192 protein-coding genes, 2 pseudogenes and 1 riboswitch (1 of these 195 cut by a window edge) are annotated in these 230,686 nt (G+C 59.3%); of the genes and pseudogenes, 96 read left to right on the forward strand and 98 right to left on the reverse strand.

The genetic code is table 11. The annotated features are described in order from the left end of the window. Positions 1 to 138: 138 nt before the first annotated feature. Positions 139 to 1,260: an IS110 family RNA-guided transposase gene (locus tag ACMX25_RS10445; protein ID WP_414949685.1), complete on the forward strand. Its 1,122-nt coding sequence runs from the start codon at positions 139 to 141 to the stop codon at positions 1,258 to 1,260. Positions 1,261 to 1,805: 545 nt separating this feature from the next. Here ACMX25_RS10445 and ACMX25_RS10450 read toward each other — a convergent pair. The 3 genes from ACMX25_RS10450 to ACMX25_RS10460 are packed head-to-tail and all read right to left on the reverse strand — an operon-like array spanning position 1,806 to position 6,023. Beyond that, positions 1,806 to 3,269: an efflux transporter outer membrane subunit gene (locus tag ACMX25_RS10450; protein ID WP_414949686.1), complete on the reverse strand. Its 1,464-nt coding sequence runs from the start codon at positions 3,267 to 3,269 to the stop codon at positions 1,806 to 1,808. 20 nt (positions 3,270 to 3,289) lie between these two features. Then, entirely contained in the window at positions 3,290 to 4,891 is a 1,602-nt protein-coding gene (locus ACMX25_RS10455; protein WP_414949687.1) for a DHA2 family efflux MFS transporter permease subunit, read from the reverse strand. Next, a complete protein-coding gene (locus ACMX25_RS10460; protein ID WP_414949688.1) occupies positions 4,884 to 6,023 on the reverse strand; it encodes an HlyD family secretion protein in 1,140 nt (379 codons plus the stop codon). Before ACMX25_RS10460 ends, ACMX25_RS10455 begins: the two co-directional genes overlap by 8 nt. A gap of 92 nt (positions 6,024 to 6,115) precedes the next feature. Here ACMX25_RS10460 and ACMX25_RS10465 point away from each other — a divergent pair, with 92 nt between their 5' ends. Continuing rightward, entirely contained in the window at positions 6,116 to 6,922 is an 807-nt protein-coding gene (locus ACMX25_RS10465) for a CerR family C-terminal domain-containing protein (RefSeq protein ID WP_414949689.1), read from the forward strand. A gap of 48 nt (positions 6,923 to 6,970) precedes the next feature. Here ACMX25_RS10465 and ACMX25_RS10470 read toward each other — a convergent pair whose 3' ends face one another. Both ACMX25_RS10470 and ACMX25_RS10475 read right to left on the reverse strand, forming a co-directional pair. Next, positions 6,971 to 8,050: a class I SAM-dependent methyltransferase gene (locus tag ACMX25_RS10470; protein ID WP_414949691.1), complete on the reverse strand. Its 1,080-nt coding sequence runs from the start codon at positions 8,048 to 8,050 to the stop codon at positions 6,971 to 6,973. Between the two features lie 122 nt (positions 8,051 to 8,172). Next, positions 8,173 to 8,385, reverse strand: coding sequence for a DUF1059 domain-containing protein (locus tag ACMX25_RS10475; protein WP_414949692.1), 213 nt, complete (start codon positions 8,383 to 8,385; stop codon positions 8,173 to 8,175). 556 nt (positions 8,386 to 8,941) lie between these two features. Here ACMX25_RS10475 and ACMX25_RS10480 point away from each other — a divergent pair. From ACMX25_RS10480 to ACMX25_RS10490, 3 genes are all read left to right on the forward strand, one after another. Then, positions 8,942 to 9,289: a hypothetical protein gene (locus tag ACMX25_RS10480; RefSeq protein WP_414949693.1), complete on the forward strand. Its 348-nt coding sequence runs from the start codon at positions 8,942 to 8,944 to the stop codon at positions 9,287 to 9,289. A gap of 173 nt (positions 9,290 to 9,462) precedes the next feature. Further along, positions 9,463 to 9,939: a Spy/CpxP family protein refolding chaperone gene (locus ACMX25_RS10485; protein WP_414949694.1), complete on the forward strand. Its 477-nt coding sequence runs from the start codon at positions 9,463 to 9,465 to the stop codon at positions 9,937 to 9,939. 163 nt (positions 9,940 to 10,102) lie between these two features. Beyond that, entirely contained in the window at positions 10,103 to 10,417 is a 315-nt protein-coding gene (locus ACMX25_RS10490; protein ID WP_414949696.1) for an isochorismatase family protein, read from the forward strand. Positions 10,418 to 11,745: 1,328 nt separating this feature from the next. Here the strand turns inward: ACMX25_RS10490 and ACMX25_RS10495 are convergent. Together ACMX25_RS10495 and ACMX25_RS10500 are read right to left on the reverse strand one after the other, a co-directional pair. Beyond that, positions 11,746 to 13,020: an MFS transporter gene (locus ACMX25_RS10495; RefSeq protein ID WP_414949698.1), complete on the reverse strand. Its 1,275-nt coding sequence runs from the start codon at positions 13,018 to 13,020 to the stop codon at positions 11,746 to 11,748. A gap of 115 nt (positions 13,021 to 13,135) precedes the next feature. Continuing rightward, positions 13,136 to 14,320 (reverse strand): M20 aminoacylase family protein, encoded by a 1,185-nt coding sequence (locus tag ACMX25_RS10500; RefSeq protein ID WP_414949963.1) that lies wholly within the window; start codon positions 14,318 to 14,320, stop codon positions 13,136 to 13,138. A gap of 115 nt (positions 14,321 to 14,435) precedes the next feature. On the opposite strand from ACMX25_RS10500, the gene ACMX25_RS10505 reads away from it, so the two are divergent. Continuing rightward, positions 14,436 to 15,395 carry a LysR family transcriptional regulator gene (locus ACMX25_RS10505; RefSeq protein WP_414949700.1) on the forward strand — a complete coding sequence of 320 codons (960 nt, stop codon included), beginning with the start codon at positions 14,436 to 14,438 and terminating at the stop codon, positions 15,393 to 15,395. Positions 15,396 to 15,455: 60 nt separating this feature from the next. On the opposite strand, the gene ACMX25_RS10510 is transcribed toward ACMX25_RS10505, so the two are convergent. The 4 genes from ACMX25_RS10510 to ACMX25_RS10525 all read right to left on the reverse strand — a co-directional run bounded on the left by ACMX25_RS10510 (position 15,456) and on the right by ACMX25_RS10525 (position 19,945). After that, the gene (locus ACMX25_RS10510) at positions 15,456 to 15,968 is read right to left on the reverse strand and encodes a DinB family protein (RefSeq protein WP_414949702.1); all 513 of its coding nucleotides are present in this window, start codon (positions 15,966 to 15,968) and stop codon (positions 15,456 to 15,458) included. 145 nt (positions 15,969 to 16,113) lie between these two features. Next, positions 16,114 to 17,022, reverse strand: a complete 909-nt coding sequence (locus tag ACMX25_RS10515; RefSeq protein WP_414949703.1) for an ion channel — start codon at positions 17,020 to 17,022, stop codon at positions 16,114 to 16,116. Positions 17,023 to 17,096: 74 nt separating this feature from the next. After that, positions 17,097 to 18,947: an FAD-dependent oxidoreductase gene (locus ACMX25_RS10520; protein WP_414949705.1), complete on the reverse strand. Its 1,851-nt coding sequence runs from the start codon at positions 18,945 to 18,947 to the stop codon at positions 17,097 to 17,099. 272 nt (positions 18,948 to 19,219) lie between these two features. After that, positions 19,220 to 19,945: a sulfite exporter TauE/SafE family protein gene (locus tag ACMX25_RS10525; RefSeq protein ID WP_414949707.1), complete on the reverse strand. Its 726-nt coding sequence runs from the start codon at positions 19,943 to 19,945 to the stop codon at positions 19,220 to 19,222. Positions 19,946 to 20,169: 224 nt separating this feature from the next. Here ACMX25_RS10525 and ACMX25_RS10530 point away from each other — a divergent pair, with 224 nt between their 5' ends. Together ACMX25_RS10530 and ACMX25_RS10535 are read left to right on the forward strand one after the other, a co-directional pair. Further along, on the forward strand, positions 20,170 to 20,577 hold the full coding sequence (locus ACMX25_RS10530) for a MerR family transcriptional regulator (protein ID WP_414949708.1): 408 nt from the start codon (positions 20,170 to 20,172) through the stop codon (positions 20,575 to 20,577). Then, the gene (locus ACMX25_RS10535) at positions 20,532 to 20,933 is read left to right on the forward strand and encodes a carboxymuconolactone decarboxylase family protein (protein ID WP_414949709.1); all 402 of its coding nucleotides are present in this window, start codon (positions 20,532 to 20,534) and stop codon (positions 20,931 to 20,933) included. Before ACMX25_RS10530 ends, ACMX25_RS10535 begins: the two co-directional genes overlap by 46 nt. Positions 20,934 to 20,977: 44 nt before the next feature. Here ACMX25_RS10535 and ACMX25_RS10540 read toward each other — a convergent pair whose 3' ends face one another. Next, positions 20,978 to 21,883: a LysR family transcriptional regulator gene (locus tag ACMX25_RS10540; protein ID WP_414949710.1), complete on the reverse strand. Its 906-nt coding sequence runs from the start codon at positions 21,881 to 21,883 to the stop codon at positions 20,978 to 20,980. 178 nt (positions 21,884 to 22,061) lie between these two features. Here ACMX25_RS10540 and ACMX25_RS10545 point away from each other — a divergent pair, with 178 nt between their 5' ends. Further along, on the forward strand, positions 22,062 to 23,138 hold the full coding sequence (locus ACMX25_RS10545; RefSeq protein ID WP_414949711.1) for an NAD(P)H-dependent flavin oxidoreductase: 1,077 nt from the start codon (positions 22,062 to 22,064) through the stop codon (positions 23,136 to 23,138). A 50-nt stretch (positions 23,139 to 23,188) separates the two neighbouring features. Here ACMX25_RS10545 and ACMX25_RS10550 read toward each other — a convergent pair whose 3' ends face one another. Further along, positions 23,189 to 24,592, reverse strand: a complete 1,404-nt coding sequence (locus ACMX25_RS10550) for an aminotransferase-like domain-containing protein (protein ID WP_414949713.1) — start codon at positions 24,590 to 24,592, stop codon at positions 23,189 to 23,191. A gap of 106 nt (positions 24,593 to 24,698) precedes the next feature. Between ACMX25_RS10550 and ACMX25_RS10555 the strand changes: the two genes are divergently transcribed. Continuing rightward, a complete protein-coding gene (locus tag ACMX25_RS10555) occupies positions 24,699 to 25,568 on the forward strand; it encodes a DMT family transporter (RefSeq protein ID WP_414949964.1) in 870 nt (289 codons plus the stop codon). Between the two features lie 54 nt (positions 25,569 to 25,622). On the opposite strand, the gene ACMX25_RS10560 is transcribed toward ACMX25_RS10555, so the two are convergent. Then, positions 25,623 to 26,609, reverse strand: a complete 987-nt coding sequence (locus tag ACMX25_RS10560; RefSeq protein ID WP_414949714.1) for a zinc-dependent alcohol dehydrogenase family protein — start codon at positions 26,607 to 26,609, stop codon at positions 25,623 to 25,625. 111 nt (positions 26,610 to 26,720) lie between these two features. On the opposite strand from ACMX25_RS10560, the gene ACMX25_RS10565 reads away from it, so the two are divergent. The 4 genes from ACMX25_RS10565 to ACMX25_RS10580 all read left to right on the forward strand — a co-directional run bounded on the left by ACMX25_RS10565 (position 26,721) and on the right by ACMX25_RS10580 (position 29,929). Beyond that, positions 26,721 to 27,575, forward strand: a complete 855-nt coding sequence (locus tag ACMX25_RS10565) for a LysR family transcriptional regulator (RefSeq protein ID WP_414949716.1) — start codon at positions 26,721 to 26,723, stop codon at positions 27,573 to 27,575. Positions 27,576 to 28,251: 676 nt separating this feature from the next. Then, positions 28,252 to 28,554: an H-NS histone family protein gene (locus ACMX25_RS10570; RefSeq protein ID WP_414949718.1), complete on the forward strand. Its 303-nt coding sequence runs from the start codon at positions 28,252 to 28,254 to the stop codon at positions 28,552 to 28,554. 272 nt (positions 28,555 to 28,826) lie between these two features. Beyond that, positions 28,827 to 29,258, forward strand: coding sequence for a MarR family winged helix-turn-helix transcriptional regulator (locus ACMX25_RS10575; RefSeq protein ID WP_414949719.1), 432 nt, complete (start codon positions 28,827 to 28,829; stop codon positions 29,256 to 29,258). A gap of 236 nt (positions 29,259 to 29,494) precedes the next feature. Further along, on the forward strand, positions 29,495 to 29,929 hold the full coding sequence (locus ACMX25_RS10580) for a tautomerase family protein (protein ID WP_414949720.1): 435 nt from the start codon (positions 29,495 to 29,497) through the stop codon (positions 29,927 to 29,929). Positions 29,930 to 29,981: 52 nt separating this feature from the next. On the opposite strand, the gene ACMX25_RS10585 is transcribed toward ACMX25_RS10580, so the two are convergent. The 5 genes from ACMX25_RS10585 to ACMX25_RS10605 all read right to left on the reverse strand — a co-directional run bounded on the left by ACMX25_RS10585 (position 29,982) and on the right by ACMX25_RS10605 (position 33,018). Then, positions 29,982 to 30,251, reverse strand: a complete 270-nt coding sequence (locus tag ACMX25_RS10585; RefSeq protein ID WP_414949721.1) for a hypothetical protein — start codon at positions 30,249 to 30,251, stop codon at positions 29,982 to 29,984. 58 nt (positions 30,252 to 30,309) lie between these two features. Then, positions 30,310 to 30,726: a MarR family winged helix-turn-helix transcriptional regulator gene (locus ACMX25_RS10590; RefSeq protein ID WP_414949723.1), complete on the reverse strand. Its 417-nt coding sequence runs from the start codon at positions 30,724 to 30,726 to the stop codon at positions 30,310 to 30,312. A 177-nt stretch (positions 30,727 to 30,903) separates the two neighbouring features. Beyond that, positions 30,904 to 31,086 carry a CsbD family protein gene (locus ACMX25_RS10595; RefSeq protein ID WP_414949724.1) on the reverse strand — a complete coding sequence of 61 codons (183 nt, stop codon included), beginning with the start codon at positions 31,084 to 31,086 and terminating at the stop codon, positions 30,904 to 30,906. Positions 31,087 to 31,417: 331 nt separating this feature from the next. Beyond that, positions 31,418 to 32,251 (reverse strand): hypothetical protein, encoded by an 834-nt coding sequence (locus tag ACMX25_RS10600; protein ID WP_414949725.1) that lies wholly within the window; start codon positions 32,249 to 32,251, stop codon positions 31,418 to 31,420. 170 nt (positions 32,252 to 32,421) lie between these two features. Beyond that, the gene (locus tag ACMX25_RS10605) at positions 32,422 to 33,018 is read right to left on the reverse strand and encodes a nitroreductase family protein (RefSeq protein WP_414949726.1); all 597 of its coding nucleotides are present in this window, start codon (positions 33,016 to 33,018) and stop codon (positions 32,422 to 32,424) included. Between the two features lie 362 nt (positions 33,019 to 33,380). On the opposite strand from ACMX25_RS10605, the gene ACMX25_RS10610 reads away from it, so the two are divergent. The 15 genes from ACMX25_RS10610 (at position 33,381) to ACMX25_RS10680 (ending at position 74,265) form a co-directional block, all read left to right on the forward strand. Beyond that, positions 33,381 to 33,605 (forward strand): MbtH family protein, encoded by a 225-nt coding sequence (locus ACMX25_RS10610; RefSeq protein WP_414949728.1) that lies wholly within the window; start codon positions 33,381 to 33,383, stop codon positions 33,603 to 33,605. Positions 33,606 to 33,617: 12 nt separating this feature from the next. Continuing rightward, positions 33,618 to 34,451, forward strand: a complete 834-nt coding sequence (locus ACMX25_RS10615; RefSeq protein WP_414949729.1) for a thioesterase II family protein — start codon at positions 33,618 to 33,620, stop codon at positions 34,449 to 34,451. Then, positions 34,448 to 35,884 carry a cupin domain-containing protein gene (locus ACMX25_RS10620; RefSeq protein ID WP_414949730.1) on the forward strand — a complete coding sequence of 479 codons (1,437 nt, stop codon included), beginning with the start codon at positions 34,448 to 34,450 and terminating at the stop codon, positions 35,882 to 35,884. Before ACMX25_RS10615 ends, ACMX25_RS10620 begins: the two co-directional genes overlap by 4 nt. A gap of 195 nt (positions 35,885 to 36,079) precedes the next feature. Further along, entirely contained in the window at positions 36,080 to 47,323 is an 11,244-nt protein-coding gene (locus ACMX25_RS10625) for an amino acid adenylation domain-containing protein (protein WP_414949732.1), read from the forward strand. After that, entirely contained in the window at positions 47,320 to 53,946 is a 6,627-nt protein-coding gene (locus tag ACMX25_RS10630; protein WP_414949734.1) for an amino acid adenylation domain-containing protein, read from the forward strand. The genes ACMX25_RS10625 and ACMX25_RS10630 overlap by 4 nt, the downstream gene beginning before the upstream one ends. 17 nt (positions 53,947 to 53,963) lie before the next feature. Next, entirely contained in the window at positions 53,964 to 54,971 is a 1,008-nt protein-coding gene (locus ACMX25_RS10635) for a TauD/TfdA family dioxygenase (RefSeq protein WP_414949735.1), read from the forward strand. A gap of 53 nt (positions 54,972 to 55,024) precedes the next feature. Beyond that, positions 55,025 to 55,279: a phosphopantetheine-binding protein gene (locus tag ACMX25_RS10640; protein WP_414949736.1), complete on the forward strand. Its 255-nt coding sequence runs from the start codon at positions 55,025 to 55,027 to the stop codon at positions 55,277 to 55,279. 157 nt (positions 55,280 to 55,436) lie between these two features. Next, the gene (locus ACMX25_RS10645) at positions 55,437 to 57,704 is read left to right on the forward strand and encodes a TonB-dependent siderophore receptor (protein WP_414949737.1); all 2,268 of its coding nucleotides are present in this window, start codon (positions 55,437 to 55,439) and stop codon (positions 57,702 to 57,704) included. Positions 57,705 to 57,726: 22 nt separating this feature from the next. Continuing rightward, positions 57,727 to 65,499, forward strand: coding sequence for an amino acid adenylation domain-containing protein (locus ACMX25_RS10650; protein ID WP_414949738.1), 7,773 nt, complete (start codon positions 57,727 to 57,729; stop codon positions 65,497 to 65,499). Next, complete coding sequence (locus ACMX25_RS10655) at positions 65,496 to 66,404, forward strand: ABC transporter substrate-binding protein (protein WP_414949739.1); 909 nt, start codon at positions 65,496 to 65,498, stop codon at positions 66,402 to 66,404. Before ACMX25_RS10650 ends, ACMX25_RS10655 begins: the two co-directional genes overlap by 4 nt. Further along, positions 66,401 to 68,428, forward strand: coding sequence for a Fe(3+)-hydroxamate ABC transporter permease FhuB (fhuB, locus tag ACMX25_RS10660; RefSeq protein WP_414949740.1), 2,028 nt, complete (start codon positions 66,401 to 66,403; stop codon positions 68,426 to 68,428). The genes ACMX25_RS10655 and fhuB overlap by 4 nt, the downstream gene beginning before the upstream one ends. Positions 68,429 to 68,652: 224 nt before the next feature. Next, entirely contained in the window at positions 68,653 to 70,341 is a 1,689-nt protein-coding gene (locus tag ACMX25_RS10665; RefSeq protein ID WP_414949741.1) for a cyclic peptide export ABC transporter, read from the forward strand. Positions 70,342 to 70,346: 5 nt separating this feature from the next. Next, positions 70,347 to 71,186 (forward strand): ATP-binding cassette domain-containing protein, encoded by an 840-nt coding sequence (locus ACMX25_RS10670; RefSeq protein WP_414949742.1) that lies wholly within the window; start codon positions 70,347 to 70,349, stop codon positions 71,184 to 71,186. Between the two features lie 16 nt (positions 71,187 to 71,202). After that, the gene (locus ACMX25_RS10675; protein WP_414949744.1) at positions 71,203 to 73,662 is read left to right on the forward strand and encodes a penicillin acylase family protein; all 2,460 of its coding nucleotides are present in this window, start codon (positions 71,203 to 71,205) and stop codon (positions 73,660 to 73,662) included. 99 nt (positions 73,663 to 73,761) lie between these two features. Beyond that, complete coding sequence (locus ACMX25_RS10680) at positions 73,762 to 74,265, forward strand: GAF domain-containing protein (RefSeq protein ID WP_414949745.1); 504 nt, start codon at positions 73,762 to 73,764, stop codon at positions 74,263 to 74,265. Positions 74,266 to 74,282: 17 nt separating this feature from the next. On the opposite strand, the gene ACMX25_RS10685 is transcribed toward ACMX25_RS10680, so the two are convergent. From ACMX25_RS10685 to ACMX25_RS10700, 4 genes are all read right to left on the reverse strand, one after another. Next, positions 74,283 to 75,227: an alpha/beta hydrolase family protein gene (locus ACMX25_RS10685; protein ID WP_414949746.1), complete on the reverse strand. Its 945-nt coding sequence runs from the start codon at positions 75,225 to 75,227 to the stop codon at positions 74,283 to 74,285. A gap of 29 nt (positions 75,228 to 75,256) precedes the next feature. Beyond that, on the reverse strand, positions 75,257 to 75,439 hold the full coding sequence (locus ACMX25_RS10690) for a hypothetical protein (protein ID WP_414949747.1): 183 nt from the start codon (positions 75,437 to 75,439) through the stop codon (positions 75,257 to 75,259). Positions 75,440 to 76,159: 720 nt separating this feature from the next. Next, positions 76,160 to 77,089, reverse strand: a complete 930-nt coding sequence (locus ACMX25_RS10695; protein ID WP_414949749.1) for an AEC family transporter — start codon at positions 77,087 to 77,089, stop codon at positions 76,160 to 76,162. Further along, positions 77,086 to 78,024, reverse strand: coding sequence for an NAD(P)-dependent oxidoreductase (locus ACMX25_RS10700; protein WP_414949751.1), 939 nt, complete (start codon positions 78,022 to 78,024; stop codon positions 77,086 to 77,088). The genes ACMX25_RS10695 and ACMX25_RS10700 overlap by 4 nt, the downstream gene beginning before the upstream one ends. A 50-nt stretch (positions 78,025 to 78,074) precedes the next feature. Between ACMX25_RS10700 and ACMX25_RS10705 the strand changes: the two genes are divergently transcribed. Continuing rightward, complete coding sequence (locus ACMX25_RS10705) at positions 78,075 to 78,932, forward strand: LysR family transcriptional regulator (RefSeq protein WP_414949965.1); 858 nt, start codon at positions 78,075 to 78,077, stop codon at positions 78,930 to 78,932. Positions 78,933 to 78,978: 46 nt separating this feature from the next. On the opposite strand, the gene ACMX25_RS10710 is transcribed toward ACMX25_RS10705, so the two are convergent. The 3 genes from ACMX25_RS10710 to ACMX25_RS10720 all read right to left on the reverse strand — a co-directional run bounded on the left by ACMX25_RS10710 (position 78,979) and on the right by ACMX25_RS10720 (position 81,904). Continuing rightward, entirely contained in the window at positions 78,979 to 79,593 is a 615-nt protein-coding gene (locus ACMX25_RS10710; protein ID WP_414949752.1) for an HAD family hydrolase, read from the reverse strand. Positions 79,594 to 79,751: 158 nt separating this feature from the next. Beyond that, positions 79,752 to 80,468, reverse strand: coding sequence for a flagellar brake protein (locus ACMX25_RS10715; protein ID WP_414949753.1), 717 nt, complete (start codon positions 80,466 to 80,468; stop codon positions 79,752 to 79,754). 542 nt (positions 80,469 to 81,010) lie between these two features. Next, positions 81,011 to 81,904 carry a LysR family transcriptional regulator gene (locus ACMX25_RS10720; protein WP_414949754.1) on the reverse strand — a complete coding sequence of 298 codons (894 nt, stop codon included), beginning with the start codon at positions 81,902 to 81,904 and terminating at the stop codon, positions 81,011 to 81,013. 165 nt (positions 81,905 to 82,069) lie between these two features. Between ACMX25_RS10720 and ACMX25_RS10725 the strand changes: the two genes are divergently transcribed. Next, entirely contained in the window at positions 82,070 to 83,449 is a 1,380-nt protein-coding gene (locus ACMX25_RS10725) for an NAD(P)H-dependent oxidoreductase (RefSeq protein ID WP_414949755.1), read from the forward strand. 95 nt (positions 83,450 to 83,544) lie between these two features. Next, positions 83,545 to 84,849, forward strand: coding sequence for an MFS transporter (locus ACMX25_RS10730; RefSeq protein ID WP_414949756.1), 1,305 nt, complete (start codon positions 83,545 to 83,547; stop codon positions 84,847 to 84,849). 65 nt (positions 84,850 to 84,914) lie between these two features. On the opposite strand, the gene ACMX25_RS10735 is transcribed toward ACMX25_RS10730, so the two are convergent. The 4 genes from ACMX25_RS10735 to ACMX25_RS10750 all read right to left on the reverse strand — a co-directional run bounded on the left by ACMX25_RS10735 (position 84,915) and on the right by ACMX25_RS10750 (position 88,729). Beyond that, on the reverse strand, positions 84,915 to 85,958 hold the full coding sequence (locus ACMX25_RS10735) for an alpha/beta fold hydrolase (protein WP_414949758.1): 1,044 nt from the start codon (positions 85,956 to 85,958) through the stop codon (positions 84,915 to 84,917). A 216-nt stretch (positions 85,959 to 86,174) separates the two neighbouring features. Next, a complete protein-coding gene (locus tag ACMX25_RS10740) occupies positions 86,175 to 87,494 on the reverse strand; it encodes a sensor histidine kinase (RefSeq protein ID WP_414949759.1) in 1,320 nt (439 codons plus the stop codon). Then, entirely contained in the window at positions 87,491 to 88,231 is a 741-nt protein-coding gene (locus ACMX25_RS10745; protein WP_414949760.1) for a response regulator, read from the reverse strand. The genes ACMX25_RS10740 and ACMX25_RS10745 overlap by 4 nt, the downstream gene beginning before the upstream one ends. A 126-nt stretch (positions 88,232 to 88,357) precedes the next feature. After that, a complete protein-coding gene (locus tag ACMX25_RS10750; protein ID WP_414949761.1) occupies positions 88,358 to 88,729 on the reverse strand; it encodes a GFA family protein in 372 nt (123 codons plus the stop codon). 175 nt (positions 88,730 to 88,904) lie between these two features. Here ACMX25_RS10750 and ACMX25_RS10755 point away from each other — a divergent pair, with 175 nt between their 5' ends. Together ACMX25_RS10755 and ACMX25_RS10760 are read left to right on the forward strand one after the other, a co-directional pair. Further along, the gene (locus ACMX25_RS10755) at positions 88,905 to 89,486 is read left to right on the forward strand and encodes a thioredoxin family protein (RefSeq protein WP_414949762.1); all 582 of its coding nucleotides are present in this window, start codon (positions 88,905 to 88,907) and stop codon (positions 89,484 to 89,486) included. Positions 89,487 to 89,559: 73 nt separating this feature from the next. Further along, positions 89,560 to 90,915 (forward strand): epoxide hydrolase family protein, encoded by a 1,356-nt coding sequence (locus tag ACMX25_RS10760; protein ID WP_414949764.1) that lies wholly within the window; start codon positions 89,560 to 89,562, stop codon positions 90,913 to 90,915. 71 nt (positions 90,916 to 90,986) lie between these two features. On the opposite strand, the gene ACMX25_RS10765 is transcribed toward ACMX25_RS10760, so the two are convergent. Next, positions 90,987 to 91,736, reverse strand: a complete 750-nt coding sequence (locus tag ACMX25_RS10765; RefSeq protein ID WP_414949766.1) for a nicotinamidase — start codon at positions 91,734 to 91,736, stop codon at positions 90,987 to 90,989. Positions 91,737 to 92,031: 295 nt separating this feature from the next. Between ACMX25_RS10765 and ACMX25_RS10770 the strand changes: the two genes are divergently transcribed. The 4 genes from ACMX25_RS10770 to ACMX25_RS10785 all read left to right on the forward strand — a co-directional run bounded on the left by ACMX25_RS10770 (position 92,032) and on the right by ACMX25_RS10785 (position 95,730). Next, positions 92,032 to 92,766: an SEL1-like repeat protein gene (locus ACMX25_RS10770; RefSeq protein WP_414949768.1), complete on the forward strand. Its 735-nt coding sequence runs from the start codon at positions 92,032 to 92,034 to the stop codon at positions 92,764 to 92,766. A gap of 123 nt (positions 92,767 to 92,889) precedes the next feature. Continuing rightward, positions 92,890 to 93,342 (forward strand): AEC family transporter, encoded by a 453-nt coding sequence (locus ACMX25_RS10775; protein WP_414949769.1) that lies wholly within the window; start codon positions 92,890 to 92,892, stop codon positions 93,340 to 93,342. A 136-nt stretch (positions 93,343 to 93,478) separates the two neighbouring features. After that, a complete protein-coding gene (locus ACMX25_RS10780; RefSeq protein ID WP_414949770.1) occupies positions 93,479 to 93,907 on the forward strand; it encodes a YciI family protein in 429 nt (142 codons plus the stop codon). Positions 93,908 to 93,966: 59 nt separating this feature from the next. Then, positions 93,967 to 95,730 carry an MOSC domain-containing protein gene (locus tag ACMX25_RS10785; protein ID WP_414949771.1) on the forward strand — a complete coding sequence of 588 codons (1,764 nt, stop codon included), beginning with the start codon at positions 93,967 to 93,969 and terminating at the stop codon, positions 95,728 to 95,730. A gap of 13 nt (positions 95,731 to 95,743) precedes the next feature. On the opposite strand, the gene ACMX25_RS10790 is transcribed toward ACMX25_RS10785, so the two are convergent. Then, positions 95,744 to 96,319, reverse strand: a complete 576-nt coding sequence (locus ACMX25_RS10790) for an NnrU family protein (RefSeq protein WP_414949773.1) — start codon at positions 96,317 to 96,319, stop codon at positions 95,744 to 95,746. 97 nt (positions 96,320 to 96,416) lie between these two features. Here ACMX25_RS10790 and ACMX25_RS10795 point away from each other — a divergent pair, with 97 nt between their 5' ends. The 5 genes from ACMX25_RS10795 (at position 96,417) to ACMX25_RS10815 (ending at position 100,492) form a co-directional block, all read left to right on the forward strand. After that, positions 96,417 to 97,103 (forward strand): TetR/AcrR family transcriptional regulator, encoded by a 687-nt coding sequence (locus ACMX25_RS10795; protein ID WP_414949775.1) that lies wholly within the window; start codon positions 96,417 to 96,419, stop codon positions 97,101 to 97,103. A gap of 230 nt (positions 97,104 to 97,333) precedes the next feature. After that, a complete protein-coding gene (locus ACMX25_RS10800) occupies positions 97,334 to 99,091 on the forward strand; it encodes a serine hydrolase (RefSeq protein ID WP_414949777.1) in 1,758 nt (585 codons plus the stop codon). A gap of 138 nt (positions 99,092 to 99,229) precedes the next feature. Next, positions 99,230 to 99,520 (forward strand): hypothetical protein, encoded by a 291-nt coding sequence (locus ACMX25_RS10805; protein ID WP_414949778.1) that lies wholly within the window; start codon positions 99,230 to 99,232, stop codon positions 99,518 to 99,520. A gap of 33 nt (positions 99,521 to 99,553) precedes the next feature. Beyond that, the gene (locus ACMX25_RS10810) at positions 99,554 to 99,769 is read left to right on the forward strand and encodes a hypothetical protein (RefSeq protein WP_414949779.1); all 216 of its coding nucleotides are present in this window, start codon (positions 99,554 to 99,556) and stop codon (positions 99,767 to 99,769) included. A 177-nt stretch (positions 99,770 to 99,946) separates the two neighbouring features. Beyond that, a complete protein-coding gene (locus ACMX25_RS10815) occupies positions 99,947 to 100,492 on the forward strand; it encodes a glutathione peroxidase (RefSeq protein ID WP_414949780.1) in 546 nt (181 codons plus the stop codon). Positions 100,493 to 100,621: 129 nt separating this feature from the next. On the opposite strand, the gene ACMX25_RS10820 is transcribed toward ACMX25_RS10815, so the two are convergent. Together ACMX25_RS10820 and ACMX25_RS10825 are read right to left on the reverse strand one after the other, a co-directional pair. Next, the gene (locus ACMX25_RS10820; protein ID WP_414949781.1) at positions 100,622 to 101,836 is read right to left on the reverse strand and encodes an MFS transporter; all 1,215 of its coding nucleotides are present in this window, start codon (positions 101,834 to 101,836) and stop codon (positions 100,622 to 100,624) included. 78 nt (positions 101,837 to 101,914) lie between these two features. Beyond that, a complete protein-coding gene (locus ACMX25_RS10825) occupies positions 101,915 to 102,595 on the reverse strand; it encodes a DsbA family oxidoreductase (RefSeq protein WP_414949782.1) in 681 nt (226 codons plus the stop codon). Between the two features lie 92 nt (positions 102,596 to 102,687). On the opposite strand from ACMX25_RS10825, the gene ACMX25_RS10830 reads away from it, so the two are divergent. Continuing rightward, complete coding sequence (locus tag ACMX25_RS10830) at positions 102,688 to 103,611, forward strand: LysR family transcriptional regulator (protein ID WP_414949783.1); 924 nt, start codon at positions 102,688 to 102,690, stop codon at positions 103,609 to 103,611. 31 nt (positions 103,612 to 103,642) lie between these two features. Here the strand turns inward: ACMX25_RS10830 and ACMX25_RS10835 are convergent, their stop codons facing one another. Continuing rightward, positions 103,643 to 105,226, reverse strand: a complete 1,584-nt coding sequence (locus tag ACMX25_RS10835; protein WP_414949784.1) for a GGDEF domain-containing protein — start codon at positions 105,224 to 105,226, stop codon at positions 103,643 to 103,645. Positions 105,227 to 105,929: 703 nt separating this feature from the next. Here ACMX25_RS10835 and ACMX25_RS10840 point away from each other — a divergent pair. Beyond that, positions 105,930 to 106,625, forward strand: coding sequence for a P-loop NTPase family protein (locus tag ACMX25_RS10840; RefSeq protein WP_414949785.1), 696 nt, complete (start codon positions 105,930 to 105,932; stop codon positions 106,623 to 106,625). Between the two features lie 160 nt (positions 106,626 to 106,785). Here ACMX25_RS10840 and ACMX25_RS10845 read toward each other — a convergent pair whose 3' ends face one another. From ACMX25_RS10845 to phnF, 5 genes are all read right to left on the reverse strand, one after another. Beyond that, on the reverse strand, positions 106,786 to 109,023 hold the full coding sequence (locus tag ACMX25_RS10845) for an NADP-dependent isocitrate dehydrogenase (RefSeq protein ID WP_414949786.1): 2,238 nt from the start codon (positions 109,021 to 109,023) through the stop codon (positions 106,786 to 106,788). Between the two features lie 376 nt (positions 109,024 to 109,399). Next, positions 109,400 to 109,696 carry a 4Fe-4S dicluster domain-containing protein gene (locus ACMX25_RS10850; RefSeq protein WP_414949788.1) on the reverse strand — a complete coding sequence of 99 codons (297 nt, stop codon included), beginning with the start codon at positions 109,694 to 109,696 and terminating at the stop codon, positions 109,400 to 109,402. Beyond that, a complete protein-coding gene (locus tag ACMX25_RS10855; RefSeq protein ID WP_414949790.1) occupies positions 109,693 to 110,007 on the reverse strand; it encodes a hypothetical protein in 315 nt (104 codons plus the stop codon). Before ACMX25_RS10855 ends, ACMX25_RS10850 begins: the two co-directional genes overlap by 4 nt. A 12-nt stretch (positions 110,008 to 110,019) precedes the next feature. Beyond that, positions 110,020 to 110,610: an RNA polymerase sigma factor gene (locus tag ACMX25_RS10860; RefSeq protein WP_414949792.1), complete on the reverse strand. Its 591-nt coding sequence runs from the start codon at positions 110,608 to 110,610 to the stop codon at positions 110,020 to 110,022. Between the two features lie 211 nt (positions 110,611 to 110,821). Then, positions 110,822 to 111,580: a phosphonate metabolism transcriptional regulator PhnF gene (gene phnF / locus ACMX25_RS10865; RefSeq protein WP_414949793.1), complete on the reverse strand. Its 759-nt coding sequence runs from the start codon at positions 111,578 to 111,580 to the stop codon at positions 110,822 to 110,824. Positions 111,581 to 111,935: 355 nt separating this feature from the next. Between phnF and ACMX25_RS10870 the strand changes: the two genes are divergently transcribed. From ACMX25_RS10870 to ACMX25_RS10890, 5 genes are all read left to right on the forward strand, one after another. Further along, entirely contained in the window at positions 111,936 to 112,835 is a 900-nt protein-coding gene (locus ACMX25_RS10870) for a phosphate/phosphite/phosphonate ABC transporter substrate-binding protein (protein WP_414949794.1), read from the forward strand. Further along, on the forward strand, positions 112,832 to 113,677 hold the full coding sequence (locus ACMX25_RS10875; RefSeq protein WP_414949795.1) for a phosphonate ABC transporter ATP-binding protein: 846 nt from the start codon (positions 112,832 to 112,834) through the stop codon (positions 113,675 to 113,677). Before ACMX25_RS10870 ends, ACMX25_RS10875 begins: the two co-directional genes overlap by 4 nt. Continuing rightward, complete coding sequence (gene phnE / locus ACMX25_RS10880; protein ID WP_414949797.1) at positions 113,674 to 114,474, forward strand: phosphonate ABC transporter, permease protein PhnE; 801 nt, start codon at positions 113,674 to 113,676, stop codon at positions 114,472 to 114,474. Before ACMX25_RS10875 ends, phnE begins: the two co-directional genes overlap by 4 nt. Positions 114,475 to 114,572: 98 nt before the next feature. Further along, positions 114,573 to 115,229, forward strand: a complete 657-nt coding sequence (locus ACMX25_RS10885; protein WP_414949798.1) for an LbetaH domain-containing protein — start codon at positions 114,573 to 114,575, stop codon at positions 115,227 to 115,229. A 1,128-nt stretch (positions 115,230 to 116,357) separates the two neighbouring features. Next, positions 116,358 to 117,389 carry an NADP-dependent oxidoreductase gene (locus ACMX25_RS10890; protein WP_414949800.1) on the forward strand — a complete coding sequence of 344 codons (1,032 nt, stop codon included), beginning with the start codon at positions 116,358 to 116,360 and terminating at the stop codon, positions 117,387 to 117,389. A gap of 64 nt (positions 117,390 to 117,453) precedes the next feature. Here the strand turns inward: ACMX25_RS10890 and ACMX25_RS10895 are convergent, their stop codons facing one another. Both ACMX25_RS10895 and ACMX25_RS10900 read right to left on the reverse strand, forming a co-directional pair. Further along, positions 117,454 to 117,630: a hypothetical protein gene (locus tag ACMX25_RS10895; protein WP_414949801.1), complete on the reverse strand. Its 177-nt coding sequence runs from the start codon at positions 117,628 to 117,630 to the stop codon at positions 117,454 to 117,456. A 45-nt stretch (positions 117,631 to 117,675) separates the two neighbouring features. Beyond that, entirely contained in the window at positions 117,676 to 118,323 is a 648-nt protein-coding gene (locus tag ACMX25_RS10900) for a GNAT family N-acetyltransferase (protein WP_414949803.1), read from the reverse strand. A 164-nt stretch (positions 118,324 to 118,487) separates the two neighbouring features. On the opposite strand from ACMX25_RS10900, the gene ACMX25_RS10905 reads away from it, so the two are divergent. Further along, positions 118,488 to 118,691: a hypothetical protein gene (locus ACMX25_RS10905; RefSeq protein ID WP_414949805.1), complete on the forward strand. Its 204-nt coding sequence runs from the start codon at positions 118,488 to 118,490 to the stop codon at positions 118,689 to 118,691. Between the two features lie 7 nt (positions 118,692 to 118,698). On the opposite strand, the gene ACMX25_RS10910 is transcribed toward ACMX25_RS10905, so the two are convergent. Next, positions 118,699 to 119,613, reverse strand: a complete 915-nt coding sequence (locus tag ACMX25_RS10910) for a LysR family transcriptional regulator (protein WP_414949806.1) — start codon at positions 119,611 to 119,613, stop codon at positions 118,699 to 118,701. A gap of 137 nt (positions 119,614 to 119,750) precedes the next feature. Between ACMX25_RS10910 and ACMX25_RS10915 the strand changes: the two genes are divergently transcribed. From ACMX25_RS10915 to ACMX25_RS10930, 4 genes are all read left to right on the forward strand, one after another. Beyond that, positions 119,751 to 120,716, forward strand: a complete 966-nt coding sequence (locus ACMX25_RS10915; protein ID WP_414949807.1) for a quinone oxidoreductase family protein — start codon at positions 119,751 to 119,753, stop codon at positions 120,714 to 120,716. Positions 120,717 to 120,720: 4 nt separating this feature from the next. Next, complete coding sequence (locus ACMX25_RS10920; RefSeq protein WP_414949808.1) at positions 120,721 to 121,968, forward strand: multidrug effflux MFS transporter; 1,248 nt, start codon at positions 120,721 to 120,723, stop codon at positions 121,966 to 121,968. 277 nt (positions 121,969 to 122,245) lie between these two features. Beyond that, positions 122,246 to 122,470 carry a hypothetical protein gene (locus tag ACMX25_RS10925; protein ID WP_414949809.1) on the forward strand — a complete coding sequence of 75 codons (225 nt, stop codon included), beginning with the start codon at positions 122,246 to 122,248 and terminating at the stop codon, positions 122,468 to 122,470. A gap of 253 nt (positions 122,471 to 122,723) precedes the next feature. After that, positions 122,724 to 124,328 carry a peptide chain release factor 3 gene (locus ACMX25_RS10930; RefSeq protein ID WP_414949811.1) on the forward strand — a complete coding sequence of 535 codons (1,605 nt, stop codon included), beginning with the start codon at positions 122,724 to 122,726 and terminating at the stop codon, positions 124,326 to 124,328. A gap of 423 nt (positions 124,329 to 124,751) precedes the next feature. Here the strand turns inward: ACMX25_RS10930 and ACMX25_RS10935 are convergent, their stop codons facing one another. From ACMX25_RS10935 to ACMX25_RS10945, 3 genes are all read right to left on the reverse strand, one after another. After that, positions 124,752 to 125,213, reverse strand: a complete 462-nt coding sequence (locus tag ACMX25_RS10935; RefSeq protein ID WP_414949967.1) for a RidA family protein — start codon at positions 125,211 to 125,213, stop codon at positions 124,752 to 124,754. Between the two features lie 108 nt (positions 125,214 to 125,321). Continuing rightward, on the reverse strand, positions 125,322 to 126,134 hold the full coding sequence (locus ACMX25_RS10940) for a transporter substrate-binding domain-containing protein (protein ID WP_414949812.1): 813 nt from the start codon (positions 126,132 to 126,134) through the stop codon (positions 125,322 to 125,324). A 223-nt stretch (positions 126,135 to 126,357) separates the two neighbouring features. Next, entirely contained in the window at positions 126,358 to 126,753 is a 396-nt protein-coding gene (locus ACMX25_RS10945) for a GFA family protein (RefSeq protein ID WP_414949813.1), read from the reverse strand. Positions 126,754 to 127,004: 251 nt separating this feature from the next. Between ACMX25_RS10945 and ACMX25_RS10950 the strand changes: the two genes are divergently transcribed. The 4 genes from ACMX25_RS10950 (at position 127,005) to ACMX25_RS10965 (ending at position 130,219) form a co-directional block, all read left to right on the forward strand. Next, positions 127,005 to 128,078, forward strand: a complete 1,074-nt coding sequence (locus ACMX25_RS10950) for an acyltransferase family protein (RefSeq protein ID WP_414949814.1) — start codon at positions 127,005 to 127,007, stop codon at positions 128,076 to 128,078. Between the two features lie 105 nt (positions 128,079 to 128,183). Beyond that, the gene (locus tag ACMX25_RS10955) at positions 128,184 to 129,005 is read left to right on the forward strand and encodes a helix-turn-helix transcriptional regulator (protein WP_414949815.1); all 822 of its coding nucleotides are present in this window, start codon (positions 128,184 to 128,186) and stop codon (positions 129,003 to 129,005) included. A gap of 201 nt (positions 129,006 to 129,206) precedes the next feature. Next, entirely contained in the window at positions 129,207 to 129,905 is a 699-nt protein-coding gene (locus ACMX25_RS10960; protein ID WP_414949968.1) for an AzlC family ABC transporter permease, read from the forward strand. Continuing rightward, positions 129,902 to 130,219, forward strand: a complete 318-nt coding sequence (locus tag ACMX25_RS10965; RefSeq protein ID WP_414949816.1) for an AzlD domain-containing protein — start codon at positions 129,902 to 129,904, stop codon at positions 130,217 to 130,219. The genes ACMX25_RS10960 and ACMX25_RS10965 overlap by 4 nt, the downstream gene beginning before the upstream one ends. Before the next feature lie 1,006 nt (positions 130,220 to 131,225). Here the strand turns inward: ACMX25_RS10965 and ACMX25_RS10970 are convergent. After that, positions 131,226 to 132,719, reverse strand: a complete 1,494-nt coding sequence (locus ACMX25_RS10970) for an MDR family MFS transporter (RefSeq protein ID WP_414949817.1) — start codon at positions 132,717 to 132,719, stop codon at positions 131,226 to 131,228. A gap of 282 nt (positions 132,720 to 133,001) precedes the next feature. Here ACMX25_RS10970 and ACMX25_RS10975 point away from each other — a divergent pair, with 282 nt between their 5' ends. From ACMX25_RS10975 to ACMX25_RS11005, 7 genes are all read left to right on the forward strand, one after another. Further along, the gene (locus ACMX25_RS10975) at positions 133,002 to 133,493 is read left to right on the forward strand and encodes a RidA family protein (RefSeq protein WP_414949818.1); all 492 of its coding nucleotides are present in this window, start codon (positions 133,002 to 133,004) and stop codon (positions 133,491 to 133,493) included. Between the two features lie 9 nt (positions 133,494 to 133,502). Beyond that, on the forward strand, positions 133,503 to 134,711 hold the full coding sequence (locus ACMX25_RS10980; protein ID WP_414949820.1) for an amidohydrolase family protein: 1,209 nt from the start codon (positions 133,503 to 133,505) through the stop codon (positions 134,709 to 134,711). Then, a complete protein-coding gene (locus ACMX25_RS10985) occupies positions 134,708 to 135,223 on the forward strand; it encodes a GNAT family N-acetyltransferase (protein WP_414949821.1) in 516 nt (171 codons plus the stop codon). The genes ACMX25_RS10980 and ACMX25_RS10985 overlap by 4 nt, the downstream gene beginning before the upstream one ends. A 154-nt stretch (positions 135,224 to 135,377) precedes the next feature. Further along, complete coding sequence (locus ACMX25_RS10990) at positions 135,378 to 136,931, forward strand: methyl-accepting chemotaxis protein (protein WP_414949822.1); 1,554 nt, start codon at positions 135,378 to 135,380, stop codon at positions 136,929 to 136,931. A gap of 1,567 nt (positions 136,932 to 138,498) precedes the next feature. Continuing rightward, the gene (locus tag ACMX25_RS10995; RefSeq protein ID WP_414949823.1) at positions 138,499 to 138,768 is read left to right on the forward strand and encodes a hypothetical protein; all 270 of its coding nucleotides are present in this window, start codon (positions 138,499 to 138,501) and stop codon (positions 138,766 to 138,768) included. A 39-nt stretch (positions 138,769 to 138,807) separates the two neighbouring features. Next, positions 138,808 to 139,071: a DUF2934 domain-containing protein gene (locus ACMX25_RS11000; protein ID WP_414949824.1), complete on the forward strand. Its 264-nt coding sequence runs from the start codon at positions 138,808 to 138,810 to the stop codon at positions 139,069 to 139,071. A gap of 108 nt (positions 139,072 to 139,179) precedes the next feature. Beyond that, a complete protein-coding gene (locus tag ACMX25_RS11005; protein WP_414949826.1) occupies positions 139,180 to 139,626 on the forward strand; it encodes a thioredoxin family protein in 447 nt (148 codons plus the stop codon). Positions 139,627 to 139,665: 39 nt separating this feature from the next. Here ACMX25_RS11005 and ACMX25_RS11010 read toward each other — a convergent pair whose 3' ends face one another. From ACMX25_RS11010 to ACMX25_RS11020, 3 genes are all read right to left on the reverse strand, one after another. After that, positions 139,666 to 140,658 carry a sugar-binding protein gene (locus ACMX25_RS11010; RefSeq protein ID WP_414949827.1) on the reverse strand — a complete coding sequence of 331 codons (993 nt, stop codon included), beginning with the start codon at positions 140,656 to 140,658 and terminating at the stop codon, positions 139,666 to 139,668. Between the two features lie 274 nt (positions 140,659 to 140,932). Beyond that, positions 140,933 to 141,958, reverse strand: a complete 1,026-nt coding sequence (locus ACMX25_RS11015) for an ABC transporter permease (protein WP_414949829.1) — start codon at positions 141,956 to 141,958, stop codon at positions 140,933 to 140,935. Positions 141,959 to 141,999: 41 nt separating this feature from the next. Next, complete coding sequence (locus ACMX25_RS11020) at positions 142,000 to 142,740, reverse strand: ATP-binding cassette domain-containing protein (RefSeq protein WP_414949830.1); 741 nt, start codon at positions 142,738 to 142,740, stop codon at positions 142,000 to 142,002. Positions 142,741 to 143,545: 805 nt separating this feature from the next. On the opposite strand from ACMX25_RS11020, the gene ACMX25_RS11025 reads away from it, so the two are divergent. Next, positions 143,546 to 144,634, forward strand: coding sequence for a BamA/TamA family outer membrane protein (locus tag ACMX25_RS11025; RefSeq protein WP_414949831.1), 1,089 nt, complete (start codon positions 143,546 to 143,548; stop codon positions 144,632 to 144,634). Positions 144,635 to 144,691: 57 nt separating this feature from the next. Beyond that, on the forward strand, positions 144,692 to 145,513 hold the full coding sequence (locus ACMX25_RS11030; protein ID WP_414949833.1) for a MipA/OmpV family protein: 822 nt from the start codon (positions 144,692 to 144,694) through the stop codon (positions 145,511 to 145,513). 11 nt (positions 145,514 to 145,524) lie between these two features. Here the strand turns inward: ACMX25_RS11030 and ACMX25_RS11035 are convergent, their stop codons facing one another. Together ACMX25_RS11035 and ACMX25_RS11040 are read right to left on the reverse strand one after the other, a co-directional pair. Then, positions 145,525 to 146,091 carry a histidine phosphatase family protein gene (locus ACMX25_RS11035; RefSeq protein WP_414949834.1) on the reverse strand — a complete coding sequence of 189 codons (567 nt, stop codon included), beginning with the start codon at positions 146,089 to 146,091 and terminating at the stop codon, positions 145,525 to 145,527. 87 nt (positions 146,092 to 146,178) lie between these two features. Next, positions 146,179 to 147,765, reverse strand: a complete 1,587-nt coding sequence (locus tag ACMX25_RS11040; protein WP_414949836.1) for a Na+/H+ antiporter — start codon at positions 147,763 to 147,765, stop codon at positions 146,179 to 146,181. A 154-nt stretch (positions 147,766 to 147,919) separates the two neighbouring features. Here ACMX25_RS11040 and ACMX25_RS11045 point away from each other — a divergent pair, with 154 nt between their 5' ends. Together ACMX25_RS11045 and ACMX25_RS11050 are read left to right on the forward strand one after the other, a co-directional pair. Next, on the forward strand, positions 147,920 to 148,717 hold the full coding sequence (locus ACMX25_RS11045; RefSeq protein WP_414949837.1) for a PhzF family phenazine biosynthesis protein: 798 nt from the start codon (positions 147,920 to 147,922) through the stop codon (positions 148,715 to 148,717). Between the two features lie 45 nt (positions 148,718 to 148,762). Continuing rightward, the gene (locus ACMX25_RS11050; RefSeq protein WP_414949838.1) at positions 148,763 to 149,422 is read left to right on the forward strand and encodes a methyltransferase family protein; all 660 of its coding nucleotides are present in this window, start codon (positions 148,763 to 148,765) and stop codon (positions 149,420 to 149,422) included. A 489-nt stretch (positions 149,423 to 149,911) separates the two neighbouring features. Here the strand turns inward: ACMX25_RS11050 and ACMX25_RS11055 are convergent, their stop codons facing one another. Next, on the reverse strand, positions 149,912 to 150,523 hold the full coding sequence (locus ACMX25_RS11055; protein WP_414949839.1) for a TetR/AcrR family transcriptional regulator: 612 nt from the start codon (positions 150,521 to 150,523) through the stop codon (positions 149,912 to 149,914). 144 nt (positions 150,524 to 150,667) lie between these two features. Between ACMX25_RS11055 and ACMX25_RS11060 the strand changes: the two genes are divergently transcribed. The 3 genes from ACMX25_RS11060 (at position 150,668) to ACMX25_RS11070 (ending at position 153,649) form a co-directional block, all read left to right on the forward strand. Continuing rightward, entirely contained in the window at positions 150,668 to 151,438 is a 771-nt protein-coding gene (locus ACMX25_RS11060; protein ID WP_414949840.1) for an SDR family NAD(P)-dependent oxidoreductase, read from the forward strand. A 197-nt stretch (positions 151,439 to 151,635) separates the two neighbouring features. Then, entirely contained in the window at positions 151,636 to 152,886 is a 1,251-nt protein-coding gene (locus ACMX25_RS11065) for an NAD(P)/FAD-dependent oxidoreductase (RefSeq protein ID WP_414949841.1), read from the forward strand. A gap of 181 nt (positions 152,887 to 153,067) precedes the next feature. After that, complete coding sequence (locus ACMX25_RS11070) at positions 153,068 to 153,649, forward strand: histidine phosphatase family protein (protein ID WP_414949842.1); 582 nt, start codon at positions 153,068 to 153,070, stop codon at positions 153,647 to 153,649. A gap of 18 nt (positions 153,650 to 153,667) precedes the next feature. On the opposite strand, the gene ACMX25_RS11075 is transcribed toward ACMX25_RS11070, so the two are convergent. From ACMX25_RS11075 to ACMX25_RS11095, 5 genes are all read right to left on the reverse strand, one after another. Beyond that, positions 153,668 to 154,351, reverse strand: coding sequence for an SDR family NAD(P)-dependent oxidoreductase (locus ACMX25_RS11075; RefSeq protein ID WP_414949843.1), 684 nt, complete (start codon positions 154,349 to 154,351; stop codon positions 153,668 to 153,670). Between the two features lie 15 nt (positions 154,352 to 154,366). After that, positions 154,367 to 155,707, reverse strand: a complete 1,341-nt coding sequence (locus ACMX25_RS11080) for an NAD(P)/FAD-dependent oxidoreductase (protein ID WP_414949844.1) — start codon at positions 155,705 to 155,707, stop codon at positions 154,367 to 154,369. 20 nt (positions 155,708 to 155,727) lie between these two features. Beyond that, positions 155,728 to 156,525, reverse strand: coding sequence for an amino acid ABC transporter permease (locus tag ACMX25_RS11085; protein ID WP_414949846.1), 798 nt, complete (start codon positions 156,523 to 156,525; stop codon positions 155,728 to 155,730). Between the two features lie 29 nt (positions 156,526 to 156,554). Continuing rightward, positions 156,555 to 157,373: a substrate-binding periplasmic protein gene (locus tag ACMX25_RS11090; RefSeq protein ID WP_414949848.1), complete on the reverse strand. Its 819-nt coding sequence runs from the start codon at positions 157,371 to 157,373 to the stop codon at positions 156,555 to 156,557. Positions 157,374 to 157,456: 83 nt separating this feature from the next. Further along, a complete protein-coding gene (locus ACMX25_RS11095; protein WP_414949849.1) occupies positions 157,457 to 158,779 on the reverse strand; it encodes an NAD(P)/FAD-dependent oxidoreductase in 1,323 nt (440 codons plus the stop codon). A 138-nt stretch (positions 158,780 to 158,917) separates the two neighbouring features. Here ACMX25_RS11095 and ACMX25_RS11100 point away from each other — a divergent pair, with 138 nt between their 5' ends. Next, entirely contained in the window at positions 158,918 to 159,838 is a 921-nt protein-coding gene (locus ACMX25_RS11100) for a LysR substrate-binding domain-containing protein (protein WP_414949851.1), read from the forward strand. 46 nt (positions 159,839 to 159,884) lie between these two features. Next, on the forward strand, positions 159,885 to 161,408 hold the full coding sequence (locus ACMX25_RS11105; protein ID WP_414949852.1) for a GntG family PLP-dependent aldolase: 1,524 nt from the start codon (positions 159,885 to 159,887) through the stop codon (positions 161,406 to 161,408). A 45-nt stretch (positions 161,409 to 161,453) separates the two neighbouring features. Here ACMX25_RS11105 and maiA read toward each other — a convergent pair whose 3' ends face one another. From maiA to ACMX25_RS11120, 3 genes are all read right to left on the reverse strand, one after another. Then, positions 161,454 to 162,116: a maleylacetoacetate isomerase gene (gene maiA, locus ACMX25_RS11110; protein WP_414949854.1), complete on the reverse strand. Its 663-nt coding sequence runs from the start codon at positions 162,114 to 162,116 to the stop codon at positions 161,454 to 161,456. Between the two features lie 198 nt (positions 162,117 to 162,314). Then, entirely contained in the window at positions 162,315 to 162,590 is a 276-nt protein-coding gene (locus tag ACMX25_RS11115; RefSeq protein ID WP_414949855.1) for a hypothetical protein, read from the reverse strand. 255 nt (positions 162,591 to 162,845) lie between these two features. Then, a complete protein-coding gene (locus ACMX25_RS11120; RefSeq protein ID WP_414949857.1) occupies positions 162,846 to 164,315 on the reverse strand; it encodes an MATE family efflux transporter in 1,470 nt (489 codons plus the stop codon). A gap of 366 nt (positions 164,316 to 164,681) precedes the next feature. Here ACMX25_RS11120 and ACMX25_RS11125 point away from each other — a divergent pair, with 366 nt between their 5' ends. Then, entirely contained in the window at positions 164,682 to 165,074 is a 393-nt protein-coding gene (locus tag ACMX25_RS11125; protein ID WP_414949858.1) for a DUF3597 domain-containing protein, read from the forward strand. A gap of 174 nt (positions 165,075 to 165,248) precedes the next feature. Here ACMX25_RS11125 and ACMX25_RS11130 read toward each other — a convergent pair whose 3' ends face one another. The 7 genes and pseudogenes from ACMX25_RS11130 to ACMX25_RS11160 all read right to left on the reverse strand — a co-directional run bounded on the left by ACMX25_RS11130 (position 165,249) and on the right by ACMX25_RS11160 (position 175,951). Next, positions 165,249 to 166,289, reverse strand: a complete 1,041-nt coding sequence (locus ACMX25_RS11130) for a lipocalin-like domain-containing protein (protein ID WP_414949969.1) — start codon at positions 166,287 to 166,289, stop codon at positions 165,249 to 165,251. 83 nt (positions 166,290 to 166,372) lie between these two features. Further along, positions 166,373 to 168,943, reverse strand: a complete 2,571-nt coding sequence (locus ACMX25_RS11135) for an FtsX-like permease family protein (RefSeq protein ID WP_414949860.1) — start codon at positions 168,941 to 168,943, stop codon at positions 166,373 to 166,375. Continuing rightward, positions 168,940 to 169,647, reverse strand: coding sequence for an ABC transporter ATP-binding protein (locus ACMX25_RS11140; RefSeq protein ID WP_414949970.1), 708 nt, complete (start codon positions 169,645 to 169,647; stop codon positions 168,940 to 168,942). Before ACMX25_RS11140 ends, ACMX25_RS11135 begins: the two co-directional genes overlap by 4 nt. Positions 169,648 to 169,762: 115 nt before the next feature. Beyond that, positions 169,763 to 170,554, reverse strand: coding sequence for a class I SAM-dependent methyltransferase (locus ACMX25_RS11145; RefSeq protein WP_414949861.1), 792 nt, complete (start codon positions 170,552 to 170,554; stop codon positions 169,763 to 169,765). A gap of 96 nt (positions 170,555 to 170,650) precedes the next feature. After that, the gene (locus ACMX25_RS11150; RefSeq protein WP_414949971.1) at positions 170,651 to 172,924 is read right to left on the reverse strand and encodes an LPS-assembly protein LptD; all 2,274 of its coding nucleotides are present in this window, start codon (positions 172,922 to 172,924) and stop codon (positions 170,651 to 170,653) included. A 75-nt stretch (positions 172,925 to 172,999) separates the two neighbouring features. Then, positions 173,000 to 175,216 (reverse strand): annotated as a pseudogene (bamA, locus tag ACMX25_RS11155) (outer membrane protein assembly factor BamA); the annotation flags it as partial. 285 nt (positions 175,217 to 175,501) lie between these two features. Beyond that, positions 175,502 to 175,951, reverse strand: a complete 450-nt coding sequence (locus ACMX25_RS11160; protein WP_414949862.1) for a hypothetical protein — start codon at positions 175,949 to 175,951, stop codon at positions 175,502 to 175,504. 1,155 nt (positions 175,952 to 177,106) lie between these two features. Here ACMX25_RS11160 and ACMX25_RS11165 point away from each other — a divergent pair. Next, the gene (locus ACMX25_RS11165) at positions 177,107 to 178,243 is read left to right on the forward strand and encodes a porin (protein WP_414949863.1); all 1,137 of its coding nucleotides are present in this window, start codon (positions 177,107 to 177,109) and stop codon (positions 178,241 to 178,243) included. 132 nt (positions 178,244 to 178,375) lie between these two features. On the opposite strand, the gene ACMX25_RS11170 is transcribed toward ACMX25_RS11165, so the two are convergent. The 5 genes from ACMX25_RS11170 to ACMX25_RS11190 all read right to left on the reverse strand — a co-directional run bounded on the left by ACMX25_RS11170 (position 178,376) and on the right by ACMX25_RS11190 (position 183,146). Continuing rightward, a complete protein-coding gene (locus ACMX25_RS11170) occupies positions 178,376 to 178,681 on the reverse strand; it encodes an NIPSNAP family protein (protein ID WP_414949864.1) in 306 nt (101 codons plus the stop codon). A 79-nt stretch (positions 178,682 to 178,760) separates the two neighbouring features. Beyond that, on the reverse strand, positions 178,761 to 179,591 hold the full coding sequence (locus tag ACMX25_RS11175) for an IclR family transcriptional regulator (protein WP_414949865.1): 831 nt from the start codon (positions 179,589 to 179,591) through the stop codon (positions 178,761 to 178,763). Positions 179,592 to 180,514: 923 nt separating this feature from the next. After that, positions 180,515 to 181,243, reverse strand: coding sequence for an SDR family NAD(P)-dependent oxidoreductase (locus ACMX25_RS11180; protein ID WP_414949867.1), 729 nt, complete (start codon positions 181,241 to 181,243; stop codon positions 180,515 to 180,517). Beyond that, positions 181,240 to 182,550, reverse strand: coding sequence for an MFS transporter (locus ACMX25_RS11185; protein ID WP_414949869.1), 1,311 nt, complete (start codon positions 182,548 to 182,550; stop codon positions 181,240 to 181,242). Before ACMX25_RS11185 ends, ACMX25_RS11180 begins: the two co-directional genes overlap by 4 nt. A gap of 68 nt (positions 182,551 to 182,618) precedes the next feature. After that, positions 182,619 to 183,146 carry a 2,4'-dihydroxyacetophenone dioxygenase family protein gene (locus ACMX25_RS11190; protein ID WP_414949871.1) on the reverse strand — a complete coding sequence of 176 codons (528 nt, stop codon included), beginning with the start codon at positions 183,144 to 183,146 and terminating at the stop codon, positions 182,619 to 182,621. A gap of 364 nt (positions 183,147 to 183,510) precedes the next feature. Here ACMX25_RS11190 and ACMX25_RS11195 point away from each other — a divergent pair, with 364 nt between their 5' ends. Then, positions 183,511 to 184,965 (forward strand): MFS transporter, encoded by a 1,455-nt coding sequence (locus tag ACMX25_RS11195; protein ID WP_414949972.1) that lies wholly within the window; start codon positions 183,511 to 183,513, stop codon positions 184,963 to 184,965. A gap of 78 nt (positions 184,966 to 185,043) precedes the next feature. Beyond that, positions 185,044 to 185,484 carry a TIGR02594 family protein gene (locus tag ACMX25_RS11200; protein ID WP_414949872.1) on the forward strand — a complete coding sequence of 147 codons (441 nt, stop codon included), beginning with the start codon at positions 185,044 to 185,046 and terminating at the stop codon, positions 185,482 to 185,484. A 35-nt stretch (positions 185,485 to 185,519) separates the two neighbouring features. On the opposite strand, the gene ACMX25_RS11205 is transcribed toward ACMX25_RS11200, so the two are convergent. The 3 genes from ACMX25_RS11205 to ACMX25_RS11215 form a co-directional block, all read right to left on the reverse strand. Beyond that, the gene (locus tag ACMX25_RS11205; RefSeq protein WP_414949873.1) at positions 185,520 to 185,912 is read right to left on the reverse strand and encodes a VOC family protein; all 393 of its coding nucleotides are present in this window, start codon (positions 185,910 to 185,912) and stop codon (positions 185,520 to 185,522) included. 126 nt (positions 185,913 to 186,038) lie between these two features. Then, the gene (locus ACMX25_RS11210) at positions 186,039 to 186,683 is read right to left on the reverse strand and encodes an MAPEG family protein (RefSeq protein WP_414949875.1); all 645 of its coding nucleotides are present in this window, start codon (positions 186,681 to 186,683) and stop codon (positions 186,039 to 186,041) included. A 146-nt stretch (positions 186,684 to 186,829) separates the two neighbouring features. Next, a complete protein-coding gene (locus tag ACMX25_RS11215; protein ID WP_414949876.1) occupies positions 186,830 to 187,906 on the reverse strand; it encodes an alpha/beta fold hydrolase in 1,077 nt (358 codons plus the stop codon). A gap of 424 nt (positions 187,907 to 188,330) precedes the next feature. Between ACMX25_RS11215 and ACMX25_RS11220 the strand changes: the two genes are divergently transcribed. From ACMX25_RS11220 to ACMX25_RS11230, 3 genes are all read left to right on the forward strand, one after another. Beyond that, positions 188,331 to 190,070 carry a DUF3857 domain-containing transglutaminase family protein gene (locus ACMX25_RS11220; protein WP_414949877.1) on the forward strand — a complete coding sequence of 580 codons (1,740 nt, stop codon included), beginning with the start codon at positions 188,331 to 188,333 and terminating at the stop codon, positions 190,068 to 190,070. Between the two features lie 263 nt (positions 190,071 to 190,333). Further along, positions 190,334 to 192,469 (forward strand): DUF6600 domain-containing protein, encoded by a 2,136-nt coding sequence (locus ACMX25_RS11225; RefSeq protein WP_414949878.1) that lies wholly within the window; start codon positions 190,334 to 190,336, stop codon positions 192,467 to 192,469. 251 nt (positions 192,470 to 192,720) lie between these two features. Then, positions 192,721 to 193,281 carry a DUF4337 domain-containing protein gene (locus ACMX25_RS11230; protein WP_414949880.1) on the forward strand — a complete coding sequence of 187 codons (561 nt, stop codon included), beginning with the start codon at positions 192,721 to 192,723 and terminating at the stop codon, positions 193,279 to 193,281. A 32-nt stretch (positions 193,282 to 193,313) separates the two neighbouring features. Here the strand turns inward: ACMX25_RS11230 and ACMX25_RS11235 are convergent, their stop codons facing one another. From ACMX25_RS11235 to ACMX25_RS11245, 3 genes are all read right to left on the reverse strand, one after another. Further along, a complete protein-coding gene (locus ACMX25_RS11235) occupies positions 193,314 to 193,946 on the reverse strand; it encodes a histidine phosphatase family protein (RefSeq protein WP_414949881.1) in 633 nt (210 codons plus the stop codon). A gap of 78 nt (positions 193,947 to 194,024) precedes the next feature. Continuing rightward, on the reverse strand, positions 194,025 to 194,822 hold the full coding sequence (locus tag ACMX25_RS11240; RefSeq protein WP_414949882.1) for a polysaccharide deacetylase family protein: 798 nt from the start codon (positions 194,820 to 194,822) through the stop codon (positions 194,025 to 194,027). A 35-nt stretch (positions 194,823 to 194,857) separates the two neighbouring features. Next, a complete protein-coding gene (locus tag ACMX25_RS11245; protein ID WP_414949883.1) occupies positions 194,858 to 195,952 on the reverse strand; it encodes a glycosyltransferase family 4 protein in 1,095 nt (364 codons plus the stop codon). A gap of 761 nt (positions 195,953 to 196,713) precedes the next feature. On the opposite strand from ACMX25_RS11245, the gene ACMX25_RS11250 reads away from it, so the two are divergent. After that, positions 196,714 to 197,382 carry an alpha/beta hydrolase gene (locus ACMX25_RS11250; protein ID WP_414949885.1) on the forward strand — a complete coding sequence of 223 codons (669 nt, stop codon included), beginning with the start codon at positions 196,714 to 196,716 and terminating at the stop codon, positions 197,380 to 197,382. Positions 197,383 to 197,519: 137 nt separating this feature from the next. Further along, on the forward strand, positions 197,520 to 198,119 hold the full coding sequence (locus ACMX25_RS11255; protein WP_414949973.1) for a GNAT family N-acetyltransferase: 600 nt from the start codon (positions 197,520 to 197,522) through the stop codon (positions 198,117 to 198,119). A 134-nt stretch (positions 198,120 to 198,253) separates the two neighbouring features. Here ACMX25_RS11255 and ald read toward each other — a convergent pair whose 3' ends face one another. From ald to ACMX25_RS11285, 6 genes and pseudogenes are all read right to left on the reverse strand, one after another. Beyond that, entirely contained in the window at positions 198,254 to 199,369 is a 1,116-nt protein-coding gene (ald, locus tag ACMX25_RS11260) for an alanine dehydrogenase (RefSeq protein WP_414949887.1), read from the reverse strand. A 168-nt stretch (positions 199,370 to 199,537) separates the two neighbouring features. Then, on the reverse strand, positions 199,538 to 200,881 hold the full coding sequence (locus ACMX25_RS11265; protein WP_414949889.1) for an MFS transporter: 1,344 nt from the start codon (positions 200,879 to 200,881) through the stop codon (positions 199,538 to 199,540). Between the two features lie 418 nt (positions 200,882 to 201,299). Continuing rightward, entirely contained in the window at positions 201,300 to 202,100 is an 801-nt protein-coding gene (locus ACMX25_RS11270) for a hypothetical protein (protein WP_414949891.1), read from the reverse strand. Between the two features lie 233 nt (positions 202,101 to 202,333). Continuing rightward, entirely contained in the window at positions 202,334 to 203,449 is a 1,116-nt protein-coding gene (locus tag ACMX25_RS11275) for a porin (protein WP_414949892.1), read from the reverse strand. 329 nt (positions 203,450 to 203,778) lie between these two features. Beyond that, positions 203,779 to 203,952, reverse strand: a complete 174-nt coding sequence (locus ACMX25_RS11280; RefSeq protein WP_414949893.1) for a hypothetical protein — start codon at positions 203,950 to 203,952, stop codon at positions 203,779 to 203,781. A gap of 25 nt (positions 203,953 to 203,977) precedes the next feature. Continuing rightward, positions 203,978 to 204,397, reverse strand: a pseudogene (locus tag ACMX25_RS11285) (LysR family transcriptional regulator); the annotation flags it as partial. Between the two features lie 202 nt (positions 204,398 to 204,599). On the opposite strand from ACMX25_RS11285, the gene ACMX25_RS11290 reads away from it, so the two are divergent. Both ACMX25_RS11290 and ACMX25_RS11295 read left to right on the forward strand, forming a co-directional pair. Next, on the forward strand, positions 204,600 to 205,415 hold the full coding sequence (locus ACMX25_RS11290; RefSeq protein WP_414949895.1) for an alpha/beta hydrolase: 816 nt from the start codon (positions 204,600 to 204,602) through the stop codon (positions 205,413 to 205,415). 614 nt (positions 205,416 to 206,029) lie between these two features. Next, positions 206,030 to 206,803, forward strand: a complete 774-nt coding sequence (locus ACMX25_RS11295; RefSeq protein ID WP_414949897.1) for a YkgJ family cysteine cluster protein — start codon at positions 206,030 to 206,032, stop codon at positions 206,801 to 206,803. A gap of 44 nt (positions 206,804 to 206,847) precedes the next feature. On the opposite strand, the gene ehuA is transcribed toward ACMX25_RS11295, so the two are convergent. From ehuA to ehuB, 4 genes are all read right to left on the reverse strand, one after another. Next, a complete protein-coding gene (gene ehuA, locus ACMX25_RS11300) occupies positions 206,848 to 207,672 on the reverse strand; it encodes an ectoine/hydroxyectoine ABC transporter ATP-binding protein EhuA (protein WP_414949899.1) in 825 nt (274 codons plus the stop codon). 58 nt (positions 207,673 to 207,730) lie between these two features. Continuing rightward, positions 207,731 to 208,390: an ectoine/hydroxyectoine ABC transporter permease subunit EhuD gene (gene ehuD, locus ACMX25_RS11305; RefSeq protein ID WP_414949901.1), complete on the reverse strand. Its 660-nt coding sequence runs from the start codon at positions 208,388 to 208,390 to the stop codon at positions 207,731 to 207,733. After that, positions 208,387 to 209,067 (reverse strand): ectoine/hydroxyectoine ABC transporter permease subunit EhuC, encoded by a 681-nt coding sequence (gene ehuC, locus ACMX25_RS11310; protein WP_414949903.1) that lies wholly within the window; start codon positions 209,065 to 209,067, stop codon positions 208,387 to 208,389. The genes ehuD and ehuC overlap by 4 nt, the downstream gene beginning before the upstream one ends. A gap of 66 nt (positions 209,068 to 209,133) precedes the next feature. Further along, positions 209,134 to 209,991, reverse strand: a complete 858-nt coding sequence (ehuB, locus tag ACMX25_RS11315; RefSeq protein WP_414949904.1) for an ectoine/hydroxyectoine ABC transporter substrate-binding protein EhuB — start codon at positions 209,989 to 209,991, stop codon at positions 209,134 to 209,136. 226 nt (positions 209,992 to 210,217) lie between these two features. Here ehuB and ehuR point away from each other — a divergent pair, with 226 nt between their 5' ends. From ehuR to ACMX25_RS11345, 6 genes are all read left to right on the forward strand, one after another. After that, complete coding sequence (ehuR, locus tag ACMX25_RS11320) at positions 210,218 to 211,615, forward strand: MocR-like ectoine utilization transcription factor EhuR (RefSeq protein WP_414949906.1); 1,398 nt, start codon at positions 210,218 to 210,220, stop codon at positions 211,613 to 211,615. A gap of 108 nt (positions 211,616 to 211,723) precedes the next feature. Further along, positions 211,724 to 212,698, forward strand: a complete 975-nt coding sequence (gene eutB / locus ACMX25_RS11325; protein WP_414949908.1) for a hydroxyectoine utilization dehydratase EutB — start codon at positions 211,724 to 211,726, stop codon at positions 212,696 to 212,698. Position 212,699: 1 nt separating this feature from the next. Beyond that, a complete protein-coding gene (locus tag ACMX25_RS11330) occupies positions 212,700 to 213,692 on the forward strand; it encodes a cyclodeaminase (RefSeq protein WP_414949910.1) in 993 nt (330 codons plus the stop codon). An 18-nt stretch (positions 213,693 to 213,710) separates the two neighbouring features. Next, positions 213,711 to 214,940 (forward strand): ectoine hydrolase DoeA, encoded by a 1,230-nt coding sequence (gene doeA / locus ACMX25_RS11335; protein WP_414949911.1) that lies wholly within the window; start codon positions 213,711 to 213,713, stop codon positions 214,938 to 214,940. A gap of 2 nt (positions 214,941 to 214,942) precedes the next feature. Continuing rightward, positions 214,943 to 215,983: a N(2)-acetyl-L-2,4-diaminobutanoate deacetylase DoeB gene (gene doeB / locus ACMX25_RS11340; protein ID WP_414949913.1), complete on the forward strand. Its 1,041-nt coding sequence runs from the start codon at positions 214,943 to 214,945 to the stop codon at positions 215,981 to 215,983. Positions 215,984 to 215,985: 2 nt separating this feature from the next. Next, on the forward strand, positions 215,986 to 216,456 hold the full coding sequence (locus ACMX25_RS11345) for an Lrp/AsnC family transcriptional regulator (RefSeq protein ID WP_414949915.1): 471 nt from the start codon (positions 215,986 to 215,988) through the stop codon (positions 216,454 to 216,456). Positions 216,457 to 216,524: 68 nt separating this feature from the next. Here the strand turns inward: ACMX25_RS11345 and ACMX25_RS11350 are convergent, their stop codons facing one another. Then, positions 216,525 to 216,707 carry a hypothetical protein gene (locus ACMX25_RS11350; protein WP_414949917.1) on the reverse strand — a complete coding sequence of 61 codons (183 nt, stop codon included), beginning with the start codon at positions 216,705 to 216,707 and terminating at the stop codon, positions 216,525 to 216,527. 290 nt (positions 216,708 to 216,997) lie between these two features. Here ACMX25_RS11350 and ACMX25_RS11355 point away from each other — a divergent pair, with 290 nt between their 5' ends. Together ACMX25_RS11355 and ACMX25_RS11360 are read left to right on the forward strand one after the other, a co-directional pair. After that, positions 216,998 to 218,476, forward strand: coding sequence for an NAD-dependent succinate-semialdehyde dehydrogenase (locus ACMX25_RS11355; RefSeq protein ID WP_414949974.1), 1,479 nt, complete (start codon positions 216,998 to 217,000; stop codon positions 218,474 to 218,476). A 65-nt stretch (positions 218,477 to 218,541) separates the two neighbouring features. Beyond that, positions 218,542 to 219,927, forward strand: coding sequence for an aspartate aminotransferase family protein (locus ACMX25_RS11360; protein ID WP_414949918.1), 1,386 nt, complete (start codon positions 218,542 to 218,544; stop codon positions 219,925 to 219,927). A 177-nt stretch (positions 219,928 to 220,104) separates the two neighbouring features. Here the strand turns inward: ACMX25_RS11360 and ACMX25_RS11365 are convergent, their stop codons facing one another. After that, entirely contained in the window at positions 220,105 to 220,329 is a 225-nt protein-coding gene (locus tag ACMX25_RS11365; protein WP_414949919.1) for a DUF6723 family protein, read from the reverse strand. 459 nt (positions 220,330 to 220,788) lie between these two features. On the opposite strand from ACMX25_RS11365, the gene ACMX25_RS11370 reads away from it, so the two are divergent. Together ACMX25_RS11370 and ACMX25_RS11375 are read left to right on the forward strand one after the other, a co-directional pair. Then, positions 220,789 to 221,286: a DUF421 domain-containing protein gene (locus ACMX25_RS11370; protein ID WP_414949921.1), complete on the forward strand. Its 498-nt coding sequence runs from the start codon at positions 220,789 to 220,791 to the stop codon at positions 221,284 to 221,286. 237 nt (positions 221,287 to 221,523) lie between these two features. Further along, complete coding sequence (locus ACMX25_RS11375; RefSeq protein ID WP_414949922.1) at positions 221,524 to 224,763, forward strand: hybrid sensor histidine kinase/response regulator; 3,240 nt, start codon at positions 221,524 to 221,526, stop codon at positions 224,761 to 224,763. Between the two features lie 47 nt (positions 224,764 to 224,810). On the opposite strand, the gene ACMX25_RS11380 is transcribed toward ACMX25_RS11375, so the two are convergent. The 7 genes from ACMX25_RS11380 to tauA form a co-directional block, all read right to left on the reverse strand. Further along, entirely contained in the window at positions 224,811 to 225,302 is a 492-nt protein-coding gene (locus tag ACMX25_RS11380) for a low affinity iron permease family protein (protein WP_414949923.1), read from the reverse strand. Positions 225,303 to 225,470: 168 nt separating this feature from the next. Continuing rightward, positions 225,471 to 226,724, reverse strand: coding sequence for an MFS transporter (locus ACMX25_RS11385; RefSeq protein WP_414949924.1), 1,254 nt, complete (start codon positions 226,722 to 226,724; stop codon positions 225,471 to 225,473). A 258-nt stretch (positions 226,725 to 226,982) separates the two neighbouring features. After that, on the reverse strand, positions 226,983 to 227,123 hold the full coding sequence (locus tag ACMX25_RS11390; protein WP_414949925.1) for a YlcI/YnfO family protein: 141 nt from the start codon (positions 227,121 to 227,123) through the stop codon (positions 226,983 to 226,985). Positions 227,124 to 227,291: 168 nt separating this feature from the next. Then, positions 227,292 to 227,798 (reverse strand): 6,7-dimethyl-8-ribityllumazine synthase, encoded by a 507-nt coding sequence (locus tag ACMX25_RS11395; protein ID WP_414949926.1) that lies wholly within the window; start codon positions 227,796 to 227,798, stop codon positions 227,292 to 227,294. Positions 227,799 to 227,883: 85 nt separating this feature from the next. Further along, positions 227,884 to 228,078: riboswitch (FMN riboswitch) on the reverse strand. A gap of 116 nt (positions 228,079 to 228,194) precedes the next feature. After that, on the reverse strand, positions 228,195 to 229,046 hold the full coding sequence (locus ACMX25_RS11400; RefSeq protein ID WP_414949927.1) for an ABC transporter permease subunit: 852 nt from the start codon (positions 229,044 to 229,046) through the stop codon (positions 228,195 to 228,197). Next, positions 229,046 to 229,837, reverse strand: coding sequence for a taurine ABC transporter ATP-binding protein (locus tag ACMX25_RS11405; protein WP_414949928.1), 792 nt, complete (start codon positions 229,835 to 229,837; stop codon positions 229,046 to 229,048). The genes ACMX25_RS11400 and ACMX25_RS11405 overlap by 1 nt, the downstream gene beginning before the upstream one ends. Beyond that, positions 229,834 to 230,686: the 3' portion of a taurine ABC transporter substrate-binding protein gene (gene tauA, locus ACMX25_RS11410; RefSeq protein WP_414949929.1), read on the reverse strand. The gene runs 167 nt beyond the window's last position; 853 of the gene's 1,020 nt are visible here — the last part of the coding sequence; its start codon lies off the right edge, out of view; it ends in the stop codon at positions 229,834 to 229,836. Before tauA ends, ACMX25_RS11405 begins: the two co-directional genes overlap by 4 nt.

Below are 230,686 nucleotides of genomic sequence, written 5' to 3' on the forward strand. Positions count from 1 at the left end.
AAGTCAGTATGACTTCCGTGGAAGTAAGGGCTGGCCCCACAGGAAGAGTTGAACCGCGCGGGTTAGCATAAAGCCAGAGCCGTAAAAGTGAGGGCGAACCGCTCACTCGAAGTGTTCATTTACAACCCGGAGGCCAGCATGCAAAACGTTAGCACATTGTTCGTCGGACTGGATGTTCATAAGGATTCCATCACCGTCGCTTACGCGCTGGACGGCGGTGAGGTGGAGGTGCTGGGCAAGATCGGCACCACTCAGGCCGATCTTGATCGTCTGTGCAAGCGGCTGTTGTCCAAGGCCAAGCACGTGCGTGTCGTGTATGAGGCGGGCCCCTTTGGCTACGTCTTGCAGCGGCGCCTGAGCGACAAAGGCATCCAGTGCATGGTGTGCGCCCCCACGCAGATACCGCGCAAACCCGGCGATCGCGTGAAGACCGACCGGCGCGATGCCATCAAGCTCGTGCGCTCGCTGCGCGCCGGCGATCTCAGCGCCGTCAACATCCCCACCGTCGAAGACGAAGCGTTTCGCGATCTCGCCCGAACCTGGGCAAAATCGCGCGACGAGCTTAAGCGCGCGCGCCAGACACTGAAGGCATTTTTGCTCTCGCACGGCGTGCGCTACGTGGGGGTGGCCAATTGGGGACCGGCGCACCGCAACTGGTTAAGCAAATTCTCGTTTGGCAACGAGTGGCAGGATTTCGCGTTTAACGAGTTACGCCGCGCCATCGAGGATCGGTTTGCACAATGCCAGCGTCTGGAATCGGCCATGCGCGATGCCGTGCCACGCTGGGGCTTTTATCCCGCCGTGCTTGCTCTGCAATCGATGCGCGGTATCCAGTTCACCGCTGCCGTGGGCTTGCTCTCGGAGTTAGGCGATTTGAGTCGCTTTGCGCACCCCCGACAGTTGATGGCCTGGCTTGGCGTGACGCCCTCGGAGTATTCCTCGGGAGGCAAACGGCGCCAAGGCGGTATCACGAAGACCGGCAATTCCTTTGCCCGCAAACTGCTCATCGAGGCGGCCTGGAGTTATCGGCATACGGCCAAAGTGAGCCCCGAGATCCAGCGTCGTCATGAGGGCTTGCCAAAGGTTATCGTCGATCGGGCGTGGGACGCGCAGGTGCGCCTGTGCCGGCGCTATCGAAAGCTGGTGGCGCGCGGCAAAAGCACCAATGTGGCCATCGTCGCGGTGGCTCGCGAACTGGCGGGCTTCATCTGGGACATCGGCCGGTTGGGCATGGCGCAGGCGAGCCCGCGCTCGGAGTAAGGCAGGTGAAGGCAGCAAAAAAGCAGTTCGCAATGAAACGGTAGTTTCCTGAAGGCGGCGTAGCCCGGTATTCGAGTTATCCGCGTCATTTCTTGGCAACGGTTCATTCCGACTTGCGCACAAAGCTAGCGGCAGACTCACGAAACGGATCTCTGTAATGCGGTAACCAACCCGCGAATATCAGCCTGATTCACCGTCGAGTTTTACTGCTACGCCGCCCTCAGGAAATTGCAGCGCCCACTCGAATATGAGTGAAATAAAAATCTGAACATCGACGCTTGACACGGAAAGTCATATCAGAAATGACGCGCCGCCACGCGCAGTGGCTAATAGTGATAAAGAAAACATCTAACACTAAACGCGCGAAGACCTAAAAAGCAGCAACCCGGCAATGACCCAGACCGCTAAGGCAGAACCCGTGCAACCCGGCATAGACCGCGACCGCTAACGCCAGAACCCGTGCAACCCCGCCCCCACCCACCCCCAAGGGCGAACGAAAAAACCAACTTCACCCCCAAGCCGCCACGACATCTCTAACGCTCGCGTCACCCCTGCAGACGCCAGCCAAGCCCCAGACTCTTCTGCAAAGAAACAAAATCCTTAAGCAATTCGGCTTGCCCCGAGACCACATTCTGCTGCGCGCTGAACTGCGTGCGTTGCGTATCGAGCAAATCGATGAGACTTGACGTACCCGCGGTATAACGCTGCCGCACCAAAATAAGCGAACGGTCCGCAGAAGCTTGCACTTGCTGCAGCGTAGCCAGGTGTTCACGCTGATGCCCATATCGCGACAATGAAGTATTGGCGTCCTGCAAAGCCGCCAGCACCGTGTGCGCATATTTCGCATCGGCCTCGTCGCGCGATGCTTCGGCGCCGCGAACGCTCGAGAGCGTGCGCCCGAAGTCCAGCACGTTCCACTGCAAATAAGGCGCACCAATCCAGCTGAAATTGCTCTTGCGGACCAGGTGGCCCGGATCAGCGGCGGCATAGCCGATGTCACCGAACAACGTCACCTTCGGAAAGAAGTCAGCCTTATGCTCGCCGATCTGCGCGTTGTTCGAAGCAAGACGTCGTTCTGCCGCACGAATATCGGGCCGTTGCTGCAGCATTGAAGCGGGGTCGCCGATAGCCACCGACGCCGGCAAGGCCGGCAGCGGCCGCTGCGCAGAGAGCTCCTCATCAAGCGCGCCCGGGGCCTGTCCCGTCAATACCGCGAGCTGATCAAGCGATTCAGCAACTTGCTCATCCAGCGGCTGCAGCGTTGCGCGGGTGTTCTCAACCTGCGTGGTAAGGCGCTCGACATCGACATCGGCCGCCGTGCCGTGTGCGCGGCGCTGCTGCGTCAGCGTGAGCATCTGTTGCTGGAGTTCCGCGGACTGCTGTGCGAGCGTCAGGCGTTGCTGCTCGTCACGCAGGTCAACATATGCTTGCGCGACTTCCGCTGCGAGCGACACCTGGGTGTCGGCGAGATCGGCGTCGACTGCATCCGCTTCCGCCGTCGCGGCTTCCACCGCGCGTCGCGTGCCGCCGAACAGATCGATCTCCCACGATGCATCGAAACCCGCCGTGTAAAGCTGCAGCGGTCCTCCGCCGGAAGAAGATGAACTGCCCGAGCTACCTTGAGAAGAGGACAGCGAACTCAGGTTGGGCTCGCGCATGCGCAACGCGGCGGCGTCGAGAGAAGCGGTCGGCATGCCATTCGCGTTTTGGTGCTGCAACTGCGCGCGTGCTTCGCGCAAACGCGCTTGCGCCGCGTGAACGTCCGGGTTATCGGCGAGCGCGGCGTCGATCAACGTGTTCAGTTGCGGATCGTCGAGCGCCAGCCACCATTGACTCGGCGCGCGTGTCGAGACCATACCGGCCGCGGGTGTACGGACAAAGTTGGAAGCATGGGTCGCGTCGGGCGCAACCTGCGGGGCGCCGGCATAGTCGGGGCCGACGGTGCAGGCCGAGAGTGCGCAGACGGATGCCAGCGTCAGTAAAAAGGGGGCGGTAGGGCGATCGAACATCGTGGATAGTGTCTTTGCCGTCAATGGCCGGCGGAAGTCGAAACGGGGCCGCGCGGAGTCTTCAGGAGGAGCGCAAGCGGCACGCAGGCAAGCAGCGCAAGACCGAGCAGATAAAACGTTTCAGAGTACGTAATAACAGTAGCTTGCATGTGGATCTGCGCCGCGATCTGACCGAGCGCACGCATCTTGGAGTAGGCCATGTCACCGGTTTGCGCGAACCAGTTCGCAGCACTCGACGTCAGGCGCTCCTGTCCCACCAGCGAGTTGGCGGTCAGTGACTCGCGGATCATCGCTGTGTGGAAGGTCGTGCGCCGATCGATAACGGTCCCAATGATCGCGAGCCCAACGGAGCCGCCAAGATTGCGGGCCATGTTGTAAAGACCGGCTGCATCGCCGGAATCTTCGCGCGAGACCGCCGCCATGGACGCCTGGTTCAACGGCATCAGCGCGAGGATTTGCGCAAAGCCGCGTATGAGTTGCGACCAGAAGAAGTCGTGGCCGACGCTCTGCGCTGTCAGGTCAATATCGAGCATGCAACTCAACGCAAACAGCAACAGCCCACCAATCACGAGCATGCGAAAGTCGAGCTTGCCGAGAATGCGCGGCAGGATCGGCATGATGAGAAACGCCGGTACGCCCGATATCAACATGATCGCGCCCGATTGCTGCGCGTTATATCCGGACACTATGCCAAGGAACTGCGGCAGCAAATACGACACGCCATACAGCCCCGCACCGACCGCAAACACAATCACAATGACGCTTGCGTAACGCGGATTGCGCATCAGGCTCAGACGCATGATTGGCCGCTTCGCGGTGAGTTGCGAAATGGTGATGAGCACCATGCCCACCAGCGACACGCAGGTCAGCGAGACAATCGTGCTGGACTCGAACCAGCGCTCGCGCTGCCCTTCTTCAAGCACCACGGTCAACGAACTCAGGCCAATTGTCAGGCCGATAATGCCAACCCAGTCCGCCTTGAAAAACGTACTCCATTGCGGACGATCTGAAGGCAGTCCAACGATCAGCAAGGTGATCAGCGCAATACATACCGGCAGGTTGATAAAGAAGCACCAGCTCCAGCTGATGTTCTCTGCAAGCCAGCCACCGAGCACCGGTCCCAGCAGAGGACCCAGCAACACGATCAGGCCGAACATGGTCATGCCCACTGGCATCTGCGAGCGTGGCAAGCGGGTGCGAATGATGGTCTGCGCCGTCGGGATCATTGCGCCGCCCGCGAAGCCCTGGCCAATGCGCCCGGCGATCATCATGGGCAGGCTATGCGACCATCCGCACATCATGGAGAACGCGATGAACAGCGTGGCATTGGCGAGCAGGAAGTTGCGCAAGCCGAACACGCGCGTGAGCCATGCCGCGAGCGGGATCATCACGATCTCCGACATCAGGTAGCCGGTCGATATCCACGTACCCTCGGTCCCTGTTGCACCAATCTCGCCCTGGATCTGCGGCAAGGCCGAGTTGGTGATCGAGATATCCAGCGTGGCCATCAGCGCACCCAGCGAGCCGGCCGCCACCGCGAGCCAGTCTGCCGCGCTCGCGCGCTCTTCCTCCGGCGCGGGGGCAGCAGGCAAGGAAGCCGCTGCCGTGGTCGCATCAGCCATGGTTATTCTCGGCTTTGATGCGTTCGTCGCCTTCGCGCGAGGAGCGCGTATCGACATCGGCGGTCACCGACAAGCCGGGCAGCAGCACGCTGCGTGTCTCCGGCCCCGTATCAATGCGAATGCGCACGGGAATTCGCTGAACGATCTTGGTGAAATTACCCGTGGCGTTTTCCGGCGGCAGCAGCGCGAACTGGGCGCCGGTGCCGGGCGCGAAACTGTCCACTACGCCGTGCAGGTCCGTGCCGGGCAGTGCATCCACATGCAGGATCACCGGCTGACCGATGCGCATGTGACCCACCTGCGTTTCCTTGAAGTTGGCCGTCAGATAAGTACTTTGCACCGGCACTACCGACAGCATCCGCGTACCCGGTTGAACGTACTGACCGACGCGCACCGAGCGATCGCCCACCTTGCCGGCCAGTGCGCTGCGCACGACCGTGTCCTGCAGGTCGAGATGTGCTTGCCGGGCGCTTGCCTCTGCGGCTTCGAGCTGGGCACGTGCCTGCGCGATCTGCGCGGTGGTGGCGGCGATCTGTGTCACGGCGGCATCGACTGCAGCGGTGTTGGCTGCTAGCGTTGCCAGCGCCTGATCGCGCGTGCTGGTCAACTCTGAGAGCCGTTCGCTGGTCTCGGCGCCGGTAGCAGCGAGCGGTGCGTAACGCTGCACTTCGTCGCGGGCATGCTGGGCGCTGACTCGCGCGACCTGCTGCTGCGCTTTGGCCTGTTCAATGTTGGCGTGCTGCTGGAGGATGTCAGCTTGCGCGCGCTGGATATCCGCAGTGCGTGCAGCGATGGTCGCCTGTGCCTGGTCGAGCGCGACCTGGTACTGGCGGGTGTCAAGCTTGACCAGCGGGTCGCCGGCCTTGACCGTGGCGTTGTCGCCGACGTAGACATCGGTGACATAGCCGCTGACCTTGGGCGCAACCGTGACACTGTCGGCTTGCAAATAGGCGTCGTCGGTGCTTTCAATAAAGCGGCCCACTGTCCACCAGCGGGCAAGCCAGATTCCCGCCACGATCAGCGCGACGATCCCGAGCACCATCAGGATCATGCGTCTCCCAGATCGCCGCGTGGGCGAAGCGGCGGAATCTTGCGGTACTTCGTGCGGAGGCGCCCCGGCGGTTGTTGACATCTTTGATCCAAATTATTCCAATCGGAACAATTATTCCAGTTGGTAAAATTGTGTCAAGTGATATATTTGTTTGGTTGACGTGAGAGGCACGAATGAACGACACAAAACGGCTACGCCGTCCGTCGGCCGGCGGATATGTGCGAGGCGACGAGACAAGGCTGCGAATCATCGAAGCCGCGATCGAGTCCTTTGGTGAGCATGGTTTCGAAGGCGCATCGACGCGCGACATCGCCGCGCGCGCTGGCGTCAATGCGCCCGCGCTGCAGTATTACTTCGAGAATAAAGAGGGTGTGTACCGGGCGTGTGCAGAATATCTCGCCGACTCGTCATGGGTCACGCTCGAGCCGGTAGTGACTTACGCAGCCGATGTCTTGAGCAAGGACAGCGATATCCCCGTACTGATCGATGCTTTCATTCGCATTCAGGAAGCCATTGCGGATCGTATGTTCGTGAAGGCTTGCGGTACGTCCAACCAGCGTCTTTTCTTTACGCGTGAACAGGCAGGACATGAGCCGACCATTGCTTCGGACATCATGATGCGGCGTGTGCGGCAGCCCTTGAACGATGTTGGCACGCGATTGATTGCTCGCATCACCGGCGCGAAGCCTGACGATGAGCTTACGTTGATCCGGATGCTGAGTTTGCACGGCCAACTGCTGATGTTCCACGTCGCGCCGCGCACGACGCTTGCATTGCTTGGATGGAAAGAGATAGACACAGAGAAGGGCGACTTGCTCAAGGCGACGGTGCGCACGCAGACGCAGATCCTGCTTGAGCAATGGAGCAGGGAGGGGCTGGCCAAGAAACCGGCACCGGGCGCACGCGCGAAGCCTGTCGTGAAGACGGCGCTCAAGAAACCGGCGGCCCCCAAGCGCACGGCGGCCGCTGCGAAAAAGTAGCGTTGCGTGCGGGCTGCGTCACGCAACGTCGGGAACCCTGCGCACGGTTTATCGCCGTGCCTCAAACACGAGATTGAACGGCGTCGCAGTCGCCCGGCGGAACTGCCGGAAGCCTGCTTCTGTGACTATGTCGCGAATCCGCCGCTCGCCGGCTTGCGCGCCCAGGCACATAGCCCCTGCTTGCGCTCGTGAAGCGGGGGTGCAAATCAGCGTAGATGCCGAGTAAAAGATCCTCCCAACAGGATTCAGGTTTCCTTCAAGCGTGTCGTTGGCGAACGGCTCGACGATCATCCACGTGCCGTCTTCAGCCAGGGTTTCATGCACGTGACGCGCTGCACCGAGTGGATCGCCCATGTCGTGAAGACAGTCGAACATGGTGACGAAGTCGTAGTCGCGTCCCGGGTAATCACTGGCCGAAGCGATTTCGAAACTTATGCGATCACTCGTGCGATCACTCATGCCATCACTTACGCCCGCCGTTGCCGCCGACTCTCTCGCGTGCTCAATGGACCCCTCGTGATAGTCGTAACCCACGAATGTGGATTGCGGATAAGCCTGCGCCATGATGATGGTGGACGCGCCGTGACCGCAGCCAATATCTGCCGCACGTGCGCCGCTTTTCAGTTTCGCTTCGACACCGCCAAGCGACGGAATCCAGTCGTTCACGAGATACGCTGCATAGCCTGGACGGAAGAAACGCTCGGTGCCGTGAAAGAGCGAGACATCGTGCTCATGCCATCCAACGCCCAGTCCGGTCTTGAACGACTTCACCATCTTCGGGATGATCTTGAACTGTGCGACGGCAATCTGGAACGCGCCGGGTATGAAGGCCGGGCTGCCTTCCTCGGCAAGCGCGAAAGATTGTTCTTCGCTAAGGCCGAAGCATTCCGACGCGGGATCATAAGTGACGTAGCCGCTCGCGGCTTGGGCGCTTAGCCACTCGCGGACATAACGCGCATCTGTCTCGGTTGCCTGGGCGAGTTCTTCCGCGCGTAGCGGCTTGGCGGCGAGCGCCTTATAAAGCCCGAGTTGATCGCCGACAACAACGGTGGCCGCGTGCATTACGGCGCCGAGATCGTGGACGAACCCTCCCATGAATGCATCGAGTTTTGACTGATCGACTGCCATGACATACTCCTTGAAAAGTTCCCTGTTTGAAATGGCCGGCGTTTTGACGTAATTAGTTTGTCATACTTATTATTTAATCGACGCGGCTTGGTAAGGCTACGTTTCGATCGTGCAACAGCGAGTCACGCGGCTCTGGGTGACTCGACCGACGGAGTGCCTTGGTGGAACAGCGCGCTCAACTGGGCACGCAGTTCGGGAGAGTCGGTGTGTTTGTGAACTGACACGGCATGCTGGACGGCCGCATCCAGGAGTTCCTGATCGGAGTCCGCGGATAGCGCGATGCTGCAGTTCATTTCGCTAGGAAACTCGCGACAGTCGATGTATTTGCGGGTCATGGCATCATCCCCCAATTACGTAGTATGGAGTTAAGTGACAAAGAAAAGGCCGGGGTGGCGCCACTCACCTTCCAGCGAATCGGCGCCTGCGAAGAGTATAGGTCGCTAACAAAGAGCTTGAGACCTCATTCACGGCCACGCCGAGGGTATAAAGCATCGCGGTTCGGGCGTGGGGTTTTTATTTCGCTCGCGAGATAAAAGAGCGGGCGAACGCCCGTTCGGCCTTGTACAGGAGCGATCTTTCGTGCGCATTCTTACGGCCACATCGGATCTCGTTCAGGTCATGAAGGTCCGCAAACACATCGGCTATTCATCATCGCTTTGGAAACTTTTTCGAACCGGGTGTTATCAGATGCACGGGGCTCGTCGCTAATGCTGCGATGGCTGCGATGGAACTGTAAGTTATGGGGGCTAAGCTGACATGCAATCACGGTGGAGTGACTCTTCCTCTGCATGCGATCGCCGGTGGTCCCGGCCCCGATCGTCCTTCATCGGTAATCTCGCCGCGGTTATCGATGCAGACACTTCACCTCTCACATGAAAGGAGACGAGCTTAATGACGCAGGGTTCCCGAAGTTTGTTGTATCGCCGGCTGGCGACGGTTGCGATAGCGATTGCCGCAGCAACCTCCGTACTGCCGGCGCAAGCGCAGCACCACGATGATCACGGCGGCGGCCGCGGTGGATACCATGGCGGTCACGGCGATAACCGCAGTGGTTATCGAGGCGGTGGCGGCGGAGGCGGCGGTGGTCTGCTTGTCGGCGCGCTGCTGGGTGTTGTAGCGGGTGCGGCTATCGCGGGTGCTGCCACGCAACCGCCTCCTCCAGTGGTCTATTCAGCTCCGCCGCCCCCGCCTCCGCCGGGCGTCGCTTATTACCCGAATAGTTATCCGCCAGGTTACTGAGTACTGAGCTTGTCATCCTGAGCCCGCCGACCTCGCTGACAGTACATTGATTTCACGAGTACTTTGGCCGGCAACATGACCACAACGCGTCTTATAGAAACGTCGCGAATCTAACAACTCAATTTCAAACTTCCAACATGAAACCATCCTTTCGTATTGCTGTTGCACCTGCATTGCTGGCGCTTGCCTGCTTCACGACGTCCGCCTGGGCGCAGTCCACGGCAGCTAGCGACGCGGCTGCTTCGGCGCCGATGAGCCATGCACAGAAGCACGCAGACTTCGTGGAGAAACGAATCGACGACCTGCACGCGCAGATGAAGATCACGAGTCAGCAGGCGCCACAGTGGGATGCCTTTGCGCAAACGATGCGTGACAACGCGACCAAGACCGATCAGGCCTTCCGTGATCGTGCGCACAAACTGCCTTCGGAGAATGCAGACGATGCGATGAAGTCCTACGCCGAGCTGGCTCAATTGCACGCGGACAATATGCAAAAGCTGGCTGCGTCATTCAGCGCCCTTTACGCCACGCTGTCTGATGACCAGAAGAAGATTGCAGACCCGCTGTTCCGGAATGACCACGGGAAGAAGCACGGCGGGCCGCGTAAGCATAAGCCTGCGGCAGCGGCTCCGGCACCAGCATCGAACTAAGCATTAGTGGTTCCATGGCGCGAGCCCTTAGCCGGTACGGCGGGGCTCGACTTCCTATAGATAAAGGACTCGGCCAGAGTTTTTTTATCTGAGGGGATCAGCTTTTTACAGCGTTTTCTACAGCGTCGTGTCAGCTAGACTACCGTTTTTTCGGGAGCGAAAAATGGTTGCAGCGCTGATCGTGATCGATGTTCAGGAAGGCCTGTTCCGGCCGACTCCCTCACTCGCAATGTCGGGGGATGTATTTTCCCGCATCAACGAACTCACTTCACGAGCGCGTGCCGCTAGCGTTCCGGTGATTTTTGTTCAGCATGAAACCGCGACAGGTGAGCTTGAATACGGCTCGCCCGGCTGGGCGCTTGCTAAAGAGCTGCACGTCCGCGCGTCTGATCAGATCCGCCTACCCAGCAGTCATCTTGGGTCACGTGTGTATAGCCGCTGCGGCCATGCCGCTTGCGGCGATCGTATCCGCCACTGACTTGATGACGTTTTCGTGTACGTTGCATGCGAATGTATTCCAGGAGTTCCAGCCCATGGGTGGCAATGCGTAGCGTACGGTAGTTTTTGCGATGCCGGGGTCGGGCGTGCCGGAAGAAACTGTACCTCCGTCTGAGCCGTTGCCTCCGCAACTCGCCAGTAGGACGAGAACGAGTGTGCTACTTGTACCAGGCCAACTGCTCGCATTGTCATGATTGTCTCCTACCGATTTGGTCACCTAAGTAGTGGTAACTAATTCTGGCCGGTTCGGCTCTGATATTGTGTAGTCGAGCTTAGGGCCGGGAGCGGAAACGGTGCAAGCCGCGGCGCAACGAAACCACATACTAGGATGGGGGGTCGCTCGCGCCGGTGGACGGGGGGGTGGGTTCTGGGGTGGACGGGGAAGATGCTGGTTGCACGGGTTCTGCGTTGGCGGTCTGGTTCATTGCCGGGTTGCTGCTTTTCAGGTTTTTGCGGGTTCGGTGTTAGCTGATTTCTTTATCACTATTAGCCACTGCGCGTGGCGGCGCGTCATTTCTTTGTCCAAAGCGACAAAGAAACGAAGCAAAGAAAACGCTTTTAACAGCACTACCCTAAGTGTCCACAGCGTGCAGTTTCTATTCATGGGTGCCCCAAAAGCACGGTGCTCGCCAGAGCCACGGATGTTTGAACCCCTTCTTCTCGCGAATCCTGACAGTAAAACGCTTCGCCCCGTACGCTCTCGGGCAAGCACTGGCGACTGAACCCGCCCAAGGAGCGCCCCGCGCTGTCCGCGGAAAACCAACCTCCAAATTTGTATGCATGCCGAACCATTTGAAAACCCGTCGAAAAACGGTGCTGCAGAACGTGTAAGGCCTTACACCCGAAATAACAGCGCGAACCGACGAGCTAACCCGCGAAGAACCGCACCCATAAAAGCGCGTGAGGCCGTGCGGGTTTGCGGGGCACTGGTGCTTGCCCGAGAGCGTACGGGGCGCAGCGTTTTACTGTCAGGATTCGCGAGAAGGAGGGGTTCACACATCCGTGGCTCTGGCGAGCACCGTGCTTTTCGGGTACCAATGAATCAAAACTGCACGCTGTGGACACTTAATTTTTAGAGAGTTGAAAGCGTTTTCTTTGCTTCGTTTCTTTGTCGCTTTGGACAAAGAAATGACGTGCCGCCACGCACAGTGGCTAATAGTGATAAAGAAATCAGCTGACACCGAACCCGCACGTACCTGGAAAGCAGCAACCCGGCATAGACCCCGACCGCTAACGCAAAACCCCAGCACAGCCCGGACCGTAACCCCGCGACCTAACGCCCCCCAAAGCAAGTGCCAACGCCCCACCCTAGTTCAATTCCCGCCCACCAGTCTCATCGAGCATAGAAACAGCGATCAACGAAACAACCACGCACCCGATCATGTACCACGCCGGGGCCATCGTATTGCCAGTCACCTTGATCAACCAAGCAACCACCAACTGCGCCGAGCCACCAAACACCGACACTGCCACCGCATAAGCACTCGCCAGATATCCCGCGCGCACATGCTTCGGAAAGTTCTCCGGCATGAGTGCATACGCCGGTGCCGACCCCATCGTATAGAACAACATCAACAGCACAATCAACCCAACCATAACCGGCAACGAAGGAAACTGGTTCATCAACCAGAACGCCGGATAGAGCAGCACGATCAACGCAATGCGCCCCACCAGGATCAGCGGCTTGCGACGTTGCATCTTGTCCGATAACGCACCCCAAAGCGGACACAACGTCAGCGAAACAATCGCCGCGCAGATCGACACCAGCATGGAAAGCTTGGCCGGCATCTTCAGGTACTGGATCGAATAAGTGGGGATGTAATACATGAGGACGTAAGTCGCCACCGTCATGCCCATGATCGCAAATACAGTCAGGAACCACTTGTGCACGAGGCCCGGTTCCAGACTTGCCTTAGCCGCCTGCGCCTGCTTCAAAGGCTCTTCCACAATATGCCGGCGCAAATACACGCCAACCGGCATGATCAGCGTGCCGATCAGGAACGGTACGCGCCATCCCCAGTCGAGCAGCTGTTCACTACTTAACTGGTACGTCAGCAATGCCGCAATGCCCGAGCCCATCAGCGCAGCAGCGCCTTGGCTCGCGAGCTGCCAGCTAGCCCGAAAACCACGGCCCTTGGCTGTTCCTGTCTCAAGCAGCGTCGCGGTGGCAGCGCCGAATTCCCCGCCCTGCGCGAAGCCCTGCAGCAACCGGGCAAAGATGATCAGAGCCGGAGCGGCGAGGCCAATGCTTGCATAACTCGGCGCCAAACCGATCATGGCCGAACCGATCGCCATCAGGAAGATGGTCAGGGTCAGCGCAGCACGCCGGCCGCGTTTGTCCGCATAGTGACCCAGCACGAAACCACCAACGGGGCGCGCGACAAAACCGATTGCAAACGCGGACAGCGCGAGCAACGTGGATACAACGGGGTCATGCGCCGGGAAGAAAAGCTTCGCGATCGTGAGCGCGAAAAAGCTATAGACGGTGAAGTCGTAAAACTCAAGCAGGTTGCCGACAATCGCGGCAATCACGATCTTGCTTTGCGATACCGCTTTAGCAGGCTGGGCAGTAATGACTGACATGGATGTCCCGTGAACGCTTGGGTCCGGCGCGCGGCTTAAGCGCGATGCCGAAACATCGCGCAGCACCCAAGATTTGTGTTGTCACCGAAGTGCTACCGACCTGCTCGCACGAAACCTACCGCGCGAGAAAACGCTCGACCAGACGAGTCCAGTAGGCCGCGCCGACAGTGAGGTTGTCGTCGTTGAAGTCGTAGGACGCGTTATGCAGCATTGGCGCGCCTTCACCGTTGCCCAGGCGCAGGAAACATCCCGGCTTCTTCTGCAGGTAATAAGCGAAATCTTCGCTACCGGCGATAGGGCCGAAGTTATCGACAACCCGATCGTCGCCAACCAGTTCGCGCGCCACCTGCAACGCCAATTCCGTCTCGGCCTGGCTGTTGATGACGACCGGATAACCCGGCACGTACTCAATCTCCACGCGCGCGCCATACGCGCCTGCCTGGGCTTCCGTCAGCGCGCGGATACGCGCTTCAAGCAGCTCGCGCACAGCGGGGTCGAACGATCGAACGCTGAGCTGCAAACGTGCCGACTCAGGAATCACGTTGGCCGCATGACCCGCGTTAAAGGCCCCAACCGTGACGACGGCTGTTTGCATCGGGTCAATGCTGCGAGCAACCACGGTCTGCAACGCGGTCACCAGTCCCGCGCCGATGACCACCGGATCCACGGAAAGATGCGGGCGCGCTGCGTGGCCGCCTCGACCATGAATCGTGATGTTGACCGTATCCGATGCCGCCATGAACGGGCCGCTGCGAAACATGAATGTGCCCGTTGGATAGCCGGGATGATTGTGCAAACCAAAGATTGCCTCGCAGGGGAAGCGTTCGAACAATCCATCGGCAATCATGCGCATCGCGCCGCTGTCCGCACCGATTTCTTCGGCGGGCTGGAACACGAGATGAACCGTACCGTTGAATGCGCGCGTGCGAGCAAGGTGGCGTGCCGCGCCCAGGACCATGGTGGTGTGGCCGTCGTGGCCGCACGCGTGCATCAGGCCGGCGTTGCGGCTGGCGTACGGCAAACCGGTTTCTTCAGCAATCGGCAATGCATCCATGTCGGCGCGAACGGCGACCGCGCGGGTGCCCGAACCCGCTGTCAGCGAAGCAACCATGCCAGTTCCACCCAGGCCACGCGTCACCTTGTAACCCCAGCTTTCGAGGCTTTGCGCAACGAGGTCGGAGGTTTGAAACTCCTTGTACGCGAGCTCCGGATTCTGATGCAGGCGATGACGGATATCGCTTAGTTCATCGCGCAGATCTGCTGTGTCGTCCAGTGAGCAAAAGCCCTTGGTATTTTCCATGGTCATGGGTGTCTCTCTTTAAGAAATCCAGTGGGGGAGTATTCTGCTGCAAAATCCGCTAATCAATGATGTTCACTGACCGATAATGTTGATCTGCATGTCAACAGACAAGAATATGGCTAAAGACAATACGCCTGCGCGCGAGAATTTGCTTAGCGCCCGGAGCCTGCGTTATCTGCATGAAATCGATGTGCACGGCGGCGTGCGCGCCGCGGCTGACGCGCTAGCCATTAATGGTTCCGTGATCAGCCGGCAAGTGGCGCAACTCGAACGCGACCACGGCGTGGTGCTGCTGGAGCGGCGCGGCAGGCGCGCCGTGCTGACGGAGATCGGGCTCAGTCTTGTCGAACATTTCCGCGAGAGTAGCCGTCGCGACGCGGACATGCTGGCACAACTGGAAGATTTCAGGAGCCTGCGGCGCGGACGGTTGGGCATTGGCGTGGGCGAGGGGTTCGTCGAGAATTTGCTGGCCACCGTGCTTGAAGGTTTTAGCTTGCAGTTTCCTGACATCGTAGTGGAACTGCGTAGCGGCGCAACGTCTGAAATCATCGCAATGGTCCGCAACGACGACGTCGATCTCGGCTTATGCGCGGGCGGTGGCAGCGACCCGGCCATACGTTCGCGCACGTTCCGGGCGGCGCAATTTTGTGCGCTCGTCAGTCCGCGACATGCGTTGGCGGGCGAGCGGCGTATCCGCTTTGAACAGTTGCGCGATCAGCGGCTTATCTTCATGCCCGAGCGTTTTGGCGCCCAGCAATATCTCGATGCCATCATTCGAGCAGAGCGGCTGAACCTGACGCCATCGTATCGCTGCGATCTTTTCTCGGCCGCCCAGGCCATTGCTGCAGCGGGACTGGGCGTAGCGTTCATGTCGACGGATGCGGCGCGGCAATACCTTGAAGCGGGACGTCTGGTTGCACTTGAACTGGAGCATCCGATAGCGCGCGAATTCAGCAGCCAGGCAATACGGCGGGTCGGCCGGCGCCTCTCTCCAGCTGCTGAATTCCTTTGGCGACATCTTGTAGAAGCGATGCAGCGGCGTTGGGCCGTTTCATCGCCTAAGCAAGGTGAGTAGTTACACGGCGGTTCGGATCAAGCGGCTTGGATCACCCGGCCGCGCATAGACGCATGCATGTTAAGCGTCTTGCGCCACGTCGCGCAGGAACACGGGAAGGTCGGTGGCAGAGGGCGTGACGCCGGCCTGATACATCATGTCGCCGACAAAGCCGCGATGATAAGTGCCGTGATTGACCACGTGCAGGATCATTTCGTTGCAGGTCATGACACCCTCGCCACCGCCAATAAACTTGAAGTGAATTGGCCGGTCAAGATCATCAGCCGATAGATCCGCGGCGAAATCAACATACCACTGGTCTAGCGTGCGGACCGATTGCCGGAGTTCTTCCAGAGACGGATGAGTCGGCGTGTTGCGTGCCGAGTATCCATGTTCACGTCCCTGAAGATGGGCCTGGAAAACGAAGTCTATGACGTAGATGTGGTTAAGGGTGTGGACCATGTTGCCGAAGCGTGTCTGCCGTGGCCGGACAACCTCTTCGTACGGCATGTCCTTCAGCATGGAGAAGAGGAGATCGTTGGCCCAGGCTTTATATCGGGTCAACATTCGCACGGTCTTGTTGGCGGCGGTCATGGTTGCTTCCTTGGCAGAATGGCAAGAGATGGCAAGAGGAATAGCGTGCTCTAGCTTAACCGTCAGGAAATCAGTGTGACAGATACAGTGATTGTAGGAACCACCAGATCAGTTCCAGCTAAAGCGCACCGAATCAACGACTCTTTCAGAGCGGCGCGACATCATGAAATTTGCCATAGTCGAGATGCGTCTCGCCGTCCTGCTCAAACATCAAGTCGACGTACTGATGTTGCCAAAGAATGCATTCGGGCGGCCATGCATACCGTGCTTGCATGGGCTGCGCCGTGGTTTCGTCGAGGCCTTCCACCATGAGCATTAACTCGGCATTGCTCGCTTTGAGCGACTCCAGCGTCTGGCCAAAGAGCGGACTTTCTTCATCGATGACATGCATGAGGCTCCAGCCGAGCAGGAAGATCGGATGCTGTTCGCGGATCAGCGGAAGATCGAGCACCTTGCGAAAATAGAACCCTTCGGGCGTGGTCTCCGACCGCATCAGGCGCATGCGTGCCTTCGCTTCCACGATCACGTTCTGGCGTGCATTGGCGGCGCGGACCATGAGTGTCATGCGACCGTCGATAGGGCGCACTACCGCGCGCTTCGCAAACAATATACGTGCATGGGGCCGCGAAAATCGCGCGAAGATCATGCCGGTCGTCAACGCAATGCCTGACATGCCGACGAAGATTTCGAGTGTCGCGACGCAATGGCCGTAGACGGTATCCGGATGCATGTCGCCATAGCCGACGGTCGCAAGCGTCTCCACGCTGAAGAAGAACGCGCCCAGCAAACCGGCGGGAGCCTGGTTCGCGATAGCGTGATGTCCCAGCAGGTACAGCAACGCGAATCCGAAGTTGAGAAGAAGAAAGAGCAGTGCGGCGACTGCAAAGAACAACGGCCAGCCGACCGTCAGTGCGATGTGGTAAATGTCCTGCCAGAAGTAGGTCTTGAGACCATGCGTGATGACATGCCGGTTTTCATCCAGAGCAAGCCTTCGATGCGGCGCCCCAGGCTCGTATGCCTCATCTGATGACGCTCGCTTTGTATTGGATGGCATCGTTTAAGTGACTCTAAAAGGGGAGGCAGGGCATCTCGAGTAGCGTGCGTTTAACTGTTCAACCGGTCACGGTCTTATACAAGTTTCGTGAAACCGTCGGCGCTCCAGCGCTCGCTTCCTACGCCGTGGTGAACGAAGAACAAGCCTTCGGGATCATACTGATCTTTTACGGTGAGCAGCCTGCTGTAATTCGATCCCCAGAAGGCCTGTTGCCAATTCGCGTTGAAGAAATTGCTTTCACCGACGTAAGAACCGGGGTTCGGAACCAGCTTGCGCACTTCATCCATCGCGCGGCCGATGGCTTGCGCATTACGCCGTGCTGCGCCGGTATCCGGTTCGTGGCCCGGGATGCCGGGATAAGCGGGCGGCCCTTCCATCCCTGCGATAAGCAACGCAAACGCGTCAAGCACCGCCGGATTCGTGGCGGCGTCCCTTGACGCCGCGATGGCCTCGGCCGGCGCGCCTGCCAAGCCCTTGTTGAGGTGTAGCGACACGCCCCATTGCCGGCTGGCGGCAAACAACGTGTCGGCCAGCGTTTGCCGCTGATCGTCTTGCAGCAAGGCGGCAGGGAGCCACGCAGACTCATAGCCGTGCAGCACTTGTCCGGCCTCTCCCGTGTTGCCCGACCAGAAGACATTGTCTGCAGGCGCGTTCGGCCGGTCGTCGGTGCTAATGAGATCGGGCAATTTCTTCAGCATCGCTGGGGCCCATAAAGTGCGGGCCGGAAGGGCGAGGATAGTCAATGGAGGGAAGTCGGCCTTGAAATCGTCAGGCGCTGCGGCAAGCGTGTCCATGAACGGTTGCCAGACCGATTGTGCTTCGCTGCGACTGAGCCCCTGGAACACCATCGATATAGCGAGGACATTGTCACGGCGAAACCGGATCTGCTCGCCCCAGTGAGGGTTCATGAGCTCCCGATGGTAAAAGTCCACCATCAGTCCAATTAGGCGCCGAAATGCGGGCGCCGACGCAGCTTTGATCGTCATGTTCACGGCGCCGAAAGTTTCGGGTAGTTCGTGGACCCGCAGCGTCAGCCGTGTGACCACGCCCAGGCTGCCACCGCCGCCGCCTTTCAGCGCCCAGAACAAATCGGGATTTGTGCAGGCGTTGGCGATGCGGACGACGCCGTCCGCGGTAACAATCTCGGCTTCGAGAAGGCTTCCCGCCGCCAGCCCGTAGGCTTTGGAAAAGCTGCCGAACCCGCCGCTCTGGATCAGCCCGGCTACGCCAACCGTCAAGCAGCCGCCGCCTTGAACGTAACCGCCCGCCTGCGTGGTGACGGCATCATAGACGTGCGCCCAGAGCGCGCCGGCGCCGACCGTCACTGCTCGCACTGGCGAGGCGTGCCCCTGGCATCCCGTGCCGACGAATGCGTCTTGCACAGTGATGCTATTCATTCTTCGCGTCCAGACCAGCAGGGAATCCGGCGAATTCGAATTGCCTTGATAACTGTGTCCGCCCCCCTTTACGACAAGCCGCAAATTATTACGGCGTGCGAAGTTGATGGCAGCGACTACATCAGTCGTATTGCGCGCGGCCACAGCATAGACACTGGGTGTCGATGTCCACGCGTCGACCCAACCGAGGGTTTGCGTCAGGCCAACTTCATCGCTGAGAAAATAGGGGTTCTTGAGTTCCTTGAACAGCTGCTGGCAGGCGGCGCTGTCAGGCGCGTTCACGCAAGCCGTGAGCGGCGATTGGACTTTGATCAGTGCGTCGCCGACTTGCTTGCCAAGTGCATTCCACTGCGACTCCGACGGCCAATCCGGATCACCAGGGCGAACGCGAGAAAGCGCATTGGACGCTACCGCCGCGTGCGCGGGCGTAAGCAACGGTTCCCAGATACTGGAAAAAATCGGCAGCCCCGCAGCGAGTTGTAAAAGGCGTCGTCTTTGCCGCGAGAGCGATTGGGTCGAAGGTTTCATCGGTGAGCATGAAAACTTGATGTGGTCGAAACCGTGAAGTTATCGCGCCTCGCTACCGTTGTGAACGCTCTACGCCACGAAATTCGTTTTCCGCGTCGACATGCGGCGCTCAAGCAACGGGGCGTTGTTCACCACCCGCAAGCCGGTGCGCATTGCGCCGAGCGCCACGCGCCCGACCATTGGGCGATGAATAGCGCCGCTCGCATCGAAGTAAGCGCAAGCATGGTACTTGAGCCTAAGCGCGGATTCGCGGCTAGCAGCACGCTCGCCAACTATTGGCCGGCTGCGGCCCAAAGTAACGAAAGGCCAGATGACAGCATGAGTCCGTCGACCAGCAATTTGAATGTCGATGGCGCCATGCGCACGACAATCGACTTCGCGAAAAACGATCCGGTCATCAACGCCGATCCCGCGATCAGGCCTTGAAACACAACACCCGCCGGCAGTGCGCCAAACTCCTTGAACGCAGCAATCTTGGTCCCATACACGGCGAGCGATCCGGCGGCCTCTGTAGCGAGAAAAGCGCCTCGTTCCAGTCCATAAGACGTGAAAACAGGTACGGTAATCGGACCCGTGGAAACAACGATGCCGGTCAGAAATCCAACCGGGCCGCCAATTAGTGCAAGGTGCAAAAGGCTGAACTTTATCGAGCGTCGTGCGAGCCATCGGCGGGTGGGGATCATGGCTACAAAAAATACGCCCAGGGCTATTTCAACCGCGCGGGCAGGCAACGATAACAGCGTGTGAACGCCCAGCGCGGCGCCCGGAACAGCGGTCAGGCAATACGCGCCGCAAGCGCGCCAGTCGATCTCTCGCCACCACGCGACAATCTTGCCAAAATTTCCCATGATCGCGCCGATGGCCATGATGGGGACGGCCTGCTGCGGTCCAAACAGAATCACGAGAACGGGCATGAGCATCATTGAAGATCCCGTGCCGATGATTCCGCTCAACATGCCGGCTGCCACGCCGACGGTTAACACAAGGACGTATTCCATGGTCCGCGTCTTTGTAGAGATTATTCGAATAAGCGACGATGAAGAAATGCGGCTAGCCAGTACGGCGCACGCCGTATGGTACGTGAACTTTCGGCGCTAAGCCTATCCACTTGTTGCAATGCCAGCGACCCATATTCCGTGCTAGCGGCACAATGCCGAAAACCGCTTGACTTAGAGTGCGCTCTAAGTCCTACCATGCTTTATGTCGAAACGAGAACGCAGCCATGAAGATAGGTGACATCGCCGAGCGGACGGGCCTCACGGCCCATACGATTCGCTACTACGAACGGATCGGACTGCTGCCGTTCGCGCCTAGGGACCACACGGGTCAACGTGTTTATGACGCTTCCGTCCTGACGTGGATCGAGTTTCTGGGCCGGCTTAAAACGACCGGCATGTCGATTCAGGAGATGCTGCGTTATGCCGGGCTTCGCGCACAAGGTGCGGCAACCGAGGAAGCCCGGTGCACGCTGCTAGCGGGACATCGCGATCAAGTAAGAATCAGAGTGGCAGAACTGCAAGCATGCCTTCTCGTCCTCGACGAAAAAATAGCCGGTTACACCCACACTCCATTGAGGACTGAAAAATGCAAGACACGATCGAACGCCAAGCGGATCAGGAAAGTCGCCTAGAACGAGGCAAGCGGGTGTTATCGGAGATCGACGGAGAAGCAGGGCAAACGGTTATCAATTCGCTTGCGGATATTGCGCCGGACTTCGCGCGTTACCTGCTTGAATTTCCATTCGGCGACATCTATTCGCGACCGGGCCTCGACGTCCGTGCTCGTGAAATTGCCACCATCGCAGCACTGACTGCAATGGGCAATGCAACGCCTCAGCTCAAGGTTCATATTGCTGCGGGGCTTAACGTGGGTCTTAGCCGCGACGAGATAGTCGAGACCATCATGCAGATGGCGGTGTATGCGGGATTCCCGGCGGCGCTCAACGGCCTGTTCGCTGCGAAGGAAGTCTTCCGCGATCACGGTTGAGCGGGGTCACTTAAGCTCGAGCCCCCATTGCTCAAGCGGGTCACTCAAGCGTTTTGTTCAAGCAACGACAGCGCAGGCATGGAGGCTTCAACCGGACGCGCAATCCCGAGAAAAGCGTTAAGCGCGGTGGTCGCATAAACGTCGCGGCGACGCACGAACAATGTGTCGACGCGAGCATCTTCGGGCGCGAGCTCATGCACGGCGACACGGCCTTCGCGCCACGCTGTTGCGACCACGCCTTTCGGCAGCAGCGTCACACCTACGCCCGCTGCCACGCAACCCAGCATGGCGTCAAGAGAGCCGAATTCCAGCGGGGTGCTGACTCTCAAACCGTGCCGCGCCAGCGCGATATCCAGCCGTGTCCTGTACGAGCATCCGATTCGAAACACGATCGTTTTTACATCGCCCAACCGCGCAAGCTCAGCAATAGAGCGAATATGCCGCGCTGTCACAAGCACCATTTCCTCATGAAACATGACCTCGGTGGACAGATCGTCGTGATTCACCGGACCCGCGACAAACGCGCCGTCGAGCCGATACTGCAGCACATCGTCGATCAGGCTTGCCGTGGTCCCGGTCCGCAACACCATGTCCACTTGCGGATAAGCCAGCGCAAACGAGGCGAGTACGTCAGGCATGCGCAGCGCGGCGGTAGTCTCCAACGTACCGAGGATCAGCGGTCCGTGCGGGACGCCGTCGTCTTTGACTGCGCTGCGCGCGTCGTCGAGTAAGCGCGCCATCTGTCTGGAGAAAGGCAGCAGCCTGCGGCCGGCGGCCGTCAGTTCCACGCCTCGATGATGCCGGTGAAAGAGCGGTGCGCCCAATTCTTCTTCCAGCAAGCGAACCCGCGCTGTCACATTCGACTGAACAGTATGGAGTTCCAGGGCTGCGCGATTCATGCTGCCGTTTCGCGCGACCGACTCGAATATGCGTAAATCGGCTGCGTCCATGTCGACCCTCGATATCGGGAAAAGTGATAGCAATTATCACATCAAAGCGCCGCTTGCTTCTTCAAAGCTTGCTAAGCTTTGCGCCTGGTGCAGCGGCGCTGCGCGCAGTGCAAATCCATGCGCAACGAATGATTTCAAGTCACTCAGGCGCCGCGACTATCATCAAGGAGAAAAGAACATGAGCACGTGGCGCGATCGTCGGATTCTGGACTTGTTTGGTATTGAAGCACCTATTGTCTTGGCCCCCATGGCAGGGCCCGGCACGCCTGAACTGGCCATAGCCGTATGCGAAGCAGGCGGCCTGGGATCGCTGCCTTGCGCGCTGCTCACCACGGAACAAGCGCGTGACGGCATTGCGTTGATCCGCACGAAAACGCGTGGCCCGATCAACCTTAATTTTTTCTGTCATGTTCCGCCGCAAGCCGATGCAGCGCGCAACCTGGCATGGCGCGCGCGTCTGGCGGAGTATTACGTCGAGTATGGACTCGATCCCGAGGTAACGCCGCCCGCAGCTGGCCGCCGCCCGTTCGATAACGACTTCTGCGCAATCGTGGAGGAATTCAAGCCCGAGGTCGTGAGCTTTCATTTCGGACTGCCAGATAAAAATTTGTTCGATCGCGTGAAGGCGACGGGCGCGAAAATCATAGCGTCGGCAACGACCGTGGCAGAAGCGCGCTGGCTCGAAGCGCACGGATGTGACGCTGTGATTGCGATGGGCGTTGAAGCGGGCGGGCATCGTGGAAATTTCCTGACGCAGGATTACGCTGCACAGGTCGGCACGTTTGCGCTGGTGCCGCAAGTCGTTGATGCCGTCTCTGTTCCCGTGATCGCGGCAGGGGGCATCACCGACGCGCGGGGCATTGTCGCTGCGTTGGCATTAGGGGCATCGGCTGTGCAAATGGGCACGGCGTATCTGTTTTGTCCGGAAGCGAAAGTGCCTGAGGTGCATCGCATTGCACTGCGCGAGTCCCAGGATGATTCCACCGTGCTGACGAACATCTTCACGGGGCGGCCGGCACGCGGCATCATCAATCGGGCGATTCGCGAGCTGGGTCCGCTGTCCGCTGTGGCGCCCGCTTTTCCGCTTGCCGGCGCCGCGCTTGCACCGCTCAAAGCCAAGGCCGAACAAGCAGGCAAGGGCGACTTCACGAGCCTCTGGTCGGGGCAGGCGGCGAGGCTTGGGCGAGAACTGCCCGCGGGCGAGTTGACGCGTGCGTTGATCAGCGAAGCGCTGGCGAAGATGGCGCAGGGGTGATGTTGCCGCCCTGTGTTTGATGCGGCTAATCCGTTAAAAGCAGACGATCGTCATCCATGCATCGCTGTTTCCAGCACAGTAAAAACGCGCGGGTCTGTCGACTGAGCGACGTTGAAGCGCAGGAACTGGCTTGCGGACTGCGCGACGCTAAACGCATTGCCCGGCGCAAGGATCACGTTCTCGGCCAGCGCCCGGCGCGCAACGTCCGTTGCATCCAGTCCGCCGGGCAGCTTGCACCAGAGAAACATGCCGCCTCGCGGCTCGATCCATGGTTCGATGCCTAGTGCTTCCAGCCGCGCGCTTGTTTGTCCCATCGAACGCGACAAACGTTCTCGCAAGCTCTCCATGTGCTTTCTGTACGTGCCGTCTTTCAGCACGCCGAGAATGAGTTCGCCTGACAAACGTCCGCCACCGAATGAGGTCGCAATCTTCAGGTCGATCAACGGCTCGACCCAGTCGCGTCGCACCGCGATAAAACCGCAGCGTACTGACGCCGAGAGACTTTTGGAAAAGCTGCCGATATGGACGACTCGTTCCAGTCCGTCGAAAGCGGCCAGGCGGGGAGCGGATTCGTGCTCGAAGTCGCCGAAGATATCGTCTTCGATAATCGTGAGACCCGACTGATCCGCGAGCTTCAGGAGCCGATGCGCGACGACCGGCGAGAGCGTCGCGCCCGTCGGGTTATGAAGCGCCGAGTTGGTGATGTACAAGCGCGGCCGATGCTCCGCGAGCGCTTGCGCGAACAGGTCGATATCGGGACCTGCCGGCGTATACGGAACGCTTATGAACTTGGCCCGATGAGCACGCAGCAGGGCGAGGAAATTGAAATAGCAGGGGTCATCGACGAGTACTGTATCGCCCGGTTCGAGCAGCAGCCGGCACAACAGGTCGATGGCTTGCGTGCCGGATTCGGTGAGGATGATCTGATCGGGCGCGGCTTCAATGCCGCGATCCGCCATGCGGCGGGCGAGCAATTGCCGCAGTGCCGGGAGCCCGAGGGAGGTGCCGTAGTCGGCCAGCACGGCGGCGTCGGTGCGCGCGACGGATCTCAATGCGCGGCGCAGTCCCGCTTCCGGCAACCACGACGCAGGCAGCCAGCCGCAACCGGGTTTCAGCGCGTTGGCGCCGGCCTCCAACGATTGCCGCGACACCCAGAACGGATCGACCACGCGATCCAGGCGCGGACCCAATTCAGCAAGCGACAGCGGCGGTAAGTGTCCGGCGACGTAAAAGCCCGAACCGCGGCGCGACAGGATGACCCCTTCGGCAGCGAGGCGATCATAGGCTTCCACCACGGTCGACTTCGAGACTTGCAAGGTTTCAGCGAAGCCCCGGATGGATGGAACCTTGGCGCCCGGTGCCAGGATTCGGCCGGTAATCCGCTGCCGGATTGTCTGCATGACGCGATCGACCAGCGTGCCGGAGTCTGTGCCGGTGAAAGTAGTGTCTTCCATGTGTACTGATTTTTAACCCATACAGTTTTCCGTAACTGTAGTGCACTGTCTCTGGAAAATCCATGCTTTGCGGCCTGATACTGCTAGCTGAAAATAGGGGAGCATGATGGACAAGGCAGCAAGCGGATGGATGAACGGTTTTCTCGGGATGCTGATTTTTAGCGGCTCATTGCCTGCGACACGCGTAGCGGTCGCGGCGTTCGACCCGGTCTTCCTCACAGTCGCGCGTGCGGGGATCGCGGGCTTGCTCGGACTCGCGCTCTTGCTGGTGTTCCGCCAAAAGCGGCCCGAACGAAGCGACCTGATTTCGCTCGCGGTGGTTGCGTGCGGCGTCGTCATCGGCTTCCCGCTGCTGACCGCGCTTGCGCTGAAGCACATCACCGCCGCTCATTCTGTTGTCTTTGTTGCATTGCTGCCGCTGTCGACCGCCATCTTCGGCGTGCTCCGAGGTGGCGAACATCCGCGCCCGGCGTTCTGGCTGTTTTCCGGATTTGGCGCCTTGCTTGTAGCGGGTTTCGCGCTGGCCAGGGGAACGGGCGCATCGCCTGTCGGCGATCTGTTGATGTTCGCGGCCATCATCGTCTGCGGGCTGGGTTATGCCGAAGGCGGCAGGCTCTCGCGCAAGCTCGGCGGCTGGCAGGTGATCTCGTGGGCGCTTGTGTTGTCGCTGCCAATCATGGCGCCGCTGGCGTTGATCACCATGCCGTCGACCTGGGCTGACGTGGGTGGATCGGCATGGATGGGACTCGCTTACGTGTCGTTGTTCAGCATGTTGATTGGCTTTGTCTTCTGGTATCGCGGGCTGGCTCAGGGCGGTATTGCGGCAGTGGGGCAGTTGCAATTGCTGCAGCCCTTCTTCGGACTCGTGCTTGCCGCGACCTTGTTGCATGAGCCAGTCGGCTGGCCGATGGTGGCCGTTGCAACAGCCGTGGTGCTATGCGTGGTGGGCGCCAAGCGGTTTGCGCGGCCGGCGTAAGTCGTGCAATCACGTTAGGAATTCGCGGCCGTTTTGCTTAGCGCGCCTTAGTCGCTATTGAACATCGACGACTATTTTTCCCTTGGCGGTTCCGGCTGTAATAGCCTGATAAGCGAGGTCCGCGCTAGCCAGGTCGAAACTGCGGGGATCCACTCGGGGCACGAGCTTTCCCGCTTCGGCGAGTTGAGTTGCTACTTGCAACATTGCGCCATGGTGCTCACGATGTTTGCCCGTTAGCAGCGCGGAGAGCGTGAATACGCCTGAGTACGTTGCTTCGCGGAATGACAATGGCGCCAAGCTGTGCGTGCCCCAGCCGAGCGCGCTCACGACACGCCCGCATTGTTTGACCGCTGAGAACGACGCGTCCAGCGTCTCTCCGCCAACCGTGTCGGCCACCAGGTCGAAGCCTTCCCCGTTGGTGTATTCCTGAACGTATTGCTCGACAGAATATTCTCGATAGTCGATAGCAGTCGCGCCATAACGTGCTACGAGTTCGGCGTCGCCTTTGCTCACCGTTGCAAAAACCCGCGCGCCTAACGCTTGCGCGAGTTGCACGGACAGATGTCCGACACCGCCTGCTCCGCCTTGGACAAGCACTGTTTGCCCCGCTTTCAATTGCGCCCTGTCCACGATTCCCTGATAAGACGTGATGAAGCCAAGCGGCAGGGCTGCGGCCTCTTTCATCGACAGGTTAGAAGGCTTTAACGCGATCAGACGCGCATCGACTGCTGCGAACTGGGCGAGCGAACCCTGGATGCCGCCAACGCCGCCAGTCATTCCGTACACCTCATCACCCACCTTGAACTGAGCCACGCCCGGCCCGACTGCTTCGACCACGCCCGCCATGTCGATACCCAGCACCAACGGCAGCGGATGCTTCGCATGCGCCGCGCTACCGGCGCGAATCTTGGTGTCGAGCGGGTTCAAACCGCTGGCTTTGATTCGCACCAGCACCTCTCCGGGTCCGGCGCTTGGGCGAGAGAGTTCCGTCAGTTCAAGCGGCCCGTTATAGCGGTTCAGAACCAGCGCTTGCATGTTCATGGTGTTTCTCCCGCCGATTGAGCGAATTTGCTTGATTCATATTCGTCCATGCGGGAAATTACGGCAATCGACGTTATTGCACGGCGACCAAACGTTTATGCATGAGGTGAAATGGACTGGAGCGATGTTCGGATTTTCCTGGCGATTGCGCGCACGGGTTCGCTTGGCGCAGCCGCAAAACAGGCCGGTCAAACACAGCCGACCATGGGTCGCCGTCTGCGAGCCCTCGAATCAGCAGTTGGCCAAACCTTGTTTCAGCGCACGACGGATGGCTTTGTCCTGACCGATGAAGGGTCAGCGGTCCTGATGCACGCGGAGCGTATGGAGGAGGATGCACTCGCGTTCGAACGCTCGTTGGCCGGCAAGGAGAAGCATCTGACCGGCGTGTTGCGGGTTTCATCGTCGGACTGGTTCGGCATTCATGTCCTGACGCCGCTCTTCGCCGAATTCCTTAGAGCGAATCCACACGTAAGCATCGAACTCGTGACCGATTCCCGCCAATTCAATCTGGCAAGGCGCGACGCGGATCTGCTATTTCGCATTACGCAGTTCGATGAAGCCGACGTGATCCAGCGCAAGTTCAGGCATATGGACTACGCGCTTTACTCTCCGGTCGACATGGTTCCGCCGCTGGCGGGAGACGGCGAAGGGTATAACCTCGTCACCATGGACAGCGCATTTGGAACGCTACCGGATGTCGAATGGCTCAAACGCCTGCTACCGAAAGCGCACCTTGCGTTTGGCAGCAACAACCGCGGCGCCCAAGCCAGGATGTGCGCGGAGGGAGGCGGACTGGCGGTCCTCCCTTGCGCGCTCGGCGACAATACGACCGGCATACATCGCATTGATCTGGGAGAGTCGCCGCCCGGTCGCGACGTCTGGTTCGGCTACCATCGCGACCTGCGCCGGCTTGGAAGGCTGAGGGCGTTGCTTGACCTGGTTATTGAGCGCTTGGCGAATGGGTGAAACCGCTGGTTGGGTTTATTGTTCTACTTGATTTTGCGACCTTGTTAGTGCGATCTCATGCTTTCATTTAGCTTCCTGCGCGTCGATGCTTAAATGCCTAAGATAAGGCAGGCGGACAGAAGCGCGAAATGAGTCCCGAATATTGCCGGGATGCCTAATGCTCCCGTGATGTGTCCCGCTTGAAGACCATTGCCTGCTGAACGATCGCCCGCTTGCGGATTCAGTTTCCGAATTCATTCCCCTTAAGGAGTCGGCGTTTGCGCCAAACGGATTGTTTCACTAGATTCAGCGCCTGACGCTGCGCGCAAGATATCGTTAATATCGACGACTGGATCAGTTGGGCCGAGCGTTGTATTTGTATCTATATCGATCCGCAAAGTCGCGGTTCCAAGTCGATTTGGCGTGATGGGCGTACACTACCGCTGGTTCAGTGAAGAGGCGCGCGGGAAACCCCGCGCGCAGGCAGCACCTCTCGAATCGTCGGCTGATAGGCAACTATCGTTAGCGGCGTCACGGCGACTGAAAACTCTGACGAAGTTCGCTGCCCGGTTGAAGACAGCCGCGCAGCCACGAATCGCAACTAAAACGCGCCTTTTCCTGCTTCTGCCTTCGCGGATTAATACGCACTCGAACACCCATACAACTTCAAAGAACAATTTTTATAATGCAAACGGAAATGCCCACCCTTAAAGAATTGCTCGCGCAACGCGAAGCGCTTCAGGACCAATTGAACGTCGCGCGACAGCGCCAGGCCGAAATCGTCCTCGCTGAAATAGTCGCAAAGATGGGCGAATATAAGATCTCGCTTGCCGAGCTGATGGGACACCACACGCAGGTCAAGACGATCGCACCGGTAGCCGCTACAACCGGCGTACCCAAGTATCGTGATGCGGTGAGTGGCGCGACCTGGTCTGGCCGCGGCCGGGCTCCCCACTGGATCGTCGATAAAAACCGTAACGAATTCCTGGTAGATGCCTGAAAGAATTTGGGTGGCACGTTAGATCCCGCTAAAGACGAGTTGACGCCATTGCCCCGTTGTCGATAAACGAGCGGGGCGGCGCCGCATGTTCTGATTGACGCAACATTTCCGTGATCTGGCATTGACGCACTACGCGAGATGCGAGCTATACTAAAGCAGTTGCATATGCATCTTATTTGACGCCAGTGATATTTCACCGGCGCTAAGAGGGCGCTTAATTGCGGTATCGCAACGGCTTGGGAATATCCGCCGCTAATCGAATCTGGAATGTCATGTTCACGGACTGCTACTGCACACAATTCCGCCGCTCGGCAAACGCTCTAACGAGCGTCTACGACGATGCGCTCCGGCCAATCGGATTAAAAATCACGCAATTCTCGCTTCTTCGCGCGCTCGAGCGACTAGGATCGGCGACCTTCACTGAAATCGCGGTGGAAGCGGCGCTCGACAAGACCACTATCTCGAGGAACCTCAAGGTCCTGATCGATGCCGGCTGGGTCAAGGTTGGCAGCGAAGAAGACGCGCGATTCAAGGTGGCCACGCTGAGCAAGGAGGGCTTGAAGATGCTGCGACGTGCGGAGCCTCATTGGCAAGTCGCCCAGAAGCAGGTTGAAAGCGAAGTTCAAAAGTTCATGAAGGGGCCAGCCAGCAAGCGGCTTTTGGAAGCGCTCGAAACGCTTCAAGATGTCGGGCGAGCGGTGTGACCCTCGTCTCGGCGTCGATTGACGGTTGGTTCAATCGACTTTCGGGTTAACGCGTGTATCTGGCCGGTTCTGCGAGCAATAGGATGTAGCTACGACTATCTTGTAAGGATTTATTCGTCTGATTGGTTGTAGCTGCAACTGTATGTGACTGGGTCTTATCAGTTGTCAAGTGGTTGTATGTGCAACTGATAAGCCGTAAAACGAAAGCGTGTTTTTCTCGCGTAAGGATGATCTATATGCCTACCTATTTTGTTTCCGCCGCCACCGGGTGCCTTTCCGCCGATGCAAAACAACGCATAGCGCAAGACATCACGCGGATCCACAACCAGGCCACCGGCGCGCAGTCTTTTTTCGCTCAGGTGATTTTCAACGACGTGCCTCAAGGCAACCACTTCGTGGGTGGAAGTCCTCTTCGCTCGGAGCAGATTTTCGTACACGGACACATACGCGCGGGTCGCACCGCTGAGCGCAAGCGTGAGTTGCTTGAGGGCATTGTCGACGCGATTTCGAAAACCACGGACGTTGCCAAGCGATACGTCTGGGCTTATATATCGGAACTGCCTCTGGCGCAGATGGTCGAATACGGGCATGTTTTGCCGGAACCCGGTACTGAGCAAGACTGGCTCTCATCGCTGCCCGCTGAAGACCGCGACTACATGCAAAGCATTTGAAAAGTCTGCCGCATGCGCCGCCTTTATACCAAAGACGACGATCGATCGATGTTCATCGCGAGCATTGATCGATCGCTTGCACCAGCGAATCCTGCAGCGCCGGGTCCTGGAAAAATGCGTCAAGGCTACGATGTTCATCGTTTGCGAACGCCTGAAGGCACCGTGCATAGTTTGCGCGGTTGCCTGAGACAGAGCAGGCAAGCGCGACCAACAGCGCTGCCATTCCAAGGGTTGCCATAGCGGCGCCGGCGGCGCGGGCCGCCGACCATCGCCACCCCATGTGCTTTTCAACCACGGCCACGCGACGTAATTCGCTATTCATTTTCTTGCCTCCATTATGATTAGCAAGACAACTATTTGACCTTAAAAAAGCGTTGGACTTACGCCAATGCTTTCCTTACGCCGTGCATGGATGTGACCGCCGATTCGAATAAATCCGGGCCGATTTTTGCGCGCAAGGTTCGTGCAATTTTGGCGCTCGCGTTGTTGATTGGCCGATCGAGCGCCAGACCGGATGGAGTGGGATGGACCGTCCACTCCCGGCCGTCTTCCTTGGCTTGACGGCGTTCGACGAGTTGCTTTTCGCAGAGGCTGTCGATAAGTCTGGTTGCGGTGGGCCGCGCTATGCCCAGGATGTCGGCCACCTGACTGCTGAGGCAGCCGGGCGTAGCGAGTACGACTCGAAGCACAAATCCCTGTGGTGGCGTTAGCCCGAATTCTGCATACACAACGGTCCACTCCCGCTCGACGAGGCGGGCGAGGGCAGCTGAGTTGAAGTAAAGGCAGTGATCGAACATGACCGCATTAAATCACAAAGTAGTTAGCAAGGCAATTAGTTAAGGGCTTCTTGTCGCAGTAGGAATAGTCGGAGCATGAGGTCCGAGGCGCCTTCTTGCGACGGTGCGCTACACCGAGGCCAGGAGCAAAAAAAAGCCGACCGGAGCCGGTCGGCCTTTAGCGCGCACATTACCCAGTTACTTCCTGAATATGTCGCGTACGGTGTCGGCTGCCTTGCCGACTTTCGACTGAACTTTGCCAGCGACTCTTTCGGAGGCGCCTTCCGCTTGCGTCGTCTTGTTGCCCGTGATCTTGCCGATTGTTTCCTTAACGGAGCCGGTCACTTGTTTCGCTGCGCCTTCAACCCGATTCTTATCCATGACGTTTTTCCTCTAGAGAGCTTGCGGTAGCGACGTGCCAGATGTACGTCGAGCGATGATTTCCTTCCTGGCTTCTTGCATTTGCAAAACCAGCGAACCCTCATCAGGGTCATTCACTTCAATTGCCGACCATCGCAAATGGAATCTGCCAAATGCGTTTGAAACGCCAATGAGCGGCGTGAGTTATGTATAAGGGACAAACCCACGCGCAACCTGTAAGCGCAGGAAGCAAGACGCACAATTCGTTCCCGGAATGGATCGAGGTAGGTCCACAACGCTTACTTGCAAGTCGGATCAAGCAAAGCGTAGCCGCGTCCACCACAAGCAAACCTCACCCATCATTTCGCTTACTCCATCCAAAAGCGAAAATGGTGCTTAGCGGTGTCGAGCTGCAAACCGACGCACACAGTTGCCCCGGCATAGGCAGGTCAAACACATGCCACGGCTCGCTCTTGGGAACACTAGCCAAAGCCGAAACGGATTCGCCTAACGCAAGGCTTGAATGATCGATAGCCGAGCGATGTCCGGCAGCGCTAAGCAAACTATTATCGCGCGCTCGCTGCTTGCTAAAGCGCAAAGCATCCGAAGGTGGCGAAGCGTGACCCGGCACCCGGCCCGCCAGCGATGCATCGTCATCGGATGCCATCTTGTACGAAGGAAGCGACGTCCCCAAACCCAGGTAACTGGCGCTGATGCCAAGCATGATCCAGACGCCGGCATAAGCCACGTCGGCGCATAAAACCATGTTCCCGGTGGCGTCTTGCGCGAACATCCGGCCCCGGGTGTCGTCGCGCAACTCAACCGTATCAGGTTGGCAGCCGAGCATCCGGGCCACGGCCAGCCGCAACACCGCGCGGCTCGATATATACCGGTAGCGCAGCGCGGGACTGGGCAGCAAAGCCGCGCGCCGTGTTTCATCCTGCGTCAGCCACTGCGCGGAATCCTGCGCGCTCACGCGTTGCCACTGGCTGCGAAACCGGAATACAAAGATCTCGCCCGGAGCCGGCGCGCATGGATCGAGCGAAAGCGTTTCGTTCATGCGCAACGGCAGGAATTGCGGTTGTGTTTCATGGACGGGCGGCCGGATTGGTGTATCGAAGTCATCGATAAAATCCCGCCGCGATGTCTGCGTCAATGAGCGCTCAGTCAATAGACCCGTGGGCATGGTAAGTACCGTTTCGGCGAGAGGGTATGCGGCGGCGGATCAAACGCGCTCACGCCGAACCAGCCCGGCGGATTGCCGGACGTTCCTCTCGAGCCGATGAGGGATAGGAGCACGAACGAAAATGGCGTAGAGCTCGCCGTTTGTTATCGCACCAATTCTGTCGGCCACCTTCAGGCGCAGGCTTCGAGCCATTCAGTCACATAGCGATCGCTGGACGGCCGCTCGACCGCACGCACACCGTCTGGCGGCGTGCCGACAAACAAAAATCCAAGCAAACGATCACGCTCGGTCAGCCCAAGCGCGCGGTGCATTTGCGGCTCGTAACTATCTGGACCGGTCGCCCAGAATCCACCAAAACCAAGCGCATGAATCGCGTTCAGCATGTTCATGGCCGCGGCCCCGACGGACAGCAATTGCTCGACTTCAGGCACCTTCGTCTCGCGTGTCAACGGCACCACGAGCGCAATCACAACGGGCGCGGCCAGCGCGCGGCGGCCACGATGTTCATGCGCTGAACGCGGTTCTCCGGGAGCCCGGGCGCAAGCGAGATCGACTAGCAATTCACCGAGTTTCAGGCGCGCGTCGCCGCGAATCAGCACGAAGCGCCACGGTCGTAATGCGCCGTGATCAGGGGCGCGCAGGGCGGCATCGAAAATCTGTTGAAGCTGGGAACCGTCGGGCGCGGGTTCGGCCAGCGGCCAGTAAGACTGGCGTGTCATCAGCACGTTCAGGGCGTCTTCCTTGACACCGGGGTTCATCGTTTCCATGGAGTGGTCCAGGCTTTCTCAAGGCATCCATGATCGCCAAAAACTCTCCGTATTGCAAATGATTCTCAATAACTTGATTTTGTCATCTTAGATGCCTATGCTTCGGTCCTGTTCACAATTTTTAAGATTTCACCTCGCTTGCGAGAGTTCTTGGCGCACATCTGGCTGCGGTCCAGCGCGACTCGCAGGTACCGCCAGCGTGCCTCAACGTGCTTGGACAAGCCGCACGGTGAAGCGGCCGCACTCTCATTCGGGCTCCGAGCCCGCTGCGGCAACGCTGATAAGCAATCTTCAAAGCGAGCTTTGCATCAGACGATTTAAGCTGTAATAATAGTCATTCTCATTCGCATTAAGGAGTTTCCATGAACTGGGGCGACGAAAACACGACCTACAACGTGGTCATGAATCACGAGGAACAGTATTCGATCTGGCCGGACTACAAGACGCTGCCCGCGGGCTGGACGTCCGTGGGTAAGACCGGCAAGAAGGACGAATGCCTTGCGTACATCGACGCCGTGTGGACCGACATGCGCCCGCTCAGCCTGCGTCAAGCGATGGCGGTCGATGCCGGCGCCAAAGCGGCCTGAGACAGGTAGCGGATGAATGTCACGCTGATCTGTCTGCCGTTTGCCGGAGCAAGTGCGGCGGTTTATCGGGAGTGGCGCACATTGTTGCCATCGTGGATACGCCTTCACGCTCTGGACTATCCGGGTCACGGCGCCAAACGCGCGCAGCCCGCGCTGCATCGCTGGCCGGACGTGGCAGACGCATTGGGACGCGAAGCCTTGCCGGCAATAGAGGCAATCGAGGGACCGTTCGCGATCTTCGGCTACAGCATGGGCGCGCTGGCCGGTCTTGAACTGGCGCACTGGTTGCGCTGCGACCATGGCCTCATGCCCGTGTGGTTCGGCGCAGCGGCGTGCGCAGCGCCTGCCTGCCGGACGATCGACAAGACCTGGCTGGATTCCAGCGACGAAGCGCTGATCGATGAGCTCCGGCGCCTTGATGCAACGCCAGAAGAGTTGCTCGGCGATCGCGGCTTCCTTGATCTTGCGCTGCCTGTTCTTCGCGCCGACTTTCATCTGTGCGCGACCTATGTTCGTCCAGGTAATGCATTGCGTGCACCGCTCGCATGTCCGTTGCTGGCGTTAGGCGGTAGATACGATTCGTTATCCGAACAATCGGAGAACCTGTCGGCATGGAAGCACGAGACATCGGGGCAATTTACTCAACGCTTAATCGACGGCGGTCATTTTTTCATCGATACGGCACGCACTGAATTGATCGATGCAATCGTGACTTCGATCAAGGACGCGCTGACGCCTGCGGCCTCCGCGAACCCACGTTGCCACGCTGGCGCCTCAAACGCAGCTTCACGCACTGCAATCATTGATTCCGCCGGCGCGGCCGGTCCAAGGAGCTTTCATTCATGACGTTTTCTCATCCTGCTCTATTCGACTTCGAGCCCTTTGCCGGACGAAGCGAAGAGTTCGTGGCGCTGATCAGGCAGTTCGCCGCCGCGCATCCGTTTCGCAGCGCCACCGTTGATGAATTACTGCTCGACGACGACTATCATCGCCGGCCGTTGCGCCCTGAAGATTTCGAATTTCTCAAGTTCATGAAGCCAGTGCGCGCCGACAACGTCAGCCGGTTGCCATCGCTGGCGTCGAACCGTACGCTGCTCTCGATCTATGAACTGGAGGCCGCACGCATGCCACGCAGCGGCGAGGCTGCGGACTGGGAGCGCTTCACGGATTTCTATCGCGACGACGTCAGGACGCTGGGCGCACAGCTCACGCCGTTCCTTGAAGCGTATGCGTTTTCGTACTTGAGCAATGCGACACCGGCAGGAGAAAGCGTGGCCCCTGCGAGTGCGCGGCTTGCACGCATCATCGACGATGAAAGCACGTTCTGGGATACAACGTTTGCGCGCCTGATGCGCAATGACTATCTGGAAGAAGGGCTGCGTTTCATCATGGTGCAGCGCTGGGCGCTTGCGCTGTCGAAGCGGCGCGCGGTGGCCCGTGCGGCGGCGAATGGCTATTTCGACGCGTTGCCGCAAGACGCGCGGCCGACACTCGAAGGCGACCTTCCCGACGACGCGTTGCTGCATCGTGTAGCCGCAACATGCGGTGTAACACGTCAGCAGCATGCGTACTGGCAGTTCTATCTGCCGACGAGCATGGCCAAGACCAATTTACTGTATGCGCTTGCCCGGCGTCCGGATCGCGCATTTGCGCTGACCGGCGCGGTGTTTGCGGCCGAAGCCGAGTGGCTGGCTTTCGGTCTCGCGCTCGAGCGTGCATGCGCGTGGCTGCAGCCAGCGGGCCGGCGACCCGGCGAAGCCGAAGCGCGCAAGGCTGCGTTGGTCGGGCGTTTCGCCACCGCGCTGCAAACCGTGGCAGATCGCTTCGGCGATACCGCATTCGAGCAATGCGTGTCGGGCGCGATAGCGGGCGAACGTCTGGCGGAACGCGGCCGTTGGGATCTCGGCGAGCAGTTGCAATGGCTCGGAGCGATCCCTCAGTACTGCGAGTTCGCACGCCGCATCAGCAAGCGGATTGATGCCGAGTGCCCCGATATTGACCGCGAGACGTTCATCGAGCCGCATGAAATGTGTTCGACGACGCATGTCCACAACGACCATCGGCTCGTCACGATTCAGGAAGGCGACATGCTGTTCTGGGGCAACGTCGGCATGCAGCTCAAGATGCACGAAGGCGACATGGTCCTGATTCCCGATGGCCGCCTGCATGGGTCGACGGTGGTGTCGGGTGAGTGTACATACCACCAGCCGATCATCCCGGACGACTGGGTGCAGGCACTCGTTGCCGAGCTGGATGTGGAAACGTCCGCAGTGCGCTAGCCGCGCTGAACAGCATCAAGCGGAGTGAGATGCACTTCGCTGTCCAGGCACCTCTCTCGAAGGCGCCGGTTCTCCCCACAGAAAAACGAATATGGCAAGTGCCCACGACACAGCCGGCATCGGCTCGCGCGCCAATAGGTTGCGCCGGGCGCGTCAGGGCGAAGTTGGGGTGCAGCCGGGTGATGAACGAGAGGAATGAAGATGCTGACAAACGAAGAGACCACGCAGCGAAATCCCGCCAGTCCGGCAAAATCGCTTGAAACGGCGAGCGCCGGAAGCTCCGCGAATTCCGCACCCGAGTTCGATCCGGGCGACTGGAAAAGCCGCATCATCGCTGGGCGTTTGATCGGCGCTGAGATCGATCTGCCTGAGTGGCTCGATGCCTCGTACGAGACCTTGCGCGAGCAGGTGATGCATCCGGCCTATCCATGCTTCTTCGGTACGACCGCGGAACGGCGCGGCGAGATGTTCTACTCGTTCGTCAGCGGCAAAGAGAAAGACATCCGCAATCTGCCCACGACCATGCAGACTTTCGCGGAACTTGCTTCGTTACCGCAGTATCGCAAGAACAATATCGCCGTATTCTTCGAGCCGGACACCGTCCCGCTTTCGCATGATGAGTATTACGAACTATTCTGGAAGACGCTCCAGCATCTTCACAACGTTGACCCTGATCCGGCTGCGGACCAGCAGCCCGAACCGTCGCATGAAGAGTGGGAATTTTCGTTCGCGGGCGTGGAGATGTTCGTGGTCTGCGCGTGCCCGTCGTTCAAGCTACGCCATAGCCGCAACCTCGGTCCAGGCATGGTGTTGTTGTTCCAGCCGCGTAGCGTGTTTGTCGACACGATCACCAACAAGGTCATCGGCCGCGAGGCGCGCAATCAGGTTCGCAAGCGCCTGGAGACGTGGGACGAAACCCCTGCGCATCCTGATCTGGGTTTCTACGGCGATGCCGGCAATCTCGAATGGAAGCAGTATTTCCTCGACGACCATAACGTCGCTGCGCAAGATGCTTGTCCGTTCCTGAAGCGGAAGGCTCGCAAGAAGGTGGAGGATGCGGTTGCGGTGAAACCGGAGGGCGTTATGCGTGATACGCAAGATGCAAAGCCCGCGGCAGGCGGCCTGCAAGCTGTCGCTCAAACGTATGCGAGTTTGCCGCCGGAAAAACGTAAGGCATTTCGCGTGCGTTTGCGTGAACGCGGTATGTCGGGCGAGCAGTTGCCTATCGTAGCGTTTGCAGGGCGTTCAGAGCGCTTTCCCCTATCGCCCGCGCAAGACCGGTTGTGGTTTCTGTGGCAACTCGATCCCAATGACGCGAGCTACAACCTGTCGGGCGCGTTGAGGCTCGAAGGGGCACTGCTCATCGACAAGCTGCGTGCCGCGCTGACTCACGTGGTTCAGCGGCACGAAGCATTGCGCACGCGTTTTGTTGAGGCCGACGGCCAGGCATGGCAAGTCGTGGGCGATGCTGTCTACGGTTGGACTGATATCGATTCAGCCGACACAGGTGCCCTCGAAGGCCGTTTGCAAGCGTTGTCGCTGGAGCCGTTCGACCTTACGCGCGGGCCGCTCTTGCGCGTTGCGTTGCTGAGCGAAGCGGCTGGCTCTCACGTACTGCATGTGTCCATGCATCACATCGTCTCTGATCATGCATCGATCAAGCTCTTGCTCGATGAATTCATCGCGGCATATGAACAGCTTTGCAACGCAGAGGCGCCGGTGCCTGAGCCTTTGCCTGTGCAATACGGCGACTACGCCGCCTGGCAGAAAGAGTGGTCCGGCGACGACAAGAACAATCCGAACCTTGCATATTGGGTCAAGCAGCTAGGCGGGACGCAGCCCGTGCTTGAACTGCCGATCGTGAAGAGCCGCACGGGCATTCAGACGACGCGCAACGCGCGAGGCGCACGCGTGGATTTCACGTTGGACCCGGAACTCGCGCGGACACTCAAGCAAGCAGCAGCGAGTCGCCAAACCACACCGTTTACCGTATTGCTATCGGCGTACGCGGTCCTGCTCGCGCGTTACAGCGGGCAGAAGGACGTGCGAATCGGCGTCCCGGTGGCAGGACGCAACCGGCTGGAAACCGAGCGGGTGATCGGCTTCTTCGTCAACACGCTGGTGATCCGCGCGGACCTCGCAGGTGTTGCGTCGTTCGGGACCTTGCTCGGCCAGCTTCATGAGCGCGTGCTTGAAGCGCATCGTCACGATGCACTGCCGTTCGCCCAACTTGTCGAGGCGTTGCAACCTGAGCGCAGCATCGGGCAGACGCCGCTGTTCCAGGTAATGTTCAATCACACGCGCGCGCAACACACGGATATCGGCGTGGCGGGACTGCGCGTGTCGGAGGTGGTGAACCATGTGCCGACAGCCCGCTTCGATCTGGTGCTGAATGCTGTCGAACTCGACGATGAACTCCGCCTGTCGTTCAACTATGCAGCGGACTTGTTCGATGAATCTATCGTCAGGCAGATGCTCGAGCACTACGTCGAAATTCTGCGGCAGGTGAGTGCGGCGAAGGATCAACCGTTGGCGCAGATTGCGCTAAGCCGCGTCGATACTGATGGCACGGCGGATCGGGGCGTGACGAGCATGGCATTCGTACCAGTCGGGCAGAATTTTAGCCGCGAGGCATCGAAACATCCGCTTGCACCCGCGCTTCATTGCGAGGGCGAGCGGCTTTCGTATGGCGAACTTGAGCGCTGGACGAATCGTATTGCACGCCGCCTGGATCGGCTCGGCGTTCGGCCCGATGAATGCATCGGCTTGTGTGTGGAGCGCTCGACCGCGCTCGCCGCCGGTGTGCTTGGCGTGCTGAAATCGGGCGCTGCATTTGTGCCGCTCGATCCGGCTTATCCGCTCGAACGACTCGCCGCGATGCTCGACGATGCGGGGATCGTGCGAGTGCTGGTTGATCGCACGGGGTTTGAGCGCTTAGGGGAATTGCTGCGCGGTCGCGAGCCAATTCAAGTTGCCGACGACCCGTCGCTGCAAGGCGATGACGAAGGCGCTTTTAATGCCCCGATTCATCCAGAGCAACTCGCTTACGTGATCTACACCTCGGGCTCGACAGGGCGTCCCAAGGGCGTGGCGATCAATCACGGCACGCTGAGCCAGCATCTGGACGACTTCATCGGTACATATCGCATTGATGCTTCCGACAAGGTGCTGCAATCATCGACGATCAATTTCGACGTCGCCTTGCACGAACTCTTGCCCGCCCTGCTGAGCGGTGGTCAGGTCGAGATGCGTGGCCCGCAGCTTTGGGACCCTGAGACCACGAGTCGTCATCTGATCGAGGAGAAGGTGACGTTCGCGCGCATTCCGACGGCGTACTGGCAACAGTGGCTGCGTGAACCGCCGCCGGCCGCATCGTTGGCGGCATTGCGGCAGATCACGGTGGGCGGCGAGGGATTACCCGGCGACGCGTTGCGGCAATGGCGCAACGGTCCGCTTGGGTCTATCCGGCTCGACAACCTGTACGGTCCGACCGAGACGACGATCGCCTGCATGTTTCGCGAAACGCGCGCTCAGGACGAGGACCAGGCGATCGTATCGATTGGCGGTCCTTATCCGTCACGCTCGGTTCAAGTCTGCGATGCCGACGGCAACGAAGCACCCGTCGGCGCGCTAGGCGAACTGTGCATCGGCGGCCATACGCTTGCGCGAGGTTATCTCGGGCGTGGGGGGCTGACCGCCGAGCGGTTTGTTCCTGATTCCAACGGACCTTCTGGAAGCCGGTTGTATCGGACCGGGGATCTGTGCCGTCGCCGTGCAGATGGCACTATCGACTTCCTCGGGCGGATGGACCAGCAAGTGAAACTGCGGGGGCATCGCATAGAGCTCGGCGAGATCGAAGCGGTGTTGCGCGAAGCGCCCGGCGTGCAGGCGGCGGCAGCAGCGTTGCGGGGCGAAGGCGATGCGAAGCGGCTGGTGGGTTACGTGGTAGGCGACGCGGATGACGCGGAGGTCCGTCGCATCCTGCAGCGCCGTCTGCCGGGCTACATGGTGCCATCGGCGCTGGTGTGGATGGAGAAAATGCCATTGATGCAAAACGGCAAGGTGGACCGCGCGGCGTTACCTGAACCGGGCGTTGAGGTGGCACGTCAACGCGTGACGCCGCGTACCGAGCTGGAAGCCGCGTTGCTGGCGATCTGGCAGTCGGTGCTGGGCCGTGAAGGTCTGAGCATGACCGATAATTTCTTCGAGGTTGGCGGTCACTCTTTGTTGTTAATGCGAGTGGCGTCGAGGATTCGTCAGGAACTCGGCCGCGATGTTTCGCTGCAGACGCTATTCCTGCATCCTGTGCTCGAAAGTTTGGCGGCTGAATTGGCGTTGCATGAGGCGCGTGCGGCAGACGTCATTTTGCCGCGCGACTCTGCGGTTCGCATTCCGCTGACACACGAGCAGGAGCGATTGTGGTTCCTGTGGAAGCTCGAACCGGACAGCGCCGCTTATACCATTACGGGTGCCGTCAATCTAAGCGGTGCGCTTGACCGGCAAGCGATACGCGAAGCTCTGGATCGCTTGCTTGACCGACACGAAAGCCTGCGTACGCGTTTTGTCGAAGAGGATGGGTCGCCGTGGCAAGTAGTCGATAACGCCGCACTTGATGGCTCTCAAGCGCTCTACGGCTGGCGCGAAGAAAGCATCGCCGGTCAGCACGAACTTGACGCGCGCTTGCTTGAATTGGGCCGCGAGCCCTTCGATCTTGAACGCGGGCCCATGCTGCGCGCCACGTTGCTGGCACGCGCTCAGAACGAAACCGTCCTGCATTTCGCGATGCCTCATGTTGTGTCGGATGCGTGGTCGCAAGTCATCCTGCTGCGCGAGTTCTCGCAGTTGTATAGCTGGGAAATTTGCAACGAACCCGCAGATCTCGCGCCGCTGCCGATCCAGTACGGAGACTATGCGTTATGGCAGCGCAACTCTCGCAACGAAGCCGCCCTCAATGCTCACTACGCGTTCTGGCAACACGAGCTTGGCGGTGAGCAACCGCTGCTTGCATTGCCTGTTGACCGGGTATGTCGTGGAGTACGTAGTAATGCAGGCGCGGTCGTTAAGCGATCAATCGACGCTGAACTGGCCGATGCGCTTGATCAGCGCTCCCGCGAGCATGGCGTCACGCGTTTCATGACCTTGCTGGCCGCGTTCGGAACACTGCTGCAAGGCTACAGCGCACAGGATGACGTCCGTGTCGGCGTCCCGGTTGCAGGGCGGGATCGCCTCGAAACCGAGCCGTTAATCGGCTTCTTCGTCAACACGCTGGTGATCCGCATGGCCACGCGCCGGACGGAGCCGTTCAGTGCGTTGCTGGCCGAGGTACGCGACCGGATGGCAGGCGCGCAGTCGAATGCCGGCGTGCCGTTCGCGAAGCTTGTCGAGCTGCTGCAGCCACAACGCAGCATCGCGCATACGCCGCTGTTCCAGGCGATGTTCAACTACAGCGCAGAGCCGCGCTCGCAAGTTGAACTGCCAGGAATTAAAGTGAGCCCGCTGAGCGGCGGCACAGGGACAGTGCAGTTCGATCTATCGCTGGATGTATCGGTTAATGGCGGTGGCCTGAAGGTCGCTTTGAACTACGCAACCGATCTCTTCGACCCGGCGACGGCTTTGCGTCTCCTCGACAGCTACGTCGCCGTGCTGGAGACAGTCGCGAGCCATCCGGACACGCGTGCGGTGCCGTTGTTGGGAGATCGCGAGCAGCAGCAACTACTGGCGTGGGGCCGCAACGACCAGACATTTGCGCAGGCAGAGCCGGTGCATCACTTGTTCGAACATCACGCGATGAAGACCCCCGATTCTATCGCGTTAGTGTTCGCCGACCGGGCGCTGACGTACCGCGAACTCGATGAACGTGCCAACCGCCTTGCGCACAAACTGATGCGGCTAGGCGTGCGACCGGAGGTAAAGGTTGGTATTGGCGTCGAGCGTTCTGTGGAGATGGTGATCGGCTTGCTGGCCGTCTTGAAGGCTGGCGGCGCCTATGTGCCGCTTGACCCACAGTATCCGGCGGATCGTCTGGCATACATGGTGGCCCATAGCGGCGTGCGGTTGTTGCTCACGCAGAGCTCCATCGAACAGCGCTTCAGCACGAACGAGCAGACCCTGCGGACGCTGGCACTCGACACGCTAAATCTTGACGATGAACCATCGCACAAACCGCACGTGGATGTGCGCGGACACAACCTGGCCTATGTCATCTATACGTCCGGTTCCACCGGCCAGCCCAAGGGTGTGATGGTTCACCACCACGCGCTCAGCCACTTCATCCACAGCATGCAGACGAAGCCAGGCCTGGCATCGGACGATGTGCTGGTCGCCGTGACGTCGCTGTCATTCGATATTGCCGCCCTTGAGTTGTACTTGCCGCTTTTCGTTGGCGCCCGGATTGTCCTGGCTACGCGGGAAGTGGCTCGCGACGGAGCGGCGCTGGCGCGGCTGGTACAGGACTCGAAGGCAACGGTGCTGCAGTCGACTCCTGCCGGTTGGCGGTTGCTGCGGGCCGGCGGCTGGCCACAGGCGCCGCTCGTGCGCTTCAAGGGCCTATGCGGAGGCGAAGCGTTGCAGCCGGATCTTGCGCACGACCTGAACGAACAGGGCGTCGAGTTATGGAACATGTACGGCCCCACCGAGACCACGATCTGGTCAGCTGCTGGTCGCGTGCTGGACGCTACGCCGGTTCTGGGAAGTCCAATTGCGGGAACGCAGCTTTACGTCCTCGATTCGGGCATGGCGCTTGTTCCGCCCAACGTGCCGGGCGAGTTGTATATCGGCGGCGTCGGGCTGGCGCGTGGTTATATCGGGCAGGGCGGGTTGACGTCGGAGCGTTTCGTCGCAGACCCGTTCAACGGCAACGGCGCACGTTTGTACCGGACGGGCGATCTCGTGAAGTGGCGGGGCGACGGTCAGCTCGACTATCTGGGGCGGATTGACCATCAGGTGAAGATCCGGGGCTTTCGTATCGAACTGGGAGAAATCGAGGCGCAGTTGCTGGCGCAACCGGAGGTGGGCGAAGCAGTTGCTGTGGCGCACGAAGGAACGGGAGGCGCGCGGCTGGTGGCGTATGTTTCGCGTCGGGCGGGGCAGTATACGGACGCGGCCACGCTCGCCACGCAACTGCGAGAAAAGCTGATCGCGATGCTGCCGGAGTACATGGTGCCCGGTCTTATCGTGGTCATGGACCGCCTGCCGTTGAACACGAACGGCAAGGTCGATCGACACGCGCTGCCGTTGCCTGAGCAAACCGGACGGATCTGGGAAGCGCCGAAGGGCGAGATGGAGCAGGTCATCGCCGGCGTCTGGCAGGACGTATTGCGCATCGACCGTATCGGCCGGCATGACAACTTCTTCGACATGGGCGGGCAGTCGTTGCTGGCATTGCGCGCGGTCGCCGCGCTGCGCGAGGCGTTGAACATTGAGTTGCCGGTGCAGAAGGTGTTTGCGTATCCGGTGCTGGCAGATCTGGCGCGAGTAATCGAACGAGACGCACCGGTTGCGATGGCAGCGGTTGTGCTCTCCTCAAGACCGGAAGGAATGCTTAGCATACCGTTATCGCCGGCACAGGAACGGCTGTGGTTCTTCTCGCGCCTCAGTCCGCAGAGTCCCGCGTACAACCTTGCAGGTGCGGTGAAACTGGAAGGCGCGCTTGACCGCGACTTTCTGCATCAGGCAGTCACGGCCCTCGTCTCGCGGCATGAAAGCCTGCGTACGCGTTTCGTTGAAGTCGATGGCGTCGCGATGCAGCAAGTCGATGTCATCGAACCGGGCTGGTCGGTGCTCGATCTGGAGGATGTCCCGCAGGAAAACAGGGCCAAGCGCGTGACGGACACGGTGAACGCGATATCTCGCGCGCCATTCTCGCTGGAGCAAGGACCACTGTTTCGCGTCACGCTGATCCGGCTTGGCGACTGCGAACATGTGCTTCATTTCGTGACGCATCACATCATCTCGGATGCATGGTCGAACCGGATCATCCTCGATGAGTTCGCGCGTCTTTACACAGCGATCCGTCAAGGCCGCACGCACCAACTCGCGGCCTTGCCGATTCAGTACGCCGACTACGCGCTCTGGCAGAACGGCGCCGAACAACAAGCGCGCGCGGACTCCGAACTTACGTTCTGGCGTGAGCGGCTTGGCTGCGAACTGACGGCGCTCGAACTGCCGTTCGACCGCTCGCCGCCGGCTTCGCGCAACCAGTCTGGCGCACGAGTCGAGGTCAGGCTCGCGGCGCCGGTGATCGATGCAATCGGCGCACAGTCCAGACGGCATCAGGCAACGCCGTTCATGGTGCTGCTGGCGGCGTTCGATGTCCTGCTTGCGCGCTACAGCGGACAAGCCGACATCCGCGTTGGTGTGCCCGTCGCAGGGCGAGACCGGCGTGAGACGCAATCGCTGATCGGCTTCTTCGTGAACACGCTGGTCATTCGCACGGAGATGGCGGGCATCGATACCGTCGAAATGCTGCTCGGCCACGTTCGCGAACGCGTGCTTGAAGCGCAGGCGCATCAGGACGTACCGTTCGCTCGTGTTGTCGATGCGCTGAACCTAGGCCGGAGCCTCACGCAGACGCCGCTCTTCAGCGTCATGTTCAACTACGATCACGGCGCGGACGGCGAAGCGCTCAGCTTGCCTGGCTTGCGGGTCTCGCCGATAGAAACATCGACGGGTACGGCACGTTTCGATCTTGTGCTGTCGGTTCGTGAACGGCGTGACGGCATCACTGTTTCGTTGAACTATGCCCGCGATGTATTCGATGCTCAAACCGTCGAACGAATGCTGGGTCATTACGTGTCGTTGCTTGAGCAGATTGCGACGAAGGATCATGCATATCTGGCTGAGCTCGTGCTTGATGCTCAAATGAGCCAACGTGCGCTCAGCAATCACGCGTTCATGCCGGTCGGCGAGCGTATCGCGGCACAGGCGCTTCGTCAGCCTCAAGCGTCTGCCGTACATTGCGAAGGTGCGCGCCTCTCTTATGGCGAACTCGATGTCTGGTCGAACCGCATCGCGCGGGCGTTGCTTGCGCGAGGGATGGGCTCGGAGACACGCGTTGGACTCTGTCTGACGCGCTCGGTGGGATTGGTCGCGGCAGTGGTTGGCGTGCTCCGGTCCGGCGCGGCGTTCGTGCCGCTCGATCCAGCCTATCCAGCGGATCGTCTGCGCGCCATGATCGATGACGCGCAATTGTCCTGTGTGCTCGCCGATGCCGCCACGATCGCGACATGCGGTCAGCTCTTCGAAGGTCGCGAAGTCATCGACATCAATGCGCTCGAAGCGTCGCCCGGCGATCCACTCGATGTCGCCATTCATACAGAGCAACTCGCCTACGTGATCTACACATCGGGATCGACAGGACGGCCCAAAGGCGTGGCGATCAGTCATGTTGCGCTCAGCCGTCATCTGGACGATTTCATCGGCACATATGGGATCGATGCAAGCGACGTCCAGTTGCAATCGTCGACGATCAACTTCGATGTGGCGCTGCATGAAATGCTGCCGGCGCTGATGCAAGGCGGTCAGGTCGAGATGCGTGGTCCGCAGCTTTGGGACATCGAGACAACCAGCCGTCACTTGAAGGATGGTCGCGTCACGTTCGCGCGGATTCCGACTGCGTACTGGCAACAATGGTTGCGCACGCCGCCGCCTTTGGACGACCTCGCGGCATTGCGGCAAATCACGGTAGGCGGCGAAGGACTTCCCGGCGATGCACTCGCGCAATGGCGCAACGGTCCGCTCGCGCGCATCCGACTCGACAACTTATACGGCCCGACGGAGACCACGGTGGCGTGCATGTATCGCGAGACGCGCGCGGCAGATGCTGCACAGGCAATCGTGTCGATTGGCGAGCCGTATGGATCGCGATATGTCTATGTGATGGACCGGCACGGCAACGAGGCGCCGGTCGGCGCGCTGGGCGAATTGTGCATTGGCGGTCTGACGCTTGCGCGCGGTTATCTGGATCGACCCGGTTTTACCGCGGAACGGTTTGCGCCGGACCCGCGTGTGCCGGGGGCGCGTTTGTATCGCAGCGGCGACCTGTGTAGACGGCGCGTGGATGGCAGCATCGACTTTCTCGGGCGGCTTGATAGTCAGGTGAAGCTGCGAGGTTTTCGCATTGAACTGGGTGAGATAGAAGCCGTGTTGCGCGAAGCACCCGGCGTGCAGGCGGCGGTTGCTTCGCTGCATGGTGAGGGAGATGCGAAACGGATCGTCGGTTACGTGGTCGGGGATCGTGACCGGTTCGACGAAGCAGAGATTCGCGGCGTGCTGGAAAGCCGTTTGCCGGGTTATATGGTGCCGTCAGTGCTCGTGTGGCTCGATCGTTTGCCGCTGATGCAGAACGGTAAGCTCGATCGTGCCGCGCTGCCTGAACCGGGTGATCGAAAGAGCGCTGAGAGAACCGCGCCGAGTACACCGCTGGAAACACAGTTGCTTGGCATCTGGCAAGACGTGCTGGAGCGCGACGACCTGGGTGTCACCGATAACTTCTTCGAAGCGGGCGGACATTCGCTGCTCGCGCTCAAGGTGCTCGCGAAGAGCGCTCAAGCCGGGTTGGCGAGCTTGACGCTCGAAGCTTTGTTCAAGCATGCGACGGTTCGTACGCTCGCGTCGCATCTCGACACACGAGATTCGAGCGTGGACCCTGCTGCGAATGTTGTATCGATGAGCGAGCGCACCGATGCGCCCAACGTCTTCGCCATTCATCCGGCGTCTGGTCTGGTCGCGGACTACCGGCCGCTTGCCGCGGCACTCGATGGCGTCGCGAACGTGTACGGCGTGGAGGCCCCGTTCTATACGGAGGACTGGTGGCCCGGTGATTTGTCAGAGCTTGCGGTTGACTACGCCACGCGTATTCGCACGGTGCAAGCGGCCGGGCCGTACCGGCTGATTGGCTGGTCCGTGGGCGGCGTGATCGCGACCGAGGTGGCGCGCGTGTTGGCGAGTGACGGCGATGAAGTTCAGTTCGTAGGCCTGATTGATTCGCACATGCTGAAGACGGATGACAATCGAGCGCGCGGGGATGAAGCCCCGGTGACTCACGAGCAGATGCGGACCTATCGTGCAACCGATCATGAACTGCAGAACGTGCTCGACGATGCCGGCAGGAAATGGCCGTCGATGCAAGGCGATCTCGACGATGCCGGCACGCGCGCGCTGCTCAGCAAAGTGATGTTGTTCCAGCGGCACTTGGGTCATATCGTCCGCTACACGGAGCGTGCGCCGCTGCCTGTCGACCTGAAATTATGGTGGGCGCAGCACCAGCCTTATCGCCCCGCACGCGAAGCAACGGCTATGTGGTCGGCGCTCTCGACGGGCTGGGTGTCGGTGGCCGGCGAGATCGACGCCGATCACACGCATATCGTGCGGCACAACGATCTTTTCGATGACCTCGCACGTGCGCTTACCTCGAGTGCCCGGCCGGAGAACCTGTCATGAGCTTGAGCGAGCAAGCCTTGACGGGCAACTGGATAGCGGGCGAGGCGGGAATGGCCGCTCGTCTTCGTACGCTGGCGATCGAGCGTCCTGACGCGGTCGCCTTGATCAGTATCGATGCTGCCGGTGAAGCGCAATACGACTACGCTGAACTCGATCGCCGGGCGGCGTGCTTGGCCGCTCGCTTTACTGATAAGCAATCGGTGGGCGAGCGTGCGTTGCTTCTGATGGACAGCGGCATCGACTATGTGAGTGCGTTTTTCGGCTGCCTGTATGCGGGCGTCGTCGCGGTCCCCGTCTATCCGCCGGAATCGAAGCGCGAGCAGCATCTGGCGCGATTGTGCGGGATTGCGCAGGACGCAGGCATTCGTTACTTGCTGACTACGTCGGCGTTGCAGGAGCGCTTCGCTGAGCAGTGCAGCGAGCTGGCGCCGGATGCTGACGTCATCGCGGTGGATGGGCTTTGTTCGACGGGTGACACGACCGAATTCACGCTGCACGACGTGCAACCATCCGATATCGCGTTCCTGCAATACACCTCAGGTTCCACGGGAACGCCGAAAGGTGTGATGGTCAGCCACGGCAATCTGATCGCGAACGAAATTGCTATCAAGGCTGGCCTCGGCGTGCAAAGCGACGATGTGTTCGTGAGCTGGCTCCCGCTCTATCACGACATGGGTTTGATCGGCAGCATGTTGCAGCCGGTCTTCAGCGGCATTCCTCTCGTGCTGATGTCGCCGCAATATTTTCTTGAACGTCCGTTGCGATGGCTTCAGGCGATCGGGCGGCATCGGGGCACGATTTCCGGTGCACCTGATTTCGCGTATCGGTTGTGTGCCGAACGCCTGCGCGACAACGCGGTCGCGCAACTTGACCTGTCGAGTTGGCGGCTCGCTTTCTCCGGCTCGGAACCCGTGCGGCGCGACACGCTGGATGCGTTTGTCGCGCGCTTCGCGTCTGCCGGATTCGATGCCGCCGCAGTCTATCCATGCTATGGCCTCGCCGAAGCAACGCTCTTCGTGACGGGCGGCCGGCGTGGTGCGGGGTTGGTATCGGCGAGGTTTGAGAGCGACGCTTTGTCTGCCGCGCGGGTGGCCGTTGTATCGGAGACCGAGCCCGGCACGGTGCTGGTTGCGTGCGGCGCGCTGCAACCGGGGCACGTGATTGAGATCATCGATCCGGTTAGCGGGCAGATGCATGCCCATGGGCAGATCGGAGAAATTCATGTAAGCGGACCGAGCGTGGCACACGGTTATTGGCAACGTCCCGAGGTCACCGCTTCCACGTTTCGCACGGAAGGCACAACGCGATGGCTGCGTACCGGCGACCTCGGCTTCATGCATGACGGCCAGCTTTATATTGCCGGTCGTTGCAAGGACCTGATCATCGTGCGCGGCAGGAACCTCTATCCGCAGGACATCGAGCAGGCTGTTGAAGTCTTCTGCGAGTTCGCGCGCAAGGGCCGGGTTATCGCGTTTGCCGCCGATATCGATGGCGCCGAAGGTCCCGCGCTCGCACTCGAAATTGCGCCGATGATGAAAAAACGCTTCGCGGCGGCTGACATCGTGGCGCAGTTGAACCGCTGCGTGTTCGACGCATGCGGTGAGGTTCCTGTAGCCGTTGTCTTGCTTAATCCGGCGGCGTTGCCGAAGACATCGAGTGGCAAATTGCAGCGTGCGGCTACGCGGCAAGGCTGGCAGCACCGCACGCTGGATGCGTATGCGCTGTGGGAGCGTGGTCACTTTATAGTGGGTGCGGAGGCAAGCGATACCCTGCCGCAGGCGCCCCTCGATGGCCTCGAGAAGGAACTCGCCGCACTATGGAGCGAAGTGCTCAACGATGTTCAGATTACGACATCCGATGCACATTTTTTCGCATCAGGCGGCAGTTCGCTGACGGCGGCGCGCTTGGCGGCACGCATCGGTGAACGGTGGAGGCGGCCGTTCGAGCTCGGGCAGGTTTTCGAATTCCCGACTCTCGCGACAATGGCTCGCGCACTGTCGCGGGCAATTGAAAAGCCGGAGTGCGAATCAATCGATACCACCCCGATAGAACGTAGCGACGAGCTTGTTGTATCGCACGCGCAGCAGCGGCAACTGTTTGCGTGGCAACTCGATCCACAGAGCCGCGCTTATCACATCGCCACCGGCGTACGCTTGCGCGGGCAACTCAACTTTGACGCTCTGCGCGGCAGCTTCGACAGTCTCGTCGAACATCATGCCGCGTTGCGTACGAGCTTTGTCGAGATGCCGGGGTCGGAGAATGTGTATGCGCCGCGGATCCATCCGGCAGCACCGCTCGACTGGATGCAAACAGACTTGCTCGATGAAGACTTCAGCGAGGAAACGCTTCGCAATCTCGCCCAGCGCTTCGCCGCCGAGTCTTTCGATCTTGTGCAAGGGCCTGTGTTGCGCGTCGGCCTTGTGCGCTACGGCGACAACGAACACTTGCTGCTTCTGGCACTGCATCACATTGCCACCGACGGTTGGTCGATGCAGATCATCGTCGATGAATTTGTCGCGCAGTATCGTGCCGCTGTTACGAGCACGTCTTCCACAATTGCCGCACCGGTAATCGCTTATACCGATTACGCCGCGTGGCAGCGCCGTTGGCTCGATAGCAGCGACGCGCAGCGCCAACTCGATTACTGGCGCAATGAACTCGGCGATGAAGCGCCTGCGTTGGCCTTGCCGTTCGATCGTTCACCCACCGCCAACGCGGAAAGCCTCGCTGCCGCGCGCATGTCGTGCACGCTTCCCGTAAGTCTTGCACGCAAGGTCCGCGACGCAGCAAGCCGGCATAGCGCCACGCCGTTCATCGTGCTGCTCGCGGCTTATCACGCGTGGTTATATCGCGTGACCGGGCAGGCCGATATCCGGACCGGTGTGCCGGTCGCGAATCGCCAGCAGCCTGAAACGCACGGCGTGGTTGGCTTTTTCACGAACACAATCGTGCTGCGCAGTGTATGCACGGCATCGCTGAGTGTATCGGCGCTAGTGGCAGCGCTTCGTCGCGCGGCAATCGAAGGGCTGGCGCATCAGGCACTGCCTTTCGATGTGCTGGTCGAGCGGTTGAACCCGGCGCGCGACACGCAAGCTCAGCCGCTCTTCGAGACGACCTTCAACTATCTCGCCGATGACTATCCGGCACTCGAACGTCTGCCTGGTCTCACAGCATCGCGGTATGAGATTGAAGAGGTGCACGTGAAGGTTCCGCTCGCGCTCGATCTGCGCGAGTCGCGCGACGGTGGATTGCGTGCTTACCTGACCTACGCCGGCGATCTGTTCGATGCAACCAGCGTGGAACGGATGGCCGCGCAATATCAACGAATGGTTGAAGCATTCGCCGCTGCGTTGTTATCCGATGATCCGGCTACTGATCGCGCTCTGGCAGCGCTCGACTTGCTCGATGCTGAAGAGCAGGCGCTCGTAGCGGCCGCAAGTCGCGGCAGGGAAATAAACTTCTCGGGGACGCCGGTGCATGTGTGTGTCGCGACCCACGCGCAGATTCAACCCGAAGCGCTGGCGCTGATCGATGGAGCGGAGCGCCTGAGCTACCGCGAGCTCGATCAACGCTCGCAACGCATCGCTTGCTGGTTGCTCGATCATGGTCTTCATGCTGGACAGCCCGTGGCAATTGTCGCGGACCGCTCGGCGGCGTTTGTCGTTGCGATGCTGGGCGTGTTGAAAGCAGGCGGCGTTTTTGTTCCACTCGATGCCGCTAATCCGCCGCAAAGAATTGAACAGACCTTGCGCGATTGCGGAGCGCGGTTTGTGCTGCGGGAAAAGGAGTCCGTATTCGCGTTCGATGGCCTGCAACAGACGACTATCGATAACGCGCAACAGCACGCACATGCGTTAGCCCGACAGTTGCCTGCCGTCGACTCTCGAGAAGCGGCCTACGTAATCTTCACTTCCGGCTCCAGCGGCACGCCGAAGGGTGTGGTCATACCTCACGCGGCATTGAACAACTACGTTGACGCAGTGCTGGACCGTCTCGCGTTACCGCCGCGATCGACGTTCGCAATGGTGTCGACCGTGGCTGCCGATCTCGGTCATACCGTGTTGTTCGGCGCGCTTGCATCGGGCGGAACGCTGCATCTGATCGACCGCGATACAACGCTCGATGCAGATTGCTTCGCGCGATATATGGCCGAGCACAGCATAGACGTACTAAAGATTGTTCCTGGTCATCTGAATGCATTGCTGCAGGCGCAGAATGCCGCAGATGTTTTGCCCGCTCATATGCTGGTGTTAGGCGGTGAGGCAACGGCGTGGCCGCTGCTGGAAAAGATCCGCTCATTAAGACCGTCCTGCCGCGTGATCAATCACTATGGTCCGACCGAGACGACCGTCGGCATCCTGACTCAAGACGCGGCGCGCGCGGACTCGAGCGCAGCTACCTTGCCCGTTGGCCTGCCGTTATCAAACACGTCGACGTGGATACTCGATGCACACATGAACCCCGTCGACGCAGGCGAAACCGGCGAACTGTATCTGGGCGGCGCGGGTGTCGCGCGGGGTTATCTGGGGCGGCCGGGAATGACGGCGGAGCGGTTCGTTCCCGATCCCTTCGCGGCAGGCGAGCGCTTGTATCGCAGCGGCGACCGGGCACGCAGGTTGGCGGATGGCGCGATCGAATATCTGGGTCGTATCGACGATCAAGTCAAGATTCGCGGTTATCGTGTGGAGCCGGGCGAGATCGCAGCCCGGCTGCGTGGGCTAGACGGCGTGCGGGATGCAGCAGTGATCGTTTCGGCAGCGGGGCGTCTGGCCGGTTTTGCAACAGCCAAGCCCGGATGCAAGCTCGAACCCGCATCGCTGAAGAAACAACTCGCAGCCGTTTTGCCGGACTACATGGTGCCGTCGAGTGTGCGCGTGCTGGACGCGCTGCCGCTCAATCGTAACGGCAAGCTCGACCGTCAATCGCTAGAGGAAATGGCGCGCACGGCGACGAGAACCGGCGCAAGCGTTCGATGTACGCCGCAGGGCGCAACCGAGATCACGCTCGCGAGGATCTGGGCAGAGGTACTGAGCCCAGAGCAAAACAAGATCCACCGCGATGACAATTTCTTCGCCCTTGGTGGTCATTCGCTCGCTGCGATGCGGATGCTTTCGCGGGTACGCTCCGCGTGGCCAATCGATTTACCGCTGCGTGCAGTATTCAACGCACCGACGCTTCAGGCGCTGGCTGTGCGTATCGATGAACTTTCCACCGAACGGCACGGTACATCCGCAATTCGTATTATCGAAAGGCAGCATGAGATGCCGCTATCGCTCACGCAGCAGCGGATCTGGGTTGTGGATCAGTTGGCAGGCGGTGGACTTGTGTCGTACAACATGGCCGCGGGGCTGGACCTGCGCGGTGAGCTCGACGCGAACCTGCTGCACGCGAGCCTCGCTGCACTGGTCGAGCGGCATGAAGTCTTGCGCTCATCGTTTGGCGAACATGACGGCGATCCTGTGCTGACGATTGCGGATCACCTCGATGTGCCCATGCCGCCGGTCGACTGCGGCGCATTGCCCAATGCACAGCGCGACCAAACAGTTGCTCGCTATCTAAACGATGCAGCCAACCATCCCTTCGATCTCGCCACGCCGCCGCTGATGCGCGCGCTGCTCTTGAAGTTCGATGCGTCGCATCATGTGCTGATTCTCGTGCTGCATCACATCGTGGCGGATGGCGCGTCGGTGCATATCCTTATCGATGAGTTGTGCGCGCAATATCGTGCGCGGCGCGGTGGCACGACGACTGCGTTGCCGGCCTTGCCGATTCAATACGCCGACTACGCGGCGTGGCAGCGTGAACAACTGACGCCGCCGAAACTAAGCAACGAACAGGACTTCTGGCGCGCGTATCTGGCGAATGCCCCGCATTTCCTTGCGTTGCCGGCTGAGCGGCCGCGTCCGCCAGTCGCGTCTCACGAGGGCGGCACCGCACGCCTGACGTTATCTGCGGAGACCGGCGAGCGTGTCAGAGCACTCGCAAGTGCGCGCGGCATGACGCCGTTCGCTGTGTTGCTCGCGAGTTTCCAACTGTTTCTGCACAAGCTGACGGGCCAGACCGATCTTCTGATCGGCACCGACGTAGCGGGGCGCGACCGCACCGAGTTCGAAGGGCTGATCGGATTTTTCATCAACGTGTTGCCGGTCCGTTCGCGCATCAACGCTGACGGAGCGAACCTAACGAGCTTCAACGCATGGCTTAACGCCGCGAAACATTCAGCGTGGGAAGCGCTGGAACATCGGGCGCTGCCATTTGACCGCATCGTGGACGCACTTGCCGTGTCGCGTCGTCGCGATGCCAATCCGCTGCTGCAAATGTTGTTCGTCCTGCGTGACCTGCCGCGCAAAAACGCGAGTGTGCCGGGTCTTGCAATAGAACTGCTGCGAGCACCGACGACGCAATCGAAGTTCGACATGGCGCTGTTCGTCGAGCCAGTTGATGGCGGTTACGAAGTCGAATGGGTCTACGCGTCGTCGCTATTCGTGCGGTCCACGGTTGAGCGCTGGTTTGGGTTGTGGCGCGACTTGCTGGACGAGGTATCGGCCAATCCCGACTCGACACTTGCCCATCACGTGCCCAACGCCGTGCCGCAGCGCATTCCCGAAGCCATTTCGCAATGAACGAGAGCCACTCATTTATGAACGCGACCCCGATCACCCACGCCAGCGTCGAGACCTCATTTTTCAACGCCGGCACGCGCTTGCCGATCGTCCTTACACCGACCGGTCCGATCATTAATTTGCCCGGCTGGATCGACGCGCATCGCGACGAACTGGAAACGTGGCTCACCCGCCACGGCGCCATTCTGTTCCGCGATTTCGACCTGCCCGGATCTGCCGCTTTCGAGACCTTCGCCGAGGCGATTTCACCCGCGCTGTACGGCGAATACGGTGACCTGCCAAAGAAGGAGGGCGGCCGCAATACGTATCGGTCCACGCCGTATCCCGAGCGGCAAATGATCCTCTACCACAACGAAAGTTCGCACCTGTCGCGCTGGCCGCGCCGGCAGTTCTTCTTTTGCGAACTGCCGGCCGTGACGGGCGGCGCCACGCCCATTGTCGATTGCCGCGAGATGCTGCGGCAGTTGCCGGCGCAACTGGTCGATACATTCGAGCGCAAGCAGTTGATGTACGTGCGCACATTTACTCGCGGCCTGGATGTGCCGTGGCGCGAGTTCTTCGATACCGACGACCGGCGCGCGGTGGAAGCACGGTGCGAAGCGGCGGGTGTGCAATACGAATGGTTGCCGAACGACGAGCTGCAGACACGCACCGTGTGTCCGGCGGTGATCGTGCATCCACTGACCGGCGAACGGTCATTCTTCAACCAGGTGCAGTTGCATCACATCGCGTGCCTCGCGCCGGATGTCCGGATGGACCTCCTCGATATGGTCGGCCTTGAACGCATGCCGCGGCACGCCTACTTCGGCGATGGCAGCACGATCAGCGACGACGCCATCGCGTTGATCGGTGCGGCTTACGAGCGCTGCGCGGTGCGTTTTGACTGGCGCGCCGGCGACGTGCTGATGCTCGACAACATGCTGGTCGCGCACGCTCGTGATCCCTATCAGGGGCCGCGAAAGATTGTCGTGGCGATGAGCGAGCTCGTCGAACGCTCGCAATTCGCTCATGCCGCCAACGTTTGAAATCCATGCCTGACGCCAGATCACTCCTCCTAAAGAAAGCAGACCTAAAGACCATGGACCAACAGACTCCCCACCTTCAGGAACCCGCGCTCGACACCGCGCTGCGCACGCTCTTCGCGACCCTCCTGGAAGTCGATCCCGGCACGGTCGGCGACGATGACGACTTCTTCGAACTGGGCGGCGACTCGCTGCTGGTGATCAAGCTGGTCGCCCGAATCCGCCGGACGCTGAGCCGAGAGCTTTCTCCCGGCGATGTCTTCGATCATCCGACAGTCGCCAGCCTGACCCGATTTCTCGACAGTCGATAAGCCGCGCAACACAGCCGCACGAAAGCCGGGGAATAGTCAGGGAAATTTCACACAAAAAAATATCTCACCGATATAATCACGTATTAATAATCATTATCATTTGCATTATCGTTCATACTTTCGCTCATCTATCCATCCACACCAACCGCAAGAGACCATGGCACGACAACAATCAGAACGACGCGGCGCAGACCGCATCGGGGCGCGCGGGCGCGCAAGAAATCCCTGGCGGCTCGCGCCGATAGCAGCGGGCGTGCTGCTGGCAACGTCCGCGTTCGCGCAGAGTGAGGCAGTCGTGCCGACGGACTCGACCGGCCAGCCGGCGGCGACTTCCGGGTCTGCTGCAGGGCAACAGTTGCCCGCGGTGGTGGTGAAGGGCCAGCGCGATGCGGAAACGGGCACGGGACCGGTGAAAGGTTACGTGGCAAAACAGAGCACGGCGGGCAGCAAGACCGATACGCCGATCATCAAGACGCCGCAGGCGATCTCGGTGGTGACGCGCGACCAGATGGACATCCAGGACGCGCAGAGCGTGGCGCAGGCGCTGCGCTATACGTCGGGCATCAACCCGGAACAGCGCGGCACCAACACGGACTCGCTCGAGTACCTGTACGCACGCGGTTTCCTCGTCGATGAGTTCTGGAACGGCTTGCGTACGCCCGGTCCGGCCGGTGGTTTTGGCTTTAACGTGACGAGTTTCGATCCGTACATGTTCGAGCGTATCGAGTTGCTGCACGGACCGGCTTCCGTGTTGTACGGTCAGGGTTCGCCGGGTGGCACGGTGAATCTCGTGAGCAAGATGCCGACGGCCGAGCCGCTGCATGAAGTCGGATTCCAGACCGGCAGCTATGGGCGCCTACAGGGGTTTTTCGATTTCAGTGGTCCTATCGATCAGGACGGCAAGGTGCTTTACCGTTTGACGGCCGACGGCTTTAATACCGGCACGCAGACGGACTACGTGAACCAGCAGCGCTTCGCGATTTCGCCGACTATCACGTGGAAGCCGACGAAGGACACCACGTTCACGGTCTTCATGAACTACCAGGCCGATCCCGAGGCCGGTATCTACAACACCGTGCCGGCGGTGGGCACGATCCAGACCGGCGTGGCGCAACTGCCGCGCAGTTTCTATCCGGGCGAACCGGCTTTTGACAGCTTCCGCAAGACGCAGGAGTCGATCGGGTACCAACTGGATCAACGCCTGAACGACGTCTGGTCGTTGAAGCAGAGCTATCGTTTCCTGCATAACAGCCAGACCATTCAGTATGTGGCGGACGACGCGGGCTACACCAACAACGGCACCGAGCTGGCGCGTGATGTGTACTTGAACACGGGCCGCTTGAACTCGCACACGCTCGACAACCAGGCCACCGCGCGTTTCAACACGGGACCGGTGTCGCATACGGCCACCGTCGGCCTTGACTATCAGTACACGCAATTCGATCACGCGTTCTACGGCGCGTTCGACAATGTCCCGTCGCTCAGCGTGACGAATCCGCAATACGGCCAGCCGGTTCCGTATCCGGACTTCATGTTCGGCACGTCGAACAAGCAGACGGTCAAGCAGCTTGGCACCTATGCGCAGGACCAGATCGATATCGACCGGTGGTCGTTCCTGCTGGGCGTGCGTGAAGACTGGACGAACGAAGATAGCAAGTCGTACGTGAACGGCGCGGAGGCGAGCCAGTTCAACCGCGCGTTCACGTGGCGTGCCGGGGGCGTGTACAAATTCGACAACGGCTTTGCGCCTTATGCGAGCTACACGAAGTCGTTCCAGCCGCAGGTTGGCTCGACCGCCGCGGGTACGACGTTCTCGCCCACGACCGCCCAGCAGTACGAGATCGGCGTGAAATATCAGCCGAAGAATTACAACAGCTTTGTCACCGTGTCGGCGTTCCACCTGACGCAGCAAAACGTGTTGACCACGGACCCGAACAACGTCAACTTCCAGATTCAGACTGGCGAAGTGCGGTCCCAGGGTTTTGAAGTTGAAGCTCACGCTAGCTTGACTAACAACCTGCAAATGATCTTCAGCTACACGTATACAAACCTGCTCAATACAAAGAGCACTACGTCGAACCTGAACAAGACGCCGGTCGGCATTCCGCGTAATACCGCGTCGCTGTGGGCGGACTACACGGTCACCAGCGGGCCGCTCAACGGCGTTCAAGCGGGCGCGGGGCTGCGTTATATCGGCGGTTCCTACGGCGATACCGCGAACTCGATCCTGCTCTCGTCGGCAACGCTGGTTGACCTCGCGCTGCGCTATGACCTTGGACGCGCGTTCCCGACCATGCATGGCTGGACCGCTTCGCTCAATGCAAGCAACTTGCTTAACCGCACTTACATGGCGTCGTGCAGCAACGGCGACTGCTACTGGGGTCAAGGCCGGCTCGTACTCGCGGGACTGAAGTATCAGTGGTAATTCAACAGGAGGCAGGGCGCCGATGCGGTCTTTTTCGACGAAAAATTTAACGGCGTCCTTGCCGCTGTCTCCGCAGCAGGAGGGATTGTGGTTCATGCAGCGGCTCGCGCCGCTGTCCACTGCCTACCATCTGGCGCGCGCTTTTCACTTGCGCGGACAGGCTGATATCAGCGCGCTTGAACAGGCGCTGAATGTCGTTCGTGGCAGGCAAGCAGTATTGCGTACGCGTTTTGTGGAACACGACGGCCAGCCTTTTCAGATCGTGGATGCACCGGCGAATGTGCCGTTGCCTGTGACCGATCTTTCCTCGCTTGATAGTGATGCACGCGACTTGAGGCTGGCGGAAGCGCTTGCTCACGAGGCCCGGCAACCGTTCGATCTGGGCACGGAAGGCGCGATCCGCTTGCGCGTTTTCGTGATGTCCGCGCGCTGGAATGTGCTGTCCGTCGTGGCTCATCATCTCGTCTCCGATGGAACATCGACGGCGATCTTCGCGCGTGAACTCGCTCACGCGTATGGCAGGATCGTGCATGACAAAACGATTCGTGAACTGCCGGATTTGACATGGCAGTACGCCGATTTTTCCGCGTTCCAACGTGACATGCTGGCGAGCGAAAAAGCGCGTGCTGACATTGCGTGGTGGGCCGATTACATCGGCTCGCCTGATGCAAGTTTCGAACTACCCTTCGATTTCGCGAGAGCGCCCGGGCAGGACCATCCAGCGCGAACGCATGCATTTACCCTGACTAACGCAACGGCAAACGCGCTGCGCTCCCGCTGCAAAACCGAGCGTTGCACGCCGTTTACCGTGCTGATGGCTGCGTGGCAGTTATTGCTGTCGCGCCATGCCGGCAGTGATGATTTCTTTATTGGCGTGCCAACCAGCGGACGAACAGTTGAGGAAACCGAGGACCTGATCGGTCTTTTTGTCGATACGCAGGTGTATCGAGCACGTGTTCAACCGGCCATGACCGGACGCTCGCTGCTGCAAGTGGTCCGCAACGACACCCGTGCCGCGCTCGATCATGGCAGCGTTACATTGGCGGCAATAGTCGACGCATTAAGCGTGAAACGAGAAGCCGATCGACATCCGCTTTTCCAGACGCTGTTCAACGTGCAGGGCGCGGCCGCTGCTGGAAAATTGCGACTGGCGGGCCTTGAGGTCGATATCGTCGATACGGAAAGTCAGGCGGCTAAATTCGACCTCAGCATGGATATTCGCGTGAGCGCCGATGCGATCAACTGCACGGCGCGCTACGACGGCGCGTTGTATCGCGCTGAAACCATCGCCCGGCTTGGTCGACACTATGAAGCAATGCTGGCCGGCTTGTGCCAGGATCCTGACCGGCCGGTGTCGGAGATCGCGTTTATCGATGAAGACGAACTCGCTCGTCTCTCGAAGTGGAGCACATGCGCCGCGGAGTTTGGCGTTGCGGCGCCTGTGCATCGTTTATTCGAAGGCCATGCAGCAACGACACCGGATGCGCCAGCGCTCTTGTTCAACGATGACCTACTGACTTACCGCGAACTCGATGAGCGCGCCAATCAGCTTGCGCATCGGCTGGTGAAGCTTGGCGTGGGACCGGAAGTGAAAGTCGGTATAGGTCTGGAGCGTTCGGCGGAGATGGTGGTCGGCTTGCTGGCCATCCTGAAGGCAGGCGGCGCTTACGTTCCACTCGATCCCGAGTATCCGTCGGAGCGGCTGGCCTACATGATCGGCGACAGCGGCGTGCAATTGCTGCTCACGCAGCGCGCCGTGCGCGAACGCTTGAGCCGGCATTTGCCCCCGGACGATGCTTGCACGGTGCTCGAACTCGATGTGCTGAATACATCGGATGAGCCGCTGCATTGTCCCAATGTTCAGATTCACGCGGACAACCTCGCCTACGTGATCTATACGTCCGGTTCGACAGGACGTCCGAAGGGCGCGGCCAACCGCCACGGTGCGTTGTTCAACCGGCTGGCATGGATGCAGGTCGCGTACCCGCTCGACGCCACCGATACCGTTCTGCAAAAGACCCCGTTCAGCTTCGATGTATCGGTCTGGGAGTTCTTCTGGCCGCTCATGGTCGGCGCGCGTCTGGCATTAGCGGGGCCGGGGGATCATCGGGACCCTGCAAGACTGGTCGAATTGATCGATCGCTTCAATGTGACCACGCTGCACTTCGTGCCGCCGATGTTGCAAGCCTTCATTGCTTCACTCGATAGTGACAGTGACGTTTGCGAGAGCCTGCGCCAGATCATCTGCAGCGGTGAAGCGCTGCCGGCAACGCTGCAGGATCGCGCGCTGCACCGTCTTTCGCATGCTCAATTGCATAACCTGTACGGCCCGACTGAAGCGGCTATCGACGTCACGCACTGGACGTGTCACGCAGGCGATCCGGTCGTGCCGATAGGCCGGCCGATTGCGAACGTCAGTACCCACGTGCTCGATCAATCGATGAATCGTTTGCCTGTGGGCGTTGCGGGTGAACTCTATTTGGGCGGCGCGGGACTCGCGCGTGGATATCTCAACCGGCCGGGGCTGACGGCCGAGCGTTTCATGCCCGATCCATTCAACGAGGGTGGGCGTCTGTATCGGACGGGCGACCTTGCGCGCTGGCGTGAGGATGGCGCGCTCGACTATCTTGGACGGCTCGACCATCAGGTCAAGATCCGCGGCTTTCGCATCGAGTTGGGTGAGATCGAGGCGGTGTTGCAGACTTTGCCGGGTGTCGATGAAGCAGTAGTCATGGCGCAGGATTGCCCGGCCGGCAAGCGGCTGGTTGCGTATGTGACGGCGCGTGCAGGTCACGCATTGCAGCGTGACCTGCTGATTGCGCGCCTGCATGACGTGCTGCCGGAACATATGGTGCCATCCGCGTGGGTCGAACTCGACCGGCTGCCGTTGTCGCCGAATGGCAAGGTGGATCGCCGTGCGCTGCCGTTGCCTGCTCAGACGGAACGAGTTTGGGAAGCGCCGCAAGGTGACATTGAGCCCGTGCTCGCGCGGATCTGGCAGGAAGTATTGGGCGTTGAACGTGTTGGCCGCGACGACAACTTCTTCGAGCTAGGCGGCGATTCGATCCTGAGCCTGCTGATTGTGGAGCGCGTGAGGCTGGCAGGATGGAAGGTAACCCCGCGGCACTTGTTCGAGCGCCAGACCGTGATGCAGCTTGCTGCTGTCGCCGAGCCGGTTGTTGCAACCGCTGTCGCCGCCGATGCGGTCATGCATGACACAAGCAAGGCCTTTTTACCAATGCAGGCCTGGTTCCTCGATCTGCCGGTGGAGCATAGGCATTACTGGAATCAGGCGGTGCTGCTGACGAGCCGCGAGGCGTTGGACACTGCGTTGCTGGAGCGCGCGTTGCATGCGCTGGTGCAGCACCACGACGCGTTGCGACTGCGTCTGACGCAAGATGCCGACGGCGGATGGTCTCTGGGTACGAATGAACTGACATTTGACTTGTTATGGATACGCGAGGCGGCTACGCCGGCTGACATCGTAAAGCTATGCAATGAAGCGCAACGCAGCCTCGACCTCAACCAAGGACCGCTGCTGAGGGCGCTCGCAATACAAACCGGCGACGGCAGCTGGCGGCTCTTGCTTGTAGTACACCATCTGGCGGTGGACGGCGTGTCGTGGCGCATTCTGCTCGCGGATTTGCGAACGGCGTATGCGCAATTGCAGGCCGATGAAGCCGTAAAATTGCCGCCGAAGACAACGTCAAGCGTTGAGTGGGCGAGACGTTTGGCACACCACGCAAAGAGTTCCGAGTTGCGTGGCCAAGTCGATCACTGGCTTGAGACGGCACGCACGTCCGCTGCTTTGCCGTGCGACTCCCCGAACGGCGCAAACACCGCAGCGCATCTGTGTCACGCCTCGTTCAGCCTCGACCGCCTCTGGACGCAACGGCTGCTTCAGGAAGCGCCTGCGGCATATCGCACGCACGTCAACGACCTGCTGCTGACCGCGCTGGGCCGCGCTCTATGCAACTGGAGTGGATCTGAGCGAATTCGCATCGACCTTGAAGGACACGGCCGCGAAACTATTTTCGGCGATGTAGACCTGAGCCGCACGGTCGGCTGGTTCACGAGCCTGTATCCGGTCTCCCTCGATCCTCAGGGCGATGTGGGCGCGGCGCTTGGGCGTGTCAAGGAAGCACTGCGCGGGGTACCGGACCGGGGTCTTGGATTCGGCATGCTCAAGTATCTCGGTGACGAAGCGGATCGGCGTGCGTTGTGCAGCATCGAACCATCGCGGGTGGTGTTCAATTATCTCGGTCAGTTCGACCAGAGCTTCGATGCAACGTCGGCATGGCAACCTGCGCCTGAATCGGCGGGGCGTTCGCAAGACGAAGGCGCACCGCTTCCGCATGACCTCTCCGTCAGTGGCAAGGTGCTGGACGGCGCGCTGACATTGAGCATCGGCTATAGCGCGGAGCGTTATCGGACGAGTACGGTTGAAGGGCTGATAGATATGATCCGCGTGGAACTCGAACGCGTGATCGAGCACTGCACGAGCGGCAACACGGGCGCCACGCCTTCGGACTTCGAACTAATTGATCTGACGCAGAACGAGCTTGATGAATTGCCGCTGACGTTGAAGAACGTCGCGGATATTTATCCGTTGTCGCCCATGCAGTCGGGCATGTTGTTCCATACGTTGTATGCGCCCGGCAGCAGCGTGTATATGAATCAGTTGCGGGCAGAGATCCATGGGTTGGACGCTGGCCGTTTCAGTGCCGCATGGGCTGCGGTAACGGCTCGACATGACGTCCTGCGAACAGGCTTTGTGGCACAAGGGGAGGGCTGGCTGCAGTGGGTCGCGCGAGCGGTGGAACTGCCGCTGACAACGCACGATCTGCGTGGTCGCCACGACCTCACCGCCGCTCTCCACGATCTGGCTTCGTCCGATCTCAAGCAAGGTTTCAACGTCACGCAAGCGCCTTTGCAAAGGCTGACACTTGTCCGTGTGGACACCGATCGCTATCACTTCATCTGGACGCACCATCATGTATTGATGGACGGCTGGAGCGTCGCGCAGTTGCTCGGCGAGGTGTTGCGCCATTACGGTGGACAGGGCTTGCCTGCGCATGGCGGACGGTATCGCGACTATATCGGCTGGTTGCAGAAACACGATGCGCAGGCGAGCACCGCGCACTGGCGCGAGCAAGCAAAGCGCATGGAGGAACCAACACGATTGGCGAGTGCGGTCGCTAGCCGTTACGAGCGGACCGGCATTGAAGTAGCCGACGGTTACGGCCAACACACGTTTGACCTGAACCCGGTGTCGGCCGAGCGCCTCGTCGCGTTTGCGCGTCAGGAACGGGTCACGGTAAACACGCTGGTTCAGGCCGCGTGGGCATTGCTCTTGCACCGTTACACCAACCAGCCCACGGTCATCTTCGGTGCAACGCTGGCTGGCCGCCCTGCGGGTCTGGCCGGTGCATCGCAGCTGCTTGGGCTCTTCATCAACACGCTGCCGGTGATTGCCGAACCGCGTGCCGGCAAGCGCCTGGGCGACTGGTTGCGCGAGTTGCAGCAGCAAGGCATGACGGCGCAAGAACATGCGCACACGCCGCTGGTTGAGATACAGCGCTGGGCGGGGGCGGCAAACCAGGGTTTGTTCGATACGGTCGTGGTATTCGAAAACTATCCCGTCGATACCGCGTTGAAAGAGGCATCGCCCGGTGGCCTGACGATCGACAATGTACGTGCCTGCGATGAAACCAGCTACCCGCTGACCCTGGGCGTGATGCTCGCCGGCACGTTGAAGCTGGACTTCCGGTTTGCATACGACGCGTTTTCGGATCGGGATATAGCAGGCATTGCGCAGCAAACGGGCGGGTTGTTGAATGCATTCTTGGGCGCATCGGACCGGCCGCTTGCAGAATTCGATTTGCTCGATAACGCGCAGCGGCGAGCGCTGATAACGTTGGGTCATCCCGACGCATTGCCTTTATCAGCAGATACGGAACAACCCGTCCATACGCTAATCGAAGCACGCGCACAGCAGCAACCCGATGCACTCGCGCTCGTGGCCGGCAATCTCAGCTTGAGTTATAGCGAGCTGGACGCACGGGCAAACCGCCTTGCGCATCGATTAATGCGGGAAGGAGTTGGACGGGAGGCGCGTGTCGGGTTTGCCGTGGCGCGTTCGGTTGAGATGATCGTGGGCCTGCTGGCTGTGCTCAAAGCTGGGGGTGCCTACGTACCGCTGGACCCGGCGTATCCCGTCGAACGTCTCGCTCATATGATCGAGGACAGTGGCATTACGCTGCTTATTACGCAGTCGCATTTGCGCGAGCGGCTGCCAGCAAACGGCGGGCTGACGCGCCTGGATCTGGACACGCTGGATGATTCGGCGGAACCGGCAAGCAATCCGGCCGTGAAACTCGCTGGCGGCAACCTGGCGTATGTGATCTTTACTTCGGGATCAACCGGCAAGCCCAAGGGCGTGGCAGTGGCGCACGACGCGTTGTCGATGCATTGTCAGGCGGTCGCCTTTCGCTACGGCATCACTCCGGAGGACCGGCAACTCCATTTCGCGTCCATCAGTTTCGACGCGGCCGCCGAACAGTGGCTAGCACCCTTGCTTAGCGGCGCGGCGATTGTGTTGCGCGACGATACCGTCTGGTCGTCACAGCGTCTCGCGGCTGAGATCAAGGCTCAGAAGATATCGATACTGGATTTGCCGCCTGCCTATATCAATGCCTTCGCTCAGGAGACCGAGCCCGAAACGATATCGGTCAAGACGTGCATCGTGGGTGGAGAAGGCTGGTCGCGAAGCGGCTTCGAAGCTGTAAAGAAACACTTGCGTCCGGAGCGGATTTTCAATGCGTATGGACCGTCGGAAACGGTGATTACATCGACGGTGTGGAGCGCGGATAGCGCGTCGGAATTCGATAGCGCGTATGCACCGATCGGCGTCCCTGTCGGCAAGCGCACAGCTTACGTGTTGGATACCGGGTCGAGTCTCGTGCCGCAGGGCGTGGCGGGCGAACTGTACGTGGGCGGCGCGGGACTGGCACGTGGATATCTAAATCGAGCAGCGCTGACGGCGGAGCGCTTTGTACCTGATCCCTTCGATGAAGGTAAGGGCGGCCGCTTGTACCGGACCGGCGACTTGGTGCGTTGGAACAGTGCGGGTGAACTTGAATACCTCGGGCGCATTGATCATCAAGTGAAGCTGCGCGGTTTCCGTATTGAACTGGGCGAGATCGAGACGGCGCTGCTTGCATTACCCGGCGTGCGGGATGCGGTAGCGACGCTTACCAACACTGCCGGCAGTGCGCGTCTCGTTGCATATGTGAGCGCGCAGACGGGTGCGGTGATTGATGGGTCAACGTTGCAAACGGCATTGCGTCACGTCCTGCCGGACTACATGGTGCCCGGGGCAATAGTCCTGCTAGATGCCTTGCCGCTGACGCCCAATGGCAAGGTGGATCGCCATGCGTTGCCATCGCCCGAATTAGCCGTCACAGGGCGCTACGAACCCCCGCAAGGCGAGGTGGAAAAGGTCATCGCGCAGATCTGGTCCGACGTGCTCGGAATAGAACAGGTTGATCGAATCGGCCGTCGCGACAACTTCTTCGAACTCGGCGGCGACTCCATTTTCAGCCTTCAAGTCCAGCGGCGAATTGCGCGGCAGTTATCGGTCGAGATCGAACTCGCTGCGCTCTTTACTGCTCCGACACTCGAGGCGTTCGCTGGTGTTGTGTCGGCTGCACGAGAGAGCGCGGCAGGACAAGACCAAGATCAAGACCGCTTGGCCGACGACATGCAATCCATCCTTTCCGACCTGATGCAATGAACCGACGCGCCATGCTTTCCGCGATGCTGGGCGTCGGCGCGCTTGCCGCAAACGCACTCTCCGATGTCGTACTGGCGGCCGATGTTCCAGCGTCGCCACCGCACCGTATTGTCGTGCTCGACTGGGGATTGACGGAGATGGTGTTGTCGATCGGCGTGGTGCCGGTCGGGATCGCGAATACCCGCGACTTCCGTCGAAATTTTACGGCGTGCGATGTGCCTGCGTCGGTGGTGGATCTCGGCCTGATGTTCCAGCCGAACATGGAATTGCTGTTCGCATTGAAGCCTGACCTGATCGTTATCTCGCCGGCCCATGCAACGTTAAAAGCGGCGCTCGAACGCGTAGCGCCAACCATCACGCTCGGGCGATATCGGTCGAGTGACAGGCCCTATTCCGCGGCACGTGCAGAGACGCTCCAGCTTGCCAGGTTGCTGGGCTGCGAGCCGCGCGCCCAAGCGCTTCTCACGCAAGCGGACACGGCGCTCGCCCACGCGCGTACGACGCTCGCCGCGTTGCCAAGGATGGGAAAAAAGCCGCTCTACATGATGAATTTCATCGATGAGTCGCATGTGCGTGTGTTCGGCCCGGACAGCTTCTACGGCGAATTGATGACGACGCTAGGACTCCACAACGCGGTCCATTCCGGCGCCTTCTCCACCACCGGCTTCGATGCGCTGGGCAGCGTGCCCGACGCGACCTTGCTCTACATGAAGCCGCTCGCGTCTTCCGTTTCGAACATGATGAAAACCAGCCCTTTATGGCATGCGATGCCGTTCATGAACGAGGGCCGCATGATGGGCTTGCCGCGTGTTCCTCCCGATGGCTGCGTCCTTTCCGCGATGCTCTATGCACGCGTGCTCGTCGATGTCTTCGAGCAGGCCGGCGCCCCGCAGGAGCACGCATGAAAAGCGTTGTGACTGCCTCCGTAGTTCCCTCACGCTGGCCGCTACTGCCGGTTTGCCTGGTGATCGTACTCGCCGTTTTGTTGTCGCTGCACAGGCTGGACGAGCGCTTGCCGGCGTCGTTGTGGTGGCAAGCGCTGGTGGCTCCATCGCCGACGGATCTGCGGCAACTGCTTGTGCATTACGGCGACCTGCCGCGCATCGCGGTCGCGTGGCTGTGCGGCGCGGCGCTCGGACTTGCTGGCGTGGCAACCCAGCAAGTGCTGCGCAATCCGCTCGCCGAACCGATGACGCTCGGCATCTTCTCCGGCTCCTATCTGGGGCTCTCGATAGCGACTGTCTACGCGCCCTTCTTGCTGGTGTCCGGCCGCGACGGCGTCGCGCTGGCCGGCGGCGCAGTGGCACTGGCGATTGTTTTTGCGCTGGCCGCGCGACGCGGCATCTCGCCGCTTGCGCTGATACTCGGCGGCATGATCGTCAACCTGTGTTGCGGCGCGCTGAGTTTCGCGCTCGCGATTTCGCACTATGACCTGTTGAGCGCGCTGATGATCTGGGGCGGCGGCTCGCTTGGCCAGCACGACTGGAGCGTCGCGTTGGCACTGCTCGTGCGGCTCGTGCCGTGCGTCGCGTTGCTGATGCTGTGCATGCGCCCCATGGCCGTATTCGATCTGGGCGACACCGTTGCCAGCAGCCTGGGCGTGTCGTTGCGATTGACGCGCGGCGCAGCGCTGTTCCTGACCTTGCTCGTGACGGCATTCGTCGTGAGCGCGGTGGGCGTCATCGGCTTTATCGGACTGGCTGCACCAACGCTTGCGCGTCTTGCCGGCGCGCGCCGTCTGCGTGACCGGATGCTGTGGTCGCCTTTGTTCGGCGCGGCGCTTTTGTGGCTGGCGGATCAGATCGCGCAGGAATTCGCGGGACGTTTCGGAACCACAATTCCGACCGGCGCGATCACTACGCTGTTAGGCGCGCCGTTGCTGCTGATCATGTTGCGGCGCTTGCGCGGACGGCCCGACCTCACCCATGCGCCCGCGATCCAGTCGGAGCCGTTGTCATCGCGCGCGTTCGCTTTGACGGCGGTCGTCTGCGTGGTTGTGTTGCTCGTGACTATCGGCTTGTCGCTGTGCGTGGGACGGGGTCTGGCAGGCTGGCATGTCAGTCGCCCGGACGAGGTCGCTGCGTTGCTGTTCCTGCGCTTGCTGCATGTGATTGCAGCGATGGGCGTGGGCGTGCTGCTCGCGCTGGCAGGCGGTATCGTCCAGCGCATGACCGGTAATCCGATGGCAAGCCCCGACCTGCTCGGCATCACTGCAGGCGGCGCGATGGGACTCACCGGCGCGCTCTTCCTGACAGCAAATCCCGGGTTGCCGACGTTCCTTGTCTGGTGCGCGTGCGGGTCGGTGATCACGCTGGGCGCGCTGTTGATCTTTGCACGCAAATCCTCTTATGCACCCGACACGCTGATCCTTGCCGGTGTGACGATCAGCGCCGTGTTCCAGGCAGTGTCGACCATTGCCGTTGCCAGCGATGACCCTCGCGTGATCGTCCTCTACAACCTGCTCGCCGGGTCGACGTATAACGTCAGCGCTGGCGCGGCGGGTGTCGTTGCGGTGGTCGCGTTTGCCGCGCTTTGCACAGTGCCATTCTGCCGCCGCTGGCTTGAAATCCTGCCCTTGGGCGCGGCCGTGTCGCGTGGCTTGGGCGTCAACATTAGCGTCGCGCGTTTTGCGCTGCTGCTGCTGAGTGCGCTGTTGACGGCGGCGGCAACGCTCGTGATCGGACCGCTGTCATTTATCGGCCTCATGGCGCCGCACATGACACGCATGCTCGGTATCCGTCGCGCTGTGCCGCTGCTGTTCATTTCGGCGTTGCTCGGTGCGGCGCTGATGGTTGCATCCGACTGGCTTGGCCGCTGGGTCCTGTTTCCGCAGGAGATGCCGGCGGGCGTGATGGCGACGCTGCTTGGCGGCATGTACCTGATTGTCACGATGTTCAAGCGCAGTCCACGTGATGCGGCGGGCTCATGACGCCGGCGTCATGACTCCGGCGTCATGACGCTCGCTTTCAACTAATACCCTTACGCCGGCGTTATCAGTGGATTTCAACAAATGCAAATGATTCGCATTTAATTGACTTCACTTGCCGAATTAATTATTCTGTGACGCGGTCGGGCCGTGCCTGGATCGTCCGCGGGCCGGCCATTTTCACGCGCGAGATCGACGTTTTCCCTCGTTGCCCCACAAGGAGTTTCATGTCGCTGTTCTTGTATCTCGTTCGCAATTCACGCTGGGTGCTGGCTGTCGCGGTGGTGGCGAGCCTCGTTAGCGGGTTCGGCAACGCGGCGCTCATCGCACTGATCAACCAGGCATTGGGGGCGTCGAATACGAAGCTCGTCGAACTCGGCTGGCAATTCCTGATTGTGGGCGTCGTGGTGCTCGGCACACGAACGCTGTCGCAAACGCTGTTCATGCAGCTCGGCCAGCGCGCCAAGGCAACGCTGCGCATGCGAACCATCCGGCGCATTGCCGACGCGTCATATCAGCACCTGGAAAAGCAGGGCGCGTCTAAGGCGCTCACCGTGCTGACACAGGACCTGGATACGATCGTCGTGCTGTTCTTGAGCCTGCCCGCGCTCGCGATGCACGGCGCGGTGATCGTGGGTTGCCTCGCGTATCTCGGCTACTTGTCGTGGCAGATCCTGCTTTTCGCTGTCTTGACCATCTTCATCGGCTCGCTTGGTTTTCATATTGCGAACACGAAAGCGCTGTTTCATTTGCGCGGGTCGCGTCGCAAGGAAGACGATCTCGTCAAGCATTTCCGCGCGCTCTTCGATGGCGCCAAAGAACTCAAGCTGCATCGTGAGCGCAAGAATGCGTTCGTCACGGACACGCTGGCAACGAACGTGGAAGCAGTACGCGTTCAGCGCACGCGCGGGTACATCTTGTACTCGGCGGCCGCGAGCTGGGGCAGCTTCATCCTGTTTGCGTTTATCGGTATTACGCTGTTCGTACTCGCGCGCATGTTTCCGGTGAGCACCCACGTGATGTCCGGCTACGCCATGATCTTCCTGTACATGATCATGCCGATTGAAGGCTTGCTGTCCGCCATCCCGAACATCAGTTCGGCGAAGGTTGCACTGGAGCGCATTGAACAGGTCAATGCCGACTTGCCGCTCGAAGATACCTTGCACGAAGCGCCGGCCAAGTCGTTCGACAGCATTGTGTTCGACAAGGTCACTCACCGATACTTCCGCGAAAAAGAAAACGAAGTCTTTACGCTGGGCCCTATCGACCTGACGTTCAAGCCGGGCGAACTGATCTACCTGATCGGCGGTAACGGCAGCGGCAAGACGACGCTCGCGAAAATGCTGGTGGGACTTTACGCGCCCGAAGGCGGGCAGATCCTGCTCAACGGCAAGCCGGTCGATGAAGCGCACCGCGATATTTATCGACAGCATTTTTCGGTGGTCTTCAATGATTTCTTCCTGTTCGACACGCTGCTCGGCATGAAGGTGGAAGGCCTCGACGCGCACGCGAAGTCGCTGCTCGAACATCTGCAACTCGATCACAAGGTCACGGTCAAGGACGGCGCATTTTCGACGACCGACTTGTCGCAAGGTCAGCGCAAGCGTCTTGCGTTGCTGGTCACGTATCTGGAAGACCGGCCGTTTTATGTCTTCGATGAATGGGCTGCCGACCAGGACCCAACCTTTAAGGAAGTGTTCTACAAGCAGTTGCTGCCGGAGCTTCAGGCCAAGGGCAAGACCATCGTGGTCATTACGCACGACGACCGTTATTACCATCTTGCCGATCGTTATATCAAGCTCGATTACGGTCAGGTGGTTGAACTGGGGCGCGGCGCGGACCTGCGCGTCGATCATCCGAACGCGATTCATCCGCAAGCTCATGTGAGCGCGTCGTCGCCGGTTGCATCGGCATAACCCGCATGAACGCCAATCCTGCCTTTATCGATCCGGACGCAGAGCGTGAGTCCTCTCGTGAACCTGATCGAGAGTCCATGTATTCGCTCGATGAGGTCTCGTTCAGTATTGGCGAGCGGGTGCTGCTCCATCGGCTGTCGCTGGAGTTGCCCAAGCATCGCGTATGCGGGCTCATCGGGCATAACGGTTCCGGTAAATCCACGCTGCTGAAGCTGCTCGCACGACAGCAAGCGCCGGGCAGCGGCACGCTGCGATTCGCGGGCAAGCCGCTTGCAGAATGGGAAGGCCGCGCGTTCGCCCGCAAGGTCGCATACCTGCCGCAACAACCGCCCGCCGCCGACGGCATGACGGTGCGGGAACTCGTCGCATTGGGGCGATATCCGTGGCACGGCGCGCTCGGACGCTTTAGCGCACAAGATAGCGCGAAGGTGGAAGAGGCCCTGCGGCTGACCGATGTCGAACGCTTTGCGCATCGCACGGTAGACAGCCTCTCTGGTGGAGAGCGCCAGCGCGTGTGGATCGCCATGCTCGTCGCGCAGGACAGTGAATGCCTGCTGCTCGATGAACCCATTTCGGCGCTCGACATTGCACATCAGATCGAGGTCCTGCAACTGGTGAGGACCTTGAGCGTCGAGCGCGGACTTGGCGTGGTCGTGGTGCTGCACGACGTCAACATGGCCGCGCGTTTCTGCGACGATCTCCTGGCGCTCAAAGGCGGCCGGCTGCTTGCATCGGGCACTCCCGCCGAGCTGATGCACGCCGAGACACTGGGCGCAATTTATGGTATTCCAATGGGTACGGTCCCGCATCCTCACGGCGGTTCGCCCATCAGTTTTGCCCATTGATTCAAGGTTTAATCCCATGAAGCAATTTGTCAGGTTCGCGGCGGCGCTTGTGTTCGCCGCAGTCACGTTGAGCGGCTGCGTGCACGCCCCCCGAAACCTGGCGAGTGCGGAAACGCCCTTTAGCGTCGAGATACGCCGTACGCAAGACGGTATTCCGCATATCAAGGCCGACAATTGGGCGAGTCTTGGTTATGGCTATGGTTACGTGCAGGCGCAAGACAACCTCTGCACGCTGGCAGATGGCTTCATCACGTTTCGCGGCGAGCGCTCGGCGAATTTCGGTGCCGATGCGCGGCCGCCAACGGCCGCTTCCTTCGGTCAGCCGCGCAATCTGGAAGCCGATTTCTTCTTTCGTTTCGTCGATGACGCCGGCGCTGTCGAGCGATACAGATCCGCCCAGTCCGAGCCAATTCGCGACTTGATCGACGGGTATGTGGCGGGCTACAACCGCTACGTCGGCGAGTTGGATGCGGGAAACACGGGCGGGGCGAACGCGGCGTGCAAAGGCAAGCCGTGGGTCGGAAAGATCACGTCCGACGATATGATCAGGCGGCTCGTAGCCGCTAATCTCGCGGGCGGCGCTGTACGGTTTTTGCCGCAGATAGCTCGCGCGCAACCGCCAGTGAAACCGGCAGCGGCGCACGCCGTGCAGACAGGCGCCATCGATCTTGCGCCCTCGCAACTCGACATAGGCGGCCACCGGGGTATTGGCAGTAATGCACTTGCGTTCGGCGCGCCGGTCACGCAGGAAGGCCGCAGCATTCTCTTCGGCAATCCGCACTGGTTCTGGCGCGGGCCTGATCGTTTCTATGAAGCACAGCTGACCATCCCCGGCGAATTAAACGTAGCGGGTGCGTCGTTCCTTGGCGTGCCACTCGTGATGATCGGCTTTAACAACGACATCGCGTGGACGCATACCGTGTCGAGCGCGCGACGCTTCGGTATTTTCCAGTTGTCGCTCGATCCCGCCGACCCCACGCACTATTTCTACGATGGCGTCAGCGAGCCGATGACAGCCGTGCCCGTCACGGTCGAGACTCGCAACGCCGACGGCAGCCTGACACCGATCACGCGCACACTGTATCGCTCGCGGTTTGGTCCGCTTGTAGATCTGTCGTCAATGTCGCCCGCGCTTGCATGGAATGCACAACACGCGTTTGCATTGCGCGACGTGAATACCGACAACACGCGCGCCTTCGAAAATTTCCTGGCTTGGGATCAAGCGCGTTCCCTCGATGATTTCATCGCGATCCAGAAGCGCTTCGCTGCGACGCCTTGGGTGAATACCCTGGCGATCGGCCGTGACGACCCGCGTGTGTGGTTCGCCGATCTCGGCCCTGTGCCAGATGTGCCTGATTCGCTGGCGGCAGCTTGCACGACGCCGCTTGGCCGTGCGTTCGATGCAAAGGCGCCTGGCGTCCCGTTTCTCGATGGCTCGAAGAGTGCCTGTGAATGGCGCGTGGAAGCATCGAGCGTGCAAGCAGGGGCGTTGCCGCTCTCCGAGATGGCGAGCATGGCGCGCGGCGATTATGTGGGCAACTTCAACGGCAGTTACTGGCTGACCAACGCCAATGCACCAACAACGGGTTATCCGCAAGTGGCCGGGATTACCGGCACCGAACAATCGTTGCGCACGCGGTTTGGCCACATGCTCGCGGCCGAGTTACAGGCGCAGAAGGGCGGCGTGACGCGGCTTGCGCTGGAGACGACGGCGCTGGATAGCCGGTCGATGTCGGAACAATTGTTCCGCAAGCCTATTCTCGACGCGGTCTGTGCTGATGAATCGGCTCCAGTGGTTTCGGTGGTTTCAACCACCAAAGGCGTCCCAAGCGCCAAGCCGCAAACGGTTGATCTAGGGCCTGCGTGCAAGGTACTTCGTGAGTGGGACGGTACTGCCAACACCAATGCGCGAGGCGCTAATCTCTGGGACGAATTCTGGCGTCGCCTTAACGGACCCGTGCTGGCCCATTTCTACCGCGTGCCCTTCGATCCGGCTGCGCCGCTTGCGACGCCGCGTGGGCTCGACGCATCCAATCCCGCGCTTAAACCTGCTCTTCAGCAGGCGCTCGGCGGCGCGGTGCTAGCCATGCTGCGCTATGGTTTTGCGCTTGATTCCACGCGCGGCGAACTGCTGCATGCGGACCGGAATGGTGCGCGTGTGCCGCTTTTTGGCGGTTGCGATGAAGCGGGTTATTTCACGGTGATGTGCGCGCAGCATCCCGTCGATGCAGACGGTTACGCGGTCGATCGTAGCGGCCACGGCGCGAGCTACTTGCAGGTGGTGTCGTTTGACGCGAGCGGCGTGCAAGCGGACACCATGCTTGCGCATTCGGAATCCGATGACCCCGCCTCGCCCCATTTCGGCGATGCAACCCGGCGCTTCGCCGGCAAGCAATGGCTGCGTTTCCCGTTCACTGAAGAAGCCATTGCTGCTGATCCGGCAATGACGACTGTCACGTTGCAAGCGCCAAGATAGAAGGTGCATGTAAGCCGGATTTGGCGGCCTGTGCTATGTTCGAGCGACTTTCATTTTCAACAGCCATGATCTGCCGGTCATGGCGTACACATCGCCATCATGTCCTTCACCGTTCAACAATCCACCGGTTCAAAAGCGGGGCAATACGACGAGCTTATCGCTCAGGCGCGCTCGCTTCTCAGTGACGAACCCGATCGCATTGCCAATGCCGCCAACTTTTCGGCGTTGGTGTATCACTCGCTTCCCGACCTGAACTGGAGCGGCTTTTATTTCTTCGATGGCGCTGAACTTGTCGTGGGTCCATTTCAAGGCAAACCGGCGTGCGTTCGCATCGCGTTGGGTAAGGGCGTGTGCGGCACGGCCGCGCAAACCCGGCTGACGCAGGTGGTGCAGGACGTTCATGAGTTTCCCGGACACATTGCGTGCGATTCGGCTTCGCAATCCGAGATTGTCGTGCCGTTGGTCACCAAGGACGGAAGTCTTGTTGGCGTATGGGATGTGGACAGTCCTTCAGTTGCTCGCTTCGACGCGGACGATGCCAAAGGAATGGAAGCGCTGTGCCGGGTGTTCATGGAGTTGGCGTGGGAGCGGACGTCGGCTTGAAAGCGGTTGCGTGCCGGTCATTTCCCTACGACAAACCTTTGAAGGTCGGCCCGCACTGAGTGAGCCTTGAGCCATTCGAGGGGGATTTGCCATAGCGATGTTTCGAATCGGCTATGGAAAAACGCGAAGTGGCCGATCTCGCGATGCCCGATCGCTTCCGGCGGAATTCGCAGATGGGTGTTCGGGCTGTTCTTGAAATAAGCAAGCAAACGTTCGATGGCCGATGCCGTTCCAAATTCGTCATCGGTTACGCTGAGCGCGAGCGTTGGTGCATGCAGAGCGGCGAACCCCTCGACCAGTTTGGCGCGTTCCGCCTCCGTCAGGGCGTGTGGGCCGCGCTGGAACGCATCTTCGAACCTGGGTTGCGGCGCGATCCAGTCACGCACGACGCCGCGCGGTGTGTCTTCCATCCAGCCGAGTCTGCCACCGGGAAAATAGCCGAGTGCCGCTGTGAGCAAGGGCATGATGGCGTGCCATTTGATCAGCATGCCGAATCGTTTGTGGTTGGCGTAGTCGCGCCAATGGGCGAATTGTGCGCCCATGGTAAAGACGCGATCGACGAGGTGATTCGACGGAGCGATGCCCACCAAGACCCCGCCTACGCTGTGGGCTACTACCTGTACAGGTTGGTTAGGAAACGTGCGCGATGCCATCTGCAATACCGCTTCGAAATCGAGGCGACCCCAGTCGAGCCATCCGGCGTTCAAGTTGCGAAGTGATGCTGGGCGCGAGCCGCCGATGCCTCGATAATCGTAGGTGATGACGTCGAAGCCGTTCGTGTGGAGGAATGCGGCGAAGCGTGAGTAGTAGCTGCATCGGACCGATGTGGCCGGGTTGATGATGACCACGGGGCGGGGTGGGTTTGTGGCGGGGTCGTTGTTTTGGCGCCATAGATGGCCTTTTAGGACATAACCGTCTTCAGCATGTATCGTGATTTGGGTCGGATCGGTCGTCGTTTGCATTCGGCTGGTTCTGGAGTTAGCGGTCTGGTTCATTGCCGGGTTGCTGCTTTCCAGGTATTCGCGGGTTTTATTCTTGCTGTTTTCTTTATCACTATTAGCCACTGCGCGTGGCGGCGCGTCATTTCTTTGTCCAAAGCGACAAAGAAACGAAGCAAAGAAAGCGCTTTTAACAGCACTACCCTAAGTGTCCACAGCGTGCAGTTTTGATTCATGGGTGCCCCAAAAGCACGGTGCTCGCCAGAGCCACGGATATGTGAAACCCTCCTTCTCGCGAATCCTGACAGTAAAACGCTTCGCCCCGTACGTTCTCGGGCAAGCACTAACGACTGAACCTGCCCAAGGAGCGCTCCGCGCTATCCGCGTAAAACCAACCTAAAAATTTGTATGCATGCCGAACCATTTTTACAACCCACCAAGAAACGAGCTGCAGAATGCGTACAGCCGAACCCCGGAAATGACAGCGCAAAGCGAGCAGCTAACCCGCGAAGAACCGCACCCATAAAAGCGCGTGAGGCCGTGCGGGTTTGCGGGGCACTGGCGCTTGCCCGAGAGCGTACGGGGCGAAGCGTTTTACTGTCAGGATTCGCGAGAAGGAGGGGTTCACACATCCGTGGCTCTGGCGAGCACCGTGCTTTTGGGGTACCAATGAATAGAAACTGCACGCTGTGGACACTTAATTTTTAGAGAGGTGAAAGCGTTTTCTTTGCTTCGTTTCTTTGTCGCTTTGGACAAAGAAATGACGTGCCGCCACGCACAGTGGCTAATAGTGATAAAGAAATCAGCTAGCACTAAACCCGCTAAGACCTGGAAAGCAGCAACCCGGCGATGAACCAGACCGCTAACGCAGAACCCGTGCAACCCGGCAATGAACCAGACCGCTAACGCAGATCCCACCAATCCAACCTTACCCCCGAAGTGCGAACGAAAACCTCTTAGTGCAGAACAAACCAAGCAGCCCCCGGAAACGTCACAACACTGACAAAAGTCGACAGCAAAATCGACGCAGAAACCCGATTCGAATCGGCATCATACCGCTGTGCGAGCACATAAATATTCCCCGCCGACGGCAAGCACGCAATCAGAACGCCAGCCTGCACCCAGAACGATTCCAGCATCATCACACGGCTAAGAACAAACCAAGCCAACACCGGATACAAAACAAGTTTCACGAAACTTATCAGACATGCAGCAACAGCGGTACCTCGATCAAGACGCTGCAAAGCGAGCGCGCCGCCCAGTGCAAAGAGCGCCGTCGGACCCGCAGCACCACCAAGAAACGCCAGGAAGCGTGCAACGGGCCCGGGCAGTGCGAGCCCCGTGCTTGCCAGCAAAGCGCCCAACACAATGGCCCCAACCACCGGATTGAACACGGTGCCTCTAAGAATCTGCGAACCGATGCCGCGCCTGACATCGCCATTCGCCCCCATCAGCACGCCGCCGATAGACAAAAGCACCATGATCTCCGCCAATATCGCCATGGCCAACGGACCCGCTCCGCGCTCGCCAAAGAAAGCGAGCATCAATGGCGGCCCAAGAAAACCCAGGTTGCTCACCGTAGCCGTAGTCGCGTGCGCCCCTGCCGCGGCAACACTCGACGCAGCGATCAAACGCGACACCCCCAGCACCAGCACAAAGACGACCACACCCGATGCAAGGTATCCCGCATAGAAGCCGGGATTGAACGATTGTCGCAATGGCTGCCCCGCGATAAGCCGCAAAACAAGCGCTGGAAGCGCAAAACGAAACGAGAAGACGTTGAGCGCATCGAGCGCACCCGAGGCCAAAAGATGCGCGCGCGTGGCCGCCCATCCTACCCCAATGACACCAAAGACCGGCAGGCTGAGCAGGAAAAATCCGATCATCGCTGGAGGCCGCTGCGCGCTTCAATTGCCTTGAGCACAGCGGCCATGTCCACATCCCCCAGGCCAAGGCCAAGTGCCTCGCCATAGAGCGCGTGGCAGACGTCCAGCAGCGGTGAGGCGATGCCGTTTTCACGCGCCGCCTCGGCAATCAAGCGGTTGTTTTCCAGTACGTTGGAGATCGCCGCTTGCACCGAAAAATCCCGCTCGATAAGTTTCGGCGCCTTCACACGCGATACATCACTCGCCATGGGCCCGGCGTTCAGCACGGCCAGGAACTGGCTGAGGTCGAGCGCGTTGCGCCGGGCGAAATGCACGGCTTCGGCCAGCCCCGTGACGAGTGCGATCAGGAACAAATTGATCGATAACTTCATCAGCAGGGCGTTCGGAACCGGCCCGCACACCATGGTCTCGCGGCACATCGGGGCGAGCAACGGGCGGACGGCTTCTACGGCATCCGCATCGCCCGCCAGCATGGCAACGAGCTGGCCCGCCTCGGCAGGCTTGCGCGATCCTGAGACGGGCGCCTCGACGTAGCGCCCGCTAGCCGAGCGGATTTCGGCTTCCAAACCACGCGAATACGCCGGGGAGGTCGTGCCCATGTGGACGATCGTGCGGCCGTGTACACGAGATGCGAAGCTGGGGCCGCCACGGTCGAGGACCGCGTCAATAGCGGCGCCATCGACCAGCATCAGGATGACGGTCGGGGCGCGCGCAAACACCTCAGCCGCATCGTGCGCAAGTTGCGCGCCGGCATCGACCAAGGACCTGGTCTTCGCCAGCGTACGGTTCCAGATCACGAGTGGCGTACCGGCTTTCGCAAGGTTTAGCGCCATCGCTTCGCCCATCGCGCCGAGCCCGATAAAACCGAGCGTTTGTGTTGTCATGCCATTCCCGAATTGCTTAGCTGAATGGCACTGTATTCCGCGCGGTCGCATTAGAAAATCGATACTTATTGATGCAACGCATTACGATACATAATATGTCCATGACCCAGAATCTCGACATCAATCTCCTGCGGACCTTCGTCGCCGTGGCGGACCACGGCAGCATGACGGTGGCCGCGAACAGCCTGCATCTGACGCAAGGCGCAGTAAGCCAGCAGATCAAGCGGCTGGAGGAATCGTTCGATTGCAGTCTGTTCGAGCGCGAGGGACGCCGGCTTGAACTGACCCGGATCGGCGAACGTTTTCTGGGCAAGGCCAAACGCCTTCTCGGGATGAACGACGAGATCTGGGCGGATATGGCGACGCGTCCGTTACAGGGGCCGCTACGCATCGGCGTGCCGTATGACCTCGTGGGAACGTGCTTCCCGCCCATCTTCAAGGCGTTCGCGGAAGCCTGCCCTTACGTGGAGATATCGCTGATGTGCACGACGTCGCCCGACCTCTCCAAAGCGCTGGCGAGCGGTTCGCTCGACCTCGCGGTCATAGAGGCGGCCACGGGCGAAGCGGCGGGCGAATGCCTGCGTGTCGAACGGCTCGTCTGGGTAGGTGCAAGAGGGGGCATGGCGCATCTGAAGCGGCCGTTGCCGGTTTCGATTGTGGCGGAATCCTGCGCGTTCAGGCCGGTCGTTTTACAAGCGCTCCGCGAGAAGAATCTCGAATGGCGGAGCGTGTTCGAGAGTGGCAACATCGAGGCGACCACGGCAACGGTGAGAAGCGACCTGGCGATCACTGCATGGCTTGCGTCCACGGTTCCAGCCGACATGGATATCCTCGATACAGATACCGGCATGCCGGCATTGCCGAACTTTGCAATCAGCCTGCATTTGCCGTCCAACACCGGACCGGCGGCGCGGGCATTCGCACAATACGTTCGCGATGGCGTGTTGCGATGGTCGTGAGCTTCGCGCTGTTGCATCGTAAGAAATCGGGGTCCTGCAACGCGCGCTAAAGCAATTGCCAACGCTTGAGTTCTTCTGCCAATGCATCGACGCTGACAAATTTGTATCCATGCAAACCGGCGTTGATCGCCCCGGCGACGTTGGTGTCTGTGTCGTCGATGAAAAGCGTTTCGTCCGCTTGCACGCCAAGCTGTTCGAGACATCGAAGGTAAGTTTGCGCCGCCGGCTTCGCTGCACCGAACGAAGCGGACGCATACACGTGCGGCCCGAAGAGCCGCGCGACGGGAGGATTCAGATAACCAATATGATCCGTGACCAGGCGGCAATTGTTTGTCAGCACCGCAATCTGGCAACGGCCGGCCACTTGTGCGGCGAGTGCAAGCACTTCGGTGTAAGGCGTGATCGATGCATGCCGGGCCGCCAGCCAGTCGTCGCGATGAATGGGGCAGCCCAGCAGGTTGCTTAATTCGCTTAAGTACTCGTCGTCGCTGATCTCTCCGGCGTCGGCGCGCGCTTCCAGCCCGGACCCCCAGATGGCGTGACGCACGGCGTCGGGCGACTGACCTGACACGGCCGATAAATGCTCGACCCGGGCGGCGCGGTCGTAGTGGGACAGGACGCCTTCCATGTCGAACAGGACGAGCGCGGGAGATGCGGTCATGTGGTCGGCCTCGCGGAAGAAGCTTTCAGCAGGCGAACCATAGATGGGGCAACATGCCCTGGACTCGCTGGAAGATTCTATTGTGCCCCGACGAAAAACACCGTGGTCAAACAGGCCTTGACGTTGCGGACGGCTCCCGGCCCCTTAACAAGTCCGAATCAGATCTGTTCCGCCATGAGCGACTTCAACGCAATGCGCTGCGACGGTTCAAGCTTCTCGAATTCCAGTCCGTAGGCACCGTTTTTGCCTTTTGCATCGACTCCTTGGACATGCCGCACTATCGCGTCGCAATCAATGTTGACGTCGGTGTCGTCCGTGTTGAAACGAAACGACAAATGGAGCCGGTCGTCGAGCTTCGCGTTCGGCTCGGCGACGGCCAACGACATGCCGAAAGGACTGATATCGCGGATCAGGCCAAGTTGAGGCGTGCCCTCGCCGCTGTCCGCGTTGAAAAAATGCGCTGGCATGTGCGTGGTCACGCGTATGAACTTGCGTGCCCGCAAGCGGCGGATAACGCCAGGCTCCGACAACACCAGATAGTGAAACGGTTCATGGCACACGGCCTCAACGGTGCAGGCGAACTGGAACACCGACCGCGTTGTCAGCGCGACCAGTTCGACTTTCTCACCACGTGCGAGGTCCAGCGGCTGATGCCCTGAGATCACGGGTTGGGTGATGAAAACTGCGCGTGCGCGGCGCGCTCCGGGCGTGGAGAAACCAATGACGCGGCTCGAATACATGGCGGACCCGGGGGCCGCTCGCAAGCCCAGGCGCGCACCGATTTTCAAGCCGATAGTGTCGAGTGTGAGATGTTCGGCAGACTCATTCTCGAGCGCATCGGCATCAGCGTGGGCGGTATGCGCCGAATTATTCACGCCGTCTCCGGACGCCTCTTCGAACTTGGAGGGCTCGAAGTTTTCGAACAGGAATGTTCGCGCGGCCTGACTTGGTAATGTGGAGCCGGCTTCGATTAACAGAGCACCATCTGCACTAACGATAGACCATGCTAGCGGCTCTCCAACGGGAACGTCATTGAGCGAAAGACGGCTGGACGCTGAAGGTGATGGTAAAACGGAAACTTCATCGGTCATAGTCTGAGTGCGGAAGGTCGAAGCAGCGATGATGGTCTAACCCGCTTCTCGGCCGCTGCTCATCGACTCCGAAGCTGACTACGCGAACCATAGGGTGACGCCGTTGGGCGTTGGCGGTCCGCCTGGACATGGCTGATCGCCAACCGGTTCCGGTAGCCGATATATTAATATTTTTACGATCTAATAGGCCATCAACTTGCCGGCACGGATCCTACCCGAGGCGCGGAGGGAATGTTGATGTCGATTGGCAAGGTCTTGCATGCAGCTTGAACCCCACGACGTATGGTTAATCGCAAGCACGTCAGCGTTAGAGCGCGCAGGAGCTTTCACACCCAGAACAACCCTGACGCACTGCATTCGGCGCGAATGAAATCCGCTATGAGCTTGACCCGCGCTACATCGTGCGAGTCCGCATGCGTAACGAGCCAGTAGGAACGGCTGAGCGAAATTTCATCGGGGAGAAGACGCACGAGAGTACGGTCCGTGCGCGCAATAAAGCACGGCAACACACCAATCCCCGCGCCGCCGCCCACTGCCGCGGCCTGACTAATCACATTCGAAATACGCACGGACGGCGTCAGCGACGTGGAGATCTGCGACAAGTAATCGAGCTCCGCACTCCACATCAAATCTTCGACGTAGCCAATCCACGGATGATCGAAGATATCCTCAAACGTGGTGATGGGCGCATGCGTGTCGAGGTATCGGGGCGACGCATAAACCCCAAGCGAATAATCATTGAGCTTGTGGGCGTAAACCCGCCCCTGACTAGGGCGCGTCATGCTGACTGCAATATCGGCTTCGCGCTTGGACAAGCTGAACATGCGCGGATTGGCGACCAGTTCTATCTCCAGGTCGGGATGCATGGCGGTCAGCTTCGCAATTCTCGGCGCAAGAAAATAGGTGCCGAATCCCTCAGGCGTACCAACCCTTACCGTCCCCGTCAATCCAACTGATGGATCGCCCAAACGCGCGTTGATGCGCAGAGCGAGGCTCTCCATCGCCTCCGCATCGGTCATCAAGCGTTCCCCTTCGGGCGTCAGCAAAAAGCCGACTGAACGCCGCTCGAATAGCTGCACGCCAATGCTTGCTTCAAGCGCAGCAACGCGCCGGCTAAGCGTCGAATGGTCTACGCCCATTTGCTGCGCTGCGACAGTGAGACGTCCCGCGCGAGCGACGGCGAGGAAGGCTTGCAGGGAATCCCAGTCAAATCTCCGCATGGGAATTTTTGCACAGCGCGGTTGTGGAATTGCCCATTCTATTGCAAAAAATTGGCTGCTATCTTTGGCTTCATGTCCTTCCCCGATGAAGGCGCGGTTCGATCCCGATCAAGCCAACGACAGCGGACCGAGATTCAACCCTATGAATAAAGTAAAGGAGACAGCATGTCGCTTATCGCGAAACTCGAAGCTCGTGCCCAGGCAGGACGTCCCGTCAGAGTAGGACTGATCGGCGCGGGCAAATTCGGATCCATGTATCTGTCGCAGGCGTCGCGCACGCCGGGCATTCATCTCGTCGGCATCGCGGATATCTCGCCGGCGCGGGCACGCAACGCGATGCAGCGTGTCGGCTGGGAAGAAGCGCGTTATTCGGCGAGTTCGTGGGCAGAAGCTTTGCGCAGCGGCTCGACCTTTATCACTGACGACGCCGACGCGATGATCGCCAGCGACCACGTCGATATCGTCATCGATGCAACAGGCAGCCCCGCAGCAGGCATCCACCACGCGTTGCTGTGCTGCAAGTACAAGAAACACATCGTGATGGTCAACGTCGAAGCTGACGTGCTTGCCGGTCCGCTACTTGCACGGCGCGCGGCGGAGGCGGGCATCATCTATTCGATGGCTTCAGGCGATCAGCCCGCGTTGATTGCGGAACTGGTGGACTGGGCGCGCACGATCGGTTTCGACGTCATCTGTGCAGGCAAGGGCACCAAGTATTTGCCGGTCTATCACCAGTCGACGCCGGACACCGTCTGGAGTTATTACGGCTTCACGGAAGAGCAGGTTGGTTCCGGCGACTTCAACGCGCAGATGTTCAACTCCTTCCTCGACGGCACGAAGTCCGCGTTGGAAATGGCGGCGGTATCGAACGCATGCGACCTGCGTCCGCCGCCCGACGGCCTGGCGTTTCCCGCCTGTGGCGTCGACGACTTGCCTGAGTTGCTGCGCCCGGCCTCCGAGGGCGGAATCCTGCCGCATCGCGGCAGCGTGGAAGTGGTGTCGTCGCTTGAACGCGATGGTCGTCCCGTGTTTCGCGACTTGCGCTGGGGCGTCTACGCCGTTTTTGAAGCGCCCTCCGATTACGTCCGCGACTGCTTCGCGCAATACGGCCTGAAGACTGACAAGAGCGGACGTTTCGCGGCCATGTACAAGCCGTATCACCTGATCGGCCTCGAACTCGGGGTATCGATTGCGAGCATTGCGGTGCGTGGCGAGGCCACGGGCGCGACCACGGGGTTCCACGGCGACGTTGCGGCTACAGCCAAGCGCGATCTGCGTGCAGGCGAGCGGCTGGACGGCGAAGGCGGTCACACCGTCTACGGCAAGCTGATGCCAGCAGTGGACTCCCTGCTGCACGGCGCGCTGCCCATTGGCCTCGCGCACAACATGGTGTTGCAACGTCCGGTGGCGGCCGGGCAACCGGTCCGCTGGACCGACGTGGCCTTCGACGCCACCAAGGAAGCCGTGCGTGTGCGTCTCGAGATGGAGGCGATGTTCCGCAAGGAACTTGGTGTAGAGGTGGCTGCCGAAAAACTCGCATCGTGAACGAGCCGCAAGTGCATCATAAGCATCCCTGATCGATGGCCGGGCGTCCGCCCGGCCGCACTCTATAACGTCCGGTAAAGGACGACGGAGGAGACATGAGCCATATCAGCGAAACCCTATTGGTGGCGCCGGCGGCGCGTACCGACGTCTACCGCAAGATCAGCTGGCGCATCATGCCGTTTATCGTGCTGTGTTATTTGTGCGGTTATCTCGACCGGGTGAACGTCGGTTTTGCCAAGTTGCAGATGCTGAACGACCTGCACATGAGCGACGCGGTCTATGGCCTCGGTGCGGGCATCTTCTTTATAGGCTATTTTATTTTCGAGGTGCCCAGCAACCTGATCCTGCATCGGGTCGGCGCGCGCATCTGGATTGCCCGGATCATGATCACGTGGGCGATTATTTCCGCGTTGACGCTGTTTGTGAAAACCCCGGTGCAGTTCTACACCGCCCGTTTTTTTCTGGGCGTGGCGGAAGCTGGCTTCTCGCCGGGGATCATGTTGTACCTGACCTATTGGTTTCCTGCGAGAAAGCGGGGCTTCGCGCTTGGCGTGTACTACATTGCGATTCCGTTGTCAGGCGTAGTCGGTGGTCCATTATCAGGCTGGGTGCTTAGCAGCTTCAGTCATTCGACCGTCATGGCGGGATGGCAGTGGCTGTTCCTGATCGAAGCGCTTCCGGCGCTGCTTTGCGGTATTGCCGTGTTGGCCCTGATGGTCGATCGCCCCACGCAGGCGAAGTGGTTGACGGATGACGAGAAGGCGTTAGTCACAGGAGAAATCGACCGGGAAGATTCAGAGAAGACAACGCACCATAACCTCGGCGCTATCCTTGCCGATCGGCACATATGGAAACTCTGCGCGGTCTACTTCTGCCAGATCATCGGCTTGTACGGCATCAGCTTCTGGCTGCCGTCGATTATCAAGGACTCCGGCCTAAGTGATGTATCGACGATCGGCTGGTTGTCGGCGATTCCTTACCTTGTCGCCATTCCCGCGATCGTGCTTACTGGCATGAGCTCGGACCGCTTCCGCTCACGCCGGATGCATTTTTCAGTGCTGGCTGTGATCGGCGCAATCGGATTCGCTGCGAGCGGTTATGTAGGTCACCATCCAACACTTGCGGTGATCTGGCTGAGCGTGGCGGCTGCGGGCATATTGTCGGCGCTGTCGTTGTTCTGGAGCATTCCGTCGTCGTTCCTTGCCGGGACTTCAGTGGCCGTCGGCATTGCTGGCATCAACTGCGTTGGGAACCTCGCCGGCTTTGTCTCGCCCTATGCAGTAGGGTGGCTTAACGTGACAACGCACGACAATCGCATGGGCCTGTATTTCGTGGCCGCGTGTCTTGTGCTCGGCGCGTTGCTGGTGCGAACCGTTTCGGGGAAACTCGCGGATCGTTGAGGGGGAGCTGGGGTGCCGGCATGGGTGACTGGTCAGTCACCCATGCTGTTACTAGACTCGCCCGGTTAAAGCTGCGCAACATCAATGACTGCATCGGCAAATGCTTTCGGCGCTTCCTGCGGCAGGTTATGGCCAATGCCGCCGTCGATGTTCCGATGCTGATATTTGCCAGTGAACTTCTTCGCGTAAGCGGCCGGATCGGGATGCGGTGCGGCGTTGGCGTCGCCTTCCATGGTGATGGTCGGAACAGAAATGGCCGGCGCCATCGCCAGACGCTTTTCGAGCTCGTCGTATTGCGGCTCGCCCTTGACCAGCGCCAGGCGCCAGCGGTAATTGTGAATCACCACCGCGACGTGGTCCGGGTTGTTGAACGATTCAGCCGAGCGCTCGAACGTTGCATCGTCGAAATTCCATTTAGGCGACGCGGTATGCCAGATCAGCTTGTTGAAATCGTGACGGTTCGCGGCATACCCCGCTTGACCGCGGTCCGTAGCGAAATAAAACTGGTACCACCAGGCAAACTCGGCCTTAGGCGGCAACGGCGTCCGGTTCGCCTCCTGGCTGCCGATCAGATAACCGCTTACTGACACCATCGCTTCGCATCGCTGCGGCCACAGCGCCGCAATAATATTCACCGTGCGCGCGCCCCAATCAAAGCCGCCGAAGATTGCCTTGTCGATCTTCAACGCGTCCATTAACGCAATGATGTCGACAGCAACCACGGCTTGCTGGCCGTTGCGAGGTGTATCTGCGGAAAGAAACCGTGTTGAGCCATAACCGCGCAGATACGGCACGATCACGCGATACCCAGCGGCTACGAGCAACGGCGTGACTTCGGCGAAACTGTAGATATCGTAGGGCCAGCCGTGCAACAGGATCACGACCGGTTTATTCTGCGAGCCCGCTTCGGCATAGCCAATGTTTAGCGCGCCGGCGTTGACCTGGCGAATAGTGTCGAACGAAGCAGCGCGCGTGGCAGCTTGCGTGCCGGCAGCGGGTGCGTTGGACTGCGCCTTGGCGAGTCCGCTTAGTCCCAACTCCATCAAACTGAGTCCTGCAACTGTTGTCCCGAGCAGGCGGCGACGTCGGGTATTAATTGGGTCCGGCATTCTTGATTCTCCTTGAGTAGTTGCTACGCCAAGCGCGATGTATCTGTCGTCTCGCTTAACGAAGCCAGGCTGTCTGGCCTGGAATCATTAGAACCCGTGGATGTATCTGGCTTGTGTCTGCGAAGAGGGCCAGTGAAACCTTATGTATTCAATGACGGTGTAGATACATTGAGATACAAAGACGGACATGCCCCGTAATCACTGAGTTATCCGAATCTATTTGGCGGATTTCAACAACAGCCTTGCTTCCAGGCCGCCGTCGGGCCGGTTATGCAGCGACAGCGCTGCGTTCATCGCCAGAGCAAGTTGCCGCGCGATCGCGAGGCCGAGTCCGGTACCACCGGTTCCGCGGTTGCGTGACTCTTCCACCCGGTAGAAAGGTTCAAATACCGCTTCCAGTGCCTCAGCCGGAATACCCGGCCCGCGATCAAACACTGAGACCGTCACCTCTCCGCCTTGCAGGGCAGCAACCTTGATCTCTGCCGCTCCGCCAAACTTCAGCGCGTTATCGACGAGATTGCCCACGATCCGTCTCAGTGCCTGAGGGCGCGTCACCAGTGGAGTGGCAATGTGTCCCTGCAGCGAGACGTCCTTGCCGGCATCGATATAGTCGAGCACGAGGCTGTCGAGCAGCGCATCGGGATCGATACGCAGCGGCGCTTCGCTGGCGCCGTGCATGGTGCGTGCGTACGTCACGCCTTCCTTGACCATCGTTTCCATTTCATGCAGGTCCTGCTGCAGCTTTATTCCCTCGTTGCTTTCATCCATCACGTCGAGGCGCAGACGCATTCGGGTAATCGGCGTTTGCAGGTCGTGCGAAATCGCCGCGAGGATCTGCAGGCGTTCAGTCATGTACGACTTGATGCGGTCCTGCATGGCATTGAAAGCCCGGGCCGCACGCGCGACTTCGTCCGGTCCGTCTTCCGGCAGCCGCTCCGCCTGCAGGTCCGGGCCTAACGTATCGGCCGCGCTCGCCAACTGGCTCAAGGGGCGCGTAGCCAGCCGTACCGCCAGCCAGCAGCACGCGGCCAGCACTACTAATTGCAGGACCAGCAGCCACGATAACCACGGCGACAGCGGTGCGCCCGGCATAGGGCGGTAATCGATTGTCAGCGGCGTGCCGTCGCTCAGTTGCAGATGAACCTGCAAGCGCTCAGGGTCACCCGGGACCGCATTGGCCGTGAGCGGATAACGTTTTCCGATGCCGTCTGCAATCGATTGAGCCACCCGCGCGGACAGATTCGCGTCCGGCGGCGCGCCGGTGACGCCGGGCCCCAGAACAAAGGTGTAGGTGCGCCGCGCCAGTCTTGGCAGCCACGCGGCGCGTTCGTCAGCGGGCAGATGATCCAGAAGCGCGACGGAGCTGGTGACCTCGCGTTCGATGTAACCCATCATCACGTTATTCATGGTCTGGTCGCGTTCTGTCATGGTGAGCCACACCGACAGCGTTTGTACCAGCGCAAGGCCGACAAAGAGGATCAGGGCAAGCCTCGCGAACAGCGTGCGCGGCCAATGCAGCAATGCATTGAGCTTCATGGCTTGCCTTCGATCATGTTCACCGCCGCCGAAAATACATAACCTTCACTGCGCAGCGTCTTGATGTAACGAGGCTCGCGCGCGGTGTCCTGCAAGCGCTGCCGCAAGCGGCTGACCAGCAGATCGATCGAGCGGTCAAACGCATCGGCCTGGCGGCCCTGGGTCAGGTTGAGCAACTGATCCCGTGTGAGTACGCGCTGTGGATGATCGAGGAACACGCGCAGCAATCGGTACTCCGCGCCGCTGAGCGCGACCATGGTGCCTTCAGCGTCGAGCAGATGGCGCCCTGTGGTGTCGAGCCGCCAGGCGCCAAAGCTGATCATTGGCGCAGATTCCGTCACCTGCATGCCGGGCGGCAACATGCGGGCGCGGCGCAACACGGAGCGGATACGCGCCAACAGTTCGCGCACTGCAAACGGCTTGGACAGGTAATCGTCGGCGCCCATTTCCAGCCCGACGATGCGATCCGCTTCCTCGCTGCGAGCGGTCAGCATCAATACCGGCACCGAGCGAAACTTGCCTGCGCGTAATTCGCGGCACAGCACGAGGCCGTCTTCGCCGGGCATCATGAGGTCAAGCACGATCAGGTCGGGCGCACCCAGCTCCAGGACTGCACGCATCTGGCGGCCGTTTGCAGCGAGCGACACGCGCATGCCGTTCTTCTCGAGATAAGTGGCAAGCAGTTCGCGGATACCGCGATCGTCGTCGACGATCAATACGTGGTCGGTGTTTTCCATCGATGAATCAATCCTTCCGACGATAAACGCGCACCCGGTTCACATTGACCAGCAGACACCGCACGGGGTGCGCCATTTCTGTTGCGAGTCCGCCCGCCAGGAAGGCGAGAATTGCCATTAGCCGTCTCATGCATGCTCCACGACGGAGAGGCTCGCGCCATTGGCTACGCCGGCCTCCAGCGTATACGGGTCAATACCTTGAAGGCAACCGATGTTCGCGCGCCAATGCTGCGGATCTTTGCGCGTTTGATGGAACGGATAAATTCCGCAATGCTTGCAGAAGTAGTGCTTAGCCGCGCGCGTATTGAACTGATACAGCGTCAGCGAATCCTCGCCGCTCAGGATCTTCAGGTCGCCGGCCGCGAACGTCGGCGTCATCAGCGCGCCCTTGCGCCGGCACACGCTGCAGTTGCAACGCGTCGCAGGGGTGAGGGCGGTACGGACTTCGAATTTCACGCTTCCGCAATGACAGGTTCCGTTCAGCACTTCGGTACTCATGGCGTTCTCCGCATTAGGCATGGCTGCTTTATAGCCCACTACGCGCGACGCTTTGTATCTCAATGTATCCGGGCGCTTCCCTGACACAAAACATTGCACCGGGCGGCGTTGGCGACACAAGCCAGATACGAGCGGGCGTTCAAATACAGCCATGCTCACCACTCGAAGGACTGTCATGCTCTCCCGAATCAAAACCGCCGCTACCGTCACCCTCTTCGCCGCAGCCGTTGCAACCGGCGCGCTGGCCATCACAAGTCTCGTTGCGACTCCCGCGGCCAGTGCTGCCGCAAGTGGCGCTGGAAGTCCGCTTGGCAGCGCCAATAGCGCTCCGGAATTCACCGGTATCGATAAATGGCTCAATAGCGATCCGCTGACCATGCAGCAGCTGCGCGGCAAGGTGGTACTGGTCGATTTCTGGACCTATACCTGTATCAACTGTATCAATGTGCTGCCTTATGTGAAGGCATGGAATCAGAAATTTAAGGACCAGGGCTTGGTGGTTGTCGGCGTGCACACGCCCGAGTATCCATTCGAGCGCAACACGGACAACGTCAAGACCGCCATCAAGCGGCTTGGCATTACGTATCCGGTCGCGCAAGACAACCGCTATGCAACGTGGAACGCCTACAACAACCAGTATTGGCCCGCGTTCTATCTGGTCGACAAGAAAGGGCACGTGGTCTACACGCACTTTGGCGAGGGTGACTACGAACAGACCGAGGCGAAGATCAAGTCCTTGCTGGCGGAAAACTCGTGATTCGTCGCACGATGCCCTTAGCGCTTACTGTGCCATTGATTGGAATTCCGCTTCATCGTCACACGGAGGTTTTATGTTAAATAACGTTCTTCCGCCATCGCCGTCTCGCCGTCGTTTTGTTAGTGTGGCTGCGGCGACTATGGCTGCGGGCTCATTAAATCAGTTCGCTTTCGCGAAAACTAATCAAACGATTACTGAAGTTGCACAATCGACGAGCGGCGACAAGACGGCGATTCGTCCGCTTCGTGTGCACGTGTTGGAAGCGCAACTCATCGATCTGCGAAGACGTATAAAAGCAACGCGATGGCCCGAACGGGAAACAGTCACCGATGACTCGCAAGGCGTGCCGCTCGCGATGATCCAGGAGCTCGCGCGTCATTGGTCGACCGACTACGACTGGCGCAAGTGCGAGGCGAAACTGAACGCCTTGCCGCAGTTCGTGACGGAGATTGATGGGCTGGATATTCATTTCATTCATGTTCGCTCGAAACATGAGAATGCGATGCCGCTCATCGTCACGCATGGGTGGCCCGGCTCGGTCATCGAACAGTTCAAGATTATCGATCCGCTGACCAATCCAACGGCGCATGGTGCGAGTGCGTCGGACGCTTTTCACCTGGTCATTCCATCTTTGCCGGGCTATGGTTTTTCCGGCAAACCGGCCACGACCGGTTGGGGTCCGGAGCGCACTGCACGTGCTTGGGTCGTGTTAATGACGCGCCTTGGATACACCAAATTCGCGGCGCAAGGCGGCGATCTGGGCGGTATTGTCGCGAACGTGATGGCTAAGCAGGCGCCACCGGAATTGCTAGGCATTCACGTTAATTTTCCCGCGACCGTTCCGCCCGAAATTGTAAAGGCGCTTCAAGCGGGAGACCCGCCGCCGCCCGGTCTGTCGGATGACGAAAAGCACGCCTACGAGCAGCTGAGCAGCGCCGCCAAGAAACGACGCGCCTATGCGTTGGAGATGGGCACACGCCCTCAAACGCTCTACGGATTGTCGGACTCGCCCATTGCGCTGGCGAGCTGGCTGCTCGATCACGGCGACGGATATGTTCAGCCTGCGGCCGCACTGACCTCGGCCGTATTCGGGCACCCCGTTAATGGAGAGTCCGCGGGCGAGTTGACGAGAGACGACGTGCTCGACGACATCACGCTCTACTGGTTGACGAATACAGGAATCTCCGCAGCGCGCTTTTATTGGGAGTCTCACTTCAACTTTCTGGCCGCAGCCGATGTATCAGTCCCGGCGGCCGTGAGCGTGTTTCCTCGTGAGAACCATCAGGCTCCGCGGAGCTGGACAGAGCGTGCGTATCACACTCTCATCTACTACAACCGGGTCGATAGAGGCGGGCACTTCGCCGCGTGGGAGCAACCGCAACTATTCGCCGAGGAGGTTCGCGCGGGTTTGAGACCGCTGCGTACTTGAAAAGAAACAGCCAAACGCCGGAGGACACATGCTCCGCGCGTCAGGGGTCCAGACACGCGCGCAATATCCGCTCACGTCGACAAGATATCTTGTGACTGGATCCGCTTTACGCCCACGCGATCCATGTTTTTGCGCGCGGCCGCAAGCGAGCCGTTGAGATCGATCGGACGCGTTGCATCTTCGATCACATAAGCCTGGAACCCCGCCTTGCGGGCATCCATTGCTGTCCATGCAACGCAGAAATCAGTCGCCAGTCCGGTCACGAACACGGTGTTAATACGCCGCTGCTTCAGGTATCCCGCGAGGCCGGTTTCTGTCTTGTGATCGGCTTCCTCGAACGCGGAATAGCTATCCATGTCCTTGTGAAAACCCTTGCGTATGATCACTTGCGCAGTCGGCAGCTTGAGGTCCTTGTCGAGCGCGGCGTCGTCTGTGCCCTGGATGCAATGGTCCGGCCACAAGACCTGCGTGCCGTATGACAACTGCGCTGTCTCGAACGGCTTCTTGCCGGGATGGGAACTGGCGAACGACGCGTGTCCCACCGTGTGCCAGTCCTGCGTGATGACAATGTTCTCGAACTTGCCGGCCAACTCGTTGATGAGCGGCACGACCTCGGCGCCGCCTTTCACCGGCAACGTTCCGCCATCGATGAAACAATTTTGCACGTCCACAACGATCAACGCAGACTGACTGCCGGGCTTGATGTGCTTGCCTGATGTTGCGGATGCTGCCAAGACGCTCAGGCTTCCAAGGCCAAGAAGATGGGCCAGACCGAGCGCGGCGGTCGACCTGATCAGTGTCCTGCGATGGTTTTCTCCCACGGTGACTCCCCTTTTTGATTGAAGCCACGATCATAGAGGCGCCAAATTTATTCCACGCTCCATTTTGATGCATGTGTCTTATCGAAGAGCCCGGCATAAGCAGTTGCATAAAAACGCAAACAACCGGCCTTCGCGTCGCCGGGGCCAGACGCAAATCCCGCGATGGGATTGACTGCGTGAGGCACCGGCGGTATCTTTTTCGCCGGAGTACTACTTCCCCTGCGCCGCTTCGCAGTCCATTTTGATTCCGTGCCGGCTGTGGAGGCTCGTTTGCACAGAAACCTGGACCGAAGTCATGCGCATTTACTTCCAGAACGCGTCCATCCCGACGCGGGCCGTTGATCGGCTCAAATACCGCCTATCGCTGAAGGAATCCCAGGCGCGACAGGTGACCTCCGAAGTCTTCGGCTATAAAGACTGGACCGAGCTTCACAGCGAGCTGGGCAGCAAGGCAGCGTCTGCGCTCGACGAGGCGTGCGACAGCACGGCCCTGACCGAGAGACGCGTCTATCAGGCATCGCAATTGGTCGCATCGCACGTTGATCTTCAAGGTGAAGCCGCGGACGAGTTGGTTCATTGGTGGCAACCATCGGCCGCGAATCCGCAAAAAGAGGGCGGCGACTCAACCGACACGCCGTTTGCCGGTTCAAAGGAAGAACTAAGTTTCCAGGAAGCGCTAACCACGTTGGCGCACGCCGCGAACCAGCCCGTTGGCCACTTCGAACATGCGCTCACGACCGGTATACGCAGGACCGAAAACGATAGCTCGCTGAGGTTTGCGGAATCGATTACTGATGAATTGCTAAGCGGCAACCGAAACCGGGAACCCGAAGTGGCGCGTCATCTCCTCGAGGCGTTGGCCTCGCGAGGACTGCCCCGGTCGATACTCAACCTCGCGATGAGCCTGGGTCTTGGCGATGGTGGACCGAAAGACGAAAAGAGAGCCGCAGCCTTGCTTGAGCAGTTGGCTAAATCTGCATCAACGCCCGATGATCTGAAGCGGATTGCCGAATCACGCTTAGGAGCCTAGCGCCGGCGGAAAACAAGGTCGTGAACGGGATGCGGTTCGATCCCGATCCCGATCCACGCTACGAACGGTCACCATGCATCTCGCCGGCACCATCCTTCCGATCTTTGAGATCATCCTGACGGGATGGCTTGCCGGCGCCTCCGGCTATCTGCCGCGCCGCTGGTACGGCAGATAGCCACCAACCCCGTCATCCTTGCGACCATTTTCGGGCTGCTTTGGTCGATCCTCGGTTCGCCGCTGCCCAGGCCGGTTGCGTCGATTCTCACGATGCTTGGCGAAGCCTTGACGCCATGCGCGCTGTTCGCCATTGGACTCGATCTGACACTCACCGAACTGCGCGAACGCCTGGGTCTTTATGCGCTGCTGACGGCGCTCAAGCTGGCTGTCATGCCGCTCGTGGTCTACGCGCTTTGCGTTGCGACGGAACTCGACCGGACCGCGACCATCGCCGCCGTCGTGTGCGCGGCCGTGCCCGCGGTTGAATACGATGTCGAAAAGACCGTCGTCGGCGCAGTGATCTCGATGAGCACGCTGTTTTCGGTCATCACGCTGCCCGGCTGGCTGTACGTCCTGTAGCGCGGCATTCAATCTTTTTTAAGCGCCGGTGCAATTGGCTGTCGAATTTGGGCGCGCTCACTCGTCGTTGTGCTGAAGACCTCGCAAGTCTTCTCGAGATAATCAGTGAATCACTTTTTTCCACAGGAGAAACGAAATGCGCGTGATGGTCATGGTCAAGGCGACCGCCGAATCCGAAGCAGGTCAGATGCCGAGCATGGAACTTATCGAAGCGATGACCCGATACAACGAAGAACTCGTCAAAGCGGGCATCATGCAAAGTGGCGATGGACTGAAACCGAGTTCGGCGGGCGTGCGCGTCAAGTTTTCGGGCAAGGACCGGACCGTCATTGACGGTCCCTTTTCCGAAACCAAAGAACTGATCGCCGGGTATTGGCTCTGGCAAGTCCAGTCGATGGACGAAGCGATCGAATGGGTTCGCCGCTGCCCGAACCCGATGCCGAGCGAATCGGAAATCGAAATTCGGCCTTTCTTCGAACCCGCGGATTTCGGCGAAGCGTTTACGCCTGAACTTCAGGAGACCGAAAGCCGGTTGCGCAAGGAGATCGACGCGCAACGTCGCTAATGGCGCTACGCGACGCAGTGCGCGCGGCCTGACGTAAATTGACTTCCACGGAGGGAAGCATGGCTCGACTGTTATCGGTGAACGTCGGACTGCCGCGCGACATCGACTGGAAAGGCCGCACGGTCCACACTGCAATCTGGAAGGAGCCGGTGCATGAGCGTTGCTGGGCCGGCCGGTTGAACCTCACCGGCGATGGTCAGGGTGACCTGGGCGGACACGGGGGCGAGCAGCGGGCCGTGTTCGTCTATCAGATCGAATCGTATCGCCATTGGCAGGCGCAACTGAAGCGCACCGGTTTTGTCCACGGCCAATTCGGCGAGAACTTCACGATCGAAGGCATGCCGGACTCTGCGGTGTGCATCGGCGATCGCTATCGGATCGGTACCGCGTTATTCGAAGTGACGCAACCGCGGGTCACATGCTACCGCGTCGGCATCCGGACGAACGAGCCCCGCATGGCTGCGTTGTTGACTTCCGGCGGACGGCCTGGGTTCTATCTCCGTGTCTTGCAGGAGGGTGCCGTCGGCGCTGGCGATGACATCATAAAAGTCGGTGAGGCAACAGAGCGCATGAGCGTCGCCGAGATCAACGCGCTTCTGTATTCGCCCCATCATCCGCGCGATCGGTTGGAGCAGGCGTTGCGTATCGATGCCCTTTCGCCCGGGTGGCGCGGGTCGTTCGAGGCGTTGCTGCGGGACCAGACGACGGGTGGTGCTAGCGGGAACGCAGGACTTGCGCCTGCCGTCGCTGCGCATCCGGTCGCGCCAGGATTTCGACCGCTCACGGTGACGGCGATTGAACCGGCGTCCGCCGATGTCCTCTCGCTGACGTTGCGGAGCACGAGCGGTCAGTTGCTGCAATCGGCACTGCCGGGCCAGTACGTGGTGTTGCGTCTGCCTCGACCCGACGACGGGCCGCCACTCTTTCGCAGCTACTCGCTTTCGGGCGCTGCATCGACGGAACGCTATCGGATCAGCGTCAAGATCGAGCCGAATGGGGCAGCGGGAACCTACCTGCGAACGCAGCTTCATGTGGGCGATGCACTCGATGTCAGCGCGCCGCGCGGCAGTTTTGTCCTGCGGCGGGGAGACGGTCCGCTGGTGCTGCTCAGCGCTGGAATAGGCGTGACGCCTGTCCTTGCCATGCTGCACGCGCTGGCCGCAGAGGGCTCGACGCGGCAGGTTTGGTGGCTCCACGGCGCTCACGATGGACAGCACCACGCATTCGCCGATGAAGCCCGCGGTCTTGTGCATGCACTGGCGCATGCGCGCAGCTATATCTGCTACAGCCAGCCGGAATCGAGAGAGCGCGTTGGGACGGCTTTCGATGCGACCGGGCATCTGTCGCGGCAGGCTCTTGACGAGGCAGGTGTGCCGCGAGACGCGAATTTTTACCTCTGCGGCCCGTCGCGTTTCATGGCGGACATGAAAGTGATGCTCGCCGGTCTGGGCGTCGCACCGGAGCGGGTTCACGCTGAAAACTTCGGCGGCGGTCAGGCGATGACACCTGGAATCGTCGGCGCTCCGATGCGTGCGCCACACCTGCCGGAAGACGATGCCGACACCGGGCCACTCGTTTCATTCGCGCGCAGTGGTATTGCAGCGCACTGGAATGCGGCGGTGCATCCGAGCATCCTGGATCTGGCCGAAACGTGTGACGTACCGGTTCGATGGTCGTGTCGAACCGGGGTGTGTCATAACTGCGAAAGCGGACTGGTTTCGGGGACGGTCAGCTATGGTCCAGAGCCACTCGACATGCCTGCGCAAGGGAACGTTCTTATCTGTTGCGCGCAGCCGGGTGGGGATATCGTTATTGATCTGTGAGCGCAAATCCAGATCAGCCGAGCGGAGACACTCCCACCACGCGTGCATGGGCCCACAGCAGCATGAACGCGTACAGCCCCAACCCCACGACGACAACGATTACATCGTTCATGGCCGAAGGCGGCGCGCCCGGCACCGGGCGGACGTTGGCGCGCCGGCTAACCGAGATCAGGTCCGCCACTGCCCAGAGGAGGAACGCGCCGAACAGCAGCAGATCGTTCAGCGTACCGTTGGCGAGCAAATGCGCCACCGCCCACAAGATAACGGCGAGCAGCATCGGATGTCGGGTCAGGCGCTTGATACGACCCGGCAGATAAGCCGCGACCAGCAGCGGAAATACCGGCAACATGAGCAGCAATGTGAGGTGCCGCAGCGGTAGCGGCGGCGCGTAGACCACGACCGGTGTCTGCCGCGCGATGCCGTAACCGTAGATCATCGCGACCAGAGTGACGATCGACACCAGTGAATACAGTGCTCTCCATCCGTTCTTGCCCATGCGCGCGGCTTGCGCATCCCGCCAGAGTGGCGCGACGATGGAGACGGAATGGATACCGAGGAAAACCAGGAGACCTGCAACGAAGATTGTCATAGGTTCAATTGAATGTTGACAATAGCAATATCTAAAATAGATGCTGTGCTTTAGTTCGTCAAGATAAAATTGACGACGTCAACATTGGCGGAAACAGATGACTATCAAGAAGACGGGTAAGCGAGCCGAACAATCCAAGCAACCATTGGCGGCTGAGGCCAGGCGTCCGTATCACCACGGGGCATTGCGTGAGGCCATGCTGGAAGCAGCGGAGCGCATCCTGGCCCGCGAGGGCATCGGCGGGCTTACGTTGCGAGCCGCCGCGCGCGAGGCCGGCGCATCTCACGCCGCCCCCAAGAACCACTTCGACAATGTGACCGGACTGCTCAGCGATTTAGCAGCCGTTGGTTTTCGCCGCTTCGAAAGCAGCCTGCTCGAAGCGTCTGCGGCGGTCGCCGCTCCCGAGGCGCGACTTGCCGCGCAAGGACGCGCCTACGTTGAGTTCGCGACAGAGTTTCCGGGTCTATTCATGCTGATGTTCCGCAGCGAGCGGCTTGACCTCGAACGACCGGGTTTGCGCGAAGCGATGAGCGGCGCGTTGTCGGTGCTGCGCGCGACCGTCGGTGCGCCGCAAGAGCCTGACGCTCCGCTGTCCACAGAGGGCGCCGCGCGCGTGGTGACCGCCTGGGCACTGGTCCATGGATTTGCCATGCTCAAGGTCGACGGGCGTCTCGACGGCATAGTCCGCGGCTTGGCTGAAGGCATGGACGCAATGTCACTGCTTGATGTCATTCTCAAGTCAGGCGGCGGGCAACTGAGAAGTGGCGACCCGCTCGCGTGTTAGGAAAAAACGAGAAGAACAAACTGCACTTCTTCCGGTCCAACGTGTCCTTATCGTTCAAATGAAAACTTGCATTGTGTAATTCAAGGCATTTCAGCATTTCGATCGCGTTACGCTAACCCGAGTCGCGATTCTTTCTAACTCCACCCGCTTTTTGCTTCCGCGACCCTTAAAGAACGCCACGACCCAAGACGCTTCTCCGACACGCTTCTCTTGCCACTAAAGGACAATCGATGCTGAACGAATTGAGTGATTTTGATGCTTTGATGGAGAAGCTGGTTAGCGAATGGAACGTACCGGGTATTGGCGTCAGTATTCTTAAAGACGACAAGGTCCTGCTCGCCAAGGGATATGGGTATCGCGACTATGCACAGAAGCTGCCATTTACGCCGGCGACCGGGTTCCCGATTGCGTCGAACACAAAGCTGTTCACTGCCGTTGCGGCCGGCTTGCTGGTCGATCGCGGTCTGCTGAGCTTTGACCGTCCAATCCGCGATTTCGTCCCAAGTTTGAGTTTCTACGATAAATCACTTGATGAAACGGTGACGCTGCGCGACATGCTGGGTCACCGGACTGGCGTGCCGCGACACGACATGATCTGGTACGAAGCGCGCCTGTCGCCGAAGCAATTGTTCGAGCGGATCAGGTTCATGAAGCCGGAAGCGCCATTACGCACCAAGTTCATCTACAACAACATGATGTACGAGGCAGTGGGTCACATTATCGAATTGTTGACCGGGAAACCTTGGGATATCTTCGTCCACGACGAGATCCTGACACCGTTGGGCATGACCCGGACTGCCTTCTCGATTACCGGCATGCTTGCGCAGCCGGAATTTGCCGTGCCCTTCCTCGAGAAGCGCGATAGCAGTGAACTTTGGCAGCCTCCCTATATGGATGCTGACGAGTCGAGTCCCGCGGGAAGCATGGTTGCCAGTCTGGATGACATGTCTCGCTGGCTTGTCATGCTGATGAATGGCGGCCGACTCGATGGGAAACAGATTATTCCTGAGCGCATTTTGAAAGCGACGCTGGCACCCGGCTTGCCAATTCCCGATGCGATGGGCGAGGCCATGGGATTCTCGCCGGAGCTAAACGTCATCTATGGCATGGGCCGGCAAACCGCTTCGTACCGAGGGCATTTGCTCACGAGTCACGGGGGCGACCTGCGTGCCTTTCACTCCCAGATCTCGTACTTGCCACGCGAGAAAATTGGCGTGAGTGTGTTCGTTATTGGGGATCATTGCGCGATGCTGCGCAATGTCGTTGGCTACGAAATTTGCGACCGCATGCTGGGACTGGCTCCTACGGACTGGACCGAACGCATGCTCGACTTCAGCAAGAAGATAAGAAGCACCATGCGCGAGGCGCGTCAACGCGTGACGCCTAATGCCGTGCCGAACACATGCCCGTCGCACGACCTTGCGGAATACGCAGGGCATTACGGCCATCCTGCTTATGGCACGTTGACTGTCGCGCTACATGACAAGCAGCTTCAGTTTGAATTCCGCCATGCCAGGCTCGCACTGAATCACTTTCACTATGATCGTTTCGACACCCCCGATGACGAGGCCGAAGGTGCCTGGTCCGTATCGTTCCAGACGAGCCCGCTAGGCGACATCGACCGCGCGGTGCTGTGGCTGGATGAGGCCGATGCGGTATTCGTGCGTGTCCCTGATTCACTGCCGGCTAGCGTGATCGAAAAGCTCGTGGGGACCTACGTGACGGCGTTCGGGATCAAGGCGGCGGTCCAGTTCAACCGTGACGAGAAGCTCGTGCTGCGCTTTCCGATGTCGCCCGCCGAAGTCCTCGTGCCGCTCAAGGATCTTCAGTTCCGAAGCCGGATGAGTCCGGAAACCACGTTTGAATTTGTGATGGAATCAGGCTGCGTGACCGCATTGAGGCACTGGAACTCGCGAGTGGAAATGATCCTGACACGTATAGAGGATGACGAATCAATCGATGCCATGGACGAGGACGCGTCAACCTGAGGCCCCTCGTTTTTACAGGACGTTTACGGCGGCAAGCGTTCTTTCGACACGGCTGTTACTGCGGAAGGTCAACAATAGGAAGCGATCCGAAGACGCTAAGGTTTTCGCATGATCGACACTATAGAAAGCGGGAGCACCATGACCGACGACGTTACGGCTTTGATCGAAGAAATTCAGCGATATGCAAGAAACCGCGCGCAGGATGTGACGCGCGGCGCGGAAACGCCGGCACTGGCCGCGTTGATGACCGAGAAATTCGGTGAAGGTTTGGTAAAGGCGGGGCACTTGCTGGGCGTTGAGCGAGTCGATGCACTGAAGGACGAAATCAGCCGTCTGGTTCGCGTGATCGACGCGCAATACCCCAAGCATCTTCAATACCGTTTTGAAGCGCGTCCGGCGGGACTTGCCATTAATGGCGAGTCCCATTGAGCGTTGCCTGCGCCAATTTTTCTGGAGAATGTGATGGCTTTCAAACAAACCAAGGGCAACATGACGGTTGAGGCTTGCGTCCTGCCGTCTCCCGGCCAGATGTTCAAAGGCGCTATTCGGGTGACTACCATTCGAGACACGAAGAAGATTGAGCGAGTGACGGGTCGCGGTTGTGGTCGCCCGGTGCGCGAGGCCGACGCGGCATTGGCGATGGCTGAATCTGCAGCTAGGCAGATGATCGGCGCTTAAGCGTTCACAGCTTTAACCGGTACAACCAAGCGTTCCGTTTGCTCATGAGGGCAATGCTCTGCAGCCACAAACGGTCCGGAGTAGGATAGACGGCGCTTATGTGAATTAGCAGAAGCGCCTCATTTCTGCCTGACCCCTTTCTCCATCCAGCTCAAACGAGCCAAAACGAGTCCAAACATGAGCCAGACAATCTACGATATTCCCGTGAATTCCATCGACGGCGCAGCGCTTACGCTTGAGCCGTTTAAAGGCAAGGTTTTGTTGATCGTGAACGTAGCCTCCAAGTGCGGGCTTACACCGCAATATGAAGCGCTGGAAAAACTCTATGAAGACAAACGAGCCGAGGGCCTTGAAGTGCTGGGTTTCCCGGCGAACAACTTCAAGGGGCAAGAGCCGGGGAGCAATGCCGAGATCGCGGAATTCTGCAGCTCGACCTACGGCGTGAAATTTCCGATGTTTTCGAAAGTATCCGTAGTTGGTGCAGACCAGCATCCGCTGTACCAGACGCTCACCAGCACACAGCCGGACGCAACTGGCGACGGCCCGTTTCGCGAGCGCCTCAAAGGCTACGGCATTGAACCTAACCCCGCGCCTGACGTGTTGTGGAACTTCGAGAAGTTCGTGATTGGCAGGGACGGGCGCGTGGCAGGCCGTTTCTCGCCGGATGTCACGGCAGATGATCCACGCCTGCTTGAGACTATTCAAACCGCACTGGCGAACTAAGCTAGCGACGCCTTCGCGCGGTGAGACCGCCGGCAAGACCGGTGATCGCATCACGCAAGGGCTTAAATTGGGGCCGTCACGTCACCCAAGCGCTCCCGCCATTGCAAGGAACGCTCAACTCTATTTCGCTTAAGCGGTCGCTGTCGCAACCGACCTGCCGACCATCAGGTAATGAATCAGCGCGATGATCGGGAACACGCTCGCGACCATGGCGGTCAACGGCCATCCACCATGGTCATACAAGCTGCTGGCGAGCGCTGACCCAATTGCGCCGCCAATGAAGATGCTGGTCATATAAAGCGCATTCAGACGATTGCGGCTGGCCGCATGCAACGCATAGATCTCACGCTGGCCGAGCACCATGTTCATCTGCACGGCGAAGTCCAGCACAACGCCGGTCACAACGAGTCCACCCACGCCCCACGCCGGATGAATCAGTCCCGGTGTGAATGCGAGCGCCCCGACGACGAGGGCTATCAACGTCGCGCGAACTGAATGCCCGGCATCGGCGAGCCGCCCTGCCACGGGAGCCGACGTGGCGCCTATCGCGCCGACCAGCGCGAACACGGCAATCGCGTTCTGCGACAAGCCGTAATGACGCGTCAGTTCGATCGGCACCGCGGTCCAGAAGAGGCTGAACGTGGCAAACATCAACCCTTGATACAACGCGCGATGACGCAGTGTCGGCAAGGTCGCAACCAGTTCGCCAAGCGAATGAATCAACTGAAAGTAGGTCGCTTGATGCGACGGCTGGCGGCGCGGGATGGTCAGCGCCAGGACCGCCGTCACGATGGCCATCAACACCGCCGCCGAGCCGAATACCGTGCGCCAGCCAAAATGACCGGCGACCACGCTTGAGATCGGACGTGACAACAATATGCCAAGCAGAAGCCCGCTCATGATGTTGCCGACCACGCGGCCACGCGACTCGTCCGGTGCAAGATGGGCGGCCAAAGGGATCAGGATCTGCACGGCGACCGAACTGAAACCGACCAGCAACGACACCGCCAGGAACGCGCTCGGCTGACGCGTTACAGCGGCCAGCGCGAGACTGAAGATCGAGACAATGGCTGTCGTGATCATCAGCTTGCGATTCTCCAGCAGATCGCCAAGCGGAACCAGGAAGAACAGTCCCAATGCATAGCCGATCTGCGTAAGCGAAACAATCAGGCTCGCCATGCCGCCCGACATGTGAATGTCCGGTGCGATGAGCTCGGTGATCGGTTGCGCATAGTAGAGGTTGGCGACGATCGCGCCGCAGCAGAACGCGAACAGCGCGGTCATGCCCTGGGTTAGCTTGACTGTGCCGCCGTTCTGGCCGGCAGCAGGTGCGTTAGGCGTCATGTGATAGATCCTTAGTAATCGAAACTGTTTAATGTTCGATGTTCATCAAGCGGTTCCCGCGCGGCTTCACTGACGGGTTCATGCGGTGCTCCGTTCGAGTGCCGCCCGCAGCGCGTTGGCGAATACCGCCGGCGGTTGCGCGCCGCTGATCGCATCGCCTGCGATGAACACGGTCGGCACCGAGCGAACGCCTTGCTGCTGAGTCAGCCGCTGCGCGGCGAGCACCCCTGCAAGACCTTGGCCTAGCAAGAGGTACTTCTCTGTAGCGGCGGCATTGAAGCCAGCTTTCGCGGCGAGTTCAACCAACGTGCCGATCAAGCCAATATCGCGGCCCTCGGAGAAGTACGCGGCGAATATCGACTCATAGAGGGCTTCGGTCTTGCGCGCGTCGCCCACGCTTAACGCGTACTGCATCAGCTGATGAGCGAGACGTGTGTTCGGCGTCCTGCTCACCCGCTCGAAATTGAATTGCGCGCCGGCAGCCAGACCGGTCGCCGCAACCTGCGCATCCATTCCTTGCGAGCGTACCCAACTGCCGAACTTGGCCGTCCGATATCCGCGCCGGTCCATTCCGACCGCGGGCATCGTGGGATTCAATTCGAACGGTGCGTACGTCATTGAAACGGGGACTGGCAGGTTGGCCGCACGAATTCCCGAGGCAAGATTCAGGTGCCCGATCCAGCACCACGGGCAAATAAAGTCGTAGCTGACAGAGAGTTCGATGACCTGCACGGCGCGCTCCCGAGAATGAGTACGCATAGGATATCGATTGCAATTCGTTAGTAGAATACGTTCGCAAAGCAATCTTGCGTTGCGTGCCACGCAACGTTTCGCACAGCGGAGCCATCAAAGTGGACAAACTGGTCGCATTGACGACGTTGCTGGAAGTGGCCGAAGCCGGCGGCTTTTCCAAGGCCGCGCAACGGCTAGGGGTGGCCACTTCGTCAGTCACACGCCTGATGGATGCGCTCGAAGCGTCGCTGGGTACTGCGTTGCTGACGCGTACTACGCGCCGCGTCAGCCTCACCGACGCGGGCACGGCGTACGTCGAGCAAATCAGCAAGGTGCTGGACGATCTTGCTGAAGCCGACGACAGCATCTTCGACAGCGGCGCGGCGCCCGTTGGCGCGCTGCGTATCTCCGTGCCAACTGCTTATAGCCGGTTGTGCCTGGCGCCTCACCTTGCCACCTTCCTGAGCGAGTATCCCCGCGTGGTCCTTGACGTGGTGGTCGCCGATCACTATGTCGACCTGGCGACAGAACGTATTGATGTCGCGATTCGAATCGGCTTGCCCGCACGCGATGAAAGCCTGGTCGTCAGGAAGCTGGCCGACAACAAGCGTTTTGTCGTGGCGAGCCATGAGTATCTGGAACGGCACGGCACGCCCGATGAACCACAAGCGCTAGCGCACCACGAATGCCTGCGCTTCGCGTATGGCGGTCCGCGTCGGGCGACAAGACAGGTGTGGACGTTTCGGCGTGGAGTGACGGAAGAACGCGTCGAAGTGCGCGGCCACCTGATTGCCAATAACCCCGACGTGCTGTTCGAAGCCGTCCTCGCGGGCAGGGGCATTGCGCTGTTGCCCGAGTGGCTGGTGGCGCAGGAAATTGGCGCCGGTCATCTCCTGCGCCTCTTTGAAAATACCGAGGTCAATCCGCATGCGGGCGATTCGGTCATCTATGCGGCTTATCTGCCGAATCGCCGGCATTCGAGCAAGGTACGCACCTTCGTGCAGTTTCTCGCTGCACGCGTGCAAACGCCAACGGTGGAATGACGGCTGCAGGGTGCCGGTGAAGCTAATGATGCTAGTGGCTGGTCGAGTTTTCGATGTCCGACACAATGCAGTTACGCCCGCCCAGCTTGGCGCTGTAAAGCAGCTTGTCGGCGCGTAGTAGAAGCGCGTCGAGCGTCTCATGCTCTGTTTGCGAAGCCAGCGAGATCCCGAAGCTCAACGTGACTGTAAAGCGGACACCATCCAGCTCCAGCGCGGTGACCGCCAGACGCCGCCGCAATTCGTTAGCGGTGGCAATGGCTTCGCTGGCGTCATCGACCTTTGTCAGCACGGCGAATTCCTCGCCGCCGAGGCGTGCCACGATGTCCGGCTGACGCCAGATCTCGCTGCACAATCTTCCAATTGTTTGCAGCGCCAGGTCACCGGCGGCGTGGCCCAGGGTATCGTTGATCTGCTTGAAGCGGTCTGCGTCGAACATGATGAGGACCTGCTTGGCTTCTGTCTCCGTGTGGCGGCTTAGCGAAACAGTCGCCTTGCGTTCAAACGCGCGGCGGTTAAGCAGACGGGTCAGGAAGTCGGTGTCGGCAACGGTTTCAAGTTCGCGCAGCAGGATATTGCGCTCATGTTCGAGCCGCATTTTCTCGATGCTGTTTTCCTTCAACACAAGGATTGCGTGAAACAGGCTGCGGATCTCAAGCGGTTGTTCACCGTGAGGAATGGGCGTCTCGAGTTTTCCGTCGGCGATCGCCATGACGATGTCCGCTGCTTCAATGAACGGTTGAACGAACCGCCGCCTGAAGTACACGGACGCAATCAGCAAAAGGTAAAGAACAGCCGCCGAGCCAATGACGCTTGCAACCAGCAACATCAGCGATTCATTACGATGCCCTTTGACTTCGGCTTCCGCCAGATCCAGCACGTAGTCGCGAAATTGCACGATGGGCCGCATGGTCGGCACATACTCCGCAGCCAGTTCGGCAGCCGTGAGATTGGCGCCTTCGGGACGCGTCGCCATCTCGCGGACACGCGCTATGTAGCTCAGGCCGTTGTCGTAATAGACGCTGGTCAGGCTCTGATAAGTGGTTGCGCTAATCGGCGTATGTTCTACGCGGGCACTAATCAGGCTGCGCAATTCGTCTATACGTCCTTTAGCCCGTTCTTGCGCGAATAATTCGGTTTCACTCAACGGCCGGTGAGCGGTCAGCGCCGCAGTGAAGGTCGACCCCAGAAGCCCGGCCTGTTCACGAAGTTGAGCCGTCAACCGAGCGGTCAAGACGCAATTCAGCGCGCTCGGATCGCCGCGCACAATGCCTGCCGCGCTGGCATTTGCAAGCGGCCCAAAATTGGGAATGACGGCGATCATCTGGTTGACCGCGCTTAGGACCGCATCATGGTCACGTTTTTCTATGGGCTGAGCGATGAGGCTGTCGACTTGCTTGCGGGCAGCAACTAGCTGTGTTTGTACGATATCAACAGACGCACGTTCAGTCGTGCAGTCGGGGCATACGCCACTTGCAATCAGCGAGCGCAACACGGCCAGGCGCCGGTCGCTTTCAGCACGCGCGTTAATTAAGGGAAGCCGCAGCGCCGGCGCATTCTGTGCGTCTGCACCTAGCGCACCGTTAGCGGGACCACGTTCCGCCGATACGCTTTCCATGGCGAGTAATGCGGCGCGAAAACGGTCTAATGATTGAACCCCATTCTCCGCTAAGGAATAGGTGTGTGATTGATGCAGGAGTAAGGGCGTCGCAAGACTCAGGACCAGCACGCACAGAGCGGCCGTTGTCAGCTTGAGTCGCTTGGCAAGCAAGATCCGGGTTGTGGGCATTTTTGTTAATTCGCAGCAGGTCGCTTGCCAGACACATTCTTTAAACAGGGCGACTATGCAGCCGATGATTCAACATACCGCAGCCCATTGGAATCGTCTACTCGGACAAAACACGATCGTTAGACCGTTTCCTTTCGATAAAACCAGCGAGTTGTCTATCCGGAACCGTGGAGCGGGTGTCGAGGAAGATTTAAGCGCAGATGATTTCTCTTAGTTAACGGCACGTTAGCCGCTTTCTTTATTGGCGAGGCATGCATGCAATCGTTTGCTGTCTTGTCAGCTAAGCCACGGACGCGCCAGTCATGCGGGACGCTCCAAGCGCAGCATCCGTCCGACTTAACGACTTGACGACCGAAGAAAGCGATTTAACAATTCCATGCGATAGCGCCGCATGCATGCTGTCACGCATTTCTTTTCCGTGTAGCCTAAGCCGCTGTTACTTGTGCCGTTTTTAGCCAAGTCGCTGTCACGTCATCGAAACTCGATACGCTTTTTTCCACCCATCCCGCTCCTCGACAAAGGATCCGCAGAAATGAGCTACATCCACTTTATCGGTGGCGAAAAAGGAGGCGTCGGCAAATCGCTCGTCGCCCGCGTATTGGCCCAGTATTTTGTTGATCGGAGCATCCCGTTTACAGGTTTCGACACCGACAAATCGCACGGCGCGCTACTGCGGTTCTATGCGGATTTTGCTGCGCCGGCCGTGCTTGATCGTCACGATAGCCTCGACCCCATCATTGAACAGGCGCTCGAAGATCCTCAGCGGCGCATCCTGGTTGATCTCGCCGCGCAGACGCAGCAGTCTCTCGGCAAATGGCTTGAGGACGCGGATGTCATTGGTCTCGCGCATGAGCATGGTTTGACGCTGACCTGGTGGCACGTCATGGACGCCGGGCGTGATTCGGTCGACCTGCTGCGGCAGTGGCTCGACCAGTTCAGTGGACGCATCAAACTGGTGATCGTGCTCAACGAGGTTCGTGGTGACCGGTTCGAGATTCTGGAAGCATCGGGGGAACTCGTCCGGGCCAAGGCGTTGGGTGCCAGTGTGATCAGCCTGCGACGCTTGCCCGACACCACAATGCAGAAAATCGATCAGCATGGCGTCAGTTTTTGGGCGGCTGTCAATCACGCGGATCGAGCCGCTTCCGGGCTTGGTTTGCTGGAGCGGCAGCGCGTCAAGGTGTGGTTGAACCGGACCTATGGGGAACTTGGAAGTCTGGCGTTGTGAGCGGGGCGCCAGACATTAGGTAGTTATACAAACTAAATGAGGAAAAAATAAGCGCGAAGAGTTCTGTTGAACTATCCGCGCTGATGCCTGCGAGAAACATCGCACTCTTCCGGCTGAAACCGGAAGAGTGCGATCATTGGCTACACGCCAATCAAACGCCTTAAGCCTGAGCTGCCGCCAGTGCAGCGTTCAGTGTCTTGCTGGGGCGCATTACCGACTCCAGCTTCGCAAAGTCCGGCTTGTAATACCCGCCGATGTCCGCTGCGCCACCCTGGACCGCTGACAACTCCGCCACGATAGTCTTCTCGTCCGCCGTCAATTGGTTTGCCAACGGTGCGAACTGAGCAGCCAGTCCCGCGTCCTCGGTTTGCGCCGCGAGTTCCTGCGCCCAGTACATCGCGAGATAGAACTGGCTGCCGCGGTTGTCGAGTTGTCCAGTCTTCGGCGACGGGTTCTTGTTGTTCTCCAGCAGTTGTCCCGTGGCGGCATCCAGCGTCTTTGCCAGGACCTTGGCCCGCGTGTTGCCGGTCTTGATGCCAAGATCCTCCAGCGACACCGCCAGCGCCAGGAATTCGCCCAGCGAATCCCAGCGCAGATGGTTCTCTTCCACCAACTGCTTCACATGCTTCGGCGCTGAACCACCCGCACCGGTTTCATACATACCGCCGCCGGCCATCAACGGAACGATGGAGAGCATCTTGGCACTGGTGCCGAGTTCCATGATCGGGAACAGGTCGGTCAGGTAGTCACGCAGAATGTTGCCCGTCACCGAGATTGTGTCCAGGCCGCGGATCACGCGTTCCAGCGTATAACGCATCGCGCGCACTTGCGACATGATCTGGATATCCAGGCCGCTCGTGTCGTGATCCTTCAGGTAGGTCTCGACCTTCTTGATCACTTCGGCTTCGTGCGGACGATACGGGTCCAGCCAGAAAATGGCCGGCATACCGGAATTGCGTGCACGCGTGACAGCCAGTTTGACCCAGTCGCGGATCGGCGCGTCCTTGACCTGGCACATGCGCCAGATGTCGCCTTCTTCCACGGTTTGCGTCAGCAGCACTTCACCGGTCGCAATGTCGACAATGCGCGCTTCGCCGCCTTCCGGCACTTCAAACGTCTTGTCATGCGAGCCGTATTCCTCGGCTTGCTGAGCCATCAAGCCGACGTTGGGCACCGTGCCCATGGTGACCGGATCGAAGTTGCCGTTGGTCTTGCAGAAGTTGATGATTTCCTGATAGATCCGCGCAAACGTGCTTTCCGGGATCACGGCCTTCGTGTCTTTCGGACGACCGTCGGCGCCCCACATCTTGCCGCCAATGCGGATCATCGCGGGCATGGACGCGTCCACGATAATGTCATTCGGTGCATGCAGGTTCGAGATGCCCTTGGCCGAATCGACCATCGCGAGTTCAGGACGATGCTCGTGGCACGCGTGCATGTCGCGGATGATTTCTTCGTGCTTGGAAGTCGGCAGGGTTTCCAGCTTGTCGTACAGGTTGACGAGGCCGTTGTTGACGTTCACGCCCAGCTCGTCGAACAGCTTGCCGTGCTTCTCGAAGGCTTCCTTGTAGAAGATCTTCACGGCATGACCGAAGACAATAGGATGCGAGACCTTCATCATGGTGGCCTTCACGTGCAGCGAGAACATCACGCCGGTCTTGCGTGCGTCTTCCATCTGTTCTTCATAGAAGTCGCACAGCGCCTTCTTGCTCATGAACATGCTGTCGATGATCTCGCCGTCCAGCAGCGATACCTTCGGCTTGAGCACAATGGTCTTGCCGCTTTGCGTGACCAGTTCCATCTTCACGTCGCGAGCCTTCGCAACGGTCATGGACTTTTCACCGTGATAGAAGTCGCCGTGCCGCATGTGAGCGACGTGGGTGCGCGAAGCCATGCTCCACTCGCCCATGCTGTGCGGATTCTTGCGCGCGTAGTTCTTGACGGCGGCAGGCGCGCGGCGGTCTGAGTTACCTTCGCGCAGCACCGGATTCACGGCGCTGCCCAAGCACTTGGAATAACGCTGGCGGATTGCTTTTTCAGCGTCGGTCTTCGGCTCTTCGGGGAAATCCGGAACCTTGTAGCCTTTGCCCTGCAGTTCCTTGATCGCGCCGATCAACTGGTGCTGCGACGCGCTGATGTTTGGCAGCTTGATGATGTTGGTTTCAGGCAGCAGTGTCAGGCGGCCGAGTTCGGCCAGGTTGTCCGGCACCCGTTGCTCTTCCGTCAGGAATTCCGGGAACTCGCCGAGGATACGGCCGGCGACTGAAATGTCGCTGGTGGTGACGCGGATTCCGGCCGGCGCGGTGAACGTGCGGATGATGGGCAGGAAGGCGCTGGTGGCCAGCAGCGGGGCCTCATCGGTGAGGGTGTAGATGATCGTAGGTTGCTCGGTACTCATCGCTTATCTCAAGAAAAATGGGTTGGGGGCGCCTCCGGCTGCGTCAACGACCGGGGTTAACCATCGAATTTTGCCTGATTTTGCTTTCAAGGGGGCTGAACCGGTCCTGCGATTCGCATCGGAACCCGTAAATTGAGGGTTTTTAATGCTGTCTCAGGCGGCTGGCGGAGCGTTCCGGGTCTACCTCGGCCGAACCTGCATGTGCGCTTAAGCGCCTAAATTTAAAGGCTAAATTGCTATGCGGGTTGTGTGGGCCGCTGCTTGCGGCCGCCTTACATCGTTAATAACAGCCCTCGCGGCAATAGCAAAGAAAAATCGCGACCCGATGTCAGTGCTGCGTCCATGTGACCGGAAAATGCCCGGCGCCGGCGTGCCGTCAACTCATCCGCGCCAGCGTAATGGCCCGCTCCGGACACGCGGTCACGCATAAGCCGCACGCGCGGCACGCATCGGCGTTCGGCGTGTAGGCGACTTGCATGCCGTGCACGCGCAGCTTGAATTTTTGCAATGCCCCCAGGCGCTGATAGTCGGCGTGGTCGATCCGGCGGATCTCGAAGACGTTCTCCGGACACACGACCGCGCAATCGGCCTTGCCCTCGCACCGGCCGAAGTTCACGACGGGCGCGATCACGCCCGGCGCCTGTTTGCATGCGGATGCCGGCGCATTGCTCATACAGCATCCTCTAGCGGCTTGCGTTGGCCGCAGCGCATGACCTTCTTGAACTTGTCGCGCTCCTCGGGTGTCATTTGTTCCCACCGGCGCCACTGCTGGCGTCCACGCCAGCCGCCATGGCCGCGGAATCCGCCGAACAAGATCCGGCTCAGGATCAACAGGCCCAGCGCATGAGTGAAATCAATCGCGCGAGCCCCGACAAACAGCGCCGGCAGAACCCAATTCCATAGGGTCATCACCATCCATCCGAGCACCGCAATGCCCACGATAACCAACAGCACTTTGCCCACGACTCTCAGTCCGAAACGCATTTACCTTCTCCTTTAAATATCCAGTTCGTCATACACGGCTTGCAAGCGGGCGCGCAGATGCAGCACCGCATAACGCTTGCGTGCCAGCAGCGTGTTCAGCGTTACGCCGCTCTCTAAAGCCAGCTCCTTGAAACTGCGGCCCTCGATCTCGTGGGCGATGAAAATGTCGCGCTGGTTTTCCGGCAATTCGTCGAGCGCGTTTTGCAGCGCCACCAGAAGAACCGATCGTGCATAGGCGGCTTCCGGCCCGCCATCTTCGGAAGGGAGGGCCAGATCCAGCCGGTATTCATCGTCGATGGCATCGGCGTTGTCATGGGTCCCGGCCATCTCGCTCAGGGGCTGCTCTTTCTTCTTGCGAAAGCGGTCGATGATGCGATTGCGCGCCACGCGAAACAGCCATGCGCTGACTTGTTCAATCGGCTCGGGAAGCCGGTACGCCTGGACGAACTCGTGCAAGACGTCTTGCAGGATGTCTTCGGCGTCGCTTGGGTCACGCACACGACGCCGGATGAAGTTTCCGAGTTTTGTACGCTCACGCAAGACGGTCGCGGTGATGTCGCTATCTCTGTCGATCATCGGGTTCGTGGGCGGCGGCTGTTCCATACAGATGAAGACGTTTCACGATCGGGAATATTGTGGGCGGCAGGAAAAAAGCTGGCGCCGGGCTGGCTGACGCGTTGGCTGACCCGCGTTCCCGTGACGCGAACTAACAGGAGACCACGATTTTGACCGGGGAGGTGAAACTGCGGTTATGCGGGGAAGGGGCGCAGACGGACGTGCGAGGAATTTTTTCCGATGAGGGAAACGGTCACGCTCAGGTGTCGTTTCCCACCATCAGCTGGACCCGGTCCGTGGCGAAATGCGTCACACCGTATTTGATCGGCATGCCCTGGAGATCAACATCGACGTTCTCCACCCACAGCACCGGTTGCTGACGGTTGATGTTCAGTCTTTGCATGACTTCCGAATCGGGCAATACGCTGCCGATACGGTTCCACTTGCGCAAATAGTCGGTCACGCCGAGTTCGGCCAGCGCACTCGTGATACTGCCCTTGGACCCCAGCACTTGCGGCAGATTCGCGAAACGCGTCGCAGGGTACCAGTTGCGCGCAAAAGTCAGTGGCACGCCGTCCGATTCGTGCAGGGTCTCGATCTGGTAGACGGACGCGCCCGCGCGCAAGGCAAGCGCCTCTGAAATGTTGGGCGCGGCGCGCACCTTGAGCGCGCGGAGCATGGTGGCGGCCGCTGTATGACGCTGCTGACGCAGATTTTCCGAGAAGCGCGTGCGCTGCCCGATCGTGTAATCGATAGCGCGCAACTGCGCAAACGTGCCTCGTCCCTGCCTGACGCTGACAAGGCCGCGTGCGGCAAGTCCGGTCATCGCGCGGCGCACGGTATGGCGATTAACGTCAAACCTTTTGGCGAGTTCGGCTTCGGTCGGCATGCGCCCGTCCTTGCCAAACCTGCCTGTTCCAATCTCCGCCGCAAGGATCTGTTCGATCTGACTCCACATTGCAACGCCCGCGCGGCGTGCGAGCGCGGTGTCCGGCGTGGCGTTATCCATCGCTGTCATTGTGTCGTCATTCCGCTCGGTTCAAATGAATTGCCGTCGCGAATTGTAGGGGGCGACCCGTGATGGAAATATGAGGGTTTCCTTGCGTGATAGTAAGGGTAGGGTTAAACACACCAATATACGTATAGATGTCCGCATGAATTCTACGTATCGGCTGGTCTAAGTCGCACCCACGGAAACGCATTCATCTAGACGTCTCGATAAGTACATCGATGTGTCACACGAGGTTTATAGAGTGACGTGGCTCGACAGAAGTCCACACGAAGTCCACGCGCACTGATGACCTGCACGGAGCGGGATCGAAACCTTGAATTGCCGTTAGCCCGGCACTCGCGAAATTTCAGTTGAGGAAAATATGAAGGTATCCAAAGTTCTGGTTGCTGTGTCGTTGGCAGCAGGTCTCGTTTCCGCAACCGCCCACGCGGCCGGCGCCTGCCCGAATGACGGTGTGGTGCGCTTCGGCGTCGAGCCCTACGAATCAGCGCAACGCATGCTGCCGGTCTATACGGACCTCGCCAAGATGATCGGCGACAAGCTGGGCTGCACCGTTCAGCTTTATGTAGCGACCAGCTACAACGCTGAAATTGAGGCAATGCGGAGCAACAAGCTTGAGTTCGGCCAGTTCGGACCGCTCGGGTATGTGCTGGCCCACCAGGTCGCGCATGCGCAAGCCGTCGCCACGTTCGCGGGCGAGCAAGGCAAGCCGGCTACCTATTACGCTTCCATCGTCACGTGGCCGGGTTCGGGTGTCAAGACGCTGGCGGACGTCAAGGGCCGTTCGTTTGCCTACGCCGATCCGGCTTCCACGTCCGGGCACTTGTTTCCCGCGTTTGGCCTGAGCAAGAACGGCATTGATCCGGACAAGGGCGTGAAGGGGCTTTATGCAGGCAGTCACACTGCATCGTTCGAAGCGCTGCGCAACCATAAGGTCGACGTGGGCGAACTGAACAGCGAGGAAATCGAGAGCGCCAAGTTACACAATGAGTACGATCCTTCGGCCTACGTAACGTTGTGGAAGTCGCAACCCATCCCGCTCGATCCGTTGGCCGTGCGTGCCGACTTGCCTGCCGATTTCAAGGCTCGGCTCACCCGCGTGTTGAGCTCGCTTGATTTCCACGAGTTGCCGGAGGTGGATCAAAAGTTCCTGGCATCGAATGAAAACCCCGAACTGAAGACGGTGCCCCAGACGGACGCGGCCTACGATCAGATTCGCGACCTGGTCTCGACGCTCCACATCGACCTGGCGAAGCTGTGAATACCCCCTTCAGTACATCGCGTGATATACCGCTGGGTCCGGCGGGGGCGTTTTCATCGATGGGTTCGACCAAGCCTGCCGTGCGCGCGGCCGGCGTCAGGTTGGCTGTCCGCGATCTGACCATGCGCTACGCGAACGGTCATACCGCGCTGCGCAGCCTGAATTTGTCGGTGAGCGCCGGCGAGATGGTGGTGGTGCTCGGCAGTAACGGCAGTGGCAAGTCGACCTTTATGAAGTGCGTGGTGGGACTAAACCGGCCCACTGCGGGCTCCGTGAAAGTCGCCGGTCGGGATCTGGCCACGCTGTCGGGCGAGTCCCTCAGGGAAGCGCGTTTGCCGCTCGCGCTTATTTCGCAGAACGCGAATCTCGTCAAGCGACGCAGCGTCCTGGCGAACGTCTGCTGCGGAGCGCTCGGCCGTCACCGGACGCTGATGAGCGCGTTCGGGCGTCTGCCACGTGACGAGATTGAACCGGCAATGAGCTATCTGGACGAAGTCGGTTTGCTGCATCTGGCTCGCCAGCGAGCCGGCACGCTCTCGGGCGGACAGGCGCAGCGCGTGGCTGTTGCCCGTGCGCTGGCGCAGCGCCCGGACGTCTTGCTGGCGGACGAACCGGTTGCGAGCCTGGATCCCGAAGCCGCCGATGAGGTCATGCGGTTGCTGCGCCGCCTCGCCACTGAGGACGGTCTTGCGGTCGTATGTGTGCTGCATCAACCGGAACTCGCGGCGCGTTATGCGGACCGCTTGGTCGGACTGCGCGGCGGCCTGCTGGAATTCGACCGTCAGGCATCCGATGTTTCCAGTCAGCAGATCGCGGGTCTTTATCTCGCCGAGGCGTCATGAGCAAGGTCATGGAAATGCGCACCCCACCCGGTGCGCCGGGTGCACGCACGGCTTGGTCCGTGCTTGCCGCTCTCGTCTTGCTCGCGTTGTTTGTCCAGGCATGGATTGTTGTTCAGGCGAGGCCGCAGGACCTGATTACCGGCGCGCATGGCATGGCCGACATCATGTCGCGCGCCATGCCGCCCGCGTTCGATCAGTTCGTCCCGAATCTATGGCCCGTGCTTGAGACGATTGACCTTGCGATTTTCGGCACCGTGTTCGGGATACTGCTTGCGTTCCCGCTGGCGATTCTGGCGGCCGCGAATCTTACTCCGGCGCTGCCGCTTTACTACGCCGCGCGATCGATCATTGGCGTGACCCGGGCGGTACCGGATTTGGTGTGGGCGCTGTTGTTCGTTACCGCCGTTGGACTGGGGCCGTTCCCCGGCGCGCTCGCGCTGGCGGTGCACTCGGTCGGCATGCTGGGGCGGTTGTTTGCAGAAGTGATCGAAGACATGGATATGGGCCCTGTCGAAGCGCTGACGCTGACCGGCGCCGGCCGCGTGCAGGTGTTGGCTCACGCGGTGGTGCCGGGCGTGTTGCCTTCACTGCTTGGCATTGGTCTTTTCCGCTTCGATGAAAACCTGCGCTCGTCCCTCGTTCTAGGCTTCGTTGGCGCGGGCGGGATCGGGTTCCAGTTGTTGACCGCGATGAACCTGTTCCAGTATCAGACCGTGTCGTTCCTGTTGATCGCCACCTTCGTACTGGTCACATGTGCCGAACGCGGTTCCGCTTATTTACGCAAACTTTTCTTGTGAGCGTGGGGCGTCCGTTGACATCGATGCGCTTTGATATGCGTGGATGCGCGTCGATGTTCCGCGTCAGCTTTTCATCATTGAACCTCTGAGAATTTTTTATGCTGATTAATCATGGCGTCGGCGTCGATCCGTGGACGCTTGGCCAAACCTTATCGATAGAGCCCGAGATTCATCCGACAGCCGTGGTTCGTGCAAGCGACTTCGGGCGCTATACCTATTTAGGTCCGCGCAGCCAGGTGGCTGCATCGGTGATTGGCGATTACGGTTATGCGATGGGCGACAACCAGATTGCCCATGCACATATTGGCAAGTTCGCGAATATTGCTACGGGTGTTCGTATCAATCCGCCTAACCATCCAACGTGGCGCGCGACGCATCACCACTTTACTTATCGTTCACGGTCGTACGGTCTCTCGCTCGACGACGATACGGAGATTTTCCAATGGCGTGCGCAGGACAGGGTGGAGATGGGTCACGATGTGTGGATTGGCCACGATGCGATCGTCATGCCTGGGGTAAAGATTGGCACGGGGGCGGCCGTTGGTTCGGGCGCGGTCGTGACCAAGGATGTGCCGCCGTTCGCGATTGTTGTTGGCGTGCCTGCGCATGTGCTGCGGTTTCGGGTTGAGGCTCGCACGGCGGAGCGCTTGCAGCAGATCGCGTGGTGGGATTGGGATGCTGAGCGGATCGACGCGGCATTGGCCGATTTTCGTTCGCTTAGCGCGGATGAGTTTGCTGAGAAATATGGTGGGTGATGGTTTTCGTTCGCACTTGGGGCGGGGGCGGTTGGGGTTGAGGAGGGTGGTTCTGCGTTAGCGGTCTGGTTCATTGCCGGGTTGCTGCTTTTTAGGTCTTCGCGGGTTTTATTCTGGCTAATTTCTTTATCACTATTAGCCACTGCGCGTGGCAGCGCGTCATTTCTTTTTCCAAAGCGAAAAAGAAACGAAGCAAAGAAAACGCTTTCACCGCTCTACCCTAAGTGCCCACAGCGTGCAGTTTTCATTCATAGGTGCCCCAAAAGCACGGTGCTCGCCAGAGCGGAGGATGTGTGAAACCCTCCTTCTCGCGAATCCTGACAGTAAAACGCTTCGCCCCGTACGCTCTCGGGCAAGCACCAGTGCCCCACAGACCTATACGGCCTCACGCGTACTCTCGGCAGACAGCGACACGACACGGCACCGCCCGCGCTCTCGGGCAAACACGATTTTCCATGGGACCTTAACGACCTCCCGCGCATCTAATGCTTCGGTTCTTCGTGCGCTAGCTGCCTGGTCTGCGCAGTCATATCCGTGAATCACCGCCTGTGTACTACCGCTTCAGATTTTGGTGAACCGGTTAGTCGGCTGTCGTTATTTCGTCGGTTACGGTCTTATGCAATTTGGTCGCCTCGTTTTGAGGAGGGATGGCGGCGTGGTTCATCGTGCGTACCAATTGGGGGCTGGTTCTAGGCGGATAGCGCGGGGTGCTCTTCGGGCAGGTTCAATCACTGGTGGCGAAGCGTGGGGTATCTGTGTTCGGAGAAAGAGGGGTTCACACATCCGTGACTCTTGCGAGCACCATTCTTTTGGGGCACCCATGAATGGGACTGCACGCTGTGGACACTTAGGGTAGTGCTGTTAAAAGCGCTTTCTTTGCTTCGTTTCTTTGTCGCTAAGGACCAAGAAATGACGCGCCGCCACGCGCAGTGGCTAATAGTGATAAAGAAAATAGCAATATAAAACGCGCGAAGACCTGGAAAGCAGCAACCCGGCATTGAATCCGACCGCTAACGCGAGAACCTAGCCAACCGACATCGCCTCGTCCCCCCTCGCCCGCACATCAAAGCGCAATCCCGCAAGCCCGTATATGCTGAGTTCCCCCGCGATTGATCCAGGAGAAACCGCATGACCTCACCTACTGCCCGACAAATCGTGTTGGCATCACGTCCCACTGGCGGTCGCGCCGCGCTCTCCGATTTCCGTTTGGAGGACGTGCCCATGCCGGTTCCAACGAAAGGCCAAGTGCTGCTGCGCGTCGACTATCTATCGCTCGATCCGTACATGCGCGGCCGCATGAACGACGCACGGTCTTACGCAAAACCCGCGCAGATCGGCGAAGCGATGCCCGGCGAGAGCGTGGCCACGGTCATCGAATCCAACAATACAACGCTTCCGGCCGGCACCCGGGTGCTCGTGACAGCAGGCTGGGTCAGCCATGCAGTAGCCGATGCCCACGACCTGACTCCCCTGTCCGCAGACGGCATTGCAACACGCGCCTATCTCGGTGTGCTCGGCATGCCGGGCTTCACGGCTTACGCCGGCATGGCGGCAATCGGCAAACCGAAGTCCGGCGAGACGGTAGTGGTCGGCGCGGCGAGCGGGCCGGTGGGATCGCTTGTCGGTCAGCTCGGCAAGATCGCCGGCGCGCGCGTGGTCGGCATTGCCGGCGGCGCGAAGAAGTGCGCCTATGTAGTCGATGAACTCGGTTTCGATGCCGCCATCGACCATCGCGCGCCCGACTTCGCCGATCAGTTGGCGAACGCGTGTCCCAAAGGTATCGACGTGTATTTCGAGAACATAGGCGGCGCGGTGTGGAAGGCTGTGCTGCCTCTGCTCAACCAATACGGCCGCGTTCCGGTCTGCGGATTGATGGCGCAAACATCGGGTAACGCTGCTGGCGCCGACGATGGCCTCGCCGCAACCATGCGCGCAATCTTGACGCGCAGCCTGACGGTGCGCGGTTATATCAACTACGAGTTTTTGCCTGACTATCGGGATGCTTTCCTGCGCGATGTCGGCGGTTATTTGCGGGCAGGTCAGGTAAAGCATCTGGAGGACGTCACCGTAGGGCTAGGGAACGCACCGCAGGCTTTCCTCGATATGATCGATGGCCGCAATTTCGGCAAGGTGCTGGTGCAGGTGTCCGGGGACGCATAATTCACAGGGGTACGAACAAGTCATGAACAATAGATAGGTCACAAAAACCTGTCGGATCGGCAACTCACACGCTATTCGTATCCCCGATGAACTCGCCCGCGATCGCACCGGATCGGACGGTGAGATTGAGCGCGAAGGTGACGAACTGATCATCCTGCCGGTGCGGCGATCGCTGGCTGGCGTGCTCGAAAATTTCGCGAGATTCGCGCCGGATTTCACGGTCGACACTCGCGATGAGCACGAGCAGGCTGACCGCAAAGTGTGCAGGACGTGATACTTGCCTCGCTCAATCCTTCGGATTCACCAGCGAGGTCAGTACGTGATCCGCCCATTGCCCATCGATCTTGAGATACGCCTTGGCGAGTCCTTCATGCTCGAACCCAAGGCTGGTTAACAGGCGCCCGCTGCGATCATTTTCCGGCCTGTAACTCGCCATGACCCGATGCAGCCGGTATGCATCGAAGATAAAACCCAGCGCCGCAACGAGCGCCTCGCGCATCAGCCCGCGTCCCTCGTAATGCTGATCGATCGAATAGCCGAGATGACATGCCTGAAACGATCCCCGCACGATGTTCGTGAAATGGCAGTCGCCAATCAGCACGTCGCGGCGTTCGCTCGTAAAAATCAGCAGATGCAATGCGGTGCCGGCCGTCATCGCACTTTCCATTAATGCCATGCGTTCATTCGCGGCTTGTATCGTGAAGAAAGCGTCTTCGCGCAACGGTTCCCAGCGGTCCAGGTGCGCGCGATTGGCAAGCCGGTAGATCAGCAACGCGCCGGTGTACTGACTGCCGGCGGGGCGCAGCACCACACGCTCCGTTTTCAAGCCCTCCGGCGGGAATTGCGCCATCGCGCGATGCTCGGCTTCGATTGCCATCAGCAGTAATACCCCTTCCTGAAACGTCAATACAACGACGAGCCAACAACGATACATCGACGAATTAACGCCGGCATTTCGTGTGATGAAAAGAGGCAATATTTTCCTGATCAGCGCGTCGGCGGATGTCGTTTTCTATCGTCGGCGCCCAATTTTGGCTGGCAAAAAGTAGGTGAAAACCCTTATAATCGCGAAATTAAAGATTCTAGGAAACTTTGGAAATGTCCCGCCGCTTCTTCATTGCCGAGCGCATCGCTTTTGCGTTGCTGACCCTGTCCGCCGTTGCGGACGCTGGCTTTATCAGCTACGAAAAGAGCCCGAATTTCAGGGATAACATTCATGAAATCGTTCGTGTAAGCAAAGAGGTTTCGCTCATGTATCCGGCAACCGGTAATGACCCGTGGATGCCCCTGGCTTCGAACTGATTTCCAGCTAACGCACGCCTGCCGCCGGGCTTTTCACGCGAAGCGTTTCCTGTACGAAATCCAGAAAGACCCGTACTCGCGGCGACAAATGCCGCCGGCTCGCAAACACCGCATATAACTCAATTTCATCGCAGTGGTAAGGGGCGAGGCACTCAATCAGCCGGCCCGCGAGTAAATCGTCTTCTATATCCCATAGCGCCTTCAGCGCAAGGCCACGGCCCTTGAGCGCCCAGTCGTGGAGCACTTCGCCGCTCGCGGTCGAGAGTGTGCCGCGGACCTGGATCTCACGGCGCCGGCCGTCTTCCACGAATAACCATTTGTCGAAAACACGCTGCCCGCGCACGAGCCGCAGGCAATCGTGCGTGGCGAGGTCGGCAAGCGTTTTCGGCGTGCCATTCCGCGCCAGATACGCCGGCGCCGCGCACACAATGCGCCGGCTCGACAGCAGTTTCTTCGCTATCACACCGGTATCCGCCGGCAAGCCGATACGCAACGCGACGTCGAGATTGTCGTCGATCACATCCAGCCCGATATCGGACAGTACAAGCCGAACCTCGACCTCCGGATAACGATCCGAGAACGCTTCGATCAGCGGCGCGATCTGCTTGCGCCCAATCTCCGATGGCGCGCCGATACACAACAAACCCTGCGGCACGCGCGCCTGAGCGCTGATCTCGGCCTCGGCGTCGTCCACTGCCTGCAAGATGGCGAGCGCGCGCTCGTGAAACAGCGCGCCTTCCACCGTCAGGTCGAAGCGTCGCGACGTCCGCGTGACAAGGCGCACGCCCAGCCGCTTCTCCATCGCGGCCAGCCGCCGGCTCATGGCGGCAGTCGATCCATCGGTCTGGCGCGCGGCCGCCGAAAGGCTGCCGGCGTCCACCATCTGTGCGAACAGGCGCAGGTCGTTGACTTCATCGGGCATGGATTGGGTCCCTCTTGAATTCGTCCATCTTTCCAGTTCATCTTTCCACTTGGCGCAACAATTCTATGTGGATCGATGTCTTTTCGCCAAGGTCGGACGCGGCAATAATGCAGACATGACAACGGAGGAATCCAATCATGAAAGCACTACGCTTCAATCAGCACGGCGATCCATCGGTTCTCTTCTCCGGCGATTTGCCCACGCCCGCGCCGTCCGGCGATGAAGCCGTCGTCCAGGTATTCGCGGCATCGATCAATCCGAGCGACGTAAAGAACGTGGCAGGGCGCATGAGCCAGACCACGCTGCCGCGTACGCCCGGTCGCGACTATGCGGGCGTCGTCATCGCCGGTCCTGCCGAGTGGCTGGGCGCCGAAGTGTGGGGCTCAGGCGGCGACGTGGGTTTCACACGCGACGGGACGCATGCGGAACACGTGGTCGTGCCCGTTGCGAGCCTGGGCCGCAAGCCGGTCAACCTGACGTTCGAGGAAGCATCGGCGATTGGCGTGAATTTCATCACTGCGTGGTGCGCCGTGGTCGAGGCGGCGCAGTTGCAGGCCGGCGAGAGCGTGGTGATCATCGGAGTGGGCGGCGTGGGCGGAGCGGCATCGCAGATCGCGAAACGGATCGGCGCGAAGGTGGTGGGCGTGGCGCGCGGAGCGGCCGCGACGAGTCCCTACGTGGATGCAATGGTGGACTCGCAAGCCCCCGACGCCATCGCGCGCATTCGTGAAGCGACGGACGGCGGCGCGGCGGTCGTATTCGATACCGTCGGCGGATCGATGTTCGAAACTGCCTTGCATATGCTGAAGGTCGGCGGACGGCTGGTGGAGATATCGGCGTCGGATCGTCGCGAAGTCACCTTCAACCTCGCGGATTTCTATCACAACGAAAGCCGTCTGATTGGTGTCGATACCTTGAAGCGCGACCTGGTTGCGTCCGCGAAAATGCTGGAAGCGCTGCGTCCCGGTTTCGAAGATGGCAGCTACAAGGCGCCGGTTATCGCGCAGACCTTCGCGCTGGAAGATGCACAAGCGGCCTACCAGGCGGTGGCGGCAGGAACGAAAGGCCGCGTGGTGCTGACACCGCAAGCTAAGCGGAGCTGACGTGATGCAACGCTGGCGACTCGCGCCGCAATCCATCCTGTTCGCTGTTTTTCTCGGCGCGCTGGCTGCATTGCCGCCTATTTCCATCGATATGGCGTTGCCCGCGCTCGTCGATATTGCGAGCACGTTGCATGCGAGCGCGAGTCAGGCCGGGCTCACGCTGAGTCTGTTCATGGCAGGTTTCGCGGTGGGTCCGATCGTCTACGGCCCTCTTTCCGATGCAACAGGCCGCAAGCCTACGCTCCTGCTCGGCCTCGCGCTGTTCACGGCCGGCGGGATTGTTTCGGCGGCGGCACCCAGCATCGGCGTGTTGCTTGGCGCGCGATTAGTGCAGGGCATTGGGGCGGGCGCGGGGATGACGGTGGCGCTCGCGATCGTGCGCGACCTGTTCGAAGGCAACGCGATGCAGCACCGTCTCGCGGCCATCACCGTAGTGGCGAACGTTGCGCCGATTGTTGCGCCTTCGATTGGCGTCGGCCTGCTGGCGGCAATTCAGTGGCGTGGGATCTACGGCGTCATGGCCGTCTGCGGATTGGTGGCCGCACTCGCTACGTGGGCTGGCCTGACAGAATCCGCGCCGCAGCGCAGCGGCAGGTTCGCCGTGTCCGGGCTCCGCGATGGGTACAGGCGCGTGCTGACACATCGCGCGGTGCTGGGGCACATCCTCATCAACGGTTTTGGGTTTGGCTGGATGTTCGCGTACGTCGCGGGCTCGCCGCTTGTGCTGCTGCATATCCTGCACGTCAGGCCAATCATCTATGCCGCGATGTTCGCCATGACCGGCGCCGGTATTGTCGCGGGTGCAACGGTGAATGGTTTTATCGCTGCGCGCGGTTTTGAATCGCGGCGCATTCTCGCGACCGCTATTTGCACGACACTTGTCGCGACGCTCGGGTTGATTGCGCTGAGCGTATTGCATCGCGCGTCGTTGCTCACCATCATGCCCTTGCTCGTGGCCAGTACTTTTTGCTTCGGGCTCGCGGCTCCCAGTGCTGCACGCGGCGCGCTCGATCCCGTTCCCGAGTTGGCGGGCGTGGCGGGCGGCTTGCTGACATCCATACAGATGCTGTGTGGCGCGGCGTCGAGCTCATTCGTCGCGCTGCTGTTTCCGGTACTCGGCATTTTTTCGATGAGCGGCGTGATGATCGCCTGCGCGTTACTTGCAGGAATGGTCTGGATCTGGCTCGGGCAGCGCGGCGGAGTCGAGACACCTTCTAATGTCGCCGATGCAAACTCGACTTCGGCAATTTAAGCGTGATGAGACGCGGGTCGAGTGAGCGGCCCAATGATTGTCAAATAAGGTTATGTACTGGCGCTGAATTTCACGCAGTGGAATATACGGGGTACAGGGTGCATCTAAATGCGTTAACGCGTGGAATCCTTTGCACGAAAAATTATTTGGCTGCAGTCAGTTTTTCTTTGAGTTCGTGTCAACACACTTCGCGATGAGACGTTAAACGGGTACACGCGACGTCGTCGCCGCGTTGTCGATAACAAACCTCGACATCAACCTCAAGGATCTTACTGCCATGAAAAAGCAACTCGTTGCCGCGACGCTCGTCGCTTTGTTCTCCGCTGGTGCATTCGCGCAAGCTTCGGCACCTGCTCCGGCAGCTGCCATGGCTCCGGCTGCTACGGCTGCCGATGCAACACCGGCTAGCGGCACGCACAAGGCCAAGAAGCATCACCACAAGAAGCATCACAAGAACACGACCGCGACTACGACGATCCCGTCGTCGGCACCGAAGCCCTAAGCTTTAAGCCCTGGGCTTTGAGCTTCAGGCTTTGAGCTTTAAGGTTCTTGCCCGGCTTCAGGTTTTAGCGGTTTGAGAAAGGCCCCGATCCAATCGGGGCCTTTCTTGTTTGTGCGAGCGTGCCCGGCCGTGGCCCCGGCCCGGCCACGAGTGGACCCCCCCTCGTGTATCATCCACACCACGCGGCTTTTTCGGGCCATTTTCGGGCCAGTCCCGCCCGAATGCTCACCCCCACAGCTCTTTTCCAGTACAGATGTCACTCTCCGAACTCAAACGGCGCCGCACCTTCGCGGTCATATCCCACCCTGACGCGGGCAAGACCACGCTGACCGAAAAGCTGTTGCTATTTTCGGGCGCGATCCAGATTGCAGGCACCGTGAAGGGGCGCAAGAGCAGCCGCTATGCAACGTCGGACTGGATGGAAATCGAAAAGCAGCGCGGTATTTCGGTCGCGAGTTCGGTCATGCAGTTTGAATATGGCGATTGTGTCATTAACCTGCTCGATACGCCGGGCCACGAAGACTTCTCTGAAGATACGTATCGTGTGTTAACGGCAGTCGATGCTGCCGTGATGGTGATCGACGGCGCCAACGGTGTTGAAGCGCAGACGCTCAAGCTGCTTGAGGTCTGCCGCAGCCGCCGCACGCCAATTCTCACGTTCATTAACAAGCTTGACCGGGAAGTACGTCAACCGCTTGATCTGCTCGATGAAATTGAACAGCACCTGGGTGTGGCGGCCGTGCCGTTCACCTGGCCTATTGGCATGGGCAAGGAATTCCAGGGCGTCTACGACATTGCGCACGATCAGGTGCGCGTATTTCGCGCGGGACAAGATACTGCCGGCGGTGCGGTTGAAACCGTGCGTGCGCTCGATGATGCTGACGGTGAACGTCGCTTTGGTCCGAGCTGGGCGCGCGCGAAAGAAGAAATCGATTTGATCACGGGCGCTACGCCTGCGTTTGATCGCGCCAAGTTTCTCGCCGGAGAACAATCGCCGGTGTTGTTTGGATCGGCGATTAACAACTTCGGCGTGAAGGAAATTCTGGACGCGCTGGTTGAGCTTGCGCCGCCGCCATCGATGCGGATGTCTGTCCAACGTCCGGTGTTGCCGGAAGAGCCGCGCTTTACCGGTGTGGTGTTCAAGGTGCAGGCGAACATGGATCTGGCGCACCGTGACCGCGTGGCGTTTATTCGTGTGTGCTCGGGACACTTCGAGCGCGGCATGGCGTTGAAGGTGACGCGCACCAATAAGACTTTCCGCGCGAATAACGTGGTGACGTTCCTGTCGCAACGTCGTGAGACCGTGAGTGAAGCGTTCCCGGGCGATATCATCGGCATTCCGAATCATGGGACGCTGAGCCTTGGCGACACATTGACGGAAGGTGAGCTGTTGCAGTTCGTGGGCTTGCCGTTTTTTGCGCCGGAAATTTTCCAGACGGTGGAAGTGGTGGACCCGATCCGCGCGAAGCAGTTGGGTGAAGCGCTGCGGCAACTTGGCGATGAGGGCGCGATTCAAGTGTTCCGTCCGGTGCTTGGCGGCTCGACCATTCTGGGCGCGGTCGGGCAGTTGCAGTTCGAGGTGGTGTCGCACCGGTTATCGGCGGAATACAAGGTGGATGTGCGGATCATGCCGGCGCGGTATCGGATGTCGCGATGGGTGACGTGTGACGACGCTGCTGAACTGCGCCGTTTCACCGATGCATATTCGGCGCGTATTGCGTTGGATGCGTCGAATGCGCCGACGTATCTTGCTTCGCATGTATCGGAAATTGATGTGGCGAAGAAGGCATGGCCGAAGATCGTTTTCAATGAGCTGCGTGAGCACTCGGGCGCGCCGTTCCAGAAGTCGATCTTATAAGGGCAGGCGCCAGGAAGGGTTTGCGACGAAGTGCGGCGGACCTGCCAATTTAGCGGCAGGTTGTTCGCGGATAGCGCGGTGTGCCCTTCGGGCAGGTTCAATCGCTTGTGGCGAAGCGTGTGGGTATCCGTGTTCGGAGAAGGAGGGGTTCACACATCCGTGGCTCTGGCGAGCACCGTGCTTTTCGGGTACCAATGAATGAAAACCGCACGCTGTGGACACTTAATTTTTAGAGAGTTGAAAGCGTTTTCTTTGCTTCGTTTCTTTGTCGCTTTGGACAAAGAAATGACGCGCTGCCACGCGCAGTGGCTAATAGTGATAAAGAAAACAGCTAACGTAAAACCCGCGAAGACCTGGAAAGCAGCAACCCGGCAATGAACCAAACCGCTCCCCCTCCAACATCCAGAACCCCCACCCCAAGCACTAGCGTTTAAGCTGAAAAACGCTATCAATTTCCACGGGAATGCCCATCGGCAGAGTAAAAACACCTATCGCACTTCTCGCCGGCAGCCGATCCGGTCCAAAAAGAGCTAGCAACAAATCACTCGCCCCATCGGCGACCTTAGGGTGCGCTGTGAACCCGCTCTCTGCGCGAACATAAACCGTCAGCCGCGCGCAGCGTTCAACGTTCTCCAGCCCGCAAGCTTCCTCGACACAAGCAAGAATCAGCAGCATGGTCCGCTGCGCTGCTTCCTGCGCGTCAGCGATCGAGAAGTCATCGCCGACAATTCCGACAACCGGTTTACCGTCCTTAAACGGGCCCAGGCCTGAAACAAAAAGCTGGTCACCCAGGGTCACGGTCGTCCGATACGATCCGAGCGGATTAATTGGCGCGGGCAATTGAAGGCCAAGCTGCGCTAAGCGGATCTGAATATCGTTGTCCATGGCAATCAAAAAGACGTTAGTGAGAAGCAGCAAGTATGTACGCTGTTTCATTTCCGCGTGATGATCGGCACTTAACAACCTGCCAGCTATAGCCAAGACAGCAAAAACTCAATCCACACTCTGCACCATCTTCTGCGGCAGTGGCACATGCAGCCACTTCTCCACGATGCCATTCAACTCACCGTCTTTCTTCGCTTCAGTCAGGATTGCATCGACCTTTGCCATCAGCTTCGGCTCGTTCTTGTTCAACCCGACATGACATGCCGATTCGTGGATCACATACTTGAGCGCGGGTTTATTCGGCGCCGACGCCGGCAAAGTCGCCGCAATCTTGTTCGCCACGAAATCACCCGTTCCTACCAACGGAACCTGACCTGCGAGATAGGCGGAGATCATGCCGCTGTTGTCCTCGAAGCGCTTGATCGTGGTGGACGGCGGCACGCTCTTCGTGAGCATCAGGTCTTCGAACGTGCCGCGGGCGACACCCACCGTCTTCCCAGCCATGTCAGCCGGGCCGTCGATTTTTATATTCGCGGGACCGTACACGCTATTGTTGTAAGGCGAATACGACTGCGAGAAGTCGATGACCTTGTCGCGCTCCGCATCGCGGCCCAGCGTCGAAATGACCAGATCGACCTTGTTCGTCTGCAGGTACGGAATCCGGTTCGCGCTCGTGACCGGCACGAGTTCCAGCTTGGCGCCGAGTTTCTTCGCAAGCAGCCCGGACACGTCGATATCCAGCCCTTCCAGTTGCATGCTCGGTCCGACCGATCCAAACGGCGCAAAATCCTGCGGCACGGCGACACGCAGTACACCGCGCTTCGCGATGTCATCCAGTGCTTCCGCGTGGGCCGGCGTCAGACTTGCAAGCGCGCTGAGTGCGACTAGACCTAGCGTCATCAACAACTTCGAAGTTTTCATGTTTGCCCTGAAACGTGGTGTGGTCTGGCAACGTTGATCGTTTTTTAAGTTGCCGGCGGCGGGAGGCGAAAGCGGCTGGCGCGCGGCATCGCAAAGTCTATTAGCAAGTCTTTTGTTTTCTAAACGATTCAAAATTCACGCGCTGCGCGACATCCAGGAACACGGGCGTGAGTGACTTTCAAATGGGGCGGCGTACACGTACGCGCTGCGTTCCGTTACTCGTTCAGGTCGGCTTTGACCCCGAATACGTATCGAGGCCATCGGCGAAGTGAATCCACGGCAACTGCTCTGCCGTGTGCGTGTGATCGTCTGGCCCGACGGTTTCAGGCGCATTCAGGCTGCAGGTTGCAATGTCGAGCTGGTCCGACAGTTCCGCGTGCTGGTAGGTCAAATGAGTGCCGCAATTCGGACAGAACGTTCGGACGACCTTTGCGCTGGATGGAAAGCGCCGGGGTGTTCCCGCTACAAAACGAAATCCGGCAGACGGCGTGCTGAACCACGCGACAACCGGCGCCGCCGCAATACTCCGGCAGTCGGCGCAATGGCAAAGTGTGGAATAAAAGGCAAGTTCCTGTACCTCATAGCGCACCCTACCGCAGTAGCAACCGCCTTTAAGCATGGTGGTTCTGCGAACGAATTAACTCGATAGTATAGTAATGAAAATGAAAGAAAACGACTGGATAAATCCAGTGGATCGATTCAATTAATCGCGTTATCACAACCTGAAACCGTTCATTCCCGTTGACAAACCCTCCAACGAATTATTTTCTAATATTTTCTCGGCTCGACGACTCAAACGGATATTTTTCCTCATCCGGATTGCTTTTTTTTCACCCTACACTGAGCGCTCGATAATGACGGTCCGACACTATGAGCGCCATAAAATCCACCCGGTTCGATTTGCTCGACGGCTTGCGAGGTGTGGCTGCAATCGCCGTCATGCTTCACCACTACACGCAACACACCGGCTGGGACTGGTTCGGCGGGGCATGGGTGGCAGTCGACCTGTTCTTCGTGCTGTCCGGTTTCGTGATCGCGCATAGTTACAGCAAGAAGATCCTGAACGGCATGTCGTTTCGCGAGTTCGCCTTCGTCCGGCTTGTCCGGCTAGCGCCTCTCTACCTGCTGGGGCTGGCGCTCGGCGTGTGCGCCGTGTTGCTATCGATGGCAAAAACCGGCACGCCGCAAATATCCGGCACGCAGCTCGCGACAGCCACCGTGCTGGGCGCGGCTTGGCTGCCTTACTTCAATAATATCGGCTGGCCTTTTGGCACGGACTCAATCGTAGGTGCGACGTTTCCGTTGAACGATCCGTCGTGGTCGTTATTCTTCGAGTTATTCGTCAACGTCGTTTTTGCTGCGTACCTGTACAAATTCCGCAAACTGCCGAACGCCAAATATTCGCTGCTTGCATTCATTGCGTTTATTGCCTGCACCGTAATCTTTCGGCAAATCAATCCGGGCTGGCGGGCAGAAAGTTTCCTGCTGGGATTCCCGCGCGTTACTGCCGAATTCTTCGCCGGTGTCTTGATCTTTTCGGCTGGGCTCCAGTTTAAAAAGCCGCACTTCTTATTCACTGCGGTGATCACGATCGCAGCGCTGGCGTGCTTCGCGATTGGCAGTCCCAAGGTGGCATTCGTTAATTCGCTGACGCTGGTTCCTTTGTCCGTGGCGCTGCTATGTTCGGTGTCAATTGAAGGCATTGGCAAGGGGATCTGCAAGGTGCTGGGCGAACTTTCGTATCCGCTCTATGTGATCCATTTCCCGATTTATCGCCTGGTGTTCGAATCGTTCGATATCCGGGTACTGAACCCTGTCGTCCAGACGCTGGTCGTGGCAGGCATCTCGATTGTGTTGGCCTTGTTGCTCGCGCGTGCGGATCAGGAGCTCAGGAGGAAGCTGACGAGTTTCATCAAGACCAAGACGTCGGCCGCCGCGGTCTGATCGAGCCGTCTTTAAGCGTGAGGAAAAATCAGCAGATTATTCAAGATCCGCTGAAAACGTGGCCCGGGCTAAACTTGCGGTTTCCTTCCACGGCATCGCAAAGCCATGATCGCCTCCCGTTTCAGCAATTCCGCGCGCTATTGGCGCTCGCCGCTCGTGCCCGGCGCGGAAATGCTCACGGCCGAGTATTACGACCATACGTTCACCCCCCATTGGCACGACGCGTACACCATTCCGGTCATTGAAGCGGGCGCGGAGCAGTACGACTACCGTGGGTCGAATTTCGTGGCGGAAGCCGGCTCGGTGCCCGTGATCAATCCGGGCGAGCTGCATACCGGCGCGCGGGCGGTGGACCTGGGCTGGCGATATCGCGTGTTTTATCTGCCGGTCGATTTCGTGCAGGCTGTCGCTGACGAAGTGGCTGGCAGCGTCCAGCCAATGCCATGGTTTTCCGCCGATGTCATCCGCGACCCCGATCTCGCCCATCGCGTGCAGATCGCGCATCAAGCCATGGAAGCCAACCTGGATGCGCTCGGCGCGGAGCATGCGTTGCTCGACGCGGTATCCACGCTGCTTGCGCGTCACGCCGGACAACGGCCGCTCGCGCAGCGCATGCATCAGGACTCGGTGCGCGTGAATACGATGAAAGCCTGCCTGACCGATGACCTGACCGAGCCGTTATCGCTTGCCGAGCTGGCGCAGACCGTGGGTCTCTCGACCTTCCACGCGGCGCGCTTGTTCACGCGCGAGACCGGGCTCGCCCCTCACGCGTGGCGCAACCAGATGCGCGTCAATCGCGCACTCGATGCATTGCGTGCGGGCGTTCCAGTCACGGACGTGGCGGCGGCGAGCGGTTTCACCGACCAGAGCCATTTCACGCGGCACTTCAAGAAGACCTTCGGTGTATCGCCCGGACGCTGGCGCTAGCGCCAGCGTGTCTCCCGCACGCCGCAGGTCCCGCATATAACCGGACCGCAAGAACGTACAAGCGTATCTAGGCGGCGCGTTCTATCCTCGCTATCAACGGAGGAGACATTGAACTCAACGCATCAAGGCCATCAGGCTCATCAAGACCATCGGCCGGGTAATCTCGCCGAATTCGGCGCAGGCGCACGCGACACCATTCCCATGATGGTCGGCGCCGCGCCGTTTGGCGTGATCTTCGGCACGCTCGCCGCCACCGGTCCGCTGCATGCGTGGTCGGTACAGTTCATGTCGCTTGCGGTATTTGCCGGCTCGGCGCAATTCATCGCGCTTGGGTTGATCGCCGGTCATGCGAGTTTTGCGGTGATCTGGGCAACCACGTTTATCGTCAATCTGCGTCATGTCTTGTACTCAGCGACGCTTTCGCCCTACGTCGCGCACTTGCCTGCGCGCTGGCGCTGGACGCTCGGCGCGTTCATGACCGATGAAGTATTTGCCGTCTCTTACGCGCATTACCAGCGCCGCGCGCCGGGCGAAACCGGGCCGTATTACTTCCTGGGCTCGGGCGTTTCCATGTATGTGAACTGGCAGATATGGACCGTCGCCGGACTGCTGTTCGGTTCGGCGTTTCCGGGTCTTCAGTCGAAGGGCCTGGACTTTGCGATGGTCGCCACGTTCATTGCGATCATCGTGCCGCAGCTTGTTGCGTTGCGTTTTGTGGCTGCTGCGCTGGCCGCTGGCGTGTTGTCGTTTGCGTGGAATGATTGGCCTTACAAGCTTGGTTTGCTTGCGGCAGTGGTGGTGGGCGTGGTGGTGGGCATGCTGCTGTCGATGCGTGCAAAAGATTCTGCTAAGTCCACCGAATCCAAGCAACGTTCCGGGGAAATGGAGCGCGCTGAATGAAATACGTTCTTTTGATCGTGGGGATGGCGGTGATTACCTATGGCATCCGTTCTGCGGTTTTTGTTTTTGGCGAGCGCCTGAGCTTTCCACCCATTGTGCGGATGGCGCTTAACTTCGTGCCGGTGACGGTGCTGACGGCAATCATCGTGCCGATGACGATTGCGCCGCATGGCGGTGCTGCCGAACTCACCTGGCGAAATTCGCAATTGATCGCGGCGTTGGTCGCTGTGGTTGTGTGTGGGATTACGCGTAAGCCTCTGCTGACTATTGCGGTTTCGTTAGCCGTGTTCTTTGGCTGGCAAATGATTGGTTAGGGTTTTGTTCGCACGGGGTTAGCGGTTGGGGTTGCGCGGGTTTCTGGCGTTAGGGGGCCGGGTCAGTGGTGGGTTGTGCGGGTTCATTGCCGGGTTGTGCGGGTTCTGCGTTAGCGGTCGGAGTCTATACCGGGTTGCTGCTTTCCAGGTCTTCGCGCGTTTAGTGTTGGATGTTTTCTTTATCACTATTAGCCACTGCGCGTGGCAGCGCGTCATTTCTTTGTCCAAAGCGACAAAGAAACGAAGCAAAGAAAACGCTTTCAACTCTCTAAAAATTAAGTGTCCACAGCGTGCAGTTTTGATTCATTGGTACCCGAAAAGCACGGTGCTCGCTAGAACCACGGATGTGTGAAACCCTCCTTCTCGCGAATCCTGACAGTAAAACGCTTCGCCCCGTACGCTCTCGGGCAAGCACCCTTGCCCTACGAACCCGCACGGCCTCACGCGCTTTTATGGGTGTGATTCTTCTCGGGTTAGCTGGTCGGTTCGCACTGTTATTTTAGGGATTGGGCCTCACGCATTCTGCCGAACCATTTCTCGGTGGTTTAAAAAATGGTTCGGCATGCATCCAAATTTGGAGGTTGGTTTTTCGCGGATAGCGCGGGGCGCTCCTTGGGCGGGTTCAGTCGCCAGTGCTTGCCCGAGAGCGTACGGGGCGAAGCGTTTTACTGTCAGGATTCGCGAGAAGGAGGGGTTCAAACATCGGTGGCTCTGGCGAGCACCGTGCTTTTGGGGCACCTATGAAATGGAACTGCACGCTGTGGACACTTAGGGTAGAGCGGTGAAAGCGTTTTCTTTGCTTCGTTTCTTTGTCGCTTTGGACAAAGAAATGACGCGCTGCCACGCGCAGTGGCTAATAGTGATAAAGAAAACATCCAACACTAAACGCGCGAAGACCTGGAAAGCAGCAACCCGGTATAGACTCCGACCGCTAACATAGAACCCGCGCAACCTAGAATCAACCCCGACCCCGACCCTCATCCCAGACCAATCCCACAACAGCGGCTCAATCTTCAACCGTCGACAACACCTCAAACGGCATCTTTTTCTCGTGGCTCAACGTGATCGCAGGGACGAAGAGAAGAAACCCGACCGCAAAAATCGCGATCACGAAAATCGATAAAAATGTCAGATGAAGCGACTGATGCAGTACCTGACGGATTGCATCGCTGCTGCCGAGGCTCATTACCTGATTTTGCAGCAGCGCCTTTAACTGGTCCGATGTAACCGCGGCCGCGCCATTCGAATGACCCAGCCCAAAATTGAGCACAGCGCCGAACAAAGTCGCGCCAATCGTGCTGCCGAGATTCCGCGAAAACAGATTCGAGGCCGTCGCGCTCCCGCGCTGCGCAATATCGACTATCTCCTGGATCAGCACAAGCGAACTGACGCTCGACGTCCCCATGCCAAAGCCCATGATGAGCGAACCAAACGCGGCGATCAGCGGAGAGCTTTCCGGCGACAACACGATCAGGAACACCGCGCCTAACGGGATAAACGCACTGCCGCCAATCAAGATGCGCCTAAGCCCGATTCGATGAAACGACTTCGCCGCCAGCGTCGCGCCAACGGGCCACCCGACCATCATCATGGTCAACGCAAGACCGGCAATCACCGGCGAACGATGCAGCACGCCTTGCACGTACATCGGCAGGAATGTGGTTGCACCCATCAGGATCATGCCGGACAGGACGGTCGATCCGTTACACGCGGCTATCGGCCGGCGGCCCCAGAGCGCGAACGAGATCATGGGTTCGGTGGCGCGTTTCTCCTGCATCAGGAAGAACAGCAGGCACAGGATAAAGAATCCGCCCGCGATCAATGCCTTCGTGATGTCGTCATTGCCTGCATACGTCAGCGACATCATCAGTGCAGCAATGGACACCATGAAAAGCGCCGCGCCCGCAAAGTCGATGGACGGTCGCGAGTGCCGCTCCGATTCTTTAAGGAACGCGATGAACCCCGCCGCCGACGCAAGGCCAATGGGCACGTTCATCCAGAAGATCCAGGCCCACGAAAAATCGCGGATGATCAAGCCGCCGACCATCGGTCCGACGACCGCCGAGATGGCCCAGACGCTCGCCAGATAACCCTGCACCTTGCCACGTTCGCGCGCGGGATAGAGGTCGGCGACAATCGTCAGCGTGACCGGCTGGATCGCGCCTGCGCCCACGCCCTGGATCAGCCGGAACACGATCATGGCGGGCATTGACCAGGCGAAACCGGCAAGTATTGAGCCGGCCAGAAAGATGCCGATGCCGATTAGAACGATGGGCTTGCGGCCATACAGGTCCGCGAGCTTGCCGAAGATGACCGTCATGGCGGTCTGCGTCAGCAGGAAGGACGAGAAGACCCAGCTATAGAGATGCAAATCGCCAAGCTGCGAGACGATCTGCGGCATGGCGGTGGAAACGATGGTGGCTTCTATGGCGACCATTGCCATTGAAGCCATGACCGCTGCAATGACAAGCGGACGCGACGTTTGCGGGCTGCGGGACATGGAAATTGTGTATTGGGGGCGCGGACAAAGTCGCAGGATCTTTGCCCCGCGACGCGTGATGGGGTCGCGGCAGCGCGACCATCGAGGAGTATGCGCCTTGATGGAAATGTTCGCTGAGCGTGGATCGTCCTTTAGGCTCCTCTTGAGGTGCCACCCTTAGCAGCGCGACGGTGTTCAATGGCTAAGTAAAGCCTCATCAATCAAGCGCTTTTGTTCGTTCAGCATGTTGTGACACACTTGGATATCCGACGCTAAGGCTTATTTCAATTCGAGGACCCGTCAATGAATTCCACGCCTGTTCCACGTGACCCGGATTCGGCTGCCGCGCGCCTTGAGGCGCTTGGTCTCGTCCTGCCGAAAGTGCCTGCGCCTCGCGGCGCGTTCAAGCCTTTCTCCCGCTCGGGCTCGCTGATCTTCCTCGCGGGGCAGATTTGCGAATGGGAAGGAGAGGTTCGATACGCCGGTCCTGTCGGCACGGAGCAGGACCTTGAAGCAGGGCAGCGGGCGGCGCAAATTTGCGGACTTAACCTGCTCGCTGCACTTCATCTTGCGCTCGATGGCGACCTTGACCGCGTGGTCAGTTGTCATCGGATGGGCGGCTTTGTGTATTGCATGCCGGGTTATCCTGACGTGCCGAAAGTGATCAACGGTGCCTCCGACCTCATGTTCGCGGTGTTCGGCGAACGAGGCCGGCACGCCCGGACCGCGGTCGGCGTGGCGACGCTTCCGGCGGGGGCGTCGGTGGAAGTGGACGCGATCTTTGAAGTCCGCTGATTGTCTTTTATGTTTCAAGGAGTTCCAGTGCACGCTAGCTTGTTGATCACGAATATCCGTCTGCCGGACGGCACCCCCGTAGATATTGCTGTCAGCGGCGGACGGATAGAGGAAATCGGCCCGAACCTGCCGCGCGGCGCCGGCGTCGCGCGTGAAAACGGCCAGGGCGCGCTGGTCCTGCCGGGGTTTGTCGAAGGCCATACGCATCTCGACAAAACCAACTGGGGCTTGCCGTGGTATCGCAACGAAGTGGGTCCAAGGCTTATCGACAGGATCGAGAACGAACGATCATGGCGCGCGAGTTCGGGACACGATGCGGGCGCGCAATCTCTAGCGCTTGCGCGGGCTTTTCTTGCGGCGGGAACAACGCGCATTAGAACGCATGTGGATATAGACACGGACGCAGGGCTCAGGCATTTGCACGGCGTGCTGGCGACGCGTGAAACGCTGGCCGACGTCATGGAGATACAAATCGTCGCGTTCCCGCAGTCAGGCATGCTACGCCGTCCGGGGACCGACGCGTTGCTAAACGATGCGCTAAAGGCGGGTGCCGACGTGCTCGGTGCGCTGGACCCTGCGCTTATCGACCAGGATCCGGTTACTTCGCTCAATACCACGTTCGAGATTGCGAACCGTCATCAGAAGCCTGTCGATATCCATCTTCACGAGCCCGGCGAGGTAGGCGCGTTCACTTTCAATCTGCTGCTCGACCGAGTGAAGGCGTTGGGCATGCAGGGGCGTGTTGTCGTGAGTCACGCGTTTTGCTTAGGTCAGCTTCCTGATCGCGAGCGCAATACGTTGTTGGCAAGGATTGCGGATCTCGATGTTGCGCTGTTGACTACGGCGCCCCCATCTGTGCCCGTTCCTCCGATGCGCGCTTGCATCGAAGCAGGCGTGACGCTATTTGCCGGCAACGACGGAATACGCGATACGTGGACGCCATTCGGTAAACCCGACATGCTCGAGCGCGCCATGTTCGTCGGCATGCGCTATGACCTTCGCCGCGATGAAGACCTTGCACTTGCGTTCGACTGCGTCAGCACATTGGGTGCGTGGGCGTGCGGGTTCAAGGACTATGGACTGCACGAAGGCGCGCGCGCCGATCTTGTTTTGGTGGACGCTGAAACAGTGGCTGAAGCGGTTGTTTCGCGACCAGTGCGCAAGCTCGTGGTTTCGCGCGGCAGGATTGTTGCACGCGACGGGATTGCATCGATATGAAACTGATTGCCGATCGCCTTTATCTAAGAGATATCGAGCCGTCCGATCTTGACGCAGTGCATGACTATGCCAGCTTGCTCGAGGTCGTGTTGCATCAGGAATGGGGGCCTAACACGATCGAACAGACCAGGGAATTTATAGAAGGCTGTGTGCTGGGGAGTTCGCTGCCCGACAGGAGAACGGTGGAGCTGGCCGCAGTTCTTAACGATGGCAGTCTCATCGGCAGTTACCGGGCGACTTTGTCGGAAGATGAGTCGGAGGCTGAGATTGGCTACTCGCTTCATCCTCGTTATTGGAATCAAGGCTTCGCCTCTGAAGCAGCGAAACGGTTGGTCGACTACCTGGTGCGCGAGCGCCACGTGCGGGAGATCTTTGCGACCAGCAGGCCGGAAAATATCGCGTCCATTCATGTGCTGCAGAAACTCGGGATGAGACAGGTGGACCTCTATCGCAAGAACGTGCTGATCAGGGGCGAGTGGCGCGACACGCTGGTATTTTCAGTGAAGGTTTAATAAACGGCACGCCGCGCCCGGCTATATTCCGCCTTCATCTTTACCCCGCTCGGTGTATCCCGTACTTCAGAATCCTTCCAAATTGCCGATATGCACACAGCGGCGCGCGATCCCATGCGCCAGTCGTGAACTGTGCCTCGCATCGGAGAGTAGATTGGACCGTCTCAGTTTGAACACCAAATTATCGCTGGCATTGCTCATCACATGGCTTGGCCTCCTGTTCCTCGGTGGATGGGCCGCGTGGCAGTCTCGTGTAACCATGACCGAAGGTCGCCAGACCGGTGTGCAGAACGTGGTCGAGTCGGCTTACGGCGTGGTTGCGGACTACGCGAAGCAAGTGGACAGCCATCAACTGACACTCGAGCAGGCCCAGGAGCAGGCCAAGGCGAAGCTCGCAGCCATGCGCTTTCCGGGTAGCGGTTACATGATCATCACGACCGCGCGTCCCGTGGTCATCATGCATCCCACGCTGGCCGATCTGCGCATGAAGGATGTAAGCGACTACAAGGATACTGACGGCAAGCTTTTGTTCGTCGAGATGGTCAAGGTCGCCCAGGCCAGCGGACAGGGCTTCGTGCCCTACATGGCGCGCTTGCCGGGTAAAACGGAACATGTGCCGAAGATCAGCTTCGTCAAACGGTTCGCGCCGTGGGACTGGTACCTGATCTCTGGTGTGTACGTGAACGATATCAACGACGCGTTCAAGGTGAACCTTCTCCAATACCTGATCGTGATCCTGTTGATTGGAGGCGTCAGCTCGGCGGCGTTGATATTGATCATCCGTAATGTGAAGCGCAGTCTGGGCGGCGAACCGGCGTATGCCACCAGCGTCGCCGAGGGCATTGCGAACGGCGACCTGTCGCACGATGTCACGCTGGGTGCATCGGATGAAAGCAGCATGTTGTCCGCCATGCAACGCATGCAGCAACGGCTCGCCGATACCGTCCGTCGGATTCGCGGCGGCACTGAAACCATTACCGTTGCCGCTCAGCAGATTGCAGCGGGTAACCACGATCTCTCTGCACGCACTGAGCAGCAGGCGTCGTCGATCAGTGAAACCGCGGCGAGCATGGAGCAGCTTACTGCCACTGTTAAGCAGAACGCAGAGAATGCGCATCAGGCGAACAAGATGGCGGCGAATGCATCGTTGATCGCAAGCGAAGGCGGGACGGCGGTGCAGCAGGTCGTCTTGACGATGCAAAGTATTGCGGCCAGCTCCACGCGCGTGGTCGACATCATCTCGGTGATCGAAGGCATCGCGTTCCAGACAAATATTCTCGCGCTTAACGCGGCCGTCGAGGCGGCGCGTGCGGGCGAGGAAGGGCGCGGTTTTGCTGTCGTGGCAGGCGAGGTGCGTAATCTGGCGCGCCGCAGCGCGGATGCCGCCAAGGAGATCAAGAGCTTGATCGAAGAGTCCACCGGCAAGGTCGATGACGGCAAGGCGCTGGTGGAACGGGCCGGTACGACGATGCACTCGCTGGTGCAGGCGGTGCAGCGCGTGACGGATATCATCGGTGAGATTTCGGTGGCGTCCGAGGAGCAGAGCCGCGGCATCGAGCAGGTGAATATAGCCATTGCTCAAATGGACGAAACGACTCAGCAAAACGCAGCCATGGTCGAGGAAGCGACGGCAGCGGCTCAGTCGATGCAAGAGCAAGCGCAGATGCTGCGCGACACCGTTAATGTGTTCCGCTTGGCGAGTGTGTGAAATCGAGCAGGCGCTTTAGAGGCCGGCTTTAGAGGCCGCTTCTAGAGCGCACTTGCAACAGAAGCGCCCGCCTTCGAAGCACATCAAATGACTAAAGGCGGCATCGATATAAAATTATAAAAACGGACGTTCGAGCTTTTTCAGTTGCGTCTGCGCTTACGTCCGAAAATCCATTATCGAGCTTATCGTCTGCTCCATATGAATGGAGCGCTCCAATTGTTTGCCAGCGCGTTATCGGATGTCACGCATATTGCAGTGAAGCCCCGACGGTCGTCCGTAACCCCGTCGTTTCGAACACGTCGTTAGCACGTTTTGCCAATCATGCACCGGCCCTGTTTATTTTCAAAACATTAACATTGGGCGGATTCGATGGTGTATTTTGGCGGTGACCGTTGCATCATTGAGAGGCGATTTCGCAAAAAACTCCCGGCCTTTAAACCGCATTTTCGATACCCCGACCCCGGGGTCGAATCTATTCAGGCGTTTCCGAGCGTAAAAGGCAGCCCTTTTTACGATGGGTACCACGTTGCTTTGGTACTAAGGGAAAAGCACGCGCAGGTTAAAATCCGATCAGTATTAATATTATCAGTATTACGTACTAGAAGATTAAATGTCTGGAATTGCGAGCGCGGTATGGAGTTCGGATTCGTGTCGTGGATAATTTGTCTTGTCCTACCGATGGAGGGTTAGAAGGCGGCTCGCAGGTACAACGCCAATTGCAAGCGTTGGCCGAGAACCTTTGGGGGCGGAATGTGCCGGCCGAATTCGAGGCCGCAGTCGGTGCTATGAGGTCGCTCATTCTTGCGACTAATTCGTTATACGAAACACTTAATAAAATGCCCGGCGGGCCGCGGAATTTTCGTAAAGCAACTTTCATGCAGCAACGATTTCTGCTTCAAAGACGACCCGGCAAGCCGTCTAGAAAGCGTTGCTGGTGGCACAAAAATAGTTACGCGAAGGCCGAAGGGAGTTCTCCATGAGTGAAGCGTGGATGGTGTGCGTCGTTGGTCTGTTAGTGCTCGCGGGCGCGGCCATGATGGTCGTTGCCCACTATCGCCGGGAGCTCCTGCGCAAGCGGTTGCTTCGCCAGATGGATCATCGGCAATGCTGGGAGGTTATGCGTCGCAGGAATTGAGTGTGAGAAGCGCGTGGTCTTTTGCGCCAGGGAGCTCCAATTACCCTTTGTTGAGTCGGTATTGATGTTAATGACAAGTCCCTATGAGTCCCCGTCTTGCGATGCATCGGCGAGTATTACCGTGCGGGCTGCGACGGGCCAACTGAGAGTCGTGTCCGTGTGGCAGGCGTTCGGACCAAGCGCGGCGCAAGCACAGCGGACGAGCGTGCACTGCAAAAAGAACAAGGGCCTGGAAGAAATGACGGTTACGTTTGCTTCCATTTCGCTAGCTAAACTGACGGAGATCATTAGTCGTTTGAACGCCCTGACATGGGTGAGTGCTGCGTCGCTCCGTGTCACGACGGGCAGTAGCTTCCCGGAGCGTGGCCCATCGTGAATAGGGCAGCAGTGCATAGTGTCGCAGTTGAAAACAAGAACTGAGAGGTGACATTCATGAGCGTCGATGACCGTCGTCAACAGGATCTTTCTCACATTGAAAGAATAATTGGCCAACTTGAACGCCAGGCACCGGGCGAACGAGGGATTGCAGAACGAAACCCGGTCACCCGGCCTGATTACTGGCGGGAACGTATCCATGGTCTGGTGGCTTCTTCGGAGACGACCGTTCCAACGATCAAGCACGCTGCTGTCTTATTGGAAAGATTGGCGCGCCTGTCCGAGAGGCTGGAGCAACGCGAAAAACCGCTCACTGCAGGTAAATGATCCTGCCCAAGGGACATCAGTAGGACCCTTCATCAAAAAGTGAGGTTTCACTTGGAAGCGCTTAAGCTGGCGCAGCGTATTCGCACGCGTGCCAATGAACTTTGGAAGCAGGATGGCAGCCTGGAAGGTTGCGCTGACGAATACTGGAGGCAAGCACGACAACTCGTTGAACGCGAAGCGGAGACGGAGGCTGCGAAATTGGGGAGTGAACGTGTCGCCGGTTGGAGCGAACTTGATACTGTGTCGAGGCATGGGAATTGCGAAAAGGACGGCGTGCTTAAGCCTGAATTCGAAGCTACTTAGCTTTGAATCAATGAAATCACTGATCGATGTGGCGCGGCGGCGGATCTAGGCACACACTAATTTTTGCAAGCGCAAAGGTAAGCCCGGGCAGTCGACTCAGGAGTTGCTATGTCTAGCCACAGCTTCACATCAAATCAAACGGTGTCCGGTCGGCCGGTCAGCAACGCCCTCGCACTCGGGGCAGACGCGCAGCCGTTGCTCAGCCGGACACCGGTGACACTTCGGCACGCTGACTTCGACCAATTTATCGCTGGGAATGGGTTGCCGGTCGTCGTTATTTTTTGGGCGCGATGGTGCAGCGTGTCCAAGGTGATGACATCCTACTTTGGCGCAGGCGCGCGCAGGTTCGGAGGGCAGGCGTTGTTCGCGAAGGTGGAAGCGGCAGATGAATCTCGCCTTGCAGAGCGCTACCAAATCCGCAGCGTCCCAACTATCGTCCTCTTTTGCAACGGCCAGGAAGCAGATCGTCACGATGGTGCCATGAGTGCTGATCAACTGGAGCTGTGGCTGCGCCCTCATCTAGAGATGATGAAGGCGCAGAGACCGCTGCCTTGAGAAGCCGCGTCTTGAATTGCTGAATCTCAAACACCACCTTTAATGCTTAAGGCAGGTGTCGGCGTTTTTCCACGTGCAGGTGTCAAGACCGGTGTGAATGACCGGCTTCACCGTTTTTCCTTCTGCAAGGTCGCGCATGATCATCGCTGCCTGATAGCCCATTTCCTCAGGCCGCTGTCCGACGAGGACATTGACCTTGTGTTCCTTGAGGGCCTGCAGTTCAGGCCCGAGCGTATCGGCTGAGACGATGACGAACTTGCCGCTCTGGATCTTATCCATGATCGGCGTGACAACTTGCGAATAGGCCTGCGGTGCAAAGAGCGGCCAGCCGCCTTCGAGCACGAAGGCATCGAGACCGGTCGCGTTGGCGGTCAGCGTGTCCTGCATCATCTGATTCGCCTTGGCTGCGTCGTCGTTCACGTAAAGCGGACAGGCGCTGATCTCTTTCCAGCCATTTTCTCCAGCAAGCTTTTGTATTCCCTTCTTACCGGAGAGCGCGTCGCGCGTGCCCTGGGCGCGCTGGTTGATATTCTCGGCTGCCGGATTGCCCATCACGAGGCAGAGATTGCCGCCCTTTGGCATGAGCAACTTCAACTGCTCGCCGAGCCTGACGCCCAACTCGTAATTGTCAGTGCCCACATAGCTCTTGCGCAGCGAAGCATCTTTCGGCAGTAAATCGGCATCGGCGGTGATCACTGGAATCGTCACATTGCGGCGGCGCAACTCTTCAGCTACGGCCGGCGCGTTCGCTGGAGAGATTGCCATTCCCGCCACGCCCTTGGTCAGCAAGTCGTCGATGATCTGCACTTCCGCGGTTTCGTCAGCAGCCGTCGCGGGGCCGGTGTAATAGCAGGTGTAGCCTTGGGCTTTGAGCTCCTTGTTCGCCCGCTCGCAACCTTGATGCATCAGGTCGAAGTAGGGGTTGTCCAGACCCTTTACCACTAGCGCCAGAGTTTTATCGGCTGCATAGGCGGAGGTAGCCAGCATGGCGAGCCCTCCGATCGCAGCGAGACACATCCAAGCTTTTTTCATTATTGCCTCCATGTCGACTGGCGTTAGCGCTTACCGGTTCCATGGCGCTTATTCCGGTCTTATACAAAGTTATTGGCGCCGGCTTTGCGGTGCCGCGTTTGCTCGCACAATTGTCGTAATAGCCGCAACGGAGCGCCGTAATCGAGTTTTGACCGCTCCCGCGGAACCTTGCGTTTCTTAACGAACTCTCGCGTCCGGCAGTTCCGCGTCTCGTCCGGTCGCGCCCCAGGCAGCGGCCAACTCGCATGATTCGGCCGCTGCGTCCGAAGACATTTCAATCGCCTTGCCGCTCACCGCCGAGCCGGTTAAACAGCACCGCGATGATGATGAAAGCACCCACGACCGTTCCCTGCCAGAACGAGTCCACGCCCAGCAGGATCAGGCTGTTGCGGATGACTTCGATAAGTGCCGCGCCCACGACAGTCCCGAAGGCACTGCCGATACCGCCCATGAGATTGGTGCCGCCGATCACCGTTGCCGCAATCACGCGCAATTCGTCGCCTGTGCCAAGGCCTGTGGTCACCGCGCCGAGCCAGCCGACTTCGAGGATTGCCGCAACGCCCGCCATGAGGCCGGCGAGCACATAGACGGAGCAAATGATGCGGCGCACCGGAACACCGGTGAGATTCGCCGCATGGCGGTTGCCGCCGACGGCGAAGACGTAGCGGCCCCAGCGCGTGCACGCAAACGCAAACCAGAAAAGCACGGCGAGCACGATCAGGAACCACACCGGGTTAGCAATGCCGAGGGTCTTGCCGCCGCCGAGCGCAAGGAGTTTGGCGCCGTCGGGACCGAAATCGAAAATGGTTCGGCTGCCAGAGAACACCAGCGCGAGGCTGCGGCCAACGCTCAGCATGCCGAGCGTCACGACGAAGGGCTGCATGTCCAGGTAGGCGATAAGCAGGCCGTTCACGAGGCCGACGATCCCCGCGGTCAGGAGCCCCATGCCGATGCCCGCCCAGATCGGATAGCCGGCGTTCATGGTCACCGAGAGGACGATGCCGCTCAAGCCAATCGTCGAGCCTACCGAAATATCGATACCGCCCGTGACGATCACCGCCATCATTCCAAGCGCCACGATGGCGACGAAGGCGAAGTTGCGCGTGACGTTGAAGAGATTCTGCTGCGTTGCAAAGGTCGAAGTCACGAACGAGAGCAGGATGCAGGCGATGATCGTTGCAAGCACCACCCAGAACACCTGACTCGCGAGCAGCCCCGTCCAGCGAGTATGAGTCCTCGCGGATTGCGGATCATCAAGCAGTATCGGCGTTGAAGCGGGCCTTTCCGGCGCATCGTTCAATTCGGGTCTCCTTTCCCCACGCATAGCCGCGCAAGGCAGATTCAGGCGGCGGAGATGGCTCCGGTAATGAGGCCAGTCACTTCTTCCGCAGAGGACGCTTCGATCTTCTTGTCCGCGACCTTGCGCCCACGCCGCATGACGACCACGCGGTGGGCGACGTCGAAAACATCGGGCATCCGGTGACTAACAAGAATGACCGCGATGCCATGCTCGGACAGACGCCTGATAAGGCTAAGCACCTCCGCCACCTGCCGGACGCTGATCGCTGCCGTGGGCTCGTCCATGATCACGAGCCGCGCGTCGGAGAGGCGCGTGCGAGCGATCGCCACGGCCTGTCGCTGACCGCCTGACATCTGCCTAACGAGGTCTCGCGGGCGCGTCTCGGATTTCAGTTCTTTGAAGAGTTCGCCGGCGCGCCTGTACATGGTCGCGTGATCGAGAATACGGATAGGTCCGAAACCGATCCGTGGCTCGCGACCAAGGAAGACATTGGCAGCTGCCGTTAGGTTATTGCAGAGGGCGAGTTCCTGATAGACGACTTCGATCCCCTGAGCGCGGGCATCGACCGGCTTGCCGAAATGCACTGGTTTACCACTGATGAGAATTTCGCCGTGGGAGGGCGGAAAGTTGCCGGCGATGACTTTCACCAGCGTCGATTTTCCGGCCCCGTTGTCTCCCATCAGGCCGACGACCTGGCCCGGCTCAAGACTGAACGTCACGTCGGTCAGGGCGTGAATGGCGCCGAAGTGTTTGGAAACACCTCTGAGTTCTAAAAGACTCATGGACTGTCGCACTCGCTCCAGTGGTGTCACCCATTTCTTCGGCCGGGCGACCGATAGACATGCTAGTTAAATTTTTATAGCACAACGGTTCCTTTTAGCAAGGCTCGTTCGATTATCCGATTCATCATCGGATGAGTGATTGCTTTGCGGGTCGAATGTGTTGATGGATCTGTAAGGTGTCTTAGGGAAAACGCGCGCTGCTTGGTTAATAGCGCCTCATACCGTGCGTGCTGCAGTGCAGTAAAGAAAGCGTCCGGAGCGTTTCTTCGAGGTGCAGAAATAGTCGCCTGATTCGCCTGCGAACGGATTGTGCCGTCGGGTTCCTGCGAGGCCGCTGAAGGAAAATTGAATGCGGGCATTTGGCGATACCGAAACGTCAGCATTCGACTTCGTTGTATTTGATTGATTTTATTAAGGAAACCTACTCAAATAATGGCGTCGAAGTGATTGTCGGGTTGGGCGTTAAGTTGAGGGACTGGCGCGCAACCGATACCGTGGAAAGTGCATGAATGTGTCCGACCTCGCTTCATCCGGGCAAAGCGCCGATACCCCTCGGGGACCAGGCTGGCTTACCCACGATTGCGTTCCGTTTGAGTTTCTGATATCGGTCGAGCTTGTTTTCACTCTTTAAGAATCCGTATTCGAACCACGGCACCCAAACGCTTCGAGTTGCTAAATTATTGACGGCGGATGAGCTAAATCTTGCATGACAGGATTCTTGTTGATGAAATTATGCAAGCGAGACTTAGGTGCTGCACTTGAATTGCGACGAAGGGTAGGCCCGCCACTGTTACTAAGCTGCGTTGTGCTCACTGCGTCTCTTACCGGTGTTGCAAGTGCCGAAGGCAAATTCACGGACGCTGAAGACGGCAAGTTCGACTTGAGCGACATGCTGCTGTCGCATCGCGGAGTCTTGCCGGTGCCCACTATTGTCACGGAACCCGCAGTTGGCTACGGCCTCGGCCTGGGCCTGCTTTACTTCACCATGCCCAAGCATGATCCCGATCTGCTTCAGGGCGAGGTCAAGAGCGCAGCGCCTCACAACATCACGGGCGTGGGCGGCTTCGCCACAGGCACGCGTAGCTGGGGTGTCGGGCTGATGCATTTTCACACTTGGGACGAGGACCGGATTCGCTATCTCGGCATTGTCGGCAAAATCAACCTGCATCTGAATTACTACGGTTCAGAAGGCGGATCGCATGCGTATCAGCTAAGTGGTGTGGCCATTGTTCAGCAGCTCTTGTTTCGCTTGGGCAATAGTCCGTGGTACGTCGGCCCTCGCTACACGTTCCTAGATTCCAACACGCGGTTCGACGCCACTCTGCCGAGCGGGCTGACCAGTTTCAAGAACGAGCAGCGAGTCGCCAAGGGCGGTGTCGTCATTGACTACGACACTCGCGACAATTTCTTTTTCCCGGGCAAAGGAACCTACGCGGAGCTTGAGGCGGAAATCGCCCGAGGTGGGCTAGGCAGCACGTCAAATTTCCAGATGGAAACCGCGAGGGGCTACCACTGGATACCGCTCGGTTCATCGTGGGTGCTTGGGCTGCGCGCTGACACGGGATTCTCACAGGGCGATATCCCGTTCTTTGCGCAGCCCTATGTCTCGCTACGAGGCGTGTCCGACGCGAAGTATCAAGACCGGAATCAACTGACAGGCGAGGTCGAGCTCAGGTGGCATTTGGCGCCGCGCTGGTACGTGCTTGGTTTTGGGGGCGCCGGCAAAGCTTACGGCAACCTTCACTCATTGTCGGATGCGCCGGCAGCCTACGGTTTCGGCACAGGTTTTCGCTACCTGATCGCGCGCAAGCTCGGTTTGACGATGGGTATCGATATTGCACGTGGCCCCGGCCAAAACGCGTTCTATGTTCAAGTCGGCAGTGCCTGGCGCTGACGCTCAAACCTGGAATTGAACCCGCATTCACGGCACCCTCGTCCCAATGGCTGGCTAATGAAAAACCACTCGATCCACGCATGCCTGCGCGTCGTTTTGCTCGCAACGTGCTGTTTGATCACCCAGGAAAGCCGGGCAGCGGCCTTCGACGTTCCGGGCGAACTGCCAAGTATGGTTGGCGGTGGCCTTGGGTCCACGACAGACTATGCGGGCGCTAAGGACCGCTTTGTCGGCGCTGTGCCGGGAGTGCGTTATGTCACCGATGGCGGGCGTTTGTTCGAGCTATACGGACCTTATGCCCAGTTCGATCTTGGTGGAGTGACAGGACTGCAATACGGTCCGGCCATAGAACTTCGTCTGGGACGAAGTCATGTTGACGATCCGGTCGTCTCCCAGGTCCACGACGTGCATACCACTGCGGAAGCGGGTGGCTTTGTTGGCTACGAATACGATCACCAAGGCGCTTTCCCGTATCGCCTTCGAGGTTCTGTGACGGTCATGACCAACGCGGGAATTGTGTACACGGGAGCCCGGGTATCGATGAACGGCAGTTTCTGGTTTCCCGTGCAGCGGCGCATTTTTCTAGGCACCGGCGTGGGCGCGAGCTGGGTGAGCCAGGGATTTAATCAGGTGTACTTCGGCGTCACGGACGAGGATTCCGCGCGCAGCGGCCTGCCTGCGTTCAGCCCTTCCGGCGGACTTGAACAGATGACCGGATGGCTCGCTGCGATCTACCAGATCGACAAACACTGGTTCGGCGGAGCGATGATTTATTACCAGCGGATATCAGGCTCGGCGGCTGACAGCCCGAACGTCACGCAGCGCGGCAACCGGAATCAAATTACCTATGGTGTTGGCGTGGCCTACGCATTCAAGTGACTTGCCGGAGACTAAAACCATCCTTCAACAATTTCGCAATTGGACGGCATGTCCACACATCGGGCGCCGTCATCGGGACTGATTTCATCCAGGATGACGCGCACGGCCTGAAGCGTCCAACCGTGTGCGACGACCAGCACTGTCTGCGGGCTGCTCAGTTTCAGGTCGGCGATGAGTGCCTGGACACGCGCAAGCATTCCCGTGAAGGGTTCGCCGTCCGGCGTGGCGGCGGTAGCCGGTGCATGGGCAATGAATCGCTGGAAATCGTCGCCGTGTTTTCCTTCAAATTGGGCACCCACCCGGTTTTCGTTGGCTAGCCGGTTAACGACTTGCTGCACGTTCAATACCTTGTTGGCCAACCACGCCGTTTGCCTCGCGCGCAGGAATTCCGAGGTCACAATCAGCTCGATTTTTTCGTCCTTCAGACGTTCGCCCAAGTCCTTGGCCTGTGCTTCGCCCTTCTCGGTCAAATAAAAGCTGGTGCGGGGATTACTGTTGCAAACGCCGCGGACGTTGCACGGATATTCACCATGGCGCGCGAAGATAATACGTTTGGATGCGGTGCTGGGTTCGGACAACCAGTTTGTTTCGGACATGGAGTGAAGAAGGAAAGGGGGACGAGGAGCTTGACGCGATTGTACCAATCCAGGCTTTCTTCCACTCTCTCAGCCGCGTGCGTGCCGCGCAGACACCTCTTGCAAGTCCAGGTCATGTTCGAGTATGTGAAGCATCTCATCGTGGATGGCGCCGGAACGATGCATGCGCAGCAGCTCCTTGCGCCCTGCAGCGATAGCGGCCAGGACAACATCGTAATGCGTGACGCGCTGCTCATGCGGAAAGTCTGTCTGGTCTCCATACGTTTTGGTGAGCGTCGCACGGTAGGTGTATTGCTCGAGCAGGCGTGGATGGATCACGTTCCCCTCGCTGTCGCGCACAAGCGGTTCAATCGCTGCAAGTTGCGCCGCCTCCAGTCTTGCCCATGCTTGCGGCTCGCTCAGATGTTGATTACCGGCATCCGCGCTGCGATCAGGATTGATCCATTCGATAAGAAGGCCAATGGTCGCGCCTTGCAGCAACACGGTCACCAGGATGACGGCAAACGACGCGACCAGGATCAAGTCCCGTCCGGGCAAGGTTTCCGGAAGCGACAGCGCAACCGCGAGGGTGACCACGCCGCGCATGCCTGCCCAACTCGTTATGGTCGCGGTTCGCCAATCCAGGATCACGTTCTTGCGGCCGCTCGTGCGCTGCCACAAGCTATTCAGAAACTCGGTAGCGAAGACCCACACGAAGCGCGATAAAACCACCGCGCCAAGCACCGCCGCCACGGCTGGCGCGAGCGTCATGAGCGCATCGTCGGCGCCCCCTGACCGCGTGACGACTCCGCGAAGCGAGAGCCCGATCAGGATGAATACGAGCGCTTCGAGAAGGAAAATAATGACTTGCCAGAACGCGGTGCCGCGCATGCGGACGTTGGCGCTCAAGATTTCGTGTTGATACCAGCCCAGCGTCAAGCCTGCCGTCACCGTCGCAATGACGCCCGAGACGCCAAGCATTTCGCCGGCAATGTAGCTGGTCCATCCCATCAATACGCTGACGGTGATGATGAGATAGTCGTCAGCGAGGCAGCGGATGATCTGCACGATCACGTAGCCAACTACGGCGCCGACCACCACGCCGCCCAGGCCGAGCAGGGCAAAGCTTGCAGCGGCATGTCCAATGCTGAATGTTCCCGTGAGTGCTGCCGCCACGGCGAAGCGAACCAGCACGAGGCCGGCCGCATCGTTGAGCAAGCTTTCTCCTTCGAGGATTGCCATCAGCCTGGCGGGCAGCGCGACGCGTTCGAGCACAGCCTTCGCGGCGATGGCATCGGGCGGCGACACAATAGCGCCGAGCGCGAAGCAGACCGCCCAAGGCAGGCCGGGAACGACCCAATGTGCCACCACGCCGACCACCAGCGTGGTGAACGCAACCGCGCCAATAGCGAGTAGCAGGATGGCGCCGAGATTGCGTTTGAGTTGTTCCCAAACGGTGAAGTAGGCGCCGTCCATGAGGAGCGGCGGCAGGAATACGACAATCATCAGGTCCGGGTCCAGGTGAACGGGAGGGAGACCTGGCACGAAAGCCATGGCAATGCCGCCAACCAATAGCGCGGCAGCGGGCGGCAACTTAAGGCGCTTGGCTAGCAGCTGCAAGCCAATCATCACGATTAGCGAGAGCAGGATAAGCTTGAAAGCGGAGACGGAGGACATGGATTTGCGTGGCGGAGCGTCAAGTAATCGAAGCTTACCTGACGGCGGCATTACGTCGAAATTTATGAGGTGCTTGAGGCTTATGACGGGCGTGTTTGGCTTTGACCTGACCATGACCGTACTATGACGACAACCCGACACTCAAGGTGATTCAATGAACATAGAACGATATAGATGCTTTGGAGCAACGGCGCTGAATGGCAACGACGCGGTGGTCGTCTCGGGTCCTGAGCTCCCGGGCTGGTCTTCAGAGGACCGGCAACAATTCACCATCGAGCAACATGCTCACGCGTGTGTTTTTATCGACGCAGATGGTCCGCTCACGCTGGATTTTTACTACCCGCATGCACGGAGCCCCTTGTGTCTTCACGCGTCGCTGGCTGCTGCTGACCATATCTGGAAGAGCGGGCAGCATGAAGATGTTTTGTTGCTGACGTCGAGCATGAAAAAGCAAGCGCTGGCGTTCGATAGAGCCGGCGATACCATCTTCGTATCGGTCGATATACAGCAGGCGGATTTCCCTAACGTTTCCATTGCCGATGCAGCAAGGTTATTGCGCTGCAATCCGGTTGTGATCATGTCGTCGCCTGCGGTGGCTTCTGTAGGCAGCCCTAAGCTTCTCGTCGAAGTGGCTAACGAAGACGTGCTGTATTCCCTTCGCCCGGATCTGGACGGCATCACCGAGTGGGGGCGAGCGAATGACGTCAATGGTTGCTTCGTTTATACGCGAATGGGCGCAAGTCAGAATAAGTACGTGGGCCGCAACTTCAATCATCTCGATGTGACGCTCGAAGACGCAGCTACCGGCGTCGCCGCTGGCGCACTGAGCGTCGGGCTGAATGCGGATATAACGCTGTATCAAGGGCGCAACCTGGATAACCCTTGCGTGATTCGCACCGCTCGCACCGATGGAAAGATAAGAGTAGGCGGCCGCGTTGCAGTCGGTTCCTGATTAACCTCCTGTACTGGAACGAGCGTTCAACCCCGAGAGACAGCCATGATGCCTACACCCAAGCTCGCTTTTGCAACCGTGATCGGGATTCTGCTCTATCTCGGACTCGCGGTCCTTGGATGGGGTGGCTTCGCTGCTTTCTTCTCGCATCCGGCGCTGACTGTTGTGACTATCGCGACGCTCGTGATGTCGGGCGTGACGATCTTCAGCCGCGTCAACTTGAGCTCGGGCGAGCGTGAGGATCGCGATAACCGCTGGGTTATCGCAGCACTGATCATCCTTGGGCTCCTTCAAGCGTATCTGCCGGCCTATACGGACCGCAATGAATTCTGGACACTCGATGGTGACAACCTCCGCTGGCTTGGCGTGATCTTGTTCATCGTTGGCGGCGTGTTGCGGATATGGCCGGTTTTCGTACTTGGCCACCGGTTCAGCGGGCTCGTTGCCATTCAGCCCGGTCATGCGTTAGTTACGACCGGCATGTATAGCGTCATTCGACATCCGAGCTATCTGGGCCTCCTCGTCAATTCTCTCGGATGGGCGCTGGCGTTTCGTTCCGGCGTCGGCATAGTGCTGACGGTGCTTACCATCGTGCCGCTCGTCGCGCGCATTCGTTCTGAAGAAACGCTGCTGCGCACGCAGTTTGGAGATGAATACGATGCTTACCGTTCCCGTACGTCGCGACTGATTCCCGGACTCTACTAAGCAGGAAAAATCCTTTAGCAAAGCTTGTCTTACCCGATGAAAGATTCGAGCCCGATTCGGTTGACCTTGCAATTGCAACGGGAAGTTTCTGCCGACAACGATTGCGCCCTGTGCGGGCGCTTGCTCATTGCGAGAATGTAACCGTGTAACGCCGTGAAAAATGGCTGTAGCGTGATTGTCGACTTGGCTCTCTAGGATGCATGAACGCAACCCGCTGCGATTCATTCATGCAAGGAGATTCACATGCTCAGCCCTCACGAGTTGTCGACACTGCTCTTGATCCAGCACTCGCCGTTACAGGTGGAACCTCAGTGTTCCGACGTGGCGAGTCTCGAGCATGAGCACCTCGTCAGCATCGACGCGAGCACGAACGGTCGGCCTATGCCGCGGCTGACTTTGCAAGGCTCCGAGTTATTGCAACAGCTGCATCGATTCTGCGCACGTGAGTTTTCTGAGAACCACTGATGCTGCATTTATATACGCCTGCATTTACGCCGGTTCATCGCTGGGTAGCGCCTCCTGTGTCATTACGAGCGCATGCGCAGAGGTGAGAATTGACAGAGCCAGTTCGGGGTCGTCCACTGCGCGCGCCAACGTGATCGCACCCACAATCGTGGCCGCCACGCCGAGTCCCAGCGCTTCATTTCCGTTTTTGCTTTGGTTCGCTCCCCGCGCTGCTTGCGTCAACTGATCCGCAAGCCGCCGCAAGTACGTGGTGTAGAGCGCTTTCACGTCCGCGTTTGCATGCACGGCGTCGCCGGCAAGTGCACATAGCGCGCATCCCGTGCCGGGATTCTCCGCGTGAGCCGGGTGCAGGTAGGCATCGGCGATCGCTTTGAACGGGGTCTTGTCATGTTCCGCCGCCTCGGTCGCGCGTGACATCACGCGTGTCTCTCCCCGCGTCATTGCCTGTTCCAGCGCGGCGACGATCAATGCATCACGCGATGAAAAATGCCCATAGAACGCGCCGTGTGTCAGCCCCGCACTGCGCATGCAGTCGGCGACGCCCAGCGCTTCCAGGCCGCGCTCGCGGATCTGGCGAGCCGCTACGTCGAGCACCCGTTGCCTGCTCTCCGCCTTCTGTGCCTGTGAAAAACCCATCGCAATCCTCCCTTGACAATCTGCATGATGAAGATAATACTGAATTTGTGGATTATGTTCAACATTCAGTTTGGCGCGGCATCGAACTAAGCGATGCATTCGTTCAGCCGCTACCGGGCGGCGATCAACATAGGAGAAGGACCCATGCGATTCACTAACAAGACTGCTCTGATTACGGGCGGAAATAGCGGTATCGGATTTGCGACAGCGAGGCTGCTGATTAGCGAAGGGGCGCGCGTGGCAATCACGGGGCGCGACCGCGCCAAGCTCGACGAGGCAGTGTCGGCACTGGGTGCAAACGCGCTCGGCATTCAGGCGGATCTGGACGATCCCGCTGCAATCGATTCGGTGATCAAGCAAGTCGGCGACGCTTACGGTTCGCTTGATATCGTGTTTGCCAACGCGGGGATTTCAGGGCCAACGCCATTGGGCGGCACGACTGCCGCAGCGTTCGAGGCCATTCTGCGTACGAATCTGACGGGCGTGTTTCTGACGGTTCAGGCGGCGCTGCCGTTGATGTCGGCGGGAGGATCGATCGTCCTGAATGGCTCGGTGATGCGTGAGCTTGGCCGGGCGGGGACAGCCGCTTATTCGGCATCCAAGGCAGGTATCACCGGCATGGCGAAGGTGTTCGCGGGCGAGCTTGTGCAGCGCGGCATTCGCGTGAACACCGTGATCCCGGGCGGCACCCGCACGCCGATCTGGACCCGCGGTGCGCGGACGGGCGCGACGATCGACGGCACGGAAGAAGCGTTGTCGCACGCTATTCCAATGGGGCGCTTCGCTGCCGCTGAAGAAGTTGCGGCGGCCGTGGCGTTCCTTGCATCGGATGGTGCATCTGGAATCACGGCGGCCGAGATCGTGGTCGACGGCGGCACGATCGGCGCGCCATGGGGCGCTCCTGCGCTTCGCTAAAAGCCGAGGTTTAACACTGAAGCTGAAGCCAGGCCCCCAAGGCAATGCGTCGAAATGAACGCTTATTTGGAAAGCCTGTTAAGTGCGCGCGTATGATCTACGTCTGGAAGTTTCTGGGGTGATGAACGGTGAGTGGGGAATACCCGTTCACCATTTACCACCGCGAACAAACTGGACGTAGAGGAGAGATTCGACGCATGAAGTTCGACACAGTCGTGCTGGGCGCTGGCATTGTGGGTGTATCGATCGCCATTCATTTGCAAAAGCGCGGCCGCTCGGTCGCGCTGGTGGACCGCAGGCATCCCGGACTCGAAACGTCGTTCGGTAACGCGGGATTGTTGCAGCGCGAGGGCGTCTATCCCTATGCGCTTCCGCGCGACATCGGCACGCTGATGCACTACGCGCGCAACGCGTCCATCGACGTTCATTACCATCGCGACGCATTGCCCGCGCTCGCGCCCTTTCTCTGGGCGTACTGGCGCAATTCCGAACCCGCGCGCCATGCCGCCATCGCGCGTCAGTACGCCACCCTGATCGAACATTGCGTCACCGAGCACGAGATCCTCGCGCACGACGCCGGCGTTGAGTCGTTGTTGCGACCGACGGGCTGGATCAAGGTCTTCCACAGCCCTAAGTCTCAAGATGACGAATTGCGCGACGCCGAGCGGTGGCATCGCGAGTATGGTGTGCAATACAAGCTCCTCGATCCGGCGAAGTTGCAACTCGCCGAGCCGCATCTTGACCGCTCGCTAGTGGGTGGTTTGCATTACACGGATGCGGTGTCGGTGACAGACCCCGGCGCGTTGGTGGCAGGTTACGCGGCCTACTTCGAGCGCCTGGGCGGACGCTTCCTGACTGGCGATGCAACCTCGCTGGAAGCTGAAGGCGACGGCTGGCGCGTAACGACGCAAGACGGTCCGGTCAGTGCGTCGACGGCCGTGATTGCGTTAGGGCCCTGGGCTAAAGACGTGACGTCGGCGCTGGGCTACAAGCTGCCGTTGGCGGTCAAGCGTGGTTATCACATGCATTACGCGCCGCAACCCGGGACGGTGCTCAACCATCCCGTACTGGATGTGGATAACGGTTTCCTGATCGCGCCGATGGCACGCGGTATTCGACTGACAACAGGCGTTGAACTGGCGGATCGTGATGCGCCGAAGACGCCTGTGCAATTGATGCGCGCCGAGCCCATGGCGCGTACGTTGTTCCCGCTGGGCGAGCGGGTTGACGACGAACCGTGGATGGGCAGGCGTCCGTGTACTCCCGACATGATGCCGATCATTGGCCCCGCGCCGCGTCACAAGACCATGTGGTTTGCTTTCGGACACGCGCATCACGGCTTGACGCTGGGTGCGGTCACGGGCCGGCTGATCGCGTCCATGATGACGGGAGAAGAACCGTTCGTCGATGTCACGCCGTTCAGGGCAGACCGTTTCGAATCGATTTGAAAGCGGCCGCCTCAAGCGGGACCTGCTCTGAAAATTTGTCGATAGCCCCGTAGAATTGGGGCTTCGCCCCTAGCGTGTCGCGCTCGTTTCGGCTTAAGCAACACAAGCCACGTAAGCCGAACGTTGAATCCCGACCCTCATCCTGCCCACGCCAATGAACGCTACCGCTACCGAAAACCCCGTGAATCAACCTGAAATCTGGCTGATCCGTCATGGTGAAACCGAATGGAGCCTGTCTGGTCAGCACACGGGCCGCACCGATATTCCACTGACGGAACACGGGCGCGAACAGGCGCGTTCTCTGCGGCCGGTACTCGCGGCGCAACCCTTTGACCTCGTGCTATGCAGCCCGATGTCCCGTGCTCGCGACACCTGCGCCGAGGCAGGTCTTGGTGCTCAAGCCGAAATAGAGCCGCGCCTGAGCGAATGGAACTACGGTATCTATGAAGGCCGCAAGACGCACGATATCCGCGCTGAGGATCCGGACTGGGCCGTGTGGACATCGCCAATACCTGAAGGCGAAAACGTAAATGATATCCAGGCGCGCGCCGAGTCTTTGATCGAGCGGCTGCTTGCCACGAAAGGGCGCATTGCGCTGTTCTCGCACGCCCATTTTCTGCGCGTTCTGGGCGCTTGCTGGATGAACGATTCAGCGGCGCTAGGCGCACATTTGCTACTCGATACCGCGTCAGTCAGCGTGCTTGGTTTCGATCGCGAAAGCAGGGCGCTCAAGCAATGGAACGTGCGTTATCCGCTGTCGTAAAGCAGGGCTGTCCAGCGGCTAGAACAAGTCCTCGTGCCGGCAATTCACGAGGATCTCCGCGACGCTCGCCGTATTTGGCATCGCAATGGTGTTCGCAATCAGTAAGGCCAGATCCTCAGGCTGGGTCATCGCCTGGGGTTCCAGGTCGGCTATGCCCGCTGCCATGTCGGTATTCACGAAGCCGGGGCAGATCGCGGTCGCGCGGATACCGTCATCCCAACCGGCTCGCCGCACGGCATGATTCAACGCGATCACCGCATGTTTCGACATCTGGTAACCCGCGTTCAGGTTTTTCACGCGCTTGCCCGATAGCGATGCAATCTGCACGACGCGTGCGTCGCCGGGTTTGCGCAGATGCGGCAACGCGGCCTGGATGAGGCGGAAGGGCGCCTTCACGTTGATGTCGAGTGTCTCTTCAAGTTGTTCACTCGTGCCGTCCTCAAGCGTGATGTGCGTGCAGATTCCTGCGTTGTTGATCAGCACATCGATGCGGCCAAACTGCTCGACAGTCGCGTCCACCCAACGTTGCCCGCTTAGCGGATCGCGTGCTTCATAAGCAAACGTGAATGCATCGAAGGGAATGTGCGACGAGGAAGGGTCACGCATGCCCAATGACAGCCGATAACCGCGCCGATGCAATTCCGTCGCCACCGCCAGGCCGATGCCGCGATTCGCGCCGGAAATCATCGCTACTTTATCCATGGTCCAGGTCCTTGCTTAAAAGCCTGCATCGATAACAATCTTCGTGCCGTCACTGAAACGGCTTAGCCGGAACATGTGTGGATCGACTAGCGGTGTGTCGTTGGTGACCAGATCCGCCATGAGTTTTCCCGCAGCCGGACCTATGCCGAATCCATGCCCTGAAAACCCTGTGCCGATGAACAACCCCGGTACGCTTTCAACGCTCGATATCACGGGAATGGCATCCGGCGTCACGTCCATGAGACCCGCCCAACGCTGCGCAATGCGCGCACCGCTCATGTGCGGAAAGACCTTCACGAACTCACGCAGGCCGGCATCGGTATAAGCGGTAATGGGCTCGGGATCGAGCGTGCGAACGTCCTCAAAGGCTGTCCGCTGATCAAGTGCCCAATGACGCGGTCGACGCAGTTCATCGAAGAAACGCGCGCCTAGTCCGACCCGCAACGCGCCCATCTGACTCTTGAGCGCGGGGATATATTGGGGAAGCAAACGGAAGCTGTCAGGCGTGATATCCGTGTAAGTGCGAAAGCCGAATGCAATCGTATAACCGCCGTCCGCGCGCTTGCGGAATGCGAATTCCTTGTTGCTGGCACTGACCGCTGGACCGCCTTCAATAGGCGATGTCCGCAACACGGAAGCCTTCACCATCAACTGCGGCACGTTGACGTCCAGATTCCCGCAGAAGAGCCGCGACCACGCGCCGCCCGCAACCACCACGCTGTTGCAGCGGATCGTTCCTAGCTCGGTGACCACCGCGCTGACGCGTCCAGCGCTTGTTTCCACGCCGCGCACCGCGCAGGGAGTGAGGATTTTCACGCCGCGTTTGCGCAGTGCATTGGCTATTGCCGGCGCGGCTTTCTGCGGTTCCGCGCGGCCATCGCCGGGCGTGTACAGGCCGCCCTTGAAAGATTTCGCTGCACCCGGCAGCAAATCGGCCACGGTCTTCGGATCGACTTCACGCGTGTCGAACGCATCGTTGCCGGCCAAGGCCCGCGCTTTTTCAAGCCATACGCGATGCCCTTCCATCTTCGCGTCGTCGTTAGCCATGTACAAGATGCCGCATTGCTTGAAGCCGGTATCGATGCCAAGCGTTTGATCAAGCGTGCGCCACAGCTTCAGACTTTCTATGCTTAGTTCGAACTCGCGCATGTCGCGATGCGTGACCCGCACCCAACCCCAGTTGCGGCTGGATTGTTCGCCTGCTATGTATCCCTTCTCGCATACGGCGACGCGCAGGCCTTTATCGCTTAGATACAAAGCCGTACTCACGCCAATAATCCCGCCGCCGACCACCACGACATCCACTTCGTCCGGCAGGGTGGTGTCGTTGGTGACGGTCTCGACTGGTGGTCCCATAAAGTGGTTTTTCCCCGGCTTTAGTTGTGTTGTTCGGCCATGCCTGTTCGTGCGGTTGCGGCTGCGGCCGCTTGACGCTTGAGTTGCTTGCGCGTGGTGGCCGTACTTGTGCCGTATCGCGGATTCGAATGCCGGTTGGTCCAGCGGTCAATGTGATTGATCGCGTGCGTGAGCGGCACGGTAATCAACAAGTAGACGAACCCGGCGGCAACCAGTGGAGACAGATTGGCCGTGTTCACCGAGGTGTTCTGCCCGATCGTGAACAAGTCCCGTTGCGAAGTCAGAAGACCGAGAAAATAAACGAGGCTTGAGTCCTTTACGATCGATATGAACTGGTTAGCCAGCGCGGGCAAAATGCGCCGGATACCTTGCGGCACCACCACGTGACGCATGGCAGTCCAGTACGTCATGCCGAGCGCCTGACACGCGGAGAGTTGCCCTTTGCCCACGCTCTGAATGCCCGAACGAAATATCTCGGCTATATACGCCGATGAAATCAATCCGAGCGCCACGATGGCAAGCGGGTATGGGTTCGGTCCGAACACCGCGAGCCCGACCGGCGCCAGTCCTTGCCCGACGAGCAGGATCACGAGCGCCGCCGGCAGACCGCGAAAGACCTCCACGAACACTCGCGCAGGCACTTCGAGCCAGCGCATATGCGACACCGCCATCAGCGCCAGAACCATGCCCGCGATGATCCCGAGCAAGGTCGAGAACAGTGACAGCACGAGTGTATTCACGAGCCCGGTTTCGAGCAGCGAAGGCAGCGACCCCGTGAGCAACTGCCAGTCGAGGAAGTTCTGCAGGAATGCATTCATGGCGCTCTCCGAATCATGTCGGCAAAAATTCAGCTACCGGTTTTCATTACGTAGGGCGGCAGGCTGGCAGGCTGCGGATAACCGGGATGGAACTGCGTATAGAGCTTCATCCAGGTGCCGTCCGCCACCAACTCGTTAAGCGTCTTGTTGACCGCCGCTTCGAGCTTCGCGTTGCCTTTGCGTATCGGAAATCCTGCGGGCAGGTTGATCGCGGAAATATCCAGCTTGTCAGCAAGATTCAACTGCGGGTACTTGCTTTGCAGACCGTCGACGAGCGATTTATCGATGAAGAATCCATCGATATATTTCGAGCGCAGGGAAAGGAAACCCGCGTTCACGTTAGGGAACCGCACGATCTGCGCGCCCGGCAAGTAGCTATCCGAATACGTGTCTTCAATCGTACCTTGCACTACGCCAATGCGCTTGTCTTTGACCGACGCCTTGTCACTTGTGATCGCGCTATCGGGCAAGGTCGTTACGCTGAGCAGCCCAGTGAGATAACCCTCGGAGAAATCGACCATCTTGAGACGGTCCGTCGTGATCGAGATCGATCCGGCGGCGAGATCGATCTGCTGGTTCGACACACTCGGCAGCAAGCCGCTGAAATCCTGCGCACGGAAGTCCACGCTCAATCCGAGCTTCGCGCCAATCGCGCGCAGCAACTCGACGTCGAAGCCGGTCATCTTGCCGTTATCGATGTAGGAGTACGGCTTGTTGTTAGCATCCACGCCGGCCATCAGCTTGCCTGGCGCTAACGTGCCGACGTCGTCGGCATAGGCGTTGGTAGCGGCCATCAACGAGAAGGAAGCGACGAGAGAAACAAGACCGAGAAAATGTCGAAACCGCATGATGTTGCTCCAGGGAAAACCAGCGATGAAATGAAAATGCGATGGGTCGATGCAGCCTCACTACCAAGCCTGAAACACGAACGTCAGGACAACGCGCCGCGCACGCGTCCGTTCCAGCAATCGTCGAGTTGATACAGCACGGCGCCCACCGGCACGCTCAAGTTGCGCGCCATGCCGCCCGGACTCAGCGGGAACGAACCTTCGCCGAATGCGCCGGGCGCGGCATCGAGACGTAGCAGTGTTCTTGCAATGCGCTGCCCGAGGTAACTCATCAACGCGACGCCGTTGCCGTTGCAGCCGAGTGCGTAAAACATGCCATCGCGCTCGCCGATATGCGCGAGCTTGTCGCCGGTCATCGCAACGTAACCCTTCCATGCGTGCGTGATTCGCACGTCGCGCAACGCGGGCCAGAGTTGCACCATTTTCTTGTGCAGGATTCGCGCGGCTTCGCGTTCACCTACTTCACGAAACGATGGCCGCGAGCCGAACAACATGCGCGTGCCGTCGGGAGAAGGACGCGTATAGAACAAGTTGCGCTTCGAGTCGCTAATCATGCGGTGGCCTGGATTCAAGACATCCATGAGGCCTGGCGGCAACGGTTCGGTAGCGATCTGATAACTCGCCACCGGCAGCACGCGACGCGAAAAAAAGGGCAACAGGTTCCCGGTATAACCGTTGGTCGCGACCAGCACTTGCTTCGCATCAATCTTGCCGCGCGCTGTGTGGACAGCAAAGCGTTCGCCGGTCCGTTCAATCCGTTCCACGGCAGCGTGTGAATGCAGGCTTGCGCCGCATCGCCGCGCAAGCTCGCGTAGCGCACGATGATATTTCGCCGTATGCAGGCCGCCGTATTCATCCACGAGAATGCCGCCGTAGTAGTAGTCCGATCCCACCACGGCGCGTTGCTCCGCACGCGTGATCACGTGAACCGTCACGCCGGTTTTCTCGCGCAGCAGTTCACCTTGCAGACGCAGGCGCTCGAAGTGCCCGGGCGTGAACGCACCAAAAAAACGGCCGGTTATCTGCAGGTCGGCGTCGAGCGACTCGCTGGTTATCAGGTGCTTGAGATAGTCGAAACTCGCCGAGGATTCCGCCATCAAGCGCCCAAGCCTTTCCGCCGATACCCCGCGAATGGCGTCGGTCAGCGCCAGTTTTTGCCCGCTCGACACCATGCCGCCGCTGCGCGTGCTGCCGCCCGCGCCGATCTCGGCGGCATCCAGCACCGCGACGGATTGCCCGTGCCGCGCCGCTTCCGCAGCAGCCGATAACCCGCAATAGCCGCTTCCCACGATCACCAGATCCACGCTTGACGGCAGCGCGACGCGCGACGTTTCGGGCGGCGCGGCGTCCCACCAATACGGGGCGATGCGAAAGTCATCGTGGAAAAGCAGGGCGTCGGCTCGCATGGTTTGCTGTGAGTGACTAATTGCAACCAGTCTAGAAGCGCTTCCGCCATCCGGTCAAATACGGCCAAAAAGGTCTTCTATTCATTTTTGATATGACAAGCTTCCAGGTGGCGTGGGCAAAACCGGGAATAGACACACATGAATCAGAGGCAAATTGAAGCGTTCAGGCTGGTGATGCTGCGGGGATCGATGACCGCAGCGGCCGAAGAACTTGGTACGTCGCAACCTAGCGTCAGCCGCTTGATTGCGGAGCTGGAGGCGTCGACGGGACTCGCGCTTTTCACCCGCAACGGCGGCCGAATCCAGGCCACCGATGCAGGCACGGCTTTCTATCGCGAGGTCGATCGGAGTTTCGTGGGACTCGAAAAGCTCGGTCATTCAGCGCGGGAAATCCGCCAGTTCGGCAGCGGCCGGTTGCGGCTGGTTGCGCCGCCGGTGCTGGCACTATCGTTCGTACCCCTTGTGATCGAGCGCTTTCTTGCGGCGTATCCGCGTATAGCGGTGTCGCTGGAAATGCGCAGCGAGGGAACGATCCAGCGCTGGGCATCGTCGGCGTATTGCGATGTTGGTTTTGCTACGACAACGCCCGATGCGTTCGGCGTGACCAGCGCGGCGTTGTATCGGCTAGCGGGTGTTTGCGCGCTGCCCGCGCAGCATCCGCTCACCGCGCGCAAGCGCATTCATGCGCGTGACTTGAGGGATCAGGCGCTCATCCTGCCGTCCTATGCCGACGACACCCGCTCGTCGCTCGACCGCGCGTTGCGGCAAGCCGGCGTGAACCAGGCGCCGGTCATCGAAACGCCTTACGGCGCCACTATTTGCGCGATGGTCGCGCGTGGCCTGGGTGTGGGCGTGGTGAATCCGCTGGCCACATCCGATACCAATCCCGCGCGCATTGTGTTCCGGCCGTTCGCGCCAGAAGTGATGTTTCGCGGCTTCACGGTTTGCCCTCAGTTACAGCATCCGAACCCGCTGGTGAAGGCTTTTCTGGATCTGACCAACGAAACGATGGACATTGAGGCGGCGCGCTTGCGTGCGACCCCGGATCTTTTCTGCTAGATTGATTTTCCCGTTTAGTGCCATGCATCCGGCGCTTCAATCGACCATGCCTTCGCCCATTGCTTTTTCATCCGCGCTTAATACGCTTAGCCCGCTCGCGAACCGGGCGAGGATCTGGCGCGAACCGGCGCTGGCGAATGCCGAATTGTTGCGGGCGGCTTATCGGGCGCATCAATTCCCGCCTCATGCACACGACGAATATGCGATCGGTTTCATTGAACGCGGTGGGCAGGCCTACACGCGCGGCGGCAAGGAGCGGCTGATCCTACCGGTAGGAACCATCTGCGTGATCAATCCGGGCCAGCTCCACGAGGGCAGGGGCGCGACCGAAGCCGGCTGGGACTATCGGATGATTTACTTTCCGTCCGAGGTGGCCGCCATGGTATTGGCGGACGTTGAGCCGGTTAGCGCGAGCGGCTTGCCGTTCTTCGCGGAAACGGTCATTGACGACCCCGACACATTGCAGGCGCTGTATGCCGCGCACGTGTGCTCCGAGTCTTCCGACGCATCGCAACTCGAAAAGGCATCGCGCCTGATTCGTGCTCTGCGCCAACTCATGACGCGGCACGGCCAGGGCGTGACGCGTACGCAACTGCCGCGCGCCGAGGATCTGCTAGGCAAGGAAGACGCGGTCTACATGGTGACGGGCACCATGACGAACCAGGTGGCTATCCGCGCGCATACCGAGCCTGGCGATGCCGTGCTCTTCGATCAAAACGCCCATGTCTACATACTCGAAGGCGGGGCGCCTGCGGCGTATGCCGGCGTGTTGCCACGCTTGTTACCCGGCGTGCGCGGCATCTTCAATGCAAGCGACGTGGAAGCGGCTATTGGCGTGCCCCACCGGTTCTTTCCGGCAACCATTCCCGCTCCCGTCCGGCTGCTGTGTCTCGAGAACACGCACAACATTGGCGGCGGCAAAGTGTGGCCGCTGGAACAACTCAAGGCCGTGTGCGATGCAGGCCGCGAGCGCGGCGTGAAGCGGCATCTGGACGGCGCTCGGCTTTGGCATGCCACGGCCGCGACAGGAATTGCGGAGAGCGAGTACGCCCGGCACTTCGACAGCGTCAGCGTGTGTTTTTCCAAGGGACTGGGTGCGCCTGTTGGATCGGCGCTCGCGGGATCGCGCGAATTCATCACGCGCGCGAGGCGCTTCAAGCAGCAGATTGGCGGTGGTTTCAGACAGGCAGCGATCATCGCGGCCGGTGCGCTTTATGCGTTGCAAAACAACCGGGCGCGACTGATCGAAGATCATGAAAACGCTCGTCTGCTCGCAGAAGGTATTGCTTCGCTGCCTGGTATCCAGATCGATGTGAAGACGGTCGAGACGAACATCGTCAGGTTCGCCGTGACGTCCTTGCCTGCGGGTGAGTTTGTCGAGCGCTTATACGAGAAGGGCCTGTATGTGCTGCCCTCCGGTACCGATGGCGTGCGCGCAATTCCGTATCTGAACATTTCGAAATCGCAGGTTCAGGAAGCTATCGGGATCATTGCGTCCGTGGCCGAAGCGTATGCGGACAAGGCTGGTGCATTGGCCGGACAAACGGCAACGCGCGGCGCGGGGTATTAAAGGAGCAGCGATAGCCCTTGGTCACCGCTGCTTGCTATTTACCAGTTACGTTGGCGCTCCGGCTTGCCGCCTGGGATCGGCCTTCATGAATGCCGGATGCTCGTCACATGCAGCCATGATGCGGTCGATAGTCGGCACATCGGGGATGACGATCTTGAACACGCGCGTCACCGCAACAATGCTTGCGAGGCAAATATCCGCCATGGTGGGTTCATCGCCGTGACAGTACTTGCCCGTTTCCGGCGCGCCCGCCAGACGCTCCTCAACGGCGGCCAGGCCCGTGCCGAGCCACTTGATTTGCCATGCGCGCCACGCGGCATCGTCGAATCCGCCCGTTGTCTGAAGATACTTTTTCACGCGCGGCACGACCATCGGATGGGTATCGGCGGCACACATGGACGCAATGGAGCGCACGCGTGCACGACCGTACAGATCGGTTGGCAACAAAGGCGGCGACGGCTGCAATTCGTCGAGGAATTCAAGGATGGCGAGGGATTGCGTCAGCGGTTCGTGCCCCTCGGAAACCAGCGCGGGAATGGATCCTAGCGGACTGATCTTCAGGAATTCGGCGCTGCGTTGTTCGCCTGCGTCGAGGTCGATGTTTTGTTCGTGCGCGCTCAGGCCCTTCAAACTTAGGGCGACACGTACGCGAAACGCGGCGGACGAGCGCCAGAATGCAAAGAGTTCGAATTGCGCTTGCTCTGACATGAGGATCTTCCTTCTTGGTGGACGGAAACGGCGACACGTTGGTTAAGTCGTCATCTATTAACTATGCATCAAAGTGCTATAGCCTGCGTCCACATCTTGCATGTCAGCAAGATCCGTCATCTCCACAAACACCGATGCCCGGCGAATCTGAGTTCGCCGGGCATCGGCTTCCTGCCACGTTTTAAACTTCAACCTCGATCAGTTATGCGAGAAGAGCGAACGTGTGTTGTTGGCTTGATCCCGTTCACCGGATTGTGTCGTGGTGCTACGCACGCCGCCATAAGCCCTTGCGTCAGGGTTATTCGCCGCACTTTCTGCTGCGATGGTCTGCGCGCTTTGGCCACGTTGCGAAGACGGTGCGCCGACTTGCGGGTTGTACGAAGGCGCCGGGCCATAACCGCTGCTGGCAAACGCGGGTGCTGCAAAGGCGGCAGATACGGCGACTAACAACGATGCAATAAGGGTCTTGTTCATGATGTGCTCCGATGCATATTAGTACTTCATTCATGGGCTACGCAGCGGTCTTGCTGTTTGGTGCGCTGCGTCGATGGAATGGAGTATATGCGCGGACTATCGAAATATTGTACCGATAGAGGGGAATTGTTAATCCACACAAATCGAACAATCAGGCGCACTGAACTTAGCGGAATTCGCTAAAGAAAATAGGGCGTGATAACGCCAATAAGAGAAGGCTTAGCGGCAGAGCGTTTAACAAGGGTCTAAGCGCCTCTAGCTACCTTGCACGGGCAGTTCCTTTAACTCCACGTCCGGCGCCATGGTATTTCCCACGGCCGCGGCAGGGACATTAACCGACGACTGCTCAAGCTGGTTGCTGCCTTTACTCGCCAGCGCGGCGCAATCGCCCATTGGCAAACGCTTGACCACGATATACGCAACCAGCATGGCCATCGTGCCGAAAATTGCATTACCGGCGGCCTGTCCGATCATTACGCCGACCGGTCCATGGCGCATCCCGGCCGCAACAAACGGCACCGTGCCGATGGTCGCACGCCCCCAGTTGAACAGCGTCGATAACAACGGCCGATCAAGATTGTTGAAGGTCGCATTCGCCACGAACTGGCAACCGACGAACGCATAGCTCGCGACCAGCCACGAACAGAATGCCGTGATGATGACGGCGGTGTCGCCGCGAGCCGAGAACGCGCGGATCAGGCCACCCTGAGCGAGCGCCAGCACGATCCACGCAACCACGACCGTCAGCAGTACGAACACCAGGCTGTTGCGAACCGTTTCGCGAATCCGGTCCGCTCGGCCTGCTCCAAGGTTCTGCGCGATGATCGGACCGACCGCGCCGGTCAGCGCATAGATCACCGCGAAGGCCACAGGCGTGATGCGGTCGATGGTCGCTTGCCCCGCCACGGCGGCAGCACCAAAACTGGCCATTGCATGCGTTACGTATGCACTGGCGACAGGCGTGGCGAGGTTGGTCAGCACGGCGGGGAGCGCCACCTTCATGACCGGCTGGCTGTTGGACCACAAGCGTGCAAAGCGGACGCGGGCAATGAGGTCGTTGACCCGGGTCGCGCCATAGAGGCCAACGAGCGCGAGCGCGACACGCGCAATATCGTTCGATATGGCCGCGCCCGTCAGCCCGAGATGGAAACCGAAGATCAGGATAGGGTCAAGGATCGCGGTCACGACGGCTGCGGTCAGCGTGACGCTCATTGCCCGGTGGGCATCGCCGACAGAACGCATCAGGGCGGCCGTGCACATGCCGATAGCGAGGAACACGTACGTGGGCGCGGTGATCAACAGGAAGCTGCGCGTCAGCACGCGCGTTTCGCCGGCCGCGCCGAGCGCGTTGAGGATCGGGTCGAGAAAGAGCAGCGTGAGGGCGCTCAGTACGAGCGTGATGACAATCATCAGCACGAGACTCGCCGATGCCACTTGCCGCGCTTTAGTCCGCTGTCCCGCACCGAGCAGCCGCGCGACTGTCGCGCTGACACCGATGGTCATGCCGATGGAAATGGCGGTGTGAAAGAAGTTGATGGTCCCGGCGAACCCGACGGCCGCAGCCACCGATGTATCGCCCAGCAGCGATACATAAAAAAGATTGGCCAGGTCGACCGCGAACACGGCCATCAATCCGATCGCCCCGGTTCCTGCCATGACCACGACATGCCGCAAGGTTGAGCCGTGTACGAAGCGAGCGGAGTCAACCTGGCGTTTTGTTGTCATGGGTTGGCGAATGGAGGAGGCGATTGCAGTGAGCGAATGATCGCATGAATGAACTTCGTTTCCCGGACTGCAAGGATGATCGTCCAACGTTATGCATTTAGTGGAAACGAATGCAGCGTTCTACGTGCGTTGCGGGAACAGTATCCTGTTCGTGTTACGGCTTCTCCACGTCAGGGCATTTTCGAGACAATCGATCGCCTACAATGTCCCTGGACGCCGTGCGCCGGACTTGCGACATAGCATGAATGTTTCGGGAACGTGTCTTGCACGGCGACTTCACGAAGCAGCGAACGCGCTGCTTTATTACGTCATTTCACAACGTCGCTTTACAACGTCTTCAACTACGTCGACCAAGGGATAAATATCATGAGCATTTTTGGCACGATCCTGAGCAAGATTTTCCCTTCAAGCCACCCCGCTGTGACAGCACCTGTGGCGCCTGAAGCAGACCCAACCACGGCGCCCGCCGCTGCTCCGGCACCGGCCGTGGCTGCAGCAGAGCCGGTGGATGTCGAAGCAGTCCTGACTGCCATGCAGGCGAATACGTCGGAGCAATTGAACTGGAAGACATCGATTGTTGACCTGATGAAGTTGCTCGGCCTCGACAGCAGCCTCTCTGCCCGCAAAGAGCTGGCTGGCGAGTTGCATTATTCGGGCGACACTAACGACTCCGCATCGATGAACATCTGGTTGCAGAAAGCCGTGATGGCACAGCTTGCAGCCAATGGCGGGAAGGTGCCGGACAGCTTGAAGGGCTAAGCTCCGGTGCGTTTGCGTCGCCTTCGTGGCGACCGCTGGCACGCCTGTGCGAAGAGTTGATGTTTCGCGAGGTAATCAGACGTGCCAGCGGTATTACGCAGACTGTTAAAGTCTGCGTAACGTCATGACCTTGTCATATGTTTTTTAAAAAACTGCGCTATGCGATGAGCGTGGTTATCGTTCCAGCTTCAGCGCCTTCCCATATCCCGTCAATTCCAGATAACCGTGACCTAAGGCTTTACCGTCACGACTCACTCGTACCGCTCCCTCCCAATACACCGCGCCAGTCGACTGGCTGGAGTCGAGCTCCTGATCTTCCATCAATGGATCGAGCTGCCACGTAAGCGCGCCAGTCCTGACCGTCTCCGATACCGGGTAAGACGTACCCGTGCGAGGCGAGCGCCACGTCTTGCGCGGCGTGAAGTCGACTTGGTCCCCTTCGAATGCAGTCACGTGCCCGCTTGCATCGCGAAGCGTTGCGTGTGACCAGACTGCTCCGCCGTTTTGTCCGCGCACCTTGAAAGCCATCAGTGCCGATCCGTCCGATAAATTGGCGCCTAGCCAATCCCATCCCGTGGCATCGCTGCTAAGTACCGTGCTCGACCATTCGTGATCCAGCCACGCCGATCCGGTCACTGCCGTGCTCAGCCCGGCCTTGCCGTTCGTGTTGGAAGCGCGCGTGACCTTGCCGCTCACGCGCAGTTGCGGCTCGCTGTAGTAGTAACTCGCTTGCGCCGCCAGCGGACCTTTGCGCGAGTAACCTTTATCGCCCTGCAGCAGCGGTGCCTGAGTTGGCATGAGCGACAGGTCCAGCGTGAAATCGGCGGCATTCACCGTGACGGTGTAGTGACCATCGGCTGCGCGCACGAGTTGCCAGGCGTCGAGCTTGACATCGCTGTTATCGGTCTTCGCATAAGCGAGGCCAAAGCCCTGACGCGCAATCTTCTGATCGTGAACGAGCCGACCCAATGAAGGATCACTAAGCGCCGCATGAGCGATGATCAACTGCGACGGCGCGAACGCACTCGGGTCAGCGGGATCGTGTCCCGTGGCCGAGCGAAAGAACGTGATCTGGAAACCAAGCGGTTTGCCATCCGGTTGATTGAGCCAACCCGTTGCGTACCACCACTCAGTGCGAAAGGCCGGATGCGCGCCCGTGTCTTGCGAGAAGACAAGCGGATGATTTTCGGTGACTGTGGCGAATTCCATCGCCATGGAAGGCGTGCTGAACACGCAGCAAGCACCTGCGATCAAGGCGTATCGCCGAGCATGATTCAAGGCGCTTGGGAGGCCGCGCATTACCAGTCCTCCTTCACTGCGCGCACGGCATCGAGAGATACCGCGTTGCGTCCTGCGACCACCGCTGTTGCACATGACGAGATCAGCATGACGAGCGCCACGGTGCTCACCACATGCCATGGAATATGCATCGACATGCTCCAGTGGAATGACTGTGGATTAACCACAAAGACCAGGATCAGGCTGATTGCCCAGCCCAGGATAAAGCCCACGGCAATGCCGAGCGCCGTTAGCATGCCGGCTTCCGCCGCGAGGATCTCGAGCACCTGACGACGCGTTACGCCGACGTGCCGCAACATGCCGAACTCGCGTGCACGAGCGAGTGTCTGCGCTGAGAACGTTGCCGCGACGCCGAACAGTCCGATCACAATGGCCACCGCTTCCAGCAGATAGGTCACCGCGAAACTCCGGTCGAAAATGGTCAGCGTTCGCGCACGGATATCGCCGGGTTCAGCGAACTGCATCGCGGCGCTGAAGGGCAATTTGCGCAAATTCGCAATGACGCTTTCCACGTTTGCACCGGGGTCGACCGTGATTGCGGCATCGGTGGCGCCTGTGTCGCCGGTGAGGCGCCGGTAGTCTGGCAGCCGCAACTGGATCGCGCCCGTTTGGCGCACGTAGTCACGCCATATGCCAGATACGACGAAGGTTTCGCCGTGAGTGCCGATCGACAACTTGAGTCTTTGCCCCAGCTTGTATTGATACAAGTCGACCATCGCTTCCGATACCCATATGGGCGTCTCGCCATCGTGCAGGGCGGATGGCGGGAGCACGGGGCCGGTCATCTGCATGACGCCGCCGGGATCGGCTGCATCGATGTCACGCGCGAGCACGGCCACCGCGGGGCGCGCGGGGTCGAGCGTGAGGTGCGATGCGCGAGTGAACGCGGCACCCTTGACGCCAGGCGTCGTGGCGATCGCTGTTTGTTCGCCGGGACTCAGGCTCGCAGTGTCGCCATTGGCGGCGACTCGAACGTACAGGTCGGCCGACAAAAGATGCGTCAGCCATTCATCGACGGACACGCGGAAGCTCGCGACCATGATGGCCATCGCGACGATCAGCGCAAAGCTCGACAGAACGCCGCCCATGGCGATGGATGCCTGGCCGGGTGCATTGGCGAGGCGGGCAAGCGCCAGCGTCGTGACGGCGCGTGTCCGGCGTTTTGTATGCCATCGGCTCAGTGCAGTGAACACAATCGCCGTGCAACGCGGCATCAACGCAATACCACCAACCAAAAGCAACGCAACGGCTAGATAACCGAGGATAGGGACATCGAATAACGGCGGCAGGAGCGCCAGGATGCCTGCCATCACGAGGCAAATCACGGCCGGCCACGGCGTTGCCAGCCGCGCTAGCGCGCCTTCTTCGCTGCCTGCTTTGAGCGTCGCCGCCGGCCGTGCGCGCGCCGCTTCCAGCGCCGGCACGAGACTGCCCAGCACGGATACGCCGATACCCAGCGCAAGAAAGATGGCGCTTGCAACGGGCTCGAAACTGACATGAGGCTGCACGCCCGGAAAGTAGCCGCCGCCCAGGTCGCTGCCGAAGAAACGCAGCGCGATGCTCGACAGCACGTAGCCCAGCACGAGGCCGAGCACGGAGCCAAACACACCAAGAAGCGCGCCTTCCATCAATATCTGGCGTAGAAGCTGGCGGCGTGTATAGCCCAGTACGCGAAGCATCGCGAACTGCGCGCGGCGGCGGACGACCGCTAACGCTTGCGTCGAGAACACGAGAAATGCGCCGGTGAAAAGCGCCACCAGCGCGAGCACATTCATGTTGATGCGGTAAGCGCGAGAGAGGCGGTCGGTGCGGTTTTCATCGTCGCGTGTTTCGGCTACGACCAGTTGGTTGCCAAGCCGCTCCTGCAACTCGCGTTTGAAGCGATCCCGGTCGACGCCGCGTTGCAGTTGCAAGTCGATGCGAGAGAGTTTCCCTTCGAGTCCGAAACGCCACTGGGCGGCGGCGATATCCATTACCGCGACCCGTTGTCCAGGGCGCGTCCTGACCAGGCCGCCGGCTACCCGGAAACGTACTGTCGATGTACCGCTAAGGAGCCCGATATATTCGCCGGGCGTCGCGTGAAGCCACTGCTGCGCAGCGGATGAGAGGAAGATGGCATCGTCGGAAAGGGTATCGAGAGGACGCTGCGCAGCTGGCACGCCGATCAGTTCGGGCGCGATGCGGCTCGCCCTGAGGACATCGATGCCAAGCACTTTCAACGCAGCGGTCTGCCCGGGCACGGTTACGTCCAGATCCAGAACGGGGCTGGCGAGCGCCACGCCCGGTGTTGTCGCGAGACGCGGGTACCAGTTTTCATCGAAGGTGGGCTGAGCGCCACGGACTTGCAAGTCGGCCTCGCCGGAAAGGCTCTTGGCGGCTGCGGAAAACTCGTTGAACGCGGCACTGTTGATGAGTTGCACGGCATAGCCGAGCGCCACGCCTAGCGCAATGGTTGCGATCGCGACTATTGCGCGAGCCGGATGACTGCGCCACTCCGCACCGAGCAGCCAGCGCGCGAGGAGCTGGCCACCGGCGATCCGCCGGGAGGGTTCCGTCACAAGCTGACTCACGAGCGTTCACCGACGGACTGCGCCGGTTGCGCGGCGTGCAACCCATGCTCGCTCAGAATAAGTATCCTGTCCGCGCTCGCTGCTGCCGCGATGGAGTGCGTGACCATGATGGCTGCGGCGCCGTTCGCCTTGATCTCCGCACGGAACAGCGAGAGCACCTCTTGCGCGGTTTCCGGATCGAGGTTACCGGTGGGTTCGTCGGCCAGGATCAACGTGGGCCGATGCACGAGCGCACGGGCGATGGCAACGCGCTGCAATTCTCCACCCGATAGCTGTCGCGGGAAATCATCGCCGCGTCCGCCCAGGCCGACCGCTTCAAGCAAGTCGAGCGCACGAGCGGGTGACGTGTCGTTGAGCAATAGCGGAAGCGCGACATTTTGAACCAGCGTGAGATGCGGCAGGACGTGAAACGCCTGGAACACGAAGCCGAGTTTTTGACGCCGGAGGCGAGTGGCGGCGTTATCGTCGAGATTGGAGATTGCCGCGCCGTCGATCAGCACTTCGCCGCTGTCGGCTTGATCGAGGCCCGCGATCAGGTTCAGAAGCGTCGACTTGCCGACACCCGAGTCACCCATGATCGCAACGAATTCCCCGGGATCAAGCGAGAAATCGAGGTTTGCCAGTAACACCCGGCCAGCGCCGTATGCCTTGCTCAAGCCGCGACATTCGAGTGCGGGAGAAACGCCGTTATTGCCGAGAGTCATGGAGATCGAGTCGTCAGTGAGTGGAGCTGGCATGCAGGCCTCCACTGTGACAGAGAAGTGCCGCGCGTGTGCAAGGCACGGCTACGACGGAGCACTCCTCATTCCTGATCGCCGTTTAGCGTGCGAGCTTCTCGACATAAAACGCCGCAGTCTCGTAAGGAACCGTGACCACGTCTTTATCCGCGAGCAGTGGTTCAGCGGCGATCAGCGCCCTGACTTCGCTGTCGATCTTCTCGCGCGCGTCCGCGGCGAGCGCCGCAATAAAGCTGGTGGAGCGCACGCGGTTCACGATTACGTCCTCCGGCGACCCCGTATGACCGATGCTGAAATGGTGTTCATTGAGCGCGCCAAAGCCTTCGTGTGGAAACGCGGCTCGCCAGGCGCCGGTGTAATAACGCGGGGTATCGCCTTCCACTCGATTCACGATCGCGTCGAGCCGGGCGACCCACGGCACGCCGGCGTCCCTTAGGTTCCAGATCAGACCGAGCTTGCCGCCCGGTTTCAAGACCCGAAGTATTTCCGCCAGCGCAGCGTGCGTCGAGAACCAATGGAATGATTGCGCGCACACCACTGCATCAACCGATGCATCGGGAAGCGGGATTGAGTCAGCTGTGCCCGCGTGCGTCTCCACTTGCGGAAGCGCTGCGGACAGCTTCCCGAGCATCACGGCGACGGGTTCGACCGCGATCACCCTGGCGCCCGTGCCGATCAACCGCGGCGTAAATTTTCCGGTGCCCGCGCCGAGATCCACGACGGTTGTTCCAGCGCGAAGCCCGAGCTGATCACGCAACCAGTCCGCGATCTCAGGCGGGTAATCAGGCCGGCCGCGGACATAGGTTTCCGCAGTGGTCGTGGTGGCGTAGCCGTCTGCTGCGGCGTGATGTATGCCTTTTAATGCCTTGTTCATCGTTTGCTCCTGCTTGCTGGATTCGACTTTGCCAACGACGATTTTAAACCCTTCCATCCACGCCGATGTGCACGCACGAGCGATCTAACAGCGTTGTCATTCATAATTCGAGAATCGCGACTCTGGTTCGGGCGGTGAAGGCAATGGCGTATAGCCGGGAATGCTCGCTTTAAATTGCTCGGACAGCCCGTTATCGATCTTCGTCAGACCCTTGAGTTGAAGCTGCAACAGGACGCGGGTAGCGCTGCTGGCCGTGGTCGTCGAGGTCGCTATATTCGTGTATTTCTGCACCGCGAAGCTGAGCGACCAGCAATCGGCGTCGTACTGAATGCCGAGCAACCCCGCCACCAGACGATGCGCAACCATGTCGTAATTGGCCTGCCCGACCGCGTAGAGCTTTCTGGTCAGCGGCCATTGACCGGATGTCACGATCTGGTTTTCCGCTTCGTTTTCCAGGTCCTCATCGGCGCGGGTATATCGATAAGCAAGACTGACTACTTCCCGATCTCCCGGTTTCCAGGTGAAGCCGGAGGTGCCCTGATCCAGCTGGTTGCGTTGCTCGTCGTATTGCACCGCTTGCTCGGTCGTGAGGCCCGGGCCTATCTTCAGTGAGGCCCCGACAATGACGTCGCTTCCGCGCACGTCGGTCACGGATTCGCCCGGCTCCAGGACCACTTGCGGGTTGGTGAAATAGTATTCTTGCGCGACCACGAAGCGGGCCCGTTCATCGCCCGTCGCCTGATTGATGAAGCGGGTTGTAATGGCGGCCGTCAAACGGTTCAGGTCGGCAACCCGATCGCCGCCAACGAAGGTGTTGTCGGTGAAGATCTGGGCCAGTCCAAAGTCCTCCTCGCCGGTGTCGAAGACCGGTGCGAACGTCTGGTTCCGATACGGCGTATAGACGTAGTAGAGCCGAGGTTCCAGCGTCTGGATATAGTCCGTTCCAAACAGACGAATGCTGCGTTCGAACACGAGGCCTGAGTCCAGGCTGAGTGTGGGCACATTGAACGAGAAGCTGTTCGGCTGGCCCGTTGGGGCGGTGCTTCCGATTGACGACAGGTCGTAAGCCACGTAGTGCCACTGAACCTTTGGCGTGACGAACCATCCCGGACCGGATAGCGGATAACTGACGTAGGGATTGAATGTAAATCGGCTGCCTTCCGTGGAGTCGGCCGTGGAAATGGTGAAGCGCGTGACGTCAGCCTCGGCGCCGAAATCAAATCCGCCCATGTTGTACTGATTGTATTTGACGTCCAGTTCAGGCGCACGATTGTAGGGCGGCGCGGTGCTGAACGATTGCCAACGCTGTTCCCGCGCCAGCACCGACCATGGACCGTTGTTGTAGGTCACGCCCGCCTCTTGCTGGAAGATGTCCTGCCCATTGACCAGCGACGCGGTATTCGAGTTAAGGTCCGTGGTCACGTTGACGTCCGACACCTTCGAATAGTTAACATACGCTGCCAAGCCACCGCCAAAATTTTGGTTGTGCGTGACGTTGATCGAATAACGGTTCGTCTTGGTCAGCGCGTCGTCGGGTAAATAAGCAATCGTCACTGAACCAGAATAGGCCGGCGATAGATAGCGGTAATTTGTTGTCAGCATCGCGCCGCGTTTGGACATGTAGCGCGGCGTTACAGTCAGGTCGTAGTTCGGCGCAATGTTGAAATAATACGGTACTGTGAGGTCGAATCCATTCGTCGAACTCAGCGAGAAAGTTGGCGGAAGAAAGCCGCTTTGACGAGCGCTGGACAGTGGAAACGACAACCACGGACTTGCAAAAATGGGCACGCCCTGGAAGAACAACACGCCGTTGTGAGCAATGCCTTCGTTCGACCCCTGGTCCATGTCGAAACTTGCTGCCTTGAGGTACCAGGCCGGGTCGGTTTCGCATTGACATGCGGTGTAGGTGCCGTGATGCACGACTGAACGTTCGTTATCGATCAGATCGATGCTATCGGCACTCCCCGAACCGCCTGTCAGGTTGAAGTGATAGGTCGGGGTGGTCATGGTGCCTTCGTCGGCCTCGACCTGCAGATGGGCTTCGGGGCCGGCAAAGACATCGTAGTTATCGACTATGCGCACGTGACCGTATGCATCGGTCACGTTGCGGTCGATGTCGTAATGAACGGCGTCGCCTTTGACAATAGCCGCGCTGCGCCGAAGCTCTCCGTGACCCTTGAGCGACAGGTCGCGGTCCTCGTCGCCGTCTGCCGCATCGCCTATTCCAAATACGGCGGTAGACGTGTTTGGCGGTATCGGATGCTCGGCCATTTCAGGAGCGAGTCGAAGGCCCCACGGCGGATCGATGGGTTCAGACCGTGCTGCGGCGCCACTGAGTTGCGCGAGCGCGGGCGCGGGTGCGAGAGACATGGCGATCGCCACTGCGACGGCGATATGGCGCACGCGCGGCGTGAGCCCGATGAGCGTGTCTGCTGACTGCACGGGCTAGAACGACGTGCCAATCTGGAACTGGAATTTCTGGTATTGGTCTCCCGCGTGCCGCACGATCGGCAAACCGAAGTCCAGCTTGAGCGGTCCGATAGGGGAGATCCACTCAAGTCCCGCGCCATAGCTGTATCGCAGGCCATTGGCACCCACGCTGTCGCCCTCGTTGCCCCAGACGTTGCCGCCGTCGACAAAAGTAAAGGCGCGCAGGGTACGGTCGTAACCCGTACCGGGTAGCGGGAAAGTCATTTCTATATTGCCGACGATCATTTTCGACCCGCCGATAGGATCGCCGGTCGTAGCGTCGCGAGGTCCGAGCGAACCGGACTCGTAGCCCCGCACCGATCCAATCCCGCCGTCATAGTAGTTCTTGAAGATGGGGTAGGCGTCGCCGCTTATGCCGTGGCCATAGCCCGCCTGGAAGTTCATGCCGAAAATGAAACCCCGGGCCGGCGTGTAATAGTACTGAGCCTGAACATCTGATTTGTAGTACTGGGTATTTCCTGCTGGTGTTCCAAGCTCTCCGTTGGCCTGGAGGAAATAGCCTTTGCTCGGGATCAGCGCACTGTCGCGTGCGTCGTGCGACCAGCCCACCGTGACCGGGACGTTGTTCACCACGCGACCGAACTCGGCAACATAATCCAGGTAGCTTTGCGGCGTGGTCGAGTCCGTGTTGAACCGGTCCTGCTCGAAGCCGGCGCCAAAATAAACCACGTCCGACTCGGAGAACGGTATGCCGAACTTCATATCCGCGCCGACCGACGTAATGCGAAAACTCGTGTCGCTAAAGTTGTAAAGCGGGTAGGTGGTCCGGTAGTACATGTCGGTGATGCGCTTGATGCCATCGATCGTAAAGTACGGATCGGTTTGCGTGACAGACAGGGTCCGGTACGTCGCTGCCGTATTCACGTTTAGTGCGAGCGTTGTTCCAGAGCCAAACACGTTGTCTTGCGATACGCCCGCGGACAACACGACCTTGTCGCTCGAGTCATAGCCTGCGCCCAGCGTGATCGCGCCCGTTGGTTTCTCTTCCACCTTCACGTCTACATCGACCTCGTCGGTGGTGCCCGGAACCGGCACCGTGGTGACCTCGGTGTTCGTAAAGTAGCCTAGCCGATCAATCCGTTCCTTCGAGAGCTTTAGCCGGCTGCTGTCGAACCATGAGCTTTCAATCTGGCGCATTTCGCGGCGTATCACTTCGTCGCGCGTCCGGGTGTTGCCTTCAATGTTCACGCGGCGCACATATACGCGGCGCCCCGGATCGACCTGCAATGTCAACGCGACCGTGTGATGAAACTGATCGATCTCCGGCTGGGCGTTGACCTGTGCGAACGCATAGCCATACTCTCCTAGCTTGTCTACCAGTCCCTGGGTCGTGGCCTGTAATTTTTCGGCCGAGAAACGTTCGCCCGCGTGAATCAACACCAGCTTTTGCAGCTCGGCGTTGCGATCGAGCAAGTTGCCACCTAGCCGGATGCTTGAAATAGTGTACGGCTCGCCCTCATGAATAGTGACGGTCAGGTACATGTCTTTCTTGTCGGGCGAGATCGACACTTGCGTGGAGTCAATGTTGAACTCCAGATAGCCGCGGTCCAGGTAATACGAGCGCACCTTTTCCAGATCGCCCGTTAGCTTGTCTTTCGCGTAGAGGTCGTTCTTCGTGTACCAGGAAAACCAGTTTGGCGTCGATAACTGCATTTCGTCGAGCAGTGTCGCCGAGCTGACAACCTGATTGCCCATGAAGTTGATCTGGCGAATTTTCGCGCTTGGACCTTCGGTGACCGAGAACAGGATGGATACCCGGTTGCGGTCGATCGGCGTGACCGTGGTGCTCACCTTGGCGGCGTAATAACCGCGTGTCAGGTATTGGCGTTTCAGTTCCTGTTCGGCTTTGCTGACAAGCGCCTTGTCGTATGTGCTGCCTTGCGACAAGCCGACTGAGTGCAATGCTTTGGTGAGGTTGTCCTTGTCGAACTCGTGGATGCCTGCAAAGTCGATTGACGAGACAGCAGCGCGCTCCTGTACTTTCACAATGACCACATTCCCTAGCGTCTCGACCTGAACGTCGTCGAAGAAACCGGTTGCGTAGAGAGCGCGGATGGTTTCGGACGCTTTGTCGTCTGAGAAGACATCGCCTCGCTTGAGCGGGACGTAGGCGAAGACCGAGCTGGGCTCAATGCGCTTCAGGCCCTCGATCTGTATGTCCCGGATGACAAAACTGCTGGTCGCTGCATAGACGGAAGGAGCCAGGAAAACGTTCAATGCAATGGCGACGGCCGAGTGAGCGGTGCGCGATTTCCGGAAGAGTCGGAAGGGTCGAAAGTTGAATTTCATTTGATGTACTTGACGAGCATATCGGCCCGAATGTGTTGCCCTGCTTTTGCGCGTCTTATCAGACGTGATCGGACGTGTTCGGACGTGTTCGGTGCCGTGCTGGCCGGGACTTGCGTCTTCTGGCCGCTCAGGAAATTCGTTGCACGAGCCGGAGATCCGGTTATCGGGTTATTGCAAGGGGCCGCTCGCGTGCGCTGGAATCTGAACCAGTCGTGCCGCCGATATCAGCGCGTCGACCATCGGAGGAATTTGTTCCCGGGGAAGGCAGAAGGAAATGTTGGCGCCGCCTTGCAGCCGGAACGTAAGGACCAGGCTCTTGCCGTTGTCGATCGCGCCGAGCTCCCATCCTTCGCAGCCCATCGCGAAGTTGATGTGGGGCGTTCGCTCGAGCATTCGCTCCGATTGCATGATCGCGGCGGGAAGCACGGCGAGCAGTTCGCGCAATACCGAGTAATGGAACGTCAAGGTTGCACGGTCGCTATGCACCACCATATGTTGACCGTCAGGTTCCAGTTCGATATGTTCGATGGAAGCAACTCGCACGGACTCAGGCAGATCTATCTTTTCTATACTTTCTGCTCGAACCGGTGTATCGATTTTTTCTTTCACCAGTGGCATAGTTTGTTATCCTTATTTAGTGAGTAAGGTTTCAAAGGGTGAACAGCAGCTTTGGGGCAGGCGAGCTGTCTTTAGGTTCAGTTACAGGCGGATTCGAAAAAGAGCAGGAATCTCTTTTCCTTGTTGCCGCTGGGATCCCCTGGTATTAGCGGGCGCGGTTTCGCCGCGAGGCGGCCGTGTCTTCCGCTGTATGACGGAAGAGCGCTGCGCGTTCCCGGCCCGCCGACATTGCTACGAGCATTTCCGAAAACAACGGCGTTGAACTGGCTCGCAGAACCGCTGCAAGAACCTGTGCTGAAAGAATCTGTTTCATGGTGACTGCCCTCGCATGCAAGTCGCTAGACGAGTCACTAAAGTAGCCCGCTATATGACGCGGTGCGTTACCGCTTCGTTACCGTATTTCTCACTGGAAATAGGGTGTGCATCGGTTGATCGTCGAGACGGCGAAAAGAGATGCGATACGTGGGCAGGTCGGTCAGGCTTGTGGCTAAAGCCTCCGATCAGGTTTGCCGCAAGCTCTGGACTATCTTTCTCACGCGGGAAGGGCGCTTAAGGCGGCACTCGTGACGGATACAGAGTGCGTGCCTGGAGACACGGTGAAATGCTTGGTGAGGAATTGGCGCAACCTGCTTGACTATTCGGGGATGCGGTCACGTCTTCAGGACGATCGCTTGTTCACGTTTTGATGGTGGCTTAGTTAGAGCAGCTGTCGTTTCTCCCCTTTCACTAGGCGCCACTTATCCGCGTTTAATGTGTCGCCAAATTATTCCAGAATGTTCCCCTTCATGACCGCAAGGTACGCGTCGGACAATTGATAACGTCCCGCGTCTTGCCGGCGTTAGCACGAGAACACCCGCGCATGCCTTTCCACGAAACGTTTTGCCAGCCTGCCGCATTCCTTCAAGGGCCCTGTTCAACGCAAACCATTGCATTACGGTTTTGACCCGGCGCAACGCTTGGTAAGCATGCCTGTTGTCCGCTGCCAACGGTGCTCGCAAAACGCCGCTGTTTAATGGTGTCCGTCTGATCGACGTACGGCGACGTCGATCAGTACGCGCAGCGATGCGCGTTTATCTGACGGGATCGCGGTGTTTGCAGCCTGTGAAAAAGGCCATGCGGACCGCGTTGCTCAATCGTATTTTCGGAGAAATTGAAATGAAGAAATCCCTTCTTGCTCTCGGTGTCTTGGGCACTTTCGCCGGAGCGGCACACGCGCAGAACAGCGTGACCCTCTATGGCCTGATCGACGCGGGCATTACCTACACCAATAACCAGGGCGGCAGCAAAAACGTCCAGGCGACCAGCGGTCAAGTCAACGGCAGCCGTTGGGGCCTGCGAGGCTCCGAAGACCTGGGTGGTGGTCTCAAGGCCATCTTTACGTTGGAAAACGGTTTTAATATCGACAACGGCAAGTTAGGCCAAAACGGCCTGGAGTTCGGCCGTCAGGCGTTCGTTGGTTTGTCGAGTGACCAGGCTGGCGCCATCACCCTCGGCCGGCAGTACGACTCGATGGTCGACTATGTTGGCCCGCTCGCTCTGACCGGCACGCAGTTCGGCGGCACGCAGGCCGCTCATCCATTCGATAACGACAACCTTGATAACTCGTTCCGCATCAACAACTCGGTCAAGTATCAGAGCGTCAACTATGGCGGCTTCAAGTTCGGCGGTTTGTATGGCTTCTCGAACGACGCGGGGGGGTTCTCCGACAACCGGGCATACAGTCTGGGCGTGTCATATAACTATGGTCCTTTGTCTGCCGCGGCCAGCTACATGCAACTCAACAGCGCGGGCTCCACGCTGAACTCATCGGGTGCCGTGACTGCCGACGCCACGTTCGCAGCGGACCGTCAACGCACCTACGGCGGGGGCGTCAACTACGCGTTCGGCGCAGCAAATGTCGGCTTCGTGTTCACGCAGACTCAGTTGAACAACTTGACGGGTATCGGCTCGTCGGCCTCCGGGACGACCAACGGCATTGCTCTGGCGGGCGGCAGTGCGCGCTTCACCAACTATGAGGTGAACGGCCGCTACAACTTCACGCCGGCGTGGACAGTGTCGGGCGCCTACACCTTTACCGATGCGAGCCTGGATGGGGTGAGCCCGAGATATAACCAGGTGACCTTGCAGACGGCGTACGCGCTGTCCAAGCGTACCGATGTGTATCTGCAAGGCGTGTATCAGCACGTGAACGGTACGGGTGATTCGGGCCTGACCGCTGACATCAACGGGTTGACCGCGTCGTCGACAAATAGCCAGGTTGCTGCGACTATTGGTTTGCGTACCCGGTTCTAAGTGAGTTGCTAAGCAGATGAATGTGGCCTTTGGCTCGATGAGCGGGAAGGCCGAGACTTAGCGCGGTGCACTTGGCGCTAGACTTTGATATGCCGGGGATGTTCTCCCGGCATTTTAATTTTGCGCTCGCGATTAACTGAAGACGGGACGAAAGAAGCTGCGTTCGTAGCTGACGATGCACTGTGTTTCTTCGGCATATTTGAATGCTGCCTGGCATTCCGGATCAAGCTGCGATTGTTCACGGTAGCTTTCGTACATCGCCAGGCTCGGAAACGAGAACATCGCTAGCGCGACGTTGTTGGCTCCCTCCGACGGCAGGAAATAGCCGTGATGCTGGCCACCGAATTTCTCGACTAACGGAATCCACATCTTGCCGTAGGCTTCGAACTCTTTGAGTTTCGACGGATTGATAATGTAACGAAGGTAGCAAGTGATCATGGGGTATCCGTTTGAGAAGAGAGATTCGATTGAATAATACCTGTCCGATGATGAGTGACCCTGCTCGTTCGACTTGCACTCAGCGCGAGCCCGGGCCGACTCCTTCGGCGATTACGCGGCAAGCGTCTTTCAACGGCGCGATGTAGGTTTCCATCGGCGTTGTGCTTTTCCTGTATAGGGGAATGCTGATGCTGACGCATGCGATCGGCTCGCCGTTTGCTCCCAGGACTGCGCTGCCGTAGCAAAAGATCTGCTGCTCGTTTTCTTCACGATCTTCGGCGTAGCCGCGAGCGTGGGTTTCATTGAGTTCGGTATCGAGTGCGGTGCGTTCGATGATCGTATTCGGCGTGAAGCGCTCGAAATTCAGGGTGGCGAGTAGCGCGTCGCGGTCCGGGCGCTTGAGTGAAGACAGATAGGCTTTGCCGACGGAGCTTGAATACAGTGTGACGCGTGTGCCTATCCGCGATGCCATGCGCACGGCGTGCGGGCTTTCCAGCTTTTCGATGTAGACCATTTCAGAGCCGCTGCGCACGGCCAGGTGAACGGTTTCCTGGGTAAGGTCGCGCAAGGTCTGGAGTGCCTCGCTGGCGGCTATGCGGAGGTTCGAGCGCTCCCAGCTTCGGCTTGCCAGGGATAGCAAACGAGGACCTAGCGAATAGGTTCCGCCGCGCGGCGTTTCGACGACCAGGCCTTCGGCGATCAGGGCCCCGAGAATGCGGTAGACCGTAGGCCGGGGGTAGTTCGACGAAGCGGTAAGCTGGGCAATGGACGGGGGCGCCGGTGAGTCGGCTATGCGCTGAAGTATCGCTAGGAACTTTGAGAATGCGGCAGTGCCGGATGGAAGGGGGGGCAGGGGGGGCAGGGGGGCCGCGTTGCCTTGGCCAATGGGGGGTTTAGGTGGTTTTGGCATGGCGTTAGTGATTGGCGGGGACTGTGCCGGGTTGCACGGGTTCTGCGTTAGCGGTCGGGGTCATTGCCAGGTTGCTGCTTTTTAGGTCTTCGCGCGTTTTATGTTGGCTTATTTCTTTATCACTATTAGCCACTGCGCGTGGCGGCGCGTCATTTCTTTGTCCAAAGCGACAAAGAAACGAAGCAAAGAAAACGCTTTCAACTCTCTAAAAATTAAGTGTCCACAGCGTGCAGTTTTGATTCATTGGTACCCGAAAAGCACGGTGCTCGCCAGAGCCACGGATGTGTGAACCCCTCTTTCTCGCGAATCCTGACAGTAAAACGCTTCGCCCCATACGCTCTCGGGCTAGCACCCGTGCCAAGGAAACCCGCACGGCCTCACGCGTATTTGCCGCCGTGGTACTTCGCGAGTTAGCTATCAATTTGCATTGTTATTTGCCGGGTTAGGCCTCACGCATTCTGCAGATCCATTTCTCGGAGGTTTAAAAAATGGTTCGGCATGCATCCAAATTTGGAGGTTGGTTTTCCGCGGATAGCGCGGGGTACTCCTTGGGCAGGTTCAGTCGCTAGTGCTTGCCCGAGAGCGTACGGGGCGAAGCGTTTTACTGTCAGGATTCGCGAGAAAGAGGGGTTCAAACATCCTCGGCTCTGGCGAGCACCGTGCTTTTGGGGCACCCATGAAATGGAACTGCACGCTGTGGACACTTAGGGTAGAGAGGTGAAAGCGTTTTCTTTGCTTCGTTTCTTTGTCGCTTTGGACAAAGAAATGACGCGCCGCCACGCGCAGTGGCTAATAGTGATGAAGAAAACAGCTAGCACTAAACCCGCGAAGGCCTAAAAAGCAGCAACCCGGCAACAACCCAGACCGCTAACGCAAGACCCTAACAACCCCGCCCGCCCAAACCCCAACTACGAACCAAACCGCTAAACCACCAAATACCCCCCATCAACCGGAACAACAGCGCCCGTCATAAAAGCCGCTGCTGGCGAGCAAAGGAACGCCACCACTTGGGCTACATCACCAGGCTGACCCCATCGTTTCATTGGCGTGCGATCAAGAATCGCTTGCGAACGATCATCGCTATCCTGCAGAGCCTGCGTCAACGGCGTAGCAATCCATCCCGGCGCGACTGCATTCACGCGAATGTTATCGGCTGCATAAGCAATGGCCAGCGACTTGGTCAACTGCACTACGCCACCCTTGCTTGCGCTGTAAGCGGGAACAAGACCGCCGCCGAAAAAACTCAGCATCGACGCCGTGTTAACAATAGATCCAGCACTAGCCTTCAAGCGTTCGCGCGCCGCGGCACAGACACGCATGGTCCCGCCAAGATTGACGGCGACCACGCGCTCGAATACGTCAATAGCCAGTTCATCGCCGCGCCGGATCATGCCCGCGCAATTCACTAGCATATCGATGGAGTCGGCTCGTGCCATGAGCGATGCTACGCTCCCGTCGTCGCTAACATCAAGTTCGACAACTTCTATTGCAGAGCCTAACGCCTCACGTTGAGCATCGGTCGCCCCAATGCCCGCAGCAAGAACACGCGCGCCAAGCGCGGCGAAACATTGAGCAATGCCCGCGCCAATGCCCTGCGTGCCGCCAGTCACAACGGCGGTTTTGCCTTTGAAGAGATCAGTCTGAAAAGTCATGGAAGGTCGGATAAGGGAACGGTTGTAACGATGGTCTCGCTGTCCTCAATCTTATTTCGTACTACAAATACATAAACCAGCGCGGCGGCGAATGCGACACCCGCGCTGATCAGGAACGCGTTGATGAAGGAGTGCGTCTTATCCACGACGATACCGGTAATGAACGGCGCAAATGAACCGCCGAAATAGCCGCCGAAGTTTTGAATGCTGCCCAGCGAGGCCACCATGTGACGAGGCGCGGCGACGGTCGCTAGCGCCCAGCACGCGCCGCTCGCCATGTTGACAAAATACATGGCAGCAGAAAGATAGATCATGGCAAGCGTCAGGTTCGGGGTAAACGCCGCCGGTACAGTGAAGAGCGCAGCGCCCAGCAAGCCGACGCAGATCGGCCATTTACGGCTTCGCATGGGCGCCATGCCGCGCGCCATCAGGCCATCGGCTACGAATCCGCTGGACAGCATCCCAAGCGTGCCGAAGAGATAGGGGACCGACACGAGCCAGCCCGTATGCGCAATGGTCACGTGGCGTTCGTGCTCCAGGTACGCAGGCAGCCAGGTGAGATAGAGCCACACCATGTAGATCACGCCCATGTTGCCGAAGATCATGCCCCACGTAGTCGATTTGCTGAACAACCCACGCCATTCACGCATGGTCATGCGGCGTTCGGCGCGCTGCTCCGGTTCTCCTTCTGTCAGGAATGCGACCTCCTGAGAATCGAGGGAGATGTTACGGCGATCCCGGTAGACGAGATACCAGCCAATCGACACCGCAATGCCAAGCACGCCCATGACGACGAACATCGTGCGCCAGCCAAAGGTCAGCAGGAGCACTGTGAGGACGGGCGGTGCTATAGCGGGTCCAATGGTCGATGACGTAATGAAGATGCCTGTTGGGCGACCGCGCTCATGCACGCCGAACCATTCGCTCACCACCTTTGCACCAGCGGGAAAATTCGGCGCCTCGCCAAGACCCAGCGCGACGCGTGCGACCAAAAACTGCGACAGGCTCGTCACAAGACCACCGCACAACTGCGCGGCCGACCACAGGAACATGCCCAGGCCGAGCATCACGCGTGCACCGAAGCGGTCAAGCAAGATGCCGATGGGCAACTGGGAAAATGCATAGGCGAATGAGAAGGCGGACAGCAGCAAGCCCATCTGCGATGCCGACAACCCAAGTTCCTGGCTGACCGAATGATTCGCTATGGAAAGCGTGCTCCGGTCGAGATAATTAACAATCCCGGCCAGTGTCAGGAACGTGATTGCGACCACCTGGATGCGCTTGAGGCGCGGTGATTTCTGCAACATGGTGTCTCCTCCGGTGCTCGTTGAGAGTCTGCGTGGAAGGTACTTGCGAGGGAAGGCCCAACTCCGTTTTAACGGATGAACTGGTCGACGAAATCTTCTCCCAGCCCTACCGAAGAAAAGTGCTTGCGGCACATGTCGACCTTGGTGAAGACGTCTTCGTATCCGGTGTAGTTGCCATAAGGATCGCAATAGAACATCACGCCATTGACCTGGAAGTAGGTGATCATTTCTTCCACGTCTTCAGGCACGTAGAGCGTGTGGGTTTCTCCCGGCGGCTCGAAAACATAGCTGCCTTCAGTGGCTTCCCAGTCGTGTTCCAGATAACGCCAGCGGCCCTTGAGCACCATGCCGTGTACCGCTTGCGGATGCCGGTGCCGGCTTAGCACGCCGGATTTGCGCACACGCAGCAGATTCATCCAGTACCCGGTCGAAACATTCAGGCATAGGGGGCGGAACCAGACGTTCTCGGCTTGAGGAACCCAAAGACGTTCGTCCTTGGGGATCGCCGATTCAACCACGATTTCCTTAGCCGCTTCCTTAGGGAATGGGAGCTGATACGGCGTCATTGCGTCTGCCGCAGATTTAGCCTCTGCCATGACCTGGCTCCTTTGTCCATATTGTGGATAAACTATTCAATTTATGGACACATAATTCTTCAAGCTGACCCTCTCTGTCAAGGCGCGCCAATCGTGCAGTGCGGCATGAATTTGCAAAGGAGCGCTGCGGGCTTTCGATTATGTGAGCGTCAAATTGGCTCTAGCCGGCTAGTCGACTAAGGCGCATGTCCATGACAAGGTGCTAAGGGTTACGCGATAATGCCAAGCGGGTTAACACGTAATTGGCCGCTGGTCTTGCTTGGGGCCATACATGATCGCTGGATCTATCGGCGCTGCACTAGCGTCAATCTCAACTTTTCGCGCGTCGCTCAAGGCGGCGTCGCCGCTCAACCCGGGATTCTCGATGAGCAACAGTTCGTTGCCAACTTCCTCTGCCGCTCGCTGGCTGCCTTATATAGTCGCGGGAACGTTTTTCATGGAGTATCTGGATACCACTGTCATCGCGACCGCGTTACCGCAGATGGCCCGCTCATTCGGTGTCGGCCCTAATGCGCTAAGTATTGGAATGACCGCCTACATGCTCGCGCTGGCCATTTTTATTCCGGTAAGCGGCTGGGTGGCTGATCGCGTAGGTTCACGCACGGTGTTCTTTAGCGCGATCGTCGTGTTTGTGATCGCGTCGGTGTTATGCGGCTTATCGAACTCGGTCACGGAGTTCACGGCAGCGCGTTTACTACAGGGCGCGGGCGGCGCGATGATGGTCCCGGTAGGTCGGCTGATCGTGGTCCGCAGTACAGAGAAAAGCCGGCTTATGCAGGCTATTTCCACCATCACCTGGCCTGCTATTGCGGCACCGGTCGTCGGCCCCCCCATTGGCGGTTTCATCACCACATATGCGTCATGGCGCTGGATTTTCCTCTTGAACGTGCCGTTCGGAATCTGCGCGCTGATAGCTGTCGCCATGCTTGTCCCGAACCTGCGCGGCGCCGAGCGCAAGCCTCTGGATGTTGTGGGACTGGCGCTTAGCGGCGCAGCCCTGACCGCCATTCTTTACGGCGCCGAACTCGCTAGCCAGCCTGACAGTAATCCATGGATGGCCGGCGGCATAGTGCTGGCCGGTCTGCTGTTTGGCTTTGCCGCGGTGCGTTATGCGGCGCGTCATCCGCATCCGTTGATCGATTTTTCGACGCTGAAGATTCCTACTTATTCGGTAACTGTCCTGACCGGTTCGTTCACGCGTATCGGCATTGGCGCCGTGCCGTATCTGATGCCGTTGCTATTCCAGATCGGCTTTGGTCTGTCCGCTTTCAAGTCGGGCCTGTTGCTGCTTGCCAGCGCGCTTGGCAACCTCGGAATGAAAGCGCTGACCACGCGGATTCTGCGGCGTTTCGGCTTCAGGTATGTGTCCATTGTCGCCGTGGCGACAGCAGGCATCTTTACGATCATATGCGGCCTGCTCACGCCTTTGTCGCCGCTTGCGTTCGTCCTGATCGTGGTATTCGTTTATGGCGTGGCGCGTTCCATGCAGTTTTCGTTGTTGGCGACCCTTGCTTACGCCGATGTGGGTGCCCCGCAAATGAGTGCCGCGAGCACGCTATGGAGCGCGGCTGCACAAATGACCATTGGACTGGGCATTGCCTATGGCGCCGTCGCCTTGCGGGCCGCGGCGATGCTTAACGGCGAGACGACCGGTGCGGGAGACATGCATTTCACGCTCGACGACTTCCGGCTAGCGTTTCTGTTCGCCGGCGTGCTGACGCTACTCTCGGTATGGGGCTACTTCAAGGTCGCCCGTGACGCGGGGCAAAGCGTGGGCGGCGGATCGATGCGACAGAATGTGTCGCAGAGGAGCGGTTAGAACGCGAATGGGCCGTTAATGAAGAACGCATTGGAGTCGTTCCTGGAGTTCGGCATACAGCGGAGAATGATTGTAGGTATGACTAGTGAAATAGATGAGCCCGCATGGTTGTCCCTTGCGTTCGCTGAGCGTGGAGTCCGGCGCTTCGGGCCAGGAGAGAGCAATCCGCGGATTGTTGAATACAACGCGCACACTAATCTGGCGGGCTACGACGACAAGATCTCGTGGTGCTCGTCGTTCCTGAACTGGTGCCTTGCTAAGACGGGAGAGCGCGGTACGGGATCCGCGCTAGCGCGTTCCTGGCTTGAGTGGGGCGAAGTACTCGACACCCTCACGTACGGCTGCGTCGTTATCTTGTCCCGTGACGGTCCCGCTAGCTGGAAAGGGCACGTCGGTTTTTATCTGCGCCACGACGCCGAAACCATTTATCTCTTCGGCGGTAATCAGCTTGAAGAAGTACGCGAGCTTGATTATCCGTTAGCGTCGGTGCTGGGTTATCGGTGGCCTGAGCCTCTTTGATCGTGCTTGCAAGCAGCGACGAATCATGATCCCGCTTAAGCCGGATCATGACAGCACACGCAGATCTTGTTTCCGTCCGGGTCACGAAAATAGGCACCGTAGTAATGCGGGTGATAGTGCGCTCGCAAGCCCGGCGGCCCTTCGCACACGCCTCCGTTTGCCAGTGCGATGGCGTGGCAGCGATCGACAGTCTCACGGCCGTGTGCAAGCAGGGCGATCATCTGTCCGTTGCCGGGATTGGCCGTGTTTCCATCGATTGGCGGTCCAATCAGGAACAACGGACGTGGCGCATTGGCCGCGACCCAGCCGGCCCAAGGCTTGTCATCGTCGCGGAATTTTAATGGCAGCCCTAGCGCTTCCATGATCGGCGAGTAGAAATGGAAAGCACGAGGAAAGTCGGTGACGCCTACGTGAACATGTGAAAACATCTGGCCGTTCCTTCTAACGGTGGATGAGGGCGAATTGGCAATCATGATCCCGCTTGCTCTGTCTTATGGCAAGCCTTGGCGCGAGTTCTTGCCGCGTGGCTTTACCTTGGTGACTGCCGCACTTGCTCAAGCATTAACCGGTCTGGTCGTACGCACAAGAACGGTTTCCACGCAACCAAAGACGATTACCGGCGCAATAGCGCCTGCAAAGCCGGCAATCTCGTAGCCAACTCTCGCGCAACCATACAGGAGGACCAGCATGCTCTGCATCATGCCAGGAGCTCCCGTTGCGCGATGCTGAGACCCATAGTGGTATCCAATCGAGAAAGCGAAACGTGTAGCGATCCAGACCACGGTGGTGGCGACAACCGCGCACATTGAGCGTCCACTGCTGCAGTAGATCGCCAGCGCGAAGAGTCCGGGGACAAACAGGACCAGTTGTTCAAGCGTGTTCTGGAGATAGCGCAAGTTGATCGTCAAGCGCCGTGTTTCATGGCCCGACAATGGATCGATAGCCGGTGAGCGTAAGCGTTCATGTGCGACCGCTTCAATGCCCGTCAGGAAGCAGAAAAGGACCGCCATGCAGCAGCATTTGAGAGCGACCACGAATCGGGCAAACGGCTCCTCCATGCCGTTAAGCGGTGGCATGAAATAGTCAATGCCAAGCCACAAAGCGATGGCGGCAGGGAACGCGAAGGCGATTTCCATGATCAGGGCCGATTGGTGCCGGCGGATATTGCCGGCATCTGCAGGTTCAAGCGCGTTCTTCATGGTTGCCTTCCCGCGGCTTGGCGTTGAAGTTAGCTTAAGGACTTTTGAATGCGCGTCAACGCGGCGTAACCCGCGCTTGAGCGGCGCCGAAGCCCGCACGGTGCTAGCGTTTCCACGCCAAGCCTTCATCGCCCTACCGATTCCCGTCACGGACTGGACGCACACGGGAATTCGTGGCTGTCGGAAAAGAGCACTGGCAAGCTGCAGCTAGCTGCCAGAACGTGTCTTGAGTCGTGATCCGCACCCGGCACCAGCACAAGACTTTGATGCAAATCCGTTGGGTGCCGCATGCGCATGTATTGCATATAAGAAAGACTGCGGCTAAGGCGGTCGGATCCTTGCAACTCACCTGCGCACGACCGGTCCAGTTCACTGTGATCCGGATCGTTGTCCGCGGTTCCTGCCAGGTAGACAACGTCGCGTGCTGCGTACGCCGCCTCGACGGCTTGTGCTGATCGCCCGCGTACGTAAGACGGTGCGTTATCCAGGCCATAACGCCATAGCGTGGCACCGGGGCAACTTGCTGGATCGACCGCTTTGAAGCCCCCTGCGGCAGACGGCCGGAGGTCGTCGAAATAGAGAAAGCTACTGGGCTCCGCCACCACATAACGGATATGAATTCCTAGTGCGGTCAACGCTTGCTCGCCGTGGCCAACGGCGGCGTAGCGTTGCACGAGTTGTGCGCCCGCCGAGTGCCCAACAAGTACAACGGTACGCAAGTCCGGGTACCGTGTCCGGTCCGCAAAGTGGTCGAGTAGACGATCAAGCACCTCGAATCCGCTGACCGGCACGGGCGATAACGCGGGCCAGCCGCGCGACCAGTCGTGCAACTTCCAGCGCAACACGGAAGGCGGAAGCCCGTGGGCAGCGATGTCTTGCGGGATCAGGAACTGAGGGCCGACAATCAGGGTTGTTCCCGTTACCTCAGCCATCCTCGCCGCTTCAACGGTGGAAAACCAGTTTGATTTCGCGTTACGGCTTTCCCCATGCACGACGATGACAACACGCTCCATACCCGCTGCCGTGGCATCGAGCGGCATGGTTGAATACACGGGGAAGGTGCCGTTGCCGGATGTGGTTTGAATGTCGAACTGCTGGTTCGGCGTAGCCCGGACCGGCTTGGCGGGGCCCGTCTTGCGGTCTAGATCGTAGCCGGTCAGGTTGATTGATCCATGTTGTGCCGTCGCGCTGATGACTTGAGCACTGACGTTCTGAGGGATCATCAGGCCAAATAAGACGCTGCTTAGAAAGGTAAATAGAAGAGCAAATAGAAGCGCCGGTCTCATGCATTTCCCTGAGAGTTAAGCAAAATTGGGCAAAGCTCGCACATCATAGATTGAGCCGATGCATACTAAGTCCGCTGCATGCAGATAGTAGATTGGGCAATCGCGTATGCAGATGAAAGTGTTGAAAGGGAAGCGGGCTTCGATCTTGCAGGATTATCCTGGCAAGCAGCTTTCATCAAACCATCACGGTGACAAATAACATTCATTAAAAAATATCGATCCGATGACAATAAAACATTGCCGTAACGCCAGATTGAAATCGAAGTGGCTAGCGCCGTTCTTCCTCTCGCTAATATTGCTTTCACCTTGGCTTACGGAATGCCGCGCTGCGGATGTTGAAATTGCTCAGGATCAACGGGTGGTGACCGTTGACGAGGCGGGTCGCAGGACCACGCATAGAACACTCAAGATCAACCTGTCGAACGAGGCCGCTCTACAAGCCTTCTCGCAATACGCTCTTGGCTACAACGCTGAGCTTCAGTCGGTCAAGATCGACGACGCCGAAACAATCCACGCAGATGGAACGCACGTTGTTGCCGATTTGCAAAGCGCGGTCTTCGACCGGGCGGCGCCTGTCACTGTCAGCGCACCTCAATTCAGCGAGGAGCATCTGCGCATTGTTGCGTTCCCGGCGCTCACCAAGGGAGACACTGTGTTGCTGAGCTACAGCATCACGGACATCAACACGCTATTCCCCGGGAAATTCACGGACCTCGCGGTGTATCCGCTGACCAGCGATTTCCGTGATGCCAGCGTAACGCTCGATACACCCGCCGACATGCCCGTCAATATTGATGCACCCGGCATGCAAGCGCAGCAAGACACGGTGCAAGGTGGCCGGCATGTGCGTGTATATCGATACCACACTGCGAGCAGCGGTCCTGTCCCGCAGCAAGCCAACACGCTGACCTGGACCGATGTCGGCCCATACTTCGTCGCCACGAATTTCCGCGACTATGCGGAAATCGCGCAGGCGTATCACGTGCGTTCAGGCGAACAGGATGAGCCGTCAGCAGCGGTTCAGGCACTCGCCGACAGCCTCACGAAAGGCGTGAACGACCGGCGTGAACAAGCATCGCGCCTGTATGACTGGGTCAGCCGCAATGTCCGATATGTCGGCGTATATATTGGCGCCGGTGGTGTCGTTCCCCGCAGCGCCGACATTATCCTGAGCGGCCGTTATGGCGATTGCAAGGATCACGCCACTCTGTTCGCTGCGCTGCTAAAGGCGAAGCACATTGAGAGCCACAGCGTGCTGGTTAATCTAGGCGATGGGTATCGTTTGCCGAATGCACCCGACTGGATGGCGTTCAATCACGCCATTACGTGGCTGCCCGAGTTCAAGGTGTTTGCCGATACAACCGCTGGTTTCGCGCCGTTCGGAACGCTGACGTTCGAGGCGAGCGACAAGCCCGTACTCGACACCACCACCGGCGCAATTTTGCACACGCCGCCGCAGAACGACGCGAACAGCAGTTCTTCGGTTGACTACGCATTGAACATCAACAATGACGGCGATGCCAACGTCACCGCCCATGCTGAATTAAGCGGGCAGGCGAGCATTGGTCCTCGCCGCACTTTCTCGCGCCTGTCGCGCAGCCGTATCGAATACGAGATGCTGAGCCGCAGCGGATTGACGGGCTCGCTCCATGCGACCCCGACCGATCCGGGCGAGCTTGAAACGCCGTTCACGCTGTCACTGAGCGGCAAACTCGATCAGCTCGCGATCATGCCCGGACCGGCGGCATTTTCAGTGCCGCGCATGCCGACGTTTGACTCCATCCAGAGTTTTTCCGAGCTCGTGCTCCGGCGCATGAATAGTCCGTTGGACGGTATCTGCGGAGGGACAAGGTTGAGAGAGCATTATGTTGTCGAGATCCCCGACGCGAAAATCCTGGCGATTCCGTCGGGCATATCCATGGATAGCGGCGAGATTTCTTATCACTCGAGTTACCGGCAGCACGACAATACGGTGGAGATTGACCGGCTGCTCGAACGCAGGCTTACAAGCAATGTATGCAGTGGCGCCAAGCTGGCGGAGTGGGCCGGCATTGCGGGGGCTATTTCCAAGGACCTGAAGCGCCAAGTGCTTTACAAATAAACGCTAACGCGCGCCGCTTGTATCGCGTGGCGCCGTTAGAGAGAAGATCCGTGTTCCGGCTTATTCGCAGTTAATAGTCTCGGCGCTAGTCTTGACGCCTTTCTAAGTTCGCCATGCGTTTTTTCTAAATGTCACGTCATCGTTTGCAACGGAGTGTATGTAATGTGAAGTGTGTCATCCACGGGTGGCAAACCTGCGTTAGACAGTGCGTGTCTTAGGTCGAAGCTGACCTGACAAACTGAAATCTTTCGGAGGTTGCACCCATGAAGGCAAGCTTGCGCCGAACCCATGCAGCCGTACTCTCTGCCATGGCATTGTTAGCCGTGGTCCCTATGCCAGGCCGGGCTCAATCCGTCCCGTCACCGACCGCGTCGGCCGCCTCTGCCATTGATCCCCCAGGCCGCGTCGCCCGTCTTAACTTCTTCGACGGCAGCGTGACCATGGAACCCGCCGGAGCAACAGACTGGTCTTATGCCGAACTGAACCGCCCTCTCACTACCGGCGATCAATTGTGGGCAGACAGGGGTGCCCGAGGCGAACTGCATGTTGGTTCAACTGCGCTGCGGCTGGGTCAACAGACGGCCTTGAGTATTGTCGATATAGACGACAAGAACCTGCAGTTGAAGGTCACGCAAGGAACACTCTCCACGCGGCTGAGGGCGTTGCCCTCAGGGCAGACCGTCGAAATAGATACACCGAACGTCGCGATGCAGGCAGCGAGTCCCGGCGAATTCCGGGTAGATGTTGCGCCTGACGGTAACTCGACCACGGTGACGTTGCGAAGCGGTACCGCCAACCTCTATGGCGACGGCGGCGCACTGCAGATGACTGCGGGCCAGCAGATCACGTTCACCGGAGTGAATCTCCAGCAACAGGCTGGCGGTCCAGCACCCGCTCCCGATACCTTCGACCAATGGGTGGCAAGCCGCGATCGCGCGGAAGATGCTTCGGCCTCCGCACGATATGTATCGCGAGAGATTCCGGGTTACGAAGACCTGGATGCGAACGGCACATGGCGCAGTGACCCGAACTACGGTGAAGTCTGGGTGCCGACCGTTGCGGTCACCGCGCAATGGGCGCCTTATCACCAAGGTCATTGGACGTGGATTGCGCCTTGGGGCTGGACCTGGATAGACGATGCCCCTTGGGGCTTCGCCCCTTTCCACTATGGTCGATGGGCGTATCTGGGTAATGCCTGGGCGTGGGTGCCGGGACCCGTGGTCGTGGCGCAGCCGGTGTATGCGCCGGCGCTGGTGGCGTTCGTGGGCGGCGGAGGCGGTGGTTCGCACTGGGGCGTCGACTTGGCCGTTGGCGGCGCTGTAGGTGCAGGGGTTGCGTGGTTTGCGTTGGGTCCGCACGAACCGTGGCATCCGGGTTCGGGTTATAGCCCGAGCTATTACAACCGGGTCAACAACGTGAACATCACGAATGTGCACAGCACGACCATCGTCAACAACATCACGAACATTCACAACACGTACATCAACCAGCGTGTTCCCGGCGCTATTACCGCTGTGCCGGCGGATACGTTCGTGCATGGCCAGCAAGTAGCGCAGGCATCGCGCAGGCTGACGGCGCAACAAATTGGCGCCGCGCAGGTCGGGGCGGGCACGCCTGGTATCGCACCGGTACGCGGCAGCTTCACGGGCGGCTTGCGGCCCGCTTCTGCCGGGGCTCCCGCGATGGCCGCGCAGCGACAAGTCGTTGCTACGCGCGCGCCAGTTGTGCCGGCAGCGTACAGGGACACGCTCGCACAACACTTCGCGAGCAGCGGTGGGCGCGTAGCCGGCGCAGGTGAGCCGATTGTGCGGACGACAGTACCCGCAGCGTTTGTGCATCCGTTGAACCGGGGTGCGTCGGCGATGCCATCGCCGCAAGGCTATCGCCTGGTGAACCGGGAGCCGGCACGTCCTGCCGGAGAACAGGGCTCGCCTGAAAGGAACGTTGCACCGAATGCGCCGCGCGAAGAAGTGCGGCCGCAACAGGCCGCGCGTCCCGCGGAACCCACGCAGCAGCGTGCGCCTTTAGCCGCTGAAAATGGAGCGCCACGTCCGCCCGGAGAAAACCGCGAGCCCGCAGCAGTTCATGCCGAGCGTCCGGTTCAGAACGCGCCGCAAGCGCCACGGCAGGAGCCTCAGCAAGAGCAAGCCATGCATGCGCCAGAGGCTCAGCAACTGCATGCGGTGCCGCAAGCCGCGCCTCGTGCAGAAGAGCATGAAGCGCAGCATGCGCGTCCGGTCGAGCCGCCGGCAGCGCCGGTTCCCCATGTGGAAAGGCAGCAGCCAGTTCGTCCGCCTGTTCAGCAGGAAGCGCATCGGGAGGAACCCCCGCATGCGCATCCGGAACAGCATCCGCCAGCAGCCAGGGGTGGCGAGCATCACGACGAGCAACCGAAGTGAGCGCGTGATTCGATGATGACCTGGTAGCCGGTTTTGTTCGTCTCGCGAGCATGACCGGCTGCCGGTCTTATTGCGTATGTCTAGCCGCTTAGTGCTTATTGACAGGCATGGAGCCGGCGACAGCATTCAAATAACCCCAGTCGCGAACGTATATTTTCGGCCCTTAGCGCTCAAGCGTTTTTTGTCGCGTCATCAAGCGCTGCGATAATCCTGCCACGCAAATAACCAGTCTTAAGTCGGAAACCCGATCCATGTCGAATGAAAGTACCCTTCACGAACATGCGGTTGAGCGTGCTGCGCATTCAGGTGATCCGCTATCCCGTTGGGTTGCCGTCTTCACCGCCATCCTCGCGGCGCTTTCCGGTCTCTTGCACTACGAGGAAGGGGTCTTGCAAACGCAGTCGCTGCTCTTCAAGAACGACGCTGTATTGCTGCAAAGCAAGACCAGCGACGAATGGAATCTGTATCAGGCGCAATCCAGCAAGGGACATCTGATGGAGCTTGCCGCTGAATTGTCCGGTCCGGAGAAGCAGGCGTATTACCGCGACCAGATCGCTAAATACGAGCTTCGAAAGAAAGAGATCCAGACCAAGGCGCACGACATGGAAAAGCAGGTGGAAGAAGCCAACCTGCAATCCGAGCGCAAGGAGCATCCGCAACATATGTTTGGTCAGGCGCTCGCGTTGATCAACGTGGCTATTTCGCTAGCAGCCATTACATCACTCACAGGCAGCCGCAAGCTGTTTGTTCTCGCGGCTCTGGCGGGCGTAGCCGGGATCGCGGTGTCGATATTTGGGTTTTTTAATATCTGAGCCCGCATTCCCGCATTGCTAGCGGGCGTTTGCTAGGCACCCGGACACGTCACTGACCGATGGTTCAACCCTTCGTGCTCAACGCTAAAGGCTGCGTTGATCTTGTCATCGGTTCGTGTGATACGCAGCACGTAAATGCTGTCGTAATCCGCACTAGCCCAATGAGGCACGCTTGCCGCGTCGCCGCCTGCGTCGCTGACCATCTTGCGGGCAAGCGCTTCAATAATCTTATGCTCCCAAGCGACTACGATCAGGCTGCTTTTGTATTGAGGCGCCAGCAGGATCGCGTGCAGGTCGTCGGTCCGGGAAAATCCGATTGATGCATTCACGGGCAGGCCAAAATAGATCGCGGTCGGCTCGATTGTCGCTAGCGGGCGGACATAGTCGTACTTAGTGCCGCTATCGTTCTTTTGCTTGGCCGGATCGGGCGCAAAAATCAAGTCTGGTTTGCCATATCTGCTTTCGATGACCCGAGGCAACGCAAGCGCGCGATTCAAGCCCTGGCAGCTTAGCTGACCCAGGCCGTCGGCGGGTTTCTCTCCGTGCCGAACCATGATGATCGTTTCAACCGGGTCGCTAGCGGCGCGAACCGGTATTGACCCAAGCACCGTGATGGCAAGTACCAGCGATAAAACGCCTGACGGCGGGCATCGGTAATTTTTCATGAGCGGCGGCCACTTTGCGTGTGAGCCGCGATTCTAGCAATTCCCGGCGCGGCAGCTAGAGATGCGACGGATCAGCCGTCATCGCTTTAGTGCAAGATAAGCGCGGCTCAAGGCCGGGCGGCTATGCACCCACAACCTTGAAGCAAGCCACGACGCTGGCCGGTCACGCACCTCCAGCCGATAAATCGATCGTTCGTCGGCTTCTTTAGCCCCGTGAATGTTGGGACCCATCTCGCACGTGTAGAAGTGCCTAAAGCCGGTTTCGCGCGCAATTTGCCGGTAGTCGTCGTCGTAGAAGCCTTGAGGCCAGCACAGGTGATCAGACGCTTCGCCCGTGCGCATCTCGAGCGCCGCACGCGCAGCGAGGAGGTCGTGCCTCAACCCCGCACATTTCTCTTCACGGTTGCGCGCGACTTTATCCCAGCGCACGTGGGTGTGCGTATGGCTATGAAATTCGAATGTTCCCGCGCGACGCATGGCATCAATCTCGGACCATCGCAGGATGGCGCGATCGGCTTCGCCCTTCTCGATAGCCAGGTCGCCTTCACGATGACCCAGCAACTCAGGAAGTTCGCTGCCCGATTGCGCGTGAGCGCGTGGCGCGCCGTCGCCGGGCCAACTAGTGACCAGGAAACACAAGGCGGTAAAACCATGCTGGAGCAGCACAGGATGAGCGTGCACCCAGTTGTCGAGGTAACCGTCATCGAAGGTCAGGACAACCGACTTTTCCGGCAACGATGCGCCCGCCAGATACGCACTCAACTGACCGGCCCCCACGGTTTTATAGCCCGCTTTCGCGAGGTAGGCCATTTGATCCGCAAAGCGATCGGGCGCAACTGTGATCATTCCCGGCGACGTACTGATGTGGTGATACATCAATACGGGCACCGCTTGTGCTTTCCCTTGCCCTCTCACGCGTTAAGCCGCCGTTCGCTGATGCCGCGTTCATAGAAGTCGATAGTTTCGTCGGCCATGCCGTCGACCGTAAAGCTCGCATCGGTCAGAAGGCGCCCCGCCACGCCGAGTTGCGCGCGCAGCCTCGGGTTATCGATCAGGCGGGCAATAGCCGCACGCAGCGCTTCAATGTCATGCGGCGGCACGAGCAGCCCGTTAATGCCGTGGCTGATGAGTTCCGGCACGCCGTCGACGTCGGTGCCGATGACCGGCAACCCCGCCGCCATGGCCTCAATATACGACTGCCCTAACGCTTCCTGATGCGTTGGCAGTACGAAGAAATCGCAGCCCTGCAGCACATTCGGAATGTCCGTGCGAAAGCCCAGTAGATGAATACGATCGCTAATCGCGAAACCGTCGACAACATTCTTGATCTTGTCGAACCACGGCCCGTCGCCGGCCATCACGACGTGCAGGTTCGGACGTTCCGCAAGCATGGGTCGGACAGCATCGATCAGATCCTCATGGCCTTTCTTGTCGCGCACGATGGCAACCATGCCCGCGATGATCGCGTCCGCGCCAAGCCCGAGTTCACCGCGTAACGTGGAATGCGAAAGGGCGGGCGGCTTGACGATACCGTCGTAGATGGTTTCAACGCGGCTCTTCGATACACCCACTGAAATCAGGTATTCACGAACATGGCGGCTCACTGCAATCACGCGATGCGGAATCCACGTGTAGGTGGCAAGTGAACTGATGGGCAAGGCGAGATGGCGCGTGCGGACCACGAGCGGCGTGCGGGCAAGCCGTCCCGCCGTGCCCGCGACAATGCTGTCGTGGCCGCTATGCGTGTTGAGAACGTCGAACTTGCGTCGTGTCAGCAGGGCCTTGATGGTCAACATGGACGAGACGTCCGCGCCGCCTTTCATCCTCGCGTGATGGACGGCGAAACCTTCTTCCTTCGCGCGCACGCCGAGGCGGGCATCGACGGGACAGACGACTTCAACAGCATGGCCCCGGGCGCGCAACACGATCATTTCCTTGAGCGTGCGATGCTCTTGGCCGCCCCAACCCCTTGACGACTCGCTATGAAGTATTCGCAATGCTTTCATCTGTTCGCTGCTCCCAGGCAGTACGTAGACATTCTGTTGCGGTCGTAATATATCGTAATAATTCGTAAAAAAGTGCTCGCATCTAAAATAATCCCGGGCTTGTTGTTGAGGTCGCAAAGCCTTGTCGGGCTTGGCGCATCGGGGGTTATCGTCGGGCAAGCATGCAAACGTTTGCGAAGGGTCGGGCGGTCAGTTTGATGCCGTCGCGGTTGAACGAAAGTTGGACGTGGGAGATGGAGCAGATCGATATTCGTTCGGACTCCGAATGAAGTGCCGCTAGCAAGAAGGGTTAAACGAAGGAATAGTGGAAGTGGTCGAGCAAGCGTCGCGGAGGTGAACCATGTCGAGCGATCAGATCTGGACCGCGGTGGTCGATCCCAAAAACAGATTCATTAAAGCATACGTATTTAGTATGGCAGCAGCATAAAGAATATATTTTACATTCCAATCAACGCTTTGTACCCTGTGCGCTTTTCTGGTGGATTGGATCAAATGAGCACACCGGAAAATTTTAATTGGGCTGCTTAGTCCGACAGGAGCGTTGAATGTTTCAACTTGGGCCGCGTCACTTTCTTTTGCGTCACTTTCTATTGCGCATCTCACTTGCGGCCTTATTCTGCGTTTCCGTCGCTCACGCTTCTGGACGCCAGCTTGGCCCGCATCATTCCTCAATAGACAGTGCCCAGGTCATGGATGTCTCGTCGGACGCCGAGGGCATAGTGCAGGACCTGCCCTTGCAAGGCGGAGGTTTCCAGCGCGTGTTGTACACGGCTGCAGGACGCGAACCAAAAGGCATCATCGTGATGTTTCCTGGAGGCACCGGCGAGGTCGACATTGAAAAGAGTGGGCGCGTCAAGAATGCGAAAAATTTCGTCGTGCGCTCGGACGATCTCTGGCATGACCGCGGTTATGGCATCGTGCTGGTCGATGCTCTGGATCATCAGTCCATGCGAGGGCAGCGCAGCAGCGCCGAGTACGCAGAGGTAACGAAAAAGATCATTGAGTTTGCACATAGGCAGGCTAATGTCCCTGTTTGGGTGCTTGGTACTAGCCAAGGTTCCATTGCCGCCATGAACGCCGCATCGCATGCCGGCAGAACGCAGCTTGCCGGCCTGATCTTGACCGAGTCCGTGTCCATTTTTGGTGGCTCTCATGAAACCGTTTTCGATGCACATCCTGACGATGTCCGCGCACCTACGCTAGTCGTTGCAAACGCCGATGACAAATGCAAGGTCGCGCCGCCTTCCATGGCGCAGTCAATCGCGCAATCGATCCGCCATGCTCCAACAACGGTCCTGACCGTTAGCGGTGGCACGCAACGTACCCAGGATGATTGTGGCTCCCTGACTCCGCACGGCTACTACGGAAATGAAGAAAAGGTAGTCGACGGCATTGTTGACTGGATGCAGAAAACGCAAAACCGGCCTTGATTCCAAGGGGTTTTAGCAATTGGGGACCTGAGGAGTCGGCCTTGCCCAAAGAAAGGATTCGGGACTGCGCCAAACCGGAATCGATCTTCGGCGTTTGACTTATGATTGAGACCCTCAAGCTTAAGTCGCTGACCATGATCCCTGACGCTTCGCACGATATGCAGCCTACGCTGACCGGTCCCACTATCGAACTTCGTCCTCTGCAGTCGTCGGATCAGGAGGCGCTGGTCGACGCCGCATCAGATGGCGAATTGTGGACCATGAAGGTCACGGTCGTTCCCGGTCCCGAGACGGCCGGACAATATATTGCCACCGCGCTTGCCGGTCGGCAGGCCGAAACCGTGATGCCGTTCGTGATCGTCAAGCGAGAGACTGGGCAGGCGGTGGGCAGCACCCGGTTCTGGAAGATCGATCGCGTGAATAGAAAGCTCGAAATCGGGCACTCCTGGCTGAGTGCGTCGGCGCAGCGGTCGGGCGTCAATACTGAAGCGAAGTACCTACTTTTGACCCACGCGTTTGAAGTCATGAAGGCCGTGCGCGTCCAATTCACGACCGACGAGCTGAACGAAAAATCCCGGGCGGCAATCCTGCGTATTGGTGCGAAGCAGGAAGGTATTGTCCGGCATGAACGGATCATGCCCGACGGCCGCAAGCGTAACTCGGTGCGGTTTAGCATCATCGATTCGGAATGGCCGGAGGTGAAGGCGCTATTGCAGCAGAAGATGCGTTCGAGATAACGCCGGATCGAAACACGCCGGCTTGTACGGCGGGGGAATCCCCTGCGGGACTGTATGGTCCGTCAGGAAAAAGCCAATGCCTCGCGGTTGAGCGCGAGGCATCGGCTTTTATGGTTCCGATAACGCCCCGAGACTCACGTAAGCAGGCTTTCCGCCGGCACGTACGTATAACCGAGTGCGCGTGCAACGGCCTTGTAAGTGACGTGTCCCTCGCATACGTTCAAGCCGGCCCGCAAATGTGGATCGTTCGACAACGCGCGCCGCCATCCTTTGTCCGCGATCGCCAGTGCGTGGCCGATCGTTGCGTTCGTGAGCGCGAACGTCGAGGTTCGCGCAACCGCGCCCGGCATGTTGGCCACGCAGTAATGCACGACGTTATCCACGACGAAAGTTGGATCGGTATGCGTCGTGGGCCGGGACGTCTCGAAGCAGCCGCCCTGATCGATCGCGACATCGACAACCACGGCGCCCGGCTTCATGTGCGCAATCATGTCGCGGGTCACGAGCTTCGGCGCGGCCGCACCGGGGATAAGCACGCCGCCGATCAGGAGGTCGGCGGCATGCGTTGAATCCTCGATCGTCTGCGCGTTCGAGCATAGCGTGGTGACGCGGTTGCCGTAGATCACATCCAGTGCGCGCAGGCGCTCGAGGTTCTTATCGATGATTGTCACGCGGGCGCCCATGCCCACTGCAATCTGCAACGCGTTGGTCCCGACCACGCCGGCACCAATGATCACCACATGTGCGGGCGCTACGCCGGGAACACCGCCGAGCAGCAACGCCATTCCTCCCTTGGATTTCTCCAGATGCGCCGCGCCGGCCTGGATCGACATGCGGCCCGCGACTTCACTCATGGGAGCGAGCAAGGGCAAACCGCCGCCTTGACCCGTGATGGTTTCGTAAGCAATGCAGACGGCTTTGGACTCGATCAACGCTCGTGTTTGTTCCGGGTCAGGCGCAAGATGCAGGTACGTGTAAAGAATTTGCCCAGCACGCAGCATCGCGCATTCGGCGGGTTGGGGCTCTTTCACCTTGATGATCATCTCCGCAGTCGCGAACACTTCTTGCGCCGTGTCGACGACAGCCGCGCCCGCAGCCCGGTACGCATCATCCGATAACCCTATCTCCGCACCCGCTGCTGTCTGGACGACAACTTCGTGTCCGTGAGACACCAGCTCGCGAACGCCTGCGGGCGTCAGCCCGACCCGATATTCGTGGTTCTTGATTTCTTTAGGCAGACCGATACGCATGATGGACTTTCCTCCTGAGAAGACCGAATACCAAATACCGGCGCCCGCGGCCATGAACGCTCAAGCAAACCCTTGCACGCGGAAACAAGGCGATCCGCAGCCGCCAAGGGGTAATACTCTACAAGCCAGAACAGTCACCGCCGCGCATTGACAATGCCCTGTCCAGGATCACGTTTGCACCTTACCGGGAATACCTCGCCCGCGCAGCGAACAGCCGGTGGTCTCTGTGACGAAGACCAACGCAAGGGCACCAATCAAACATGAAGCCATCATGTAGTAAGCCGGAATGAGGTTGTTGCCTGTACGCCCGATGAGCCATTCGTTGACCATGGGCGCGGTGCCGCCGAAGATGGAGGTCGACACGTTATAGGCGATCGCCATGCCTGCGTAGCGGACCTGAGTAGGGAACATTGCCGGAAACATGGCCGAGATGCTCGCTAATTGAGGAACATAGAGCAGACCTAATACGGCGAAACCGATCAGTGCGCCAATCGTGCCATGCGTCATCAGAATGAACATGGGCACCGCGGCGATAAAGAGCCCGATCAAGGAGAACCACCAGACGTTCTTGCGGCCGACCCGGTCGGAGAACGTGCCCGCGAAGGGCAGGAATACCATCATCGCCAGCATGCCGACCAGCGGTACGAGCAACGACATGTTTTCGCTCATGCCCAACTGTTTTTGCATGAAGGTCGGCATGTAGGCAAGCAGCACGTAATTGACAACGTTCAATGCCACGACCAGGCCGCCCAGCAATAACAGGGGCTTCCAGAACTCGGTCAGCAGTTCTTTCAGGGATACCCTTGCGTGCTGCTTTTTTTGTGCTGACTGTTCGAGTTCGAGGAAGACGGGTGTGTCCTCCATTTTGGCGCGCAGATAAAACCCGATCATGCCGAGCGGCGCAGCAATCAGAAAGGGCAGGCGCCATCCCCAGGCATGCATCGCTTCGTTGCCTAGCACAAACGAGCAACCGAGCATTAACAGCGCACCAAGCGAGAAGCCCGCCAGCGTGGCGAATTCGAGGAAACTGCCGCAGAAGCCACGTTTCTTGTCCGGCGCGTATTCGGCCATGAAGGTCGCTGCTCCACCGTACTCGCCACCGGTCGAGAATCCTTGCACCAGGCGCAATACGATCAGCAACGCAGGTGCCCATAAGCCGATGCTGGCGTAGGTGGGTAGCAGCCCTACAAGAAGCGTGGCGACCGACATCATGATGATCGTCAGGGCAAGCACGTATTTTCGCCCTAGCCGGTCGCCAAGCGGTCCCCAGAACAGGCCGCCTAGCGGACGCACGAGAAACGATATGGCGAAGGTCGCCAGCGCGAACAAGGTGGCTTCGGCGGTGCTGCCGGGAAACAGGGCGGCCGAGATATAGGTCAAGCCGTAAGCGTAGATGCCATAGTCGAACCATTCGGTGGCATTGCCTAATGCTGACGCCGCAATTGCCCGTCGCAGAAGACTGGATGGGGTCTGTCGAGCTGGTTGATTGATCGTTGGCTGTGCGTAGCTCATTGTCTTCCTCCTGAATCATGGGCAGCGGCAACGCAGGCGCCACTGCTGATTCAAGATACCGCTCAGTGTGATCCCAATTCGATGTCCTAGGACGATGAATGTGCCGGGGTTTTCCATGAGACGCGCGAGGACGCTTGCATACTCGCATGTCATTCAAGACAGAGACTTGCTGGACTCGGCTTTCTGTAGATTTTGACTTCATGAATAGCCTGGAATTCCCCCTAAGCGATCGTCAAGATCGATGCGTGTTCTAGGACATTCGTCATCTCATCTTCAGGGTGTAGCGCTAAGGGTTTATCCAGATATCACATGCGGTAGCCGGCCGATTGCTGCGTCGTACCTGACCGGCGGCGAGATTGCAGTCGATGGCGGATTGGGGCAGATCTAAGCCCGCTGCCATGCGTAATAACCTGGTTGCTCACTCTCGCGGCGCGGGCACGGACAGCACCTCGCCCGTGCGGGCGCGTTGTGCGTGTGCGAGGCGTTTGGTGGTCCATTGCACGCCCATTGCGAGGATGGCGGCTTCGACGAATGCCAGGGAGGCCGCTTGTCTGGGGAGTGCGAAGATAAGGCAGAGACAGAACGCGGCGAAGGAGAACCGGCCGAGTACCATGCCTCGCAAAAGCGATACTACAAAGTCAGGGCCATGCGCCCGATGAGACGAGACAGAAAGCACGATCCCCAACAGCGGGAACACCGCCAGAAGTCCGCTCCATTTGGGCCCGAGCGCAGACGATAGCGTAGTGACCAGGACCGTTAGCGCAGCGCCCGCAATCATGCGTCCAATGAGGTCGTTGCGGCCAAGCGGTGCAATTCGGGCAATGGCGTTGCTACGAGGGAGAAACGTCTGTCCGAACGCGACGGCAATCAGCGCGGCCGCGATAGCCCATGCGGGCGATGCCGGCATTGAAGCGAGGACAATGGCTGCGACGAGCCAGCTTGCGAGTCCAGTTGTCAGGGCAAGAGGCCAGGACCGGGATCGGCAGGTCCATGCATAAGCGAAGTTAAATGCTTCGGAAGCGAGGATGGCGGACAACGACAGGGTAGCCGCATGCGCTCCGAAAACTGGTCCGTGAGCGAGGACTAGCAGGAACAGGATAGGGCCGGCAACAAAGGGCAGTCCTGCAAGCCAGCCTGCGATAGTGGGACCCCACCATTTGCCCGACATGGAAACGACCAGCAGAAAGAACGGGACCAGCGTCAGCTTCAGCGCGAGCATGGTAAGTCAGGCAGATTTAAAACCGGATCGTACACGACTTCCTAATGCGCTTAGCCGAAATGGGCTTAACCAGAATTTAGGCGATGCCTGTTTAAGAGCGCATTGCGCTCACCCATGACTGCTTCTGTTTGCTCAGCCTGGTACCACGATAAACGCCGCAAGCAAAGACGTGTCGCTTAAGGCAATGCGTGCAACCGGCAAGTATCGGTGCACGCATTGCTTAGGCGGATTGCCTAGAAAAGATGCTGAATCCCCGCGTATGCGCCCGACTGGCTGTGACCGGGAAGCGGATTGTCGGTAGCGGTTGTATCGCCGAAGGAATTAGCGTTCAAGCCGAAGTTCGCATTGGCGCTGTTGCGGGCGGTCGCAATCTGGAAATCGAGCAGGGTACGCTTCGTCAGGTTGTACGTGCCGCCGATTGTGTAGAGGGTCGCATTGCCGCCGCCGTTGTTTGCGTTGATGTGATACACCGCGGCAATGAGCGCGGCCGCTGGCGTAGCTTGCCACGTCACGCCGCCCCATTCCTGGCTAGTGGTCGTGATGCCGCCCGACAAAGCGCCGGAGGTTGAATGCGACTGCTGATAAACCGCCTGCAGCTTGAATTTCCCTAAGAACACATTGACGCCGCCAAAGTATTCGCGAGAGAAATTGAAAGCGTCGTCCAGCGTTCCATTAGCGGCATCGCGCCATTCATCGTAGATCGCACGGATCTGGAAAACGGGTTGCGTGTAGGTGATCTGGATAGCGTCGGCGCGGCCTTGCGCGGTCGTGCCGTTGCCATTCCAGTTGGTCGCGTTGGATAACGCGTATTGTCCGCTAATGTCAAAGCCGGCAATGGTAGGCGACTGGTACGAAATGTTATTGCTCGTGTGATTCCAGTTACGGCCGCGAACGAGCGACGCCGATGACCAGTTGCTTTGCCCAAACGGGTCGAAGTCCCAGACACCGTTCGAGAGGAAAAGCTCCTTGCCAAGAAGCACCGTACCGAAGTGATCGTCAGCAATTCCCACTGTGGCATACCGGTCGAACAAGCCGCCGTTCGAAGGGCCTTGACCCGTCATGGTGCTGAATGCGCCTTCCAGGTGGAATACGGCTTTGGTGCCGCCGCCAAGATCCTCCACACCCTTGAAGCCCCAGAGACTCGTCCCCCAGTCTCCACTTTCGGCCTTGAAGCGATGACTGCTTCCGGTCGCCGCGCCGGTCACGGGATTTTGTCCCGTCGGTACGCCGGTCATGTACTCGAGGCCGGCGTCTATACGCCCATACAAGGTCACACTGCTTTGAGCGCGCGCGACTCCCGCGCCCGTAGCCAACACCGATGCCAGCGCAACGGCTGTGAGCTTCTTCATGTCCCCTCCAATAGTTCATTTCAACTGCGCCACCGGTTTATTCGGCGTATTTTATTACGCAGCCATACGTCATGTATTTGCGTTTTTCTGCGCTAACCACGGGTAAAAAAGCCCCGGACCTTTTGGGCAAATCCGGGGCTGGCCGTGGAGGCAGGGGGAGGATTTTCCCCCACGGATGAAAACGGATACCAACTTAATCAAACATCGGCATTAGATAAATATGTTTGGAACGAATAGTTAATTGTTGATACGCGAACAATCTCGCGTGTTGGAGCGACGCGCCTGATCACTCGACGATGATGACTGCGGTGCACGCGGGCTAAAGGGAATCACGCGTAGGCTTGTGCAGGGGGCGCGGGGGTCGCAGGCGCGCGAGCTGTGCCGGTGCCGTATAAAGCTGCCTCGTAGTCGGCTCCGGCGATCAGGCAGCGGCCTTGAATGTCCTTGTTATCGGACATCAACGGACATTTTTTGAAGACCAGCGCAATCCAGTCAACAAACATGCGCACCTTGGGTGCCAGGTGGCGATTCCACGCCGTCCTGCACGAGGTCCACGGGCTTGTCTCCGAAGCCGACCATCAGGTCAATGTCAGGGTAGCGCTCGCGAAATTCGATCAGCCTTGGCATCACGATCAACCTGCCGATAGACCCCGGCATATCGATGCGAAGCTTGCCTCGCGGACCCTTTCCGGTATTTGAGAGGGAGTCCTCAGTTTCATCGATTGCAGCCAGGATGCGCAGACAGCGTTCGTAATATTGCGCTCCTTCCGGAGTCAGGTTCAACCGTCTTGTCGTGCGCTGCAGGAGGCGCACACGCAGGTGTGCCTCCAGGTTCTTGATGATCGTGGTGGTGGGCGCGTGCGGCAGGTTCAGCGCATCCGCGGCGCGGGAAAAACTGTGCATCTCCACGATTTTCGTGAAGACCTGCATTGCCTGTAGCCGGTCCATGGTGCCTCACTTTCAATGCTTAGCCGCGCACGCGGCAGCCCGTTGTTCAAGCAGAAATGGGTACCTCGCTGCGTTCTATCGCGATTGTTCAAAGCGAGCGAATTGTCTTCTGGATTATAACCATTTATCAGAATTGCGCTGAAGCCCACAATGGGATGCATCGTAACTTTGGCGGAATGACGCATAACCCGTCACATGGAACATGCAATCGACGAGCGATCGGACGCTTGGCATCGAAGATGTATCGATCACGGGACACGTGCAACTCATCAAGGTACGAAGCTATTTGCCGGCATCTAAAGGCGCGCTTTTACCGATCGTCATTTATTTCCACGGCGGTGGTTTTGTACGTGGCTCGCCCGACGACGCAGAGATTGCGGCAGCGACAATCGCCCGTCGCACGCAGGCGTGGGTGGTGTCGGTGGGTTACTCGCTGTCTCCCCAATTTCCATTTCCCGCCGCGCTCGAAGATGGCTACCGCGCGACCCAATGGGCGGTAGCCAATGCCCGCGCGCAAGGCGCGGATGCGAGGCGCATGGGCGTGGCCGGTCACGATGCCGGCGGCAATCTCGCGACCTGTCTTGCCGCGGTCGCACGGGATCGCGGCCAGTTCGCTTTTTCCGCGCAGGCGCTGCTTGCGCCTTTACTCGATCCCAGCATGACGCGCATGGCCAAGGCGGACGAGATTGTCGCTCCGGATCTTGGCGCGCGCGAGTGCGCGCAATGTTATCGAGCGTATTTGCCCAATGCATCGCAATGGCTCCATCCGTACGCGGCCCCGATTGAGTCACGCCGGTTGGCCGGTTTGCCGCCGGCATTGATCGCCAGTGCGCAGCACGATCTGCTGCACGTTGAAGCAGAAAAATACGCGAGCGAATTGATTGCTGCCGGCGTGCCTACCGAAGTCACGCGCCATTGCAACGCTTCGCACCATGAGCTGCGAACACATCCGGCGGCGCTAGCCGATGTCGTGATGTTCTTCCAGAAACGGCTACATTCGAAGGCACTCAGACGCTAAACGATCACAGCGATTCATTAAAAATTCCTAGCGATTTAATCGGAGCAAAAAATGTCCAGGCGACGGACGAGCGGATTGCCCGGCGTCGCAGCTTCGACCTGATGGGATCAATATTCCGTCGCAGATGTTATGGCGCGCACAGGCCGCGGCGTCTTATGAAGTCGATTTGTTCGGGTGGGCGGGGCGATTCTGCAGCAGCAGGTGTGCCGGAGTCGAGCATCGCACAGCGCTAACCGATGCTAGGACCAGGCTATGCCTTCGCTGATGCGAGCGCTTAAGCTTAGAGTCCGATATCACAGCAGGGCGCCCGGGAATCTCCACTCGGCCGCCTTTGTATTTCTTGCGTCGCCAAAGAGAATAGAATCTGCCCGGATAGAGTCTCGCTTCACGTAAGAGGCCAGCATTAATGGACAAAGGCGCGCGAACGATCACTCGTTGAATGGTTGCTGAAAGTAAGCACAGAAAGCAAGCGTCGAAAATCAGCGCAAAAAACCCGTGGACATGTAACCCGTTCCCTGAAATCGCCGAATAGGCATACAGGTCCCGCTTTATCATCCAGCACTGCGCCAGCGCCCCGCTAATTACAGATGCCTTTCGAGGAGAAGCGTCACTAGATGGATATCAATTTTGAATGCACCATGTGCGGCAAATGCTGCCATGACCTCAAGCTGCCTTTGAGCATTGACGAAGCGATCTTATGGCTTGAGCGCGGCGGCGAGGTCCAGTTTCTTTGCGAAGCTGTGCCATGGCCAGATGAGCCGCCCGCCGACAACCTGCAAGCGCAGCATAAACGCCGCCGGTCGTTCGCCGCGGCTAGCGGCGAGTTGCCCGTGCGGATAGTGGTGGTGCTGGCAGCATCGTTCGAGGGTGCGTGTCCGCACCTGCAATCGAACTTGAGTTGCGGCGTGTATGAGGAACGCCCGACTGTCTGCCGGATTTATCCGGCGGAGATCAATCCGTTCATCGAGTTGAAACCCGAGCAGAAAGAATGTCCGCCGGAAGCGTGGACCTCGGACAAGCCGCTACTGATGCGTGCACAACGCGTGGTCGATCCCGAGACGTTCGCGTTGATTGCCAAGTCGCGTGCCGCCGATGTCAGCGACGCCCCGGCCAAAGCACGCGCATGCGCCGATCTGGACATTGACGCGGCAGCGCTGGGTAACGAAGGGCTGGTGGTCTATTCGCCGCCTGTCGACCTCGCCATAGCCGCGTTGAAACGTGCTCGCGAAAGCTGCGCTGCAGATGAGGATTTTCCGCAGTGGAGAGTTGTATCGAACCGTCGTGAAACCGTGGATACGCTTGTGTCCATAGGAGCAACGGGTGTTCATTACGTCAAAGCCGATGCACCCGCATTCGATTACCTCGGGTTCTTTCCCGCCACGGCGTGAACTTCGGAATGCCCGGGCCCATCGGTCACGATGGCCGGAGCATGTCAGGTCGCTTCCCGCACAGCACGCAGGAACTGTTGCGTGCGCTCATGTTGCGGCGCTCCAAAAAACTGCTGCGGTGGCGCCTGCTCAATAATCTTTCCTTGCGAGAAGAAACACACGCGGTCCGCGAATTCCTTTGCGAATCCCATCTGGTGGGTCACCATCAGCATCGTAAGATCGTGCTCGTGCCCCAGCTTCCGAATCACGTTCAGCACTTCGCCGCATAACTCGGGATCGAGCGCCGAGGTCACTTCGTCGAATAGCATCACCTTCGGCCTCATTGCCAACGCCCGAGCAATGGCCACGCGCTGCTGCTGCCCGCCCGATAGCTGCGACGGATAGTGATCGCACTTATCGTCGAGCCCGACCATGGACAACAACTCGCGGCCTCGTTCGTTTGCATCGCGCTTCGACATGCCAAGCACCCTTAGCGGCGCCTCAATCGTATTTTGCAGCGCCGTCATATGCGGGAACAGGTTAAAGCTCTGGAACACCATGCCAATCTTGCGGCGCACTTCGCGGACATGCCGCTCGGAGGCTGGCACTAGCGCGCCATTACGGCGCATGTGCGTGAGCGGTTCGCCTTCCACTTCGATCAGGCCATCGGTTAGCGGATCGAGCGTCATCAGCACGCGCAGCAAGGTGGATTTGCCCGACCCGCTCGGTCCGATGATCGCGACCTTCTCATTGCGCCCGACCTCCAGATCGAGTGCATCAAGCACGGTGAGCGAGCCGTATCGTTTCGTGACGCCGGCAAAGCGCACCATCGGCTGGACGTTGGGCGTGACGGCGTCTGTGCCGAGTGCGGGGTCGAGATCCCGTTTCATCTGCTTCTCCTGGAGTTCCATCAGCATGCCCCTGCCGGTCGTTCGAATAGAACCTGCATCATGGCAATCTCACGCGACGTTCAAGGTGTCGCACGCCCGAGGCGAACGTCACGCTGATCAATAAAAAGAACAGGCCGGTCATGGTGATCGGTTCGAGATAGCGAAACGTTTCCGAGCCAATATTCTTCGCTTGTTGCATCAGTTCGACCACCGTGATGGCCGACAGCACAGGCGTGTCCTTGAACATGGCGACGAGATAATTCCCAAGCGCCGGAATGACTGGGCGGATTGCTTGGGGAAGAATGACGCCGCTATACGTGCGCCACGGCGACAACGACAATGCACAGGCCGCTTCCCATTGCCCGCGTGCCACGCCGTTCAATCCCGCGCGATAAACCTCGGACACGTAACACGCGTAGTGGACCGCAATGCCGATGGTGCCCGCAGTCAGCGCCGACATGGTGAGACCGTAGAGCGGCGCCACATAGAACAACACATAGACCTGGATCAGCAAGGGTGTGCTGCGAATGAACTCGACAAAAAATCCCGTCACCCGTGCGACCGGCGCAATGGAGCTGCGTCGCAAGATGGCGAACATCAATCCAAGTACGAGGGCGATCGCGAAGCCCACCAGCGTAATGCCGATGGTGTACATGGACGCGCGCAGCAGGTCGGGCAGAATATGCACCGCGTATTTGACGTCGAAAAAGGAATTCATTTCGCCATCCTCTGCATGGATTTAACACTAATGCCATGACTGACGCGGCGTTCGAAATGACGCATGATGGCGACCACGATCTGCGCCATGACGAAATAGATCACTAGCGTCAACGCAAAAATCTCAGCCGTCTTGAAGGTCGCCTCGTCGAGCTGACGCGCGCGGAAGGTGAGGTCGGAAAGCGTGATCAGCGAAACCAGCGAGGTCCCTTTCAATAATTCGATCATCAGGTTCGTGGCCGGCGGCAGTGCGTTGATCATGGCTTGGGGCAAGACAATGCGGCGCATCCTGGTCGACGCGGGCATGTTCAACGCAAGCGCCGCTTCGTATTGCCCACCCGGCACTGAACGCAATGCCCCGCGCAGGATCTCGGAGCCGTAGGCGCCGTAGTGCAATCCCAGTCCGACAATGGCGACGGTGAACGGAGTCAGTTCCAGGTTGAACGGCGGCAAGGGCAGCACGAAGAAAAACCAGAATAGCTGTACCAGTAACGACGTTCCGCGAAATACTTCAACGTATACGTTGGCGGTCCAGCGCAACACGCGCCATGTCGATGAGCGCAGAACGGCCGCCGTGCTGGCCATCACGATGGCCAGCACGATACCGGATACCGCGATCTCGACCGTGACGAGCGTGCCCTTCATCAGCAGCGGCAAGAGTTCATGCAAGTCGCCCATGGCGTCCCTCGTTTAAGACTTGAGGCGATGCAAGCCGGCAGGCGCCGGCTCGTCAAACAAAGACGGTCACCCGGCGCAGAGTGCCGCGGCCGTCTTGTCCGTCAGGTTGCTTTTATCGAAGCCGAACGGGGCGACCGTCTTCAGATGATCCGGCGTGCCGAGCCAAACCTTAAGTTGCTGGTTGACGGCGTCACGCAGATCGGTATCGTCAGGGCGGAAGGCAAGGGCGCCATAACCCGTGTGCTTGGGATCGTCGGTGAACTTCGGAATGGCTTCGACCGTTGGACCCGCCTTGGAGGCAAGTCCCTTCATCGTCAGCGCGGTGCCGGCGGCAGCATCGGCACGGCCTGCTCGCACGGCCTGCAACTGTGCGGTGGTATCGGGTACCTGCAGCAATTGCCCGTCCTTGACGCCGGAGTCGCGCGCATAGCCGAGCTCAACCGATCCCGCCATCACAGCCAGTTTCGAATCAGGATTTTTACCCACGTCCGCGTAACTTTTCAGGCTCTTCGGATTGCCCTTAAGCGTCAGCAGGGTGTCCTGGATCTGGTATTGAGGGTTGGCAAAGGCGACCTGCTTGCAGCGCTCAGGCGTGATGTACATGCCGGCTGCAATCACATCGAAGCGCCCTGCGCGCAGGCCGGGAATAAGCGAACCCCACTCGGTGAGCACTGCATCGACTTTCTTGACGCCCAGCTTGGCAAACACCTTCTTCGCAATCTCGGGCGACTCGCCGGTCACGGTGCCGTCCGGCGTGGTATAGGCAAAGGGGGTTTCATTCGCGTAACCAATGCGCACTTCGCCAGTGCGTTGAATGCGCTGCAAGGTCGTTTCAGCGTTCGCTGCGGCCGCATGGGCCACCAACCCCGCCGCCGCAACCATGGACAGCGCCCCCAGCATTCCAGACACTCGTTTGAGTTTCATGTCGATCGGTTTCCGTTTCCGTAGCGTGGTTGATTGCGCCGCCCGCGCGGCGCTGCTGGCGAAAAATGCTCGCAAACCCTTGGTTTTATTCCAGTTTCGAGGTTGCGCTACATCGCCATGAACGCAGCATACAAAGCCATATTTTTGTTCTAATTGCTCTAGGACAATAATTTTTACGGCTGCTTCTGCGCCACTATGGGAGCTGCTAAATGAAGTGGAGGCGAACGTGAACGAGCGCTGGCGTGACGCGGTGCGGACGGTGCATGGCGTCGAGTCGAAATACAAACGTCTGGTGAAAGCGATTGCGACGGACATCGAAAGCGCGGCTTTGGCGTCAGGCGCACGCCTGCCGCCGCAACGCGAGGTGGCGGCGGATCTGGAGATCAGCGTGCAGACCGTGACGAACGCGTATAAGGAACTGGAGCGGCAAGGACTGATTCGGTGCGAGGTGGGCCGAGGCAGTTTTGTTGCCGCCCGCGTCACCGAGACCATGTCGAAATACATGCTCGACACCGCCGAGCGTGAGGTCATCGACTTTTCTATCGCGCGAATCGTCCATACCCCGGAGCACGACGCCATGTGGCGCAAAGTGTGCGCGACGCTTGCCACCGTCGAGGATCAACCCTGGATACGCGCGTTCCGGCCGATCGCGGGTTTTGAGCATCACCGGCAGGCAGGCGCCGCGTGGCTCGCCACGCTTGGCATGCCGGCGAATCCGGAGACGCTGCTGGTCACCAACGGCGCCGCCCATGGCATCTTCCTCGCGCTGGCATCGTTCGTCGGCCCCGGCGACACCGTACTGTGCGAGAGCCTGACCGACCACGGGGTGATCGGCTCCGCGAACGTGCTGGGCTTTACGCTCAAGGGCCTTGAGATAGATGAATACGGCATACGTCCCGAGCATTTCGAAGAGATGTGCGACAGCGAGCGCGTCAGCGCGCTCGTCTGCACCCCGACGCTGAACAACCCCACGGTTGCCTTGATGCCGGATTCGCGGCGTCGCGCAATCGCACGCATTGCCGAGCGTTATGGCGTGTACGTGATTGAGGACGACGTATATGGCGCACTGCCCGCGAAGACGCAGACGCCTATCGCCAGCCTGATTCCCGAGCTGTCGTTTTACTGCACGAGCATGACGAAGTCGGTGCTGACCGGCTTGCGAATAGGTTATCTCACCATGCCGCGACGCCTTGCGCTGCGCGCTGAAAGCGTGCTGCGCGTGAGCAGCTGGATGGCGACGTCGCCCATGGCCGAAGTCGCCACGCGCTGGATCTTGGACGGGACCGCCCAACACCTGGTTCAGGTGCAACGCGAGCGTCTGGGGACCAGGCAGGCCATGGTGCGCGAGGTGCTCGGCCGCTATCTGCTGGGGAGTCATCCGCAAGCGTTGTCAGCGTGGTTGAAGGTGCCGGATTACTGGCAAGCGGACCGCGTCACGCGCGAGTTGCGCAACCGCGAGATTGCGGTGACATCGCCCGATCCGTTCCTCGTGCGTGGCGCCGAGAGGCCGAACGCGGTGCGCCTGTGCGTGGGCGCCGAAGTGGCGGACACGACCTTTAAAACCGCGCTCGAAACCATTGCCGAAGTGTTCGAGCAGTACCCGCACGTGCACGACTTCAATTAACCGGGCATCAACGTCGGGCACTCGTTGCATCGATTGAACTAGGACATTAAAAAGCGCTTTTTAGGACATTAGACTCGATCGCATCTACTTCATCTTGCGATCCCGTTCATGCCTGTTCTCTCGCTTGCCGATGTCTATCGCGCGCGTCGCCGTATCGATGGACGTGTGACCCACACGCCGCTGCTCGCGTCGGCATCGCTGTCGCGGATTGCAGGCACAGACGTCTATCTGAAGCTGGAAACCACGCAGCCGACCGGCAGCTTCAAGCTGCGCGGAGCGACTAACGCACTGGCCGAACTCGCTGAGCGCGGCATCAGGAAAGTGGTCACTGCATCGACGGGAAATCATGGACGAGCCATTGCATATGCCGCGCGTGCGCTCGGCATGGAGGCGGCCGTATGCATGTCCGCCTTGGTGCCCAAGAACAAGGTCGATGCCGTCACCGCACTTGGCGCGCGTGTCGTGGTTGCGGGCAAGAGCCAGGACGAAGCACAGGCGGAGGCGTTGCGTCTTGCCGGCGAAGAAGGCTTCGTATTCGTTCCGCCTTTTGACAACCTCAATGTGATTGCGGGGCAAGCCACGATCGGCTTGGAGATCATGGAGGCCTTGCCCGATACCGCGAGCATTGTCGTGCCGTTATCAGGCGGCGGCTTGTTTAGCGGTGTCGCGTTTGCGGCCAAGCGCGTCAACGCCAACGTCGCGATGATCGGCGTGTCCATGGAACGCGGCGCCGCCATGCACGCGAGTCTCGCGGCGGGAAGACCGGTGCTCGTCGACGAAGTCGAGACGCTCGCAGATTCGCTGGGCGGCGGTATCGGTCTGGATAACGAACATACCTTTGCACTCACACAAGAGCTTGCCGATAGCGTCGTGCTGCTGGACGAAGTGTCCATTGGGCGGGGCATCGTGCATGCGTATCAAGAAGAACGGCTTGTGATCGAAGGGGCGGCGGCGGTAGGCATTGCCGCGCTGCTTGATGGACGTATCGACCGTGTGGTGCTCAAGAACGGTCCAGTCGTGCTGGTGGTGAGCGGCGCGAATATCGATATCGGGCTGCATCGACGCTTGATCCAGGAGGCTTGACATGTCCGCCATCACCTTGCTCGGCGAAGCGCAATTGCGTGCACTGGTGCCACTCGACCTCGCCGCGATCGAACAGATTGAATCTGCGTTCCTTTCACTCGCGACGGAAGCCGTGGCCATGCCGCCGATCCTTCGTCTCGACCTTCCGGAGCATGCCGGCGAAGTCGATGTGAAGACAGCGTGGCTACCGCGTTTCGATAGTTTCGCCATCAAGGTCAGTCCCGGATTCTTCAACAATCCCGCGCTCGGTCTGCCGAGTCTCAATGGCCTCATGCTGGTGCTTTCGGCACGCACCGGATTGACGGAGGCTGTACTGCTCGACAACGGTTACCTCACCACGGTGCGCACCGCGGCCGCAGGCGCGGTCGCCGCGCGCTGGCTCGCACGCAAGGATGCGAAGCGTGTTGCTGTGATCGGGGCAGGCGAACAAGCGCGCCTTCAGCTGGAGGCGTTACGACTGGTACGCGAGATCGATCATGTCACTGTCTGGGCACGCGACATGGAGCGCGCGCAGAGCTTTGCGAAGAGCACGAAGGGCATTCGCTGCGAGGTCGCCACAAGCGTGCATGAGGCGCTTGCACTCGCCGATATCGCCATCACGACTACACCCAGCCGCAGCCCTCTCATACATGCTGAAGACCTGCGTCCGGGCTTGCATATCACCGCAATGGGATCCGATGCCGAACACAAGAATGAACTCGCGCCAGCGGTTCTCGCGGCCGGGCGATACATCTGCGACCGTCTTCAGCAAACGCGCATTCTCGGCGAGCTTCATCACGCTATAGAGGCCGGCTTGGTGGCAGAGAACGCCAGTTTTGCCGAGTTGGGACATGTGATTGCGGGCATTTGCCAAGGGCGCACACATGACGACGACATCACCATTTGCGACCTCACTGGAACAGGTGCACAGGACACGGCGATCGCCGCCTTGGCGCTGCAACGGGCACGTGCGCAGAACACGGGAACCCTTTTTCACAACGACGTGACGCTCTGACAGGAGACGATGTCATTCATGACGCAACAAGCGCAAACACAAGAGCAAGCGGTACATGCAGCGGCACCCGCCGCACGCCTGCATTTCGAACAAAGCGAATTCGACGCACGTATTGCGAAGACGCGGCGAGCGATGCAAAAAGCGGAGATCGATTTGCTGATTGTCTCCGATCCAACCAACATGAACTGGCTCACCGGCTACGACGGGTGGTCGTTCTATGTGCACCAGTGCGTGCTCCTGCCAATGGAAGGGGGGCCGGTATGGTTTGGTCGCGGACAGGACGCAAACGGCGCCAAGCGCACGGTCTTCATGCAGCACGACCAGATAGTGGGTTACCCCGACCACTATGTTCAGTCACCCGTTCGGCATCCTATGGATTACCTGTCGCGTGAAGTGATTGCCGCACGAGGCTGGGATAAATGCCGGATAGGTGTTGAGAAAGACAACTACTATTTCAGCGCGGCAGCGTACGCGTCGTTGACGCATCATTTGCCGCAAGCAAACTGGGTAGACGCCACAGCGCTCGTCAACTGGCAGCGTGCTGTCAAGTCGCCACGCGAGATCGAGTACATGCGCGTTGCGGCGCGGATTGTCGAGAAGATGCACGCACGGATTCTCGAGCGGATTGAACCCGGCATGCGCAAGAGCGATCTTGTTGCGGAGATCTATTCGGCAGGCATCACGGGCGTGGAGGGATATGGCGGCGATTACCCCGCGATCGTACCGTTGCTGCCGACTGGCTCCGACGCAGCCGCGCCGCATCTGACGTGGGACGACTCCAAGTTCGCCACGGGCGCGGGAACGTTCTTTGAAATTGCCGGCTGCTTCAGGCGGTATCACTGTCCGCAATCGCGCACGGTGTATCTCGGGCGCCCGCCGCAGCATTTTATCGATGCGGAAAAGGCCATCGTTGAAGGTATAGAAGCGGGACTTGCAGCAGCGAAGCCCGGCAACCTTTGCGAAGACGTTGCCAACGCGTTCTTTGCGGTGCTGCGCAAATCCGGGATAGAGAAGGACAGCCGCTGCGGGTATCCGATCGGTGCGAGCTATCCGCCCGACTGGGGCGAGCGCACGATGAGCCTGCGCCCGGGGGACAAGACGGTCCTCGAGCCCGGCATGACGTTTCACTTCATGCCGGGGCTGTGGCTCGACGACTGGGGCCTGGAAATCACGGAAAGCATCCTGATTACCGGCACCGGTGTTGAGACGTTCTGCAACACGCCTCGTCAATTGTTCGTGAAGGAGTAGCAATGCGTGCGTCACCCATTACGCCGACGGTGGATCTGGCAGCCGAGGGCGAGCAGCACGGGTTCCTCAAGCTGCCGTATTCCCGCGATGATTCAGCGTGGGGCGCCATCATGATTCCCATCACCGTGATTCAGCGCGGCGAAGGTCCGACCGTGCTCCTGACGGGTGGCAATCATGGCGACGAATACGAAGGACCCATCGCGCTGTCCAAGCTTGCTTCAACGCTCAAGGCAAGCGATGTCACCGGGCGCGTGATTGTCGTGCCCTTCATGAACTATCCGGCATTCAAGGCAGGCACGCGCACGTCGTCGGTGGATTCCGGCAACCTCAACCGGAGTTTTCCCGGCAAGGCGGATGGCACGGTCACCGAAAAAATAGCGGATTATTTCCAGCGGCATTTGCTGCCCATCTCCGACTATGTACTCGATATCCACGCGGGTGGCCGCACGCTGGATTTCCTGCCGTTTGCCGCCATTCATGTCCTGTCCGATGCCCAGCAACAGGCGCGCTGCGAAGCCGCAATGCGTGCGTTCGGCGCGCCTTACTCCATGCGCATGCTCGAACTCGATAGCGTTGGGCTGTTCGACACCGCGGTTGAAGAAGCAGGGAAGGTGTTCATTTCCACTGAGTTGGGCGGCGGGGGAACTGCAACGGCTGCAAGTGTGGCGATTGCCGAGCGCGGTGTGTATGGTTTTCTCGCACATGCGGGTGTGATCGACCGGGAAGGGATCTCGCCACGCGACGACCAGCGCGGCAACAACCGCTCGACGACGCTGCTGGACATGCCGGATGGCACTTGCTACACCACCAGCGAACACAGCGGCTTGCTCGAAATGTGCCGTCATTTAGGCGACTTTGTTGAGGCGGGCGACGTGCTGGCCCGCGTCTACGACGCCACGCGGACCGGCACGCCGGCGGTTGAATATGTGGCGCGGCGCAGCGGCTTGCTGGCGGCGCGGCATTTCCCAGGGCTAGTGCAGATCGGCGATACGGTCGCAGTCGTCGCCGATGTGATCGAAGGCCATATTCCCGTGGTCATCTGATCGTGATCAAACTCGACCGCTACGACATCGCCATCTTGCGCATCTTGGCCCGCGATGGGCGTATTACGAAATCGCGGCTCGCCGAGGAGGTGAATTTGTCGATTTCGCCTGCTTGGGAACGGGTGCGGAAGTTGGAGGAGAGCGGCGTCATTAAAGGTTATCGGGCGGAGCTCGATTGGGTAGGCGTTATTAGCGCTAGCCGGATTGTGGTGGAGGTGACTTTAGCGAAGCACACTGCGCATGACATGCGGCGCTTCGAGGAGCGTGTGGTGGCAGCGCCCGAGGTTGTTCAGTGCTATGCAACTGGCGGCGGCGTGGACTATGTGATGCATGTCGTATCGCGGGATATCGATCACTACCAGCGGTTTATCGATTCTCTGCTGATGGATGACGTCGGGATTGAGCGGTATTTCACTTATATCGTTACTAAGGTCGTTAAGGGGATGGCGGATGGTATTCCCGATTGGGAGTAGAAGATTTACAAGGTTGTTTTCGCTTGCGGCTGGTTGACGCGGGCGGTTTTGAAGGTAGCGGTTTTGCGTCATTGCCGGGTTGCTGCTTTCCAGGTCTTCGCGGGTTTTATGTTGGCTGTTTTCTTTATCACTATTAGCCACTGCGCGTGGCGGCGCGTCATTTCTTTTTCCAAAGCGAAAAAGAAACGAAGCAAAGAAAACGCTTTCAACAGCTCTACCCTAAGTGTCCACAGCGTGCAGTTTTGATTCATTGGTGCCCCAAAAGCACGGTGCTCGCCAGAGCTTAGGATGTGTGAAGCCCTCCTTCTCGCGAATCCTGACAGTAAAACGCTTCGCCCCGTACGCTCTCGGGCTAGCACTTCATTCGTTGGTAGGGTCGTTGAGCAGAAACCCACTCAACATCAATCCCCGGTTCACCAAAATATCTCGCGGAAACAACCCGCAACACAGAAAAAACACCACGCATAACGGTTTAGATCGAAAAAATCGCATGGCCACGAGGGCGAAAATGGACGTCATACAGCGCAATCAGGAGACACTCATGTTGCTGGGTCATCCCGTCCTCTTTAAATCACTTTGCTATGTAGATGGCCGATGGATTCATAGCGACAGCGCCGCATCCATCGCCGTGCAAAATCCCGCCGACCAAGAAGTAATCGGTCACGTGCCCTTGCTAGACCGCGCGCAAATTGAAGCTGCAATCGGCGCCGCGCACCGCGCATTCGAGTCCTGGCGATGGGTCCCGCAAGATCGCCGCAGCGCAATCCTGCTCCGCTGGCACGAACTGATCCTGCGCCATCAACACGACCTCGCCGGCATCCTGTCGCTGGAACAAGGCAAACCTCTAGCCGAATCAAAGGGCGAGATTGCCTACGCAGCAAGCTTCATCGAGTGGTACGCCAACGACGCAAAACGCCTCTGCGGCCGCACCATTCCAACGCACATCAATGGCGCTCACCTAGGCACCGTCTTGGAGCCCGTCGGCGTCGCCGCGCTGATCACGCCGTGGAATTTTCCGGTCGCAATGATCACGCGTAAAGCGGCTGCCGCACTTGCCGCAGGGTGTACGGCCATCGTCAAGCCCGCGCACGAAACACCTTTCTCAGCACTCGCGCTGGCGCAACTCGCGGAAGAGGCAGGTTTTCCCGCAGGCGTGTTCAACGTGGTGCTGGGCGAACCGCAAATGGCCATGGAAACACTGGTACGCGACGTGCGCGTGCGGGCAGTCAGCTTCACAGGGTCTACTCGGGTAGGCGGCCTCGTCGCGCGCGCGGCTGCCGAGTCTGACATCAAGAAATTGGCGCTGGAACTGGGCGGCAACGCACCGTTCATCGTGACGGAAGACGCTGATCTCGATCAAACCGTCAAGGTAGCAATTGGCGCGAAGTTCCAGACGTCAGGACAGGATTGCTGCGCCGCAAATCGCATCTTCGTGGCCGCGCCTTTGTATGAACAGTTTGTCCAGCAATACAGCGAAGCAGTGCGCGCGCTGAAAGTTGGACCAGCCTTCGAGGCAGGCGTGGAGGTGGGGCCCCTTATGCATCAGGCTGCCTTCGATACCACCGCCGCCCGCGTCGCCGACGCCCAGGCGAAGGGCGCGCGCATTACCGCAGGCGGGCAAGCACATGCGCTTGGCGGATGGTTCTTCGAGCCGACCGTGGTGGCGGACGCAGCACCCGGCATGCGTATCTACGATGAAGAAAACTTCGCACCGACATCGGCAATATCGCCGTTCAACACGCTGGATGAAGTGGTGTCCAAAGCCAACGATACGGAGCACGGGCTGGCTGCCTACGTCTGTGCCACGCGCATGGACACGATCTTCCAACTGGTACGCCGGCTCGACTTCGCGATGATCTCGGTCAACGGCGTCAAGTTCACGGGTGCCGCCATCCCGTTCGGCGGCATGAAGGCGTCGGGCCTCGGCCGTGAAGGGGGATCGGAAGGTTTCGAACCGTTCGTCGAAACCAAATATTTTTGCCTCGGCAACCTCGGCCTGCCGCTGAGCGTCACGGCTTAACGGCATCGCGCAAGTTACACGAACCACACGAACAACCCGAATCACAGCAATCCAAGGAGCAACTCATGACACCACAACTCGAGCAACAGTTCAGCGAAGACCGCGCACACTTCATGCACCCGTCGACCCACGCGCACGATCACGCGAGCGGCGCTCTTCCGGGCAAGATCATTCGTGGAGCAAAGGGTATTCGCATCGAGGATCACGAGGGCAAAAGCTATATAGACGCCTTCGCAGGCCTGTACTGCGTGAACATTGGCTATGGCCGCACCGAAGTGGCCGATGCGATCTACGAGCAAGCCAAGAAGCTGGCGTATTACCACACGTACGTGGGCCATTCCACCGACACCATCATTGAGCTGTCGTCGCGGATTATCGACTGGTCGCCAGCAGGGATGAAGAAGGTTTATTACGGCATGTCCGGTTCGGACGCGAACGAAACGCAGATCAAGATCGTCTGGTATTACAACAATGTGCTGGGCCGTCCGAACAAGAAGAAGATCATTTCCCGCGATCGCGGTTATCACGGTTCGGGCATCGTGACGGGTAGCCTGACCGGCCTGCCGAGCTTTCATCAGCATTTCGATTTACCGATCGATCGCGTGAAGCATACGGTCTGTCCGCACTGGTACCGGAAGGCGCCGGACGGCATGAACGAAACGCAGTTTGTCGCCTATTGCGTGGAAGAACTCGAGAAGCTGATCGCGCGCGAAGGCGCCGACACCATCGCGGCTTTCATCGGCGAACCGGTAATGGGAACGGGCGGCATCATTGCTCCGCCGGAGGGCTATTGGGCCGCGATCCAGCAGGTCCTGAAGAAGCACGACATCCTGCTGATCTCCGACGAAGTGGTATGCGGCTTCGGCCGCCTCGGCTCGAAAATGGGCGCGCAGCACTACGGCATGCAACCCGACCTGATCACCGTCGCGAAGGGTCTAACGAGCGCCTATGCGCCGCTGTCGGGCGTGATCGTGGGCGAGCGGGTGTGGGACGTGATCGAGAAGGGCTCTCAGGAACATGGTCCCATGGGACACGGCTGGACCTATTCGGGCCACCCCATTTGCGCGGCTGCTGCTATCGCCAACCTGAATATCCTCGAGCGCGAGAACCTGACGCAAAAGGCGGCCGATGTGGGCGCTTATCTTGGCGCGCAGTTGCATGCTGCATTCGACCAGCATCCGCTAGTGGGTGAAGTCCGTCAGACCGGCATGCTGGCCGCGCTTGAATTCATGGCGGACAAGGCAGGACGCAAGCCCTTCGATGCCGCGCTGAAAGTTGGACCGAAGGTGTCGGCGGCTGCGTTGCGTCGTGGAGTAATTGCGCGGGCCATGCCGCACGGCGATATTCTCGGTTTCGCGCCACCGCTCGTGACCACGCGGGCAGACGTGGACGAGATCGTCGGTATCGTGCGCGAAGCCGTGGATGAAGTCGCCACGCAGACGATTGCCTGACACTAACGCCAAACCCACGCAAACCGGTTCCACAAGTATCGATAAATCTTGCCGCCGGCTTCGTGCCGGCGGTTTTTTTTGCTGCATCAGACCAGCTCGGCACAACACGGTTCAGCGCAGCCAAGCCATGCTCGATTTCAACCGAACATCCACATAACGCCGCGACGCCCTTTCCTCTCAATCCTCCGGGTTCGCAATATCACTGGCGACAATCTGTTCGCCATGCGTGACTGCCGCCTCGCGCGCGGCTTCCCGCGAGGGATACGGCCCCAGCACCGGAGATCCCTGAAAAGGGAACAACATGCGGCCGTCGGTTTTTCTAACAACCTTTAGTGTTCCTACGAACAATCCGCCGGCATTGATCTGATACGACGCATACACCGCGAAGTCCTCGGGGCTCATGCTTCCGGGCGATCCCCGGCTTTGCAGCTGGGTCATGGATAAGACAAGTTTCGGTTTTTTCATGGCTTTGTACGTGTTTCAATCGTGCCCGTGTAAAGGCGTGGCGTGCGTCCAGTCAAGCGCTGAAGCGGTCGATTTTTCCGGGTGCTGAACATCACGACGTTCACTTAAATTTCACAGCACTCAACGTTTAGCAATTCTTGGTCCGCTCGCGCAGTACGCTTCTTGCGAAGGAAAGCAGAACCAGCACAAAGCGCTTTCCGGTGGCGCAATGCAGCACGCCCCAAGTTCTTTGCTTGTCCAGAATCCACGCCATGTGGACGAATGTGGCGTGGTGCCTGGCGTGAGGATCGAGGAACAGTCATCGTCAAGCCGGGCGGACACGTGTCAGCATGCGCGCAACTTGAACGCGTTTCGGCCCACGTGAAGCCATGCTCATTGATAAGAAAAGGAAAGCACATGGACGCCTTTATCGCAGTGTTCGGCACCGGCCAAGACCTCGACTCGCTGCAGATGGCCGCTCGCGCGGTCGCGGTCTTCATCGGCGCGCTGGTCTGTATCCGAATCTCCGGCCGACGTTCTTTCGGTCAGCGCTCTCCGTTCGACTATGTCGTTGCCATTCTTCTTGGCGCGACGCTGAGCCGCGTGATCGTTGGTGCTTCGCCCGCAGTCCCCACGGTGGTCGCCTCCTTCGTGATTGTGTTGCTGCACCGGGTGCTTGCATGGGGCTGCCTGCATTCACCGATGCTGGAGCGGCTGGTGGGCGGGACCGAGCGGGAGTTGTATCGCGACGGACGCTTCGACGAGAAGCAGATGTCCGCTGCCCTCATCACGCGCACCGACCTGCTCGAAACAGCGCGGCAGCAACTAGGCGCCAACGACCTTTCCGGGATCCGCGCGGCAACACTCGAGCGCAACGGAGAGATCAGCCTGATTCGTGACAAGGACACCCGCTAGGTACCTCCGCGAAACCCGGCCTTACGCGGGCCAGGAGCGAGGAAAGCGGGGCCAAGAGATCAGAGCTAGCAAGAAATGTCCCCGACAGGTGCGCTTGAAAAGTTTGCGCTGGAAACGTTGATGACGTCCTGCCAGCGGGATTTTGGAAGGTAAAATAAGCGCCTATCTATAGACGTTTAGAACTCTGCAACGCTGACGAGCGTCGTACGGTCAGACGTTGCTTATCGACCCCCGCACATGAACGAAAGACAACCGACCAATGGCCTGGGCCACGCCTTCCTGGAGGGCGGCGGCGAGGTCGCCAGGATCATCGCTTCAAGAGACTGGTCCACTTCGCCATTGGGACCGATCGAAGGCTGGTCGACCACGCTGACCGGCACCATCGCCCTGATTTTGCAGTCGCCTGTTCCCATCGTGACGCTCTGGGGTGTCGATGGCGTCATGCTCTACAACGACGCCTATTCCGTTTTCGCGGGCGGCCGCCATCCTCAGCTTCTCGGCTCCAAGGTACGGGAAGGGTGGTCGGAGATCGCGGACTTCAACGACAACGTGATGAAGGTCGGGTTAGCCGGCCGGACGCTGCGATACGAAGACCAGGAACTCACGCTGCACCGGCACGGACGCGGCGAGCAAGTGTGGATGAACCTGGACTATTCGCCCATTCGCGACGAACGGGGCGTGCCGGTCGCGGTCATCGCGATCGTCGTGGAGACCACCGCGAAGGTGCGCGCGGAGCGCTGGCTGAGCGGCGAGCGCGAACGATTGCGGCGGATGTTCGAACAGGCGCCCGGGTTCATGGCCATGCTGACCGGTCCCGACCACGTCATCGAACTGACGAACGCCTCCTTCACGCAACTGGTCGGCGACCGCACGATCCTGGGCAAGCCGGTGCAGGAGGGATTACCCGAACTGCGCGGGCAAGGGTTTGTAGAGATCCTGGACCGGGTCTACGCCTCTGGAATGCCCGTCTCGGGCAGCGCGCAGTCCATCGTGCTCAACCGGCTTCCTGGCGCCCCTGCGCAGCAGCGCTACGTCGACTTCGTTTATCAGCCTGTGCGCAACGAAGCCGGCGCCGTGATCGGCATCTTCATTCAGGGAACCGACGTGACGGATCGCCTCGTGGCGGAGCGCGCGGTTCATGAAAGCGAGCAGAAATTCCGCACCTTCGCCCAGGCCATGCCGAACCATGTCTGGTCGGCGGACCCCAACGGTCAGCTCGACTGGTTCAACGACCGGGTCTACGAGTACAGCGGTGCGGCGCAGGCCACGCTGGACGGTCAGGCGTGGGGCAACATCATTCATCACGATGACCTGCCGGCCACCATTGGACAGTGGGTGGACGCAGTGGCATCGGGCACGACTTACGAATGCGAGTTCCGGATTCGACGAGCCGATGGCGTATACCGCTGGCATATCGCCCGGGCGCTGCCTATTCGCGACAACGTCCAGCGCATTATTCGATGGATCGGAACGAACACCGACATCGAAGACCAGAAGTCCGCAGCACGCGCTCTTGAGCGCCTGAACAAGACCCTGGAACAGCAGGTGGCGGAAAGTGTTGCCGACCGGGACCGCATGTGGCGGCTTTCTACCGACCTGATGCTGGTCGCCGATTTCCAATCGAATATCGTGGCGGTGAATCCGGCCTGGCAACAGATCCTCGGCTGGGATGAGAAGACGCTTATCGGCCATTCGCTGCTTGAGTTCGTGCATCCCGATGACCGGGTCTCGACGCTCGCCGAATTGGGCGAACTCAGCGGGGGTATCCGCACGTTCAAGTTTGTGAACCGCTATCAGCGGCAGGATGGGACGTATGTCACGCTGTCGTGGACGGCCGTGCCCGATGACCGTTTCATCCATGCCGTGGGCCGCGACATTACTGCGGATCGTGAAGCCGCAGACGCGCTGCGGCGAACCGAACTCGCGCTCCAGCAGGCGCAAAAAATGGAGACCATCGGCAAGCTCACCGGCGGCGTCGCGCACGATTTCAATAACCTGCTGCAGGTCATTTCAGGCAACTTGCAACTGCTTGCGTCGGACGTGGCGGGCAGCGAGCGGGCAGAGCGGCGCGTGGCAAATGCGCTTGCCGGCGTGAGCCGCGGCGCGAAGCTGGCGAGCCAGTTGCTGGCCTTCGGCCGCCGGCAAGCGCTCGAGCCGAAGACGATCAGGATCGGACGGCTTATCACCGGCATGGAGGACATGTTGCGGCGCAGTCTGGGCGAAGCTATCGAGATCGAGATCGTTGTTTCCGCCGGCCTGTGGAACACATTCGTCGATCCCACCCAAGTTGAAAACGCAGTCCTCAATCTCGCCATCAACGCGCGCGATGCCATGGACAACGCGGGCAAGCTGACCCTGGAAGTAGGCAACGCGTTCCTCGACGACCGCTATGCACTTGATCATGCCGAAGTGACCCCCGGACAATACGTGATGCTCGCGGTGACGGACACCGGCTGCGGGATGACACCTGAAGTACTGGCCCAGGCCTATGAGCCGTTCTTCTCCACCAAGCCGGAAGGCAAGGGCTCGGGCCTGGGACTCTCCATGGTTTACGGATTCGTTAAGCAGTCCGGTGGACACGTGAAGATCTACAGCGAACCGGGCCACGGCACGACAGTGAAATTGTATTTGCCGCGAACCCACGACAAGGAAGATCTCGGGGCGGTGCTGGAAAGCACGCCGGTTCTGGGCGGCGCCGAGACGATCCTGGTGGCTGAAGACGATGAACAAGTCCGGGTGACGGTCGTGGAGATGTTGTCCGAACTGGGCTATCGCGTGCTCAAGGCGAGCGATGCCAGCAGCGCGCTTGCGATCATCGAAAGCGGCGCGCCAATCGATCTGTTGTTTACCGACGTTGTCATGCCGGGTCCCCTGCGAAGTCCCGAATTGGCTCGCCGCGCGCGGCAACTCATTCCCGGCATCGCGGTACTGTTTACGTCCGGCTATACGGAAAATGCGATTGTCCATGGCGGCCGGCTGGATGCCGGCGTTGAACTGCTCGGCAAGCCCTACACGCGGGAGGCGCTTGCGAGAAAGATCCGGCATGTTCTGGCAAATCAAACCCAGCGTGCCGCACTCAAGGTGGTGGCGGCGCCTTCGAGCGTACCGACAGCGGCCACGCTAAGTGTGCCTTCGGGACGCTCGCTAAGCATCTTGTTCGTTGAAGACGATGACCTGATCCGCTCCAATACGAGCGAGTTGCTCATGAGGCTGGGGCATGTAGTCCACGAGGCTGCCAACGCACAAACGGCTTTGGCACTGATTCAGAAAGAGGCGGTGGATTTGCTCATCACGGACGTTGGCTTGCCCGGTATGTCGGGCGAAGAACTCGCTATACAAGCCCGGGTTTTGCGCGGTGACCTGACTGTCATATTTGCAACCGGCCACGATCACGTTTCAAACGTGTCCGGATACTTTGTCTTGCGAAAACCCTACGACACCGCGAGCATCGCTGCGCTCTTGCGGCAGATGCAATGACCGCAGGAGGACATTTTCCCCCTTGCTTTCCCTTGCTATAAGCAAGCTTAGGAGGGTGCGTTGGCGGCAGGTGCCTCATCGGCTCCTGCCGCTTTCCGCAGGTAAGCACCAGCCAGTCGCCGAAGCTCTTCTTCAGACGCATCCTCAATCCCGATCAGATGATTGTCCGCAGACCGGTGAGACGCAAGCAGCTCATTGAGTTTCAGGTGAAGCGCCACGCTGTCTTTGTTCTGGCCTTGCTGGATCAGGAACACCATGATGAACGTGACGATGGTCGTCCCGGTATTGATCACCAGTTGCCAGTTCTCCGAGTAGTGGAAAATCGGCCCGGTCACTGCCCAGATCACAACGCTGATAACCGCAAGGCCGAACGCCACGGGAGAGCCGGTCCAGCGGGTCACGGCGCTCGCGAAGATATCGAAGGCGCGGGTAACGGGGTGACGGGTCGCGTAAGCGGGACTCGATGTGTCAGGGACAGTGCCCAGCGCGTCCGTTGACGATTGCAATTGCGGGCCTGGGTGCGAAGTTTCCTTTCGCATCGCTTTCTCCTGTTGTCTGTGCTTCGTGTCCATCGAAGCATCAGCAAAAATCATTCCGGATAAGCGCTGCGTGAGGAGTGCCGTCTTGCGAGTTGGGTCGCATGACCTCAAGTCGGCGCAATCATGACGAGGCGCTTTCAGGCACCCTCAGGCTCCCCTCTGGCACCTTTAAGCGCCTTCAGGCAGCGCGGCCAGTTGAGAGACCGGCGAGACCACGATAACGCCTAACTGGATTGCAAAAGCGACGGTCGACATCAGCAGGCATGCGCCTACGCCGGTCTGCGTTGCAAGCGCCGCGCCGAGCAACGCACCAACAGGACGCGCTCCATAAGTTGCGGTGCTCATGATGGCTGACACCCTGCCGAGCATGGCGTGAGGCGTGATTGCCTGACGCAACGTGGTTGAACCAATCGTCCACAGCACCGGACCGGCACCGAGCAAAAAGAAACTCACGCAGACCATCCATACTTGCGGAAAAAACAAGGTTGCGCTTATCAATAGAGATGCGAGGAAGCCGCACATAGGGCCGATAACGAGTGTCCGTCCAAAGCAGATTCGCCTCGACACTTCGGGTCCTGCCAGCGCGCCGGCCACCATGCCCGCACCATAGGCCGCCAGGCTCACGCCAATCACCCATGACGACATATGCAGGCGGTGCGCCGCGTAAGCCACGTAGACTGCCTGCAACACGAAATAGCCCAGGTTAAAGAAAACTGCGGTCAGGAGAATGGGACGTAGCAGCGGGTCGCGGAATACGAACGCGGCGCCCTCGCGGACCTCGGCGAGAAAATGCCTGCCGGTTCTGGGCAGATGCGCCGAGACCGGCAGTGCGCGTAACAGCACAACGGCGAACGCCGACAGCATGGTCGCTAATGCATAAGCCCACCCCGCTCCCACGGAGCCCACGATCACTCCGCCTATCGCGGGACCGGCCGAATACGCCACGCTTCTGGCCAACTCGATGCGGCCATTCGCTGCCGGCAGTGCATCGCGCGGGACGAGAGAGGGAACGAGCGAAGGCGCTGCAACGCTGTAAGCGACCGTACCCGCTGCGCCGATAAAACCGCAGACAGCAAGCATCGGCAACGTGAGGAGATGGGCTCCGATCAGCAGGAGGATCGTAATCATTGCCAGCACGCGAACGGCTTCTGCGCTTGCCATCAGTCCACGTCGGGAATGACGGTCGGCATAGACGCCCATCGGTAATGAGAGGAGCAGAAAGGGTAATGTCTGGGCGGTTTGCAGCAAGCCGGTTTGCGCGGCGCTTGCGCCTAGCAGGAAAACTGCAACTAGCGGTGCGGCGGCAAGACTGATCTGCTCGGCGGACTGCGCCAGCAGATTCGACCAGGCTAATCGATGGAATGCGGACGGCAGGATAATGCGGAGAGCGCGCTTGTTAAGCTCGTTTTGCGAAGAAGGCATGAAGTGGGACTCCTTGGGAGGTGGCCCAATCATCATGGTGCGCAGGGACGCACGATACGCCCCGGATCTTGCGCTTACGTTCGGCAACGTTCAAATGCTAACGATTGCGTCGTGGACGGTCAGTGGTAGTCGTCTTCCAACTGGTGCCGTACTGTCGCGAGCCGTTTACTCAGGCGAGAAAGCATTTCCTCGGCCGACATGTAGTCGCCGCTGCGCTTAGCGTCGTCCCGTGACGCGAGTCCTCGAGCAACGAACTCACTATGCTGCTGGCGACGCAGGATCTTCTCGCGAATCGCTTGTTTGACAAAACCGGAGAGACTCACCTTCCTGCAAGACGCTTTCGGCTGCCTCGCGCAATTCTGGTTCGACTCGTACAGACGGGAAAGTGGCTGTTTTCATGATTCACGCTCCATGGGGTCATGTGTTTTGGAAATGAATGCAAGCAAATCCGATTAGAGGCAGCACTGGATCAGGCAGCTTCCGCATCCCGAGCATGCTGTCATTGCAAAAAGCGCCACGCAGGCTGACATCCCCGCGTGGCGCTTTTGAGTTTGCATCCGACCTACATCATCGGACGTTTGCCAGCGCTGCGATCTTACGAATGGTATCGGCGCAAGCAGTAGCCGCCTCAACGCCCTTCACGACGAAATGCTCGTGGAAGAACTTCGTGTGTTCTTCGCCAGAGTGAAAGTGATGCGGCGTCAGTACAGCGGACAAGACCGGCGTGCCCGTTTCCAGTTGCACTTGCATCAAGCCGTTGATGACAGCCTGCGCCACGAACTCGTGCCGATAGATACCGCCATCGACCACAAGACCCGCTGCAACAATAGCCGCGTAACCGCCGCGTTGAGCGAGCAGCTTCGCATGCAGGGGGATTTCGAAAGCCCCGGCGACTTCGTAGAGATCGATGTCATCGCGGCTGAATCCCTGGGCCTGGATGGCGCTAAGGAAGGACGCTTTGCATTGGTCGACAATGTCGCGATGCCAGCACGATTGAATGAACGCGATGCGTGCACGGGACTTGGCTGCCGAGCTAACGGCAGGATTACTTTCGAGGGTCGTTGCGAGCGTCATAAATTTAAGCCTGTTTGTGTGAACAGGGCGAAGGACGGCACGTCTCCTCTAACGCAAATGCTTTCGCGCGAGCGGACACATGCCATCCCGTTCTCTTTCATCCGGACTATGACCGTCGGCCCCGGAATCAAACCGGGTCTGCTGACCTTCGCGTTTCGCCACGCCTTCACGCAAAATGGACGGAAGATTCAAGGCAAAACACAAAGCGCTCGCGGGCTACGCGCAGAAGCTGTACGCGATTACCGCCGGTGGGGAGTTTCACCCCGCCCCGAGAACTCGTTCTTAGTGAACGGAACGTAAATTATCACGATTTTTAAAAATACGCCGTACTTAGCTAGCTATTCAACGACGGCAATGGGGTTTCTTCCGAACCATCATGCCCACGACGGGCACTCGCTAAGCCTTCCCGCGCCAGGGAACCAACCGCCGCTCCAGGGCGCGCATACCGAGATCGAAAGTCCACGCGATCAAGCCGATCAGCACGATCCCCATCACCACGACATCGGTTCTGAGAAAGCTCGACGCGTTCAACACCATCTGCCCAAGTCCAGCCGTTGCCGCCACCATTTCGGCCGCGACGAGCGTGGTCCAGCCAAATCCGATCGCAATCCGCAAGCCGGTCAGGATCTCGGGCAACGCGGCGGGCAGCACGACAAACCGCACAACCTGCGCGAAGCTCCCGCCAAGTGAATACGCAGCGTTCACCTGCTCGGCGGTTGCGCTTCGCGCACCGGCGCGTGCAGCCATCGCGATCGGAGCGAAGCAAGCGAGGTAGATCACGATCAGCTTCGCGGTTTCATCGATACCGAACCAGATCACGACCAGCGGCAAATACGCGAGCGGCGGCAGCGGCCGGTAAAACTCCAGGGGCGGATCGAGCAGGCCTCGCGCAATGCGGCTGACGCCCATCAGGATGCCGACAGGCACGGCCGTCACGCTCGCCAATGCGAACGCGCCGAACACGCGAATGGCGCTCCACAGCAAATGCTCGGACAGCGGCAAGCCGCCTTGAATACGGCCATTCCATGCGTCAATGAATGCGCTCCACACCGCTTGCGGTGAGGGCAGGAAAAGCGGCGCTACCCAATGAAATGACGTTGCCGCCCACCAGAGCGCGGCAATGGCTGCAACTGACAACACGCTCAATGCAGCTGTCGGACCTTCACCTGGAAGGCCACGACGCGGTTTGCGTTTTAGCTTAGGCCGCGACACGGCTGCAGCGGTTGGTAACGAGTCGATCGAACTCATCAGGTCACCTCCTGCAGCGTAGCGTGAGATCCGTCATGCAATCGTCGAACCAGCCGCTCGCGCCACTCGATAAATTCGGGCGACGACTTCACCGCGCGGGCATCGCGAGATTCAAGAAACTGCCGCGCGAACGGTAATGTGTGGCTTTCCGCGATGCGTCCAGGACCCGGCGTCATCAAGACCAGCCGCGTGGCAAGAAACAACGCTTCCTCCACGCTATGCGTGATGAAGAAAATGGTCTTGCGGGTGCGGCCCCAGACATCGAGCACGAGTTCCTGCATGGTCTCGCGAGTCAATGCATCGAGTGCGCCCATGGGTTCATCCATCAGTAACACTTGAGGATCGCTGGCAAGCGCGCGTGCGATTCCCACGCGTTGCTGCATCCCGCCCGAGAGCGCGTAGACGCGCGCGTTCGCGTGCTTTTCCAGGCCCACCAGCGCCAGCGTCTCGCGCGCAATCTCACGACGCCGCGTGCGCCCGACACCTTGAAAACGAAGCCCGAGCGCGACGTTGTCGATAACGTCGAGCCATGGCATCAATGCATATTTCTGAAAGACGACGCCACGTTCGGCACCGGGTCCGATGATCGGCTCGCCGTTCAGCCGCGCCTCGCCGGCAGTCGGATCGATGAAACCTGCGAGACAGTTCAGCAGCGTCGTCTTACCGCATCCGGAAGCACCGAGCGCGACCACGAACTCACCGCTGTCGATCTGCAGATCGACGCCCTCCAGAGCGGCTGATGTCGCGCCTTCATAGGTCACGCCGAGGCCGCGAATGTCCAGCGTGCTCATCGCGATGCTTGCTGCACGAAGCGCGGGTCAACGCCAACCGAATAGTCGGGCAGCAGGTTCTGGATCGTGCCTTGCGTCTTCAGGAAGGCTGCCGTTGCCGCCAGCGACTTCGCCGCGCCCGACTGAGCGCCACCGCCAAGCCAGGCCGGCGAAGCCTGCTCGGCGAGGGTCGGGAAGGCATACAGCGCGAGACTCGCAGGCACGTCGGCAGCCGTTGCTCCCGATTCCTGCGCTACACCTTCAACTTCCTTCGACCCGGCTGTCCAGGCGGATTTATTGTTCCGATACTGCGTGTCGGTCGCGGCAAGCACCTTGACGAGGTTAGTCACGAACGCTTCGTTATCCTGGGCAAATTTGCGGCTGACGGCGAAACCGTCGAAGGTCGCCTTGCCGGTTTCCTTCGCAACTTCACCCGACGTAATCAGCACCTTGCCGTTCTTCTTGACCTTCGCCAGCACCGGATCCCAGATATAAGTGGCGTCAATGTCGCCGCGTTCCCAGGCCGCAGCCACTTCAGGCGGCCGCAGGTTCAGGATCTTCACCGTCGACGGATCGACGCCGGCATTTTGCAGTGCGACAAGCGCATGGAAGTGCGAGGTGGAGACGAACGGCAGGCCAATCTTCTTGCCTTTGAGATCGCTTATCTTCGTCACGCCGGAGCCGTCGCGGGCAACGAGCGCTTCGGCGTCGTTGATGTTGTCGAGGATCCAGAACAAGGAGATGTCCACGCCTTGCGAGAGGCCGGCCGCGATCGGGCTGGACCCGGCTTCGCCCAGTTGAATCGACCCGGACGCGAGTGCGCGGATTACGTCGGCACCGCTGCCGAGCTTGCGATACGTCACCTTATAG

The sequence above is a fragment of the Caballeronia eucalypticola genome (assembly GCF_047608185.1).
Lineage (GTDB): Bacteria > Pseudomonadota > Gammaproteobacteria > Burkholderiales > Burkholderiaceae > Caballeronia.

Excerpts from the sequence above, each read along its gene's own strand:
- ACMX25_RS10905 (WP_414949805.1), top strand. The coding sequence starts at position 118,488 with ATGTCCCGCCGCTTCTTCATTGCCGAGCGCATCGCTTTTGCGTTGCTG.
- ACMX25_RS11105 (WP_414949852.1), top strand. The coding sequence starts at position 159,885 with ATGCCTTCGCCCATTGCTTTTTCATCCGCGCTTAATACGCTTAGCCCG.
- ACMX25_RS11235 (WP_414949881.1), bottom strand. The coding sequence starts at position 193,946 with ATGAAAAATTACCGATGCCCGCCGTCAGGCGTTTTATCGCTGGTACTT.
- ACMX25_RS10950 (WP_414949814.1), top strand. The coding sequence starts at position 127,005 with ATGAGCGCCATAAAATCCACCCGGTTCGATTTGCTCGACGGCTTGCGA.
- ACMX25_RS10910 (WP_414949806.1), bottom strand. The coding sequence starts at position 119,613 with ATGCCCGATGAAGTCAACGACCTGCGCCTGTTCGCACAGATGGTGGAC.
- ACMX25_RS10545 (WP_414949711.1), top strand. The coding sequence starts at position 22,062 with ATGAGCACGTGGCGCGATCGTCGGATTCTGGACTTGTTTGGTATTGAA.
- ACMX25_RS10735 (WP_414949758.1), bottom strand. The coding sequence starts at position 85,958 with ATGCCGGACCCAATTAATACCCGACGTCGCCGCCTGCTCGGGACAACA.
- ACMX25_RS11180 (WP_414949867.1), bottom strand. The coding sequence starts at position 181,243 with ATGACTTTTCAGACTGATCTCTTCAAAGGCAAAACCGCCGTTGTGACT.
- ACMX25_RS10960 (WP_414949968.1), top strand. The coding sequence starts at position 129,207 with ATGATGGTCGGCGCCGCGCCGTTTGGCGTGATCTTCGGCACGCTCGCC.
- ACMX25_RS10890 (WP_414949800.1), top strand. The coding sequence starts at position 116,358 with ATGACCTCACCTACTGCCCGACAAATCGTGTTGGCATCACGTCCCACT.
- ACMX25_RS11270 (WP_414949891.1), bottom strand. The coding sequence starts at position 202,100 with ATGCTCGCGCTGAAGCTGACGCTGGTCCCGTTCTTTCTGCTGGTCGTT.
- ACMX25_RS11240 (WP_414949882.1), bottom strand. The coding sequence starts at position 194,822 with ATGTATCACCACATCAGTACGTCGCCGGGAATGATCACAGTTGCGCCC.
- ACMX25_RS10710 (WP_414949752.1), bottom strand. The coding sequence starts at position 79,593 with ATGACCGCATCTCCCGCGCTCGTCCTGTTCGACATGGAAGGCGTCCTG.
- ACMX25_RS11370 (WP_414949921.1), top strand. The coding sequence starts at position 220,789 with ATGGACGCCTTTATCGCAGTGTTCGGCACCGGCCAAGACCTCGACTCG.
- ACMX25_RS10635 (WP_414949735.1), top strand. The coding sequence starts at position 53,964 with ATGAACGCGACCCCGATCACCCACGCCAGCGTCGAGACCTCATTTTTC.
- ACMX25_RS11170 (WP_414949864.1), bottom strand. The coding sequence starts at position 178,681 with ATGATCACTTGCTACCTTCGTTACATTATCAATCCGTCGAAACTCAAA.
- ACMX25_RS10685 (WP_414949746.1), bottom strand. The coding sequence starts at position 75,227 with ATGCAAACGACGACCGATCCGACCCAAATCACGATACATGCTGAAGAC.
- ACMX25_RS10455 (WP_414949687.1), bottom strand. The coding sequence starts at position 4,891 with ATGGCTGATGCGACCACGGCAGCGGCTTCCTTGCCTGCTGCCCCCGCG.
- ACMX25_RS11395 (WP_414949926.1), bottom strand. The coding sequence starts at position 227,798 with ATGACGCTCGCAACGACCCTCGAAAGTAATCCTGCCGTTAGCTCGGCA.
- ACMX25_RS10600 (WP_414949725.1), bottom strand. The coding sequence starts at position 32,251 with ATGCCCACGGGTCTATTGACTGAGCGCTCATTGACGCAGACATCGCGG.
- ACMX25_RS11040 (WP_414949836.1), bottom strand. The coding sequence starts at position 147,765 with ATGTCCTCCGTCTCCGCTTTCAAGCTTATCCTGCTCTCGCTAATCGTG.
- ACMX25_RS10525 (WP_414949707.1), bottom strand. The coding sequence starts at position 19,945 with ATGGAATACGTCCTTGTGTTAACCGTCGGCGTGGCAGCCGGCATGTTG.
- ACMX25_RS11100 (WP_414949851.1), top strand. The coding sequence starts at position 158,918 with ATGAATCAGAGGCAAATTGAAGCGTTCAGGCTGGTGATGCTGCGGGGA.
- ACMX25_RS10655 (WP_414949739.1), top strand. The coding sequence starts at position 65,496 with ATGAACCGACGCGCCATGCTTTCCGCGATGCTGGGCGTCGGCGCGCTT.
- ACMX25_RS10725 (WP_414949755.1), top strand. The coding sequence starts at position 82,070 with ATGTCGCTTATCGCGAAACTCGAAGCTCGTGCCCAGGCAGGACGTCCC.
- ACMX25_RS10835 (WP_414949784.1), bottom strand. The coding sequence starts at position 105,226 with ATGGAAAGCGTATCGGCGGAACGTGGTCCCGCTAACGGTGCGCTAGGT.
- ACMX25_RS10855 (WP_414949790.1), bottom strand. The coding sequence starts at position 110,007 with ATGCGTTTCGGACTGAGAGTCGTGGGCAAAGTGCTGTTGGTTATCGTG.
- ACMX25_RS10985 (WP_414949821.1), top strand. The coding sequence starts at position 134,708 with ATGAAACTGATTGCCGATCGCCTTTATCTAAGAGATATCGAGCCGTCC.
- ACMX25_RS10595 (WP_414949724.1), bottom strand. The coding sequence starts at position 31,086 with ATGGATAAGAATCGGGTTGAAGGCGCAGCGAAACAAGTGACCGGCTCC.
- ACMX25_RS10505 (WP_414949700.1), top strand. The coding sequence starts at position 14,436 with ATGGCTAAAGACAATACGCCTGCGCGCGAGAATTTGCTTAGCGCCCGG.
- ACMX25_RS11360 (WP_414949918.1), top strand. The coding sequence starts at position 218,542 with ATGACACCACAACTCGAGCAACAGTTCAGCGAAGACCGCGCACACTTC.
- ACMX25_RS11175 (WP_414949865.1), bottom strand. The coding sequence starts at position 179,591 with ATGCCAAAACCACCTAAACCCCCCATTGGCCAAGGCAACGCGGCCCCC.
- ACMX25_RS11405 (WP_414949928.1), bottom strand. The coding sequence starts at position 229,837 with ATGAGCACGCTGGACATTCGCGGCCTCGGCGTGACCTATGAAGGCGCG.
- ACMX25_RS10750 (WP_414949761.1), bottom strand. The coding sequence starts at position 88,729 with ATGAGTACCGAAGTGCTGAACGGAACCTGTCATTGCGGAAGCGTGAAA.
- ACMX25_RS10615 (WP_414949729.1), top strand. The coding sequence starts at position 33,618 with ATGAATGTCACGCTGATCTGTCTGCCGTTTGCCGGAGCAAGTGCGGCG.
- ACMX25_RS10980 (WP_414949820.1), top strand. The coding sequence starts at position 133,503 with ATGTTTCAAGGAGTTCCAGTGCACGCTAGCTTGTTGATCACGAATATC.
- ACMX25_RS10535 (WP_414949709.1), top strand. The coding sequence starts at position 20,532 with ATGCAAGACACGATCGAACGCCAAGCGGATCAGGAAAGTCGCCTAGAA.
- fhuB (WP_414949740.1), top strand. The coding sequence starts at position 66,401 with ATGAAAAGCGTTGTGACTGCCTCCGTAGTTCCCTCACGCTGGCCGCTA.
- ACMX25_RS10805 (WP_414949778.1), top strand. The coding sequence starts at position 99,230 with ATGACCGACGACGTTACGGCTTTGATCGAAGAAATTCAGCGATATGCA.
- ACMX25_RS10590 (WP_414949723.1), bottom strand. The coding sequence starts at position 30,726 with ATGTTCGATCACTGCCTTTACTTCAACTCAGCTGCCCTCGCCCGCCTC.
- ACMX25_RS11350 (WP_414949917.1), bottom strand. The coding sequence starts at position 216,707 with ATGAATCAAAACTGCACGCTGTGGACACTTAGGGTAGAGCTGTTGAAA.
- ACMX25_RS11245 (WP_414949883.1), bottom strand. The coding sequence starts at position 195,952 with ATGAAAGCATTGCGAATACTTCATAGCGAGTCGTCAAGGGGTTGGGGC.
- ACMX25_RS10800 (WP_414949777.1), top strand. The coding sequence starts at position 97,334 with ATGCTGAACGAATTGAGTGATTTTGATGCTTTGATGGAGAAGCTGGTT.
- ACMX25_RS11020 (WP_414949830.1), bottom strand. The coding sequence starts at position 142,740 with ATGAGTCTTTTAGAACTCAGAGGTGTTTCCAAACACTTCGGCGCCATT.
- doeB (WP_414949913.1), top strand. The coding sequence starts at position 214,943 with ATGCGTGCGTCACCCATTACGCCGACGGTGGATCTGGCAGCCGAGGGC.
- ACMX25_RS11290 (WP_414949895.1), top strand. The coding sequence starts at position 204,600 with ATGCAATCGACGAGCGATCGGACGCTTGGCATCGAAGATGTATCGATC.
- ACMX25_RS10550 (WP_414949713.1), bottom strand. The coding sequence starts at position 24,592 with ATGGAAGACACTACTTTCACCGGCACAGACTCCGGCACGCTGGTCGAT.
- ACMX25_RS10720 (WP_414949754.1), bottom strand. The coding sequence starts at position 81,904 with ATGCGGAGATTTGACTGGGATTCCCTGCAAGCCTTCCTCGCCGTCGCT.
- ACMX25_RS10530 (WP_414949708.1), top strand. The coding sequence starts at position 20,170 with ATGAAGATAGGTGACATCGCCGAGCGGACGGGCCTCACGGCCCATACG.
- ACMX25_RS11185 (WP_414949869.1), bottom strand. The coding sequence starts at position 182,550 with ATGTTGCAGAAATCACCGCGCCTCAAGCGCATCCAGGTGGTCGCAATC.
- ACMX25_RS11065 (WP_414949841.1), top strand. The coding sequence starts at position 151,636 with ATGAAGTTCGACACAGTCGTGCTGGGCGCTGGCATTGTGGGTGTATCG.
- ACMX25_RS10640 (WP_414949736.1), top strand. The coding sequence starts at position 55,025 with ATGGACCAACAGACTCCCCACCTTCAGGAACCCGCGCTCGACACCGCG.
- ACMX25_RS10885 (WP_414949798.1), top strand. The coding sequence starts at position 114,573 with ATGCTGATTAATCATGGCGTCGGCGTCGATCCGTGGACGCTTGGCCAA.
- ACMX25_RS10570 (WP_414949718.1), top strand. The coding sequence starts at position 28,252 with ATGCCCACCCTTAAAGAATTGCTCGCGCAACGCGAAGCGCTTCAGGAC.
- ACMX25_RS10860 (WP_414949792.1), bottom strand. The coding sequence starts at position 110,610 with ATGGAACAGCCGCCGCCCACGAACCCGATGATCGACAGAGATAGCGAC.
- ACMX25_RS11400 (WP_414949927.1), bottom strand. The coding sequence starts at position 229,046 with ATGAGTTCGATCGACTCGTTACCAACCGCTGCAGCCGTGTCGCGGCCT.
- ehuC (WP_414949903.1), bottom strand. The coding sequence starts at position 209,067 with ATGGGCGACTTGCATGAACTCTTGCCGCTGCTGATGAAGGGCACGCTC.
- ACMX25_RS11190 (WP_414949871.1), bottom strand. The coding sequence starts at position 183,146 with ATGGCAGAGGCTAAATCTGCGGCAGACGCAATGACGCCGTATCAGCTC.
- ACMX25_RS11145 (WP_414949861.1), bottom strand. The coding sequence starts at position 170,554 with ATGAACAAGGCATTAAAAGGCATACATCACGCCGCAGCAGACGGCTAC.
- ACMX25_RS10465 (WP_414949689.1), top strand. The coding sequence starts at position 6,116 with ATGAACGACACAAAACGGCTACGCCGTCCGTCGGCCGGCGGATATGTG.
- ACMX25_RS10560 (WP_414949714.1), bottom strand. The coding sequence starts at position 26,609 with ATGAACATGCAAGCGCTGGTTCTGAACCGCTATAACGGGCCGCTTGAA.
- ACMX25_RS10930 (WP_414949811.1), top strand. The coding sequence starts at position 122,724 with ATGTCACTCTCCGAACTCAAACGGCGCCGCACCTTCGCGGTCATATCC.
- ACMX25_RS10470 (WP_414949691.1), bottom strand. The coding sequence starts at position 8,050 with ATGGCAGTCGATCAGTCAAAACTCGATGCATTCATGGGAGGGTTCGTC.
- ACMX25_RS10610 (WP_414949728.1), top strand. The coding sequence starts at position 33,381 with ATGAACTGGGGCGACGAAAACACGACCTACAACGTGGTCATGAATCAC.
- ACMX25_RS10915 (WP_414949807.1), top strand. The coding sequence starts at position 119,751 with ATGAAAGCACTACGCTTCAATCAGCACGGCGATCCATCGGTTCTCTTC.
- ACMX25_RS11365 (WP_414949919.1), bottom strand. The coding sequence starts at position 220,329 with ATGAGCCCCGAGGACTTCGCGGTGTATGCGTCGTATCAGATCAATGCC.
- ACMX25_RS10490 (WP_414949696.1), top strand. The coding sequence starts at position 10,103 with ATGGTTGCAGCGCTGATCGTGATCGATGTTCAGGAAGGCCTGTTCCGG.
- ACMX25_RS11215 (WP_414949876.1), bottom strand. The coding sequence starts at position 187,906 with ATGATCCCTCAGAACGTCAGTGCTCAAGTCATCAGCGCGACGGCACAA.
- ehuD (WP_414949901.1), bottom strand. The coding sequence starts at position 208,390 with ATGAATTCCTTTTTCGACGTCAAATACGCGGTGCATATTCTGCCCGAC.
- ACMX25_RS11280 (WP_414949893.1), bottom strand. The coding sequence starts at position 203,952 with ATGTTTGTTGACTGGATTGCGCTGGTCTTCAAAAAATGTCCGTTGATG.
- ACMX25_RS11355 (WP_414949974.1), top strand. The coding sequence starts at position 216,998 with ATGTTGCTGGGTCATCCCGTCCTCTTTAAATCACTTTGCTATGTAGAT.
- ACMX25_RS11140 (WP_414949970.1), bottom strand. The coding sequence starts at position 169,647 with ATGACTCTCGGCAATAACGGCGTTTCTCCCGCACTCGAATGTCGCGGC.
- ACMX25_RS11225 (WP_414949878.1), top strand. The coding sequence starts at position 190,334 with ATGAAGGCAAGCTTGCGCCGAACCCATGCAGCCGTACTCTCTGCCATG.
- ACMX25_RS11385 (WP_414949924.1), bottom strand. The coding sequence starts at position 226,724 with ATGCCTTCTTCGCAAAACGAGCTTAACAAGCGCGCTCTCCGCATTATC.
- ACMX25_RS11150 (WP_414949971.1), bottom strand. The coding sequence starts at position 172,924 with ATGTCTCTCGCACCCGCGCCCGCGCTCGCGCAACTCAGTGGCGCCGCA.
- ACMX25_RS11045 (WP_414949837.1), top strand. The coding sequence starts at position 147,920 with ATGAACATAGAACGATATAGATGCTTTGGAGCAACGGCGCTGAATGGC.
- ACMX25_RS10450 (WP_414949686.1), bottom strand. The coding sequence starts at position 3,269 with ATGTTCGATCGCCCTACCGCCCCCTTTTTACTGACGCTGGCATCCGTC.
- ACMX25_RS10900 (WP_414949803.1), bottom strand. The coding sequence starts at position 118,323 with ATGTATCGTTGTTGGCTCGTCGTTGTATTGACGTTTCAGGAAGGGGTA.
- ACMX25_RS10575 (WP_414949719.1), top strand. The coding sequence starts at position 28,827 with ATGTTCACGGACTGCTACTGCACACAATTCCGCCGCTCGGCAAACGCT.
- ACMX25_RS10730 (WP_414949756.1), top strand. The coding sequence starts at position 83,545 with ATGAGCCATATCAGCGAAACCCTATTGGTGGCGCCGGCGGCGCGTACC.
- ACMX25_RS11090 (WP_414949848.1), bottom strand. The coding sequence starts at position 157,373 with ATGCGGTTTCGACATTTTCTCGGTCTTGTTTCTCTCGTCGCTTCCTTC.
- ACMX25_RS11095 (WP_414949849.1), bottom strand. The coding sequence starts at position 158,779 with ATGCGAGCCGACGCCCTGCTTTTCCACGATGACTTTCGCATCGCCCCG.
- ACMX25_RS10925 (WP_414949809.1), top strand. The coding sequence starts at position 122,246 with ATGAAAAAGCAACTCGTTGCCGCGACGCTCGTCGCTTTGTTCTCCGCT.
- ACMX25_RS10460 (WP_414949688.1), bottom strand. The coding sequence starts at position 6,023 with ATGTCAACAACCGCCGGGGCGCCTCCGCACGAAGTACCGCAAGATTCC.
- ACMX25_RS11375 (WP_414949922.1), top strand. The coding sequence starts at position 221,524 with ATGAACGAAAGACAACCGACCAATGGCCTGGGCCACGCCTTCCTGGAG.
- ACMX25_RS11210 (WP_414949875.1), bottom strand. The coding sequence starts at position 186,683 with ATGAAGAACGCGCTTGAACCTGCAGATGCCGGCAATATCCGCCGGCAC.
- ACMX25_RS11295 (WP_414949897.1), top strand. The coding sequence starts at position 206,030 with ATGGATATCAATTTTGAATGCACCATGTGCGGCAAATGCTGCCATGAC.
- ACMX25_RS11230 (WP_414949880.1), top strand. The coding sequence starts at position 192,721 with ATGTCGAATGAAAGTACCCTTCACGAACATGCGGTTGAGCGTGCTGCG.
- ACMX25_RS10825 (WP_414949782.1), bottom strand. The coding sequence starts at position 102,595 with ATGCGTACTCATTCTCGGGAGCGCGCCGTGCAGGTCATCGAACTCTCT.
- ACMX25_RS10945 (WP_414949813.1), bottom strand. The coding sequence starts at position 126,753 with ATGCTTAAAGGCGGTTGCTACTGCGGTAGGGTGCGCTATGAGGTACAG.
- ACMX25_RS11275 (WP_414949892.1), bottom strand. The coding sequence starts at position 203,449 with ATGAAGAAGCTCACAGCCGTTGCGCTGGCATCGGTGTTGGCTACGGGC.
- ACMX25_RS10670 (WP_414949742.1), top strand. The coding sequence starts at position 70,347 with ATGAACGCCAATCCTGCCTTTATCGATCCGGACGCAGAGCGTGAGTCC.
- ACMX25_RS11005 (WP_414949826.1), top strand. The coding sequence starts at position 139,180 with ATGTCTAGCCACAGCTTCACATCAAATCAAACGGTGTCCGGTCGGCCG.
- ACMX25_RS10790 (WP_414949773.1), bottom strand. The coding sequence starts at position 96,319 with ATGACAATCTTCGTTGCAGGTCTCCTGGTTTTCCTCGGTATCCATTCC.
- ACMX25_RS10920 (WP_414949808.1), top strand. The coding sequence starts at position 120,721 with ATGCAACGCTGGCGACTCGCGCCGCAATCCATCCTGTTCGCTGTTTTT.
- ehuA (WP_414949899.1), bottom strand. The coding sequence starts at position 207,672 with ATGAAACGGGATCTCGACCCCGCACTCGGCACAGACGCCGTCACGCCC.
- ACMX25_RS11390 (WP_414949925.1), bottom strand. The coding sequence starts at position 227,123 with ATGAAAACAGCCACTTTCCCGTCTGTACGAGTCGAACCAGAATTGCGC.
- ACMX25_RS10840 (WP_414949785.1), top strand. The coding sequence starts at position 105,930 with ATGAGCTACATCCACTTTATCGGTGGCGAAAAAGGAGGCGTCGGCAAA.
- phnE (WP_414949797.1), top strand. The coding sequence starts at position 113,674 with ATGAGCAAGGTCATGGAAATGCGCACCCCACCCGGTGCGCCGGGTGCA.
- ACMX25_RS10690 (WP_414949747.1), bottom strand. The coding sequence starts at position 75,439 with ATGAATCAAAACTGCACGCTGTGGACACTTAGGGTAGTGCTGTTAAAA.
- ACMX25_RS11055 (WP_414949839.1), bottom strand. The coding sequence starts at position 150,523 with ATGGGTTTTTCACAGGCACAGAAGGCGGAGAGCAGGCAACGGGTGCTC.
- ACMX25_RS10515 (WP_414949703.1), bottom strand. The coding sequence starts at position 17,022 with ATGCCATCCAATACAAAGCGAGCGTCATCAGATGAGGCATACGAGCCT.
- ACMX25_RS11080 (WP_414949844.1), bottom strand. The coding sequence starts at position 155,707 with ATGGGACCACCAGTCGAGACCGTCACCAACGACACCACCCTGCCGGAC.
- ACMX25_RS11130 (WP_414949969.1), bottom strand. The coding sequence starts at position 166,289 with ATGGCGATGGAATTCGCCACAGTCACCGAAAATCATCCGCTTGTCTTC.
- ACMX25_RS10480 (WP_414949693.1), top strand. The coding sequence starts at position 8,942 with ATGACGCAGGGTTCCCGAAGTTTGTTGTATCGCCGGCTGGCGACGGTT.
- ACMX25_RS11120 (WP_414949857.1), bottom strand. The coding sequence starts at position 164,315 with ATGACAACAAAACGCCAGGTTGACTCCGCTCGCTTCGTACACGGCTCA.
- ACMX25_RS11265 (WP_414949889.1), bottom strand. The coding sequence starts at position 200,881 with ATGAGCTACGCACAGCCAACGATCAATCAACCAGCTCGACAGACCCCA.
- ACMX25_RS10680 (WP_414949745.1), top strand. The coding sequence starts at position 73,762 with ATGTCCTTCACCGTTCAACAATCCACCGGTTCAAAAGCGGGGCAATAC.
- ACMX25_RS11115 (WP_414949855.1), bottom strand. The coding sequence starts at position 162,590 with ATGAACAAGACCCTTATTGCATCGTTGTTAGTCGCCGTATCTGCCGCC.
- ACMX25_RS10975 (WP_414949818.1), top strand. The coding sequence starts at position 133,002 with ATGAATTCCACGCCTGTTCCACGTGACCCGGATTCGGCTGCCGCGCGC.
- ACMX25_RS10645 (WP_414949737.1), top strand. The coding sequence starts at position 55,437 with ATGGCACGACAACAATCAGAACGACGCGGCGCAGACCGCATCGGGGCG.
- ACMX25_RS10540 (WP_414949710.1), bottom strand. The coding sequence starts at position 21,883 with ATGGACGCAGCCGATTTACGCATATTCGAGTCGGTCGCGCGAAACGGC.
- eutB (WP_414949908.1), top strand. The coding sequence starts at position 211,724 with ATGCCTGTTCTCTCGCTTGCCGATGTCTATCGCGCGCGTCGCCGTATC.
- ACMX25_RS10495 (WP_414949698.1), bottom strand. The coding sequence starts at position 13,020 with ATGTCAGTCATTACTGCCCAGCCTGCTAAAGCGGTATCGCAAAGCAAG.
- ACMX25_RS10965 (WP_414949816.1), top strand. The coding sequence starts at position 129,902 with ATGAAATACGTTCTTTTGATCGTGGGGATGGCGGTGATTACCTATGGC.
- ACMX25_RS10970 (WP_414949817.1), bottom strand. The coding sequence starts at position 132,719 with ATGTCCCGCAGCCCGCAAACGTCGCGTCCGCTTGTCATTGCAGCGGTC.
- ACMX25_RS10775 (WP_414949769.1), top strand. The coding sequence starts at position 92,890 with ATGGCTTGCCGGCGCCTCCGGCTATCTGCCGCGCCGCTGGTACGGCAG.
- ACMX25_RS10810 (WP_414949779.1), top strand. The coding sequence starts at position 99,554 with ATGGCTTTCAAACAAACCAAGGGCAACATGACGGTTGAGGCTTGCGTC.
- ACMX25_RS10580 (WP_414949720.1), top strand. The coding sequence starts at position 29,495 with ATGCCTACCTATTTTGTTTCCGCCGCCACCGGGTGCCTTTCCGCCGAT.
- ACMX25_RS11160 (WP_414949862.1), bottom strand. The coding sequence starts at position 175,951 with ATGCCACTGGTGAAAGAAAAAATCGATACACCGGTTCGAGCAGAAAGT.
- ACMX25_RS10700 (WP_414949751.1), bottom strand. The coding sequence starts at position 78,024 with ATGCGACCGCGCGGAATACAGTGCCATTCAGCTAAGCAATTCGGGAAT.
- ACMX25_RS10770 (WP_414949768.1), top strand. The coding sequence starts at position 92,032 with ATGCGCATTTACTTCCAGAACGCGTCCATCCCGACGCGGGCCGTTGAT.
- ACMX25_RS10585 (WP_414949721.1), bottom strand. The coding sequence starts at position 30,251 with ATGAATAGCGAATTACGTCGCGTGGCCGTGGTTGAAAAGCACATGGGG.
- ACMX25_RS10815 (WP_414949780.1), top strand. The coding sequence starts at position 99,947 with ATGAGCCAGACAATCTACGATATTCCCGTGAATTCCATCGACGGCGCA.
- ACMX25_RS10850 (WP_414949788.1), bottom strand. The coding sequence starts at position 109,696 with ATGAGCAATGCGCCGGCATCCGCATGCAAACAGGCGCCGGGCGTGATC.
- ACMX25_RS10940 (WP_414949812.1), bottom strand. The coding sequence starts at position 126,134 with ATGAAAACTTCGAAGTTGTTGATGACGCTAGGTCTAGTCGCACTCAGC.
- ACMX25_RS10995 (WP_414949823.1), top strand. The coding sequence starts at position 138,499 with ATGAGCGTCGATGACCGTCGTCAACAGGATCTTTCTCACATTGAAAGA.
- ACMX25_RS11050 (WP_414949838.1), top strand. The coding sequence starts at position 148,763 with ATGATGCCTACACCCAAGCTCGCTTTTGCAACCGTGATCGGGATTCTG.
- ACMX25_RS11010 (WP_414949827.1), bottom strand. The coding sequence starts at position 140,658 with ATGAAAAAAGCTTGGATGTGTCTCGCTGCGATCGGAGGGCTCGCCATG.
- ACMX25_RS11205 (WP_414949873.1), bottom strand. The coding sequence starts at position 185,912 with ATGTTTTCACATGTTCACGTAGGCGTCACCGACTTTCCTCGTGCTTTC.
- ACMX25_RS10955 (WP_414949815.1), top strand. The coding sequence starts at position 128,184 with ATGATCGCCTCCCGTTTCAGCAATTCCGCGCGCTATTGGCGCTCGCCG.
- ACMX25_RS10785 (WP_414949771.1), top strand. The coding sequence starts at position 93,967 with ATGGCTCGACTGTTATCGGTGAACGTCGGACTGCCGCGCGACATCGAC.
- ACMX25_RS10780 (WP_414949770.1), top strand. The coding sequence starts at position 93,479 with ATGCGCGTGATGGTCATGGTCAAGGCGACCGCCGAATCCGAAGCAGGT.
- ACMX25_RS11165 (WP_414949863.1), top strand. The coding sequence starts at position 177,107 with ATGAAGAAATCCCTTCTTGCTCTCGGTGTCTTGGGCACTTTCGCCGGA.
- ald (WP_414949887.1), bottom strand. The coding sequence starts at position 199,369 with ATGCGTATCGGTCTGCCTAAAGAAATCAAGAACCACGAATATCGGGTC.
- ACMX25_RS11195 (WP_414949972.1), top strand. The coding sequence starts at position 183,511 with ATGAGCAACAGTTCGTTGCCAACTTCCTCTGCCGCTCGCTGGCTGCCT.
- ACMX25_RS10935 (WP_414949967.1), bottom strand. The coding sequence starts at position 125,213 with ATGGACAACGATATTCAGATCCGCTTAGCGCAGCTTGGCCTTCAATTG.
- ACMX25_RS10625 (WP_414949732.1), top strand. The coding sequence starts at position 36,080 with ATGAAGATGCTGACAAACGAAGAGACCACGCAGCGAAATCCCGCCAGT.
- ACMX25_RS10675 (WP_414949744.1), top strand. The coding sequence starts at position 71,203 with ATGAAGCAATTTGTCAGGTTCGCGGCGGCGCTTGTGTTCGCCGCAGTC.
- ACMX25_RS11085 (WP_414949846.1), bottom strand. The coding sequence starts at position 156,525 with ATGAATGCATTCCTGCAGAACTTCCTCGACTGGCAGTTGCTCACGGGG.
- ACMX25_RS10445 (WP_414949685.1), top strand. The coding sequence starts at position 139 with ATGCAAAACGTTAGCACATTGTTCGTCGGACTGGATGTTCATAAGGAT.
- maiA (WP_414949854.1), bottom strand. The coding sequence starts at position 162,116 with ATGTCAGAGCAAGCGCAATTCGAACTCTTTGCATTCTGGCGCTCGTCC.
- ACMX25_RS11200 (WP_414949872.1), top strand. The coding sequence starts at position 185,044 with ATGACTAGTGAAATAGATGAGCCCGCATGGTTGTCCCTTGCGTTCGCT.
- ACMX25_RS10510 (WP_414949702.1), bottom strand. The coding sequence starts at position 15,968 with ATGACCGCCGCCAACAAGACCGTGCGAATGTTGACCCGATATAAAGCC.
- ACMX25_RS11125 (WP_414949858.1), top strand. The coding sequence starts at position 164,682 with ATGAGCATTTTTGGCACGATCCTGAGCAAGATTTTCCCTTCAAGCCAC.
- ACMX25_RS10820 (WP_414949781.1), bottom strand. The coding sequence starts at position 101,836 with ATGACGCCTAACGCACCTGCTGCCGGCCAGAACGGCGGCACAGTCAAG.
- ACMX25_RS10760 (WP_414949764.1), top strand. The coding sequence starts at position 89,560 with ATGTTAAATAACGTTCTTCCGCCATCGCCGTCTCGCCGTCGTTTTGTT.
- ACMX25_RS10605 (WP_414949726.1), bottom strand. The coding sequence starts at position 33,018 with ATGGAAACGATGAACCCCGGTGTCAAGGAAGACGCCCTGAACGTGCTG.
- ACMX25_RS10620 (WP_414949730.1), top strand. The coding sequence starts at position 34,448 with ATGACGTTTTCTCATCCTGCTCTATTCGACTTCGAGCCCTTTGCCGGA.
- ACMX25_RS10565 (WP_414949716.1), top strand. The coding sequence starts at position 26,721 with ATGGACTGGAGCGATGTTCGGATTTTCCTGGCGATTGCGCGCACGGGT.
- ACMX25_RS10555 (WP_414949964.1), top strand. The coding sequence starts at position 24,699 with ATGGACAAGGCAGCAAGCGGATGGATGAACGGTTTTCTCGGGATGCTG.
- ACMX25_RS10650 (WP_414949738.1), top strand. The coding sequence starts at position 57,727 with ATGCGGTCTTTTTCGACGAAAAATTTAACGGCGTCCTTGCCGCTGTCT.
- ACMX25_RS10705 (WP_414949965.1), top strand. The coding sequence starts at position 78,075 with ATGACCCAGAATCTCGACATCAATCTCCTGCGGACCTTCGTCGCCGTG.
- ACMX25_RS10795 (WP_414949775.1), top strand. The coding sequence starts at position 96,417 with ATGACTATCAAGAAGACGGGTAAGCGAGCCGAACAATCCAAGCAACCA.
- ACMX25_RS11075 (WP_414949843.1), bottom strand. The coding sequence starts at position 154,351 with ATGGATAAAGTAGCGATGATTTCCGGCGCGAATCGCGGCATCGGCCTG.
- ehuB (WP_414949904.1), bottom strand. The coding sequence starts at position 209,991 with ATGAAACTCAAACGAGTGTCTGGAATGCTGGGGGCGCTGTCCATGGTT.
- ACMX25_RS10520 (WP_414949705.1), bottom strand. The coding sequence starts at position 18,947 with ATGAAACCTTCGACCCAATCGCTCTCGCGGCAAAGACGACGCCTTTTA.
- ACMX25_RS10695 (WP_414949749.1), bottom strand. The coding sequence starts at position 77,089 with ATGATCGGATTTTTCCTGCTCAGCCTGCCGGTCTTTGGTGTCATTGGG.
- ACMX25_RS10665 (WP_414949741.1), top strand. The coding sequence starts at position 68,653 with ATGTCGCTGTTCTTGTATCTCGTTCGCAATTCACGCTGGGTGCTGGCT.
- ACMX25_RS10755 (WP_414949762.1), top strand. The coding sequence starts at position 88,905 with ATGCTCTCCCGAATCAAAACCGCCGCTACCGTCACCCTCTTCGCCGCA.
- ACMX25_RS11330 (WP_414949910.1), top strand. The coding sequence starts at position 212,700 with ATGTCCGCCATCACCTTGCTCGGCGAAGCGCAATTGCGTGCACTGGTG.
- ACMX25_RS10870 (WP_414949794.1), top strand. The coding sequence starts at position 111,936 with ATGAAGGTATCCAAAGTTCTGGTTGCTGTGTCGTTGGCAGCAGGTCTC.
- ACMX25_RS10630 (WP_414949734.1), top strand. The coding sequence starts at position 47,320 with ATGAGCTTGAGCGAGCAAGCCTTGACGGGCAACTGGATAGCGGGCGAG.
- ACMX25_RS10845 (WP_414949786.1), bottom strand. The coding sequence starts at position 109,023 with ATGAGTACCGAGCAACCTACGATCATCTACACCCTCACCGATGAGGCC.
- ACMX25_RS10740 (WP_414949759.1), bottom strand. The coding sequence starts at position 87,494 with ATGAAGCTCAATGCATTGCTGCATTGGCCGCGCACGCTGTTCGCGAGG.
- ACMX25_RS11030 (WP_414949833.1), top strand. The coding sequence starts at position 144,692 with ATGAAAAACCACTCGATCCACGCATGCCTGCGCGTCGTTTTGCTCGCA.
- phnF (WP_414949793.1), bottom strand. The coding sequence starts at position 111,580 with ATGACAGCGATGGATAACGCCACGCCGGACACCGCGCTCGCACGCCGC.
- ACMX25_RS11060 (WP_414949840.1), top strand. The coding sequence starts at position 150,668 with ATGCGATTCACTAACAAGACTGCTCTGATTACGGGCGGAAATAGCGGT.
- ACMX25_RS10475 (WP_414949692.1), bottom strand. The coding sequence starts at position 8,385 with ATGACCCGCAAATACATCGACTGTCGCGAGTTTCCTAGCGAAATGAAC.
- doeA (WP_414949911.1), top strand. The coding sequence starts at position 213,711 with ATGACGCAACAAGCGCAAACACAAGAGCAAGCGGTACATGCAGCGGCA.
- ACMX25_RS10745 (WP_414949760.1), bottom strand. The coding sequence starts at position 88,231 with ATGGAAAACACCGACCACGTATTGATCGTCGACGACGATCGCGGTATC.
- ACMX25_RS11380 (WP_414949923.1), bottom strand. The coding sequence starts at position 225,302 with ATGCGAAAGGAAACTTCGCACCCAGGCCCGCAATTGCAATCGTCAACG.
- ACMX25_RS10500 (WP_414949963.1), bottom strand. The coding sequence starts at position 14,320 with ATGGAAAATACCAAGGGCTTTTGCTCACTGGACGACACAGCAGATCTG.